The following is a 228828-nucleotide window of genomic DNA, read 5'->3' as shown; positions in this document are numbered from 1 at the left end:
CATTTCCCTGGTGGGAGGGTTTGCTGCGGCAGGGGCGGAATTTCCATTGGAAGAAGAACTGTTGCCCGACTCGAACGATTCAAACAGCGGCCACCATTTGGCATCCACAGCGTTCTTATCCTGCTGGTACTGCTCGTACAGTTCGTCAACGAGCCACTCGTTTCCGCCAAATTCCTCTGGTAGACGGTGGCTAGGCTGCTCTGGCACTTGAAATACGCCTCTTCCATGAGTTTGATTTCTCTCCGGCTCCACGGTGCTTCAGCACTACGTTCGAACCGATCTCTGCGTCCTCTGAACCCAGACCACTGCAAGTCTAGTGAGCATCTTGTGTTAACTGCCAATAAGGGTGACCCAAATCATGAAGTGACGCTGGAATGCCGGAATGTGGCGGAAATGAGGCTGCCGGGGAGGCCGGGCGGAAGCCGGAAAACAGGGCCACGGTGCCTGCCCGCCGGGCCTGCGCCGGTACGGCAGGCAGGGGCGCCTCCTGTAGACTGAAACTCTTATGGACAGTAAATCTAGGTGCCGGCCTGGGGGCTGTCAGCGGAGCATCAAAAAAAGCGCCGCCCAGTCCACCCGCAGAGCCGGCAAACCCCGAACACGAGCCCATCATCCGCCGGCAGCCCAGCCGGCCGTAGCCCCCAAGGAAAGAGCGTCGGCTTCTGCCGACCATCCTCCGCCGGGAAGATCTTCCAGTTCCAGTCTTTTCCTTGTGCACATTCCCCGGCTCCAGGCCGCGCCGGCAGCCGCCGTCCAGGCGGGATGCTGAATGGAATGGCTCCTCCTCGCAGCAGGACTGCTGCTCATCGCCGGCACGGGTTTCTTCGTTGCCGTCGAATTTTCCCTCATCGCACTCGACCAGCCCACGGTCCAGCGCGCTGTTGACGACGGCGACACCGGCGCCGTCGCCTTGCTCACCTGCCTGAAGTCGCTGTCCACCCAGCTGTCCAGCTGCCAGCTGGGCATCACGTTGACCACGCTCCTCACGGGTTACGTGATGGAGCCCTCGGTGGGGCGCCTCCTGGAAGCCCCTTTGGCCGCCGTCGGACTTCCCGACGTTGCTGTCGCCTCCATTTCCCTGGTCCTGGCGATGGTCCTCGCCACCCTGCTTTCCATGCTGCTGGGCGAACTCGTGCCCAAGAACATGGCCATTGCCCTGTCCTTCCCCGTGGGCAGGGCCCTTGCCCGGCCGCAGTTGCTGTTCACGGCCGTGTTCAGGCCGGCAATCGTGGTGTTGAACGGGTTTTCCAACAAGGTGCTGAACGTGTTCGGGCTGGAAGCCAAGGAGGAAATCTCCGGCGCCCGGACCCCGGCCGAACTGGCGTCCCTGGTGCGCCGCTCGGCGGCGATGGGAACGCTCGACGCCGGTACCGCCAACTTCGTGGCCCGCACCCTGAACTTCTCCACCAGGACGGCGGCGGACGTCATGACCCCGCGGATCCGGGTGGAAACGATCGACGCCGACCAGCCGGTATCCGACGTGCTCGAGGCTGCCCGCCGGACCGGCTACTCACGCTTCCCGGTGATTGGCGACTCCGCGGATGACATCCGCGGACTGGTGCATGTGAAGAAGGCCGTGGCCGTGCCCTCGGACCGCCGGCAGAACCTGGAAGCAGGCGCCATCATGACGGAGGTACTGAGGGTTCCCGAAACCATCCACCTTGATGCGCTGCTGGCCGAGCTCCGCGAGGGCAACCTCCAGCTGGCCGTGGTCCTGGACGAGTACGGCGGGACCGCCGGCATCGCCACCCTTGAGGACCTGGTGGAGGAGATCGTGGGAGAGGTGGCGGATGAGCACGACAAGGTCCGGCCCGGCCTCCTGCAGAGTGCCTCCGGCGACTGGTATTTCCCGGGGCTGCTTCGCCCGGACGAGCTGTCCGAGCAGATTCCCCGCCTGACCGTCCCGGACGAGGCCGCTTACGAAACCGTCGGCGGGTATGTCATGAGCCAGCTCGGCCGGATCGCTGCCGTTGGGGACACTGTCCCGGTCGGCGGCGGAACGCTGAGTGTCACCCGGATGGACGGGCGCCGGATTGACCGGATCTGTTTCCGGCCCGCCGCACCCGAAGCGGACAACGGTGAAACCGGCAGCAGGATCCACCACGACGACAGGACCAAGCGATGAGCGACTGGGCCGGAATATTCTGGCTGGCTGTCCTGCTGCTCGGAAACGCCTTCTTTGTGGCCGCTGAGTTCGCCGTGATGTCTGCACGGCGGAGCCAGATCGAACCGCTGGCGGAGGCGGGGTCCAAACGGGCCCAGACCACCCTCCGGGCCATGGAGAATGTCTCCCTCATGCTCGCCTGCGCCCAGCTCGGCATCACCGTCTGTTCGCTGCTGATCCTGCTGGTGGCCGAACCCGCCATCCACCACCTGCTGGCCGTCCCGCTCGAGATGCTGGGCCTGCCGATGGAGGTGGCCGACGTCGCCGCCTTTGCCGTGGCCCTGATGCTCGTGACGTTCCTCCACGTGACGTTCGGCGAGATGGTGCCGAAAAATATCTCGGTGTCCGTGGCGGACAAGGCCGCGCTCTTGCTGGCGCCGCCGCTGATGTTCGTGGCCCGGCTGGTCCACCCCGTCATCTCGGTCCTTAACTGGTCGGCCAACCACATCCTCAAGCTCCTGCGCATAGAGCCGAAGGACGAGGTCAATTCCTCGTTCACCCTGGAAGAGGTCCAGTCGATCGTGCAGGAGTCCACCCGCCATGGACTGGTGGATGATGACGCAGGCCTCATCACGGGTGCGTTGGAGTTCTCCGAATACACTGCCTCGGACATCATGGTTCCGCTGGAAAAACTGGTGATGCTCAAGTCGGCCACCACCCCGGTGGAGTTCGAGAAGGCGGTGAGCCGGACAGGATTCTCCCGGTTCCCGATGCTTGACGACGAGGACATGCTGTACGGCTACCTCCACGTCAAGGACGTGCTGTCCATTCCCCAGGAGGCCTATGAACGGCCGATCGCCGAAAGCCGGATCCGGTCGCTGGCCAACCTGGCCCTCGGCGACGAGATCGAGAAGGCCATGTCCGTCATGCAGCGCACGGGTTCCCACCTGGCGCGCGTCATTGGCCCGGACGGCAACACGCAGGGCGTTCTGTTCCTGGAGGACGTTATTGAGCAGCTTGTAGGCGAGATCCGGGACGCCACCCAGGCCACCGGGATCCGGCGGCTGGGCCGGCCGAACGGCGGATGATTGCACAGGATGCCCTTTCCATTGCGGAGAGGGCATCCTGTTTTGTGGGGATGGTTCTCTTCTAAATAGGAATCATTCCTATTTAGGTATAAGCTGGGGTGGTTGTTTTCGCCCCCACCTTCGAATGAGGTTTCCGTGCGCCGTCCTGCCGCTGCCCGATCGTCCCTCGCCGCCCTTGCCGGGCTTGGCCTCCTGCTCACTGCCTGCAGCCCACAGCCCGAAGCCTCCTCCCAGGCCGACGACGGAATCAACATCGTGGCATCGACCAACGTTTACGGGGACATCGCAAAGACGATCGGCGGCGACAAGGTCAACGTCACCGCCATCATCAACAAGACCAGCCAGGACCCGCATTCGTACGAGGCCACCGCCCAGGACCGGCTGGCCGTGTCCAAGGCGGACCTCATCCTGGAAAATGGCGGCGGCTACGACGACTTCATCCACACCCTGGCCGAGGACAGCGGCCACGGGGACGGAAAGGTGCTGAACGCCGTCGAACTTTCTGGCCTGGCGCACCCGGAGGAGGAGGCTTCCACCGAAGCCCCTGCCACCGAGCCCGCCACGGAACCTGCCGCCGAGGAGCCGCACGACCACGGTGAACTGAACGAACACGTGTGGTACAGCCTGCCGGCAATGGAGCGTCTTGCCGACGGCATTGCGGCGAAGCTGGGCGAGCTGGAGCCCGCCTCGACCTCGACATTCGACTCGAACGCGTCTACTTTCAAGAGCGGCCTTGAAGAACTGCACGCAAAGCTCGACGCGCTCAAGCCGGCCTCGGCAGGCACCCAGGTGGCCGTGACCGAACCCGTGCCGCTCTACCTGCTTGAGGATGCCGGGCTGGTGAACGCCACCCCCGAGGACTACACTGCTGCGATTGAAGAGGGCTCCGACGTCCCGCCTGCAGTCCTCAAGGCGGCGACGGACCTTGTGGCATCGAAGTCGGTCCGCCTGCTCGCCTATAACAGCCAGACCGAAGGTCCTCAGACGGAGTCGCTGAAAAAGGCCGCGGAGACCGCCGGGGTCCCGGTGGTCGATTTCAATGAAACACTGCCCGAAGGCAAGACGTACCTGCAGTGGATGACGGACAATGTGGACAACATCAGCAAAATTCTGGAGACAAATAGTTGAAACCCGTGGTCAGCCTCACCGGAGCGTCCCTGAAGTTCGGCAAACGGGCGCTCTGGGAGGACCTGGACCTGGAGATAAGGCCCGGTGAATTTTTTGCCGTGCTCGGTCCCAACGGCAGCGGCAAGACCAGCTTCCTGAAGGTCCTGCTGGGGCTCCAGGAGCTCCACAGCGGCAACGCCAGGCTTGGCGGCCGTCCCGTTGAACGCGGCAGCAGCCTGATCGGCTACATCCCGCAGCAAAAATCGTTCGCCCCGGATACCCCCATGCGTGCCAGGGACCTGGTGGGCCTGGGGGTTGACGGCCACCGCTGGGGACTGCGGCTGTCCGCCGTCAAGGCAAACCGCAGAATTGACCAGCTCCTTGACCTGGTGGGCGCTACTGAGTACGCGAAAGTGCCGGTGGGCCAGCTCTCCGGCGGTGAACAGCAGCGGCTCCGTGTTGCCCAGGCTTTGGCCACCGATCCCCAGGTCCTCCTCTGCGACGAGCCGCTGCTGTCCCTTGACCTGCACCACCAGCAGGCCGTCAGCGCGCTGATCAACAAGCAGTGCCACGAGCAGAACAGCGCCGTGGTTTTCGTGACCCACGAAATCAACCCCATCATCGACTACGTGGACCGGGTGCTGTACCTGGCCGGAGGACGCTTCAAAGTGGGGACCCCTGAGGAAGTCATGACCACAGAGGTGCTCTCCGATCTCTACGGCAGCCACGTTGAAGTGATCCACGCCAACGGCCGCATCGTGGTGGTGGGGCTGCCCGACGCCACCACCCACCACCACGCCGAGGCACACGCCCTGGCGGGAGAGGCCGCCTGATGGACGCGGACAGCATCCTTGGCGCCATCTTCAGCTTCGAGAACTACGGGGAGCTGCTGGTCCTGGTCCAAAACTCGATTTGGGCCGGCGCCGTCCTGGGGCCTGCTGGGCGGACTGGTGGGAACCTTCGTGATGAAGCGGGACCTGGCCTTTGCCGTCCACGGGATATCCGAGCTCTCTTTTGCCGGCGCCGCGTTTGCGTTGCTGATCGGTGCTGACATTGTTTTCGGATCCCTCGTGGGGTCCGTCGCCGCCGCCCTGCTTCTGGGGCTGATGGGGGTCCGGGCCCGGGACAAGAATTCGATCATCGGCGTGATCATGCCTTTCGGGCTGGGACTCGGGATCCTGTTCCTGTCCCTCTATGAAGGCCGGGCCGCCAACAAGTTCGGCCTGCTGACGGGACAGATCGTCTCGGTGGACACCGTCCAGCTCCAGGCGCTGGCCGGTACCGCCGTGGTGGTCATGGTGGCACTCGCCGCCATCTGGCGTCCGCTCAACTTCGCCAGCGTGGATCCGGAACTTGCCGAGGCCCGGGGCGTACCCGTCCGGACGCTTGCCATAGTCTTCATGGTGCTCCTGGGAATCAGCGTGGCCCTGTCCATCCAGGTGGTGGGTGCCCTGCTGGTCCTGGCCCTGCTCATTACGCCGGCCGCCGCAGCCCTGCGGGTAACGTCCTCCCCGGTGGCGGTGGTGGTCCTGAGCGTGGCTTTCGCGATGACGGCCACGGTGGGCGGGATCCTGCTGGCGCTTGGCGGCCGGATCCCCATAAGCCCCTACGTCACCACGTTGTCGTTCCTGATCTACGTGGTGTGCCGGGTCATCGGGTCGGTCAGGTCCGCCAAGGGCATCAACGGCAGGATCGCAGCCAAGGCGGCCTAGGGGGTGCCCGCGGCCTTCCGGGCCGTGCAGTCAGGGCAAAGGCCGAAAATTTCCACTGTGTGGGCCACCTCTGTATAGCCGTGGTCGGCGGCAGTGCGTGCCGCCCATGTCTCCACCGCGGGAGCTTCGACTTCCACGGCCTTTCCGCAGTTCCGGCACAGCAGGTGGTGGTGGTGCCCGGTAACGGCGCAGCGCCGGTACACGGCCTCGCCGTCACCGTTGCGCAGCACGTCCACCAGCCCCTCGTCAGCCAGTGACTGGAGGATCCGGTAGGCGGTGGCCAGCGAGACCGGGGCGCCCTGGTTCTGCAGGATCCGGTACAGCTCCTGTGTGCTGACGAAATCGTCCAGTTCGTCCAGGGCGGCGCTGACGGCCCTGCGCTGCTTCGTGACGCGCTGTTCCTTGCCGCCGCCCGTGGCACGGGGTGGCGTGGTGGACTCAGCCTTGGCGCCGACGGGCATGGGTGGACTCGCTTCCTCAGGATGGTGGCAAACATCCAGATTACCAGCCGGAGCCTCGTGGACACCGTCCGGAGGACCACCCTAGGCTGGCGCTATGAAGCTGACCAAATACACCCACGCCTGCATCCGGCTCGAGAAAGACGGCCGGGTCCTGGTCCTTGACCCGGGCAACTTCTCCGAGTCAGCCGAGGCCCTGGGCGGCGCGGAAGCGGTCCTGGTGACCCACGAACACCCTGACCACCTTGACCTTCCCGTCGTGGTGGAAGCGCTGCAGGCGGACGGTCAACTGGAAATCCATGCTCCGGCGGGGGTGGCGGCGCAGCTAAAGGAGAAGGCAGGCGGCGCCGCTTCCCGGATCCACACCGTGGACCCCGGCTCGAGTTTTGAGGCTGCGGGCTTCAGCGTCCGCAGCTTTGGCGGCCAGCATGCCCTGATCCATCCGCAGATCCCGGTAGTGGCCAACATCGGATACCTCATTGACGAAAACGTGTACCATCCCGGGGACTCCTTTGTGGTTCCGGACGGCATCAGCGTCAAGACCCTGCTGGTGCCCCTCCACGCGCCGTGGAGCAAGTCCGCGGAAGTAGTCGACTTCGTCATCGGCGTCCGTGCACCAAGGGCATTCCAGATCCATGACGGTCTGCTCAATGAGAACGGCCTGAAGATCGTGGAGGGCCACGTCCAGCGGATCGGGGCAAAGTACGGCACCCAGTACACCCACCTGGCCGCGCGGGAATCGGTAGAGCTCTAGCCCGGTTCCCCGCTCCACACGCCGGTGTCCAGGAACTGGCGGATAACGTCTTCGTACGGAGCCGGGTCCAGTCCCTGGGCAGCCAGCCACCCGCCGTTGTAGTAGCTGCCCGCATAACGCTCACCGCCGTCGCACATCAATGAGACGATGCTGCCCCGGCGCCCGGCGGCAACCATCTCCGCCACCAGCTGCCACACACCCCACAGGTTGGTGCCCGTGGAAGGACCGGCGTGCAGCCCGGCCAAGCTGTGCAGGTGCCGCATCGCGGCCACGGACGCGGCATCCGGGACCTGGAGCATGCGGTCGATGACCGAGGGTACGAAGCTCGGTTCCATGCGGGGCCGGCCGATGCCCTCGATCCGGGACGGCTCGCCGGCGGCTGTGCCGGTGCCGCGCCAGCCCGGGTAGAACGCCGAATTCTCCGGATCAACCACCAGCAGCCGCGTGGGGTAGCTGTGGTAGCGGAGGTAACGGCCGATCGTGGCGCTGGTGCCTCCCGTACCCGCGCCCACCACGATCCAGTCCGGCACGGGGTGCTCTTCCAGCTCGAGCTGCCCGAAGATGGACTCGGCAATATTGTTGTTGCCGCGCCAGTCGGTGGCCCGCTCGGCGTAGGTGAACTGGTCCATGTAGTGGCCGTTGCAGGTCCCGGCGACCTCCTGTGCCACGGTGTACACGTCGGACGCGTGTTCCACCAGCAGGCAGGACCCGCCGAACTGTTCAATCAGCGCGATCTTTTCCGGGCTGGTGGTGCGGGCCATCACAGCAATGAAGGGCAGCCCCAGGAGCTGGGCGAAGTACGCTTCGGACACTGCCGTGCTGCCGCTTGAGGCCTCCACGATGGTGGTGTCCTCCCTGATCCAGCCGTTCACCAGCCCAAACAGGAAGAGCGAGCGGGCCAGCCGGTGCTTCAGGCTGCCGGAACGGTGCGTGGACTCGTCCTTGAGGTAGAGGTGGACGCCCCACTGCTCGGGGAGGGGAACCGCATAGAGGTGGGTGTCGGCGGAGCGGTTGTTTTCTGCCCTGATCCTGCGGATGGCCTGGTCCGCCCAGTCCCGGTCCGCGTCATACCGGCTGGTGCTGCGCTCGATCTTCACCGCTCCAGCCTACCTGCGGCCCGAGGGGCTGCCGTTAGAGTGGAAACGTTGGCCGCACCCACTGTTGAAGGAGCCCGATGTACCCCCTTATGGACGTGCCGGAACTGCATGCCCGCCTGGTGGAGAACCGGCGCACGGTCCTGCTTGACGTCCGGTGGGCGCTGGGTGATCCGGACGGGTACCGCCACTATCTTCAGGGACACCTGCCGGGAGCCGTTTTCGTAGACCTTGCCACTGAGCTTGCAGCACCGGCAAGCCCGGCCCGCGGGCGGCACCCGCTGCCTTCCGCCGCAGACTTCCAGGCCAGTGCCAGGCGCTGGGGCATCAACGACGGCGACCTTGTGGTCGCCTACGATGACAGCAGCAACATGGCGGCGGCGCGGGTGTGGTGGATGCTCCGCAACGCGGGCCTTTCGGACGTTTACCTGCTCGACGGCGGCCTGGCCGCCTGGCGTGCCGCGGGCTTTGACGTTGAGGCGGGATCCGTTGTCCCGGGCGCAGGCAGCGTTACTCTTGCGGACGGAAAGATGCCGGTGCTCGATGCGGCCGCTGCCGCCGGCTGGGCGGGGAGCGGCGTCCTGCTGGATGCCCGGGCGGGGGAGAGGTACCGCGGCGAGGTTGAACCAATAGATCCGCGTGCCGGGCACATCCCCGGGGCAGTCAGCGCGCCGACGGCCGGCAACCTGGACAGCAGCGGGCAGTTCCTGCCGCCGGACGAGCTGCGCCGGCGCTTCGAAGCGCTGGGGATCAGTGACGGGGTGCCGGTTGCCGTGTACTGCGGTTCCGGCGTGACCGCAGCCCATGAGGTGGCAGCCCTGGAGCTCGCAGGTTTCCGGGCCGCCCTCTATCCGGGGTCTTTCTCGGAGTGGTCCAACAATCCCGGCCTTCCGGTGGCAACGGGCCCTGGGCCAGGCGGCAGCGGCGGGCTTCCGGCTGGAAACCCAGACACGGGCAAGGGTAGCGTCGCACTATGACTCCTGGACGCCCCGTACCGCCGCCCCTTGCAACACCTGCCCGCCCGGAGTCCCCCAACGGGGAGCCGGACGGCCTTCCCGCCCCTGCAACAGGAGGTTCCGACGCCGGTCGCCCCGCCGCCGCCTACGGCGCAACGTCCCCGGAGAGCGGCCTTGTGCCGCTGACCGTTGCGAGGCGCAGTCCCAAAGCTGACGACGTCGAAATCGCCATTGAATTCTGCGGGCTGTGCCACTCCGACGTCCACGCAACCCGTGGAGAGTGGAACGCGCCGACCTACCCGCTGGTGCCCGGCCACGAGATCGTCGGCACGGTCAGCCGGGTGGGACGGGCGGTCACCGACTTTGCCCCGGGCGACCGGGTGGGGGTGGGCTGCATCGTGGATTCCTGCCGCGAATGCGAAAGCTGCCTGGCCGGACTGGAGCAGTACTGCGAACGTGGGATGACCGGCACCTACGGCGCCGTTGACCGGCGCAACGGCGACTCGATCACGCAGGGCGGCTACTCCTCCTCAATAGTGGTTGACCGGCGCTACGTTCTGCGCATACCGGACTCCCTGGACCCGGCCGCCACGGCCCCGCTGCTCTGCGCCGGCATCACCACGTTCTCACCCTTGCGGTACTTCGACGTCGAAGAGGGCGACGTTGTGGGCGTGGTGGGACTGGGCGGACTCGGCCATATGGCGGTCAAGATCGCGAAAGCCATGGGAGCGAAGGTCGTGGTCTTCACCACCTCCGCATCCAAGGTGGCGGCAGCCCTCGAGCTCGGCGCGGACGAGGTAGTCCTGTCCCGGGACGAAACGGCGATGAAGGCGGCGGACCGCACCATCGACCTGATCATCGACACTGTTGCAGCGCCGCACGACCTGAATCCGTTGTTCCGCACCCTGCGCGTTGACGGGGCGCTCTTCCAGCTGGGCCTGCCGTCCGGACCAATGCCGCCGGTCGACCCGCGGGCTCTGGTCCGGCGGCGGATCGCCTACGCAGGGTCGCTGATTGGCGGCATCGCCGAAACCCAGGAAATGCTTGACTTCTGCGCCTCGCACGGCGTGGTGGCAGACATTGAGCTGGTCACGGCTGACCAGCTCAATGATGCCTACGACCGGATGGTTGCAGGAGATGTGAAATACCGGTTCGTGCTGGATACCAGCACCCTGCAGGTACCCACCAAGGAGGCATACCCATGAGCACGCTCTTCACCAGGATCCTGAACGGCGAGATACCGGGCCGCTTCGTATGGCGCGAACCGGATGTCTCAGCGTTCCTCACCACCGGCCCGCTGGCCGATGGCCACACCCTGGTGGTTCCCACCGAGGAAGTGGACCGCTGGACCGATGCTTCGCCGGAAACGCTGGCCAAAGTCATGGAGGTGGCCCGGCGCATCGGCGCAGTCCAGGTGGATATCTATGACGCACCCCGCGCCGGCCTGATCGTGGCGGGGTACGAGATCAACCACCTCCACGTGCACGTCTGGCCCTCCAGGAGCATGGCGGATTTCAACTTCGCCGCCGCTGACCACAACCCGGACCCGGACGTCCTGGAAGCGAACGCCCGGAAACTCCGCGAGGGGTTGCGGGCCGCAGGGTACGGGGAGTTCGTTCCGGCCGGGTAGCGGCGGAAAGGCTGTCCCGGAGCAGGCCGGGACGGCCTTCCATCTCCTTGGGTCAGGCCGGCGCCAGTGCCTTGTTGAGGACTGCGCGGATCCGCTTTTCGGACACCGGGTAGGCTGTCCCGAGTTCGACGGCGAAGAGGCTCACCCGGAGCTCCTCCAGCATCCAGCGCACCTGGGTTAATTCGGGGCCCGCCTTCCGGCCGGGCAGCAAGGCAGACACTGCGTCGTCGTAGTCGTCCTCGAGGCCCTGGATCACGGCCATGTTGAGGGCGTCACGCTGGACGTTGCCCGGAAGGCGTTCCAGCCGTTTCTCGATGCCCGCAAGGTACCGGGGGAACTGGCTGAGCTGGGCGTAGCCCGTCCGTGCCACAAAACCCGGATAGACCAGCTGCTCCAGCTGGCTTTTGATGTCGTTGAGGGCACTGATGAGCGCCAGGCTCGTGGTCCCCTTCAGCTGCTTCTCGATCCGCCGGGTGCTTGCCAGGATGCGTTCGACGACGGCCGTCACCGCGAACACCGTATCGATCAGTTCGGCACGGACAACCTCGTACAGCGCATCGAAGGACTTCCGGTCCCACGGCAACTCCGCGGGCGTGAGCTTATCGATGGCCGCCAGGACGCAGTCCGCGATCAGGGCTGAAACCGAGCCGTGCGGGTTCTGGCTGAACGTCAGCTTCTCCGTGTTGCTCAGGTGCTCCAGTACATAGCGGTCCGGTGCGGGGACGCGCAGGGCCAGCAGGCGGATCACACCACCCCGCATTGCCTCCGACTGTTCGGCCGGCGTTTGGAAGACCCTGAGCGACACCGACTTCCCCTGGTCCACCAGGGCCGGGTAGCCGGTGACAGTGTGCCCCTTGACCACGCTGCTGACCTGACGCTCGAGGGTCCCGAAGCTCCACTCGGTGAGGCCGTCCTGCTCCCGGAAGCCGGGGGAAGCTGCGGTGCTCCGGGCGGCGGCCTGACGGCCTGCGGAGGATCTGGCGTCGTCAGTTCTGGTGCCCGCCCTTGGCGCGTTCCTGCCGTTGCCGCCGGGGCCGGTGGTTGCCGGAGTGGCTCCCAGGGATTCCGCGATGGCGCGCCGTGTGGCCGGCGCCAGCTCCTCCTGCAGGGCCGCAAGATCCTTGCCCTCACCCAGGACCTTGCCCCTGCTGTCCACCACCTTGAAGCTCACGCGCAGGTGCGGAGGAACCGCATCCCAGTTCCAGGATCCGGGCGGGACGATCTGCCCACGGAGCCGGCGCAGGGCAAGTTCAAGGGACGGTTCCAGGTCGTCGACAGCCGGGTCAAAATCGGACTCCAGCATCGCAACCGCCTGCCGGGCCACGTCCGGGGCGGGGACGAAATTCTTCCGGACCTGCTTGGGCAGGGACTTGATCAGGGCCGTCACCAGCTCCACGCGCTGGCCGGGGATCAGCCAGCGGAACGGCTTGTCCTCCAGCTGGTTGAGGAAAAGGACCGGCACCTCCGCCGTGACGCCGTCGGACGGGTCCGGCGGCGAGCCGGGAGCCACCGGATGGAACTCGTAGCTGAGCGGCAGCTCGAACCCTTTATGCAGCCAGGTCTTGGGATAGGCGGCTTCGTCGAGGTCCTCGGCATCGTCGTTGAGGAGAAGGGACTTGTCATAGTCCAGCAGGTCGGGGTTCTTCTGCCGCGCCTCCTTCCACCACTTGTCGAAGTGCCGTTCGGACACAACATCCGGCCCGATCCTGGCGTCATAGAACTCGAACAGTGTTTCGTCGTCCACCATCAGGTCCCGGCGGCGCATCCTGGCCTCCAGTTCCTCCACCTCGCTCAGGAGGGCGCGGTTGCGGTGGAAAAACTTGTGGTGGGTCTTCCAGTCTCCCTCCACCAGGGCATGCCTGATGAAGAGCTCCCTGGCGACGACGGGGTCCACGGGGCCGTAGTTGATCCTGCGCTGGGCGATGATCGGCACGCCGTAGAGGGTGACCTTCTCGTACGCCATCACGGAGCCCTGCCGGGTGGACCAGTGCGGTTCACTGTAGCTGCGCTTCACCAGGTCCGGGGCCACCTGCTCGGCCCAGAGGGGATCGAACCTGGCGGCCACCCGCGCCCAGAGCCGGCTGGTCTCCACCAGTTCAGCGGCCATGACGAACGTGGGCGACTTCTTGAAGAGCGCCGACCCGGGGAAGATGGCGAACCGGCTGCCGCGGGCGCCGGCATACTCCCGCTTGCGCTCGTCCAGGATGCCGATGTGGCTCAGGAGTCCGGACAGCAGGCTGATGTGGATGCCGTCGTGATTGCCCACGGGGTCCGCAAGCCGCTTGTTGTCCAGGCTGATGCCCAGGGGCCGGGCCAACTGCCGCAGCTGGGCAAACAGATCCTGCCACTCGCGCACGCGCAGGTAGTTGATGAACTCGGCCCGGCACAGCCGGCGGAAGGCGGACGAGGACAGCTCCTGCTGCTTCTCCTGCAGGTAGTTCCACAGGTTGAGGAAGCCGGTGAAGTCCGAGTTCTCGTCCTTGAAGCGGTTGTGCTTTTCCGCCGCCAGCTGCTGTTTGTCTGTGGGGCGCTCGCGGGGGTCCTGGATGGTCAGCGCCGCCGCGAGGATCATGACCTCGCGGACACAACCACGTTTGCCCGCCTCCACGATCATCCGGCCCAGCCGGGGATCCACGGGAAGCTGGGCGAGTTTTTGTCCGACGGCGGTAAGCCCGCCGCCGCTCTTCGCGCCGGCTTTCCCGTCCTGCTGCCTGGCTGCTGCCAGGGCGCCGAGTTCGCGGAGCAGCGTCACGCCGTCGTTAATGGCCCTTGTTTCCGGCGGCTCAACGAAGGGGAAGTCCTCAACGTCCTTGGGCCCGCGTGCCACGCCCATCGCCGTCATCTGGAGGATGACGGCCGCGAGGTTTGTGCGCAGGATCTCCGGATCCGTGAACCTCGGCCGGGACTCGAAGTCTTCCTCCGAGTAAAGGCGGATGGCAATGCCGTCAGAGACGCGGCCGCACCGGCCCGAGCGCTGGTTCGCGGAGGCCTGCGAGACCCGCTCGATAGGCAGCCGCTGGACCTTCGTCCGGTGGGAGTACCGCGAGATGCGTGCGGTGCCGGTGTCAACCACGTACTTGATGCCGGGAACTGTCAGCGACGTTTCAGCCACGTTGGTGGCCAGGACAATCCGGCGCTTGTTGCCCGGATGGAAGACCTTGTGCTGCTCCTGCAGGCTCAAGCGGGCGAAGAGCGGGAGGACCTCGGTCCCGGCCAGCCTTTTGTTGGACTGGATCCGCGCCTGCAGGGCCTCGGCCGCGTCACGGATCTCACGCTCTCCGGAGAAGAACACCAGGATGTCACCTGGTGCCTCTGTGGCCAGTTCGTCGACGGCGTCGCACACGGCATCGAGGGGGTCGCGGTCCTCTTCGAGTTCATCGTCTGAGGCGTTCTCCTCGTCGGTTCCTGCCGGCGGCTGCGAGAGCGGACGGTAGCGGATCTCCACGGGATAGGTGCGCCCGGAAACCTCGACGATGGGCGCGGGGTTTTCCGGCGTGCCGAAGTGGTTGGCAAACCGTTCGGGGTCGATCGTGGCCGAGGTGATGATCACCTTCAGGTCCGGCCTTTGGGGCAGGATCCGCTTGAGGTAACCCAGGATGAAGTCGATGTTGAGGCTGCGTTCGTGGGCCTCATCGATGATGATGGCGTTGTACTTGCGCAGCAGCTTGTCCCGCTGGATTTCAGCCAGCAGGATGCCGTCGGTCATCAGCTTGATTTTCGTGGCGCGGCTGACTTCGCCGGTGAAGCGGACCTGGAAGCCGACCTCCTGGCCAATCTCCACGTCCAGCTCTTCGGCGATGCGCTCTGCCACGGTTCTCGCGGCCAGCCTCCGCGGCTGCGTGTGGCCGATGAGGCCGTTCTCGCCGAGCCCGAGTTCCAGGCACATCTTGGGAATCTGGGTGGTCTTACCCGAGCCGGTCTCACCGGCGATGATGGTCACCTGGTTTGCCGCGATGGCTGCCATCAGGTCGTCGCGGCGCTCGGAGACCGGCAGCTCGGCGGGATAGGAAATATGAAGTGTCATGTCTGCTGACAGTCTACTGCGGGAGCCCGGGCTTCCCGCGCTGGCTGGCGGCAGTTGCGTTCCCTGTTCCGGCGGTGCCGGCTAGAAGATGCGCAGCGTGTAGTTGGTGCTGGGAAGGTCCAAGGCGGACCAGGCCTCGTGGGACTCGACCGGTGGTGTGTGGCCGCGGCCATCCCGCAGCAAGGCAGAAGCGGTGGCGGAGAGCACGAGGAGGAGCAGGACGATCAGGATTGTTGCGAGGATTTCCATGCCTCCATGCTGCTCCTGGCGGGATAAAGGAAAAAGTGGCAGAAATGCCCAAAAAGCTAAAATTCCTGCCACAATGGAAGCATGCTGAAATCAGTGGCTGTCATCGTGGTCCCCAACTTCTCGATGTTCGAGTTCGGCACCGCCTGCGAGGTGTTCGGCATCGACAGATCCGGCCGGGGGAGCGGCGTCCCGGCCTTTGACTTCCGCGTCTGCACACCTGTCCCGGGCACTGTCCCGCTCAAGGCCGGTATGTCCATGACCGTCAGCCTGGGCCTTGAGGCAACCCGGGACGCCGACCTGGTCATCATGGCCCCCTACGGCAGGGACGACGATCTGCCCGAATCCGTCCTGGACGCCCTGCGCGCCGCCCACGCCAGGGGTGCCTGGGTGATGTCCATTTGCTCAGGCGCCTTTGCCCTGGCCCGGGCAGGACTGCTCGATGGCCGCCGCTGCACCACCCACTGGCACTATTCCGGTCAACTGGCCGCCGAGTATCCCCGCGTCCAGGTGGACGAGAACGTCCTGTACGTGCAGGACGGAAACATCATTTCCTCCGCAGGCACGGCCGCGGGTATCGACGCCTGCCTCCACCTGGTGCGCGTAGAACTGGGCGCGCACGTGGCTGCGGCAATTGCCCGGGACATGGTGGTCCCCCCGCACCGCGACGGTGGCCAGGCACAGTTCATCGACCGGCCCATGCCCACTTGCGGTTCCGCGCCCATGGAGCAACTGCTCCGTTGGATGGTTGAGAACCTGGACCGGGAGCACACGGTGAACGAACTTGCGGCGCGCGTCCATATGTCCCCCAGGACCTTCGCACGGAAGTTCAGGTCCGAGACCGGCGCAACGCCTGCTGCCTGGCTCAACTCCCAGCGGGTGCTCCGCGCCCAGGACCTGCTTGAATCAACGGACCTGAACATCGAGGAGATTGCCAGGGAATCAGGCTTCGGACACCCTGTCCTGCTGCGCCACCACTTCGCCAAGGTCCTGGATACCAGCCCCCAGGCGTACCGCCGGGCCTTCCGCGGCCAGCTGGCTGAAGCGGTGTAACACTGTCAGGCCCCCACGGCCGGCCGTATCAGCCAGGCGCTGTTCCATCGCTTTGCGCGCCGCGGGCCTCCTCGGCCGCCGCCCGGGTGCTGTCCACCAGGACCCGCCACGGACCTGTGAGCGCCCGCTCAGGAAGCGCGGCCCGGTGCTGTCCTGCCCGGATGGAATAGATGAACCGGTCCGGCTGGGCCCCGGCGAACTCCTGCGCCGCGGCCCTGGGTGTCCTCGGTACGGAATCCCAGGGACATGCTTCAACAATGGGCTGCCAGCGATTAAGGGCGCTTTCCGATTGGGCTTCCACGGTCCACACCTTGGTCAACGCCGCGATTCCTCCGGTCCGCTCAACACTGATCTTCATGGCGTGGCCCCTTGGGGTTGGCTGCCGCCTGGGAACCGGAAATGCGGCAGCCAGGCGTCCGTTAAACCTTGACCTTCACAGTTTCCCACGCCTGCCGCACGGCGTCATGCTCACGCGACCCCGAGCCGAAGAGTTCCACCGCGGCGGCGGCTGTGGCCCGGGCAAAGACCCTGAACGTGGCCGCGGGTGGCAGCGATCCTCCGGTCAGCGCCTCGTACCAGATGCGCCCGGGTGAGTCCCAGGCATTTCCGCCCAGGGATTCGGCCACCAGGTAGAAGGCGCGGTTGGGGATGCCGGAATTGATATGCACGCCGCCGTTGTCGGCACTGGTTTTGACGTACGTATCCATTGAGTCCGGCTGGGGATCCTTACCCAGCACGTCGTCGTCGTACGCCGTTCCGGGGGCCTTCATGGAACGCAGCGCCCTGCCCTCCACGTGGGCGGTAAACAGCCCCTCACCGATCAGCCAGCTCGCTTCAGCCGTGGTCTGGTTTTTCACGTACTGCTCCACCAGCGCGCCGAAGACATCCGACATCGATTCGTTCAGGGCGCCCGCCTGGTTCCGGTAGGCCAGTGCGGCTGAGTACTGGGTGACGCCGTGCGCCAGTTCGTGGCCGATGACGCTGAGGGATTTGGTGAAACGCTGGAATACTTCGCCGTCACCATCGCCGAAGACCATCTGGCTTCCATCCCAGAAGGCGTTGTCGTAGAGCTTTCCGAAGTGGACGGTGGCGTTGAGTGGCAGGCCTGCACCGTCAATGGAGTTCCGGCCGAAGACGTCAGCGTACAGGCGGTGCGTGTGGCCAAGTCCGTCGTAGGCCTCGTCGGCGGCGGGATCGCCCGTGACAGTCCCGCCCTCCTTCCGCACCAGCTTGCCCGGAAGTATTTCGGAGCCCTCCGCGTCATAGATGCTTCGGTTCGCCGGGCCGGGCTTTGCCTGCCGGACTCCCGCCGGCACATCCGGCGCGGGTTTGGTCCGCGCCGAATGGAATGACTCCACGTGCCCCAGTGCTTCCTTGGCTGCCCTGGCCGCCGAAGAAAACTCCGGCGAAGCCTGTTTGGCCAGCCGCCTCAGCAGGTAGGGCGGAACAATCGAACAGAACGGACCATGCATGGCGTACCCCCTCAACTTGGTGAACCCAGACTACGAGGAGGCACTGACAATCCTCCGCAGGCACTCTTGGTCAAAGCAGGGCGGACGTCCGGCTTGCGGGATTCGCAGCTTACGCTGTGCAGGTGGCGGGGCGTTGGCAGGGTTGTTGCCCGGAAACCGGCCGGAATAAAGAAAAGCACCCCGGTCAACAGACCGTGGTGCTTCTCAGCTGGTGCCCTCGATAGGATTCGAACCTACGACCTTCTGCTCCGGAGGCAGACGCTCTATCCCCTGAGCTACGAGGGCAATCCGGGGTTCCTGCCGTTGCCGGCGGGACGTCCTAGAGCTTAGCAGTAAGGTGGCCCGCAAGGGAAAATCGCCTTGATTCAGTAGCCGGAGAAGGAGTCCACGTGCACCCGCTTCGCCCCCGCCTGCCTGGCGGCGCGGCGCAGGGAAGCCACGCTGGCAGGAGATCCCGAGATGAAGACTTCACGCCTGGCGACGTCCGGAACCAGCTCCCGCAGCGTCCCGCCGTCCAGCCGGGTTCCGTTCCAGGAGACGGGCTCCATGGTGGACGGCGGGGCGGAACCATCCGCGACATGTACCAGCACTCTGGCGCCTGCCGCCCCAAGCTCCTCCGCATAGGGGATTTCGTCCGCGCTCCTGGCGAGGAGGAGGAGGACGGCGTCCCGTCCACGCAATCCGCCCGAGGAGAGGTGCGAGAGGTAGGGGGTGATTCCGATTCCCGCCGCAATCAGCAGCACCGGTTGCTGCGGATCGCGGGGGAGGACAAAGTCCCCGCTCACGCAGGTGGCGGTCACTTCGTCGCCGGGCCGGAGGCCAAGGAGGACTTTCTTGGCCGCCGACAACGGCTCCGCGGTCCGGACCCCGAACTTCACCAGGCGTTCGTCCGGTGACCCTGTCAGGCTGAACACCCGGCGCCGGCCTTTCCGGTCCGCCTTCAGGTGCGGCAGGTCCAGCTCCATGTACTGTCCCGGCACGAAGCGGACGGGACGGGCCGGCTCGAAGGAGAACTCGGTGGTGGTTGGCGTCAGCTGCCTGGTCCCCGCAAACCGGAGCGCCACACGCCCGCGTTGACCTGCCAGGAAAGCCAAGAGGTTGCCCAGCAGCAGTGCCGCCTCCGGTGAGTTGGCCAGGAAGCCGAGGTTATACGGGACCGCGAACACCACGCCCACGAGTGCAGCCAACGCCAGTTGCTGCCAGCGCCTCGGGGGCAGCGTCAGCGGTTCCGTGAGCATGAATCCCACGAAAAACAGCAACGGCCGCTGGGCAAGCGACTGCCACAGCGCCATCCCGGCGGACACCCCGGCCTGGAGCAGTTCCGCCGTGATGATGGTGCCCGCCACCACCATGAAGACTGAGGCCATGAGGAACTTCCGGGTGCGGTACAGGACCAGGGCCACCCCCGGGACCAGCAGCCACAGCATGGCCGGTGTGGCGGCCCACCAGGTGGCGATATTGAGGCCGGTAAGGCCCGTCACGAAAGCACCTGCCGCCGCGGGGTTGAACACGTGCCGTCCCCGCCATGCAAGTGCATATTTCGACGCCGATGCGAGCAGGCAAGCCAGCGCGATGCCTGCTGCATCCATGGGAACGAAGGACGGCCAGAACAGGAAATAGAGCAGCAGTCCGGTGACCAGCGAGGATTCCGAGTGCGGCCGGACCCTGAACAAGGCGGCCAGGGCCCTGTTGGAGCCGTACGTCAGTCCAAGGCAGAGCACCAGGTGCGCCAGCATCTCCGGCAGGCCGAACGTCAGCCAGCCCAGAGCTTCGAGCACCAGGCTGTAGACGGCCAGCACCGCCAGGACCAAAAGCACCAGGCGGTACATGGTGAACCGGCCAAGGACAGTATCCAACCGCGCAACCAAGGACGGGGCAGGGCCCGTTCTTGGGGTATCAACAGGACTCATGTGAACAGTGTCCCTTCAAACCCGGCGGAATAGGCAGCACTCCCATCGGAGAAAACCACCAGCCACGAGAAGTCGAAAGCATGCTCGAGCGCGGTGCCGGGGACAAAGAACAGCGCCGTGGCCAGCGCGTCCGCGAGCATGCCCGTTTCGGCCATGGCCCACGTGGCAACAGCAGTCTGGACGGGCCGGCCGGTGGTTCCATCCAGGACATGGTGCAGCCCGTCGCCCCAGGCGCGGCGGTTCGCGGCCGAGGCGCACAGCGCGTGGTCCGCAAGCTGCACCACGCCAATCGCCTGCGCCGGGTTGTAGGGATGTTCCAGGGCCACGGGGACGGGAGCACGGCCCCGGGCCAGCAGGTCCCCGCCCGCATCGACGATAAAGGCGTCAACTGCGGCTGCTTCCAGCTCGGCGGCCAGCAGATCCACCAGCAGTCCCTTGCCGGCGGCCCCGATGTCCAGCACAACCGGAGCTGTGGTGGTGAGGGTTGTCCCTGTCCACTCCAGTACGTCGTCCCAGGCCGGCGCCGGCTCGGGGGAACCGGAGGGCTGGAGGGAGTAGCCGGCGTCGTAGCCCAGCCGCTCAAGGCTGGTGCCGATCAGCGGGGTCATCGCCCCGCCGCTGATTTCGAACAGGCTTCGGTAGAGCCGGCCCAGCGGACCGGCCTCGGTGGGAAATCCATACTGGCCCGCGTCCCTGGCCAGGGCAGCCACGCGGGAATCGGCCCGGAAACGGGACCAGTCGGCGTCGAACCGCTCCACGAGGCCAAGAAGGCGCCTCCGCAGCGGCGGATCGAGGGGCCGGGGCGTGGATATCTCCCAGCTGGTACCGATCCCTTCGAAGCGGAAGTCCTTCCAGCCTGTCTCCGGCACCGCTTACCGGGCCTCCGATTTGATCTGCTCCAGCGCCTGGTTGAAGCCGCCGCTGGTGAGGGATGAGCCGGCAACCTTGGACACTTTCAGCTCATCAATGTTCCTGCCCACCACCTGCGCTGCGATCCCGCCCGCGAATTCCCCCTGGAACTTGCGCGTATTCGGGTTGGACGGGTGCTGGGTGATCTGCACATCCGTCACTGTTCCCGAAGCGAGCGTCAGCTGCACGCCGACCCTCTCGGTGCCGTTGGGCGAAACGTAGGTCCCATCGGCGCTGTAGGTTCCGTCTTTGTATGAGCCGGTGCCGCCGCCGGACGTGGAGCCTGCGGACGTGCTGGTTCCGTTGGCGCTGCCATCGGACGTGGGGGATGCCTGCGTCCCGGTGCCGGGTGACGGTGCGCAACCTGCTACGGCTCCTGCCAGGGACAGGCCTGCGATTCCAGCGTAGAAACTCTTGCGGACTGAGGGTCTCATGGGGCTCTCATTTCGTCGGGGATCCCAGGGGGAAGCGGCCAATGGGTACGTTGATATCAACGCCAAAGCCAGCGTATTGGTTCAACCTGTGCAGCACATGGCCATTTCCTGTGCCCTCGGGCACAGGAAACCCGCCAATTCCTTTGCTGTCACTGGCCCCCGGTAGGCTAGAGGGGTGACTCCCGAAGAACTCTCCCTCGCCATCTCCGCCTGCCTGAAGGACGCCGTCGCCGCCGGCGATATTGCGCTCCCTGCATCAGCTGTCCCTGATGAGGTGCGCGTGGAGCGGCCCAAGAACCGGGACCACGGAGACTGGGCTACCAACATCGCCCTGCAGCTGGCTAAGCAGGCAGGGACCAATCCGCGGGAATTCGCCACCGTCCTCAGCACCCGGCTGAAGGCCATCGAGGGCGTTGCCGCCGTTGACATCGCCGGACCGGGCTTCCTGAACATCACGGTGGACGCCGCTGCCGCCGGTGCGCTGGCAAAGGCTATTGTCGAGGCCGGCAAGGAATACGGCACCAACTCGGCGCTCGCCGGCCATACCGTCAACATGGAGTTCGTGTCTGCCAACCCCACGGGCCCGCTCCACATCGGCCACACCCGCTGGGCTGCCCTGGGGGACTCCATCGCCCGCGTGCTGCGTGCGTCCGGTGCCGATGTCACCGCTGAGTACTACATCAACGACGCCGGCACGCAGATGAACGTCTTCGCCCACTCCGTCTACAACAGGCTCCACGGACTCCCCGTCCCCGACGGCGGCTACCCCGGACAGTACATCGCCGACCTCGGCCACGAGGTGCTTGCCGAGCACCCGGACATCCGCGAACTGACTGAAGTCGCCGCCGTCCCGGTCATCCGTGCCGCCGCATACCAGGCGCAGATGAAGGACATCAAATCCACGCTTGCTGACTTCGGCGTCGAGTTTGACGTGTTCTTCTCCGAGCAGGAACTGCACGACGCCGGTGCCATCGAAAGTGCCGTCGCCCGCCTGCGCGAGCAGGGACACGTGTTCGACGACGGCGGCGCAGTCTGGTTGCGGACCACGGACTTTGGCGACGACAAGGACCGGGTGCTGATCCGTGCCAATGGTGAACCCACCTACTTCGCTGCAGACGCGGCGTACTACCTGTCCAAGAAGGACCGCGGCTTCACCGAGAAAATCTACCTTTTGGGCGCCGACCACCACGGCTACATCAACCGGCTCAAGGCAATTGCAGCCGCCGCCGGCGACGATCCCGAGGTGCACATCGAGGTGCTCATTGGACAACTGGTCTCCGTGAACGGGGCCAAGCTGTCAAAGCGCGCCGGAAACATCATCGAGCTCAAGGACCTGATCGACTGGCTCGGGAAGGATGCGGTGCGCTACTCCCTGGCCCGCTTCCCCGCAGATTCGCCGCTGACCCTTGACCCCGAGCTCCTCAAGAAGCACAGCAACGAGAACCCGGTGTTCTACGTGCAGTACGCACATGCCCGCTCGCGGGGCGCGGCGCGGAACGCCGTGGCCGCCGGCGTGGACCGCCAGGTGGACGGCAAGGACAGCTTTGATGCCTCGCTCCTTGACCACGCCACGGAGAACGAGCTCCTCTCCTACCTTGGCAGCTACCCGTCCATCGTGGCCAAGGCCGCCGAACTGCGGGAGCCGCACCGGGTGGCCCGGCACCTAGAGGTCATCGCCGGTGCCTACCACCGCTGGTACGACGCCTGCCGTATTGCCCCCATGGGCGACGAAGCGGTGACCGATGTCAACCGCACGCGCCTGTGGCTCAACGACGCCACCAGCCAGGTGCTGGCCAACGGCCTTGACCTGCTTGGCGTTTCCGCACCGGAACGGATGTGATTCCCATGCCTGCACAGGACACCAACAATGCATCCCCGCTGGCCCCTGAATGGCTGGCGGTCCCGGCCGACCTGAATGCCCTGGAACCGAAAATGTGGGCCAAGGATGCCGGCCGGAACGACGCCGGTGAGCTCACCCTGGACGGCGTGCCCGTGAGTGACCTCCAGCGCAAGTATGGGACTCCGCTGTTCGTCATGAGCGAGAACGACTTCCGGGCCCGCGCACGCGCCTTCAGCGACGCTTTCAACAATGCGTTCGCTGATGTCTGCGGGGGAGTGGACGTCTACTACGCCGGTAAATCATTCCTGTGCACAGCGGTGGTCCGCTGGGTCGAAGAAGAAGGGCTGCGGCTGGACACGGCTTCCGGCGGCGAGCTTGCCGTTGCGGCAAAGGCCGGCATCCCGGGCGCCGACGTGGCCCTGCACGGCAACAACAAATCCGACGGCGAGATCCACCGTGCCCTGGACATGAAGCTGGGCCGGATTGTGGTGGACAGCCTGGGCGAGCTGGTCCGGGTTGGCGACATCGCCGAACGCCGGGGAGAGCAGGCCAAGGTCATGCTCCGGCTGACCCCCGGCGTGCACGCCCACACCCACGAATTCATCGCCACGGCGCACGAGGACCAAAAGTTCGGCCTCTCCATGGCAGCGGACACCACCGAACAGGCCGGGTTGTCCGCTGCCGAAGAAGCAGTGGCTGCCGCTTCCGCGCACCCCGGCATCGAACTGCTGGGACTGCACTGCCACATCGGCTCCCAGATCTTCGAGCCGGAGGGCTTCGCCATGGCCGCGGAGAAGCTGCTCCGCTTCCTTGCCGCCATGCAGGAAAAATACTCCATCGTCCTGCCGGAGCTGGATCTGGGCGGCGGCTACGGGATTGCCTACACCCCGGTGGATACACCGCGGCCCGCAGCTGAAATCGCGGAGGCGATGGCCGCCGTCGTGCGCTCCACCTGCGCTGAGCTCGGCATCGACTCTCCCCGCATCTCCATCGAACCGGGCCGCGCCATCGTGGGCAGCACCACGTTCACCCTCTATGAAGTGGGGACGCTGAAGACCGTGCGCGTGGACGCCCCCGCCGAGCCAGGTGCCAGTGACGGCGGCAACAACGTTACGTATCCGCGCCGCTATGTTTCGGTGGACGGCGGCATGAGCGATAACGCGCGCCCGGTGCTGTACGACGCGGATTACTCGGCAATTCTGGCGTCCCGCACCTCCTCCGCCGCCCCGCAGCTGTCCCGCGTGGTGGGCAAACATTGCGAGAGCGGCGACATAGTTGTTAGAGATGTATATCTGCCCGAGGACGTGGCAGCCGGTGATCTGCTTGCTGTACCGGGGACCGGCGCCTACTGCTGGGCCCTGTCAAGCAACTACAACTATCTGGCCCGGCCGGGCGTTGTCGCGGTGCGCGACGGATCTGCCCGGCTGATTGTCCGCGGGGAAACCGAAGAAGATCTGCTGAACCGCGACATGGGAGCCTGAATGACGGAAATGCGAACCCTGAAAGTAGCCCTGCTGGGCTGTGGCAACGTTGGGGCCCAGGTTGCGCGGATTCTCATTGAGGACGCCGACACCCTTGCCGCCCGCGCAGGCGCAAAGCTGCAGTTGAGCGGCATCGCGGTGCGGAATGTCCACGCCAAGCGAGACGTGGAGCTGCCGCAGGAACTCTTCACCACCGACGCCGACACCCTGGTGAAGGACGCTGACCTGGTCATCGAGCTCATGGGCGGCATCGAGCCCGCCCGCACGCTGATCCTTTCGGCCCTCCGCAACGGTGCGTGCGTGGTCACGGGCAACAAGGCGCTCCTTGCCCAGGACGGCCCCACCCTTCACGAAGAGGCTGACAAGGCGGGCGTGCAGCTCTCCTATGAAGCTGCCGTCGCCGGGGCCATCCCCATCCTGCGGCCAATTCGCGACAGCCTCGCCGGCGACCGCATCACCCGCGTTCTCGGCATCGTCAACGGCACCACCAACTTCATCCTTGACCAGATGGACACCACCGGCGCGCAGTTTGCCGACGCCCTGGCTGAGGCGCAGCGGCTGGGTTACGCGGAGGCGGACCCCACCGCGGACGTCGAAGGCCACGACGCCGCCGCAAAGGCCGCCATCCTCGCCTCGCTGTCGTTCCACACCCGGTTCGCCCTGGAGAACGTCCACTGCGAAGGGATCAGTTCGGTCACGGCGGCGGACATTGCTGCCGCGAAGGACGCCGGCTTTGTCATCAAGTTGCTGGCGATCGCCGAGAAGCTGGACGATGCCGACGGCGCCAAGGGCGTCTCCGTGCGCGTGCACCCCACGCTGCTTCCCCGCGAACACCCGCTGGCCGCCGTCCACGGCGCGTTCAACGCGGTGTTCATTGAAGCCGAGAATGCCGGCGAGCTGATGTTCTACGGACAGGGAGCAGGCGGCGCCCCCACCGCATCGGCTGTACTGGGCGACCTCGTCTCGGCAGCGCGCAGCCTGGTCCTCGGTGGACCCGGCCGTACGGAGACCACCACAGGGCACGTTCCGGCGCTGCCAATCGACGCAGCCGTGACCAGCTACTACATCGGCCTGGACGTCGCTGACCAGCCCGGCGTGCTGGCCAGGATCGCCCAGCTCTTCGCGGAGCACGGCGTGTCCATCGAAATCATGCGGCAGACCATCCACCGGGACGCGGAGTCCAACGTGGAATCCGCAGAACTGCGGATCGTCACCCACCGCGCATCAGAGGCTGCCCTTGCGGCCACCGTCGAGGCCGTGAAGGGCCTGGACGTCATCAATTCAGTTACATCCGTTCTGCGGGTAGAAGGAGTTTAAGTGGCTCACCAATGGCGCGGCGTCATCCGCGAATACGCTGACCGTCTGCCCGTGACGGAATCCACCAAGGTCATCACCCTCGGGGAGGGCGGCACTCCGCTGGTGCACGCCCGGAAGCTTTCCGAGCTCACCGGTTCCGAGGTCTACCTGAAGGTGGAGGGCATGAACCCCACCGGATCCTTCAAGGACCGCGGCATGACCATGGCCATGACAGCTGCCGTCGCTTCCGGCGCCCAGGCCGTCGTGTGCGCCTCCACCGGCAACACCTCTGCTTCCGCAGCCGCGTATGCCACCGCGGCCGGCCTCAAGTGCGCAGTGCTGGTGCCCGAGGGCAAAATCTCCATGGGCAAGCTCAGCCAGGCCATCGCCCACGGCGCCACACTGCTGCAGGTGGACGGCAACTTCGACAACTGCCTGGACATCGCACGGAAGCTGGGGGAGTCCTACCCCGTTTTCCTGGTCAACTCCGTCAACCCCGCCCGTATCCAGGGCCAAAAGACCGGTGCCTTCGAAATCGTGGACGCACTGGGTGACGCCCCGGACATCCACGTCCTGCCGGTGGGCAACGCCGGCAACATCACCGCCTACTGGAAGGGCTACAAGGAGTACTCCGCTCCCTTCGAGTCCGAAACCGCCGGCACCCTGGCCCCGGTAGCCACCAGGACTCCTGCCATGTGGGGCTTCCAGGCATCTGGCGCCGCCCCGTTCGTGGCCGGCCACCCCATCACGGAACCGGACACCATCGCCACGGCGATCCGCATCGGCAACCCCGCGTCATGGGACGGCGCGATCGGTGCCCGCGACGAGTCCGGCGGGCTCATCGATGCCGTGACGGACGAGGAAATCCTCAACGCCCACCGCTGGCTGTCTTCGCGTGAAGGTGTGTTTGTTGAGCCCGGATCGGCAGCCGGCGTGGCCGGTTTGCTGAAGAAGCACGCTGCAGGCGAGGTCCCGGCCGGTAAGACGATCGTCATCACGGTCACGGGACACGGACTCAAGGACCCGCAGTGGGCCTTGCGCACCGAGGACGGCAGCGATGTCCAGCCGGTCAAGGTTCCCAATGATGTGGTCACTGTTGCTGCCGAACTGGGACTGGAAGAAAAATAACCTTGGACACCACCTCGCAGGCCGCCGTCGGACTGCAACTGATCGAGGCCGGCCAGCGCGTCACCGTCCGGGTGCCGGCAACCTCGGCCAACCTCGGCCCTGGCTATGACAGCCTGGGGCTGGCCCTTGCGCTGCATGACACCCTGACAGTGGAGACCCTGGAAACGGACGAACTCCTGTTTGACCTGCGCGGAGAAGGGGCAGAGACCCTCCCGCAGGATGCGAGCCACCTGGTCATCAGGGCAATGGAGGCGGCGTTCGAACGGTTGGGCTACCGCCACGGCGGCCTCAAGGTCACTGCGGAAAACGTCAACCCGCACGGCCGTGGCCTCGGTTCGTCCGCCTCCGCAGTTGTTGCGGCGGTGTCCGCGGCCAACGCGCTGGTCCCGGCCGAAAGCCGCCGGGGGCAGGACTGGGTCCTGCAGCTCACCAGCGAGCTGGAGGGGCATCCGGACAACGTTGCACCCGCTATTTTCGGCGGTCTGGCGCTGTCGTGGCAGGACAGCGAGCAGTACAGCAGCACCAGCGCAACCGTCGCCGGGTCGGTCGTCCCCGTGGTGGCGGTTCCGGACTTTGAGCTTTCCACCGAAGCTGCCCGGGCGCTGCTGCCGGCGTCGGTAGGTCACCACGCCGCGGCCATGAACGCGGGGCGTGCAGCATTGCTGATCCATGCCCTGACGCAGAAACCCGAATTCCTGCTGGCCGGCACCGAAGACTACCTTCACCAGAGCTACCGGGCGGAGGCAATGCGCCCCAGCGCCGCACTGATTTCTGCGCTGCGCAACGCTGGCCACGCGGCCGTGGTGTCCGGGGCGGGGCCAACCGTCCTGGTCCTGGCCAACGGGGAGTCCGAGGCTGCCGCCGTCGTCGCTTTCATCGAACGGTTCATTGCCGCCAACACGCCGGAAATATCGTGGCGGGTGCTGAAGCTGGCAGTGGACGTTGAAGGTGCTAAGGTGGAGTTGCACCGGCGGTAATTCCGCCTATCTGATCTGCTGCTTCACTTTAGTCGCGATTTGATCTCCTACTGCGCAATGTATTCCGGTGCCGCCTGCTTGGTCTGTCGCAGGAATCTGCAGCATCAAACTGCCCCTGAAGCGTCAGCCCAGCGTTCCGCCACGGGCGGAGCGGAAGGTGAATCAGTATCCGGCCCTGCTGGCCGATATCCAACCGGCAAGGCCGAACAATCCGGCTGCAGATCTGAACTGCAGCCCAGATCAAATCATCGCGTCCAGCTCCTCGCCTGGACGCCGTCGAGGGGGAAGGATCCTTCGTGACCGAAACCACTGAGCTGTCGCCAGCTGTGGAACTATCATCTTCTGCTGCCGAAACGGCAGCACCCGCCAAGAGCAGCGGCCTGGCCGGCCTGAAGCTCGCCCAGCTGCAGGCGCTTGCCAGCCAGCTCGGTATTTCCGGCGGTTCCCGGATGCGCAAGGGGGACCTGGTTTCGGCCATCTCCGCCCACCGCGCCGGTACTCCCATCGCCAAGGCACCGGCCAAGGCGGCCGCCAAGGCCACGGAGATCGCCGCCGCTCCGGCTGATTCCGCACCGTCGGCCGCCCAGGCCGCTCCTGCAACGGACACCGCCGAGGCACCTGCCGAAGGAACGCGGGCACGTGGCCGTGGCCGCAGCCGCCGTGCGGTAAGTGACGGCGTAGTGGCACCAGCCGCCGAGCCGGCTGCCGAAACCGGCGCCGCCACCCCGGTGGAAGCCCCTGCTGCTGCAGAAGGCACCGAAGGCGCCACCGAACGCCGCCAGCCGCGCACCCGCAACCGGCGCCGTGGCGAAGCAGCACCCCAGGCCGCCGAAGCCGAGGCTCCTGCAGAGCAGCCCGCCGTCGAACAGCGCGGCACTGAACAGCGCGGCACAGAACAGCAGCGCGGCACGGAGCAGCGTTCCCCTGAGCAGCGCAGCTCCGAAGAGCGCCAGGAAGCTGCCGCTGAAGGTGCTGAGGCAGGCCAGCGCACCGACCGCCGCGACGGCGGCCGCACCCGCGGCCGCGACAACGCAGGCCGCGATGGCGGTGCACGTGACAATGCCGACAGCGGCCGTGACAACGCCGGCAGCCGCGAGGCAGGCCAGCGCGAAGGAAGCCGTCGCGACGACAACCGCGACAACGACGACAGCGACGGCGGCAGCCGCCGGAACCGGCGCAACCGCCGTGACCGCAACGACCGGTCGGGCGGGCAGGACCGTGACAACGGCTCACGCAACGATCGTTTCCGGGACCGCAACGACCGCCGCCGGGGCCGTGCCCAGGGACCCGACGTTGACGACGTCGAGATCACCGAAGACGACGTCCTCCTGCCGGTTGCCGGCATCCTGGACGTGCTGGAGAACTACGCCTTCATCCGCACGTCCGGCTACCTGCCCGGCCCGAACGATGTCTACGTTTCCCTGGCCCAGGTCAAGAAGTACAACCTCCGCAAGGGCGACGCCGTGGTTGGCGCCATCCGCGCCCCCCGTGACGGGGAAGACCGCAGCCAGCAGTCGAACCGCCAGAAGTTCAACGCCCTGGTCCGCGTCACCTCCGTGAACGGCAAGACCCCGGAAGAGCTCAAGGACCGCGTTGAATTCGCCAAGCTGGTCCCGCTCTACCCCTCGGAGCGCTTGCGCCTCGAGACCGATCCCAAGAAGATCGGCCCCCGCGTCATCGACCTCGTGGCTCCCATCGGCAAGGGCCAGCGCGGCTTGATCGTCTCCCCGCCCAAGGCCGGTAAGACGCTCATCCTGCAGTCCATCGCCAACGCAATCACCACCAACAACCCTGAGGTCCACCTCATGATGGTGCTGGTTGACGAACGCCCCGAAGAAGTCACGGACATGCAGCGCACCGTCAAGGGCGAGGTCATTGCCTCCACCTTCGACCGTCCCGCCGACGACCACACCACCGTGGCCGAACTCTCCATCGAACGCGCCAAGCGCCTCGTGGAAATGGGCATGGACGTGGTGGTCCTCCTGGATTCCATGACCCGCCTGGGCCGCGCTTACAACCTGGCAGCACCGGCCTCCGGCCGCATCCTGTCCGGTGGTGTGGACTCCGCAGCCCTCTACCCGCCCAAGCGCTTCTTCGGCGCCGCCCGCAACATCGAAAACGGCGGCTCACTCACCATCCTGGCCACCGCCCTCGTGGAGACCGGATCCAAGATGGACGAGGTCATCTTCGAAGAGTTCAAGGGCACCGGCAACATGGAGCTCCGCCTGTCCCGCCAGCTGGCTGACAAGCGCATCTTCCCGGCCGTGGACGTCAACGCATCCGGCACCCGCCGCGAGGAAAACCTGCTCTCGCCCGAGGAAGTCAAGATCATGTGGAAGCTGCGCCGTGTCCTGTCCGGGCTCGAGACCCAGCAGAGCCTTGAACTGCTCACCAACAAGATCCGGGAAACCCAGAGCAACGTCGAGTTCCTGATGCAGGTCCAGAAGACGACGCTTGGTGCGAAGTCGGATAACGACAAGTAGCGCATCGGTGAGCGGCTGAGTTTGCTGCCCCGGTGCTGACGCCGTACGGATTTTTCCGCCCCCGCCCCTACGCTGGGCGGCTTCCGATCTTCGATCGTCAGCCGCCCAGCTCCGGCAGGCCCGATGCCACTCCCGGGGCGGAAAAATCCGTGCGGCGTCGTCGTTAAGCCCACCAGCCGCGGCCACCACATGATTGTTACTAGACTTGTACAAGTCGAAAGAGGTTTATAGATGTTTGAGTCCGTACAGGGCCTGCTTGATGAGCATGATGCTATCCAGGCGCAGCTGGGGGATCCTGCTGTTTATGCTGACCAGCGGCTTGCCCGGAAGCTGGGTCGGCGTTCGGCTCAGCTTAATGGCATCGTTGAGGCCTACCACAAGTGGGAAGGCATCCGGGATGACCTTGCTGCTGCCAAGGAGATGGCTTCCGAGGATCCCGAATTTGCGGCTGAGGTGCCTGAGCTTGAGGCTTCGCTGGAGGAGGCTGCCGCCAAACTGCGCCGCCTGCTGATTCCGCGCGATCCGGATGACGCCCGCAACGTAATTCTCGAGGTCAAGGGTGGTGAAGGCGGCGACGAGGCTGCACTCTTCGCCGGCGACCTCCTGCGCATGTACACCCGCTACGCGGAATCGCGCGGCTGGAAGACAGAAATCATTTCCGCCACGGAATCCGATCTTGGCGGTTACAAGGACGTCCAGGTTGCCGTGAAGGGCAACTCAAACGACCCCGCCGAAGGCGTCTACGCGCGGCTGAAGTTCGAAGGCGGCGTGCACCGAGTCCAGCGTGTGCCGGTCACGGAGTCCCAGGGCCGCATCCACACCTCAGCGGCCGGCGTCCTCGTCCTGCCCGAGGTCGATGAGCCGGAAGAGCTCGAGATCAACCAGAACGACCTCAAAATCGACGTCTACCGTTCGTCCGGCCCCGGCGGCCAGTCGGTGAACACCACGGACTCTGCTGTCCGCATCACCCACCTTCCCACCGGCATCGTGGTGGCCATGCAGAACGAGAAGTCCCAGCTGCAGAACCGCGAAGCGGGCATGCGCGTCCTCCGCGCACGCATCCTGGCGCACCAGCAGGAGCAGATCGACGCCGAGAACTCCGCACAGCGGAAGTCGCAGATCCGCACCATGGACCGGTCCGAGCGCATCCGCACGTACAACTACCCGGAAAACCGCATTGCCGACCACCGGACCGGGTACAAGGCATACAACCTGGACCAGGTGATGAACGGAGATCTGGAACCCGTCATCCAGTCCGCAATCGAGATGGACGAACAGGCCCGCCTGGACGCCATCGGGGACTAGCCCAGCTTCTCCCCATGACACATGAGCCAGGGCAGTCGCTGGCCGACGCCGTCAGCGAGGCAACTGCCATTCTCCGGGATGCCGGCGTCCCCAGCCCCCGCGTGGACGCCGAGCTGCTGGCCGACCACCTCCTGCAGGTGGGGCTGGGCCGCCTGCGTGCCATGATGCTGGGTGACACTCCAGCGCCGGACGGGTATGCCGGCCTGGTGGCGGAACGCGCCTCCCGGGTGCCGCTGCAGCACATCACCGGCGTGGCCCATTTCCGCTATCTTCAGCTGGCCGTGGGGCCCGGGGTTTTCATTCCCCGCCCTGAGACGGAGTCCGTGGTCCAGCTGGTCATCGACCACGTCCAGGGACTGCCGCACCCTCGGATCGTGGACCTTGGCACCGGATCCGGTGCCATCGCCGGTTCCCTCGCGCACGAAGTGCCGGGCGCAGAGGTGCACGCGGTGGAGTTCAGCCCCTTCGCCCATGCCTGGGCAGCGAAGAACCTGGCCCCGTTGGGCGTACATCTTGTACAGGGTGACCTGCGGAACGCGCTGCCGGAGCTTAACGGAACGTTCGACGTCGTCGTGTCCAACCCGCCGTACATCCCTGCGGAAGCCATCCCCCACGAGCCGGAAGTGGCCCTGCATGATCCGCCCGAGGCACTGTACGGAGGGGGAGCGGACGGGATGGAACTTCCGACGGCGGCTGCTGCCTCCGCAGCACGGCTGCTGCGTCCGGGCGGCTACTTCGTCATGGAACACGCTGAGGTCCAGGCAGCGTGGATCTCGGCCATGCTGGCCCGCTCAGGTAACTGGTCCAGCATCACTACGCACCTGGATCTCAACGGCAAGGAGCGCGCCACCAGCGCCCTGCTCGCAGAACCGGACAACGGGAATGGAAGAATAGGCGAGTGACCACAACCTACAACTGCACCAGCGACGACGAGCGCGCCAAGGGACTCGAGCACGCCCAGCGGGCCATCAGCGAGAAAAAGTGCGTGGTTTTTCCCACGGACACCGTCTATGGGATTGCTGCCGACGCGTTCTCCCCGCAGGCAGTCACCATGCTCCTGGTCTCGAAAGGGCGCAGCCGCACCATGCCCCCGCCGGTCTTGATCCCGCGGATCAACGCCCTTGACGGACTGGCCACGGACGTCTCGGCGGACGCCCGTAAGCTTGCCGAGGCTTTCTGGCCCGGCGGCCTGACCCTCATCCTTCACGCCCAGCCGTCCCTGGACTGGGATCTCGGTGAGACCAAGGGGACTGTGGCGCTGCGGATGCCGGATGATGAGATCGCCCAGGAACTGCTGACCCTCACCGGACCGCTGGCCGTTTCCTCAGCCAACCGCACCGGCCAGGCCCCAGGCCAGACCGCTGCCGCTGCCCGCGAGCAGCTCGCCGACTCTGTTGAGGTGTACCTCGAGGGCGGCTTCCGGCCGCGCGAAGGCGAGCTTGCCGTGCCCTCCACCATTGTTGACGCCACGGGTCCCCGCCTGCGCGTGGTCCGCAACGGTGCCGTGAGCCTTGACCAGCTCCGCGAGCACGTGCCCGATGTCCTGGGCCTGGGTGAAATTCCCATAGCGGAGGAGGAGCCGCAGCAGGGAACACCTGTTGAGGCGGCGCCGGTTGCGGAGACACCGGCAGAAGCAGCGCCGGCTGCAGAGGCACACTCGGGTTCATCCGTGGTGAAGCCCGAAGCCCCGGAAGCAGCCGAAACACCTGCCGCCGAGGCACCGGCCCCGGACGCCAGGCCTTGATGGCGCTGGACCGCCACCGGATTCCTGTCCTGGAGGTTGATGCCACCCCGCTGCGGGTCCCTGAACTCGTGGAAGAACTCAACCGCTTCGTCCAGGAGGGATCCACGCGGACGGTCCTGGGCCACAACCTGCACAGCGTCACGCTCACGCTGTCCGACGACGGTTTCCGGGACCTGTACCAGCGCAGCGACATAGTCCTGCTGGACGGTGCCCCGGTGCTCTGGCTGTGGGGGAGGACCGGGCAGGCCGAGGGTCCTGTGATGGACTACCGGCTCGGTTCGACGGACTGGCTTCCTGCGCTGGACCAGGTGCAGGGCCTGGAGCGGATTGCCGTGCTCGGTGCCGGCGCGGAAGCCAATGCGGGAGCTGTGCGCAGGCTCCAGGACATTGTTCCCGGTGCCAGGGTCACCGGCTTCCCCGGTGAGGGCTGGAATTCCGGGCTGGAAGATGACGCCGTGGAATGGCTGCACCGGCAGCAGCCGCAGCTGGTCCTGATCGGGCTGGGCATGCCGCTGCAGGAGAAGGTTATGCAGCGCCGGCTGGGTGACATGCCCCCTGCCGTCTACTGTGCGGTGGGCGGGGCCATTGAACAGCTTGCCGGCATCCAAAAGCTCGCACCACGGTGGCTTGGCAGGCTGGGGCTTGAGTGGGCCTGGCGCCTGGTGCTGCATCCGCGCCGCGTCGCCTACCGGGTGCTGGGCGAACCCTGGGTCCTGCTGTGGCTCCTGGCCGCCCGCCGGCTCAAGCGCCGCCGGTAGGGACGGCAGCCTAGAACTTCTGCTCCTCCAGTGGACCGAACCCCTTGCCGCGAAGGCCTGCCGTGAAGGAGCGGGCCCAGCCCAGGAAGCCGGCCAGGTCCCGGCGCTGCACGAAGTAGCCCAGGTATCCGCCCACGTCCGCAACAAGCGATTTCACGCGGAAGTACCGGCGGATCAGGTAGCCCCGGTTGCGGTAGTAGTAATACCGCTTGAACGCAGATTCCGGGACGATGACATGCCAGCCTGCGCCGAACACGTGCTGGGTCTCCGAGAAGGCGTGCGGATGGGTAACGGCGGTGGTGGTCACCGTGCCGAACCTGATGCCCGCTTTGCGGAGCCGGATGGTGAAGTCCACCTCGTCGCCCCTGATGAAGAGGCGCATATCCGGCAGGCCCACCTTGAAGAAGACGTCCGAACGGATCAGGGCGCCGTTGAAGAAGTGCCCGTCGTTCGGCAGGAAGCCAAGCTTCTCCACCTCGGCCCGGCTGTGCGTGACCTTGCCGTCCAGCCGGAAGAAAAAGGACAGCCTGTCCGGCTGGCCAGGCGCCGTCACAAGGGGAACCACCGCTTCAAGGTCGCGTGCCTCAGCCTCCCGCAGCAGCGTGGCGAGGCACTCCGGATCTGCCGGCTCGGCGTCGTCGTCCATCATCCAGATCCACCGCGCCCCGCTGGCCACTGCCTTCAGCGCTGCCAGCGCGAAGCCGCCGGCCCCGCCGAGGTTCGCCTCGGAGCGGACATAATCAACATTCGGATGCTTTGCTGCGACATCGAGCGCCGGGACGGTGCCGCTGTCAACCAGGCAGATCGTGTCCACGGCGGCGCTCTGGGCATTGATGGAATCAAGCAGGACTGTAAGTTCCTTCGGCCGGTCGAATGTCACAGCGGCAACTGCTATGCGGGGGGTCATGGGGGTCCTTTCAGCATGGCTGACAGGGATTTCCCCGCTCGCAATGCGCCGTGTGGCGCGAAGCCATGAAGCTGTTGGCGCTAGTATCTTTGACTAGAGTCCACTGTAATACAGCCCTGTAAGGCACCATGTGCTGCCTGCTGCGCGCTCGGCGACGGAGAAGTTTCATTTATCGAAGAACAGATTCCCGGCCAGTGAGCCCATCAAGCAAGGACCACCCGCCGGCGCGGCTGACGTGCGTCCGTATCACCGCTGAAACGGTCCCCGCACCATGATCATGTACCTGCTGATGGGGCTTACGGCTGCGGTCGTGTCCTACGCAGCCACCTGGGGTGCGCGGGTGATCGGCCACAGGCTCGAACTGCACCTGCCCATCCGCAGCCGCGACATGCATTCCATTCCCGTCTCGCGGCTGGGTGGCGTGGCCATCTTCCTCGGCGTGCTGGTGGCGCTCATCGTTGCCAGCCAGTCCTTCTTCGTGAAGGACATCTACCGCAACAATTTCTCGCCATGGGGCGTCCTCGCCGGTGCGGCGGTCATTGTCCTGGTGGGCATCGCCGACGATCTCCTCGACATCCGCTGGTGGGTAAAGCTGATCGGGCAAAGCGCCGCAGGGCTCACCGTGGCCATCTGGGGGGTCCAGATGACCATCGTGCCCTGGGTGCCCGATCCCATCTACCTCGAAAATGAGACCGTCCGCGTGCTGTTGACTGCCGGGCTCATTGTCACCACGATGAACGCGTTCAACTTCATCGATGGCCTGGACGGGCTTGCTGCCGGCGTTGCCGTCATCGGCGGCACAGCCTTCTTCTTCACCGCCTACTGGGTGCACCGCAACGCCGTGCTGCTGGATTACTCCGACCTGGCGACCCTCATTACCGCCGTCCTGGTGGGCAGCTGCCTGGGTTTCCTGCCGCACAACTGGTTCCCGTCGAAGATCTTCATGGGTGATTCGGGCGCCATGCTGATCGGGCTGCTCATGGCTTCCGCCGGTGTTGTCTCCACGGGACAAATCACCTCGGGGCTGTACGACAGGGCCAACGGTATCTCCACCGTCATCCCCATCCTGCTTCCCTTCGCGGTCCTCTTCCTTCCACTGCTGGACCTTGGCCTTGCCGTGGTGCGCCGCACTGCCCGCGGGCGCTCGCCCTGGTCCGCGGACCGGGGACACCTGCACCACAAGCTGCTGGACATCGGCTATTCGCACCGCACCGCCGTCATCCTCATGTACCTCTGGACCGCGATCCTGTCCTTTGGGGGACTGGCCTTCGCGATCTTCCCCTGGCAGATCGTGCTCGCGGTGGACCTCTTTGCCACCCTGGTCATGGGTCTCATCACTGCCTGGCCCTACCTCGCCCGCCGGGGGGACGAGACCGCCGGGGAAACCGCGTCGTAACCTCTGTGCGGAAATATTTCTATCTCATGTAGAATTTAGGGGCAGCCAAAGCTGCCCCTCCACACCCTGCCTGCCGGCTTCCTGCCGGGCGGCGCCGACGATTGGGATCGAATGACCTCCAACGCCGAATCCGGACCTGCGTCCGGCAACGGACCCGTTGGCGCATCCGGCCCCACGCCCAGGCTCTGGCTGGACCTCCTCAAAAGAAGCTCGATCGCTGCCGCTGCCGGACTGGCAGTGTGCGCCATTGCCGCAGCGGCCCTCAATGGCTCGTCAGGAGCCCTGTCCAGCACCCTCGGCGGGCTGCTGGTCATGCTGTTCTTCGGAATCAGCCTCCTGGTGGGCCACTTCGTGGGCCGCAGCAATCCCTCCGGAGCCATCGGCGTGTTCGTGGCAACCTACTTCATCAAGGTGGTGGGCTTCGCCGTGGTGCTGTTCGCCATCGGAGCTCCCCAGTGGCTGCACAGCCGCTGGTTCGTGGCCGGGGCAGTGACCGCCGTCGTGCTGTGGCAGGCTGCAGAAATCCATGGTTTCAGCAAAGCCCGCCTCCAGATCTACAACGATCCAGACAACAAGGAAAACCCCGATGCGTGATCCGAAGAAGCCCGGTCCGGGCGCCAACGGCAACAGCGGATCGAACAGTTCCGCACCCGGTGTATCAAGCGACGGAACCAGCGGCGGATACAACGCCGGCATGGCCGTATTCAGCTACATCATTGGCGGAATCATCGTCTGGAGTTTGATAGGGTGGGGACTGGATTACGTGTGGGGAACGCGCTGGATCGTGCTCGCAGGCGCTCTGCTTGGAGCCGTCGGAGGTTTTTACCTTTCCCACATGCATGGCCTTACCAGTTCTCGAAAAAATGCTGGGGAGCGCCATGCTGCCAGCGGGCCGTCCCAGGACGGCGACACTAATGCCGAATAATTTCACAGGGGGAACAGCAGGCCTTCAGGCTGCCGGTCCCCGCCCAACGCCCAATGATGGACACTGCAGAGAGGAAACGCGTTGATCGCGCTTGCGCTCCCGGCCCAAGATTCAGGAGAGTTTACTCCTCCTGGTATTAACGAAATGCATTTGCCGGCAATCCTGCCGTGGGGTGCCGCAGAAGGATTCTCCAAGCAGATGCTGCTGGTCCTCCTCTCTGTCGTCTTTATCGCCGTCTTCTTCGTGCTCGCCGCACGCAAGCAGCAGCTGGTACCCGGCAAGCTCCAGTTCGCCGGCGAGGCCGCCTACGGCTTCGTCCGCAATGGAATCGCCAAGGACATCATCGGCGGCAAGGACTTCATCAAGTACGTCCCGCTGTTGTTCAGCCTCTTCTTCTTCATCCTGGTGAACAACATCTACGGCGCCATCCCGTTCTTCCAGCTCCCCACCTTCTCCCATGTGGGCGGAGCCTACGTGCTGGCAGGCATTGTCTACTTCACCTGGATCGCCATCGGCGTCAAGAAGAACGGTCTCCGTTACTTCAAGCTGGCCACCGTACCCTCCGGTGTTCCCTGGTTCATCCTGCCGATCGTGATCCCGATCGAGATTATCTCCAACTTCCTGGTCCGGCCCGTGACGCACAGCCTCCGTCTGTTTGCCACCATGCTCGCAGGACACCTCATCGTGATGATCGCCGGCTACGGCATCGAGTTCCTGGTGATGCAGGAGAACATCCTGCTCAAGGGAACCTCCCTCCTGGTCCTTGCCGGAGCGATCGCCATGTACATGCTTGAAGCCCTGATCATGGTCCTGCAGGCCTACGTCTTTACCCTGCTGACCGCGATCTACATCGAAGGCGCGCTTCACGCCGACAGCCACTAGGCACCCCGCCGCGGCAACCTGCCGCCGGCACCAACAGACTTCCCCTCGCGGGGATAGAGCAACCCAAACAACCTGCCACACAGGTGGCATCTTGAAAGGAAGAAAAATGGAAGGCAATCTCAACCTCGTAGGTTACGGTCTGTCCGCAATCGGCGGTGGTATCGGTGTTGGCCTCGTATTCGCTGCCTACATCAACGGCGTTGCACGCCAGCCTGAAGCACAGCGCGTCCTGCAGCCGATCGCGTTCCTCGGCCTTGCGCTTACCGAAGCCCTCGCCATCCTCGGCCTGGTCTTCGCCTTCGTTCTCTAGTCCTTAGAGCGAAGCGAACTTACAGAACCGAGTAGAAAAGGACGGGTGAAATATGAATCAGCTGATCATCTCAGCCGCCACTGAGGGCGAGATCAACCCCCTGATGCCCAACCTCTGGGAAATGGGCGTTGTCCTCGTGGGCTTTGCCATCCTCATGTTCATCGTGGTCAAGTTCGTTGTCCCGATGTTCGAAAAGACCTTCGCCGAGCGTGCCGAGGCCATTGAAGGCGGCATCGCAAAGGCTGAAAAGGCCCAGGCTGAGGCGTCTGCTGCACTCGAAGAGTACAAGCAGCAGCTGACCGACGCCCGCACCGAAGCCAACCGCATCCGCGAGGAAGCCCGTGCCGAAGGTGCCCAGATCCTTGCGGATCTGAAGGAAAAGGCAGCTGCAGAGTCTGCCCGCATCACGGCGCAGGCCCACGCGCAGATCGAATCCGAGCGCCAGGCGGCAGTCGTGTCCCTGCGTTCCGAGGTCGGCACCCTGGCCACCACCCTGGCCGGGCGCATCGTTGGCGAAGCACTGAACGACGACGAGCGTGCAGCGCGCGTCGTGGACCGTTTCCTGGCAGATCTGGAGTCCCAGAACGCAGGTGCAGCTAAGTAATGGCAGGCGTATCGAGCGAATCGCTGGCAACAGCGCTGGCATCGTTGGAAGCCAAACTTCCGACGGCGTCGCTGCAGCTGGCAAAGGAACTCTTCGGAATTCTGGGAATGGTGGACAGCTCGGCTGGCTTGCGCCGTGCCCTGACTGACCCGTCCCGCAACGGTGACGAAAAGTCGGCGCTGGTCAAGCAGCTGGTTGGCGGAAAAGTCTCCGCTGATGCTGCAGACATTGCAGGCGGCCTGGCCGGCTTACGCTGGGCAAGCGCCCGTGATATCGGCGATGCACTCGAGACTCTTGCCGCAACGGTGGTCATTTCCGTTGCCGAAAACAAGTCGGCCGTTTCTGCCTCCGGAATCACTGGCCTGGAAGAGCTGGAGAACGATCTGTTCTCCTTCAACCAGGCTGTTGCCTCCAGCCACGAGGTACAACGTGCTCTGTCCGAACCACAGGCCAGCGCTGCGGCGAAGGCAACACTCGCCGAAAAGCTGGTGCCCGGCGTCAGTGAGGAAGCAAAGGTCCTCATTACCCAGGCAGTCACCCAGCCCCGCGGCATCAAGCCGACCAGGCTGGTGGCACGGTTTGCCGAACTGGCAGCCAAGCGGCAGCAGCGCTGGATAGCAACGGTCAGCGTGACCCGCCCCTTGACGGAAACGCAGCTGGCACGCCTCCAGGCGGGCCTGAATGCAATGTACGGGCGGGAACTGAAGGTCAACATCAACGTCGACCCGTCACTCATTGGCGGCATCCGCGTGCAGGTTGGTGACGAAGTGCTTGACGCTTCCGTTATCAGCAGGCTGGGCGAGCTGCAACGCCAGCTGGCCGGCTAGCCGGACAAGCACAACCCAACTGATAGAAACCCCGGTCATCGTGAACAACGATGATCACAAAACAGGAGAGCAGGGACTGCAGATGGCCGAATTGACCATCAACGCCGACGACGTCCGTAATGCGCTGAACGAGTTCGCGGCGTCCTACGAACCCGGAAACGCAGAGCGCGTAGAGGTCGGCCGCGTAACCACCGCTAGTGACGGCATCGCCCGTGTTGAGGGCCTTCCCTCGGTCATGGCGAACGAGCTGCTTCGCTTTGAGGACGGCACCCTGGGCCTTGCCCAGAACCTCGACGTCCGCGAAATCGGCGTCATCATCCTCGGCGACTTCACCGGCATCGAAGAAGGCCAGGAAGTGCACCGCACCGGACAGGTTCTGTCCGTTCCCGTGGGCGACGCCTTCCTTGGCCGCGTCGTGGACCCGCTGGGCGTGCCCATCGACGACCTCGGCGAGATCAAGGCCGAGACCACCCGCGCCCTGGAGCTCCAGGCTCCCGGCGTGACGCAGCGCAAGTCGGTGCACGAGCCGATGCAGACCGGACTCAAGGCCATCGACGCCATGATCCCGATCGGCCGCGGCCAGCGCCAGCTGATCATTGGTGACCGCCAGACCGGCAAGTCCGCCATTGCCATCGACACCATCATCAACCAGAAGGCCAACTGGGCTTCGGGCGATGTCACCAAGCAGGTCCGCTGCATCTACGTGGCAATCGGGCAGAAGGCGTCCACCATTGCCGCCATCCGCCAGACCCTCGAGGACAACGGCGCGCTGGAGTACACCACCATCGTGGCTTCTCCCGCTTCCGACCCCGCCGGCTTCAAGTACCTGGCACCGTACGCCGGTTCGGCCATCGGCCAGCACTGGATGTACGGCGGCAAGCACGTCCTCATCGTGTTTGATGACCTGTCCAAGCAGGCTGAAGCCTACCGTGCGGTATCGCTGCTGCTCCGCCGTCCGCCGGGACGCGAAGCCTACCCGGGCGACGTCTTCTACCTGCACTCCCGCCTCCTGGAACGTTGTGCAAAGCTGTCCGACGAACTGGGTGCCGGCTCCATGACGGGCCTGCCGCTGATCGAGACCAAGGCGAACGACGTTTCCGCCTACATCCCGACCAACGTCATCTCCATCACTGACGGCCAGATCTTCCTCCAGTCGGACCTCTTCAACGCCAACCAGCGTCCCGCTGTTGACGTGGGTGTTTCGGTGTCCCGCGTGGGCGGCGCCGCACAGGTGAAGTCCATGAAGAAGGTCTCCGGTACGTTGAAGCTGGACCTGGCCCAGTACCGCGACATGCAGGCATTCGCCATGTTCGCCTCGGACCTGGATGCTGCCTCCCGGCAGCAGCTGACCCGTGGCGCCCGCCTGATGGAACTCCTGAAGCAGGGCCAGTACTCGCCGTTCCCGGTCGAGAACCAGGTTGTCTCCATCTGGGCCGGCACCAACGGCTACCTGGATGACGTTCCGGTTGAGGACATCAGCCGCTTCGAAAGCGAATTCCTGGAGCACCTGACCCACAAGTCCTCGATCCTGACCACGCTGGCGCAGACCAACGTGCTGGACGATGACACCGCAGCGGCTCTGAAGTCGGCAATCGTCGACTTCAAGAAGGGCTTCTTCGGCGAGGGGGACAACCACCTGGTGGGTGCGGGGCATGAGGAATATGCCGCCATCGACGAGGCACAGGTTGACCAGGAAAAGATCGTCAAGCAGAAGCGCTAGTTCCACTGAGCGGGTGTGCCGGGTCCATCGGGCCCGGCACACCCGGCCAACGGAACGCTAGGAAAGGATAAGTATGGGAGCCCAGATCCGGGTCTACCGCCAGAAGATCAGCTCGACCACGTCGATGCGCAAGATCTTCAAGGCGATGGAACTGATCGCTACCTCGCGCATCGGCAAGGCCCGTGCGCGCGTAGCAGCTTCACTGCCTTACGCGAACGCGATCACGCGCGCCGTTTCTGCTGTCGCAAGCCAAAGCGAAATCGACCACCCGCTGACCACTGAGCCGGAGCAGATCCGCCGTGCCGCCGTCCTGGTAATTACCGCGGACCGTGGCCTGGCCGGATCGTACTCGGCAAGCGTGCTCAAGCAGGCGGAAGGTCTCATCGAGCTGCTCCACGAAGAAGGCAAGGAAGTCAAGACTTACGTCGTCGGACGTAAGGCCCAGGCCTACTTCGACTTCCGGAACCGTGAATATGCACGGGTCTGGACCGGAGGAACCGATGCGCCTGAGTTCACTACCGCTCGCGAAATCGGTGAAGCACTGCTGACGGAGTTCGCGACCGACTACGAAGACGGCGGCGTGGACGAGATCCACGTGGTGTACACCCGCTTCAAGTCCATGGTTACCCAGGAACCCACTGTCATCCGCCTGCTTCCCCTGGAAGTAGTGGAAGAACAGGCGGCTTCCGAGTCGGACCTGCTGCCGCTGTACGAGTTCGAGCCGGAAACAGAGCGCGTCCTCGACGCTCTGCTGCCGCGCTACATCGAGTCCCGCATCTTCGCGGCCATGCTGCAGGCGGCAGCTTCTGAGCTTGCTGCACGCCAGCGGGCCATGAAGTCCGCCGGCGACAACGCCACGGATCTCATCAAGAAGTACACGCGTCTGCGCAACACGGCCCGCCAGGCTGAAATCACGCAGGAGCTTTCGGAGATTGTTGCCGGCGCCGACGCCCTCGCGTCCTAGCCTGCAGCCTTTTCGGATTCCGCTGGACCTGCACCAGCACAGATAAACTTAACCCCACGCCATCTACTGAGTGAAGTGAGAGAGATGACTGCCACTGCTACCGAACGCGTAGCCGCGACGGCCGGTGCCACCGGCCGCATTGCGCGCGTAATCGGCCCGGTTGTCGACGTCGAATTCCCGGCTGACGCAATCCCGTCCATCTACAACGCACTCACCACCGAGATTACTCTCAACGGTGAGACCAAGACCATCACGTTCGAGACCTCCCAGCACCTGGGTGACAACCTCGTCCGCGCCATCTCCCTGCAGGCCACCGACGGACTTGTCCGCGGCACCTCCGTGGTGGACAGCGGCGCCCCGATCTCCGTGCCCGTGGGCGACGGCGTCAAGGGCCACATCTTCAACGTCCTGGGCCAGCCCCTGGACGTTGCCGAGTCGGAACTGGAGATCAGCGAACGCTGGCCCATCCACCGCAAGGCTCCGAGCTTCGCTTCGCTCGAAGGCTCCACCGAGATGCTGGAAACCGGCATCAAGGTGATCGACCTCCTCACCCCGTACATCAAGGGTGGAAAGATCGGCCTGTTCGGCGGCGCCGGCGTGGGCAAGACCGTTCTGATCCAGGAAATGATCACCCGTGTGGCACGCAACTTTGGTGGTACCTCGGTATTCGCCGGTGTTGGCGAGCGTACCCGTGAAGGTAACGACCTCTGGGTTGAAATGGAAGAGGCCGGCGTCCTCAAGGACACCGCCCTTGTATTCGGCCAGATGGATGAGCCGCCGGGAACGCGCCTGCGCGTGGCGCTGTCCGCACTGACCATGGCGGAGTACTTCCGCGATGTGCAGAACCAGGACGTGCTGCTCTTCATCGACAACATCTTCCGCTTCACGCAGGCAGGGTCCGAGGTTTCCACCCTCCTCGGCCGCATGCCGTCCGCCGTGGGCTACCAGCCCAACCTGGCTGACGAGATGGGCCTCCTGCAGGAGCGCATTACGTCCACCAAGGGCCACTCCATCACCTCGATGCAGGCCATCTACGTTCCCGCAGATGACTACACCGACCCGGCACCGGCAACCACCTTCGCACACCTCGACGCGACCACGGAACTTTCCCGTGAAATCGCCTCCCGTGGTCTGTACCCGGCCGTTGACCCGCTGACGTCCACGTCCCGAATCCTGGATCCCCAGTACATCGGCAAGGATCACTACAACACGGCTGTCCGTGTGAAGCAGATCCTGCAGAAGAACAAGGAACTCCAGGACATCATCGCCATCCTCGGTGTTGACGAACTCTCCGAAGAGGACAAGATCGTCGTGTCGCGTGCACGCCGCATCCAGCAGTTCCTCTCGCAGAACACCTACACCGCCAAGCAGTTCACCGGCGTTGAGGGCTCCACGGTTTCCATCAAGGACACCGTTGAAGGCTTCTCCGCCATCTGCGACGGCGAGCTGGACCACATCGCGGAGCAGGCGTTCTTCAACGTCGGCGGACTCGATGACGTTGAGCGCCAGTGGGCCAAGATCCAGGAACAGACCAAGTAATATGGCTGAGCTTGAGGTTGAGATTGTCGCAGCGGACCACTTCGTGTGGTCCGGAGCGGCCAAGATGGTCAAGGCCCGCACCAGCGATGGTGAAATCGGAATCCTGCCCGGCCACTCGCCCCTGCTGGCGATCCTGGCCGAGGGTGAACTGGCCATCCAGCCGGTTTCGGGAGACCGTATCGCGGTAGATGTCGATGGCGGGTTCTTCTCCGTGGACAACAACCGCGTGGTCATTGTTGCTGACAACGCCCACCTGGGCGGCTCGGCTACCGCTGGGATCCGCTAGCACCACCTTGATGGACGCATCGAGTCTTCCGTTCATCGCATTGGCAGTCGTTTTTGGGCTGCTCATCTTTGCACTGTGCCTTTCGGGGGTGCGCCGCTTCAATCTGCGGCGTGCCCTCGGCACGGTGGACGCCTCCATTTGCATGGCTGGAAACAGTTGGCAGATGGGGGTTTGTCGTTATCAGGACAACGACCTGGAGTGGTTCCGGCTGCTCTCACTCAGCGTCCGGCCCAAGCACAAGTTCAAGCGGCATTCCCTGGAACTGCTGGGCCGCCGCAAACCCACCGAGGCTGAGGCTGTCAAGGTCCAGCCCGACGTCGTCATTGTTGAACTGCGCTATGAAGGCAAGGACCTGCGCCTCGCCATGAAGTTTGACGCCTATACCGGCCTGTCATCCTGGCTGGAGGCCGGCCCGGTCATCGGCATAGGTACCTGGCGCTAGCCGAGGTGGACTGGTTCTTCGACGTTCGTCTCATCGACGGGCCGCTGTACTGGGTTTCCCTGGCACTGGGCGTCGCAGGCGGCGCCTATCTCCTGGTTCCGCCCGCCCGCGGACGCAGCCGACAGTGGCTGGTGCGGGTGCTTGCCGCCGCCGTCGCAGCTTTCGCGCTGGTTTCCGGTGTCCATTGGGCCCTCATCAACGTATTCTCAGTATTCCCCGAAAACATCCCCAATGCCGTCCTGCTCTGGGTGGTGACCGGTGTTGCTGCCGTGATCCTGCTGGCGCTGAGGGTGCCCCGGAGCAGTTGGCGCAGCCGCTGGCTGGGGCTGGTGGCCGTCCTCCTGGTCGCCGCACTGTCCGCGGTGCAGATCAACGCCTACTTCGGCCTGAACCGGACGGTGAGCGACCTTTTCGGAACAGCCCTGGCACGGATCCCGCCGCTGGAACAGGAACTGATGCGGCAGCCTGGCGCGTCCGACGGCGTGCCACTGGATGGGTGGGTCCCGCAAGGAGGGCTGCCAGCGGGCGGAGTGCTGCGAAAGTCCGCAATCCCCGGTGTGCTTTCCGGGATGAATACCCGCGACGCCTACATCTACCTGCCGCCCGCCTACTTTGCTCCGAACCGTCCTGCGCTGCCGGTGCTGGTGCTGGTGGCAGGGCAGCCGGGCGGTCCCGCAGACTGGCTCACCGGAGGTTCCCTCCAGTCCCACATGGACTCTTACGCCGCGTCCCATGGGGGAGTGGCACCGGTAGTGGTGATCCCGGACCCCAATGGGTCGCAGTCCGCCAACACCATGTGCATGGACAGCCGGATCGCACGCGCGGACACCTACCTTTCCGAGGACGTGCCCCGGTGGATCAAGTCCACGCTCGCCGTCGATACCAACCACGCCCGCTGGGCGGCCGGCGGATTCTCCTTCGGCGGCACGTGCGCGCTGCAGCTGGGCACAAGGCATCCGGACCTGTTCCCCGCCGTACTGTCGTTCTCGGGCGAGGCAGAGCCCGCGATCGCCAAGGAACGCCAGAAAACGATCGATGCATCGTTCCCGGGCGATCCCGAAGCCTTCAACCGGCAGACGCCGCTCCACATCATGAAGCAGCAGCGTTTTGACGGCAACGGAATGTATTTGACCGCCGGCGAGGACGACCCGGAATTTGTTGCCTACCTGCGCACCCTGTCCGCGGCGGCCAAGGACGCCGGCTTCACCGTGCGCGCCTTTGAAGTTGAGCAGACCGGGCACTCCTGGGACACCTCCTCGAAGCGCATCACGGACGCTTTGGACTTCCTCGCCGGGCAGTGGGGGATCACGTGGTGAGCGCCGACCGGAAGGTCCGCCCTGCAGGCATGGCCTGGTCCACTGTGCTGCGGCCAGTGCTGCGGCTGGTCATGGCGGAACTGAGGGCCGTGCCCTTCACACTGTCATTCCTGGGCGTCTTCCTGGCAGCAGCGGCAGCCACTGGCAGCTTCCTGGCCGGGCCGCCCGAGCAGCTGCTGTGGTTCGCCGGTGTCAGCGGCCCGGGACTCCGGAACGGGGACTGGTGGTCCTTGTTCACCAGCCTGTTCTTCGCCACGAACCCCCTGGCGTACGCGGCCGCATCGCTGATGATCGTGCTGCTCCTGGGGCTTGCGGAACGCAAACTGGGCACGCGCGCGGCGGCCGCCCTGCTGTTTGGCGGCCAGTTCGCCGCCGTCACGCTCTTCCTCCTGGTCACCCAGCTGGCCCAGTATGCGCGGGATGGCTGGCTGGACCGGATGGCCGATGACGTCCTGATTGGACCGTATGGGCCCCTGCTGGCCGCCGGACTGGCCGGCAGCGCGCGCCTGCCCGTGCTGTGGCAGCGCCGGCTGCGGACCGCTGTACTGTCCGTATCGCTCCTCCTGGTGCTGTACGTGGGGCACGCCGAAACAGTGATCGGACTGCTGGGCGCTTTGCTGGGGCTGGTTCTCGGGTGGTGGATCCAGGGGGACCAGGGCCAGCTCCACCGGCACCGGTCAACGGGGCGTGAAACGCGAAATCTCCTTGCCCTTACTGTTGCCGTGTTCGCCGTCGGGCCGATCCTTACCGGGATTGCGCGGGCGCCCACCGGCCCACTGGCCCTTTTGCGGGACATGGTCCTGAATCCGCTGCCCACCCTTGGCCAGCTGGCGGCCAACTGCGGCAGCACGGTGGAAGCCTCCTGCCTTGAAGCGGGCCGCGCCGGCTTTGCCGGTCCCGTTGGCCTTGCGCTGGCCGTCGTGCCGGTAGCCCTGCTGCTGATTTGTGCCGACGGCATGCGCCGGGGACGGCGCCTGGCCCTGAACATTGCCCTCGCCATCCAGTTGGCCGTCACGGCGCTGGCCGCTGTCTACCTGGCCTTGTTCGCCCTGGTTCCACCGCGGGGGCAGGGGCCGAACGCCCCGATGGGATCCGCCTTCGCCCACGTTCTTCCGCTGGTTGTGGTTCCCCTGCTGCTGGCGCTGGTCCTGTGGCTGAACCGGCGCCAGTTCCGCGTGCAGACGGTCCCGTCGGCGCGCCGGGTGCTGGCGGCAGCCGTGGGAGGCTCGTGGCTCCTCCTCGCAGGGGCCTATGCTGCCGCCTGGTTCGGGGCGGGGGGCATGGACCGGGACGGCGGAATGCTGGGACTCCTGGCCGAGCTGGCCCGGCAGTACGTACCCATTCCCATCCCGCAGCATTACCACCGCCTCTTCGCCGACCGCAACAGCCTCGAGGCCCTGCTGTTCGCCTACTCGGGGCCGGTGTTCTGGTTCATCGCATTGGCTGCGGTGTGGTGGGTGCTGCTGGGCAAAGCGGACCGAACCGATTCAGGCCATGACGACAGGGACAGGGCCAGGGCGCTGCTGCATCAGGGCGGGGGCCCGCTCTCGTGGATGGCGTTGTGGGAACCCAACAGCTACTGGTTCAGTCCGGACGGCAAGGGTGCCGTTGCCTTCCAGCAGCACGGCAGCGTGGCGCTGACACTTGGCGGCGCCTTCGGGCCGAGGGACGCCCAGCAGCCGGTGACCGAGGGCTTCCTCGCATATTGCCGCGGCCATGCGCTGATCCCCGCACTCTATTCGTGCGACGACACTATGTGGCCTGCATTGCAGGAGCGCGGCTTTTCCCGTGTGGCCGTGGCCCAGGAAACCCGGCTGCCCATCCGCCGGCTGGAGTTCAAAGGCAAGGAATGGCAGAACGTGCGCACAGCCCTGAACCGGGCTGCCAAGCTGGGGGTGCGCGCCGTATGGGGTCCGTACCACACCCTGCCCGCGCCGCTCCGGTCCCGGCTCAGTGAGGTGTCCGAGGAATGGGCGGCGGGAAAGTCCGTCCCGGAGATGGGCTTCACGCTGGGCGGCGTGGATGAGCTTGAGGATGAGGAAGTGCTGTGCTGCCTCGCCGTGGACGGCAACGGTACCGTCCACGGCGTGACCAGCTGGCTGCCCGTTTACGACGGCGGGCGGCTGGTGAGCCGGACCCTGGACGTCATGCGAAGGGGCGCCGAGGGTTTTCCGGGAGTCATGGAGTTCCTCATCGCCTCTGCGGTGCTGGAGCTGCGCTCCTCCGTGGAAGTCATCTCGCTCTCCGGTTCACCATTGGCCGGAGCCGTTCGGGACGATGCCGTCCGGAACAATGAAGTCCGGGACGATGCCGCCCAGGAAAATCAAGCCCGGGACAATGAAGCCGGGGACGGCCCGGAGAACCTGGTACGGATCCTGGACCTGGTGGGGCATGCCTTGGAACCCGTCTATGGGTTCCGCTCCCTGGCGGCGTTCAAATCCAGGTTCAAGCCCGAGTACCGTGCGCTGTACCTGTATTACCAGGACCCGTTGCACCTGCCGGCAATCGGACGTGCCCTGACGCGTGCATACCTGCCCGGGCTTTCCCTTGCGCAGGGGGCCCGCCTGGTCCGGAAACTGGTGCAGTGAGCCCTGGGATGCCGGTAGGAACTCTTAAAAACCAATGGTCTCCGGCATAAATGCCGGAGACCATTGTTTCGCTGCCGGCCGCTCAGCGGCCGGGGGAGCGGACTAGACTACCGTGACGCCCGTAGCCTGGGGGCCCTTGGCGCCCTGGCCGATTTCGAACTGAACACGCTGGTTCTCGTCGAGGGTCTTGAAGCCGCCGGTCTGGATTTCGGAGTAGTGAACGAAAACGTCCCCATCCGAATCATCCGGGGTAATGAAGCCGAAGCCCTTTTCAGCGTTGAACCACTTGACGGTTCCCTGTGCCATTTATTTCTCCTCATTGTGGAACTTTTTAAGATCGGCACACCTCGTACCGGCCTTGGTCACTCCGCGAGAAGAATCCTGATTACCGGACACCCGGGAAAGGGTTCCGGTGCTGCAGGAGCTTCGCGCTCGCAACATGTCTTGCGAGCATGAAAAACACCTACACAAAGACTGAGATAAGAATTTCACGCCCATTCCCGCAGGTCAACGGTTCGGGCGTCAAATTGGCTAAATTTTGTCCAAATTGCAGGTTAATGCGCACGTCAGGGGCTTATTCAACCGGGTAGGGAAGTCCCGGTTGCCTTCCGGCTCAGAAAAGCCGGGATTCGCTGTCGTCCACACCGCGCATTGCGTCATAGTCCAAAGTGATGCAATCGATTCCGCGGTCGTTCGCGAGCACTTTTGCCTGCGGCTTGATCTGCTGGGCGGCAAAGATTCCGCGGACCGGGGCAAGCAGCGGATCACGGTTCAGCAACTCAAGGTAACGGGTCAGCTGCTCCACGCCGTCGATGTCGCCGCGGCGCTTCAGCTCGATGGCTACGGTGCCGCCGTCCGCATCACGCGCCAAGATGTCCACCGGGCCGATGGCGGTGAAGTACTCGCGGCGGATGAGTGAATAGCCGCTTCCCAGGGTCTCTATCTGTTCAGCCAGGAGCCTCTGAAGGTCCGCCTCCACGCCGTCCTTGATCAGCCCCGGGTCCACGCCGAGATCGTGGGACGACTCGTCGAGTTTTTCGTGGATGTTGATGATGAGGCGGTCATCGGTCTTGGCCGACTGCACCGTCCACTGCTCCATGACTCCCAGTTCAAGATCCACGTCCTCGGGGGAGGAGACCCGCAGCGTCGCCGGCGGGCTCATCCAGTTGAGCGGCTTGTAGGAACCGCCGTCGGAATGCACCAGGACGGAGCCGTCGGCCTTCACCAGCAGGAGCCTGGTGGCCAGCGGGAGATGGGCTTTAAGCCGGCCAACGTAATCAACGGAGCATCGGGCTATCACAAGTCGCACGCCGTACAGACTACCGTCTGCCGGATACCGCGCCCGTCAGCACGCTCTTCATCCAGGGGCCCTGCCGGGCAGGAAACCGGCCCGCAGCTGGGGCAGAATGGATTCATGCCGCGCTCCAACCGACCCCGCCGTCCCGTATCCGGAAAGGGTACGGCTTCCGGCAGGCCCGGTGCCGGCAGGGGAGCGGGCCGGAAAAACAGCCAGGACATTCCCGAACTGGATCTCGAACGGGCACGTGCCGGCATCGCGCGGCGCGAGAGTGCGCCCGACGGCGAATGGATGGTCCGCACCATGACCGCCCGGAACGCCGAAAAAACGTACATTTGCCCGGAATGCTCCACCGCGGTGCTGCCCGGCGTGGCCCACCTGGTGGTCTGGAAGGATGACCACCTGTTCGGGGCGGCCGCCGGCCTGGCGGAGCGGCGCCACTGGCACACGAACTGCTGGATGTCGCGCAGTTACCGCTACCGCTAGCCGCAGCGGGCGAAGACGCGCCCGCTGTCGCTAAGCTGGCAGTCATGAGTTCTGATCCGGCGTCGTACGAGTTCCGCCAAGGCCCTGGCCCCACTCCAATCCGTGCCTCTACCGTCCTGCCCGCGAAACGCGAACTGGTGCAGCTGGAAACGGAAGACGGCCACACCCTTGTGGCCGAGCTGGCGCTGCCGGAATCCGGGCCCGTACATGCCACCCTGATCACCCTGCATCCCCTTCCAACCCACGGCGGCTTCATGGACTCCCACGTCTACCGGAAGGCTTCCTACCGGCTGCCGGCGCTCGCCGGCATCGCAGTGCTGCGGTTCAACACCCGCGGAACCGCATCACCGCATGGAACCAGCAGCGGCGCCTTCGAAGAGGGCATCGGGGAACGCCATGATATGGAGGCGGCGGTCCGCTTCGCCGTGGAACGGGGCCTGCCCAACCGCTGGCTGGTGGGTTGGTCCTTTGGCACGGAGCTTGCCCTGATGTACGGCGCAGTGGAGCCGGTGGCGTCCCAAGTCGAGGGTGCGGTCCTGCTCTCGCCCCCGCTGCACCGCGCCACTGACGAACACCTGCGCCTGTGGGCGGAATCCGGGAAGCCGCTCACGGTACTGGTCCCGGAGCATGACGACTTCCTCAAGCCGGACGAGGCCGCCGCCAGGTTCAGCATGGTTCCGCAGGCCCGCGTGGTGGGCGTGGACGGTGCCAAGCACCTGTGGGTGGGGGAGAAGTACGCCTCCCGGGTGCTCAACGAGATTGTGGACGACGTCACCGAGGCAGGATCGGGCGCTGCCGGGCTGCCGCACGAATGGAACGGGCCCGCGGCAACGGCCTCGGCCTAGGGAGCGGCAGCCTCAGCCTGGCGGGCGGAGGCCCGCCGGCGCAGGCCTAGTGCTGGTCCTGCCGGACGATGTAGATCTCCCTGATCAGCAGCAGGACGGCGGCCGCCGTCGGGATGGCGATCAGCGCGCCGAGCACGCCCAGCAGGCTGCCGCCGGCGATGACGGAAATTACGGCGACGGCGCCCGGCACGGCAACGGCCTTCTGCATGATGCGCGGGGAGATGAAATAGGCCTCGAACTGCAGGTAGGAGAAGTAGCAGATCCCGTAGACCGCCGCAGCCTGCCAGCCTTCGGTGAGGGATACCAGCAGCACCACGACGCCTGCGATCATGCCGCCGACCAGGGGGATGAACGCGAGCAGGGCCACCACGAACGCCAGCAGCAGGGCGAACGGGATCCCGACGATGGACATCACGATGAAGGCAAACGTGGCATTCAGGAGTGCAACAACAGCCTGCCCAATGACGTAGTTGCCCACCGAGCGGGTGATTTCCTCGGACAGCGCCTCCACCCGGTGCCGCCGGGAACGCGGCGCGAGGCGGTACCCCCACTTTTTCATTGCGGGCAGGGCGGCCAGGAAGTACAGGCTCAGCACCAGGACGATAAGGGTGCCGAAGAGCCCGTTGGCCACGGTGGAGCCAAAGCCCACCACGCCCCCGAAGATCCCGCCCATGGCAGCGGGGTCGTTCACGAACTTGTCCAGTTCTTCAGTGACCCGCTCCCGTACCCCGAACTGGTCATCCAGGCTGCGGAAAAAGTCGGAATCGATGAAGTCCCGGATCCACACCGGCGCCTGTTCAACGATCTGGGTGACCTGCTCCACGATGGTGGGGATCAGGGTGGCGAAAAAGCCGACGACGGCGCTTACCAGCACCGTGACGGACACCAGGATTCCGGCCGGCCTGGGGATTTTGCGGCTTTCCAGCCAGCCCACCACAGGTTCCAGCCCCAAGGCGATGAACAGGGCGGCCACGATCCACAGCAAAAGCTGGGTGGTGTTGGAACCGATCCAGTAGACCAGCAGCGCAAGCCCCACGCCCACGGCACCCATGAACCCCATGTAGAGCGGATGCTGCGGCGAGATCCGGGGTCCGGGGCTGCCGAACTGCGGCTGCACTTCGCTGTCCAGGCCGGACTCGTCCCCGTTCTGGCGCGAGTACTCCGGCGGCATCTCGAACCGTAGCCTGGGCTGGGCCCCGGGAAGGGGCTGGCGCAGACGGTGTACCAGGAGGCCCAGGGCGGCCGCAGCGGGGTTCTTCCGGCGGGCAGCAGCAGGGCTGGAGGGAGCGGCGGACGGCGGCTGGGAACTCCCCGGATTTTCGCCTGCCGCGGAGGTCTCGTCCGTCTTGTCAGTCACTGGTTTTTGGGGCCTGTTCCGTACGTGGCACCGCTGGTGCGGGCCGATGTGATGATCATCGCAAACACTATCAGCAGCCTTGTCAACAGCTGCCGAAAGTCCGTGCCTGCGCCCTGCCGCTGCTCCGGTTGAAAGCCCCGGTCCCGGGTGGTGGTAACAAAACGGTTACTATTGAAGGTAAACCCCCGCTGATGATAGGTGTTCCCTTGCGTTTAAAGACTGCAGTCGCACTCGTGCTGCTCGGCCTCCTGACACTTTTGGCCGGTATCGGCCAGAGAACCATCTGGGCCCCCTCAGAGACCTTCACGGCCTCCGCGCCGGCGGATGCCGCCGCGGCGCCGCTGACCGTAATCGACCAGAGCCTGCGCACCCTTCACGGCGGAACGGTCAAGATCAACATCGAGGGCGACGGAAACTTCATGCTGGCAGCGGGCCGGCCCGATGACGTGGACGCATGGGTTGGCCAGGCAGCCCACAACACCATCACCGGTGTTTCCGAGGACGAAAAGTCCCTCCAGGTGGAGCACGCCGACGGGGAAGCCGCCGCGCCCAACCCTGCCGGCTCGGACCTCTGGGTTTCCACCGAGAACGCCAGCGGCGAACTCGAGTACTCATGGAGCCCGCCGGCCGACGGCGAGTGGACCCTCCTGCTGGCCTCCGACGGTACGCAGCCTGCCCCGGCCTCCATCTCCATGACGTTCCCCAACGACACCTCCACCCCGTGGGCCGTCCCGCTGATGATCCTCGGCTCCCTGCTGATTCTTGGCGGCATTGCCCTGGCACTGCTGTCCGCACGCAAGCGCAACGGCGAAGGCGGCGGCCAGGGCAGCGGGTTTGCCCAGCGCGCCCGCGCCAAGAGCGAAGCACGCTCGTCCTCCCGCGTGACCATGGCTGCCGCCGGAGTGGTTGCTGCTGCCGTGGTTGCAGGAACAGGCGTTGCCGCAAATGCCACCTCACCCGCCCCCGAATCCTCCTCGGACCCGTCGGCCGCGGCCTCGCCTGCTGCCCGTGAGCAGTCCGCTGCTCCCGTCCTGCTCGATGCCCAGTTCCGCCGGATCCTTGAACAGGTCTCCAGCGCCGTTGACGCCGGCGATGCGGCAAAGGATGCCGGGCAGCTTGCAGCCCGCGTCGGCGGTACTGAACTGGAAGTCCGGACCCAGAACTACAAGATCCGCTCCCAGGTGGGTTCCTACGAGGCCCGCATGCCGGTCCGCTCCACCAAGCTCCTCACCACCGTTGTGACCAGCGACCGTGAGTGGCCGCGTTCCGTCATGGCCGTGACCCAGGGTGATGGCAACGTGGTCCCGCAGCTGCTCACGCTGGTCCAGGCCTCACCGCGCGAGAACTACAAGCTGGTGGAAACCAACCCGCTCCAGCCCGGCACCACGTTCCCCAGCATCAGCCGGGACGGCACCGAAACGCTGGCGGCCGGCGACAAGACCGGGCTGCTGTACAGCGGCGAGGAAGCAATGGCCGGACTGGCCGACCGCCTCACCAGCCCCGAATCCGCCTACAAGGACAAACTGGTGGAAGGCGAGTCCTCGCCCTACATCGCCGACACCCTGTCCTACCAGGCAGAGGTAGTCAAGGCCGGCGAGAACGGCAACTTCTCCTTCACCCACAAAGTGGTTCCGGAAAGCACCGTGGTGTTCCGCACCGCAGATGGCGGCGCCCTGGTCCTGGGCCGGATCAACTTCGGGTTCGAAGGGACCCCCAAGGCTGCCGGTGACAAGCTCACCATCGGTGATGACGCTGCGGCCTTGGCCGGCGGCAAGGAAACCACCACCGGCATGGTCCTGAGCTTCGCTGAGTCCATGGCTGTGTACGTTCCGCCGGCAGGATCCACGGATCCGATGCGGCTGGTCGCAGCCACCCGCGGCCTCGTGGGTGCCAGCTTCAAGTAGGCCGGCACAACGCATTACCCCCGGCAGCGGCCGGAGTGGCTAGAGTGGAAAGCATGAGTTCGCCAGCTTCCCGCCCAGTCCCTCCGGCCGCTGCCAATCCGCTTAACCTGCGCGGCGCCGTCGACCTCTCTTCGCTCAAGCAGCGGCCCGCCCCTTCGGGGGCCGGTACGCCAGCGGAGGGAGCGCCGCAGCGTACCGGTGCCCCGGAACTGAAGGTCAACGTCACGGAGGGCAACTTCCAGCAGCTGGTGGAGCTTTCGGCGCAGGTTCCGGTGGTGTTCGCCCTCTGGGCGTCCTATTCCCCGGAGTCGGCAACCATGCTGGACGTCCTGGGACGGGTGGTGGAAAGCTACGGCGGACGGCTGGTCCTTGGCGCCGCGGATATCGACGCGTTTCCGCAGCTTGCCCAGGCCTTCCAGGTGCAGGCCGTTCCCACTGCCGTCGCCGTCCTCAAGGGCCAGCCGGTGCCACTGTTCCAGGGCGGCGCGGACGAGCAGCAGGTGCGGAGCCTCTTCGACGAACTGTTGAAGGTTGCCGCTGCCAACGGCGTGACGGGCAGCCTGGGTGCCGGCGCCCCTGACGATGATGCTCCGGCACCCCTGCCGCCGCTCCACCAGGCCGCTTTCGGCGCCATCGAAGCCGGCGATTACCAGGCGGCTGCCGATGCCTACCGCCAGGCACTGAACGAGATGCCTTCGGACCACGAAGCCAAGGCCGGGCTGGCCCAGGTGGAATTGATGGCGAGGCTGCAGCCGCTTTCGGCCCAGGACAGCGAAGCGATGCGGGCCCTCGCGGCCAATGAACCGGACAACCTTGAGGCCCAGCTCCTCGTTGCGGACCTGGACGTGGCCGGCGGGCACGTGGAAGACGGGTTGAACCGGCTGGTTTCCTTCATCGGCCGGAACTTCGGCCCGGAGCGGGAAACGGCCCGCGTCCGGCTGCTGGAGCTGTTCGACGTGGTGGGCGCCTCCGACGAGCGCGTCGCCAAAGCCCGCCAGGCGCTGGCGAGGGTGCTCTTCTAGTGCCTGCGTTGTTCCAGCCCCTGAAGCTACGTTCCCTGGAACTGCAGCACCGGGGCTGGGTTTCGCCTATGTGCCAATACAGTTGCGATCCCGACGACGCTCCCGGGGTGCCGAACGACTGGCACCTGATGCACCTGGGATCCTTTGCGGCGGGCGGCGCCGCGCTGATCCTCACCGAAGCCGCCGCAGTCACGGCGGATGGCAGGATCAGCCCCCGCGACGCCGGGATATACACCTCCGAGCAGGCCGCGGCGTGGGAGCGCATCACCTCATTCGTCCACCGCCATGGGTCTGCGGAGGCAAAGATCGGCGTGCAGCTGGCCCACGCCGGCAGGAAGGCTTCCACCTGGTGGCCCTTTTCCGGCCGGCACGGCAGCGTTCCGGAGTCCGACGGCGGCTGGGCCACGGTGGGGCCGTCGCCGTTGGCGTTTGACGGCTACGCAGAACCTGCCGCAATGAGCGGGGAGGACATCGAAGGGGTCATACGCGATTTCGCTGCGGCCGCCGTGCGCGCTGTGGACGCAGGTTTCGACACCATTGAAATCCACGGGGCCCACGGGTACCTGCTGCACCAGTTCCAAAGCCCGCTGATCAACACAAGGTCCGATTCCTGGGGCGGTACGGAAGCCGGGCGGAACCGTCTCATGCTTGCGGTGGTGGACGCCGTGCGCGCGGTCATTCCGGACTCCATGCCGTTGCTCCTGCGGATCTCGGCCAGCGACTGGGCTGCAGGCGGAGTGGACCTGCCGGCCTCGGTGCGCCTGGCGCGGGAGGCAGCCGAGCATGGTGTGGACCTGGTTGATGTTTCCAGCGGCGGGGCAGTGGCCCACCAGCAGATCAAAGCCGGCCCCGGCTACCAGACCGGATTTTCTGCCGCCATCCGGAAGGAAGCAGGCGTGGCCACAGGGACGGTGGGCCTGCTGACATCGGCGGGGCAGGCCGAGCATGCCATCGCCACAGGCCAGGCGGACGGCGTCCTCATTGCCCGGGCGGCGCTCCGGGACCCCCACTGGTGGCTGCGGGCGGCCTTCGAACTGGGGCATGACATGGCCTGGCCACCGCAGTACGAACGGGCCGTGCCCCGCCGCTCCTTCTGATGCGGGTTCCACGATGGTGAGCGGAGCACGCAGCGGGGCAGCCGGTCCTGATGACAGCCTCGGCAGGCGGCTGGAGGAGAGCATCCTGGAACTTCTGGCCGCCAGGGCGGCAACGTCTACCATCTGCCCATCGGAAGCGGCCCGCGCCGTGGGCGGGGAAGACTGGCGGGATGCCATGGGACCTGCCCGGGAAGCGGCGCGGCGGCTCGTGACAGCCGGTGAAGTGGAGATCACCCAAGGCGGTTCGGTAGTGGATCCGGCCACGGCGAGGGGGCCTATCCGGATCCGCAGGGCAAGGCGGGGAACGGAACCGGCGGGACGCCCTACGCCTTTTTCGCTACTCCTTGGGGAGGACCCCGCAGCGGGGACGTGAGGGCTAGTCTGGCTTCATGACTGCTCCGCACCTGCCGGCTCTGTCCATCCGCGGCCTCGCCAAGCGCTTCGGCGGAAAGATCGCCGTGGACGGCATCAGCCTCGACGTCCCGGCAGGTTCCTTCTACGGCATTGTGGGACCCAACGGCGCCGGCAAGACCACCACGCTGTCCATGGCCACGGGGCTCCTTCGCCCGGATTTCGGAACCGCGGCGGTCCACGGCGTGGACGTGTGGCAGCGGCCGCTGGAGGCCAAGCGGCTCATGGGAATCCTGCCGGACGGCGTGCGGCTGTTTGACCGGCTGACCGGGGAGCAGCTGATCACCTATGCCGGGCTGCTGCGCGGAATGGAGCGGGATGTGGTGGCTTCCCGTGTTGCGGACCTCCTCGCCGCCATGGACCTCCAGGACGACGCCGGGACCTTGGTGGTGGACTACTCCGCCGGCATGACCAAGAAGGTCGCACTGGCGTCAGCCCTGATCCATGCCCCCCGGCTCCTGGTCCTGGACGAACCCTTCGAAGCGGTGGATCCGGTCTCCGCGGCCAACATCCGCTCCATCCTGGACGGCTACGTTGCTTCCGGCGGCACCGTCATTGTGTCAAGCCATGTGATGGACCTCGTGCAGCGGATGTGCGACCACGTGGCAGTGGTGGCCGGTGGACGGCTGCTGGCCGCCGGGACAGTAGACGAAGTGCGTGCCGGCGCAACACTTGAGGACAGGTTCGTCCAGCTGGTGGGCGGCCACAGCCACACGGAAGGGCTGGAATGGTTGCGCACCTTCTAAGGCTCAAGCTGACCCTGCTGCGCAACGGGCTGCGGCGCAGCCCCTGGCAACTGGTGGGGATGGCCTTTGCCGGGCTCTATGCGCTGGGCCTGGTGGCCACCCTGGTGGTGGCCCTCGTCCTCCTGCGGAACGCCCCCCACGATCTCGCCTACACAGCCGTGGTGCTCGGCGGGTCATCGGCCGTCCTGGGGTGGGGGATCATCCCGGTTGTGGCATCAGCAACGGACATGACCCTGGACCCTGCCCGCTTCACCACCTTTGCGATCCCCATGAAGCAGCTGCTGGCGGGACTCGCGCTGGGCGGCCTGATCGGGATTCCCGGAGTTGCCACGTCCCTGGTGGCGCTGTCCACGGTGGTCACCTGGTCCCGGGGCATCCTTCCCGCGCTCGCCGCCTTCACAGGGGCAGTACTCGGTGTGCTGACCTGCGTGGTGCTCGCCAAAGTGGTCACCACGGCCACAGCCAGCCTTGCGTCTTCACGGCGGTTCAAGGATGTCAGCGCCATCGCCTTCATGGTGCCGCTGGTCCTGATGGGTCCGATCGTCGCCGGGGTAAGCCAGGGAATCAGTGCGTCCACCGAATTCCTGCCGGGCTTTGCCCGGACGGTGTCCTGGACTCCGCTGGGCGCCCCCTGGTCCCTTGCCGGTGACATGGCTGCAGGCCGGCCGGGCGCGGCGGCACTGAAGCTGCTCATTTCGGTAGCAGCCCTCGCCGCCCTGGCCTGGAGCTGGAAGGTCCTGCTGGAACGGGCGCTGGTCACTCCTCCCTACGCGGGCAGCGGAAAGCGGAAAGGCGGGAGGCTGGGCCTGCTGGGAGTTCTTCCCGCCGTTCCGGCGGGGGCGGTGATGGCGAGGTCACTGACGTACTGGTTCCGGGATCCGCGGTACTCAGGCTCCCTGGTTGTGATCCCGCTGCTTCCCGTGGTCCTGGTGTTCCAGGGCAGCCAAACCGGCGACTACACAAGCCTGGGCTTCCTGGCGCCGCTGTCCGCGTTCATCCTGGCCTGGTCCATCTCCGCAGACGTGTCCTACGACAACACCGCGTTTGCCCTCCACCTCGCCACCGGCGTCCGTGGCGTGGCGGACAGGCTGGGCCGTGCCCTGGCCTGCCTGGCCTTCGCGCTTCCGGTAGTGCTGGTGTTCGCTGTGGGCTATTCCTCTTTCACGGGGGACTGGGCCGGCCTGCCCGGCCAGCTGGGGTTGAGCCTGGGCATCCTGTTCACGGGGCTGGGCCTGTCCTCGGTAGTTTCAGCGCGGTATACGGTGGCCGTCCCGCTCCCCGGTGACAGCCCGTTCAAGAAGCCGCCGGGCAACGTGGGCCAAACCCTGGCGGTGCAGTTCGGGGGGCTTCTGGTCCTGGTGGTCCTGGTCCTTCCCGAGGTTGCCCTCCTGGTTGCACAGCTCGTGACCGGGAACAGCCTTTTCGGCTGGCTCAACCTTGCCGCCGGTACCGTGCTGGGCCTGGGCCTGTTTGTGGCAGGCGTCGGCCTCGGCGGAAAATGGCTGGACGCCCGCGGACCCGAACTCCTGGCCCAGGTCTCCGTTAACCGCTGAGCAGCTCTGGAAGGAACAGCATGGAAGTTGTCATCCTCAACGGCAGCAGGAAGATCGCGCAGCTTGCCGCTGACGCCATCGAAGGGCTCCTGCGGCGCAAGCCCGACGCTGTCCTGGGCCTTGCCACGGGCTCGTCGCCGCTGCCTGTCTACGACGAACTCGCCGCGCGCCACGAACGGGACGGCCTGGACTTCAGCCGTGCTTCGGCCTTTGCGCTGGACGAATACGTGGGTCTTCCCGCGGGGCACCCCGAGTCCTACCGCGAGGTGGTCCGCCGGGAGTTCACGAACCGGGTGAACATTGCGCCGGAGAACGTCCATGGCCCGGACGGTTCGGCTGCCGACATCCCCGCCGCGTGCCAGGCCTACGAAGCTGCCATCAGCGCCGCGGGCGGGATCGACCTGCAGATCCTCGGCGTGGGAACGGATGGCCATATCGCCTTCAATGAGCCCGGCTCCTCGTTCGCGTCCAGGACCCGCATCAAGAGCCTCATCGAACAGACCCGCCGGGACAACGCCCGCTTTTTCAAAGGCCTGGCCGAGGTCCCGCACCATGTCCTGACCCAGGGCCTGGGAACCATCATGGAGGCCCGGCACGTGGTGCTGCTGGCAACCGGCGCGCGGAAGGCGCAGGCTGTCCGCGACTTCGTGGAAGGCCCCGTCGCCGCCCTCTGCCCGGCGTCGATCCTCCAGTTCCATCCGCACGCCACCGTCCTGCTGGACGAGGCGGCCGCCTCCGCGCTGAAACTCGCGGATTTCTACCGCCACACCTATGACAACAAGCCTCCCTGGCAGGGGCTGTAGCAGCGTCCGCGGCGTGTCCGCGGCACGTTGAAAAGTACGACGGCGGCCGGTTCCGGGCCCCGGCGCGGGCGTGCCGCCGTCGGACGTCACGCCGGCAGAAAGGCTAAGATGGATCGCATGACTAGCATGACGGACCCTCTCGACAACGACCCGATGCGCGAGCTTTCCGGGGCTGGATCGTCCACAGCCACCATTGAGCGCGAGGAACTGCGCCAGGAAGTGGAACCCGGGGACCGGGAGCGCTTTTCGCACTATGTGCGCAAGGAAAAGATCATGGAGTCCGCGCTGACCGGCGAGCCTGTCATCGCCCTGTGCGGCAAGGTCTGGACGCCGGGCCGGGACCCGCAGAAGTTCCCGGTCTGCCCCATGTGCAAAGAGGTCTATGACGGCCTGCGCCCGGGCAACGACGGCGGCAAGGGTCCCGGAGGGGACTCAGGCAACAACAAATAGTGACGGAGACGCTCTTTGGCGGCCCCACCCTGCCTCCGGCTTATCCGGAACGTGCAGCCTGGGGAACCGCCCCAAAACTCCGTGCCTGGCAGCAGGAAGCGCTTGACCTTTACCTGCGCAACAGCCCCCGGGACTTCCTGGCGGTAGCAACCCCCGGCGCCGGCAAGACCACCTTTGCCCTCCGCGTCGCGTCCACGCTCATCGACTCCGGCGCCGTCAACCGGGTGACCATCGTGGCGCCCACCGACCACCTCAAGCGGCAGTGGGCGGACGCGGCGGCCAGGGTGGGCATCGCCATCGACCCCAATTTCAAGAACTCCGACGGCCAGCACGGCCGCGGCTTCATCGGCGTGGCCGTCACGTATGCGCAGGTGGCCAGCAAGCCGCTGCTCCACCGCGCCAAGACCGAGGCTGCGCGCACGCTGGTGATCCTGGATGAGATCCACCACGGCGGCGAGGCGCTGTCCTGGGGCGACGGCCTCCGCGAGGCCTTCGACCCCGCCGTGCGGCGGCTCTCGCTGACGGGGACGCCGTTCCGGTCGGACACCTCGCCCATCCCGTTCGTGGAGTACGCCGAGGACCGGGACGGGATCCGACGCTCCAAGGCCGACTATACGTACGGTTATGGCAACGCCCTGCGCGACCATGTGGTCCGTCCCGTCATGTTCATGGCGTATTCCGGGCAGATGCGCTGGCGGACCAGCGCCGGTGAGGAAATGGCGGCATCGCTGGGCGAGGCCGCCGTCACCAAGGACATCACGTCCCACGCCTGGCGTACCGCCCTGAACCCGGCGGGGGAATGGATCCCTGCTGTCCTCGCAGGTGCGGACAAGCGCCTCAGTGAGGTCCGGCGTACAGTTCCCGACGCCGGCGGCCTGGTCATCGCCACCGACCACGAGGATGCCCGGGCATACGCCGGCCAGCTGAAAAGGATCACGGGGGAGTCGCCCACCGTCATTCTTTCCGATGATGCCAAGGCGTCCAGCAAGATCGAGGAGTTCACCGCCAGCGAGAAGCGCTGGATGGTGGCCGTCCGCATGGTGTCCGAAGGCGTGGACGTTCCGCGGCTTTCTGTTGGTGTCTACGCAACCTCCACATCGACCCCGCTGTTCTTCGCCCAGGCCGTGGGCCGCTTTGTACGTGCACGCAAACGGGGAGAGACGGCGTCGGTCTTCCTGCCCTCGGTACCCCAGCTGATGGCCCTGGCCAACTCCATGGAAGCGGAGCGGGACCACGCGCTGGACCGGCCGGAGAAGGAAGACGGGGACGGGCTCTTCAATCCCGAAGACTCACTCATGGAGGAAGCCAACCGCGAGGAGAAGGCCTCCGACAGCCTGACCAAGGGCAAGTTCGAGGCGCTGGACTCCCAGGCGTCCTTCGACCGTGTCCTCTTCGACGGCGGCGAGTTCGGCACCGGCGGCGAGGTGGGGTCCGACGACGAGCTGGACTTCCTGGGCATTCCCGGGCTGTTGGACGCCGAACAGGTTGGCACGCTCCTCCGGCAGCGCCAGCACGAGCAGCTCAACCGGAAGAACCGGAAAGCCCCGGCAGCGGCGGAAGTGCCGGCACCTGCCGTTCCGGACCACCGGATGCTGATGGACCTCCGGAACGAGCTGGCCAAGAATGTTGCCGCCTGGTCCGCCCGCACCGGAACACCCCACGGCGTGGTCCACACCAAGCTGCGCACGGTGTGCGGGGGCCCGCCCGTTGCCCAGGCCAATGAAGAGCAGCTGCAGTCACGCCTGCGCAAGCTCCAGGACTGGTTCATCGGCCGCAAGTAGCCGCCTTAACGCAAGATGGCCGGGACCCGTGGGTCCCGGCCATTTTCCACTTTTCCGGATCTGCTGGTTCCGGTCAGGCGACGTCCACGCCGCCGAGCTCCATCTCGGCAACCGCTTCTTCGAGGTCCTCGGCGATCCCGGCGGTCAGGGAACGGAGGACGGTGACGGAGTAGCCTGCCTGGACGGCGTCCAGCGCTGTGGCCATAACGCAGTAATCGGTGGCGATGCCCACCACCACAACATCCTCCACGTCATGGCTCTGGAGCCAGTCGTCGAGCCCGATGGCGTCATCGTCCGGGGCGAACCTCTCGGCGTCCCCTGGACCGGGCAGGGCACCGGGCTGCCGTTCCCCGGTGGGCACGGCGTCCTCAGGCGCCAGGAGTCCCTCGAAGCCCGAGTAGGCCGCCGCGTACTGGCCCTTCTGGAAGTAGGCCTGGATGTACTCGGTGTCCAGGTCGGGGTGCAGTTCGGCGCCCGGGGTTCCCGCCACGCAATGGGGCGGCCAGCTGTCCTTGAAGTCCGGGGTTTCGGAGAAGTGCCCGCCCGGATCGATGTGCCAGTCCTGGGTGGCGACGATGTGGTCGAACTCGCCGTGATGGGCCTCCACATACTCGCTGATGGCGCCGGCCACGTCCGCGCCGCCGGAGACGGCCAGCGAGCCGCCCTCGCAGAAGTCGTTCTGGACGTCGACGATGATCAGTGCCCGGGACATCAGTTCTCCTCGTACAGGGTAGGGATGGCTGCCTCGCCGCGCTGGAGGCGGTTGACGACGGCCGGCAGTTCGGCCATGGATTCCGCATGGCGGCGGCGCGCGCGGAGGACGCCTTCGTGGCCGGTCCAGCCGGGGACCAGCTCGCCGTTCTTCATGAACTGCTGGAGCAGCGGGCGGTCATTGCCGTCGTCCTCGGGCGGGCGCCCCACGCCGACTACCTCGGCGGTGGCAATGCCCCGCTCATCCAGCTTGCGCAGCGCATACTTGCGCCCGCCCACGCTGGCTTTGTTCTTGGCAGCCTTGGCGACGGAGACGAAGTTCCCGTCATCGTCCGTGCGGCTGACCAGCTTGTAGACCATGCTGGCCGTTGGTGCCCCGGACCCGGTGACCAGGGAAGTGCCCACGCCGTAGGAGTCCACCGGCGCGGATTGCAGCGCCGCGATGGCGTACTCGTCCAGATCCGATGTAACAACGATTTTGGTGTTCTCGTTGCCCAAGTCGTCCAGGATCGTGCGCACCCACTGGGCCTGCGCCACCAGGTCCCCGGAATCCAGCCGCACCGCGCCCAGCCGCGGCCCTGCAAGGTCCACGGCCGTGCGGACGGCCGTTTCGACGTCGTACGTGTCCACCAGCAGGGATGTTCCCTCGCCAAGCGACGCGATCTGCGCCTCGAAGGCATCCCGCTCGGTGTCATGCAGGAGCGTGAAGGAGTGGGCCGCCGTGCCCACCGTCTTGACGCCGTAGCGGATGCCTGCCTCCAGGTTGGAGGTGCTGTCAAAGCCGGCAATGATGGCGGCACGGGCGGAGGCCGTTGCCGCTTCCTCATGCGTGCGCCGGGAGCCCATTTCGATGCACGGACGCCCATGTGCCGCGCTGACCATCCTTGACGCTGCCGAAGCAATGGCACTGTCGTGGTTGAGGACGGAGAGCAGGTAGGTCTCCAGCATGCAGGCCTCGGCGAACGTGGCCTCCACAATCAGGATGGGGGAGTTGGGAAAATACGCCTCGCCCTCCGGGTAGCCCCAGATGTCGCCGGAAAAACGGTACGAGGCCAGGTATTCGAGGGTCTGTCCATTGACCACGTTGGTGCGTTCCAGGAAGTCGAGTTCGGCGTCGCCGAAGCGGAAGTTGGCAATGCCTTCCAGCAGGCGTCCCGTGCCGGCCACGATCCCGTAGCGCCGACCGTCCGGGAGGCGGCGGGCGAAGGCCTCAAACACCGATTTACGGTGCGCGGCGCCGGAATGGAGCGACGCCTGCAGCATGGTCAGCTCGTAGTGGTCGGTGTAAAAGGACGTGCGGGGATGGTCCCAGCCGGCAGAGGTACTCACGAAAATCACTCTAGTCCCCGCCGGCTCCCACGTCTCGCTTCGCTTCGCCGCGGGCCCCTCGCCAGCGTGGGCCCACCCGCCGGCTCCCACGTCTCGCTTCGCTTCGCCGCGGGGCCCTCGCCAGCGTGGGCCCACCCGACGGCTCCCACGTCTTGCTTCGCGTCGCCGCGGGGCCCTCGCCAGTGGGGGCCCACCCGCCCCATAGAATGGACAGATGACCTTAAGCGTTGCGCTCGGCCCTGATACGCAGGAGGGCACCCGGACCGGAACGGTGGAATCCACCGATTCCCTGACCGCCCCGGACATCCCCTGGAACCTGGTGATCTGGAACGATCCCGTCAACCTCATGAGTTACGTGAGCTACGTTTTCCAAAGCTACTTCGGCTATTCGGAAAGCAAAGCGAACAAACTGATGATGGAGGTCCACAAGAAGGGCCGGTCCATCGTTGCCTCCGGCAGCAAGGAACAGGTTGAACGGCATGCCGTGGCGATGCACGGCTTCGGCCTCTGGGCCACGGTGGAGAAAGCCAGCGGCGGACCGGGCGGCAACTCCGGAAAATCCGGCGGATCCGGCCAGGGCAAGGGGAAACGTGGCTAAGGCATTCAAGTACGGACTCAAAGGCATCACGGGCTACCTGGAACCGGCCGAGCGGGAGCTGCTGCGCAGCCTGATCGACGACGTCATTTCCATGCTCCAGCCCGAAGAGCGCAAAGGCCAGGACCCGCTGGCGGCGCTGATCGGCCTGGACATGGACGTGGCCGAGCCTTCGGACCGTGCCGTCAGGCGCCTCCTGCCCAACGTCATGAAGGACGACGCCGGCGCCTCCCTTGAGTTCCGGCAGCTCACGGAGCGCTCGCTGCGGGAAACGAAGATCGGCGCCCTGCGGGCTGCCGCGCTGGACCTGGACAAGGACGAGATCGTGCTGACTCCCGAAGGAGCGCGGCACTGGTCCATGGCGCTGAACGACGTGCGGCTGGTCCTGGCTGAGCGCCTGGACATCCAGGACGAGGAAGACGCCGAACACGTGCACCTCATGCAGGACTGGTCCCAGGCCGAGGACGTGGAGAGCTACCTGGCCCTGGTCTACAACTTCGCCACCTGGCTCCAGGAATCGCTGGTGCAGGCCATGCTGCAGTCCCTGGAAACGCGCCGATGAAGGGCGCCGTTTCTTCCGTGTCCCTGCGCTGTGACACACCAGACATGAGCTCCCGGCCACAGGTTCATGACTGGAGCCGCAAGGAAGACCTATCCTCGAATAATCATGAGTAGAGCCTCAAGCATGGATCCGTCAGCCGGCATTGCAGCGGCTCCCGCCACCGGTGGCCTCCAGGCCGCCGCCGTAGAGTCACGGCCCATCGGCGTGTTTGATTCCGGCGTGGGCGGCCTGACCGTGGCCCGGTCCATCATCGACCAGCTTCCGAACGAATCGATCCTTTATGTGGGGGACACCGCGCACGGCCCGTACGGCCCCCTGCCCATCGCGGAAGTGCGCGCGAACGCCCTGGGCGTGATGGACGAACTGGTGGACTCCGGCGTCAAGCTGCTCACCATCGCCTGCAACTCGGCGTCGGCCGCTGTCCTCCGGGACGCCCGTGAGCGGTACACGGCAAAGTACGGCATCCCGGTCATCGAGGTCATCCAGCCCGCGGTGCGGCGCGCCGTTGCCGCAACGCGCAGCGGACGGGTGGGGGTCATCGGCACGTCCGCCACGATCGGCTCCCGGGCTTACGAGGATACGTTCGCCGCGGCGCCGGACCTGGCGATCACCTCGGTGGCGTGCCCGGAGTTCGTCAGCTACGTGGAGGCCGGCATCACCACCGGCCCGGCACTGCTGGCCGTGGCCGAGGAGTACCTCGCGCCGCTCAAGGCTGCCGGCGTGGACACCGTGGTGCTGGGCTGCACGCACTACCCGCTGCTCACCGGCGTCATCTCCTACGTCATGGGGGCGGACGTGACACTGGTGTCCAGCGCCGAGGAAACGGCAAAGGACGTCTACCGCGCCCTGGCCACCCATGACCTCCAGCGCACCGACGACGCCCCGCCGGAACACCACTTCGTGGCCACCGGGGATGCTGGCCAGTTCGAAGCCCTGGCCCGGCGGTTCCTGGGACCCGAGGTCCTTTCCGTCCGGCACGTGGACCACGTGGCGGCCCAGTACCCCACCGGCAGCCTGGCGCGCATCACCCCCGAGATGATTGCCGCGGCGCAGCGGGCCGGCGCCCGCCCGCGCATCTCCAACTTTGTGGGCAGCCAATCGACCGGAGGAGCCGGCCAGTGAAGCTCACCATCGTAGGCTGTACCGGATCCTTTCCCGGGCCCGGATCCCCGGCGTCGTGCTACCTCCTGACCGCGAACGACGGCGAGCGTACCTGGAAGGTGGTCATGGACCTGGGCAGCGGCGCGCTCGGTGCCATCCAGCGGTACACCGACCTTGAGGACATCGATGCGATCTTCCTCACCCACCTGCACCCGGACCACTGCATGGACCTGTGCGGCCTCCACGTCGCCATCCGCTGGAAGCCCGGCGGCTGGGGCCGCGGCCGGATTCCCGTCTGGGGGCCGGCGGCCACCGCTGACCGCATGGCCACCGCGTACGGGCTTCCGCTGGACTCTGGCATGCACGAGGAATTCGACTTCACCAACTGGACCGAGCGTGAACCGGTGACCGTAGGTCCGTTCACCGTAACGCCCTTTGGCGTAAACCATCCGATCGAGGAGGCGTATGCCCTCCGGGTGGAGGTGGTGGAGCCGGACAAGGACGGCAACACGATCGCCCGCACCCTGACCTACTCGGGCGACACCGATTCCTGTGCGGGCCTCGAGGAAGCCGCCAAGGACGCGGACCTGTTCCTGTGCGAGGCGGCGTTCGAGGAAGGGCGCGACGACGGCATCAAGGACGTCCACCTGACCGGCAAACGGGCGGGGGAGGCCGCAGCGGCTGCTGGGGCGCGCAGGCTCCTGCTGACGCACATTCCGGTGTGGACGTCGCCGACGACGGTGATGGCGGAGGCCCGGCCGGCATTCGGCGGCGATGTTGCCGTGGCCGTGGCCGGAGTGCACTACACCATCTAGGACGGGCGGCTATTCGGCCCCGGATGCGGCCGCGGCTCCGGCAGTACCTGCAGTGGATAAGCTAAAGGCATGACTTCTGAAGCAACTGCAGTGCCCATCGTGCGCGCCGACGGCCGCGCCCCCGACCAGCTCCGGCCCATCAGCATCACCCGTGGATGGTCCAACCAGGCCGAGGGATCCGCCCTGATCGAGTTCGGCAACACCCGGGTCCTGTGCACCGCTTCCCTCACGGCGGGTGTCCCGCGCTGGCTCAAGGGGGAGGGCCGCGGCTGGGTCACCGCCGAGTACGCCATGCTCCCGCGCGCCACCAACACCCGCTCCGACCGCGAGTCCGTCAAGGGCAAGATCGGCGGCCGCACGCACGAAATCTCACGGCTGATCGGCCGTTCCCTCCGCTCGATCATCGACACCAAGGCGCTGGGCGAGAACACGATCGTCCTGGACTGCGACGTCCTCCAGGCGGACGGCGGCACCCGGACCGCGGCGATCACCGGTGCTTACGTTGCCCTGGCGGACTCCATCCGGTTTGCCCGCGACAACCAGCTGATCGGCAAGAATGCCCAGCCCATCATCGACACGATTGCCGCCGTCTCCGTGGGCATCATCGACGGTGTTCCCATGCTGGACCTGCCCTACGTCGAGGATGTCCGTGCCGAGACGGATATGAACGTGGTTGTCACAGGATCCGGCAAGTTCGTGGAGGTACAGGGCACAGCCGAGGGTGCTCCCTTCGACCGGGCGGAACTGGACCAGCTCCTGGACCTGGCACTGCTGGGTACGTCCCAGCTCGCCGCCATCCAGCGCGAAACCCTGGCCGACACGCTGTGAGCGGTGCCGGCGGCGCGTCGCCGCGGCTGGTCCTCGCGACGCATAACAAGGGCAAGCTCAGGGAGCTCCGCGAACTGTTGCGCGGGCAGGTGCCAGGGCTCGACGTCGACACGCAGGTGGTGGATGCGGCGGCGGCAGGTGCACCGGACGTCGTCGAAACAGGCGTTACGTTCGCCGAGAACTCACTGCTGAAGGCGCGCGCCGTTGCCGACGCCACCGGCCTGGTGGCCATCGCCGACGACTCCGGCCTCTCGGTGGATGTCATGGGCGGGGCGCCCGGAATATTCTCGGCCCGCTGGGCGGGCAGCCACGGCGATGACGCGGCCAACCTCCGCCTCCTGCTCAGCCAGCTCTCCGATGTGCCGGACGTCCACCGTGGCGCGGCGTTCGTCTGCGCCGCGGCCCTGGCGGTGCCCGCCGCGGACGGCCGGCCGGGGCGTGAAGTGGTGGAGTACGGCCAGCTGGAGGGCACTCTGCTCCGCGAGCCGCGGGGGGAGGGCGGCTTCGGCTACGACCCCGTGCTGCAGCCCGCGGGGGAGGACCGGAGCTGCGCAGAGCTGTCAGCCGAGGAAAAGAATGCCATCAGCCACCGGGGCAAGGCCTTCCGCGCGCTGCTGCCGGCGATCGTGGAGGCCCTGGAGGAATCCGTCCAGTAATCCTGCCGAGCACTGCAACAGGCACCAAAAAGGCGCGCTTCCCGTTTTCCCGGGAAGCGCGCCTTTTTTGTGTGGCCTAGGGTAGGCGGGGCGTCTTCTGCTCGTCCTCGGGGGCGTGTTCCTCGATGAACTCGTCCACGGGATCCGTGCCGTACGCCTTCGCCTGGCGCTTGGCGGAGAGGCCGCGCAGGACTTCAACGCCGATGGGGAGCACCGACACCAGGACGATGGCGATGAAGATGATGTCCAGGTTGTCGCGGACCCACGGGATGCGGTCGCCCAGCAGGTAGCCCAGCAGGGTGACGCCGCCGCCCCAGAGGACTGCGCCGATGACGTTGTAGAGGAAGAACTTCTTCTTGCTCATCTGCGCCACGCCCACGATGACCGGAACGAAGGTCCTGATGATGGGGACGAAACGGGCCAGGATCAGCGCCTTGCCGCCATGCTTCTCAAAGAAAGCATGCGCGTTCTCCACGTTCTCCCGCTTAAAGAGGCGGGAGTTGGGCTTGTTGAAGATGGCCGGACCTGCTTTGGACCCGATCAGGTAGCCCGTCTGGTTGCCTACGATCGCTGAGATGATGATGAGCAGTGCGAACAGCCACACGTTGAACTTGATGGTGTCCGTGGCCACCAGCAGTCCCGCGGTGAACAGCATGGAATCACCCGGCAGGAAAAAGCCCACCAGCAGGCCGGTTTCCGCGAAGACGATGCCGCAGACGAGCAGGACCACCCAGGGTGCCAGGGCAGGATCGGCCAGGAAGATCTGGGGGTTCAGCCAGTCGGGCAGGAAGGAGGCCAGCTGCGGCTGGACCGGTCCTGCACCGCCCAACATGGACACAGCGAGGTCGTTCATCACAGGAAAGTTCACCCCTCAAGGGTACTTGACGGGTTTGGCCGGCTTCCGGCGGTAAGGTGGGGCCGTGGGTTTGGACTTTACGGCGATCGACTTTGAGACTGCGAACGGCTTCCGGGGCTCGCCCTGTGCGGTTGGCCTGACGAAGGTCCGGGGCGGACGGATCGCGGAGGAAGCCTCCTGGCTGATGCAGCCCCCACTGAACCACGACCACTTCGACTACCACAATGTCCGGATCCACGGCATCCGTCCTGAGCACGTGGCCGGAAAGCCGCGTTTCGGGGAGCTCTTTCCGGAGATCGGCGCGTTTATCGGCGATGACATCCTCGCCGCGCACAATGCCGCCTTCGACTTGGGCGTGATCCGTTCGGGACTGGAAGTCTCGGGGCTGCCCGGGCCCGCCTACGACTACGTCTGCACCGTGATGCTGTCCCGCAGGTGCTATTCCCTGGTCTCCAACTCGCTTCCGTTCGCGGCCGAGGAAGCCGGTGTTCCGCTGGTCAACCATCACGACGCCGCCGAGGACGCCCGGGCCTGTGCAGGGATCCTGATCGACATCGCCAGGCGGAACCGGGCCAACAGCATCGCCGAACTCTATCTGTCCCTGGGCCTCGCGGTCCCGCGGCAGCATGCCTTCGATCCTGCCAGCGGCGTCCTGTCCAAACCCAGCCTCGCAGCGCTGTCCACCATGGCCGGCGGCACCGCGGCTCCGGCCAGGGCCTTCCAGCCGGGCTGGCCGGAGGAAGGCGCCAACCCCCTTCCCAACCCTGACGCAGAGCCGGGCCATCCCTTGTACGGGCAGACCGTCGTCTTCACCGGCCAGCTGGCCATGGGGCGGCCGGAAGCGAAAAAGCGTTCAGCCGACGTCGGTGCCCGGCCGGAGAGCCGGGTGACCGGACGCACAACGGTCCTGGTGGTGGGTGATGGTTTTGTGGCGTCCGATCTCCGCTCCGGCAGGCTGACCGGCAAGGCGCGGCGCGTCCTGGAACTCCATGAGCGCGGGCAGGCCATCGAAGTACTGTCCGAAGGCGAGTTCCTGCAGATGGTGGCCGGTTACGCAGCCGCAGCAATCGCCTGAGGGCAGCGCACGTCCAACCGGAACGCGGTCATCCGGCGCAACAAACCTTTGCCGCGCCGCACTCCGCTCCTAGCCTTGGCTCATGAGTTCCCTGTTCGCCTTCCCGAATCCCGTCAATGAGTACGCTGCGCGCGTCACGGCTGGGCTGGTGGTCCTGCTCGCCCTCGTGACGGCGGCCAGCGGCTCCGGGTGGGGCCTGCTGGCCCTTGCTATCGGTTTCTGGCTGCGCGTGCTCTTCGGGCCAAGGGTTTCTCCGCTGGCGCTCCTGTCCGTGAAGGTCATCACGCCGAGGCTGGGCAAGGTGAAGCTGGTTCCCGGACCGCCCAAGCGCTTTGCCCAGGGCCTGGGGGCCGCTGTCTCCACCACCGCATTGCTGCTGTACGCGGCCGACGCCGTCCCCGCCGCCTGGGCGGTGCTGGGCATCCTGATCGTGGCCGCGTCGTTGGAAGCCTTCGCTGGCTTCTGCCTGGGCTGCGTGGTCTTCGGGTTCCTGCAGCGCCGCGGACTCATCCCGGAGGATGTGTGCGAGGCCTGCAACAACATCAGCCTTCGCCGGTCGTAACCTTCACCAGCATGGCCGCCATGCCGCGCACGGTGTCGATCCCTTCAAGCGATTCAAGCCCCTCTGCCGGCAGGCAGGCCTCGCCGTAGAAGGCGCCCAGAATGTTCCCGGCGAGCGAGCCGGTGGCATCGCTGGCGCCGCCATGGCGCACCGCCACAGCAACCGCCTCCCTGAAGTGCCGGACGGGCAGCCCGTCCGCGTCGTCGTCGTCCGTACCGCCCGTGGCAGTGTCCGGAATCGTGGCGAGTACCGCGTAGAGCGCGACGGCGAGGGCTTCTTCGGCGGGGCGGCCGGCACCCAGCGTGGCGGTGAGTTCGTCAGGAGCGACGACCCCCTTGCCCGCAAGCTGGAGCGCAGCCTCAAGGCGCTCAGGCAGTTCCGGGGCCACCTCGTTCAGCGTGCGGGAGTGGGCCGTTACGGCCGCCGCCGCTTCCAGGAGCCCTTCACCGGACACCAGCCTGTGGACCAGCAGGCTGAAGACCCCGGCACTCTGGCGGGCCGCCGGATGTCCGTGGGTCAGGGAGGCGGCGTCCGAACTCAGCTTGTAGACAGCCTCCGCAGTGATGTGGGGGATCAGCCCGAACGGGGCAGAGCGCACCACGGTGCCGTTGCCCTTCGACCCGGGATTCACGGGACGGACGGACGTTCCCATTTCGCCTGTGGCCAGCCCCGACACGGAATCGCGCTCGGGGTGCCGGCGCTGGTGGAGCACGGCCTGTCCGTCAATCCACCGCGGCTGGGGTGCCGGCGCCGACGGTCCGGCGTCTTCGCCTTGCGTCGCCAGCCACCGGAGGTATGCAAGCCACAGGCAGGCATTCACGTCCGCGCCCACGCCGGAATTCGCCCACTCCAGGGCTTCCACCAGGCCGTCCACGGTGTACAGGGTCAGCTGGGTCTCGTCGGAGAAACCGGTTTTTGCCAGTGCACCAAAGTCCGTAAGGCCGTCCGCGCCAATACGGCTCCTGAGCTCTTCCAGGGAATCCCCGGCGACGGCGTGGCCCACGGAATCACCCAGGGCGCCGCCCAGCAGGCAGCCGTGGATGCGGGACGTCAGGGCGGGCACGGACGGAACTCGTTCGGGGCTCATGCTGTAAATTTACCGCGGCTCCAGGGGACCGCCGGACGGGCCGCAGCCCTGCTGCCTCCCGCCGCTGGCTACCGCCTCAGCAAACGTCCAGCAGCGGCTGGAATAATGGCTGGGTTGCCCGGCGGCCGCACCGCCATCTCCTGCCTACCTCAAAGGGTCCCACCATGAGCACCCACGCCCCTGACCATGTCGACACTCTGCCTGGCCACGCCGCTGAACCCCACCGCCCAGGCCTCCTGCCCCGGCTGGGTGCCGAGGCCTTCGGCACCCTGATCATCGTGGTGGCCGGCTTGGGCGTGCCGCTGTTCACCATCCCGGATTCCAGCCCGTTGCCTGCAGCCCTTGCGGCCGGCCTGGCAGTGACGGCGGCGATGCTGGCCTTCGCGCACGTCTCGGGGGGCCACTTCAACCCTGCCATTACGGTGGGTCACCTTCTGGCAGGGAGAATCCGTGCAGGCGCTGCTGCCGCTTACATCGCCGCCCAGTTCGCCGGGGGACTGGCGGGCGCCCTTGCACTGTTCGGCATCCTGCGGACCCTGCCCGGCATCGCCGACAGCCGGACGGCTTTCGACACCGTGACGGCTGGTTTCGCCGAGCACTCCATCATCCAGGCACCGCTCGCGGCGGTGCTGCTGCTGGAAATGCTCGGAGCAGCCATCATCGTGGCAGTCTTCCTCGGCTCAGCCCGCAGCGATGCCGCCTCCGGTGCCGGGAATCACGTGTACAGCGGCGCGGGAAACGCCCCGGACAGCGGCAGCCGGGCAGGGGCCGCAGTGGCCGTTGGCCTGACCTTTGCCGTCCTACTGCAACTTGGCCAGTCCGTGGGCAACCTGCCGTTCAACCCTGCCCGTGCCCTGTCGTCCGCCGTGTTCAGCTCCGGCTGGGCTGCTGCCCAGCTCTGGGTCTTCCTGGCCGCCCCGCTGGTGGGTGCTGCTATTGCGGGACTGGTATTCCGGAGCTTCGGTGCGGGCGCTGCCGGCCGGCACGTTCCCGGCCTGGCAGGGGAATCCACCGAAGGGGAGGCCAACTCACCCGAACAGGCCACCGACGGGGACGAACGCGCGGCAGCGGGGGCGGATGGTCCGAAGGAAGCCAGGGCCAGTGAAGCCCAGGAGTTCTTTGACGGCAAGGGGCGTTGAGCCATGGCTGCTGCGCCGTTGGCCGGGACTGTCAGTGGGAGCCGATAGCTTAGGACCATGCGGTTACTCCACACCTCGGACTGGCACTTGGGCCGGTCCTTCCACGGCGTTGGCATGCTTGAGGCCCAGCGCAATTTTGTCTCCCAGCTGGTGGACGCGGTCACCCGGTACGGCGTTGACGTTGTCCTCGTAGCGGGGGACGTCTATGACCGTGCGCTCCCGGGCGTGGACGTGGTCCGCCTGCTGGATGAGGCACTCGTGCGCATCACCTCGGCCGGAGCTAAAGTCGTGCTCACCAGCGGCAACCATGATTCCGCCATCCGCCTTGGATTCGCCTCCCGGCTACTGGAACGCGGGGGAGTCCACCTTCGGACCAGGGTCCAGGACCTGGCCGAGCCGTTGCTGCTGCCGCTGGCTGACGGCCGTGCCAGCGGGGCTGTGCTGGCCATTTACGGCATCCCATGGCTTGAGCCGCGGCTCGTCGCCGATCAGCTGGGCGTGGACACCGCCAGCCACTTCGAGGTCACACGCGCCGCAACCGGGATGATCCGGGCGGACCTGGAGCGGCGGTCGGCGTCCTCGACCGTGCACTCCGTAGTCCTGGCCCACACCTTTGCCAGCGGGGGCATCAGCTCGGACAGTGAACGGGATCTCAGCATCGGCGGTGTGGGTGCGGTGCCGCTGGACCTCTTTGACGGCTTCGGCTACACGGCCCTGGGCCATCTGCACGGGCGGCAGGTGCTCTCGCCGCAGGTAAGGTATTCGGGCTCGCCCCTGGCCTATTCCTTCTCCGAAGCCGCCCACCAGAAGGGCGGCTGGCTCGTGGATGTCGGTGTGGAGGGGGTCACCTCGGTGCAGGAAGTGTTGTGGGAGGCGCCGCGGAAGCTGGCCGTGCTCCGCGGGCCCCTGGCAGAGCTCCTTGAGTCTGCCGACCACCAGTGGGCGGAATCCGCGTACTGCCAGGTCACCCTCACGGACAACCAGCGGCCGGCCAGGGCAATGGAGAGGCTCCGTTCCCGGTTCCCCGACACCCTGGTCCTCGGGTTCGAGCCCGCCGGCGGGACCGCTGCTGCCGCTGCAAGCTACAGCAGCAGGCTCGCGGCCGCGCCGGACGACCTTTCCGTGTGCTGCGGCTTCCTGGACCATGTGCGCGGCCGGATCCCTGATGAAGCCGAGAAAGCGGCGCTCGCCGCCGCCCTTGACAACGTTCGCCTTCAGGAGGCGTCACGATGAGGATCCACCGGCTTATCATCTCCGGGTTCGGTCCCTTTGCCGGCACGGAGGAAATCGACTTCGACAGGCTCAGCGCGCACGGGCTCTTCCTCCTCAACGGCCCCACGGGCGCAGGGAAAACCAGCGTGCTGGATGCCATCTGCTTCGCCCTGTACGGCTCGGTGCCCGGCGCCCGCCAGGACGGGAAGCGGCTCCGCAGTGACCACGCGGAACCCGCGCAGGAACCTGCAGTCACCTGCGAATTCTCTGCCCAGGGCCGCAGGTATGAAGTGACGCGTTCACCGGCGTGGGACAAGCCGAGCGCCCGCGGGAAGAACGGCTTCACCACCCAGCAGGCCAAGACGCTGCTCCGGGAACGCGTGGACGGCACGTGGACCGAGAAGTCCGCCCGCAACGATGAGGCCGGTGCTGAGATCCTGGCGCTGCTGGGAATGGACCGGGAACAGTTCACCCGCGTCGTCATGCTGCCGCAGGGTGACTTCGCAGCCTTCCTGCGGTCCAAAGCCACCGACCGGCTGGAACTCCTGCAGAAGCTTTTTGGGACCGAACGGTTCGAAGCGGTTGAACTGGAACTCTCGCGCCAGGCCCAGGCCGCCAAGGAGGAAGTCTCGGTCCTGGCGGGCCAGCTTGAACTCCTGGCTGTCCGGGCGGAAGCCGAAGCGGACCCCCTGGAACTTGACGGGGCAGGCGCTCCTCCCGTGGAGGATACGGCCGCGCGCCTCACCTGGCTCGAAAACGCTGTGGGACTGCGCCGCCAGGAATTGGCGGGGCGCGCGGAGGAAGCTGAAGCCGGAAGCAACGGATGCCGGAACGCCGTGGAAGCTGAGGCGGCGCGTGAAGACCGGCGCCGCAAACTGGATTCCGCCGAGGCCCGCAAAGCGGCGGCGGAGCAGGCTGCACCGCTGCTTGAGGGCCAGCTCCTTCGGCTTTCCCGGCACCGGAAGGCAGAGGTGCTGGACGCGCAGTTGCGGGCTCTCGACTCCGCAGATGCGAAGGTACGCAGTGCGGCCAACGCGGCGGAGTCGGCAGTCACGCTGCTGCGCCTTGCTGCCGGAGAAGACGCCGAGCTGTCCCGGCTGGACCTTGATTTCTCCGCCGATTTCGCCGCCGCGGGCACAGCACAACCGGTGGCGGGTGCCGATGCCGAACTCGGCCGCCTGCGCTCCCTCCTCGCCGTGGTGGAGGCCAGGCTGCCGGACGAGGACCGGCTGCTGGCCCTCCGGAAGCGACACAGCGTCTTGGCGAAAAAGCGGGAGGAGCTCGCCGCTGTCCTGGCCCGCGACGGAAGCCGTACGGAAGAACTCCAAGCGGAACGGACCCGCATCAGCGGCGGGCTGCAGGAACTGGAGCAGCGCTCGGCCGCAGTCGCCCTGCGGCGGAAGGAGGCAGCGGCGGCACAGGAATTGCTGGACGTGGTCAAGCGCTACGCTTCCGCAGTGTCCGCACGCAACCTGGTGAAGGTCCGCCATGATGAATCCCGGGAGCAGCAGCTGGAGGCCAAGCGCCGCTGGCTGGACCTAAGGGAACAACGGCTTGCCAATGCTGCTGCGGAACTGGCGGCTGGACTTGTGCAGGGGGAGCAATGCCCTGTCTGCGGCAGCCATGACCACCCTGATCCCGCAGCGGGTGGACACGGCGGTCCCGCTCTTGCCCAGGAAGAGGAAGACGCGCGGCTGGTCCACGAGGCGGCGGAAGCCGCTTTCAACCGGGTGGCTGCAGAATGGGGGAACGCCAGCCAACTGGTGGCTGTCCTTGCCGGGCAGGGCGGGGACACGCCCGAGGCCGCCGCCCTGGACGCCGCGGAAAGTGCAGGCCGGGCAGCGGCAGACGCGGAAGCCGCCGAGGCTGAGCTGCGCTTGTCGCGGCTGCGGCTTGACGAGCTTGCTGCTGCGCTGGCGGCTGTGCAGGAAGCACGGACCGGAACCGAAGGCGAGCTGGCCCGGACGGCGGCATCCCTGGAGGACGTGTCCGAACAGGCGGCTGCCCTGGACGTTTCCTTGGCCGAGCTGAGGGGAGGCCACCGGAGCCTGCCCAAGCGGTTACGGGCGCTGGAGGACGCAGTGGCGGTTCTGGCTAAGGCTGTGGAGGCGCACGGGCATCTTGGCAGGATGCAGGCCCAGCATGCCGAGGCGCGGGAAGAACTGGAACTGGCACTGCCCGCGGCAGGTTTCTCCACCGCCGTCGAGGCGCGGGAGCAGCTGCTCGACGGTGCCGCGGCGGAGGCGCTTGAGTCAGGAATACGTGCGGCTCAGGATGAGGAAGCCAAGGTGGCAGAGCTTTTCGTGTCCGCGGACATCCTGCAGGCCCTTGAGGAAAAAACCGCCGGTTACGAACCCGACGGGGAACGGCTTGGCGCCCTTCGGGAGGTTGCGGCTGCGGCCGCACGGGAGGCCCGGGACGCGGATTTGGCTGCCGGCATGGCCGCCCGCTGCCTCGCCTCGCTGCAAAGCATCCGTGCGGAATACGACGAACTCGCGGGATCTGCGCAGCAGCCGGCGGAGCGGGCACGGATGCTGGCCGGGCTGGCAGACGCCGCTGCGGGCCGCGGTGAGAACGCCTACCGGATGAGCCTCAACAGCTACGTACTGGCCGCCCGCCTGGAGCAGGTTGCGCTCGCAGCTTCGGAGCGGCTGGTGGCCATGAGCGATGGCCGCTATCTCCTCCAGCACACGGACGCCAGGGCCGCGCGCGGGGCAAAGTCAGGGCTTGGCCTGGAAGTGGTGGACCAGTGGACGGGGTTCCGCCGGGACACCTCCACGCTGTCCGGAGGGGAATCCTTCATGGCATCCCTGTCCCTGGCCCTGGGGCTGGCGGATGTGGTGCAGCAGGAGGCAGGGGGAGTGGAGATCGAAACGCTCTTCGTGGACGAAGGATTCGGGAGCCTGGACGAGCAGTCCCTGGAACAGGTCATGGATGCCCTTGAAGGCCTGCGGGACGGCGGGCGCGTGGTAGGACTTGTCAGCCATGTGGCAGAGATGAAGCAGCGTATCGGCGCCCAGCTCCAGGTGATGAAGGGGCGGAACGGCTCGACGCTGCGGATATCGGACTCCCTGGATGCGCCCGCCTGACCCTGGTCCTGTCCCGTCGGGCGGATATACTTTGACAGTTACCGGGTTGCGCGCATCGGGAGGAGGGACGATGCGCAGGATATGAGCGAGCCCGGAATTGAACTCACCAACGCAACAAGCCGGCACCCCGGCATCCCGCCCGGCCGAACAACCCGTCCCGTCAGGCCCAGCCTCCTCCGGCAGGTTCGCCCGGCTTCCCCTGCTGGCAGGACGCAGCTTCATCCCCCTGGGACTGTTCGCCAGGCTTCCGCTGGCAATGCTGGCGCTGGGGACGCTCACGCTGGTCACCTCAGTCAGCGGGTCCTATGCCTTGGGCGGCACGGCCGCCGGAGCGGTGGGCATCGGATCGGCCGTGGGAGCGCCTGTCCTGGGCGCCCTCGCCGACCGGAGGGGGCAGCGTCCGATCCTGCTGCTGGCTGCACTTTTTAACACCCTTGCCGTGGTTGCCCTGATCGTGGCGGCCCAAGCCATGGCGGGTCATGGCGGGATACCCGCCATGGTGCTCGCCGCTTCCTTCCTGTCCGGAGCCAGCTGCCCCCAGGTGGGTCCCCTGGCCAGGGTCCGTTGGATGGCTTTGGCTTCCCAAGGTGCGCCGGCGGAACGGAGGCGTGACCTGGACACGGCACTTTCCTATGAGAGCACTGCCGATGAAGTCACCTTTGTCCTGGGACCGGCACTGGTGGGAATCCTTGCCAGCCTCCTGGCGCCCTGGCTGCCACTCGCCCTGGCGGCGGCCATGACGATTCTCCTCGTGCCGGCCTTCGCTGTGCACCCCACGCACCGGGCAGTCCAGATGCACCGGGCAGTCAAACTGCCCGGGGCAATGTCAGGCGGGAACCCCAAAGCAGACGCCATAACTACGGAAGGCGGCAGCCGCCGGCGGGAAATGCTGCCGGCAGCGGTGGCATTGCCGGTGCTCGCAATGGTCTGCATGGGAACATTCTTCGGCTCCACCCAAGCGGCCCTCAGCCCGTTCTCGGCAGGGTTTGCAGGATCGGAGACGGCCGGCCTGCTGTATGCCGTGATGGGTTTGAGCTCCGCGGTGGCAGCGCTGTCCGTTGCCTACTGGCCGGCGCGCTTCAGCCTGTCCTGGCGGTGGATCGTGTGCGCGGGGCTGATGAGCGCCCTGGCGCTGTTGCTGCTCCTGCCGTCCTCGATGCCCGCAATGGTTGCGGTGCTGCTGGCCCTGGGCCTTCCGGTGGGTCCGGTCATGGTCACGGTGTTTGCGGCCGGCGGCACTGTTGCTCCCGCCGGCCGGCTGGGCACCGTCATGACTGCGCTTGCCAGCGGAATCGTGGCCGGTACGGCGGTGGGTTCATTCCTCGGGGGCCAGCTGGCAGAGATGCACGGGTACCAGGCCGCATTCCTTGTTCCTGTCTGTGCTGCTGCCGCGCTCGCGCTCCTGGGCGCGGGAGCCGCCGTCGTTCTTCGCCGCCGGCTTTAAGCGAGCTGCCGCTGGATCCTGCCGGCGCTTTCAACGAGGGCCGCGCCCACCGCGGCAGGGTCATGGGATGACCGGATATAGACGACGGCGAGGGCGGCAGGGCGCCCGCCGGGGACCCTGATGGGCGCAGCGAGAGACGAAACGCCTGCGATGACCTCGTCGTGGCTGGCGGAGTAGCCCGTGCTGCGGGCCTCGGCGGCTTCGGGGCGGTAAGGGATTCCCGTAGCCAGCCGTTCCCATTCCGCCTCGGTGAGGGCGGACTGGATGGCAATACCCGGTGCGCCTGCGTTGATTGGGTGGCGCGTGCCGGGATGCTGCGCCACCGTGGCACCTGAATGGCGCGGCTCCACCGTCAGCAGGGTAATGCAGTCATGGTGGTCCCACACGGCCACGAACGCCGTCATGTCCAGGGTGTTGGCCAGCTGCGTCAGTTCCGGCAGGGCCGCGGCCTGCAGGTTCCGTGACACACCCCGAGCCAGCACCGCCAGTCCCGGGCCTGGCTGGACGCGCCCCGCGTCGTCCCGGACAAGGAGCGAATGGTCCTCGAGGGTCCGGAGGATGCGGTAGGCCACCGAACGGTGCACCCCCATGGCGTCTGCCAGTTCCGCGATGGTCAAGGGGCCGGCGGCCGCTGCCAGGATCTCGAGGGCACGGATTCCACGGGAGAGGGTCTGCGACGGGGAAGCCTGCGCGGGTGCCGCCCCGGCCGGCGCTGCAGCGGTGGGATTCATGGTGTCCATCCTAGGTGGCAGGGGCACGCGGGGTGCCACTCTTGTCAGGCGCCCGGTACGCCGGTAGTGTCCTCAATACGAAACGGCAGTTCAAATATAGAACGCCACGTCGCGCTGGTCCATAAGGCTGCCGCCTCCGGGCCCAAGGGTGGAGCAAAACTCCTGCCGCTTCGGCAGTCGGAATAAAAATTTCAGCAGCCCGTGTTCCGGCTCACATTTTCGTAGTACCCTACTAACTAACTGACCGTTCTGTCGGTAATCCTGAAGGCGTCCCGGCAGCGCTGCTGCCTTAAACAATGGAGTTTCAATGACCACACCTTCCAAGGTGGACACACTCGCCGGTCCCAGTTCCCGGCGGGAGGAGCGCAAGGTCCTCGCCGGCACCCTCGTCGGCACCACCATCGAGTGGTACGACTTCTTCATCTTTGCCCAGCTGACCGCAACGCTGCTGTCACCGCTGTTCCTCGCCCCGCTGAACCAGTCCAACCCCGGACTGGCACAGATCCTTTCGTTTGCGTTGATCGGCATCAGCTTCCTCTTCCGCCCCCTGGGCGCTGTGGTTGCCGGGCACCTTGGTGACCGCCTCGGACGCAAAGCAATGCTGGTCTTCACCCTGGTCATGATGGGCGCCGCCACGGCCCTGATCGGCATGCTGCCCACCTATGCCCAGATAGGCTTCTGGGCGCCGGTCCTCCTGATCACGCTGCGCATCATCCAGGGTTTCTCCGCCGGCGGCGAATGGGGCGGTGCGGCGCTGATGGCCGTTGAACACGCCCCGCTGAACAAGCGCGGACTCTTTGGCGCCTACCCGCAAATCGGAGTGCCCATCGGCATGATCCTTGCCACTGGCCTGCTCTACTTCCTCAACAGCAGCATGCCCAAGGAAGACTTTGCTGCCTGGGGTTGGCGTGTGCCGTTCCTGCTCTCCATCGTCCTGATCGTTGTGGGATACCTGATCCGCCGTGCCGTCGCCGAAAGCCCTGTTTTCCAGGAGATGGCCGCACGGAAGCAGGAAAGCAAGGCGCCCCTGGGGGAGCTGGTCCGCAAGCACAAGAAGCCTGTCCTGTACTCCACCATGATCTTCATCGCGAACAACGCAGCGGGCTACCTGCTGATTGCGTTCTTTATCGCCTACGCCACCAGGACGCTGCAGATGCCTACGCCGCAGGTCCTCCTGGCCACGACCCTGGCATCCTTCGGCTGGCTGATCTTCACCCTTGCCGGCGGCTGGCTCTCGGACCGCATTGGCCGTGTGAAGACCTTCCTGACCGGCTATGCCATCATCTTCGCCTGGATGATCCCGATGTTCGCCCTCATCGACACCAAGAACATCTGGCTTTACGGCCTGGCGCTGTTCGTCCTCACCATCGGACTCGGGCTCTCCTACGGCCCCATGTCCGCTATGTACGCCGAGATGTTCCCGGCGAATGTCCGGTACTCGGGCATCTCCATCGGTTACGCGTTCGGCGCCATCCTGGGCGGTGCCTTCGCGGCGACCATCGCTGAGGCCCTGCTGCAGTCCACCAAGTGGACCGGCTCCATCGGTATCTACATCATGATCCTGTGCGTCATCTCCGCCGTCGGCGTGGTGCTGGCCAAGGAGACGAAGGGCCGTCCGCTGGGCGTCAGCCACCACTAACCAGGGGCCTGAAGCACACGGGCCAGGAAGAACGACGGCGGGCCGGACCATGGCGGTCCGGCCCGCCGTGTGGTGCCGGCTAAGGCAGCGCGACGATACTGCTTCGCGGTGTTACTGCTTGGCGGTGTTACTGCTTCAGCAGGCTGATGGCGTCGTCGTCGGTGAGCTGTTCAAAGTGGCGGTAAAAGCTGCCCACGGCCCGGAACTTGCCCGGCAGGTGCAGGCACAGCACCGCATCGCACACCCGCTCAACAGAGGCCTCCGCGTCAATGGAGCCAACCGGGGCGGCCGCCACGACCGCCGCCGCACCACCCTCCCGGACTGCCTCCACTGCTGCCCTCATAGTGGCTCCAGTGGCCAGTCCGTCATCAACCAGCAGCACGGTTTTCCCGGCGACATCGAGCTCTGCGCCGGGATAGACCTCCACGCGGCGCAGCAGTTCGGTCCGCTCGCGCCGCTCAACGTCGTCGAGCCATTCGGGCCGGACCCCGTGTTCCAGGACGCGGTCCAGCAGGGGCTTGTTGATCAGCCGGACAGTCCGTCCGCCCACCCAGGCCAGGGCGCCGTACGCCGTTTCCTCATGGCCCGGAATTCCCAGCTTCCGGACCAGTACGGTGCCCAGCGGGAGGTGCAGGGCCTTGGCGACGGCGGCCGCCACGGGGATGCCGCCGCGGGCCAGGCCCAGCACCACCGTCTCCGGCCGCTCCCTGAACTGCGTGAGCAAGGCGGCGAGGCGTTCACCGGCCTCCGTGCGGTCTTCGAAAAACGTGCCCATCAGGCTCTCCGGCCGTGCTGCCGGCCTATTCTCCGGCCAGGAACGAGATGGCAGCCTGCTTGAAGGCCCGGCTGGTGACGGCATTCGTATGGTTCCGGCCGGGCAGGATCAGCTGCTCGGCGGCGGAGCCGGCACTGCGCGCCAGTTCAGCCAGCTGCGGAAGGCTGCTAAGCCGGTCATCCTTGTCGCCGGCCACCAGGAGCATGGGCACGTGGGGCACAGCCTCGGAAGGGTCATACGGTTCGGCCTTGATGGCTTCCACCAGGGAAAGCAGCGCGAAGATGTTGTTGCCGGGCAGGAGCAGGGCCATTTTGAGCAGGCTGGCGGTGGATTCATCCTTGATCGGGGTGCCGTCGGCCAGGTAGTCCTGGGCGGCGCGGAGATCGAACTCTGCCAGTGGATCAGAGACGTTGGGGCCGCCCAGAACGAGGCGGTGGACAGTCTCCGGCTGGGTGGCGCCGAACTCCCAGGCCAGCCGGGAGCCCAGCGAATAGCCCACTATGTCCAGGCCGCTGGAAGGGTCGCCGTCCTGCACAGGCCGCACGCCGGCGTCGAACGCTGTCTGCAGCAGGTCTGCCCGGATCCTGCTGGGGGAGTAGGAATCGCGGTCCTCGGGTGCGCCGCTGCGGCCGTGGCCGGGGAGGTCGATGGTGATGACGCGCCGGCCCGCGTCCAGCAGGGCAGCCACCCAGCCCGTGTCCTCCCAGTTGAGCTTGCTGGAGGAGGAGAACCCGTGCACCAGGAGGACCGGCCGGAGCCCGGCATCAGCGGCGGGATCATGCACCGCCACATACAGCTGAGGGTCTGTGCCCTCCACGGTGTGCGCCTGCTGGTGGCCGGTGTGCCTGCCGCTCATGGTGTCAGTCCTCATCAAGTACGGCGCCCGGGCGGGACCCGGCGCTTCGGAACCTCGTGCTTTGGGATTTACTCTACCTGCCGCCGGACCTGCAGCTTCCCAACACAGGCCGCCGCTTTACGCCCTCAACCAGGTAGCAGCAATTGTCGTTATGGAGGCCCAAAACGACACTTGCTGCTACCTAGTTGGGACGGCGGTCGCGGGAGGTCAGCCGGGCACCCACCGCCGAGGCCAGGGCGATCCCCGCGATCAGGGCGAACGTGCTGAACAGCTGCACCCTGCTGCCCTCGGCGCTGAAGCCAACCGCGAAGATCAGGCCCAGGAGGACCAGCCCCAGGATGGTGAGCCCGGGGAAGCCTTTCATCCGGACCGGCAGCGGTAGGCCTGCCCGGTCGGCGCGGCGCCGCAGGATCAGCTGCGAAACAAGCGCACTGCCCCACACCACCAGGCAGGTGGACCCCACCAGTTGGAACAGGGCCGGAAGGATCCGGTCCGGAAACAGCAGCTCCAGCACCGTGGCCACGAATCCAAAGGCTACCGAGACTCCCACTGCCAGCATGGGCACCCCGGCCCGGCCCAGGCGGGACAGGAAGAAGGGGGCCGCCGAGCGCTGCGCCAGGGAGTAGGCCATCCTGGATGCCCCGTACAGGTTTGCGTTCAGCGCCGAGAGGAGCGCCACGACGGCCACCAGGGTGATTGCCGTGCCCGCGCCCGGGATCCGGGCGGCATCCAGCACGCCGGCGAAGGGCGAGGCAAGGCTTTCCGACGTTGCGGGAAGAACGGCCGCGATGACCAGTACAGAGCCGATGTAGAACACCAGGATGCGCCAGACGACGGTCCTTATCGCCTTGGTGACGCTGTGCTCCGGATTTTCCGTTTCTGCTGCCGCCACCGAGACGATTTCGGTGCCGCCGAAAGCGAAGATGACCACGAAAAGTGCGGATGCAATGCCGCCCAGGCCGTGCGGGGCAAAGTCGCTAGTGAGGTTGGACAGGCCCGGCGAGGCCACGTCCGGAAGGACGCCCAGGAGCAGGGCGGCGCCCACGGCCAGGAACAGCACGATTGCGGCGACCTTGAGGATGGCAAACCAGAACTCGAACTCGCCGAAGTTCCGGACGCCCGCAAGGTTGATCCCGGTGAACACGGTCATGAACACCAGCGCCAGGGCCCAGACGGGAACAACCGGCCATACGGAGAAGAGCAGTGCCGCGGCGCCCAGGGCTTCGGCGGCAATCACCACCACCAGCTGGAGCCACCACAGCCAGCCGACGGTGGCCCCGGCGGTTCTGCCAAGGGCGCGTTCGGCGTAGACGGAGAAGGCTCCGCTGTTCGGGTTCGCCGCGGCCATCTCGCCCAGCGCCCACATGACCAGGATGATGAGGGTGCCGGCCACCAGATAAGAGACCAGTACGGCCGGGCCCGCGGCCTGTACACCCGCGCCCGAGCCGAGAAAGAGACCGGCGCCAATGGCGCTGCCCAGCCCCATCATGGTGAGCTGGCGCGGCTTCATGCTGTGGACCAGATGCTGTTTGGGGCGGGCCGTGGTGGACTCCGTTGTCATGTGCCGGGAACCTTCTTGGGGTCTGGTGTGCTGCCTTGTGGGACCTATTGAATTTACCGCCTCTGGGCCCAGGTCCGTGAACCGGCCCCGGTGAGTGCTGCGGGGAAGCGCTTCGGCCGACCCTGCAGCAGGAAAACCTGGGCAGAAACATTTGGCAATTCCGGGCCGGCGGGCCGTAGAATTAGTTTTGGTCAAAGTGACCATAACTAAAGCGGGGCGTCTCCACCGGCGGAGCCCCTCCGGCACCGGAAGGCGGTGGAACGTGTACTCCAGCTCTGCCAACGTGTCCGAGCGCCAGTCGGCACCGCCGTCGCTGGCCATCTCCACCGTCATCTTCGCCCTCCGGCCCAGCGAAAGCTCCGGCCGGCCCACGCTTTGGCTGCCGCTGGTGCGCAGGATCCGCGAGCCCTTCAGGGGCCTGTGGGCGCTGCCGGGCGGGCCGCTGACCCATTCGGAGTCGCTGCAGGACGCGGCATCGCGGAACCTGCGGGAAACCACGGGGCTCGCCCCCAGCTACCTGGAGCAGCTGTACGCCTTCGGCGGGCTGCACCGCTCACCCAGCCAGCGCGTGGTGTCGATCGTCTACTGGGCCCTGGTCCAGCCCACCGAAGCCGCGCTCGCTGACGAGTCCGAGAACGTCCGGTGGTTCCGGGCGGACCGGCTCGGGGAACTGGCCTTCGACCACAACGCGATCGTGGAGTACGCGCTGTGGCGGCTGCGCAACAAGCTGGCCTACGGCTCCGTGGCCTACCACCTGCTGGGGGAGTACTTCACCCTGGCCCAGGTGCGGGAAGTTTACGAGGCCGTGCTGGACCGTGAGCTGGATCCGGCAAACTTCCGCAGGCAGCTCAAATCCACGCCCGAAATAGAAGAGACCGGCGAATACCTCCAGGGCGGCAAGCACCGCCCCCCGCGCCTCTACCGCTTTACCGGCCGGCCCGGCCTTGACCCAGACAACAGGAGCACACTATGAGCAGCGTCAACACAGCCATCCAGCTGATCACGCGCGAGCAGGCCGAAAAAGGCGCGACGGCGAAGGGCAGCACCTGCAGCCCCGCCCTGGCCAAGGGCCCGTGGGACTACGACCTTGCCGAGGCGCTCGCCGGCGTTCCCGCCTACGGCCCCGGTGCCTCCAGCGCAGACGTGGCCCCTGCCGCAACCCCCCGCCAGGGCCAGCTGCCGGAGGAGTACAAGCTGGCCAGCGACGCCGAGCTGGGCGAAAGGATCCTTGCCGCCAAGGCTGCGCTGGGGGACCGCGCCGTCATCCTCGGCCATTTCTACCAGCGCGACGAAGTGATCCAGTACGCGGACTTTGTGGGCGACTCCTTCCAGCTGGCCAACGCGGCACTGACCAGGCCGGACGCGGAAGCGATTGTTTTCTGCGGCGTGCACTTCATGGCGGAGACAGCGGACATCCTCTCCGCGCCCGAACAGGCCGTCATCCTGCCCAACCTCGCGGCCGGCTGCTCCATGGCGGACATGGCGGATGCCGACTCCGTTGCCGAGTGCTGGGAGCAGCTCGAGGAGCTGTACGGTACAGAGCCCGACGCCGAGGGCCGGGTTCCGGTCCTTCCCGTCACCTACATGAATTCCTCCGCTGCCCTGAAGGCTTTCTGCGGTGAGCATGGCGGCATCGTATGCACCTCCTCCAACGCCAGGACGGTGCTTGAGTGGGCGTTCCAGCGGGCCCAGCGCGTACTGTTCTTCCCCGACCAGCACCTGGGCCGGAACACCGCGAAAGCGCTGGGCGTGCCGCTGGAGCAGATGCCCATGTGGAACCCGCGCAAGGACCTGGGCGGCAATGACGAGCAGGCACTGCTCGATTCACGGGTCATCCTGTGGCACGGGTTCTGCTCGGTGCACAAGCGCTTCAGCGTGGCGCAGATCGAGAAGGCCCGCGCCGATTTCCCCGGCGTCCAGGTGATTGTGCACCCGGAGTGCCCCATGGAAGTGGTGGACGCTGCCGATTCGGCCGGCTCCACCGACTTCATCAAGAAAGCCATCGCTGCTGCCACCGAGCCCACCACCTTTGCGATCGGCACCGAGATCAACATGGTGAACCGGCTCGCCGCGGAGTACCCGCAGCACACCATCTTCTGCCTGGACCCCGTGATCTGCCCCTGCTCCACCATGTACCGGATCCATCCCGGCTATTTGGCCTGGGTGCTGGAGGAACTGGTGGCCGGGCGGGTGGTGAACCGCATTACCGTGGCGGACTCCGTCCAGGACAACGCCAGGACTGCCCTCGAGCGCATGCTCGCCGCGAGGCCCTGATGAGCCGCCGGCTGATCGTCGTCGGCAGCGGTATTGCCGGACTCTACGCCGCGCTGCTGGCGGCCGACGCCGGGGCGGAGGTGGTGCTGCTGACCAAGGGAGGCCTGGATGACAGCAACACCTGGTACGCGCAGGGCGGCATCTCAGCCGTCCTGGCCAACCCTGCCCCCGGTGACACCGTTGCGGACCACATCGCAGACACCCTGCGCGCCGGAGCCGGCCACTGCAATGCCGAAGCCGTAAGGCTGATGTGCACGGAGGCCCGGGAGGACATCGCCGGGCTGCAGCGGCTTGGCGTGGACTTTGACCTGAAGTCCGACGGCGGTCCGGCCTTGGGGCTGGAAGCGGCCCATTCGGCACCCCGCATCCTCCACGCCGGAGGCGACGCCACCGGCGCCAGGGTGGCGCAGTCGCTGATCCGTTCAGTACTGGCGCGCCAGGAGGAGGGCAGCATCACGCTCCTGATGGACGCGCAGGCCACCGCCCTGCAAAAATCCGGCGGCAGTGTCAATGGCGTGCACTACCTCCAGGACGGCCGGATGCTCACGGTGCAGGGGGGCGCGGTGCTGCTCGCCACCGGGGGAGCAGGCCAGCTCTTCGCCCAGACCACCAACCCTGCGGTGGCCACCGCCGACGGCCTGGCGCTCGCCGTGCGGGCCGGCGCAGCACTGGCAGACCTTGAATTCTTCCAGTTCCACCCCACCTGCCTGGCGCTGGGCACTGATGCGGCCGCCGGCGAAGCGAGCCCGGATCCGCTGCTGATCTCAGAAGCAGTCCGCGGCGAAGGCGCCATCCTGCTCGACGCCGGCGGCCGGCGCTTCATGACTGCCTACCACCGGGACGCGGAGCTGGCCCCCCGCGACGTAGTGTCCCGCAGCATCGCCCTGCACCTGGCCAAACTCGGCAACCCCAACGGCCATGTGTACCTGGATGCACGGGTCATCGAACAGGCCAAGGGGCCAGGCTTCCTGGCCAAACGCTTCCCCACCCTTACCCTTCGGACCCGTGAAGCAGGTTTCGACTGGACCCGCGAACCGGTGCCGGTAGCCCCGGCCGCGCACTACTGGATGGGCGGAGTACTCACCGACCTGCACGCCAGGACCAGCGTCCCCGGACTCTACGCCGCCGGCGAAGTCGCATGCACCGGCGTCCAAGGCGCAAACCGGCTGGCCAGCAACTCCCTCCTGGAGGGACTCGTCTTCGGCCGGCGCGCAGTCGAAGACTTCCTGGAAGGCAGCCCCGCGGTTCCCTCGGCGCCTGCGCTCGATGCGCCGGAAGCCGGTACAGGTACCCAACCCATCGGACGCTCCACCGCTCAACCCGAGCCGTTTTCGCGTGGTGCCCTCCAGCGGCTGATGACTGCCAAGGCCGGCGTGCTTCGCAGTGGCGCCCTGCTGCGGGAGGCGGCGCAAACCCTTGACCGGTGGGCCGCCGTCGTCCGTCCCCATGCTGTTCCCGCCGCTACCGCACACCCCATGGTGCACGAGGACCGCAACCTGCTGCTTGCCGCCCAACTGCTGGTTGCGGCAGCCCTGAACCGCGCTGAATCCCTCGGCGCCCATTACCGCAGCGATGAACCCGAAGAGACCATTGCCCTCCGCCCGAAAGCGAGCCTTCTCCATGACTGACAACGCCCTGATCGAACCGGTAGCCGCGGGCCGCCGTGTGGACCTGGCGCTGCCGTCGGCTCCCGTACGCGAGATTTTGGAACGGGCCTTTGCCGAGGACGCCCCGGCCGGAGACATTACCTCCCAGCTGCTGATCCCCGCCGAAGCCCGCGCCACCGCGGCCCTGAACGCGCGCGTGGCCGGCGTCTTCAGCGGGGCCACGGTGTTCCGGGATGCCATGCTGCTGGTGGACCCGGAAACGGAGGTGGAACTGCTGCTTGCGGACGGGGACACGTTCGAGGCCGGCACCCACCTCGCGCGGGTCAGCGGACGGGCCAGGTCTGTCCTCCTTGCGGAACGGGTGGCCCTCAACCTGGTCCAGCGGATGTCTGCCATTGCCACCAAGACCCATGAATTCGTCCGGCTGGCAGCGGGAACATCCGCCAGGATCACCGACACCCGGAAAACCACTCCCGGGCTGCGGATCCTGGAACGGTTCGCCGTGCGCTGCGGCGGCGGCGCCAACCACCGGTACAGCCTCTCCGACGCCGTCCTGGCCAAGGACAACCACTTGGCCGTCATGACCGGCGGTGACCCGGCCAGGCTGACCGGACTGCTCCTGGCAGCCAAGGCACAGCTAGGACACACTACCCACTTCGAGGTCGAAGTGGACCGCATGGACCAGATCGAGCCCGTCCTGGCAGCCGGCGTGGACACCATCATGCTGGACAACTTCACCCTGGATGAATTGCGCGCCGGGGTTGCCCTGGTGGCAGGACGTGCGCGGGTGGAGGCCAGCGGCAACGTGAACCTGGGAACAGTGGCAGGGATTGCCGCCACCGGGGTGGATGTCATCTCTGTGGGTGCCCTCACCCACAGCGTGGCTGCCCTGGACCTCGGCCTGGATGTGGAACTGACAGCCGGGTGACGCCATGATCTTCCTTGATGCTGCCGCCACCACCCCGGTCCGCCGTGAGGTGCTGGACGCCATGTGGCCCTACCTGACAGGGGACTTCGGGAACCCCTCCAGCCACCACACGCTGGGAGAATCGGCCGCCAGCGCGCTCGCCGGGGCCCGGGCATCGGTGGCCGCCGTCCTGGGTTGCAGGCCCGGTGAAGTGACCTTCACGTCCGGCGGAACAGAAGCGGACAACCTGGCCGTCAAAGGCATCGCCCTTGCCCGGCAGGCTGCGGACCCGCAGCTGAACCGCGTGGTGATCAGCGCCGTCGAACATCCCGCGGTGGAGGAATCCGCACGCTACCTGGAACGCTTCCACGGGTTCAGTATCGACGTGGTGCCGGTGGACGGCACAGGACTGGTGACGCCGGAAGCACTCCTCGCCGTGCTGCGCCCCGAAACGGCGCTGGTCAGCATCATGTATGCCAACAATGAAGTGGGGACCGTCCAGCCGGTTGCCGGGCTGGCCGCCATCGCCCACCGGCAGGGGGTCCCTTTCCATACCGACGCGGTCCAGGCTGCGGGCTGGCTGCCGCTGGACAGCAAGGCGCTGGGCGTGGACGCGATGAGCATTTCCGGCCACAAGCTGGGGGCGCCCAAGGGCTGCGGCGTGCTCTTCGTCCGGGGCCGCACCCGGTTGGAGCCGCTGGTCCACGGCGGCGGGCAGGAACGCGGGCGCAGGTCCGGGACGGAGAACGTGGCCGGAGCTGTGGGGCTGGCCACCGCACTGACGCTTGCCCAGGCACACCAGGAGGAAGAACGACGGCGGGTGGCGGCACTGCGCGACGCGTTCGTGGACGCCGTGCTCACCACGGTCCCGGACTCGGTCCTCACCGGACATCGCCAGGAGCGGCTGCCCTCCGTGGCGTCCTTCTGCTTCCCGGGGACGAGCGGGGAGTCGGTGCTGCTGGAACTGGAGCGGCAGGGCGTGGTGTGTTCCAGCGGTTCAGCCTGCGCGGCCGGCTCGGATGCGCCGTCCCCTGTCCTCACGGCCATGGGCTATGACCCGGAAGTGGCGCAGACAGCCATCCGCTTCAGCTTCGACTCCACGGTAACCCGGGAAGACCTCCACACCGCTGCCGTGGCCGTGCGCCGGGCCGTGGAGAGCGTGCGGGCCCTGGGCGCCTAGCGCCCGCAGACACCGTCAGTAAAGCTCTCCAACGGGGATATCCACGGCCAGCCGGTTGGACGGTCCCGGCAGCGGGCACGCCCAAGCCTCGTTGTAGGCGCAGGACGGGTTGTACGCAAAGTTGAAGTCCAGGACAAAGCTTGCCCCCGGCCCTGTCCCGTTGACGCCGTGGAAAGCTCCCTTGATGGTGTCCAGCAGGTACCGGCCCGCACCGTAGCTTCCGCCGGGCTGGTTTGCCGTCGCGTCGCGGAAGGGTACAAAGATGCCGCCGCCGTAGCCCCGCAGCTTCCACACAGCAAGCTGCCCCATTTCGGGAAGGTCGAACGTGCCCAGCCTGACGAAGTTCACCACGCCGTCGGTCCCGGTTTCCACGCTCATTTCCCGGCCGGCACCTTCCTTGGTCAGCGGGATGTGGAAACGGTAGATCGGATCGTAGTCGGCCGTCTTCAAACCGGCGAAGCGCGCCTTGTCCTCGGAGGTCAGCGGGGAGGCGGGGTGGGTGGCGAACATGAGGTCCCGCTGGTGGCGCCAATACAGATGTGCTTCCGCCGGATTCTCTGCCGAGATTTTGCGGACGTTGGCGTATATGGCAAAGGTCCGGAGCCGCCAGTCGGCGATGTCGACGGCGGAAATGTCCGCCAAATCTTCTTCGGCCGTTCCGTGGTGGGCTTCCATACGCACCAGCCTAGTCCCCGGGGCCGAAGTTGCACGTCCGACGGCGACACGGCGGCTTGGTGCCGCCGCCTGGTTCGGCAGCAGGGCTGGGAAACGCCGTGCCGGGACTGCATCTGACCTGCACCGGCGCCGTTAGGCTGGCTGCATGAGAGGGATGCCAGCACCGAAGATCCTGTCCGGGCTGTCCGTGCTCCTGGGCGCTGCGTTCCTGGCGGGGTGCTCGGCACCCCCGGCCAGCGGCCCGGAATGGACGGCGCAGCCTGGTTCTTCCAGTAGTCCGGCGGGCACGGCCGGCCAGCCCGAAACCGCCGGACCAGCTGCGACTTCTCCCGGTGCTGCGCCGGGTCCCACCGGTTCCGCCGGCGCGGGTCCCGGAGCCACGGCATCGGCCTGGAAAACCTTCTCTGACCCCGCGAAGACCGTGAGTTTTGAGCTGCCGCAGGACTGGATTGCGCAGGCAGTGGCACCGGAGGAGGGCACCCTGCCCGGCGCGTTGAAGATTGAGGTGAAGAAGCCCGACGGCACGTTCATGGGGGCACTCCGGACGGGACTCCCGCCGTCGTCCGCGGACTGCCCGGAAGGTGCGCGGCGGCCGTACACAGTGATCAGCAGCGTTCCGGTGGAACTGTCCGCCGAAGGCGGGGAGGGAACGATCGAGCCCCGGGTAGTCTTTCGGGTCATCCAGGGTTACCGCTACTTCGGCTCCTACGGCGTCACGAACATGGTGGGCGGGGCGGACGGGCAGGCCTGCGAGCTGCGGAACATAGTCCGTGGACCGGCGGGCAAGGGCGACTACTCCTTCGGCGACCTGGTTTCGCTGAAGGCCTATGCGCCGGACGAAAAGGTGGCGCCCGCCAAGGCCTTCGACAACCTGGACCAGGCAGCGCGGTATGTCAAGGAGGGCAGCGACTTCGCGAACGTCCAGCGGATGCTAATGTCTCTGGAGATCAAAAACTAGTCCCGCTGCCGGCCCACATCTTTGGCCGGGACACGCGGCGGCTTCCTTCCCGCCGACACCCCCGGAGAGTCATGGAACGCACCGTTTCCGCACGCCTGGTTTTCAGGACCACAGCCAACACCAAGGTGGCCATGGCCATCGCCGCGGCCAGGAACTCCGGCTACTCCTCCTTCGAGGAGAACCTGTCCATCGCGGCGGACGGCGAACAGGTCACGGCCTGTGAGGTACCGGACCACCACGGCGGCCGGCTGCATTACATGGAGTTCGCGGAACCGGCCGAGGTAACCGTGGAGTATTCCGCCACCGTGGCAGGGAAGGCGGTGCCGGAGGAAGCAGGGCTGGCGGACCGCATCCGCTACGTCCGGCCCAGCCGGTATGCAGAGTCGGACCGCCTCCTGCCCACGGCCTATGCGGAATTCGAGGGGGTCCACGGCGGCGCGCTGCTGCACGCCGTGCGGAACTGGGTCAACGGTGAATTGAGGTACATCAGCGGCTCCTCACGCGGCACGGATGGCGCCGTGGAGACTCTCCTCAGCCGGCGCGGCGTGTGCCGGGACTTTGCCCACCTTGCCATCGCACTGCTCAGGTCCAAGGACATCCCCGCCCGCCTGGCTGCGGTTTATGCGCCGGGTCTGAGCCCGATGGACTTCCACGCCGTTGCAGAAGCCTATGTGGAAGGCGCCTGGCATGTCATCGATCCCACGGGGCTCGCCCCCCGGGAATCGATGCTGCGGATCACGGCCGGACGGGATTCCGCAGATACGGCATTCCTGTCCACCGTCGGGGGAAGCCTGACCCTGAACCAGCTCCGCGTTACTGCCGTGGTCAACGGCACGCTGCCGCAGGAGGACCCGGCCAGCCTGGTGGCGCTGGGCTAGCGGGATTCCTGCCGGGGCAGTGCGCCAAGGGAACCCCTCAACTTGGTGGTAAGCCTCATGAGTTCCTTTTGTTCCGCCGGCGTCAGGGCAGGGCCCATGAGCGAGGAGATGTCGCGCACGTGTTCGCGCCCGATCTCCTTCTGCAGGTCCCGGCCCTCGTCCGTCAGCCTGAGCAGGACGCCGCGGCCGTCCTCCGGCGCCTGCCTCCTCTCCACGAGCCCGCGTTTCTCCAGCCTTTCCACCAGCCGGCTGAGGCTGGACTGGCTGAGCAGGACGTTGTCATTGAGCTCGTTGAGGCGCAGCCAGCCGGTGGGGCACCGCGAGAGCGTAAACAGGACGTCGTACTCGTTCAGTGCGAGCTTCCGGAAGGCGGGGCCGGACTGCAGCTTGCGCATCACGGCCACCTGCGCGCGGAACAGCGACTCCCAGGTCTCCGCGGCCAGGCGGACCGGAGACTCCGCGCCCTTGCCGGCCATCACGCCTCCACGGGAGATTTCTCAGCATCCCGGGCGGCGAGTGCTGCGGCAACCCGGTTTGCGTGGGTGGGCGGCTCCGGAACATGGGCGGGCTTGCGGGCGGCGTACTCCTTGCGCAGGACGGGGAGTACTTCCTCGCCGAACAGGTCCAGCTGCTCCAGGACCGTCTTCAGCGGCAGCCCCGCGTGGTCGATCAGGAACAGCTGCCGCTGGTAGTCGCCGAAGTACTCCCGGAATGTGAGGGTCTTTTCGATCACTTCCTGCGGGCTGCCCACCGTCAGCGGTGTCTGGGAGGTGAAGTCCTCCAGTGACGGCCCGTGGCCGTAGACCGGCGCATTATCGAAGTAGGGCCGGAACTCCTTCACGGCGTCCTGCGAGTTCTTCCGCATGAAGAACTGTCCGCCCAGTCCCACGATCGCCTGGTCTGCCTTGCCGTGGCCGTAGTGCTCGTAGCGCTCCCGGTAGAGGCCGATCAGCTGCTGGTAGTGCTCCTTCGGCCAGAAGATGTTGTTGGCAAAGAAACCGTCACCGAAGTAGGCGGCCACCTCGGCGATCTGGGGCGTGCGGATGGAGCCGTGCCACACAAAGGGGGCCACGTCGTCGAGCGGGCGGGGGGTGGACGTGAAGTTCTGCAGCGGCGTGCGGAACTTGCCGGACCAGTTCACCGTGTCCTCGTCCCACAGCTTGCGCAGCAGGCTGTAGTTTTCGATGGCCAGCTCCACGCCGTCCTGGATGTTCTTGCCGAACCAGGGGTAAACGGGTGCGGTGTTGCCGCGGCCCAGGACCAGGTCAACGCGGCCGTCGGCCAGGTGCTGGAGCATTGCGAAATCCTCGGCGATCTTGACGGGGTCGTTCGTCGTGATCAGCGTGGTGGCCGTGGACAGGATGATGCGCTCTGTCTGGGCGGCGATGTAGGCGAGGGTTGTGGTGGGGGAGGAAGAGAAGAAAGGCCGGTTGTGGTGCTCGCCCAAGGCGTAGACATCCATGCCGATTTCCTCGACCTTTTTGGCGATGGCCACCGAGGCTTTGATGCGCTCGTGCTCGGTGGGGGTACGGCCCGTGGTCGGGTCCGTGGTGATGTCACTGACGCTGAAAACACCGATCTGCATGATGTGCCTTTCCGTTCCTGGACTGCTGGCTTGCTCCCAGTGTAGTCCAATGTAGATGCATTTGCATCTATCGACGGGTACAACGCAGCCGCGGCGGAATTATTCCGGTGTTACTCGGGGCTTCCGGGGGCAGCGCGGCGGCCGCTGGTCTTGGGCACCATCCCGGTGGTCCAGTCCCGGAACTCCTCATCGACGTCGGCCCCGGGCCCGAATTCCGGCCGTGCCTGCAGCTCCCGGAGCAGCGCCTTCCTCTCGCGGCGGCCCTCCACCAGCCGGTACAGGACCGGTACCAGGACCAGCGTCAGGGCGGTGGAGGAAATGAGCCCTCCGATGACCACCACGGCAAGCGGCTGCGAAATAAAGCCACCGCCCCCCGTGAGGCCGAGCGCCATGGGCGTCAGGGCAAACACGGTTGCCAGGGCCGTCATCAGGATAGGACGAAGGCGCTGTCTCGAGCCGTGGGTGATGGCATCCGCCACGGTCATGCCCGGACGCCCGTCCCGTGGCTGCCGGTACTGGTTGATGAGGTCGATGAGCACGATTGCGTTGGTTACCACGATGCCCACCAGCATCAGCATGCCGATCAGCGACGGCAGTCCCAACGGCACGCCGGTGACCAGGAGCAGCGCCACCGCGCCGGTGGCGGCGAACGGGACCGAGACCAGCAGGATCAGGGGTTGGATGAGGGACTTGAACGTGGCCACCATGATGACGTAGACGATGGCGATCGCGGCCAGCAGCGCCAGTCCCAGCTGCTGGAAGGACTCCTGCTGCTGGGTGGTGGCGCCGCCGATTTCAGCGGTCACGCCCGGCGGGAGCTGGACGTCAGCCAGCCGCTTCTGCACTTCGGCGTTCACCGCCCCCAAGTTGGACCCCGACGGCGTGACGGAGACCCGCGCGGTGCGCTGGCCGTTGCTGGCGGTGATGGACACCGGCACGTCAACCTGTTCCACCGAGGCGATGCTGCCCAGCGTCACCGGGCCACCTGCCGCAGGGAGCGGGATGCGGCGGACCGCCTCGATGCTGGTGAAGCGGGTGCCCTGGCCGATCTGGACGGGGAAGTCATCGGTATCGATCCTTACTTCGCCGGCCGGGATGGGGCTGATGGTGGAGGCGAGCACCCCTGCCACCTGTTCCTCGTTCAGCCCGGCGGCCACCGCCTTGGCCCTGTCAACCTTGACCTGGACAACGGGCTGGCTGGCAGCGAGGTTGGTCTCCACCTCGCTGGTTCCCGGCACGCCGGTCATTGCCTCCACCATGGTGTCGCTGGCTTCCCGGAGGTCGTCGGTGCTGGCGGCCTTGAGCGTGATATCCACCGTGGATGATGTGCCGAAGCCGCCCTGCTGGGTACCTACCGAGACTTTCCCGGAGTCCGGTACCTGGGACAGTTCGCTCCGAACAGTATTTTGCAGCTCCTCCTGGTCCGCCTTTTCATCGGTGACAACCGTGAAGGTGGAGTTTGAGGATCCGGTTGAGGTGAGGGCGGCGAACCCGGCCTGGGCGTTGCCGGATGTCACCTGGACATCCTTGATGCCCTCGATGCCGCGGAGCACCTCTTCCAGCCGGACGGCTGCCGCGCTGGTGTCCGCGAGGCTGGTGCCGGCGGGCAGCACCTGGCGGACGGTCAGGCTGTTCTGGCCGGAGTTGCCCAGCAGGTTGGTGGCGAGCAGCGGCGTCATGGCTGCGGTGGCACCCAGCACCAGGACGGCGGCAACCAGCGTCACCACAGGATGCTTCTGTGTCCTGGTGAGGATGGGGAGGTAGCCGCGCTGGAGCCTGCTTTTCTGTTCAGCCTCCAGCGCCTTCGCGCGGGCTTCGGCAGCGCTCAGGCGCGCGGCAGCGGAGCCGTCAGGGCTTGAGCCGGAAACGGCGGCGGTGTTCTTCAGGAACCAGTAGGCCAGGACCGGGACGATGGTCAGCGAGACCAGGAGCGAGGCCAGCAGCGCCATGGTGACGGTGAGGGCAAACGGCCTGAAAAGTTCGCCGGCCAGCTCACCCACGAACGCGATGGGGAGGAAAACCGCCACGGTGGTCAGCGTGGACGCGGTGATGGCCCCCGCCACTTCCCTGATGGCGGTCAGGATTGCGGTGACCTTGTCCTCGCCGTAACTGAGGTGCCGCTTGATGTTCTCGATCACCACGATCGAGTCGTCCACCACACGGCCGATGGCTATGGTCAGCGCGCCCAGCGTGAGGATGTTCAGGGAGTATCCGGTGGCGGACAGTCCGATGAAGGTAATCAGGAGCGAGAGCGGAATGGAAACCGCCGTCACCAGGGTGGAACGCGTGGACATCAGGAAGACCAGGATCACCGCAACGGCGAAGCCCAGGCCCAGCAGGCCCTCGGTGGTCAGGTCCTTGATCGACTTTTCAATAAAGGGGGCCTGGTCGAACACCGGCGTGAACTTGGCATTCGAACCCAGTTCCGCCTCAAGTTCATCGAGGCTGTCCTTCACCGCGTGCGAGATGGCCACGGTGTCGCCCTCTGGTTTCTTGGTGACGGACACAGCGAGGGTTTCCGCCCCGTTGGTGCGGGTAATGGAGGTGCGTTCATCGTCCTTCAGGGACACATCCGCCACGCTGCCGATCGTGGCCGCGTTCTTTGCGCCGGACAGGGGCAGCGCCCGGATCGCGTCCAGTGAATCCACCGGGCTGCCGATCTGCAGCGACAACGTCTTCCCCTGCTCCTCCAGCGTGCCTGCCGGGATCAGCGCCCCGTTGTTGCCCAGTGCATCCCGGATGGACGTGAGGGTGGCTCCGGCCGCCGCCATCGCATCGGTGCGGGGAAGGATCTCGATGTGCTGGGAGGCCCCGCCGGTCACGTCCGCGCCCCGCACGCCGTCGATCTTCTGCAGCCTGGGCACGCTCAGCCGCTGGAGGTCTGCGTTCAGTTCGCTGAGCGGCTTGTCCGAGGACACGGCCAGGAACACGATGGGGAAATCGCTGATGCTCCCGGCGATGGCCTGCGGCTGGACATCCTCCGGCAGGGTCCGCTTGGCGTTGGAGATGGCGCGGTCGATCTGGTTCCGTGCCCGGTCCAGGTTCGCGCCGTAAGTGAACACCATCGTGATCTGGGAAACGCCGTTGCGGGACGTGGAGGAGGTGGATTCCAGCCCCTCCACGCCGTTCAACGCGGTCTCCAGCGGCCCGCTCACCTGCTTGTCCACCACCTCCGGGGAGGCCCCGGGCATGGCGGTCAGCACCGTGATCTGGGGGAACTCGATGGATGGGATGAGTTCCTGCTTCAGCGATGTCATGGTGATGACACCAAAGACGGAGGCGAAGACTGTGATCAGTGCGATCAGTGCCCGGTTCGCAAGTGAAAGTTGTGCCAGCCGGAACATCGCATGATCTCCTGTGGGGTTAGGTAAGTGGTACGGACCCGCAAGGCGCCGGCCACCGGCCCCGCAGGGTCAGCGGCTGGCGGAAACGCTCTCCAGCTGAAGCGACCTGGCCGTTGCCTTCTCCAGCTCAAGTGCCAGGTCCGGGTTCTCGTCCAGCTTGACCCCGTAGCCGGGCATCATGTCCTTGAGTTTGGACTGCCAGCCCTTGAAGTTCCGGGGGAAGGTCTTCTTCAGCAATTCGATCATGATCGGTACCGCAGTGGAGGCTCCGGGCGAGGCGCCCAGGAGCGCTCCGATGGAACCGTCACGGCCGGCGATCACTTCAGTGCCAAACTGCAGGACGCCGCCCTTTTGCGGATCTTTCTTGATGATCTGTACACGCTGGCCGGCGGTGATCAGTTCCCAGTCGCCATCCTTGGCTTCCGGGTAGTACTCACGCAGGGCCTCCACCTTGTCGGCGTGCTTCTTGGCCACTTCCTTCACCAGGTAGGCGGTCAGGTCCATGTTGTCCTTTGCCACTGCCAGCATGGGGATGATGTTGCTGGGCCGGATGGACAGCGGAAGGTCCAGGTACGAGCCGTTCTTCAGGAAGTTGGTGGAGAACCCGGCGTAAGGGCCGAACAACAGCGAACGCTTGCCATCCACGTAGCGGGTATCCAGGTGCGGCACGGACATGGGGGGAGCGCCCACGGAAGCCTGCCCGTACACCTTGGCGCTGTGCTGGGCCGCGATGCTTTCATCGGTGCAGCGGAAGAACTGCCCGGACACCGGGAACCCGCCGTAGCCCTTGCTTTCCGGAATGCCCGACGCCTGGAGCAGGTGCAGGGCCCCGCCGCCTGCGCCAACAAACACGAACTTGGCGTGGATCTTGCCGTGCTCGCCGGACTTGGGGTATTTCAGCGAAAGGTTCCAGCCGCCGTCGGACGCCCTGGATATCCCCGTGACGTCATGGCCGTAGTTGATCTCGACGCCGTTGTGCCCGAGGTAGGAGACGAGTTCGCGGGTCAGCGCGCCGAAGTCCACGTCAGTTCCCTCGGCAGCCCGGGTGGCTGCGATCCGCTGCTTGGGGTCGCGTCCCTTGACGATCAGCGGCGCCCACTTGCCGATCTGCCCGTGGTCCTCGGAGTACTCCATGCTGCGGAACAGGGGATGGGGCTTGAGCGCCTCGTAGCGGGTCCGCAGGAACCGCGTGTGGTCCTCGCCGATCACGAAGCTCATGTGCGGCACGGTGTTGATGAAGCCCTTAGGCGACCCAATGAGGTTCTGGTCCACCAGATGGGACCAGAACTGCCGGGAGAGCTGGAACTGCTCGTTGATGAGCAGGGCCTTGGAAGGATCCACTGAGCCGTCTTTGGCTGCAGGGGAGTAGTTGAGCTCGCAGAGGGCGGCGTGGCCCGTGCCGGCGTTGTTCCACGGGCCGGAGCTTTCCAGGCCCGGCTGGTCCAGCCGCTCGAACAGGGAGATGGTCCAGTCCGGCTCCAGCTGCTTGAGGAATGCCCCCAGCGTGGCACTCATGATGCCGCCGCCGATCAGGACGACGTCGGCATGTGCGGTCTTGGAAATGAAGGTCACGATCAGTCTCCGATTGCAGCGGCTCTGGCTGTCACAGAATATCCCCGGGCGGCGGACATACTGAAATTGGACCGGTCCGTCAAGGCTTTAGTTGCACCTTCGTGAAAACTTCATTTAAGACCGGCGACGCGGGATAGCTGACTACGCGGTCTGAGAGGGCCAATGCAGAGATGGGGAAAGCGACTGGTACCGCAGGAACTGTCGCCGCGATCTGGGCATTAATAGTGTGATATTGCTCATCCCGTTCCTCGCCTTCGGGCAACCCGCGGGCCCGGTTGATCTTCGAGAAGACTTGGGGGTCGTGGTACCCGAACTCCCCGTTCTTCTCGCCGAAGAGCGGGCCCACGAAGTTGTCCGCGTCTGAATACGAACCGTTCCAGCCCAGGAGGTGGAGCGCGTGGTCACCGGGGGACTGTACCTTTTGCAGGTAGCCGTCCTGCCAGTCCACGGGTACGGGCTGGATGTTGAAGCCGACGGCGGTGAGTTGCCGGCTGATCTCGGCGTAGACCTTCTCCGGGGTGGGCAGGTAGGGCCGGGTGACGTTCAGCGGATAGTAGAACTTCAGTTCCTCGCCTGCGTACCCGCCCTCTTTGAGGTACTCCTTGGCTTTGGCGGGGTCGTGCCCCAGTGCAGGGGCATCATTGTTGAACCCGCTGATCTTGGGCGGGACGAACTGCGTGGCCTTGGCGGTGTTGTCTATGAAGAACCGGCGGATCAGGGTTTCCTTGTCGATCGCCATTTCGATCGCCTGCCGGACCTTCAGGTTCTGCAGGACGGGGATGTCCTGGTTGATTCCCACGTACATCACCGAGAACGGGTCACGCTGGACGATCTGCTTCCCGCGCTTGACGAGCTGGTCGAAGTTGCCCACCGTCACGGCGTCATAGCCGTCGATCTTGCCGTCCAGGAGGGCCTGCAGGCGGGCCTGTGGATGGTCGTACGCCACGAAGTTGATGGTGGAAATCTGGCCGCGGTCGCCCCAATAGGACGGGTTGGTGGTCAGGGTGACGCTTCCCTCGTCCCACGAGGCAAGGCTGAAGGGCCCCGTGCCCACGGGTTTGGTGCCAAACACGGAGACGGGCTGGCCGCCCCGCTGTTGGTCAAGGACATCCGCAGTCCCCGCAGCGAGGGCGGCCGGCGACGCAATGGCGAACGCAGGCAGGGTCAGTGCCTGCAGGAAGGCGGTGAAGCGCTGGGAAAGGTCGATCCGTACGGTGTCCGCCGAGACTGCCGTGCAGCTCTTGAAGATTGACAGTTCCGGCTCGTCCGAGTGGGCTTTGAAAACCCCCTTGAATGAACTGCCCGGCGCCTGCCGCCGCAGGGCCTCCGGGAAGGCGAACCAGCGGTTGAAGTTGATACACACCGCGTTCGCGTCGAAGGGCGTCCCGTCCTGGAAGAGCACGCCGGTCCGCAGTTTGAAGGTGTAGGAGCGGCCTTCGTTGGACTCGCTCCACTCTGTAGCGAGCAGCGGCGTGGGCTTCCCTGTTATCTGGTCCACGCCCACCAGTCCCTCGAGGATCTGGCGGGTGATCCGCTGCGATTCAACATCGCTGGAGAGTGCAGGATCCAGGCCCAGCGGCTGCGCCGCGGTCCCGAAGTTAAAGGTGGCGGCAGGTTCGGCGTTGGACGCTGTGGACGGCGGGCCGGAGGACGGCGACGGGGAAGGAAGTGCGGTGCACGAGGTCATCCCAAGCGCCAGGAGGACAGCTCCGGTCTTGATGACTGTCCGCCTCGAAGTACTGCTGGGCACCCGTTGATCACCTCTGGATTTTGCCGGTCCCGCCGAATGCGGACCGGACCCCAGTGTAATAGACGGGACTTGGAGGTACCTGGGCGCCACCGCACCTCCCTCCTGTCAGGCGTGCTTCCGGCGCAAACGGCAGCAACGCCGGGGCCGGTCCTTTCGGAGCCCGGCCCCGGCGCTGCCGGGTGGACGTTCAGGCCGCGGGGCCGGAGCCTACTTGGGCATTAGTACTGAGTCGATCAGGTAGACGGTGGCGTTCTTGGTCTGGACACCGCCGCAGATGACGTTCGCGTCGTCCACCTTCAGCTCATCGCCGCTGCCCGTGACGGTGACCGATCCGCCCTGGACCGTGGCGTGGGTGCCGGCGATCATGTCGGGTGTGATCTGGCCCGGCACCACGTGGTAGGTGAGGATCTTGCTCAGGAGGGCGTCATCGGTCTTCAGGGTTTCGATGGTGGCCGCATCGATCTTGGCGAATGCCTCATCCACCGGCGCGAAGACGGTGAATTCATCGCCATTGAGGGTGTCCACCAGGTCCACCTTGGGGTTCAACTTCCCGGAAACGGCAGAAGTCAGGGTGGTCAGGATCGGGTTGTTGGAGGCTGCCACGGCGACCGGATCCAGTGCCATGCCCTCAACAGACCCGGCACCGCTTGGGACCTGCTCAGCGTAGGCGGCGCAGCCGGGGCCGACCAGGTTGGCGGCGGGATCCATGGCGGCAGCCGAGGAGCTGGCCGAGGGGGAGGGGGCCATGCTGGATGCCATTGCCGACGGCGAGTCGGCTGGGGCGGAGGAGCTGGACGTGGAGGCTGAGCCGCCACAGGCGGTCAGGCTGAACAGAGCTGCTGCTGCAACGCCTGCGACGGTGAAAGTTGTGCGCTTGGTGGTCTGCATTTCAGTTCTCCTTGGGATGATGGCTTTTGCCGCCACGGACGTGCTGTCTCACGGCGTCGTTCGAACCTTGCTGGTGGGCACCTGCCCTTGGCTGGTGTCTCACTGGGTATTCGGCCGGGTGCAGGTGGTGGATGGGTAATTTCCCTGGAGTTTTTCGGCAGCCCTGCAAAACTGGTGCGCCGGACAGCTGGAGTGGCCGCTTAAATGCACTGATCCCCCGGCCATGCCGGGGGATCAGATAGTGCGCAAGGGGGGACTTGAACCCCCACGCCCGAAGGCACAGGAACCTAAATCCTGCGTGTCTGCCAATTTCACCACTCGCGCGGGGCTTCCTGCCTTCGCTTCCCCTCAGGGGGTACGACGGCGGAAGCCAGTGTCCATTGTAGCGTTGCGGAGGCAGGTTCCGGGCCCGGCGGCCGCTGGTCAGGCGTCCAGGGCCAGGTCCCGCCGCAGTTTGGCGACGTGGCCGGTGGCGCGGACGTTGTACTGGGCCAGCGCCACCTTTCCGTTCGGGTCCACCACGATGGTGGACCGGATCAGTCCCTCGTAGGTCTTGCCGTAGTTTTTCTTTTCTCCCCAGGCGCCATACGCCTCAGCCACTGCATGGTCCTCGTCCGAGAGCAGGGGGAACGTCAGCTCTTCCTTGGCCGCAAACTTCGCCAGCTTGTCCACGGGGTCCGGTGAGATGCCCAGGACGTCGTAGCCTGCCGACTGGAGGGAAGCCAGGCTGTCGCGGAAGTCGCAGGCTTCCTTGGTGCATCCCGGCGTTGCTGCTGCCGGATAGAAGTAGACGATGGTGTGGCGGCCCCGGTGGGAGGCCAGACTGACGTCATTGCCGGACGAGTCCTTCAGGGTAAAACCGGGCGCGTCGTCTCCGGTCACGAGTCTGTCAGCCATTGTTTTTCTCCTTGTTGCAGGCGGGACACAACAGCCTAGTAACAGCGGGGAACAGGTGCTAATCGCCGTTTGGCTATACTGGCTGCTATGCCTGATATGGATCACTGGCCCACGGGGCGCCTCTTGTCCACTGCTGCGCGCCTCGTTGAACATTCCTGGAATGAAAAGCTCGGCGCGATTGGACTCACCCACGCCGGCGTCATTGCCATTGAAGTTCTCGATGCGCAAGGCCCCATGACGCAGGCCCAGCTTGCCCAATACGTACGTGTCCAGGCCCAGACCATGGGCAAAACCCTCAGCAGGCTGGAGGCGCACGGCCATATTGTCCGGGTCCGCAGCACTTCCGACCGGCGCAGCCACGTGGTGTCCCTGACGGAACGCGGCAAGGAGGCTGTAGCCGCAGCAGTTGAGATGGAGCGGTCGGTGCTGGCTTCAGCGTCGATTGACCCGGATCTGCTCCGGCAGGAACTCCAGGCGGTAGTGCGGGAGCTGGCCAGCCAGTTCGCCACTGCTCCTTCCACCGCTGCGCTGGTGGAGAACACCCCTTAATTAGTTTCTGTTCCTGTGGCAGCCGTCCTGCGGCGGCCGCTGGCGTGGCCACTGCCTTCGCAGGCAGTGGCCACGCTTTTTTGTGGTTTTCCTGGCGGCCGTGACGCCACACAACAAAACAGCCCCTGGCTGGCGTTTCCGCGAGCCAGGGGCTGTTTTCCCTGTGGTGCACCCCCCGGGACTTGAACCCGGAACCCATTGATTAAGAGTCAATTGCTCTGCCAATTGAGCTAGAGGTGCATCTGTTTGCTGTGGTCATCCGGGCTTTTCTTTCCCCGTTGACCTCCGCAACGACATGAAACTCTACACGAACTTCGTGCCCATGTGAAATCGGCGCAGGGTGCAGGGCACGGACTAGTCCGGCGGCGGCAAAACCAGCACGAAATCAGGGTTTTCGTTGTTGGTGAGGAGCCAAAAACCTCCTTGAGGGGTCCGGATGACGTCGCGGATCCTGCCGAACTCGCGTGTGAAGTGCGCCACAGGTGTGCCGGCTTCTTCGCCTTCCAGTGGAACTGTCCATAGCCGCTGTCCCCGGAGTGCTCCCACGTAGGCGGTGGGGCCAACGATTTCCAGGCCGCTGGGCGAGGATTCGCTGGTGGAGGGCCAGACAACTTTCGCGTCGAGGAACTCCGGTCTGCCTGGAGCACCTGTCACGGCAGGCCAGCCGTAATTGCCCCCTGGCACGATGAGGTTCAATTCATCATCAACGTCGGGACCGAACTCGCTGGCCCACATCCTGCCCCCGCTGTCCCATGCCAGTCCCTGCACGTTCCGGTGGCCCAGGCTGTAGACCGCGTTGCCAAATGGATTGCCGGGAGCGGGCCTGCCGTCGGCGGTGAGACGGAGGATCTTGCCGCCCAGCGCCCCGGGGTCCTGGGGCTGGTTCCTGCGCTGCGAGTCACCGGTCCCCACATAGAGGAATCCGTCCGGTCCGAAACGGATCCTGCCGCCATTGTGCGTGTTCGCTTTTGGAATTCCAGTGAAAATGACGTCGGGCTCGCCGAGGGACAGGTTGCCCCCGCCGGAGTCTTCCAGCTTCAGCCGCGCGATACGGTTGTCCTCCTGCGCCGTCAGGTACACATACAGGTACCTGTCGTTGGCGAAGGTGGGGGAGAGGGCCAGCCCCAGGAGCCCGCCCTCCCCGGCCGGGACAACGCCCGGCACCTCACCCAGTTCCACGGCGCCCGCGCCGGCGGTGCCGGGTTCCCTGGCCACGTCCGCGGGTACTGCCTTGAGCAGGCCCGTCTCGCGTTCTGAGATGACAGCCGTGCCGTCGGGGAGGAACACGGCGGACCAGGGAATATCGAGCTCCAGGTCCAGGCGCGTCACCGTATCCGGCACCGAGGCGTCCTGGGTCTGCGGGAGGCTGGTACTTCCGGTAGGTGTGCCGCCCTGGTCCCCCGTGCACGCGGCCAGAAGCAGGACAAGGCAGGCGGCCGTGAAGGTGGGCCCGGCTCGACGGGGGCTTGCGCGCCCTGTTCTAGAGCCGCTTGCGCCGCGGGGCGCGGAAGCCCGCTGCCTCAGCATGCGCTGCTGATTCGAACCAGACGTCAGCCCTGGTCTGCTCATAGTCGGGGTGTCCCTCCTCGTAATAGACCATGGCCCCGGCGTCGCCTTTCACTGAGTAATCCGCAGGCCCGCTGCCATCAGCTCCAGCGGCAGCCGAACCCGCACCGTAGGGCTCTTCCGCCGCCAGGTGTCCTGACGGTTCGGCTGCGGACACAGTCCCCGGCTCCTGGACGTGGTCAGCTCCGGTTTCCACCAGCGCGGAGGACTGGGTGCGTTCCGCCGTCTCTGTCGCGGCGGCACTCGCCGGCATAGCCCCGGTCCCGGCCCCCGCGTTAGACCGCCCGCCTTCATCCACCTTTGCTTCGGTAGTGGAACCGGCTGCTGCAGGCATGTCGGCATTGCCCGCAGCAGCATCGTCCTCCGCATCCTCAAGGGCAGCTGTCTCTGCGCCGGGCAGGGTAGGAGCGTGTGGCGCAGTGTATTCGGGATGGTGGACCGGCTGTGACACTGCGGCGGCCGGTGCTGCCGGGGCAGGCGCCGCTTCCGCGGGCGGGGAGTCCGATGCCGCTGCGGCTGGAGCTGCAGAAGACGGCGCGGCGGTTCCCGCGCGGTGGCCTTCCGGTTGCAGGCTCTCCTGGCCGGCCCGGCCGTGGGCGCCAGCACCTGAAACAGCGGAAGAGCCGGGGGTTTCCGACCATTGGGTTTCCCACTCGGCCTGGTCCTGGCGCCGCCGCTCGTCCTGGCTGGAAGCAGCGGAGCTTTCCGCCGGTTCATCGGCGGTGGTGGGGGCTGCAGGTTCCGCCGCCCGTCCAAACCCTGCTGCGCTGGCGATGCCGGTGGTTCCGGCGGCCTCGGCCGAGGCCGCCGCACTGCCGCCCGAAAGCGCCCCGTCCGCCCTTGCGCCCTCAGGCGTGGAACTGCCGCCAGATGTCCCGGATGCCTTCGATGAGCCGTTTCGCTTTACCAGCCACCAGGCAACAGCACCAAGAACAACAATCAGAATGATCCAGAAAACAAAATCCATCTCAAGCCCTTCAGTCCGGCCGGCAAGGTGTGCTTTCCCTGACGCTACGTCCGGTGGCCACGGCTGTCTAGGCTGCACCCGGGATGGACGCCGTTGCAGGTGGAACGGGAGATGCCAGGACGGGACACCCCCTGCGTCGTGCCGCGTGAGGGGCAGCCGCCCCAGCCGTCTCATTATTTGAGATGCAAGTCCGCATTCTGGCAGGAATTTCCGGGTTTCGCCCCCGATCGCTTCTGATCTGTCGCCGGGCAGTTCGCCGGAGCCCTAGACTTTCCCCTATGAGTGACGCCCAAACCGCAACGGACAACAAGCCTGATATCAAGCCCCGCAGCCGGGTGGTGACCGACGGAATCCACGCAGCACCGGCTCGTGGCATGTTCCGGGCCGTAGGCATGGGCGATGATGACTTCGCAAAGCCCCAGGTCGGCGTCGCGAGTTCGTGGAACGAGATCACTCCCTGCAACCTCTCCCTGAACCGGCTTGCCCAGGGCGCCAAGGAAGGCGTCCACGCCGGCGGCGGGTTCCCGATGCAGTTCGGCACCATTTCCGTCTCGGACGGTATCTCCATGGGCCATGAAGGCATGCACTTCTCCCTGGTGTCCCGCGAGGTTATTGCCGACTCCGTGGAAACCGTGATGCAGGCCGAGCGGATCGACGGCTCCGTCCTGCTGGCCGGCTGCGACAAGTCCCTCCCGGGCATGCTCATGGCGGCCGCCCGCCTGGACCTCTCCAGCGTCTTCCTTTACGCGGGGTCCATCATGCCCGGCTGGGTCAAGCTCGAGGACGGCTCCGAGAAGGAAGTCACCCTCATTGATGCCTTCGAAGCCGTCGGCGCCTGCGCTGCCGGCAAGATGAGCATGGAGGACCTCACCCGCATCGAAAAGGCCATCTGCCCCGGCGAAGGCGCCTGCGGCGGCATGTACACAGCCAACACCATGGCCTGCATCGGTGAAGCCCTCGGCATGTCCCTGCCGGGCTCCGCCGCCCCGCCCTCGGCAGACCGCCGTCGTGATGAATTTGCCCGCAAGTCAGGCGAAGCGGTGGTCAACCTGCTGCGCCAGGGCATCACCGCCCGCCACATCATGACCAAGAAGGCCTTCGAGAACGCCATCGCCGTCACCATGGCCTTCGGCGGCTCCACCAACGCGGTCCTGCACCTGCTGGCCATCGCCCGCGAGGCTGAAGTCGAGCTGACCCTGGACGACTTCAACCGGATCGGCGACAAGATCCCGCACCTGGGCGACCTCAAGCCCTTCGGCCGCTATGTCATGACCGACGTCGACAAGATCGGCGGCGTGCCGGTCATCATGCGCGCACTGCTCGACGCCGGACTGCTGCACGGCGACTGCCTCACCGTTACGGGCAAGACGGTTGCGGAAAACCTCGAGGCCATTAACCCGCCGGATCTTGACGGCAAGATCCTGCGCGCGCTGGACAACCCGATCCACAAGACCGGCGGCATCACCATCCTGCACGGCACCATGGCACCCGAGGGGGCAGTGGTGAAGAGCGCAGGCTTTGACGCCGACGTCTTCGAAGGCACCGCCCGCGTCTTCGAACGCGAACAGGGAGCCCTGGACGCACTGGACAACGGCCAGATCCACGCCGGCGACGTGGTGGTGATCCGCTACGAAGGCCCCAAGGGGGGCCCGGGCATGCGCGAAATGCTCGCCATCACGGGCGCCATTAAGGGTGCAGGCCTGGGCAAGGATGTCCTGCTCCTCACTGACGGCCGTTTCTCCGGCGGCACCACGGGCCTGTGCATTGGCCACGTGGCGCCGGAAGCGGTCGACGGCGGCCCCATCGCCTTTGTCAGGGATGGCGACAGGATCCGCGTGGACATCGCAGCCCGCAGCTTCGACCTGCTGGTTGACGAAGCAGAACTCGAAGCCCGCAGAGTGGGCTGGGAGCCGCTCCCGGCACGCTACACCAAGGGCGTCCTGGCCAAGTACGCCAAGCTCGTGCACAGCGCCAGCACCGGCGCCTACTGCGGCTGATACGAGTTGCCCGGGACTCCTCCCGGGACATGCCCGCCTTAGGCGGCAGGGCTTAATAAGGGTTGACCCGAGGGGCCCCAGCCTGACGGCGCTTGCGCCGGAAGGTTGGGGTAGGGTCATTCCGTGGACGATGAGGTCCACATGGTGAGATCGCGGGTCGGCTCGTTGACACGTATCTCGCCAGAGGGAAAACTGAACGCATGACTTTCGTTACCGGCATCGTCGTCGTCCTTACCAAGCGCGTGGCCCATTAGCCTCCACTGGTAACGTACCGTCACGCGCAAACCCCTCGAAGAGCCGCTCAGGCTGAGGGGTTTTTTTATTTCCCGCAGTTTCCATGAACCACAGATGATCCACAAGGAAGAGTTCCGATGAGCAAAGGATCGCCGATCAGCCCCTCGCTGATGGCTACGAAGTCCGCTGGAGCCCCCAAGGCTCCGGACCGCGCCGACCGGACGGCCGACCACGCCGTCGTCGTCGCCGACCTTGCCGCCGTCTCTCCTGTCCTTGGGCCGAACAACGTTGTACCCCCAACGGTGATGACCGGCTCGCAAGCTATTGTCCGCTCGCTCGAAGAACTCGGCGTCGACGATATTTTCGGTTTGCCCGGTGGCGCAATCCTGCCCACCTATGACCCCTTGATGGCTTCCAGCATGAATCACGTGCTGGTCCGTCACGAACAGGGAGCCGGCCACGCCGCGCAAGGCTACGCCATGGTGACCGGGCGGGTGGGCGTGTGCATCGCCACCTCGGGCCCCGGCGCCACCAACCTCGTCACCGCGATCATGGATGCCCACATGGACTCCGTGCCGCTGGTTGCCATCACCGGACAGGTGTCCAGCGGTGTCATTGGCACCGATGCCTTCCAGGAAGCCGACATCGTGGGCATCACCATGCCCATCACCAAGCACTCGTTCCTGGTCACCGACCCCAATGACATCCCGCACGTCATGGCGGAAGCATTCCACCTCGCCTCCACCGGCCGTCCCGGTCCCGTCCTGGTGGACGTTGCCAAGGACGCCCAGGTGGGCCAGATGACCTTCTCTTGGCCGCCCAAGGTGGACTTGCCCGGCTACCGGCCCGTCACCCGGGGCCACAACAAGCAGGTCCGGGAGGCCGCCAAGCTGATCGCGGCGTCCAGCAAGCCTGTGCTGTACGTTGGCGGCGGTGTGGTCAAGGCCCATGCCAGTGCCGAACTGCTGGCCCTGGCCGAGGCCACCGGCGCCCCCGTGGTGACCACCCTGATGGCCAAGGGCGTTTTCCCGGACTCACACCCGCAGCATGTTGGAATGCCCGGCATGCACGGCAGCGTTTCCGCCGTCACTGCGTTGCAGCAGGCAGACCTCCTGATCACCCTTGGTGCCCGTTTTGATGACCGTGTCACCGGCGTGCTCAAGACCTTCGCCCCGATGGCCAAGGTTATCCACGCTGACATCGACCCCGCCGAGATCTCCAAGAACCGGACCGCCGATGTGCCCATCGTGGGATCCGTCAAGGAGATCATCCCCGAGCTCACCGAAGCCGTCCGGACCCAGTTCGACGCCTCCGGGGTTCCGGACCTCACCACGTGGTGGGCCTTCCTGAACAACCTCAAGGAAACCTACCCGCTGGGCTGGACCGAACCTGAGGACGGGCTCACCGCACCGCAGAAAGTCATCGAACGCATTGGTGCCCTGACCGGCCCCGAGGGTGTCTATGTTGCCGGCGTTGGACAGCACCAGATGTGGGCTGCCCAGTTCATCAAGTACGAGCGCCCGCACGCCTGGCTGAACTCCGGTGGCGCCGGCACCATGGGCTACGCCGTACCTGCGGCCATGGGCGCCAAGGTGGGGGAGCCGGACCGCGTGGTCTGGGCTATCGACGGCGACGGCTGCTTCCAGATGACCAACCAGGAACTGGCCACCTGCGCCATCAACAACATCCCCATCAAGGTTGCCGTCATCAACAACTCTTCGCTGGGCATGGTGCGGCAGTGGCAGACCCTCTTCTACGAAGGCCGCTACTCCAACACCGACCTCAACACCGGCCATGACACAGTCCGGATCCCGGACTTCGTGAAGCTGGGGGAGGCCTATGGCTGCGCCTCGTTCCGCTGCGAACGGGACGAGGACATCGACGCCACGATCCAGAAGGCTCTCGAGATCAACGACCGGCCGGTGGTCATCGACTTCGTGGTGAGCCCCAACTCCATGGTGTGGCCGATGGTGCCCGCCGGCGTGAGCAACGACCAGATCCAGGTTGCCCGCAACATGACCCCGGAATGGGAAGAAGAGGACTGACATGAGCCGCCACACACTCTCCGTGCTGGTTGAAGACAAGCCCGGCGTCCTGACCCGGGTTGCCAGCCTCTTCGCCCGCCGCGCCTTCAACATCAACTCCCTGGCCGTTGGCCCCACCGAAGTTCCGGGCATCTCCCGGATGACGGTGGTTGTCGACGCCGACGGCGACCTCATCGAACAGGTCACCAAGCAGCTCAACAAACTGATCAACGTCATCAAGATCGTTGAGCTGACCCCCGAATCTTCCGTACAAAGAGACCACATCCTGGTCAAGGTACGTGCGGATGCCGCAACACGCCTGCAGGTTACCCAGGCCGCAGACCTGTTCCGTGCCGCCGTCGTCGACGTGTCCACAGACTCGTTGGTGATAGAGGCAACCGGTACCCCGGAGAAGCTCGCAGCGCTGCTCTCAGTGCTGGAGCCCTTCGGCATCCGCGAAATCGTGCAGTCCGGCACCCTGGCCGTTGGACGGGGATCCCGCTCCATGAGTGACCGGGCGCTGCGTTCGGCCTAGGCGGTAAGCCTGCCCGGACCTCCGCCCCTAACCGCACCACACACAACACCTATCTAGAAACCACTCAAGAGGAGTTACGCAAGTGACTGAAATGTTCTACGACGACGACGCAGACCTGTCGATCATCCAGGGCCGCAAGGTAGCCATTGTTGGCTACGGCTCCCAGGGCCACGCCCACGCGCTCAACCTGCGCGATTCCGGCGTCGAGGTTGTTATTGCCCTCAAGGAAGGCTCCAAGTCGGCCCCCAAGGCGCAGGATGCAGGCTTCACCGTCAAGAACGTTGCCGACGCCGCCGAATGGGCTGACGTCATCATGATCCTGGCGCCGGACCAGCACCAGCGCTCGATCTACAACGAGTCCATCAAGGACAACCTGAAGCCGGGCAAGGCCCTCGCATTCGCCCACGGCTTCAACATCCGCTTCGGCTACATCCAGGCGCCGGAGGGCGTTGACGTCATCCTCGTCGCGCCGAAGGCTCCCGGCCACACCGTGCGCCGCGAATTCGAAGCCGGCCGCGGCATCCCGGACATCATCGCGGTCGAGCAGGATGCCACCGGTTCCGCCTGGGACCTGGCGAAGTCCTACGCGAAGGCCATCGGCGGCACCCGCGCCGGCGTCATCAAGACCACCTTCACCGAAGAGACCGAAACCGACCTCTTCGGCGAGCAGGCTGTCCTCTGCGGCGGCGTGTCCCAGCTGGTCCAGTACGGCTTCGAAACCCTGACCGAAGCCGGCTACCAGCCGCAGATCGCCTACTTCGAGGTCCTCCACGAGCTCAAGCTCATTGTTGACCTCATGTGGGAAGGCGGCATCGCCAAGCAGCGCTGGAGCGTTTCCGACACCGCCGAGTACGGCGACTACGTCTCCGGTCCGCGCGTCATCACCCCCGAGGTGAAGGAAAACATGAAGGCCGTCCTGGCCGACATCCAGTCCGGCGCTTTCGCCAAGCGCTTCATCGAGGACCAGGACAACGGCGGCGTGGAGTTCAAGGAACTGCGCGCCAAGGCAGAGCAGCACCCCATCGAGGCTGTTGGCCGCGAGCTGCGCTCCCTGTTTTCCTGGCAGCAGCAGGATGTGGACTACGTGGAAGGGTCCGCAGCCCGCTAAGCGGCTGCTGGCAACCACCACCGGACCGCAACGGTGAGGCCGGGTTCACACTTAACAATGTGAGCCCGGCCTTTCCGTCGGCCTAGACTTGATTTCATCCCCAGGACTGCAACGCAGAGGATCAGCCGTGTCAAAACCCGTAGTACTGCTAGCCGAAGAACTTTCCCCCGCCACCATTGAGGCCTTGGGCCCGGACTTCGAGATCCGCCAGACTGACGGTGCCGATCGCTCCCAGCTGCTGTCCGCCATCGGCGACGTTGACGCCATCCTGGTCCGCTCGGCCACGCAGGTCGACGCAGAGGCCATCGCGGCCGCGAAGAACCTGAAGGTCATCGCGCGGGCAGGCGTGGGCCTGGACAACGTGGACATCAAGGCCGCCACCCAGGCCGGCGTCATGGTGGTCAACGCTCCCACGTCCAACATCGTTTCGGCAGCCGAGCTCACCGTGGGACACATCCTCAGCCTGGCCCGTCACATCCCCCAGGCCAGCGCAGCCCTGAAGGACGGCGAGTGGAAGCGCTCAAAGTACACGGGCATCGAGCTGTTCGAGAAAAAGATCGGCATCATCGGCCTTGGCCGCATCGGCGCCCTGGTGGCCGCGCGGCTCAAGGGCTTTGACACCAAGATCCTGGCCTACGATCCCTACATCACCTCCGCCCGGGCCGCGCAGCTGGGCGTGCAGCTGGTGACCCTGGACGAGCTCCTGGCCCAGGCGGACTTCATCACCATCCACATGCCCAAAACTCCGGAAACGGTGGGCATGCTGGGGGCTGACGCCTTCAAGAAGATGAAGAACACCGCATACGTGGTCAACGTTGCACGTGGCGGGCTGGTCGACGAGGAAGCCCTCTTCACCGCACTGCAGGACGGTGAAATCGCCGGTGCCGGCGTGGACGTCTTCGCCAAGGAGCCCAGCACGGACCTGCCGTTCTTCAAGCTGGACAACGTTGTGGTGACACCCCACCTCGGTGCGTCCACCGACGAGGCACAGGAAAAGGCCGGCGTTTCGGTGGCGAAGTCGGTCCGCCTGGCACTGGCCGGCGAGCTCGTGCCCGATGCCGTGAACGTCGCCGGCGGCGTCATCGCTCCCGACGTCCGCCCGGGCATCCCGCTGGTCGAGAAGCTGGGCCGGATCTTCACGGCCCTCACCCACGATTCGCTGACCCAGTTCGACGTTGAGGTGGCTGGCGAGATCTCCTCGCTGGACGTCAAGGTCCTGGAACTGGCTGCCCTCAAGGGCATCTTCGCCGACGTAGTGACCGAGCAGGTCTCCTACGTCAACGCCCCGGTGATCGCAGAGCAGCGCGGCATCAACGTCCGCCTGATCACCACCCCCGAGACCGAGTCCTACCGGAACGTCCTGACCCTGCGCGGCGCCCTCAGCGACGGCAGCCAGATCTCCGTGGCGGGTACCCTGACCGGTCCCAAGCAGATCCAGAAGCTGGTGGGCATCAACGGCTTCGAGGTGGAAATTCCCATCAGCGAACACCTGGTGGTGGTGGGCTACACCGACCGTCCGGGCGTCATCGGAACCATCGGCCACATCCTGGGCATGAACAACATCAACATCGCCGGAATGCAGGTGGCGCGCTCCGACGAGGGCGGCCAGGTGCTTGCCCTGCTCACCATCGACAGCGCCGTTCCGCAGCAGGTCCTGGACGCCATCAAGGCGGGCATCGGGGCTGATATGGTCCGCGAAGTGGACCTCGAGGACTAACCCCGCTCCGGGGGAAACGCCGTGCCGCGGGACTCCCCTCGGCGAGTCCCGGCACGGCCACGTATGATTGGCCGGTCTGCTTACAATGGCTTGGTCCTGGTTCAGGACCAAGGCCGGCAGGCCGGCCAATACTTTTTGCACAATCCGTCCGTGACCGTCCATGTCCGCCCCGGGCGGACTCGAGTGTGCGCACGCAATCCAGGTTTCAGGGAGTTCCATGAACGCCGTCCAGAGGTTCATCAGAAGCAGGGTGCTGCTGTTGACCGCGGCCATTTTGATCGCAGCCATGTGCTTGTCGGTCCTTGTCCAAAACCAGTCGCAGGCTGCACTCAGCCGAACCGTGGATGAGAATTCGCGGGGCCTCTATGACGTCCTGGTGCAGGCGAAGGCGCCTTCGGGCGCGCTGATGCAGCCTGAGATCGCCAACGGCACCGGCGGGATCAGCTTCGAGCAGCTGGACGCCATCCGGAAGCTCTCGGAAACCTCCGTGGCTGCTCCCATCAGCCTTGTCTCCCGGGTCACCCAGAACCTGGAGTCCCCGCGCCTCGACGCCATGGACTACCTCGGCTACAACGCCGGGCTGGCAGGCACGGCGACGGCGGACCAGGCTGCCGGGGCCACCGCGCCGGCCCAGTGGCCGGCCGCCGAGTCGGTGTTGAGCGACGAAGCCAAGAAGTACCGGCTGACCGCCAGCGCGGTCAGCTCCGACGGTGTCTCCGAGAAGACTCTGTTCAAGTCATCTGCCGAAGGCACGTTGGGCAAAGCCAAGCTCGTTGAGGAGAAGGCTGCCGGCGGCACCAGCATCCGCATCGCCGCGCCCGAGGACGAGACGGGCATTAAGTTTCCGTCGCCGGCCGGCGGCTCCGAGCACAACCTCTTCAACCTCTCCGTCTCCCTTCCCCTGGCCCCCGAGGTGACGGAATCGGTTGTGGCTGTCGATCCTGCCGCCGAGCGTGCCCTTTTGGGTTCCGCCGGGGACTTCCTGGCTCCTCTGGAGAAGGCGCCGCCGGCTGATGCCCGCGACGCCGGAGCCATCGGCCGCTATTTTGAAGGGCTCTTCACCAACGGCATCGGCATGGATGAGCTGAAGGAAGGACCGGACTTCCTGGGCGTCAAACTCAAGTACTGGGCCCCGCTCATGACCCAGTACCAGCAGGCCAAGCGCACCGGGCAGCTGACTGCTGATTCGCAGGCAATCCCGCTGATTGTCCGTTCAGGAACCTCCCTTGACCTGAAGTACAACGTGAAGATCGAAGAGATTGACGACGCCGGCAAGGTAGTCAAGGACGTGGGCACGGTTTCGCGCTCCCTGGATAAGGATTACCTGCCGTTCGTTTCCAAGGACCCCTTCGTCCTCTCCTGGCCGGGTTCCACCGACCATTCCTCCCTGCTCGGCGCCACCGGCAACTTCAACCAGGGCCTCTACACTCCCGCCACCTGGAGCACGGACTTCGCGGCCGCACCGAAATACACGGACGGCGAGACGGCAGCCAACGGTGCTGTTGACAAGAACGCCGTGCCGGGGGAGTGGGTCACCGTGAACCGCCTGCCCGAGAAGAGCTCCAACGGCACGCCTGTTGACCAGACCCAGCGTGAACCCGTGGACGAACGCTCCTACCGCGAGAACCTGGAGACGGGGGAGCAGAAGGCCGCGGCTCCGCTGGCCATGGTCTACGGCACGTTTGACCCCGCCGCCGTGGCGGAAGCTGCCGGCGACGTCAACAAGCTGCCGTTGGGCGGCTACGACCCCGCGCCCTTCACCCTCATCAAGGACGCTGCCGGCAACGATGTCCAGGCAACCGAACTTGAACCCTCCCTGAGCGCCACCGGCCTTGCCAGCCAGTCCGCCGGTGCCATTACCGACTACTACGGCCTTGCCGCCGCCCGTGGCTACAAGGAAAACGCCAGTGTCATTGATGCCGTCCGCGTCCGGGCCAAGGCGCCCGGCAGCTGGAAGGAAGCGCAGCCCGACGTCGAGAAACTCGCCGGCGCGATCCGCGAGATGGGCCTGGAAGCCACTATCGTGGCCGGCTCGGCCCGCGAGGATGCCAGCATCTTTGTTCCCGGCTACTCGAAGGACGGCGCCGGCAAGGAATCGGCGCTGGGCACCGTCCAACAGTCCTGGGTGCGGCAGAACGCTGCCGACGCCGTCACCGGCTCGCTGTCCGGCACCAACATCACCCTGCTGTTCCTGACGCTGTGCGGGGCGGCCCTCCTGACGGGCGCATCCACGGTCAGCTATATCCGAAAGCGCCGGAGCGAGGCCGGAACCCTCCGCGCCATGGGCTGGACCCAGCGCCGGATCCGCAGCTGGGTCCTGGAGGAATTCGGCGTGGGCGCCGTCCTGCTTGCCGTAGCAGGGATCGTGCTGAGCCTGGCCAGCTGGAGCCTTGCCACCGCACTGGTCTGCGGCGCCGTCCTGGTGCTGTACGCGGCCGCGGCCTTCTTCGCCGCGCAGCAGCTGCGCCACCGTGACGTCATCGACCAGGAGCCGCAGCATGACGAGCGGTTGATCCCGGTGGACTCGCCGCTGACGTTCGCCAACCGCCAGCTGGGCACCAACAAATTCAACACCCTGTCCCTGGCAGTGGCCGTGGGTGTGTTTGGCGCGGCAGTGGGCGGCCTGATCGCCCTGCTCATCGACATTCCGCGTGCGGCGGGAGCCAGTGCGTTGAGCGGACTGGCCGCGGCCAGCGTCGCGCTGCCGAGCATCCTGCTGGCGCTCTCCGGGGTGGCAGTTGGACTGGTGCTCACCCTGGTCACCGGGCGGTTTGAACTCAACGCCAAGCGCCAGTACCTTGGCATCCTCGAGGCCATGGGCTGGAACCCGGACATGCTTCGCCAGGTCCGGCTGTTCGAGAACGCGCTGGTGGGAACCGTGGCCCTGCCGCTGGGCGTGTTGGGCGCCCTCGGCATCGGCCTGCTGCTGGCGCCCTATGCTGCGCTGTGGGCGGGCGTGGCCGGCCTTGTGGCTGTACTTTGCTGGATACCGATTGCAACGAAAGTGGTCCAATGACAAACCCGACGAACGTCCAGCGGAGCCGCAGGGCCGGCTCCGGCGAGGTCCCTTTGCAGACCCGCGCCAACACCATCGTCAAGTCCGCCGACCACGAGACCCCGCTCGAACTGAGCGACATCACCATCCGCTACGGCGGCGGCAAGGGCGGTGCCGAAGCCGTCAGCGTGGTGGAAGGCTTCGACCTGACCCTGCATGCCGGCGAGATGCACTGCGTTGCCGGCCGAAGCGGGTCGGGCAAGACCAGCATCCTCACCGTCGGCGCGGGCTTGACCCTGCCGACGTCGGGCCGCGTCTTCTGGGAAGGCGATTCCCTCGAAAGCATGGGCGACGACGAAATCGCCGACCGCCGTCGGGCACTGATCGGATACGTGGACCAGGGCGGTGCCCTGATTGACGGCATGAGCGCACTGGAGAACGTGCTCCTGCCCGCGGTTCCCGACGGCGAAGTGGACCAGCGGCGGGACATGGCAAAGGACCTGCTGGACCTGGTGGGCCTTGGGCGCCGCATGCGCCACCGTCCCGCCCAGCTCTCCGGCGGTGAACGCCAGCGCGTTGCCATTGCCCGCGCCCTGATCCTGGGCACCCGCGTGCTGGTGGTGGACGAACCCACCGCCAGCCTGGACCGTGCCTCTGCCAACCGCATCATCAGCATCCTGAAGGACACCACGTCTGACGGGATCGCCGTGCTGGTGGCCTCGCACGACCACGAACTGGTCCGGCTCAGCGACAGCCTGACCGAACTCATCTAGCCCGTCCCTCCGCACCGAAGGTAACGTCCTCTACGTGACTGCTTCAGAGAAAACGCCGTTCTACATCACCACGGCCATCACCTACCCCAACGGGGTGCCGCACATCGGCCATGCCTACGAGTACATTGCCACCGACGCAATGGCCCGCTTCAAGCGGCTGGACGGCTATGACGTGATGTTCCTGACCGGCACTGACGAGCACGGGATGAAGATCGCCCAGACGGCGGAGAAGGAAGGCATCACGCCCAAGGAGCTCGTGGACCGGAACGCCGAAGTCTACAAGGCCGCCCACGCAGCGCTGGGAATCACCTACGACCGCTTCATCCGCACCACGGACGCGGACCACTACGCCGCGTCCCAGGCAATCTGGAAGAAGATGGAAGCCAACGGCGATATCTACCTCTCCAAATACGAGGGCTGGTATTCCGTCCGTGACGAGGCCTTCTATGGCGAGGACGACACCGTGGTCAAGGACGACGGCGTGCGGTACTCCAAGGAAACCGACACCGAGGTGACCTGGACCGCGGAGGAGAGCTACTTCTTCCGGCTCTCCGCCTACCAGGAAAAACTCCTTGCCCTCTACGAAGCCCAGCCGGAATTCGGTGCACCCCAGTACCGCTTCAACGAGGTCATCAGCTTCGTCAAGCGCGGACTGGAGGACCTGTCCATCAGCCGTACCACTTTCGACTGGGGCGTCCCCGTTCCAGGCAATGACAAGCACGTGATGTACGTCTGGGTTGACGCCCTGACCAACTACCTCACCGGCGTGGGATACCCGGACGTGGACTCGGAAAAGTTCCGCAAGTACTGGCCCGCGGATGTCCACATCATCGGCAAGGACATCTCCCGCTTCCACGCGATCTACTGGCCGGCCTTCCTCATGAGCGCCGGCCTGGAGCTCCCCAAGCGGGTGATGATCCACGGCTTCCTGCACAACAACGGCGTGAAGATGTCCAAGTCCCTGGGCAACGTGGTGGCTCCTGCGGACTTCGTGGCGCAGTACGGCCTGGACCAGGTTCGTTATTTCTTCCTCCGCGAAGTGCCCTTCGGAGCGGACGGCAGCTACAACCATGACGCGATCGTCGGCCGGATGAATGCGGACCTGGCCAACAACTTCGGCAACCTGGCCCAGCGCTCGCTCTCCATGGTGGCCAAGAACTGCGAGGGACGCGTTCCGGTTCCGGGGGAGTTCACGGCGGCGGACAACGCGATCCTGGCGCAGGCGAACGGCCTTCTCCAAACTGTCCGGGCAGTCTTCGACAAGCAGGAATTCAGCCGGGCCCTCGAAGCGGTCTGGGGTGTCCTTGGGGACACCAATGCGTATTTCGCCGAGCAGGCGCCCTGGGTGTTGCGGAAGACCGACGTCGGACGCATGAACACAGTGCTGTACGTGACCCTGGAAGTCCTGCGGATCGTGGCCATCCTGGCGCAGCCTGTGATGCCTGCCGCAACGGCCTCGCTCCTCGCCGCGCTCGGCCAGCCGGAGGGGGAAGCCCGCCAGTTCGCGGCAATCGCTACTCCCATTGCGGCAGGGACCGGGCTGCCGGCACCTTCCCCGGTGTTCCCGAAGTACGAGGAGCCGGCTGAGGCCAAGTAGTCCCCGCTGGCGGATATGAGTACGTCCTACTGGAGATTCCGGCCCCAATACTTCATAGCCTGATCCTGTTAGCAAACTGACAGTTCGCATCTGGGAGAACCGTCGCCCCGATGCTGTCTGTTTGCCTTTTTGACCCGTCAGGTTGGGGCGGTGTGTTCTCTCCGCGTTTGCGCAGTTTGAAGCAGACGAAGGACGGAGACGGAAATGAAACGGATCCTTGCCGCGCTGGGGGTCACAAGCCTCGCACTGTTCGGTGCAACAGCCACGGCGTTTGCCACCGGTGAGTCGGACGGCGGTGGAAAGATCACCATCTGCCACGCCACGGGCTCGGAAACGAACCCCTACGTGCCGATCACCATTGATCTGAACGGGCTGAACGGACACGTGGGCCACCAGCATTCAGAGGACATCATCCCCGCCAACAACGGAAAGGTGCTTCCTGGCGGCCAGAACCTGCACAAGGTGGATTGGTGGAATGCCGGCTGTGCAAAGCCGGGCGGACAGCACACACCACCGCCGAAGGACCACGGCAACGACAAGAAAATCACCATCTGCCACGCCACGGGCTCAGAATCGAACCCGTATGTGGTAATCACGATCGCCCTCCAGGGCCTCAACGGCCACGCCGGTGCCCACCACCAGCACAGTGAGGACATCATTCCGCCCAATGATGGCAAGGTGATCCCGGGCGGCCAGAACTGGACCGCTGAAGGCCAGGCGACCTACAACAACAACTGTGTTCCCGTGAAGGTCACGGTGACTCCGCCGACAACTCCGCCGACTGTTCCACCTGCAGGTGGCGTGGTTCCGCCGGCGGGCGCTGTAGTTCCGCGGCCTAACCCGGGTGGCGCAGTTGCCGGGGGCGGGGCAGGCGCTGTTGCTGCTCCGAACCAGGGCTTCAACGTCCAGACCGCTGTTTCCGGTTCCGCTGGAATGGACCCCGTTCCGTGGATTGGCGGCGTGGCGGTGGTCCTGCTTGCCGGTGCGGCTCTTGCGGCACGGAGGACGCTCGCGAATGCTGGCAGCCATCACAGCAAGCACCGCGGCTAGCGTGTGACGGGTGGTGCCCGGCACGCGCCGGGCACCACCCCTCAGGACTCGATTGCTTGATGCAGCAGGGTGAAGGGGCGCAGGGCTCCGTGCGGATCCGGCACGGTGCTTTGCGCCCCCAGCCTTGGAACACGTCCTGAACTTTGGGCTTCCTTTCTTTTGGGCATGGGGTGGTCAGTGACCAACGGCAACCCGGCGAGTGAGCCGGACTTCGAAGCAGCATCCACTGAAGACAGCCGGCGGCGGCTCTTCAGAATCAGAATCATCGTGATGGTGGCGCTGGCAGGCGTCCTGGGAATCCTGGGCGCCGTCCTCCTTCCGGCCTTGCTTGATCCGGGCGGACGCGCCATGCCTCCCGGAGGGACACGTCCTGCCGTAATGGCAACGGCGCCGGCGGCATCCAGCACAACCGCATCGCCTTCTCCGGCAGCGCCGGACACCCTGGCTGTGCCGCCTGTACCGGCCGGACCGCCGGCCGCGCCTCCCCAGCGCCTGGTCTATCCGGCAGCCGGCATTGATGTCCCGGTGTTCCCGCTCGATCCCAGCAGCTCCGACGTCGCATCCCAGACCATCGTTCCGCCTGCCACCATGGATGGCTACTGGCTCACGCCGTATGGAATGCCGGGAGCGGACTCCAGCAACACCACCTATGTTGTGGGGCACAGCTGGCAGGACATCGAGGCGCCGTTCAACCGGCTCAGCACCAACGCAGCAGCAGGGGACAGGCTCACGGTGACCACCTCCGCCGGGACGCTTGAGTACCAGGTGGATTCGGTGACCACGTATGTTAAGTCCGGCCTCAAGGACAGCCCTATCTGGGAAGTTGCGCCCAACCGGCTGGTCCTGATCTCGTGCTACACGGATGACCTGTGGGGCACCAATGTCGTGGTGGTGGCTTCGCCCGCCCAGGGCTGATGTTCTCGAATAATGAGACGGCTTGACCAGCATATGGATGACTTGGCTACCCTGAATCCATGAGCGCATCCTCCATCGATCTTGCAGTTATCCCCGGCGACGGCATCGGTCCCGAAGTCATTGCCGAGGCCCTCAAAGTCCTCGAGAAGGCCGTTGCGGCGGAGGGCGTGGAGCTCAAGCAGACCCATTACAAGCTCGGTGCCGAGCACTGGCTGGCCACGGGAGAGACCTTGCCGGATGAGGTCCTGGCCGACCTGCGCACCCGGGACGCCATCCTGTTCGGCGCGGTAGGGGCAGCCCCCGGCGATACCCGGATTCCTTCTGGCATTATCGAGCGCGAGATGCTCCTCAAGCTCCGCTTCAGCCTTGACCACTACGTCAACCTGCGTCCGTCGAAGCTGTACGGCACGGTGGGAAGCCCCCTGGCCAACCCGGGCACCATCGACTTCATTGTGGTGCGCGAAGGCACCGAAGGCCCCTATGTGGGCAACGGCGGCACCCTCCGCGCCGGAACTCCCCACGAGGTGGCAACCGAAGTCTCGCTCAACACCGCGCACGGCGTGGAGCGCGTTGTCCGGGATGCGTTCCGCCGCGCCAGCGCCCGGGAATGCAAGCACGTCACCCTGGTCCACAAGCACAACGTCCTGGTGTACGCAGGGCATCTGTGGAAGCGCACGGTGGAGGCCGTGGCGCAGGAGTTCCCCGAGGTCACGCACGACTACCTGCACGTGGACGCCGCCACGATCTTCATGGTCACGGACCCGTCCCGTTTTGACGTGATCGTCACGGACAACCTCTTCGGGGACATCCTCACCGACCTCGCCGCCGCCATCACCGGCGGCATCGGCCTTGCGGCCTCCGGCAACATCAACATGGACCGTACCGCGCCGTCCATGTTTGAGCCGGTCCACGGTTCAGCCCCGGACATTGCAGGCCAGGGCAAAGCGGACCCCACGGCTGCCATCCTCTCCGCCGCCCTCCTGCTGGACCACCTCGGCTACGCTGCAGCTGCCCGCAGGATCGAGTCAGCAGTGGTTGCCGACGTCGAAAAGCGCGACGGCGGTGCACGCACCACCAGTGCCATCGGCGACGCCATCGCCGCCGGTCTCTGACCCCGCGCCAGGGCCTCCGGCTTCGGGCGTAAGCTTGTCTCGAATCACCAAATGCCGCCCTTGCTGTTCAGCGCTGAACCGGGGGCGGCCGATCGTGGAGGAACCATGACTCAGACCGCCCCTGGCGTCGAATTCAGCCAGCAGCTCTCGGCCAACCCGAAGTCTGCTGAAGAGCGTGCAGCCATCCTGGCCAACCCGGGATTCGGCAACTACTTCACCGACCACACCGCAATCGTCGACTATCGCGTGGACGAGCACGGCAACGGCGGCTGGCACAATGCACGGATCGAGGCGTACGGGCCCATCGTCCTGGATCCATCGGCCGCCGTGCTGCACTACGGACAGGAAATTTTCGAGGGACTCAAGGCGTACCGCCACGCAGACGGGTCCATCTGGTCCTTCCGCCCGGAAGCCAACGCAGCGCGGCTGAACAAGTCCGCCCGCAGGCTGGCCCTGCCCGAGCTGCCGGCCGAATATTTCCTGGGCGCAATCCGCGAACTGGTAGCCGCGGACAAGGAATGGGTGCCCAGCGGTGAGGGCGAAGCCCTCTACCTGCGGCCGTTCATGATCGCCACCGAGGCTTTCCTGGGCGTCCGGGCTGCGCGCGAGGTGTCCTTCCGGGTCATCGCCTCGCCGGTTGGGAACTACTTCGGCGGCGAGCTGAAGCCTGTTTCCATCTGGATCTCCCGCCAGTACGCCCGCGCCGGCCGCGGCGGCACCGGCGATGCGAAGTGCGGCGGCAACTACGCGGCGTCACTGATTGCCCAGCAGGAAGCGGAGGCCAACGGCTGCAAGCAGGTCCTCTTCCTCGACCAGTTCAACGACAACGCCGTTGAGGAACTGGGCGGCATGAACGTGTTCTTCGTGATGAAGGACGGCTCGCTCGTCACCCCTGCGCTGACCGGCACCATTCTCGAGGGCATCACCCGGATGTCCGTCATCCAGGTGGCCAAGGACATGGGCCGCGACGTTACCGAGCGCAAGATCACCCTGGATGAATGGCGCGACGGCGTTGCCTCCGGTGACATTGCCGAAGTTTTTGCCTGCGGTACGGCCGCCGTCATCACCCCCATCGGAGTCCTCAAGGACGCCACGGAGTTCATCGGATCCGAGGACGCCAAGGCGGGGGAGACCACCATGGCGATCCGCGAACAGCTGCTGGGCATCCAGACCGGAACGGTTCCGGACACCCACGGCTGGCTGACCCGCCTGGCCTAGCAGGCCGCAGTGTGAGGTACGACGGCGGCTGCCGGACTTAGGTCCCGGCAGCCGCCGTCCTTCACCGCCGGGCGGCCTTGCGGGCGGCGTTCTTGAGGGCCTTGCGGGACACCGGCTTCAGCGCCTTCCGCGCCGCCTCTTCGGCGATGGCCTGGTTGCGGCGGGCATCGATCATGTCGTTCCACAGCGCCGTCGCGAAGACTCCGCCGTCCTGGGCATAGACGTCGTAGGGGTAGTCGGCAAAGACGGGCGGCACAGTGCTGCCGGTGGGTAGCGCCTTCCCGGTTACCTCGGCAACGGCGTCGGCGAGGGCCCAGGTCCTGGTCAGGTGCCGGGTCAGGTTCTTCTCGACAAAGCTACTGGCATCACTCGCGGCTGCGGCGCGTTTCAGGAGTGACTCCAGCTCCCCGGCGGCGGAACGGGCCGCGACTTTCTCCACCAGCTGTGAACCCGACGTGAGATCCTCCGCGAAGGCATCTACTTCCTCGCGCCAGTCAGTGGTCTCACGAAACTTCTTCCAGGTGGGAAACCAAACGATGCCACCCGTGGCGTGGTTGTGGATGTGCTGGAGCCCGCTGTTCTTCTCTGCCAGGGCATGGTCGTGGCCGGCGGCATCGGCGCCGGCGAGGAGTTCGGCAAGCGTAATCGTGGTGCTCATGGTGTCTGGTTCCGGCTTCCTGGTGGAGGGGGTGGTGTTCACTCGTGCTCAACCCGGCGCCGTGGGCGTTCTATTCCTCGGCCGGGAAACGCCAATGCCGCACGGGTGGATGCAAGGATGGGGTGATGACCCCAGCTCCGGCCCCCGACCTGCAGCGCAGTTCCGCCCTGACACAGTTCATCCTGGCACCGAATCCAGGGCCAATGAGCCTGGACGGGACCAACTCGTATGTTGTGCGGGCACCTGCCAGCCAGGCGGCAGTGGTGGTGGATCCCGGGCCGCTGGACGAGGCGCACCTTCAGGCCCTGGCCGCCGCCGGTCCCGTGGAGCTGATCCTCATCACCCACCGCCACGCGGACCACACCGCCGGTTCCGCGCGCCTGCACGAACTGACCGGAGCTCCGGTCCGTGCCGCCCTTCCCGGCCATTGCCACGGCGGAGGCGCCCTGCTGTCAGATGGGGAGGAAATCCACGCGGCAGGCGTGGAGATCCGGGTGGCGGCCACGCCCGGCCATACGTCGGACTCGGTCTGCTTCCACCTTCCCGGCGACGGTTCCCAGGGCTCGGTCCTGACGGGGGACACCATCCTGGGCCGCGGCACCACCATGCTCGACTACCCCGACGGAACCCTGGGCGACTACCTTGCCTCGCTGGACCGGCTCGAAGCGCTGGGGCCGGCCACGGTCCTGCCTGCCCACGGTCCGGTGCTCCCCTCGCTGGTGGAAACTGCCCGAGCCTACCGCAGCCACCGCCTCGAGCGGCTGGAACAAATCCGCGCGGCGCTGGACAGTCTGGGCCGGGACGCGGCGGCCGGTGACGTGGCCGCCGTCGTCTATTCCGACGTCGACCCTTCCGTGCGGCGGGCCGCTGAAACGTCCGTTGCCGCCCAGCTCCACTACCTGCGCGGCGGACCGCCGCAGCAGTAGGAACTGCCGGGACAAGCCTGTCGGGACGGTAGGGTAGGAGCCATGCGTATTGCCAGGTTTGTCGTTGATTCTGATCCCCTCTACGGCGTCGTCGAAGGTGAGACGGGCAGTGAGGAAATCACTGTCATCCACGGAGACCCCTTCTTCAACGGGGTGGAGCGCACGTCCGTCCGCCACAAGCTGGAGGATGTCCGGCTGCTTGCCCCCATCATTCCCCGGAGCAAGGTCATCGGCGTGGGGCGCAACTTCGTGGAGCACGCCCGCGAACTCGGCAACGAAGTCCCCGCCCAGCCGCTGCTGTTCCTGAAGCCCAACACCGCCGTCGTGGGCCCCAACGATCCCGTGGTACTGCCTGACTTCTCCGAGGAAGTCTCGTTCGAGGCGGAGCTCTGTGTTGTGATCGGCCGGATCTGCAAGGACGTGCCCGAGGACCGTGTGGATGACGTCATCTTCGGCTACACGTGCGGGAACGACCTCACCGCCCGGGATGTCCAGAAAACGGACCTGCAGTGGACCCGCGCCAAGGGCTTTGACACCTCGGCACCCTTGGGGCCATGGATCGAGACCGAGCTGGATACCGAGGACGTGCAGATCCAGGCGCGGCTTAACGGGGAGCTGCGGCAGGACGGAAATACGAGCCAGATGATCAGGGGAGTCCGTGAACTGGTGTCCATCGTCTCGCAGGCGTTCACCCTCCTGCCGGGCGACGTCATCATGACCGGAACGCCGGCGGGTGTGGGTTTGGTGAGCCCGGGAGACCGCATCGAGGTGGACATCGAGGGCATCGGCCGCCTGTCCAACCCCATCGTCCGCCGCTGACCCCCGCCGCCTGAACCACCGGCGGCAGACGGTAAAGTTGGAGCCACTATGACTACTGCTTCCGCGTCGAATGCTGCCTCCCTGCCCTCTGTATCTGCCGACACGCCCGTCCGGGTGCGGTTCTGCCCTTCGCCCACCGGTACCCCGCACGTCGGGCTGATCCGGACGGCCCTGTTCAACTGGGCCCATGCCAGGCACACCAAGGGCACTTTCGTTTTCCGCATCGAGGACACAGACGCGGCACGTGATTCGGAGGAGAGCTACCAGCAGCTGCTGGAGGCCTTGAAATGGCTCGGCATCACCTGGGATGAAGGCGTGGAGGTGGGCGGTCCCCACGAACCCTACCGGCAGTCGCAGCGGCTGGACCTCTACAAGGACGTCGTGGCCAAGCTGATCGACGCCGGCTACGCCTACGAGTGCTACTCGTCCCCCGAGGAGGTCGAGGCGCGCCACCGCGCGGCTGGCCGCGATCCGAAGCTCGGCTACGACAACTTCGACCGTGAATTGACCGACGAGCAGGTGGCCGCCTTCAAGTCCGAAGGCCGGCAGCCGGTGCTCCGGGTCCGGATGCCTGATGAAGACGTTACCTTCACCGACCTGGTCCGCGGTGAGATCACCTTCAAGGCCGGCAGCATTCCGGACTATGTCATCGTGCGCGCGGATGGCTCACCGCTGTACACGCTGGTAAACCCCGTGGACGACGCCCTCATGGGCATTACCCACGTGCTGCGCGGCGAGGACCTGCTTTCCTCCACGCCGCGCCAGGTTGTCCTCATCCGCGCACTGATGGAGATCGGCGTGGCCAGCTACGTGCCGGAGTTCGGCCACCTGCCGTACGTCATGGGGGAAGGCAACAAGAAGCTGTCCAAGCGTGATCCGCAGTCCAACCTGTTCCTCCTGCGGGACCGCGGCTTCATTCCCGAAGGACTCCTGAACTACCTGTCCCTGCTGGGCTGGAGCCTTTCCGCGGACGAGGACATCTTCACGGTGGAGCAGCTCATCGAAAACTTCGACGTCCATGACGTCCTGGCCAACCCGGCGCGCTTCGACATCAAGAAGGCCGAAGCCATCAACGGCACGCATATTCGGATGCTCGGAGCCGGGGACTTCCGGGAGCGGCTGGTCCCGTACCTGCGCTCCGCCGGGCTGGTGGGCGAGGAGCTCACGGAGCGGCAGGAGGAAATCCTTACCGAGGCCGCACCGCTGATCCAGGAGCGCATCGCCCTGCTGGGGGAGGCGCCGGACATGCTCGGCTTCCTGTTCAAGGACGATGACGCGATCGACGTGGCGGACGACGCGCGGAAGGGCCTGCCGGCGAACCTGTCCGAGGTGCTGGATGCTGCCCTTGCCGCCCTGGAAGGGGTGCAGGCCTGGACGGCTGAAGACATCCAGGCCGCGCTCAAGCAGGCACTGGTGGAAGACCTGGGCCTCAAGCCCCGCCTGGCGTTCGGTCCGGTCCGCACGGCTGTTTCCGGCCGCCGCATCTCACCGCCGCTGTTCGAATCCATGGTGATCCTTGGCCGGGAATCCTCCCTCAGCAGGATCAGGGCGTTCCGCGGCTGATGTCGGCTCCCAGCGCTGCCCGCACCGGTATCCTCGCCACGCCCTTCGGGACCGTGCGGGGGATCCTGTTCGATATCGACGACACCCTGGTGGACCTGGAATTATCGATGACCACCGCCCTGCGGGAAGTCAGCGAACACCTGCTGCCCGGCCTTGACCAGGCCGGGTGGGAGCGGTTCGGGCGGATTTTCACACACGAAACCACGCACTATTACGACCGCTACCTTGCAGGTGAACTGACGTTCAACGAACAGCGGTTGCTGAGGGGGCGCGCGGCGCTGGGCCACTTCGGCGTGGAGCTGGGTGAAGGCGAGCAGTCCCATCAGTGGCTGACGGCGTACATAGAGAAGCAACCCGCCTACGTGAAGCCGTTCCCGGATGTCATGCCGCTGCTGGATGTCCTGGACCAGGCCGGTATTCCCTACGGCGCCGTCAGCAACAACGTGCATGATTACCAGCGTGCCAAGCTGGACGGAGCGGGACTGGAGCGCGTCCGGAGGCTGGTGGGAACGGACACCATGGGCGTGGCAAAACCTGAACCCGCCATCTACCTGGAAGGGGTGCGGCTCCTGGGTACAGAACCGGCGGAGACCCTGTACGTCGGCGACAACCGGCTGTTGGACGTGGAAGGCTCGACGGCGGCCGGCCTCCTGGGCGTCTGGCTTAACCGGGCGGGGGAGCAGGTGCCGGAATTTGAGGGCAACGCCGTGTCCTCGCTGGCGGAGCTGCTCGCCTAGGAGGCTGCGGTTCCGTCCCGTTCGGCCCGCTCACGCAGGCCGGTCAGCATTTTGCGGATCATCCAGAAGTCGGCAACCTCCAGCAGTGCATAGAAAGCAATGGATGCGGGCTGCCAGCGGATGCGGGAACGGATCCGCGTAAGGAGCCGGGTGGTTCCGTCCGGTTGGGGGTCGAGCTGCCAGGCCCACGTGGTGTCACCGGGTGTGCCCCAGACCATCGAGCGCGGGTAGTCCAGTGAATAAACGTTGATCCCGTGTTTGCCGTCCGGGCTCATCGCCAGCACGTCGCCCGGTTCCAGGTCCTGCCATTCGGGCCGGATTCGCCGGGCGCTGGGATGCCCCAGGTTGTCCAGCAGGTCATAGCTGTACCAGCCTGCCCGCCGAACCCCCACCTGGGCGAGCCAGGGCCAGATCCGTTCGGGCGGCGCTCCGATGGTGATGGCCCGGGTAGCGTCGAATGTCGGAGACTTCACCAGGTCATCACCCGGCAATGCGCGGGCCACTTCATCAGGGGTGGCGCCCCACGTCAGGTGCCAGTGGCGCCACGCCCGGACCCCGGCAGCGATCCCCGCCGCACCCAGCAGGCCCATGACTGTCCGTGCTTTGTCTGCCACCGCATGTCCTTTCCGTCGGTCCTTTGCCCGGCCAGGGCTGTCCCGGCAAGCGTCCCCAATCACCTGCACCGCCGGCCAGAGGCCGAAGTCCTTGGACGCACCGCGGGCCTTTGGACTCTGGCTTCCGTTGGCTCACGCCCCGTAACCTCGGGGCAGGCAGGATCTCCGGGAGGTGCGCCGTGGGGAGTACACGGTTTTCAAAGAATCCTGATGCGCGCTTGTCGCCGGTGAACACAAGGCCTGCCCGCGGCGCCCGTGTCCTGGGGATGTGGTCGGCAGCGGCCACCGCGGCCACCTACATTATTTTCGATCTTGGCCTGGTCCTGGATCCCATGCTTTCCTCCCCTTGGGACGTCTGGGTCCCGATCGGTGCTTCGGCCCTGATCGCGCCCTCGTTCGTCCTGCTGACTGTCAGCATCCACTACTCCTGCTCGGCCGCAGCCAAGGTCTGGACGCACAGCTCTACTTTGTTTGCCGCAATCTATGCCGCGCTTGCGGAGATTGTGTACGTAACGTGGCTGTTCGTGGTGCATCCGCGGGCTTTGAGCGGGAGGGAAGAGGAAGTCCAGCTCCTGGTTTTCGGCCCGGGCAGTTTCATGCAAATGGTGGACGCGGCCGCCTACACCCTGATGGGGGTGGCGATCGCGCTCACGGCTGCAGCATTCGCGGGTTCGACGTTCAGGTGGCAGCGATGGCTGGCCCTCGCCAATGGTCCTGCTGCAATCCTGGTCTTTGTTTCCTACCTCACGTATGACGTGGTGTTCGGCGCACCTGCCGGCATCCTGGTCCCGGCGTATGCGATCAGCGTTTTCCTGTGGTTCCGCAAAGCGTAGAAGCGGCGCAGGGCAGCTGCCGGTGAGGCGACCGGCGGAACGACCGCGGGTGGGCTGGCCCGATTTGTGCGAGCAGAAAGTCTCAGGTAAAGTAATTTCTCGTGCTGAGGGGCACGGAGCAGGGCAAAAGCCCTGAAAACCGGCCCGAAAGTATCATTGGGATATGGTGTAATTGGCAACACTACGGTTTCTGGTACCGTCATTCTAGGTTCGAGTCCTGGTATCCCAGCTCTGGTTTGAGTCCCGGTTTTGGAACTCAAAACAGGCGGTTTCAGCCGGTTCGCCGATTTGAAACCAGAGCGAAGTGTGTGAAACAATCACTGAGCTTGACCGGCGGAAACGCCGGCAGGAAGTACGGCAAAGTACACGGCCCCATCGTATAGCGGCCTAGTACGCCGCCCTCTCACGGCGGTAACGCGGGTTCGAATCCCGCTGGGGTCACCAAGCAAATGGTCCCGGGCAAACGCCCGGGGCCATTTTTGCGTTCGGGCCCGCACGGTGTGTTGTGGTGAACCCCACCCAGGCCGCCCTGAACTGGCATGATGATCCTGTGACCTCCCCAAACGAGCACGAGGACCTGCAGGGTCCGCTACGCACGCCCTCCGGTGGTGCTGCGGCACTGGCAGCCGTAACACTGCTGGAAGAAGTGCGCGGTGACCTGGCCGCCGCCACCCTGCCCCTGGCCCTGCCCGACGCGGACCAGGCACGCCGCGAGGCGGCCAGCGCAGTGGCCCAGCTCGATGACTACATCCTCCCGCGGTACCGCAGCCTGGACGCACCGCTCCTTGCCGTCGTCGGAGGTTCCACCGGAGCGGGCAAATCAACCCTGGTAAACGGGATAGTGGGCCACCCCGTCACGCGTTCCGGGGCCATCCGCCCCACCACCCGGCAACCCATCCTCCTGCACCACCCCTCGGAAGCGGACTGGTTCGAGGGACAGCGCGTCCTGCCCAGCCTGAGCAGGATCCGCGGTTCGATCAGCAGCAGCGCGGTCCCGGCGAGCCGGGCAGGAGCAGCGCCGGACGCAACTGCCATGTCTTCCCTTGTCCTCGTGGCCGATCCGGGAGTCCCCGCGGGAATCGCAGTCCTGGACGCCCCCGATGTCGACTCCATCTCCGATGACAACCGCAAACTGGCTGCGCAGCTCCTGGCTGCCGCGGACCTGTGGATCTTTGTGACCACCGCCAACCGCTACGCGGACGCCGTACCCTGGAAACTGCTCCTGGACGCGGCCTCACGGGACATCATGGTGGGGGTGGTCCTGGACCGTGTGCCGGCCGGCGCCGAAGCGGAAGTAAGCGAGGACCTGCGCAGGCTCCTGGACCGGGAAGGCCTGCGCTCTGCCCAGCTCTTCGTCATCCCGGAAACCAGCCTGGATCCCATGGGCATGCTGCCCGCCGATGCCGTCCTGCCGCTGAAGGCGTGGCTGGGTGAACTGGCCGCCGATGCTGCGGGACGGTCCGACATTGCCCGCCGCACGCTGAACGGGACTGTGCGCGCCCTGGCCGGCCGGGTCTCCGCCGTAGCCATGGCAGCGCGTGAGCAACATCAGGCGGCGGACGCCCTGGAAGCTGCCGCCGTCGCGGCCTACCGGGACGCCGCCGAACGCATCCTGGATGCGACGAGGGACGGTGCGCTCCTGCGCGGCGAGGTGCTGGCCCGTTGGCAGGACTTCGTGGGCACGGGTGAGTTCTTCCGGACACTCGAGCAGAACGTGGGCCGGTTCCGCGACCGGGTGGGAGCGTTCTTCCGGGGCGAGCCGGCGCCCGCGGTGAGGGTTGAGGCAGCGATAGAAACAGGGCTGCAGGCGGTCATCGTCGATGAAGCGGCCAACGCCGCCGAAGATACCGACCAGCGCTGGCGCACTGACCCTGCCGGACGCCACCTGCTGGGAACGGACGATCTCTCCGGCACGACCCCGGGCTTTGCGGACCGGACCGCGGCAGAAATCCGGGCCTGGCAGGAAGCGCTGATGGAGCTGATCCGCACCGAGGGCCAGGGAAAACGAACCCAGGCCCGCTGGCTGTCGTTTGGCATCAACGGACTGGGCGCTGCGCTGATGATCGTGGTGTTTTCCATGACGGCCGGGCTGACCGGCCTTGAGGTGGGCGTCGCCGGGGGAACCGCCGTAGTGGGGCAGCGGCTGCTGGAGGCGGTGTTCGGCGAGGATGCCGTCCGACGCATGGCTGAAAAAGCCCGGGAGGACCTGCATTCCCGCTGCCAGCTTCTGTTGCAGGACGAGCGGCGGAAATTCCTTGACCGGCTTCCGGGACGCGACGACGATGCACCCGAACAACTTGCCGCCCACGCCGTCGCACTGCTCCGGCTGGCGGACGCCGCATGAGCAGGCACAGCGACACCCGCGAATCGTCCCGGCTGGACCGCCGGCTTGCCGCCCTGAACGATGCCCGTGAGCTTGGCGAAGGCGTCCTTCCCGACGACTCCCTCCAGGAGGTCCTCACCGTCCTGGAACGCGCCAGTTCCCGCCGGTCGCTTTCGGCGGACCACACAGTGGTGGGGTTCTTCGGGGCCACCGGCAGCGGGAAGTCCTCGCTGTTCAACGCGGTCAGCGGCGCTGAAATCGCGACGGCGGCAGCACGGCGTCCCACTACATCGGAACCTTTGGCAGGGGTCTGGGGAGTCGAGGGCAGCGAGCCGCTGCTGGACTGGCTGGACGTCCGCAACCGGCACCACGCCGACGCCGTGGAGGGTTTCGCCGATGAGGGCACTGGACTGATCCTCCTGGACCTGCCCGACTTCGATTCCACCAAGGCAGCCAACCGTGAGGTGGTGGAACGGATGGTGGGGCTGGTTGATGTCCTGGTGTGGGTGCTCGATCCCCAGAAGTACGCGGATGCGGCAGTGCACAACGACTTCCTGTCACGCCTGGCGTCGCACGGCGCCGTGACCCTGGTGGTGCTGAACCAGGTGGACCGGCTGCCGGAGCGGGATGTGCAGCCGGTGCTGGAATCCCTCCGGTCCATCCTGGCCCGTGATGGTCTCGCCAAGGTCCAGGTGCTCGCAGCCTCCGCCCTGACCGGGGCAGGCATTGACCAGGTCCGGGCGGCGATCCGCGGCGTGGCGGTCAAGCGCAAAGCCCAGTCGCAGCGGCTTGCCGCGGATATCACGAAAGCATCAGCCGACCTCGGCGCCGTCTCCGGCGAAGGTGCCGCGGCCGGCGTGCGGCCGGGGGCAAAAACCCGCCTGGCGGATGAACTGGCCGTGGCTGCCAACGTTCCGGTGGTGGTCCGGGCAGTGGGGCAGTCCTACCGGCTCGAGTCAGTCCGGCGCACCGGGTGGCCGGTGACCCGGTGGCTGTCCCGGTTCCGGGCTGATCCCTTGCGCCGGCTCAACCTGCGCAGCGCGGCGCCATCGGAGCTGAACAGGACATCCCTGCCGCCTGCGGGGGCGCCGGAACGGGCGCGTACCGACGCCGCTGTACGGGAATTCGCCGATGCCGCCAGCGCCGGTGCCCCCGGTCCCTGGCGTGCTGCCATCCGCGGCGCAGCGCGTGAGGGCAGGGACCGGTTGCCCGACGCCCTGGACCAGGCCATCGCCGGAACCGACCTCGCAGCAAACCGGAAGTCCTGGTGGTGGGGAGTCTTCAATGCTGTGCAATGGTTGGCGCTGCTGGCTGCCGTCGTCGGACTGGGATGGCTCGGGTTCCTGGCCGGCCTCGGCTATTTCCAGATGCCGGTGCCGGAGGTCCCCCGGGTGGAGGGGTGGCCCGTTCCCACGCTGCTGATCGCATCAGGGGTGGTGCTGGGGATTTTCCTGGCCATCACGGGACGGTTCATCGCTGCTGCCGCTGCCGGTGCCCGCTCGGCGAGGGCGCGGAAAAGGCTCAACGCGGCTGTCGCCGATGTGGCGGAGGAACTGGTAGTGGAACCGGTGGAGGTGGAGGTCAGCAGACTGGCCGCCTTTAGTGCCGCGCTGCGGACCGCGCGGGCGGGACATGACTAGGCTGCGGCTGCGTCCCTGACCTTGACCAGGGTCCGCAGGTTGCGTGTGGTGGTGGAGGCCTTGAACCTCGGTTTGGCTGAGGCTTTGCTGAAGGGGCTGTCCAAGGTTCCGCCGGCAGGTGCCAGCCAGGCCAGCGCCTCGGGGCCCAGCCGCGTCAGCTCCACACCTGCCAGTGCCGCGCCCGTGGCCTCGAGTTCGTCGAGCATTGCGGTGTCGGAAGCCAGGGTGATGTAGGTGTGGGTGGTTTTGTCATCGTCCGGGTACGGGCAGGCCGAGACCAGTTCTGCCACCCGGGCAGCCTCAAGGACCACCACCCACGCGTCGTAACCGAACGCTTGCCGGAGGCACTTTTCGCATTCCCGCTTCACGGCGGCTGCATCCAGGGCGCTGGTCAGCACGACGTTCCCGCTGGCCAGAAGGGTCCTGGCATCCGCAAAGCCGCAGTTCTCCAAGGCCTCCCGGAGCTCCGCCATCCTGATGTTGATGCCGCCGACGTTGATGCCCCGGAGAAATACTGCGTAGCTGCCCATGGCGAAAATCCTAGCGCCGGCAGCACCGGGGGAGGGGCAGCCGATCGTCCGGCCTCAGTCGTTGTTCTTGCGCAGGGCCTCGGTGAGTACCCGGCCCGCGTTGCAGACCACTTCGGCGTGCAGCCTGCCGGGCTGGCGGGTGAGCCGCTCGATTGGTCCGGAAATTGATACGGCGGCAATGACGCGTCCGGAAGGTCCCCGCACAGGAGCCGAAACGGACGCAACCCCCGGCTCACGTTCGCCGAGGCTCTGGCCCCAGCCCCGCCGTCGTACGCCCGCCAGGACGGTGGGCGTGAAGCGTGCGGACTGCAGCCCCTCGAGCAGGCGGTCATGGTCCTCCCAGGCGAGCAGCACCTGGGCTGCAGAGCCAGCCTTCATGGACAGCTGCGTTCCTACCGGAATGGTGTCCCGCAAGCCGATAGGCCGTTCGGCGGACGCCACGCAGACGCGCCAGTCGCCCTGGCGGCGGAAAATCTGGGCGCTTTCGCCGGTCGCATCGCGCAACTGCATCAGCACAGGGCCGGCAGAAGCGATCAGCCGGTCCTCGCCGGCAGCCGATGCCAGCTCAACCAGGCGGCTTCCCAGCACAAAACGGCCCTGGATGTCACGGCTCACGAGCCGGTGATGGACCAGGGCAAGGGCAAGGCGGTGGACAGTGGGCCGGGCGAGGCCGGTGGCCGCCACAAGCTGGGCCAGCGTGGTGGGCCCGGCCTCGAGCGCGTCCAGTACCTGGGCCGCTTTATCAATGACACCGACTCCACTAGAATTGTCCATGTAATGATATTGCCGTCTCAATATCTGAGATGCAAATCTTTCGGCTGGCGCAGTGCAGAGCCGTACTGGTTCAGTGGAACCATCAGCCAAACAGCAGTGAAGGGAGATGGCCATGGCAAAGACATTGGCCGAGAAAGTCTGGGACGCACATGTGGTGCGCAAAGGCGACGGCGAAGGAGCCAATGCCCAGCCCGACCTTCTTTTCATCGACCTTCACCTGGTCCACGAGGTCACGTCCCCGCAGGCCTTCGAGGGCCTGCGGCTGGCCGGCAGGAAGCTGCGCCGCCCGGACCTGACCATCGCCACCGAGGACCACAACACTCCTACGCTGGACATCGACAAGCCTATCGCCGACCTGACCAGCCGCACCCAGATCCAGACCCTGCGGAACAACTGCGCCGAATTCGGCGTCCGGCTGCACAGCCTGGGCGATGCCGAACAGGGCATCGTCCACGTGGTCGGCCCGCAGCTGGGCCTCACCCAGCCGGGCATGACCGTTGTCTGCGGCGACTCGCACACCTCTACCCACGGTGCCTTCGGCGCCCTGGCCATGGGCATCGGAACCTCCGAGGTGGAGCACGTGATGGCCACCCAGACCCTGTCGCTGAAGCCGTTCAAGACCATGGCCATCAATGTTGAGGGCACGCTCCGCCCGGGAGTGACAGCCAAGGACATCATCCTCGCCGTGATCGCCAAGATCGGCACCGGCGGCGGCCAGGGCTACGTCCTGGAGTACCGCGGCTCGGCCATCCGCGCCCTGTCCATGGACGCCCGCATGACCATCTGCAACATGTCCATCGAGGCCGGCGCCCGCGCCGGCATGGTGGCACCCGACGAAACCACCTACGCCTACATGAAGGGCCGTCCGCACGCCCCGCAGGGCGCTGACTGGGACGCCGCCGTCGAGTACTGGAACACCCTGCGTACCGACGACGACGCGACCTTCGACGTGCAGGTGGACCTCGATGCCAACACGCTGGAGCCGTTCGTCACCTGGGGCACGAATCCCGGCCAGGGCGTCTCACTGTCCCAGTCCGTCCCGTCCCCCGAGGACTTCGGCGACGAAAACGCCAAGGCCGCCGCGGAACGGGCCCTGCAGTACATGGGCCTCGAAGCCGGTACGCCCATGAAGGACATCCGGGTGGACACCGTCTTCCTGGGTTCCTGCACCAACTCCCGGATGGAGGACCTCCGTGCCGCAGCGGACATCATCCGCGGCCGGCAGAAGGACCCGAACGTCCGGATGCTGGTGGTGCCGGGCTCGGCACGCGTGCGGCTTGAGGCCGAGGCTGAGGGCCTGGACAAGGTCTTCAAGGACTTCGGCGCGGAGTGGCGCTTCGCCGGCTGCTCGATGTGCCTGGGCATGAATCCGGACCAGCTGGACGTGGGGGAGCGCTGCGCCTCCACTTCCAACCGCAACTTCGAAGGGCGCCAGGGCAAGGGCGGCCGGACCCACCTGGTCTCCCCGGTGGTGGCCGCAGCCACCGCCATCCGCGGCACCCTCAGCTCGCCGTCGGACCTCGATCCGGCCCCCGAATCCGCCGCCATCCGCACCAACGCAGCCTAGGACAACGCCATGGAAAAGTTCACCACGCACACCGGAATCGGCGTCCCGCTGCGCCAAAGCAACGTGGACACGGACCAGATCATCCCGGCCGTGTACCTGAAGCGCATCACCCGCACCGGCTTTGAAGACGCCCTGTTCTCGGCATGGCGCAAGGACCCGGCCTTCATCCTGAACCAGGCGCCGTTCAGCGCCGGCTCCGTCCTGGTGGCAGGCCCGGATTTCGGCACCGGATCCTCCCGTGAACACGCAGTGTGGGCGTTGAAGGACTACGGGTTCAAGGCCGTTCTCTCCTCCCGTTTCGCGGACATCTTCCGTGGCAACTCCGGCAAGCAGGGACTGCTCGCCGCACAGGTTGCCCAGGACGACATCGAGCTGATCTGGAAAGAACTGGAAAACGCCCCCGGCACTGAGGTTACTGTCGACTTGGTGTCCAAGACGGTGGTGTGCGGCAACATCGTGGCGCCCTTCGAGATCGACGACTACACCCGCTGGCGCCTGCTCGAGGGACTCGATGACATCGGCCTGACACTGCAGCACGAGGCGGACATCACTGCCTATGAAGCCACCAGGCCCGCCTTCCTCCCCAAAACCCTGCCGGCGCGCCTTTCCTGAGCGGACGGAAGCACCCCTGACCGCGCGACGGCGGTCCGCCACGCCCTGCCGCCGTCGCCCGCGTATTTCGGTTCGGTAACGCGACCTCCTATGCTTGGTTGGAGCCTTTGCAAGGATTTGGGGGCGAGTGATCTTAAGGAAACCGGTATATGAGTAGTGTTCTGACAATCCGTGGCGGAGTCCCGCTGACAGGCCGCGTCAGCGTCCGGGGAGCGAAAAACCTCGTTCCCAAGGCGATGGTGGCAGCGTTGCTGGGCAACGAACCGTCGGTGTTGCGGAACGTTCCGGAGATCAAGGATGTGGAGGTGGTCACCTCCCTCCTGCAGCTGCACGGCGTGACCGTGGCGAAGGATCCGGTGAGCGGTGACCTCACGCTCGATCCCAAGGCGGCCAAGACGGCATCCAGCACAGCCATCGACGCCCACGCAGGCGACTCCCGCATTCCGATTCTGCTCTGCGGTCCCTTGATCCACGCGATCGGCGAGGCGTTCATCCCGGACCTCGGCGGCTGCAAGATCGGCGACCGGCCCATCGACTATCACCTGGACGTGCTGCGCCAGTTCGGTGCCGTGGTGGAGAAGCGGCCCGGCGGCATCCACATTTCGGCGCCCAAGGGGCTGCATGGGGCGAAAATCTCGCTGCCGTACCCGTCAGTGGGAGCCACGGAGCAGGTGCTGCTCAGCGCCACCCGTGCCGAGGGCATCACCGAACTTTCCGGTGCAGCCACCGAGCCGGAGATCATCGACCTCATCGCGGTACTGCAGAAAATGGGCGCGATCATCAGCGTCCAGACGGACCGGACCATCCGCATCGAGGGCGTCCGCGACCTCGGCGGGTACAACCACCGTGCCCTGTCGGACCGCAACGAATCAGCCTCCTGGGCGTCCGCCGCACTCGTGACCCGCGGCGATATCTTCGTTGAAGGCGCCTCCCAGCGGGACATGATGACCTTCCTGAACACCTACCGCAAGGTGGGCGGCGGCATGGACATCGGCGAGGACGGCATCCGCTTCTACCACCGGGGCGGAAAGCTTAACCCGCTCGTCCTGGAAACCGACGTCCACCCGGGCTTCATGACGGACTGGCAGCAGCCCCTCGTGGTGGCCCTGACCCAGGCCGAGGGTGTCTCGATCGTCCACGAGACCGTCTACGAGAACCGCTTCGGCTTCACGGACGCCCTGATCCGGATGGGTGCGAGCATCCAGGTCCACCGCGAATGCCTGGGCAGCGTGCCGTGCCGTTTCGGCCAGCGCAACTTCCTGCACTCCGCCGTGATCTCGGGTCCCACGCAGCTCAAGGGCACCGACATCGACGTTCCGGACCTCCGCGGCGGTTTCAGCCACCTGATCGCGGCCCTGGCAGCCACCGGCACCTCGCGCGTCACGGGCATTGACATCATCAACCGCGGGTACGAGCGCTTCACCGAAAAGCTGGCCGGGCTGGGCGCCGACTTCGACATCACCACCACGAAGTAGCGGAGCACAGTGAAGGAATCGGCCAAGAGCCGCGCGACCCTTGTGGTGGTTGCGGCCATAGTACGCCCCCTGTTCAACCTCATGATGGACAAGAAGTGGGAGGGCACCGAAAAGCTGCCCGAGGGAGGCTTCATTGCCGCCCCGAACCACTGCACCGAGATCGACCCCCTGATCATCGGCCACCTGCTCTACAACAACAAGCGCGCGCCGCACTTCCTGGCGAAGTCCGGACTGTTCAAGGTTCCGGTCCTGGGCTGGGTCCTGCGGGCCACCAAGCAGATCCCGGTGGAACGTTCGACGGCGGGGGCCAACCGCTCCCTGCAGCTTGCGCAGGAGATCGTCGCCGAGGGCGGGGCCATCATCATCTATCCCGAGGGGACCCTCACCCGGGATCCCGACCTCTGGCCGATGAAGGGCCATACCGGCGCGGCCCGGCTCGCCCTGGAAGGCGGCATCCCCGTGGTGCCCATCGCCCATTGGGGGGCGCATGAGGTCTTTCCGCGCTACGGCAAGCGGTTCCATCTCTTTCCCCGCAAAAAGTCGCGGGTTGTTGTTGGCGAGCCGGTGGACCTGAGTGCCTTCCGGGGACGTCCGCTGGATAAGGCCACGCTGACCGAGGCCACAGACGCCATCATGGATGCGATCACCGCCCTCCTGGCCGGGATCAGGGGAGAGGAACCCCCCGCCGAGCGGTGGGATCCTGCCAAGAAGCAACAGCCGAAGCAGGGCAGGTTCGTGGAGCGGGGACAGCAGCAGGCCGGGAACGGAACGGAAAACCCGTGACCGCTGGGGAGCAACAGGCGGGTTCGGCCCGTTCCGTCGCAGTTCTCGGCGCCGGCTCCTGGGGAACCACCTTCGCCAAAATCCTGGCTGATGCGGCGGCTGCTGCCGGTGAACCGCGGACCATCAGGCTGTGGGGCCGGCGCCCCGAAGTGGTGGAACAGATCAACACCATCCACCGCAACGAGCAGTACTTAAAGGACATTGCGCTTCCCGGGAGCATCACGGCTTCCACCGATGTGGCCGCCGTGCTCGAAGGCGCGGATCTGGTGGTGCTGGCGGTGCCGGCCCAGTCGCTCCGGCCCCAGCTTCGCGGGTGGAAGGACATGATCGCGCCGGGTGCGATGGTTGTCTCGCTGATGAAGGGCCTGGAACTCGGGACCGACGCGCGGATGAGCGAGGTCATCAGCGAGGAGCTTGGCCTGCCGACCGACCGCATCGCGGTGGTCTCCGGACCGAACCTGGCGATGGAAATCGCCCGCGAAGAACCCACCGCGTCCGTGGTCGCCTGCACTGATTCCGCCGCTGCCGGCTGGATCGCCAGGAGCTGCACGGCACCCTATTTCCGGCCATACACCACGGCTGACATCGTGGGCGTTGAAATCGGCGGAATCGTGAAGAACGTGATTGCGCTGGCTGTGGGCATCTGTGAGGGCAAGCAGATGGGGGACAACACCAAGGCGTCGGTGATAACCCGCGGGCTGGCGGAAACCTCGCGCCTTGCCCTGGCGCTGGGCGGCGATGCCAAGACGATGGCGGGCCTCGCGGGGCTTGGCGACCTCGTGGCCACCTGCTCCTCGCCGCTGTCGCGCAACCATACGGCCGGCAGGCTGCTGGGGCAGGGCCTGACGCTCGAGGAGGTGGGCCAGAAGATGACCCAAACCGCCGAAGGCATCAAGTCCGGCCAGGCAGTGCATGAGCTTGCAGGCAAGCTGGGCGTGGAAATGCCCATCACCGCCGCCGTCGTTGCCGTGCTGGCCGGCAAGCTGTCCGTTGACCAACTGGGACCTGTCCTGCTGTCCCGGGAACTGAAACCTGAAGGCGATTACTGACGATGTCCCATGACAAGCTGGCCGCAGGGGAGTCCGTGAACCGGGCAAAGCCCCGCGTGGCTGTACTTTTTGGCGGCCGATCCAGCGAGCATGCAGTGAGCTGTGTAACGGCGGCCGGCGTCCTGGGCGCCATCAACAAGGACAAGTACGAGGTGATTCCCATTGGGATTGCCAAGTCGGGCCAGTGGGTCCTGGTCTCCGCTGACACCGCACAGTGGTCCCTCGCCGCGACGTCGCTGCCGGAGGTTGCGCCATCGGCCAAATCCGTGACCCTTGCCGAAATCGGGGGCGAGCACCAGCTGATCGTCGCCGCCCCGAACGAGGTCCCGCAGGAACTCGGCACCGTGGACGTGGTGTTCCCGCTGCTTCACGGGCCGTTCGGCGAGGACGGAACCATCCAGGGACTCCTGGAACTGTCCGACACCAGGTATGTGGGCGCTGGCGTCCTGGCCTCGGCAGTTGGCATGGACAAGCACTTCATGAAGGTCGTCTTCGAGTCTGCCGGCCTGCAGGTTGGCCCCTACGTCGCCGTCACGGACAGGCAGTGGCGGAAAGACCCGGAGTCGGTTCGGAAACAGGTGGACCGGCTAGGATTTCCGGTCTTCGTGAAGCCTGCACGGGCAGGATCGTCCATGGGGATTTCCAAAGTGGAGTCCATGGCCGAACTCGATGCAGCCATCGAGGAAGCCCGCAGGCACGACCTCAAACTCGTGATCGAGGCGGGCATCACCGGCCGGGAAATCGAATGCGCCGTGCTGGAGGGCAGGGGGACCGACGCCCCGCGGACCTCCATGCCCGGCGAGATTTCCGTGGCGGGCGGAACCCACGAGTTCTATGACTTCAACGCAAAGTACGTGGAGGACGGCGCCGCGGCCCTCAGCTGCCCTGCCGACATCCCCGAGGAAGCCATCGCCAGGGTGCGGGAACTCGCCGCAGCAGCCTTTGATGCTGTGGGCGCCGAGGGCCTGAGCCGGGTGGATTTCTTCTACACTCCTGCCGGCGAACTGATCATCAATGAGATCAACACCATGCCCGGATTTACCCCCAAGAGCATGTATCCGCAGATGTGGGCCGCCTCAGGGCTGGACTACGCCGACCTGATCGACGAGCTGATCTACCTGGCGCTGAACCGCAAGACCGGGCTGCGCTGAGCTCATCGCCGCCCGCTATTGGCTTGGCGGGAGGTTCTGCAGGTCCTCCTGGCCCACGCAGTTCCTGGCGGCCGGAATTTTGCCGGCCGCCGCGGCCAGGTCTGCGAGTACGGTGGCGGAACTGATCTTGTTGGGATCCATGAGGATCTCGCTGGCCGGTTCGCGCCCGTACGTCGTCAACGTCCATACCGGGTCGCCTTCCTTGATCACCCAGTCGATGCCGTTGACGGTCACACACCGGTCCGTGGTGGGCCCGGGCACGTTCACGCCGCAGCGCAGGATTACCAGGGACGGGTCGCCCCAGGCAGCGGTGGCCTGGCTGTTCGTCTTGCGGAGCCGGGAATCCCCGATTGCATCCGGCAGCGCCAGCATCATGGGTGCGCACGCCGGATTGGCCGCGTCCGCCGCGGCAGGCACGTCCACCACAGGGGAGCAGGAGGTCAGCGGGATGGCCAGAACTGTCCCGGTCAGTGCCAGCCTGGCAACGCGGGCGGACAGGAAAAGCTTGGGACGGTGCATTCCTCCAGCCTATCGCCGTACCGGGGATTGCCTGGTCACCCGGATGCTTCCCACGCTGCCAAGAATGTCAGGCCCGCGCGATAGCGTAGTGGCGTGCCTGAAAAGCCCATGACCCCACTGTCTCCCCACGAACACAGCCACTCCGGGCAGCGCCCCTCTGAACAGCGCCCCTCTGAACAGCGCCGCTGCGGCGCGTTGGATGCCGCAGGGCAGCAACCCACGGTTTCCGCCCTGTCGGAAGGGGAGCTGCTGGCGCGGATATTCCCCCGGCTGGCCATGGACGCCGGCCACACTCGGGCCACCCTCTTGGGTCCGGGGGACGACGCTGCCGTAGTGTCCGCACCTGACGGCAAGACGGTCATCAGCATCGACACCCAGGTCCAGGACCAGGACTTCAGGCTCCACTGGCCCAACGGGTACCGGACAACCGGCTTTGATGTCGGCTGGAAGGCGGCGGCCCAGAACCTCAGCGACATCAATGCCATGGGTGCCACCGCCACGTCCCTGGTGGTCAGCCTCACCCTTCCCCCCGCGACCCCCGTCGCCTGGGTGGAGGATTTGGCGGACGGGCTCACGTGCGCCATTCGGGAGCTTGGCGCCGCCAGCTGTTCGGTTGCCGGAGGCGATTTGGGGCGCGGGCGGGAAATTTCCGTCTCCGTGGCCATCCTCGGAACGCTCGACGGCGGCCAGGCAGTTCTCCGCTCCGGCGCACGCCCGGGGGACGTCCTTGCCTTGGCGGGTACGGCAGGCCACGCCGCTGCGGGCCTCGCACTGCTTGAATCGGAGGTGCCGGTGGACCGCATCAGCCCGGAACAACGGGTGTACCTCGATCTGCAGTGCCGCCCACGGCCGCCGTTGTCAGCCGGTCCTGCCGCCAGGGCCGCCGGCGCCACCGCGATGCTGGATGTTTCAGATGGAATGGTGCGCGACGGGCGGCGGCTGGCGGTTGCCAGCAGCGTGGCCGTCGATCTCGACCCGGAACAGCTGGCCCGGCTGGCGGACAGGCTCCGGCCGGCCGCGGAATTGCTGGGGGCAGACCCCGGCGAATGGGTCCTCGGCGGCGGGGAGGACCACGGGCTGCTGGCCACATTCCCGGCGGAAGCGCCGCTGCCTCCCGGATTCACTGCGATAGGCTCGATACAAGCACTGGGCAACGATGAAGGCCCGGACGTCAGAATTGCGGGCCGGTCTGCGGATACCGGAGGATGGGATCACTTTGCACACTAAGGTTGCCGCTAACGCGCAAGCGATGAAGAGGTGGTTGGGCAAGGCGGAGACCGCGCTCGGCAACCACAGCGACCGCCTGAATGCCATTAACATCTTTCCGGTGGCGGACGGCGACACCGGCACCAACCTCTACGTCACCGTGCGTGCTGCCGCCCGGTCCCTGGCAGGAGATGCTGACAAGCCCGTCCAGGTGGATGTGGGTGCAGTCCTTGCCACCGCCGGACAGGCCGCAATGGAAGAGGCGCGCGGTAACTCCGGGACACTCTTCTCCGTGTTCCTGTGTGCAGCAGCGGAGCCGCTCGCCGGGCATACCCGCCTGACCTCCACGCTGCTCGCAGCTGCCCTGAACCGGGCACAGATCCGCGCGTGGTCGGCGCTCAGCGACCCCGTGCCCGGAACCATGCTCTCCGTGATGGAAGCCGCGGCCCGGGCTGCGGCAGCGGTGGACGCCGGACAGAACGGTGACGACAGCAACCACGCGCTCGGCCTCGCCCTGGATGCAGCGGTGGAAGCGGCCCTCGCCGCGGTCATCCACACGGAGGACCAGCTGGATGCCCTGACCCACGCGCACGTGGTGGACGCAGGCGGGGTGGGCATGCTGCTTATCCTTGACTGCCTGCGTTCCGCCATCCTGGGGGAAGAACTCCAAAGCGAACTGCTTGACGGCCTGCATGGCTACGACGTTTCCGATCCCCACATCCACACTGCCATGCCGGACGACGACGGCGTGGAAGTAATGTGCACCATCAGCCTTTCCCCCCTCAACGCGGCCACCCTCCGCCAGCGCCTGGATGAAATCGGCGAATCAGTGATCATGAGCCAGGTTGGAAGCGGCCCCGACGCCGACGGAAACTACCGGTGGCGCGTCCACGTCCACGTTCCGGCCGCGGATCCGGCGGTGGCAGTCATCCAGTCACTGGGCGAGCCGGCCAACATCAGTATCAGCGAACTGGCGCCGCCCCGGGACCCGGCAGCGGATGCAGTCAACTCCAGCGGGCATGAGCGCTGAGCTGGACCTGGCGCTGGAACGCAGGATTGGCAAGCGTTCCGCCGCAGTCATTGAAAAGCACCTGGGCATCACCACCGTTGAGGGGCTGCTGAACTATTTCCCGCGCCGCTACATGAACCGCGGGGAGCTGACGCCCATCACTGAGATTCCCCGGGACGAGGACGTCACCCTCATCGCGAGGGTGCTCTCAAGCAACACACGCCGAATGCAGGCACGGCGCGGCACCATCACCGACGTCGTGGTTTCCGACGACGACGGGAAGCAAGGCCTTCGGCTGGTTGGCGGTACGGACTATCGCGGCAAAGCGCCCGGTACGCTCAAAATCAGCTTCTTCAACGGCTACAAGGCCCAGGCAGAGCTGCTGCCTGGCCGCCGGGCACTCTTTTCCGGCAAGGTCACATCCTTCAAGGGGACGCTGGGCCTTACCAACCCGGAGTACCAGTTGCTGGACGATGACCCGTTCAGCGAGGATGGCCGCGACCCGGAGAAAATCGCGGCCATGCCCATCCCTGTTTATCCGGCGACCGCCAAGCTTCCCAGCTGGAGAATCCAAAAGGCAATCTCAACGCTGCTCGCAACGATGGACCTCGAATCGTTGCCGGACCCCGTGCCGGCATCCATAGCCCTGCGTGAGAAGTTCATGCCGGTCGCCGACGCATACCGCCTGATCCACGAGCCGGAATCTGCCAGCGACTGGCAGCAGGCACGCCGCCGCTTCCGGTACCAGGAAGCCCTGGTGCTGCAGTCTGCCCTCGCACGCCGGCGCGCCCAGTTGGCCTCCGAGGAAGCAACCGCGCGCCGCCCCATACCTGACGGGCTCCTGGCGGGTTTCGATCGCAGCCTCCCCTTCACGCTCACGGCCGGGCAGGCCGCCGTCGGGGAAACCCTGCGCGCCGAACTCGCCCGCGACGTCCCCATGAACAGGCTGCTGCAGGGTGAGGTGGGATCCGGCAAGACCGTGGTGGCGCTCCGGGCAATGCTCCAGGTGGTGGATGCAGGCGGGCAGGCAGCCCTCCTGGCTCCCACGGAAGTCCTTGCTGCCCAGCATTTCGAATCGATCCGGCGAACCCTGGGGCCCTTGTCCGGCGACGGCCTGCTGGGTGGAATGGACGGCGCTTCGGTCCAGGTCACGTTGCTCACCGGGTCCATGCCCACGGCGGCACGCAAGCAGGCGCTCCTGGATGCCGCCTCAGGAACGGCCGGCATCGTTATCGGAACCCATGCCCTGCTCAGCGACAACGTCTCTTTCTATGACCTGGGGCTGATTGTGGTGGACGAGCAGCACCGTTTTGGCGTCGAGCAGCGCGACGCCCTCCGCGCCAAGGCCCGCAAGCCCCCGCATCTGCTGGTCATGACCGCAACGCCCATCCCGCGCACCGTGGCCATGACCGTGTTCGGCGACCTTGAAACGTCTGTCCTGGACGAACTGCCCGCTGGAAGGGCGCCTATTGCCACGCACCTGGTAGGCCTCGCGGAGAACCCCGGCTGGGTGCGCCGGATTTGGGCGCGCGCCCGTGAGGAGATCGACGCGGGGCACCAGGTGTACGTCGTCTGCCCCAGGATTGGAACGGACGACGACGGCGACTTCAGTCCGGGAGAGGCGGCGCCTGCCGCTGCGGATGCCGACGATGACAGCGGCCGCGAACTTGCGTCCGTGACGGGCGTCGTTGAACACCTCCTCGAGGAGCCGGCCCTGTCCGGGGTTCCCTTGGCTCCACTCCATGGGCGGCAGGAGCCGGACATGAAGTTCGGTGTCATGGAGGATTTCGCGGCGAACCGGATCAAGCTGCTTGTTTCCACCACCGTGATAGAGGTGGGGGTGGACGTTCACAACGCAACGCTGATGGTCATCCTTGATGCCGACAGGTTCGGGATCTCGCAGTTGCACCAGCTGCGCGGACGGGTGGGCAGGGGCGGGTTGCCCGGCACCTGCCTGCTGGTTACCGCCCTTGAGCCTGGGCATCCCAGCAGGCGCCGGCTCGAAGCGGTCGCGGCGACCACCGACGGGTTTGCGCTGTCCGAGGAGGACCTGAAACTGCGGCGTGAGGGCGACATTCTGGGCGCTTCCCAGTCCGGAGGACGGTCAACCTTGAAGCTGCTGCGGGTCCTTGAGCATGGGGATGTGATTGCCAGGGCACGGGAAGATGCACAGCAGATCGTGGGCGGGGATCCGGACCTCTCGGCAAACCCGGAGCTCGCCGACGCGATCGAGAACTACCTCAACCCGGAGAAGGAAGCGTTCCTTGAACGCGGCTAGCATGGTGCAAGCCGGAAATCCTGGCTGCAGAGACAGGAGTGTTGGATGAGCCGGATCATTGCAGGTGCCGCCGGCGGCACCCCCTTGACCACCGTTCCGGGTTCCCTCACCAGGCCCACCACTGACCGCGTGAAGGAAGCACTCTTTTCCCGCCTGGATGCCTTCAATGTCATTGCCGGGTCCCGGGTGCTGGACCTCTACGCCGGTTCCGGTTCCCTGGGGGTGGAAAGCGGCAGCAGGGGGGCGCAGGCAGTTGACCTGGTTGAGTCGGACGCCAAGGCAAGTGCTGTATGCCAGCGCAACGCCGACCTCGTCAACGGCGTCCTGGGCCGCAAGGCCGTGACCGTCCACCGCTCCAAGGTGGAACCCTTCCTGGACCGCGCCCCGGCCGCAGCCATGTGGGACCTCGTATTCCTGGACCCGCCGTACCCGCTCGAGGAGGTGGCCCTGCAGGCTGCGCTCGAGAAGCTCGCCCCGCACCTGTCCCAGGCGGCGGTGGTGGTGGTGGAGCGGTCCTCCCGTTCACCCGAGCCCAGGTGGCCGGACGCCTTGACCCGGTTTGCGGAGAAAAAGTACGGGGAGACACGCCTCTGGTTCGCTGAGCCGTTCGTGCCGGATGCCATCGACAGCGAGGACTTGTCCGAGGCAGTGGACCCGGCGCAGCAGTAACCGCCGCGGACCAGGGATTTACTGCCTCGGGTGGATCGCGGGCGGATTACCCCGCCAAGGGGTCAAGATCGACACCGGTGGCCACCCGTGCCGGGTGCGGCCCGCGGGCAGTCAGCTCAGCAGTCCAGTCCTGGGGCCACGGTACCTGGGTACCGGCGAGGACGATGTTGCCGGGGTAGCGGCCCTCGAACATGCCCGCCTCTGCCACGGCGGCCACGTCCGGCATCGCCGCCCGCATGGCCGCCACCTGGCTCCGGACCAGCGTCAGCCCCGGCTCATCTCCCACATTGACGATGAGCAGCCCGCTGGGGCTCAGCCGCTCCCGGACTTCCCGGTAAAAGGCGCTGCAGGCCAGGTGTGCCGGAGCGTCCGGCCCCGAGAAGATGTCCAGGATGACAACGTCGAAGAGGAGTGCGGGGTCGAGCCGGGAAAGGGATTCCCGTGCGTCACCGATGACTGTCTGCAGATCCGTCCCCTCGGGCAGGGGGAGCTGCCGCAGGACGAAATCAAGCAGCTCGCGCTCCAGCTCCACGGCATACTGCACAGATCCGGGCCTCGTCGCCTGGATGTAGCGGGCCAGCGTCAGTGCTCCGGCGCCCAAGTGAAGCGCGGTGACCGGAGTCCCGGCTGGGGCGGCCAGATCCACCAGGTGCCCGATGCGGCGCAGGTACTCGTAGAAGATCTCCTCCGGCTGGGCGAGGTTCACGTGGGACTGCTCCGCTCCTCCGATGCTGAGGACGTAGCTGCCTCCGGTGAAGGGGTCCGGTTCAATCGAGGCGTGCTGCCCGGTAGTACGGAGGAACCTCGTTGCGCGGCCGTCCCGCCCGCCGGTCGTCACAGCCTGCCGCTGAGGGAAGACAGGCGGTCCGCCGCCTCTTCCAGGACCGCGGTCTTCTTGCAGAAGGCGAAACGCAGGAGGCTGCGGGTGCGTTGGGCTCCCTCCGGGTGGCAGAAAACAGGTACGGGGATTGCCGCCACCCCCACAAGGGCGGGGAGTTTCCGTGCCAAATCAACCGAATCGCTGATGCCCAGGGGTGCTGTGTCCACATTGATGAAGTACGTGCCCTGGGGTGAGAAGACGCCGAAACCTGCGGCGCGCAACCCATCGCTGAGGATGTCGCGTTTCTGCCGCAGCGATGCAGCGATGCCTTCATAGAAGGAATCCGGGAGGGCCAGGCCGGCAGCTATTGCTGACTGGAACGGGGTGCCCGAGCTGTAGGTGAGGAACTGCTTGACCGTCCGGGCGGCGGCGACCAGTTCTTCGGGGCCGGTCAGCCACCCGATCTTCCAGCCGGTCAGGGAGAACGTCTTGCCGGCTGACGAGATGGTCACTGTCCTGTCCGCAGCGCCGGGCAGTGAGGCCACCGGGACGTGCCGGACGCCGAACGTGAGGTGCTCATACACCTCATCGGTGATGATGATGCTGTTGTGCCTGGCTGCCAGGTCCACTATCCGTTGCAGCACCTCCCGGGGGAAGACTGCGCCGGTGGGGTTGTGGGGGTTGTTCAGGAGCACCACCTTTGTCCGCTCCGTAAACGCCGCCTCAAGCGCAGCCATGTCCGGCATGAAGTCCGGAGCCAGCAGCGGGGCGGTGACGTGGGTTGCCCCGGAGAGCCCGATCACCGCTCCGTAGGAGTCGTAGAAGGGTTCCAGGGTGAGCACCTCGTCGCCAGGACCGGCAAAAGCCAGAAGTGAGGCGGCGATCGCTTCTGTCGCGCCCGTGGTGACGATTACCTCTGTCTCGGGGTTGGGCATCATCCCATAAAAACGCTGCTGGTGGGCGGACACAGCTTCCCGCAGTTCAGGGATGCCCTTCCCGGGCGCGTACTGGTTGGCGCCGGCGGCAATCGCAGCCCGCGCAGCTTCCCGGACTTCCAGCGGCCCATCCTCGTCCGGGAACCCCTGGCCCAGGTTGATGGCACCGGTCCGGACTGCCAGCGTGGTCATTTCCTCGAAGATGGTGACGCCGAGCCCTCCGTCGGGTGCCAGGAGGTTCGCGCCGAGTGCCGTGCGCTGCCAGGGGGCGGGGGCCAGGGGGGTGGAAAGTTCCCGTGGTGGATGCATCCAGTCATGGTATCCCGGCATTCCCATGGGGTAGGTTCGGAGCATGAGACGAGCTGTCTGCCCCGGATCCTTCGACCCCATCCACAACGGCCATCTCGAGGTCATAGCCCGCGCCGCAAGCCTCTTCGATGAGGTCATTGTGGCCGTCTCCACGAACCAGGCCAAGAAATACAGGTTCAGCCTGGCCGACCGCCTGGACATGGCCAGGGAAACGCTCGCTTCGCTCAAGGGCATCGTGGTGGAACCTGTCGGCGAAGGCCTTTTGGCCGAGTACTGCCGGCACCGGGGGGTCTCAGCAATCGTCAAGGGCCTGAGGTCCTCGTCCGATTTTGACTACGAGCTGCCCATGGCAACAATGAACCGGCAGCTGAGCGGGGTGGAAACGGTCTTCCTGCCGGCCGAAGCGCACTACGTGCACTTGTCCTCCACCCTCATCAAAGAGGTGGCCGGCCTGGGCGGCAACGTGTCCGAGTATGTGCCTAGGTCTGTACTGCGGCGCATGAGTACGGGCGAGCCTGCGGCGCATCAGGCGCAGAACGGGTAGGCTGGTCCGGTACTTCGGCGTTTCCCGCCGGCCGGTTTGAGTCCCTGTGATTCTTCAGGCTAAGATGGTACGTCGGTCATATGTTCAACAGGAGTTCTCATTAAACGAGATGCTGGTTCGCCCTTGGCGTTCGACGTCAAGGACCTCGGGCGCAGCCCGGGAAGCATGCGGACGCTGACGGAACATGTACCCGCACCAAGTGACCTTGGTGTGGCGCTCATTGGTGTTCAGGAAGGCTCGGATATCGAGCTGGATCTGAGGCTTGAGGCCGTACACGAAGGAATTCTGGTATCAGGAACCGTGGTCACCGAAGTAACCGGTGAATGCGGCCGATGCCTGGATCCCCTTGCGTATGACCTCGAGGTCAATGTGCAAGAACTTTTCTTCTACGAGGGCGTTCAGCTGTCGGACGAAGAAGATGATGAAGAGCAACGTCGAGTCGAGCACGATGTAATCGATCTTGAACCGGTGTTGCGGGACGCAGTGGTGACCGCGCTGCCGTTCCAGCCGGTGTGCCGGGAAGACTGCCAGGGCCTTTGCTCCGAATGCGGAGTTCGCCTGGAAGACGAGCCGGGGCACCACCACGAGGTCTTGGATCCTCGCTGGGCTGCCCTAGCTGATATGGCTAAGCCTGACCGGCAAAATTGATGTGTACGTGTTTGTCTAGAGAGAAATGAGTTAGCCGTGGCTGTTCCCAAGCGGAAAATGTCTCGCTCGAATACCCGCGCCCGCCGCTCCCAGTGGAAGGCGACCGCCCCCCACCTGGTGAAGACCGTAGAGAACGGCCAGGTCACCTACAGCCTGCCGCACCAGGCAAAGGTCGTCACCGACTCGGCCGGCACTGCGCTGTTCCTTGAGTACAAGGGACGCAAGGTCGCGGACGTCTAATCGGCCCCTCAGGCTGACATGATGTCTTCAACTGAAGAGCTTCTGAAGCGTCTCGGTGTCTTTATTGACGCCGGGACGCTTCGTCTTGCGCTCACACACCGTTCCTACGCCTACGAAAACGGCGGCATACCCACCAACGAGCGCCTGGAATTCCTGGGTGACTCCATCCTGGGGTTCTCCGTAACGGATGCGCTGTACCGCGACAACCCGGATCTTCCTGAAGGGGACCTGGCAAAGCGGCGCTCCGCCGTCGTCAGCACCCGGGCTCTGGCCGGCATTGGACGCAGTCTCGGGATCGGGGAATATATTTACCTCGGGCAGGGCGAAAAGCTCACTCAAGGCAAGAACAAGGCCTCCATTCTGGCGGACACCATGGAAGCCCTGATTGGCGCAACCTATGTGTCCAACGACATCGAGACAGCCCGCCAGCTGGTGATGCGGTTGATCGGGCCCCTGCTGAAGGATGCGGCCGCACTCGGTGCCGGAACAGACTGGAAGACCAGCATCCAGGAACTGGCCGCCAGCCGCCAGCTGGGTACCATCCACTATGCGGTGGATGGTACGGGGCCGGACCATGCGCGGACGTTCACCGCTGTCCTCCACGTGGGTGGGACCGCTTACGGCAAGGGTTCCGGACACTCCAAGAAGGAAGCAGAGCAGGAAGCTGCCGCGGACGCCTGGCGGGTGCTTTCCGGCAACAACGCCGCTGGCAGGCCGGGCAAGCCTGCCGGTTCCGTCCCGGCCACGTAGCGCCGTGCCCGAACTTCCCGAGGTTGAAGTAGTCCGCCGCGGCCTGGTGAGCTGGGTCCGTGGCCGGACCATCGAGGCGGTGGAGGTCCTCGATCCCCGGTCCATCCGCAGGCATGCACTGGGCGCGGAGGATTTCACTGGAAACCTGGAAGGCGCAACAGTTGCCGACATCGTGCGGCGGGGCAAGTTCCTCTGGATGCCGCTCGTCCATCCTGCTGCTGCAGCGGAGGGGCAAGGGAGCATCGGCCGGCCGGAAGTGGCGCTTATGGCCCACCTGGGGATGAGCGGCCAACTCCTCATGCAGGACCGCGGCGTTCCGGACGAAAAGCACCTCAAGGTCCGTTTCCGGCTCAGCCCCCGTGAGGGGATGCCCGAGCAGTTGCGGTTCGTGGACCAGCGGATCTTCGGTGGGCTCTTCGTCACGTCGCTGGTTCCCACGGACGACGGCGGCCCGGGCGGCCTCGCCGAGTCGCAGCTTCCCCTGATAGCGGAGGAAGCGTCCCATATCGCCCGGGACCCACTGGACCCGGCGTTCTCATTCGAGCTCTTCTACCGCCGCCTCCGTAAACGAAAGACCGGCCTGAAACGGGCGCTGCTGGATCAGGGGCTGGTTTCAGGCATCGGGAACATTTACGCAGACGAGGCTTTGTGGCGGGCCCGCCTGCATTTCGCCCGGCCCACCGACACCCTCCGCCGGTCAGAAGCGGAAAGGGTAGTGGACAGCGCCCGGGAGGTCATGCTCGACGCGCTGGCCGCCGGCGGAACCAGCTTCGATTCCCTCTACGTGAATGTCAATGGAGCCTCGGGGTACTTCGACCGCTCCCTCAACGCCTACGGCCGGGAAGGCCAGCCGTGCAAACGCTGCGCCGCAGCGGGAATCCACGCCACCATCCGGCGCGATCAGTTCATGAACCGTTCCTCGCACACCTGCCCGGTTTGCCAGCCCCGCCCACGGAACGGCCGCTGGTAAGAACCACAGCAAAGTCTGCGGGTTTTGCGGTTCCCCCGTGTGGTCCTGGCTGCAAGACTTTGACCACGCAGTGGTGAGTGGTCCTGGACCGCGCATCCTTCGTGGCAGCAGGGAGGACCGGGGGCACTTGTATATTTCCATGTCGGACCGCAAAGGCGGCCAAAAGGACCAGGCTGACACGGGCAGTGGAGCCGTGACGGCGTTCCGGCTCTCGCCTGTCATCATCTGGCTCGGCATCGTCAGCATGGCCACGGACATCTCCTCCGAATCCGTTGCGGCCATACTGCCGCTCTACGTCACCGGGTTCCTGGGACTTTCCACCATAGCTTTTGGCATCATCGACGGGATCAACCAGGGTGCCAGCGCCATCGTCCGCATCGGGGCAGGCTGGGTGTCGGACCGGACCGGGCATCCGAAGCGGGTAGCGATGGCCGGTTATGGCCTCTCGATGGTGGCGAGGATCGGATTCCTCTTTGCCGGCGGATTCTGGTCCATAGCAGCCATCGTTACCGGCGACAGGATCGGTAAGGGCATCCGCACCGCCCCCAGGGACACCATGATTTCGGCTGCTGCCCAGCCCCAGTACCTTGCCCGCTCGTTCGGCGTCCACAGGATGCTGGATAACATCGGCGCCGCTGCGGGCCCCCTGATTGCCTTCCTCATCCTGCTCCTGATCCCCAACGGCTTCGGGACAGTCTTTGTGGTGTCACTGGCTTTCGCGGTGATTGGCGTCGCGGTTTTGTTCCTGGTGGTTCCCGGCCGCACCACTAAAGCCCCGCAGCAGTCAAAGCCGAAGCCCGTCTTCCGCTGGTCCCAGCTGAGATGGTCCCAGCTGAAGGACCAGGGTCTTTCCCGTTTGATGCTCGCGGCCGCACTGCTGGGCGTGCTGACCATCGGTGACGGTTTCGTCTATCTCCTGCTGCAGAGCAGGGAGGCTTTTGCCGTCCAGTGGTTCCCCCTTCTGTATGTGGGCACCAACGTGGCCTTCCTGATTTTTGCTGTTCCACTGGGGCGCCTGGCGGACCGGTTCGGCCGGGTGCAGGTGTTCCTTGCCGGCCATGTTGCCCTCGCAGTCTGTTACCTGCTCGCCGCCCTTCCTGTGGGCGGGACTGCCGCGACGGTGGGCTGCCTGTTGCTCCTGGGCGTGTTTTATGCGGCGACGGACGGGGTCCTGGCTGCCCTGGTGAGCCAGCTGGCGCCCATCGAACGGCTGGGTACAGCGCTTGGAACGGCACAAACGGTTGTCGCACTCAGCAGGATGGCAGCGGCGGCGGGCTTCGGAGTGCTCTGGTACGCGATCGGCCCGGGAGCTGCTGCGGCCTGCGTAGCCGTGCTCCTGGCAGCCGCACTGGGCGCGGCCACGGTGATCCTGAGGGATGTCATCAGGAAAGCGGCGGCGTGATGGGACATTTGGTGCAGGAAGCAGAGCCTGAAGCCACGCCTGCCGGCAGCCCGGCAGGAAGAAAAGGGCGGCTGGTGGCCTTGCTGTCAGTAGTGATGCTTACGCTGGCCGCTGCGGGAGTTTACGCCGTCTGGTCGTTCCAGGAAGCAAAGTCAGGCCAGGAAGCGGCCTCTGCCGTCCAGGTCGTCACCGCCGATGCGCTCCCCGCAGAGCCCTTCCTGATGTTCCGGAATACTGCACCCGGGCAGGGCTATGGGCAGGCGGCCACGGTGAAACTCGCCGCCCCCGCCGGTGAGCGCGCCCTCACCGGGAGATCCTGCGACCGCGTTTATGCCACCAGGCAACTGGTCAGTTGCCTGGCCGCCAACACCGGGATGCCCACGTCCTTCGAGGCCGTTGCCCTCGGTCCCGACCTGGAGCCGGCCGGGTCCTGGCCCCTGGCGGGATTCCCAGCAGGACCCGCATCAGTCCTGACAGTTCGCTGGTTGCCACCACAGTCTTCGTCTCCGGCCACTCCTACGCTTCCACGGGCTTTTCCACGGAGACCAGTGTGCGTGGAATGGACGGCACCGATTACGGGAACCTGGAGGACTTCGCACTCCTGTCCGGCGGGACCCGGATCAAGGCAACGGACCGGAACATCTGGGGCGTTACTTTTGTCCCCGGACAGCCGGCGGATTTCTATGCCACGGCATCCTCGCAGGGCAACATCTGGCTGGTGCGGGGGAGCCTGGATGAACGGACGCTCACCGTGGTGGCGTCCGGCGTCGAATGCCCCTCCATATCGCCCGATGGCACGCGGATAGCCTTCAAGAAGAGCACCTCCGGCACCCTTGTTGGCCACCGCAACGCTGCGGTACTCGAACTTGCCACGGGAACCGTGACAGTGCTGGGTGAGCAGCGCAACGTGGATGACCAGATTGAATGGCTGGACAACAGCACGGTGGTTTACGGCATGCCCAGGGATGACTCAGGCCAGGACAGCGACGTCTGGTCGCTGGCCACCAGCGCGGGGGCAGTCCCACAGCTCCTTATCGAGCATGCGTGGTCCCCGGCCGTAGTGCGCTGATGCCCGGGACAGGGAAAAACCGCGGGAATCCCGGAGTTTGCGCTGCCACCCAGTAGATTGAGGACAGCGAAGCAGCCGCAGCAGCAACTCAGGAGATCCAAGAAGCCTTGCACCTCAAAAGCCTGACCGTCCGGGGGTTCAAGTCATTCGCGTCCGCCACTACCTTCAACTTCGAGCCGGGCGTCACTGCCGTTGTTGGTCCCAACGGCTCCGGGAAGTCCAACGTCGTGGATGCCCTCGCCTGGGTCATGGGGGAGCAGGGCGCCAAGACGCTTCGTGGCGGCAAGATGGAGGACGTCATCTTCGCCGGCACGTCCGGCCGCCCGCCGCTCGGCAGGGCCCACGTCTCGCTGACCATTGACAACTCTGACGGCGCCCTGCCCATCGAGTACAGCGAAGTCACCATTTCCCGGACCCTGTTCCGCACCGGCGGCTCCGAATACGCAATCAACGGTGCCGGCTGCCGGCTGCTGGACATCCAGGAACTCCTCTCCGATTCGGGCCTGGGCCGGGAGATGCACGTCATCGTGGGCCAAGGCCAGCTGGACCGTGTCCTGCACGCCACCCCGGAGGACCGCCGGGGCTTCATCGAGGAAGCTGCCGGCATCCTGAAGCACCGCCGCCGCAAGGAACGGACCGTACGCAAGCTGGAGGCCATGCAGGCCAACCTGCAGCGCCTGACAGACCTGACGGGGGAGATCCGGCGCCAGCTCACGCCATTGGGCAAACAGGCCGAAGTGGCGCGCCGCGCCCAGCGGGTCCAGTTCGACGTCCGCGACGCCCGCGCACGCCTGCTGGCCGATGACCTCGTCCAGCTCCAGCTGGCCCTGGAACAGGATGTGGCGGACGAGGCTGCCTTGAAGGAACGGCGTACCCAGGCAGGCCAGCAGCTGGAAGCGGGCCGGCGGGAGCAGGCCGCCCTGGAGCAGCTGGCAGCCGAGGCTACCCCCCAGCTGAACGCGGCAAGGGACACCTGGTACCGCCTGTCGGCCACCAGGGAACGGTTGCGTTCCCTGGGATCGCTGGCCCAGGAACGCGGCCGCCTCCTCGGTTCAGCGGAAGCACCACCCTCAGGGCGGGACCCCGAACAGCTGGAGCGGCAGGCAGCCAGGGTCCGGGAAGAACTTGCCGAACTTGAGCGCAGCATCCTTGAACGTCGGGAAGCCCTGGCGGGGGCGAGTGCCCGGAAGGCCGAGGCGGAGCGGGCTGCGCTCGCAGAGGACAAGAGGCTGACAGCCGAACTGAGGGCCGCAGCGGACCGGCGCGAAGGTCTGGCCAAGCTTGCCGGGCAGGTGGCAGCGGCAAGGTCCCGGGTGGAATCGGCCCAGGCCGAACTGGGAAGGCTCCGGGAATCCCTGGCCGCCGGCACCGAGCGAAGGGCCCGTGCCCAGGCCGAATTCACGGCACTGGAGAACCAGGTGGCCGGAGTGGAGGAGGGCGAGGAAAGCCTCGACGCCGACTACGAGGCCGCCAGCGAAGCGCTGGATACGGTGCTCGAGGAGATCGCCGGGCTTCAAGCCGCCGTCAGCGAGGGAATCCGCAAACGTGACGCATTGGTGGCGCGGCGGGATGCCCTGAAGCTGGGCCTCGAGCGAAAGAACGGGGCCAGGCACGCCCTGCAGTCACATCTGGACGGAGTCCAGGGCACCCTCGCGTCAGGCCTGACAGTCGAATCGGGCTGGGAAACCGCTGTTGCCGCGGCACTGGGCGAAGCTTCCGAAGCCGTCCTGGTGAAGGACGCGGCGACTGCCGCCGCCGTGCTCCAGCTGCTCAAGGATGACGACGCCGGCCGGGCCGCGTTGCTCCTCGCATCAGTGCCCGCCGGGGATGGGCTTGCAGGCGCTGGGATGGATCTGCCGAAGGGCGCGCTGTGGGCCAGGGACCTCGTCAGCTGCGATGGCCCGGCCGCCCAGCTGGTGGCCCGCCTCCTGGCCGGCGCCGCCGTCGTCCCCGACATCCAGGCCGCGTCCGCCCTGGTGGCCGAACATCCGGAGCTGACCGCCGTCACCGCTGCCGGTGATGTCTTCACGGCACTGTCGGTCACGGGCGGATCCGCCAAGGCGCCTTCGCTCCTTGAGGTGCAGGCCGCAGTGGACGACGCCGAGAGCCAGCTTGCCGCGGTCACGGCAGGTCTGGACCGGAACAGGTTCGCCCTGGCCGGCGCAGAAGCGAGGCGGGGCGAAGTGCAGGAGCAGGCCGACGCCGCCCTGGACCGGCTGCATGAATCGGACGCCAGGCTCGCTGCCGTGGCCGAACGGCTCGGCCACCTGAATTCCGTGCTCCGCAGCGCCGTCGGCGAGAGCGAACGCCTGGCAGCCTCCCTCGCCAGGGCAGAGGACAACGTGGTGGCGGAGCAGGAGGCCCTCGCTGCGGTGGCCGCCCGGTTGGCGGCGGCGCAGGAGGCGCCGCTGGAGCAGGAGCCCTCGACGGAACACCGCGACGCATTGGCCAGCGCCGCAGCCAACGCGCGTTCCGCAGAGGTGGAGGCACGGCTGTCACTGCGCAGCGCCGAAGAACAGCTCTCGGCAACCCGCAACCGTGCCGCGTCGCTGGAACGGGCAGCGGCAGCAGAACGCAGGGCGCGCGAGGAAGCGGCTGAACGTGCCCGCGTACGCCGCAGCCAGGCGCGGCGGGCAGCCGCCGTCTCGGCTGCCGTCGGCCTGTCACTGCAGTACGTGGACCAGTCCGTAGACCTGGCACGCCACGAACGCGATCTTGCCGAAGAGAACCGCGAGAAGCGCGACCAGGCGCTCGCCGAAATCCGGACCGCCAACGAGTTGCTGGCCCGGGAACTTGCGGACCTCACCGACAACGTCCACCGTGACGAACTCGCCCGGGCACAGCAGCAGGCGCGGATCGAAGCGCTGGAGGGCCGGTCCATCGACGAGTTGGGCATAACACCGGATGCCCTGGTGGCCGAGTTCGGCCCGGATGTTCCCGTTCCCGTGCCTGCCGGGGACAGTGGGGACAAGTGGGCGGCCCTGCGCGCGCCGGTGGACAACACCGGGGCTGACATCGTCGAAGGAAAGCCGTACGTCAGGGAAGAACAGGAGAAACGGCTGCGCAAGGCGGAACGGGACCTGGCCAGCCTGGGCCGGGTCAACCCGCTGGCGCTGGAGGAATTCGCGGCGCTTGAAGAACGCCACCAGTTCCTGAGCACCCAGCTCGAGGACCTCAAGGCCAGCAGGAAGGACCTCCTGGACATCATCAAGGAAGTGGATGACCGCGTTCAGCGCGTCTTCACGGAGGCCTTCGAGGACACCCAGGCCCAGTTCGTCCGGGTGTTCGAGCGGCTGTTCCCCGGCGGGGAAGGGAGGCTGGTCCTCACCGATCCGGCGGACATGCTCACTACCGGCATCGAGGTGGAGGCCCGCCCCGCCGGGAAGAAGATCAAGCGGCTTTCGCTCCTGTCCGGAGGAGAACGCTCGCTGACCGCCGTGGCGCTGCTGGTGGCAATCTTCAAGGCACGGCCCTCGCCGTTCTACGTCATGGACGAGGTGGAGGCTGCCCTTGACGACACCAACCTGGGCCGGCTCATCACCATCTTCGAGGAGCTGCGTGAATCCAGCCAGCTCATTGTCATCACCCACCAGAAACGCACCATGGAAGTTGCGGACGCGCTCTACGGGGTAACCATGCGCGGAGACGGCGTCTCCACGGTGATCAGCCAGCGGCTCGGCGCCGAGGTATGACCCGCCGGATGTAACGGCAGGTCAACGGTCCCCCCACCACGGAAACGGCCCGTGCCCGTATGAGAAGCTAGGGGAGTGAATGACATCCTTCCCATACTCCTGTCCATTCTTGCTGCCCTGGTGGTTATCGGCGGGCTGATTCCGGTCTTCATGAAGACCCGGAAGAACATCAACCGGTACGAGGGCACCCGCGACGCCAACGACCCCGAACTGCCGCGCGGGGGCAGCACCCTCGTGGCAGACCGGCCCGTCGAGGCGGGGGACCGGACGGCGCAGGACGGCGTTGACCTGGCGGAGCTGGAGACCACCGAGGTCCCCGATACGGCGGCCGGCCTGGAAACCATCCCCGTGGAAACCCCGCTGCCTGTGGCCGGCCGGCTGGTCCGCCTCCGCGAACGGCTGGTCCGTTCCAACAACATCATGGGCAAGGGCCTGCTGGCGCTGCTTTCCAGCGACAGGATTGACGAGGACGTCTGGGACGAGGTGGAGGAGACCCTCCTGCTGGCAGACCTTGGCACCGAGCCCACCATGCAGCTCGTGGATGCCCTCCGTGAAAGGGTCAAGGTGCTGGGCACCCGGAGCCCGGAGCAGGTCAAGGAGCTCCTTCGCGAGGAACTGATCAAGCTTGTGGACCCCACCATGGACCGTACCCTGAACGTCCAGCGCCACGCCGACAAGCCTGCAGTCATGATGGTGGTGGGCGTCAACGGCGTGGGAAAAACCACCACCGTTGGCAAGCTCGCCCGGGTCCTGGTGGCTGAGGACAAGGATGTCCTGCTGGGCGCGGCGGACACCTTCCGCGCAGCCGCAGCCGAGCAGCTGGCAACGTGGGGCCAGCGCGTGGGCGTCCCCACGGTGAAGTCGGATATCGACGGCGCCGATCCCGCCTCCGTTGCCTATGAAGCGGTCAAGGCCGGCATCGACCAGGAAGTGGACGTGGTCATGATCGACACCGCCGGCCGCCTCCAGAACAAGGTGGGCCTCATGGACGAGCTGGGCAAGGTCAAGCGCGTCATCGAGAAGCTGGCGGAGGTGGACGAGGTCCTCCTGGTGCTCGATGCCACCACCGGCCAGAACGGCCTGAACCAGGCCAGGGTCTTCTCGGAAGTCGTCAACATCACCGGAATCGTCCTCACCAAGCTGGACGGAACCGCCAAGGGCGGCATCGTCGTGGCCATCCAGAAAACGCTCGGTGTTCCGGTGAAACTGATCGGGCTGGGAGAAGGCGCGGACGACCTCGCTCCGTTCGAGGCAGAGGGATTTGTCGACGCACTGCTGAACTAGCCCTGGGGGATCAGGGCCGGGCAGTCCGCAGCGTCTCACGGGCGGCCAGCCAGCCGGCAGCGGCCACCACCATGATCCCGCCGGTAACTCCGAAGGCCCAGCCGTAGCCAAGCCGGTCGGCCAGCAGGCCTGCCAGGACGGGGCCCACGATCGCGCCGACGTCGGACGTCATCTGGTACACGGCCAGCACCTTGCCGCCGGACCGTTCATTGCCGATCACGTCGGCCACCGATGCCTGCAGGGCGGGGCCGAAGAGGCCGGACCCGACGCCCGCCAGGGCCGAAGCCGCCAGGAACCACCCCAGCCCGGATGTGAAGCCGATGGCCGCGGTGGAGGCTCCGGCCACGAGGAGTCCGGCAACCATCATCGGCTTTCTGCCCAGGCTGTCCGCGAGCCGGCCGGAGAATGTCAGGGCGGCGGCATTTCCGGCGGCGAAGACCGCCAGCGCGAAGCCCGCCGCTTCCGGTCCGGAACCGAGCGCGGCGACGGCGAACAGCGGAACGGTGGCCATCCGGACCCCGAAAGTAGCCCAGCCGTTCACGAAACTCGACATCAGGGCCGTCCGGTAGGTGCCCATGCCGAGCGCCTCGCGCAGCGGCATGTCCGGGGCGCGGTCCTGCTTCTCCCCGCTGCCCCGGCGCTGGTGGCTCAGCTGCGTCTGGACCACGACGGCGGCCACCACCAGGGCAGCCGCGTACGCCAGGAACGGGACACGGAGGCCGAAACCGGCCAGCAGTCCGCCAACGATCGGGCCGCACACGTTTCCGACCAGGAAGGCGGAGGCGTAGGCGCCTGAAACCCTGCCCCGGCTCTCAGGCGGCGCCAGCCTGACCACAAGCGCCATGGACGCCACCGTGAACATCACCGATCCGGCTCCGCCCAGCCCGCGGAAGAGCAGCAGCTGCCAATAATCCTGGGCGAAGGCGCAGGCTGCCGTGGAGGCGGCCACGATCAGCAGGCCCGCCACGTAGACCGGACGTTCGCCCAGCCGGCCGATCAGCGCCCCGCCCGCGGGTGCGAAGACCAGCCGCATGAACGCGAAGATGGCCACGATCACGGATGCCTCGGTGTTTCCCACGCCGAAGGTCGTGGCGAATTGCGGCAACACGGGTGCAACAAGCCCGAATCCAAGGGCAATGAGGAACGCCGCCGCCAGCATCACCTTGATATCGCGCGGCAGCTTCTGCCCGCCAGGTCGGAGCATCGAAAAAATCCTTGATGTGGCGCGGCTCACGCGGGGTTCTGCCGTCATGGTCCAGTGGTCCTTGCATACGTGCCTGCCGGGCGTCGGCGGGAGGGGTGAAACATAACCGTAACAAGCCGGAGATGCACCATTTACTTCCAAGAGGTTGTTGTAACAGCCCGGCAATCTAAATCCTCCCCGGGCGAAACACGCCGCCGACACACTTTTTACAGGACGCAAAAGGCGTTGGCAGGCGGAGGAATCCGCAGGAGTTGGATGAGGAAGGACGTGCACCATGGAACTTACCGCAGGTCACGTATGGCTCATGGTGGCGGCGGCGCTCGTGCTGCTCATGACACCAGGCCTGGCATTTTTCTACGGCGGCATGACCCGTGCCAAAGCAGCACTGAACATGATGATGATGAGCTTCATCTCCATCGGCATCGTGAGCGTTGTGTGGGTACTGTGGGGCTACTCCATGACGGGCGGTGACGGCTTCCTGCAGATCGTGGGGAACCCGTTCGCGAGCTTTGGCCTTGAGGGAGTCAACACGGCGGAGACGCCCGACGGCCTCATCCTCGTGGGCTACGGTGCAACCTTTGCCATCATCACGGTGGCCCTGATCAGCGGCGCGATCGCTGACCGCGCCAAGTTCGGCGCCTGGTCCGTGTTCGTTCCCGTGTGGGTGACCCTCGTGTATTGCCCGCTTGCCTACATGGTGTGGGGTGGCGGCCTCTTCGGTGAGGACGGCGCGATCGGCCAGGCTCTCGGCCCGGCCATCGACTTCGCTGGCGGCACCGTGGTCCACATCAACGCAGGTGTGGCGGCACTGATCCTGGTCCTGATCATCGGCAACCGCAAGGGCTTCGGCAAGGACCCCAACCACCGCCCGCACAACATCCCCTTCGTGATGCTCGGTGCAGCGATGCTGTGGTTCGGCTGGTTCGGTTTCAACGGCGGCCTTGCCTCTTCCGCCGAGCAGGGCGGCCTGATCTGGGTCAACACGCTCGCCGCTCCGGCCGCCGCCATGCTCGGCTGGCTCGTCACCGAACGCATCCGTGACGGTCACCCCACCTCCCTCGGCGCCGCTTCCGGTGTAGTTGCCGGCCTGGTGGCCATCACCCCGGCCTGCGCCAACGTCAGCCCGGTCGGAGCGCTCGGCCTCGGCGTCGTGGCAGGCGTTGCCTCCGCCCTGGCCGTGGGCCTGAAGTTCCGCTGGGGCTTTGATGACTCACTGGACGTCGTCGGCGTGCACCTCGTGTCCGGCATCATCGGCACCGTGGCCCTGGGCTTCATCGCACTGCCCGTTGACGGTGTGGGCGGCGGCCTCTTCTACGGCGGCGGCATGGCCCAGATGTGGGCCCAGCTCGCAGCGGCCGGCATCGCCATCGCGTACTCGGCAATCCTGACGGCGATCATCGCCTTCGCCATCCACAAGACCATGGGCTTCCGGGTCTCGCAGGAACAGGAAACGGTGGGTGTGGACCTCAGCCTGCACGCCGAGACCGCCTACGAGTTCGGTGTGGGCGGACACGGTGGAAGCTTCCAGCCGCTGCACGACATGATCACCGGCAAGACCCAGACGGACACTGCACCGGCTTCCGCAGCAACTGCGGATGCGCAGAAGACCGAATCAGCAACAGGTAAGGAAAGTGTGGGGGCATGAAACTGATTACTGCGATCGTCAGGCCGGAAAAGCTCGAAGCCATCCGGGAAGGACTGGAAGCCTATGGCGTGCAGGGTCTGACGGTCAGCGCGGCCAGCGGTTACGGCCGGCAGCGCGGTTACACCGAGGTGTACCGCGGAGCGGAGTACAACGTGGACCTGTTGCCAAAAATCCGGGTGGAGGTCCTGGCCACGGACGAACAGGCCGATGACATCCTGGACGTCATCATCGCCAGCTCGAACACCGGCCGTGCAGGTGACGGCAAGGTGTGGACGGTGGACGTTTCCGAGGCGGTGCGGGTCCGCACCGGCGAACGCGGCGTCGCCGCCATCTAGGACAGCAACACAGCATCAACATCAGCAGGGCGGGCAGGGTAACCGGAAGGTTCCCTGCCCGCCCTGCTGTTTTTCGGCGCCCTGCTGATTTTCGGCGCCCGGCTGTTTTTCCCTCAGTGCCCGGCCGCACTGCCGGGCCATCCCGCGGGCCCGGCCGAACCGGCGTCGTACTCCTCCAGGGGGACCTCGTCCTGCTGCCAGGCCCTGAGGACCGGCTCCACGATCCGCCAGCACTCTTCCGCGGTGTCGCCACGGACGGAAAGCAGCGGATCTCCGGCGAGTACGCCCTCCAGGACTTCGCCGTAAGGGAGGAGTTCGGAGGCACTCAGCTCCGCGTCCAGGGTTACGCGGCCCAGGCTGAAGATGTTGCCGGGCCCGTTGACATCGATGTCGAAGGCCAGCGTGTCCGGCCCAAAGCCGATCCGGAGCTGGTTGGGGGCGTCGACGCCGGTGAAGCCCTGCGGGAGGTGCGGAACCGGGCGGAAGGTCACCACGGCTTCCTTGCGCTTCACACCCAGCGCCTTGCCGGAGCGCAGGATGAACGGCACGCCCTTCCAGCGCCAGTTATCGATGTTCACGCGTATTTCTGCCAAGGTCTCGGTACCGCGGCCTCCGTCCACCCCCTCCTCCTGTGCATAATCCGGAACTTCCTTCCCTCCTACTGCACCTGCGGTGTAACGTGCCCGCCGGGTGGAACCGGAATGCGGGAGCGGGACGCTGCTGGCGCGCAGGACCGTGGAGATGGCGTCGCGGAGGTCCCGTTCCCCGATGGTGGCGGGAGGTTCGATGGCCATCAGCGCCATGATCTGAAGGAGGTGGCTCTGGATCATGTCGCGCAGGGCGCCGGCATTGTCGTAGTAGCGGGCGCGCCCTTCCAGCGCAAGGTCCTCGTCAAAGATGATCTCCACTTTCTCCACATGGTGCCGGTCCCACACAGGTTCCAGGAAGTTGTTGGCGAAGCGCAGGCCCAGGATGTTCAGCACGGTGGCCTTGCCCAGGAAGTGGTCCACCCGGTGGATGTGGTCTTCCGGGACCAGCCGGACCAGGGTTTGGTTCAGGGAACGGGCGGATTCCTCACTGGACCCGAAGGGCTTCTCCATCACCAGCCGGGTGCCGGCCGGAACCTGTTCGGGCTGGAGAACCTCGCAGGCCAGCTGGCTGATCCGGGGCGGGAGGGCGAAATAGACTGCGGTGGGTCCGTCGAGGGCGGCCAGGAGTGCCGCCAGGGCCCCGTCCGCGGTCACGTCCAGCTGGTGGTACACCGTCTCCTTCTCAAGGGACTGGAGAGCTTCCTTTCCTTCGGGACCGGCGGAAGCCGAGGCGGCCGCGAAGGACTCGTGCACCCGCTCCCGCCACTGTTCCGGAGTCCAGGGATCGGAACCAGCCCCCACGAGCCGCAGCCCTGCCGCACGGCCCGTGGCCGCCAGGCGTGCCAGGCCCGGCAGGAGCAGCCGTCCGGTGAGGTCCCCTGAAGCACCGAGGATGAGCAGGGTTCTTACAGTTGATTGGCTCGTCATTTTGCCAGCATGCCACCTTGCGGGCCCGACTTGGTACCCTAGATAGTCGAGTCCCGATCATCCACTGAAAGAAGTGCACGTCGCGTGTTCAATTCACTCTCTGACCGGTTGACAGCAACCTTCAAGAATCTCCGCGGAAAGGGCCGCCTCACTGAGGCCGACGTCGATGCCACAGTCCGCGAGATCCGCCGCGCCCTCCTGGATGCTGACGTTGCCGTTCCCGTTGTCCGTGAATTCACCGGCCGGGTCCGTGAACGCGCCCTGGGTGCCGAGGTATCCGGTGCGCTGAACCCGAGCCAGCAGATCGTCAAGATCGTCAACGAGGAACTCGTGGAGATCCTCGGCGGTGAAACGCGCCGGATCCGGCTGGCCAAGAACGGCCCCACCATCATCATGCTGGCAGGCCTCCAGGGTGCCGGTAAGACCACCCTCGCCGGCAAGCTGTCCAAGTGGCTGAAGGCCCAGGGACACAGCCCCATGCTGGTGGCCTGCGACCTGCAGCGCCCCAACGCTGTCACGCAGCTCCAGGTGGTGGGCCAGCGCGCCAAGGTGCCGGTGTTCGCGCCCCACCCGGGAGCCACGTCAACTGAGCTCGACCAGCCCGCGGGCGACCCCGTGGCCGTTGCCCGCGCCGGTGTGGAGGAAGCCCGTCAGAAGCTTCACGACGTCGTCATCGTGGACACCGCCGGCCGTCTCGGTGTCGACGCGGACATGATGGAGCAGGCGCGCCAGATCCGCCGGGCCATCGTTCCCAACGAGGTCCTGTTCGTTATCGACTCGATGATCGGCCAGGACGCCGTCAACACGGCGCTCGCCTTCGACGAAGGCGTCAACTTCACCGGCATCGTGCTTTCAAAGCTCGACGGCGACGCCCGCGGCGGTGCCGCACTCTCGGTCGCGTCGGTCACGGGAAAGCCGGTCATGTTTGCGTCCACCGGCGAAGGCCTGGACGACTTCGAACTCTTCCATCCTGACCGGATGGCTTCGCGCATCCTGGACATGGGCGACGTCCTCACCCTGATCGAGCAGGCAGAGAAGTCCTGGGACAAGGACGAGGCAGCCCGGATGGCGAAGAAGTTCGCCGACCAGGAGGACTTCACCCTCGAGGACTTCCTCGCCCAGATGCAGCAGATCCGCAACATGGGGTCCATGAAGAAGATGCTCATGATGATGCCGGGTGCGCAGAACATCCGCCAGCAGCTGGAGCAGTTCGACGAGCGCGAGATCGACCGCGTGGAGGCAATTGTCCGGTCCATGACCCCGCACGAGCGTGTGGCGCCCAAGATCATCAACGGCTCGCGCCGTGCCCGCATCGCCCGTGGTTCCGGTGTCCACGTCTCTGAGGTCAACGGCCTGCTGGAGCGCTTTGCGCAGGCCCAGAAGATGATGAAGAAGATGGCCCAGGGCGGCATGCCGGGCATGCCCGGAATGCCAGGCATGCCGGGGGCCGGCGGCGGAGCCCGGAAGAACGCCAAGAACGCGCCCAAGAAGAAGGCAAAGTCCGGAAACCCGGCCAAAGCAGCGCAGGAGCGCAAGGACGCCGAGGCCCGGCGGGCCAACGCAGCCAAGGCGCTCCCCACGGGGGCTGCCTTCGGCCAGCAGGGCGGCGACTTCGATCCGTCGCAGCTGAACCTGCCCAAGGGGTTCGACAAGTTCCTCGGCAAGTAGCATCCCCCTTTCCCAACTGGGTAGCGCCAAGTGTCGTTATGAACCGTCAAAACGACACTTGGCGCTACCTGGTTGGGATGTCGGGGCTGTGGAATAGGGTTGGGTCATGTTCAAGCAGAGGGTAGTGTTCGTGCACGGCGCGGGCACGTTCGGTGCCGCGGCCTGGCCCCGGCAGCACGGTCTTGCCCTGTCCTATGACGCACTGTTCCTGCGCCGCCACGGCTATGACCCGTTTGCGGAGCCCGTTGAACCGTCCTTTGCCGAGGATACGCGGATCCTGCTGCGGTCCCTTGGCGACGATGGCCGCGGCGCGGCGGGCGGGCACGTCGTTGCCCACGCGCAGGGCGCCATCCCGGCCATGATGGCTGCCGTTGAACGGCCCGATCTTGTCTACTCGCTCATCCTGGTGGAACCGGCCTGCCTGTCGCTGACCGCCGAACTGCCGGCCACGGCAGCGCACATCGCCCTGATGCAGCCCTTGTTCGACGCCCGGCGCCAACTCAGCGACGAGGATTTCCAGCGGGAGTTCGTGCGCCGCGTCTATGCCACGGACCTGCAGCATCCGGTCACGGTGGAAGAGAAGCGGTCCGCCCGGCGGCTGCGGCTGCAGGCGCCCCCGTGGGAGGCACCTTTGCATATCGTGCCGGGGGTCCCCACGCTGGTGCTGACCGGCGGCTGGGAGCCGCTGTACGAGGAGATTGCAGGCTACCTTCGGGAAACCGGGGCTGTGCACCGCACTTCCGCAGGAGGTCACCGGCCCCATGATTCTCCCGAGGGGGACCGCATTATCCGGGCCTTCGTTAGTGACGTCAGCCGCGTCCAGCCGGTCCGTGCGTCCTGAGCCCGTCCGGCTGGCCCCCAATGGCCAGCCGGACGGAACCTGAAGGGCCTTAAGCCCGGACTGCCGGTGGAACGCTGAGCTCCGGCAGGTAGACCCTTCCGCCGGCCGCGAGGAACTCCTCGCTCTTGCCCTGCATGCCGGCGGCGGCCTCCGCCAAGGCAGCCTGGGACTGGGCGGACCCGAATTCGTCCCGGATGTCCTGGCTGATCCTCATGGAACAGAACTTGGGCCCGCACATGGAGCAGAAGTGCGCGGTCTTTGCCGGTTCTGCCGGGAGCGTTTCGTCGTGGAACGCCTCTGCCGTGACCGGGTCCAGGGACAGCGCGAACTGGTCGCGCCACCGGAACTCAAACCGTGCCTTGGACAAGGCGTCGTCGCGCTCGTGCGCTGCCGGGTGCCCCTTGGCCAGGTCGGCTGCGTGCGCCGCGATCTTGTAGGTAATCACCCCGGTCTTGACGTCGTCCTTGTTCGGCAGCCCCAGATGCTCTTTGGGGGTGACGTAACACAACATCGCGGTCCCGTACCGCGCGATTTCGGTGGCGCCGATGGCTGAAGTGATGTGGTCGTAGCCGGGCGCCACGTCGGTGACAAGTGGACCGAGTGTATAAAAGGGCGCGCCCTTGCACAGCTCCTGCTGGCGCTCGACGTTTTCCCGCACCAGGTGGAACGGAATGTGGCCTGGGCCTTCCACCATCACCTGGACGTCGTACTCCCAGGCGCGCTGCGTGAGTTCAGCCAGGGTGTCCAGTTCGGCGAACTGCGCCGCATCGTTGGCGTCCGCCGTCGCCCCGGGCCGCAGGCCGTCGCCCAGGGAAAACGCGACGTCGTACCGTGCGAAAATTTCGCAGAGCTCGTCAAAGTGGGTGTAGAGGAAGTTCTCCTGGTGGTGCGCCAGGCACCAGCCGGCCATGATGGAACCGCCGCGGGACACTATGCCCGTGACCCGGTTGGCCGTCAGGGGAACGTACCTGAGCAGGACCCCGGCGTGGATGGTCATATAGTCCACCCCCTGCTCGCACTGCTCAATCACGGTGTCGCGGAAGATTTCCCACGTCAGGGCATTCGCTTCGCCGTTCACCTTTTCCAGGGCCTGGTAGATCGGGACGGTCCCGATCGGTACCGGAGAGTTTCTGATGATCCATTCCCGTGTGGTGTGGATGTCATCTCCGGTGGAAAGGTCCATGACAGTGTCCGCGCCCCACTGGGTTGCCCACTGCAGCTTGTCCACTTCTTCGGCGATCGAACTGGTGACAGCGGAGTTGCCGATGTTGGCGTTGATCTTCACCAGGAACGCCTTGCCGATGATCATGGGCTCGGACTCAGGATGGTTGATGTTGCTGGGGATGATGGCCCGGCCGGCGGCCACTTCGCTGCGGACCAGTTCAACATCGCAGTTCTCCCGCAACGCCACGAACCGCATTTCCGGCGTGATCACGCCCTGCCGTGCGTAGTGCATCTGCGTCACCGTCCGGCCCCCGACGGCGCGGCGGGGCACCGGGCGCGCTCCCTTCCACTCAGCGCTGGCGGCACCGCGGCGGACAGCCGAGCGGCCGTCGTCGAGGAGGTTCCGCTCCCGGCCGCCATACGTTTCCGTGTCACCGCGCCCCAGTATCCAATTCGACCGGAACGGCTCCAGGCCGCGCACGGGGTCGCTGCCCGGCCCGGCGGTCCGGTAGGTCCGGAACGGCTCGTTCGCCAGGCCGTTAGGGGAAGCCTCCAGCGCGATTTCTGTTATTGGAACCCGGATGCCGGAATCGGGGTCTTCAAGGTAGGCGAGCGAGTGCGATTTCAGGGAATGGGTCACCGGGGTGTGGCTGCCGGGCGAAGCCGGCTGCTGGTTCTTTTGGGCAGGGGACAGCGGTTCATTTGGTGTACTCAAGGAATACTCACTTCCTTCGCCGGCATTACCCGGACAGGTTCGACGGTCGCAGGCTGCGTCAGCCCGATCTCAGCCCCTGCAGGGGCACCCGTGTGGTCACCAAGAAGCTACCACAGCCCCCGAATCCTTCGTTGTCACATCGCCGGTGCTAGCCTGTCCGGGCGAGAAAGAGGCAGGTTCATGGCAGAAATCATCCAGTTCACGGGGCCCGTCCTGACGGGACCCGACCGTGAGGAGCGCGGACTGTGGTCCGTCGATGGGAGGCTGACCTTCCGGCGCCCGGCGGAGGTGCCGGACAGCATCCTGGCGGGCTGGGTGCTGCCGGGTTTCGTGGATGCCCATTGCCATATAGGGCTGGGTCCGGGAGGAGCGGTGCACGATGCGGCCGCCGAGGAACAGGCCCGGACCGACCTTCTGGCAGGCACCCTGCTGGTCCGGGACGCCGGCTCTCCCGCAAATACCCGATGGCTGCAGGGGAGGGCTGACGTCCCGCTGCTGATCCGCGCCGGCCGCCATGTTGCCCGGACACGGCGGTACCTGCGTGGCTTCGCAGAAGAGGTTGAACCGGAGGGACTCGTTGAAGCCGTCCGGAAGCAGGCACGGGACGGTGACGGCTGGGTCAAACTCGTGGGGGACTGGATTGACCGGGGCGCCGGTGACCTGGCGCCATCGTTTCCCGCCGCCGTCGTCCGTGATGCTGTGCAGGCCGCCCACGATGAGGGCGCACGCGTTACGGCCCACTGCTTCGCGGAGGAGACGCTCGACGACATGCTGGACGCCGGCATCGACTGCGTCGAGCACGCCACGGGGCTCCTGCCGAGGCACCTTCCCCGGTTCGTGGAGCAACAGGTGCCCATTGTGCCCACCCTGGTCAACATCGCCACCTTCCCGGACATTGCGGCACAGGCCGATCCAAAGTTCCCCGTGTACGCGGCGCATATGCGTTCATTGTGGGAATGCCGGGAGGAGCGTGTGCTGGAGGCGTATGAAGCAGGGGTGCGGATCTACGCCGGAACCGATGCCGGCAGCGTCATCAGGCATGGCAGGATCGCCGACGAAATCCTGGCCCTTCATGCCGCGGGACTGCCCATGCCGGCTGCCCTCAATGCTGCCTGCTGGGACGCGCGGAAGTGGCTGGGTGCCGAGGCCATCGGCGAGGGGGCGCGGGCAGACGTCGTCCTGTGCCGGGAGGACCCGCGGACGACGCCGGGGACCATAAGGGACCTGGCACATGTAGTGCTGGGAGGACGGATCGTGGGATGACCCGTCGTCCTGGGGGCAACCGGAACCAGCACTTGGAATAAATTGAAGCTTCAAGTAATTTTAATAGTGACAGGCCCGCAACCCGAGGGCCCCAGCACCGGGAGTTTCCAATGACCGCAGAAGCCACAAACCAGGATCTTCTACCTGCCGATCTCGCCATGGGCACCGTGATGCTCAAGGTGGGCGACATGAAGGTCATGACGGACTACTACCAGCGCGCCCTGGGCCTGGAGGTCGTGGCGGAGCAGGACGGCGGGCTTTATCTTGGCCGGCTGCAGAAGCCGCTGGTGCACCTGGCACCCGCTCCGGGCCTGAACCTTCCGGGCAGGGGAGAGGCCGGCCTCTTCCATACTGCGCTGCTGTTCGAGAACCAGGCGGACCTGGCCGCCACCATCGCCACCGCCGCCCGGTTTGAGCCCCGCTCCTTCACCGGCAGCGCAGACCACCTGGTCAGCGAGGCCTTCTACTTCACTGACCCGGAAGGCAACGGGATCGAGCTCTACTGGGACCGCCCCCGCAGCAACTGGTCCTGGAACGGCACTGACGTGGTGATGGACAGCCTGGCGCTTCCGCCGCAGCGCTACCTGGAGCAGCACCTCACGGAGGAGTCGCTGGAGCGCCAGCGTGGAACCGTGGCGGGCGTGGGGCACGTGCACCTGCAGGTGGGTGACGTCCAGACGGCCCGCGACTTCTACGTGGGTACGCTGGGCTTCGAAAAGACTGCCGGCTGGCACGGGCAGGCCTTGTTCGTCTCGGCTGGCCGGTACCACCACCACATGGCCATGAATGTCTGGAACAGCCGCGGCGCCGGCCCGCGGAAGGACACGCTTGGCTTGGGGGAGGTCCTCATTGAAGTGCCGTCAGGGGACGACGTCGGCGCTCTTGCCGACCGCCTCAAGGTCGCCGGCGTGCCCGCCCACCATACGGGTGCAGAACTCCGGTTCGAGGATCCGTGGCGCAACAGGATCCGGGTCGCCGTCCGCTGACAGCGGCGTTTCGTGCACCGGCCTGGCGGTCGCATGGGCAGGTGCCGCCGGGCCAACGCCCGGCGGTACCTGTACTAGGCTGAAACCGAACTGCCGGGCGGCGCGCGCTGCGTCCCGGCGCGCCGCACCGTCAACGGAATGAGGGCACTTCCCATGGGCTTCACCGAAATCTTCCTCGCCACCCATGACGCCGCACTTAAGCGTGCAGGCATCCTTGACCAGGCAGGCAACGCCCCCGACGGCGAGGCCGTCCGGATCCCTGGGATCACTGACTTCGAAGTCGAGCAACTGGGGGACCTCGCCGGCACCGCAGTCCACGCCGGCGGTGCAGATTATGAACTGACCATGGTGGACGTGGCCAGCGATTCGCTGCTGGCCGTTCCGCCCGCCATGGTGCGCGCTTTGGCCGACCTGCTGTGCTACGAAACCGAGGGGGAGGGCAACGTCCTGGATGATGTTGCCGAGCAATGGGCAGCCCAGGAGGACATGCCGTTCGACGCCGCCCAGGCACGGACCTACGTCCAGAAAGTGGCTGAACTTGCCGTTGGAATTGACGACTCCGAACGCACCGGACTTTACGTCTGGACCGTCTGAGCCCTTCCCGGCCGCCCCTTCGCCGTGCTGCCGGGGTGCCAAGTCGAAATCCCGACGCTGATCTGGCACAATAAACAGGTACTCGATCTGCGTGGCCCCTCTCTCCGCGTCCGGATCCTGTCCTTCGAGCCCGCAAGTACGGCCCGCCCCACGGGTGCAGAACGCCGGGTTCACCCCCTTTTCTGAAACAGGAGTGACCACAACAGTGGCCGTAAAGATTCGCCTTAAGCGCTTTGGCAAGATGCGCGCACCGTACTACCGCATCGTCGTCGCGGACTCACGCACCAAGCGTGACGGCCGTGCCATCGAAGAGATCGGCAAGTACCACCCCACCGAAGAGCCCTCATACATCGAGGTTGACTCCGAGCGTGCCCAGTACTGGCTGTCCGTCGGCGCCCAGCCGTCCGAGCAGGTCGCCGCGATCCTCAAGATCACCGGTGACTGGCAGAAGTTCAAGGGCCTGCCGGGCCAGGAAGGCACCCTCAAGACCAAGTCTGAGAAGGTAGCCTTCGTTGCCCCGGAGAAGGGCTCCGTGATCATCCCGGAAGCCATCACCAAGAAGGCATCCAAGTCTGATGCTGCCGAAGCACCTGCCGAGGCCGAAGCAGAGACCACCGAGGCTGAGTAGATTGCTGGCAGAAGCGCTGGAACACCTGGTCCGGGGAATCGTTGATTCGCCGGATGACGTCAAGGTCAGCTCCAAGAGTAACCGCCGCGGGGACACCCTCGAAGTGCGCGTTCACCAGGACGATCTCGGACGGGTGATTGGCCGCCAGGGCCGCACCGCGCGCGCACTCCGCACCGTGGTGGCAGCCTTGGCCGGCGGTGAACCGGTAAGGGTCGACGTCGTCGACACCGACCGCCGCCGCTGAGCGCTCGGCAACACCAGTTTTAGCTCCGGCCCCTCCACCCACGGTGGAGGGGCCGGAGTGCTTTCACCAGAACACCGTGGATTAACCACAACCGGAACAGAGGAACACATGCAGCTTCAGGTGGCACGAATCGGCAAACCGCACGGCATCCGCGGTGAAGTGACGGTCCAGGTCCTGACCGATGCCCCTGGCGACCGGTTTGTGCCGGGCACTGAGTTTGTTGTCGAGCCCGCCTCCGCCGGCCCGCTCACTGTGGTCAGTGCCCGCTGGAACAAGGACATCCTGCTGCTGGGCTTCGAGGAGATTGGAACCCGCAATGAAGCGGAGACCCTCCGCGGCGCCAAGCTCTTCATCGAGACCGAGGAGCTGGACGAGGACGACGACGAAGGCTGGTACGAGCATGAACTCGTGGGCCTGGAGGCCCGGGTGGGTTCAAATGTTGTGGGCAAAGTTGCCGCGCTCAACACCGGCACCGCGCAGGACCTGCTCATGGTCACCACCCCGGACGGCGACGAAATCCTGGTTCCGTTCGTCGAGCAGATTGTTCCCGAAGTCAACATCGAGGAAGGCTACATCCTCCTCACGCCGCCGGCCGGCCTTTTCGAGTTGAACGCGGAGGCCGAAGCAGCCCCTGCCGAGCCGGAAGGCAAAGCGTAGATGCGGATCGACGTCGTCAGTATCTTTCCGGAGTACCTGGCACCCCTGGAACTGTCGCTGATCGGCAAAGCCAGGCAGGACGGAATCCTGGACCTGCGTGTCCATGATCTCCGGTCGTTCACCACCGACAGGCACCGGACCGTGGATGACACTCCCTACGGGGGTGGTGCGGGCATGGTGATGAAGCCTGAACCATGGGCGCAGGCCCTGTCCTCGATCGCCGACGACCGCCCGGAAGGGTCGGCCAGGCCAGTCCTGATCGTCCCCTCGCCCGCCGGAGAGCGCTTCACCCAGGCGCTTGCCTACGAACTTGCCGAACAGGAACACCTGGCCTTCGCCTGCGGACGCTACGAGGGCATCGACGAACGCGTGATCGAATGGGCGCGGGATCATTTCGAGGTCCGTCCAGTGAGCCTCGGCGACTATGTGCTCAACGGCGGGGAGGTGGCGGTCCTTGCCATGGTCGAGGCCATCGGGCGCCTGCTGCCTGGCGTTGTGGGCAACCCGGAATCACTGGTGGAGGAGTCCCACTCCGATGGGCTCCTGGAGTACCCCGTCTACACCAAGCCCTCCGTATGGCGGGATCGGGAAGTGCCCGCGGTACTCCTGAGCGGCAACCACGGCAGGATCGCGCAGTGGCGCCGGCACGAACAGTTCCGCCGGACAGCCGAACGCCGCCCCGACCTCCTCGAGGAGTTCGACGCCGGGAAGCTGCCGCGTGCCGACCGCGCGGAATTGCAGGCGCTGGGGTACGACGTGGTCGACGGGCGCCTGCGCCGGCGGCCCGGCAGTGAAGGATCCCGGCAGGACTGACCTGACGGAATTGGCGTAACCTGCCCAGTGTGGCAAAATTAGTCCTTGTGTCTACTGGGTCCGCACCTGCCACAGGGGGAGCGCAACCAACAGCTAAGGCAACCGGCTTCGTCAATCAGCGACCTGGCCGGACCACTTAATTTTCGGCAGCAATCTCCGGCGCTCCAGCAGTGTCCGGGTTTGCCTGCCGTGACCCAAAGTGAATGACCTGTGGCGTTCACCAGGAGTGCAACAATGCATATTCTCGATTCCGTCGATGCAGCCTCGCTGCGCAGCGATGTTCCCGAGTTCCGCGCGGGTGACACCCTCAAGGTTCACGTGAACATCATCGAAGGCAAGAACACCCGTGTCCAGGTCTTCCAGGGCTTTGTCCTTGGCCGCCAGGGCGAGGGCGTCCGCGAAACCTTCACCGTCCGCAAGGTTTCCTTCGGTGTCGGCGTGGAGCGTACCTTCCCGGTGCACTCCCCGATCATCGAAAAGATCGAGGTCGTCACCAAGGGTGACGTCCGCCGCGCCAAGCTTTACTACATGCGCGCACTGCGCGGTAAGGCTGCGAAGATCAAGGAAAAGCGCGACTTCAGCACCGCCAAGTAAGTCCTTCCGGACCTACGAAGGCTGGGCCGCAGCCGTATCCGGCCAGCGCCGGAGCCTACCAGCACCAGCGCCCAGGATACGGACCATGGACCAGACAAAACGCCAGCCCCGAAAATCGGGCTGGCGTTTTGCGTTCCTGGCAGTGGTCCTGGCCATTGCGGTCAGCGGGCTGGTCCGGTCGTTGTGGCTTGACGTCTACTTCATCCCCTCCGAGTCCATGGAACCCCTGTTCCAGGGCGGAGACCGCATCCTGGTGTCCCGGACGGATTTCCGGAACGAGCCGGTCAGGCACGGGGACATTGTGGTTTTTGACGGCCGGGGAACCTTCGCGCCCCTGAACAGCGGCAATGGTCCGCTTCTCGACGCAGCCTCCGCCGTCACCCAGTGGCTTGGCCTGACCGGCAGCGACACCACTTACGTCAAGCGGGTCATGGGACTCCCGGGCGACGCCGTGGCCTGCTGTGACGCCGGCGGACGCGTGACGGTGAACGGCGAACCTCTGGATGAGCCTTACGTTTTCGCAGGGGACGCCCCGAGCACCCAAAAGTTCAGTGCCGTGGTCCCCGACGGGCGGCTGTGGCTGATGGGGGACCACCGCTCACTCTCTGCCGACTCCCGAAGCCTCCTAGGCGCCCCCGGCGGCGGCATGGTCCCGCTGGACAGGGTGATCGGCAGGCCGGTCCAGATCATCTGGCCGCTTGATAGATTTGCTTCAGTACCACGTCCGCCTGCGGCAGGACCAACACCAGAGAACGGACAGTAGATGCCTGAGAACCATGCGCGGGGGCCCGAGCCGCGCCACGACGGCACTCCGGACGCTCCGGCCGAGGCAGCTTCCGCGCCTGCCCGCGGGGAACCGGGGGCTGACGCTCCCGCTGCGCCCCCCGCGCCCGGCAGCCGATCCGCCGCCAAAGCCGCCAAGTCAGGCGGCAAATCCGGTGGCAGCCCGGTCATGGCATGGCTGAAGGAAGTGGCGACGGTGGTGGTCATCGCCGTCGTGCTCTCCTTCCTCATCAAGACGTTCCTTTTCCGGGCCTTCTTTATTCCGTCCGAATCGATGGTCAGGACCCTGGATGTCGATGACCGCATCTTCGTCAACCTCCTCGTCCCTGAACCGTTTTCGCTCAGCCGCGGCGATGTGGTGGTCTTCCGTGATACCAAGGGGTGGCTGCCGCCCGCACCGGAGAAGACCCAGGGGCCGTTCACCTGGGTCCAGGATGGGCTGACCTTTGTTGGACTCCTCCCGGACAATTCCGAGCAGCACCTGGTCAAAAGGGTCATCGGGCTGCCCGGAGACCATGTAGTCTGCTGCGACGCGGACGGTAAACTGACCGTCAACGGGACTGCCATTAACGAGAGCTATGTCAACCCGGCCGAGGTTCCGCAGATCCGCAACTTCGACGTCGTGGTTCCCGAGGGGAAGGTGTGGGTGATGGGCGATAACCGGAACCACTCCGCCGATTCCCGTGCGCACATGGATTCCGACGGCGGGTTCATCGACATCGACGACCTGGAAGGCAAGGCCGCCGTGATTGCGTGGCCGCTGAACCGCATCACAACACTTGACAATTACCCGGACGTCTTCCGGAACGTCCCGGCGGCTCCCTGACCATGCCCGCGGCAGTAAAGGCGAGGTCCGGTTCCACGAAGGTGCTCTCGCGCACCAAGGCGCCCACCCTGCGGCATGAGCGGACTTTCAAGGCGCAGGGCATCCGTTATCTTGCGGGCGTTGATGAAGTGGGGCGGGGCGCGCTTGCCGGCCCCGTCAGCGTTGGCATCGCCGTGGTGGACCTGGAACACCAGAAGCCGCTCGCCGGCGTGCGGGACAGCAAGCTCCTGACCCCTTCCGAGCGCGAACGGCTCGAACCGCTGGTCCGCAGGTGGAGCGTGGCGTCAGCCGTGGGCCACGCCTCCGCGCAGGAAATAGACTCGATCGGCATTATCGCCGCCCTGCGGCTGGCCGGGACGCGGGCGTGGCAGGACATCCTCGCCGCGGGAATCCGCCCCGAAGCGGTGCTCCTGGACGGAAGCCACAACTGGCTTTCCCCGGCAGGACAGCCGTCCCTCTTTGACGAGCCGGTTTTCGAGGCCAGTTGCGACGCCCCCGTGCACACCAAGGTCAAGGCGGACATGCAATGCCTAAGCGTGGCTGCTGCGAGTGTCATCGCCAAGGTGGAACGCGACCGGACCATGCGTGAACTCCATGCTGAATTCCCGGATTTCGGCTGGGACATCAACAAGGGCTACGCCACGGTGCTGCACCGGGACGTCCTCCGCGCTGCCGGGCCCACCCCCTACCATCGGGTCAGCTGGCGCCTGCTCGGCGGGGACCTGCTGGAAGGCGGGCTGCCGGACGGGGATGAGTTGACCGGGGAAGAGTTGGCCGGCGCGGACTGAGGGGTGCTGCACGGGCGCCAGGCGCCCCGCAGATGGTGCAAGATGGAAGCATGAGTGCTGAGGATCTTGAAAACTACGAAACCGACATGGAGCTCCAGCTCTACCGTGAATACCGGGACGTGGTCGGATTGTTCAGCTACGTTGTCGAGACCGAACGGCGCTTCTACCTTGCCAACCACGTGGACCTGCAGGCCCGCAGTGCCGACGGCGAGGTCTATTTCGACCTGACGCTGCAGGACGCTTGGGTCTGGGATGTCTACCGTTCCGCGCGGTTCGTCAAGAGCGTCCGGGTCCTGACGTTCAAGGACGTCAACGTGGAGGAGCTTCCGCGGAACGAGGAACTGGCGCTGCCCAAGGACGTCGATCTCGGCCAGTAGCCCTGAGCCGCAACTATTCCCCCACAGCCACCCCCGATACACATACGGAATGAGCCTCCTTACTTTCGCCTCCGGCCTGCCACAGGCTGGTTGCGGAGGTAGAAATGAGATCGAAAGACCTGTTGGGCCGGCATGGCGAAGACCTCGCCGCCGGTTATCTTGAAGCCCTTGGCATGCTGGTGCTGGAGCGCAACTGGCGATGCCCCGAAGGCGAAATAGACATAGTCGCCCTCGACGGCGGCGCCCTGGTGATCGCCGAAGTGAAGACCCGCCGTTCCCTCGACTACGGCCACCCCTTCGAAGCGGTGGGACGGGAGAAGCTTGCACGGCTCCATCGGCTGGGCGCGGCCTGGTGCCGCGACCGGGAGCTGCGGATGCCGCTGCGGCGGGTGGACGTCATCGCGGTGACGGACGACGGCGGCGGGTCACCTGTGGTGGAGCACCTCAAGGGGGTGGGGTGAATGCCGCTGGGCCGCACCTATTCCATAGCCTTGGTAGGGCTGAACGGCTACCTGGTGGAGGTGGAGGCCGACATTGGCCAGACACTTCCCGCGTTCGTGCTGCTCGGGCTGCCGGACGCTTCGCTCAACGAGGCCAAGGAGCGCATCCGGTCGGCGGCGAAGAACTCCGGCATCCCCTTAAGCCGCAGGAAAATTACCGCCAACCTGATTCCGGCTTCCCTGCCCAAGCGGGGATCCGGGTTCGACCTGGCGGTCACGATGGCGGTGCTGCGGGCTGCCAACGACATCAAAACCACCGGGCGCACGGTCTTCATCGCCGAGCTGGGGCTTGACGGCCGGCTGCGCCCTGTCCGGGGCATCCTGCCCGCTGTGATGGCGGCCGTGCAGGCCGGCTACCAGGACATTGTCGTGGCGCAGGCCAATTACGCGGAGGCGTCGCTGGTGCCTGATGCAAACGTCCGCGGATACCGCACCCTGGCGCGCCTTGCACTGGATTTCGGTGCCGACCCGCAGGAGCTTGCGCTCGATTTCGAGCCCGAAGAGCCGGACAGTGCGGGAGATTCTTCCGCAGATGCCGGAACCTGCCCGGACATGGCAGACGTCTCCGGCCAGGGGGATGCCCGGCGGGCCCTTGAAGTCGCCGCGGCGGGAGCGCATCACCTGCTCCTGACCGGCCCGCCCGGTGCCGGCAAGACCATGCTGGCGGAACGGCTGCCCGGGCTGCTGCCGGACCTCGGGGACCAGGAATCCATGGAGGTGACGGCCATCCATTCGCTGTGCGGGCTGCCGTCATCCTCGGTCCAGCTTCTCCGGCGGCCGCCGTTCGAAAGCCCGCACCACTCGGCCACGGCAGCGGCCATCATTGGCGGCGGCTCAGGGCTGCCCCGGCCGGGAGCCGCATCACGGGCGCACCGGGGTGTCCTGTTCCTTGATGAAGCACCGGAGTATGAGCGGCGTGTGCTGGATGCCCTGCGCCAGCCGCTGGAGAGCGGCGAACTGGTGATCCACCGGTCAGCCGGGACCGCTGCGTATCCGGCCCGCTTCCAGCTGGTCCTTGCGGCCAATCCCTGTCCGTGCGGCAAGGCCTCCGGCAAGGGGCTTGACTGCACCTGCACGCCCGTGATGAGGCGGCGGTACATGGCCCGGCTGTCCGGGCCGCTGCTGGACCGCGTCGACATCCAGCTTCAGGTGGAACGGGTCTCCCTTGCCGACTTCGGGCAGGCGGGGGACGAGGAGGACACTGCCACCGTGGCCCTCCGGGTGGGCCAGGCCCGGGCACGGCAGCTTGAACGCCTGGCGCCGTATGGACTGGAAACCAACGCCCAGGTTCCCGGCCGGATCCTCAGGGGTGAGCTCCGGCTGGCTCCGGCTGTCACCCGCATCCTGGACCATTCCCTGGAGCGGGGCGTGCTGACGGCCCGCGGCTATGACAGGGTGCTTCGCCTGGCCTGGACGCTGTGCGACCTGGGGCACGGGGAGAGGCCTGACCACAACCACATCGGCCAGGCACTGGGGCTTCGGCAGGCAGCGGCGGCCGCAGCATGAAGGCAACAGCATTCAGCACGGACGTGGAACGCCTTGCCCGTGCGGCCCTTTCACGCCTCATGGAGCCGCAGGATGCCGCAGGCCTTGCCCTGGTGCAGCTGGCCGGGGCCGTGGACGCCCTGCGGATCGCCACCGGGCAAGTGGCGCCCGGCCCTGATATCGAGCGGGGAATCACGGAGCTTCTGTCAGACGGTGGACACGCCAGCTGGCCGGGGCTGGCAGCCTCCCTGCAGCGTTGGAGGCCCCGGATTCCTGATCTCGCTCCCGAGCGCGACCTTGCCACCATGGCCCGCATCGGCGGCAGGGTGGTCATCCCGGGCGATGATCTGTGGCCAGGCCAACTGGCCGACCTTGGGATCCAGGAACCACTCTGTCTTTGGTGGCGCGGGCAGGAACAGGCACTTCCCGGAGCTGCCACCTCGATCGCCCTTGTTGGCTCGCGCGACAGTACCAGCTATGGGGCTTCGGTCACGGGCGACCTCGCCTACTCCCTGGCCCAGCGCGGATTCACCGTGGTGTCCGGCGGGGCGTATGGAATTGATGCCCATGCCCACCGCGCTGCCTTGGCCGGGGCGTCCAGTGCCGTCCCCACGATTGCCGTCATGGCCGGGGGAGTGGACCGCTTCTACCCCTCCGGCAACGAGGACCTCCTCAGGGCGGTGTGCAACCAGGGTGCCGTCCTGGCGGAGGTACCCCCGGGATCAGCGCCCACACGCTACCGTTTCCTGCAGCGGAACAGGCTGATAGCTGCCTTAGCCGCCGTGACGGTCGTCGTCGAGGCGCGGTGGCGTTCAGGTGCCCTCAACACGGCACACCATGCTGAGGCGCTCGGCCGTGCCGTGGCGGCTGTTCCGGGGTCGGTGCACAGCGCAAACTCTGCAGGGTGCCACCGTTTGATGCGGGACGGGGGCGCCGTGTGCGTCACCGATGCTGCGGAGATTGCGGAATTGGCGGGACCCAGTGGCTCCGCCCTCCCTGAAGCCCGCCAAGCACAAGCGGCGGTGCAGGACGGGCTCACGCTCGAAGACCTGATCCTCTTGGATGCGCTGCCGCTGCGCTCCACCACGTCCGTTGAAAAGCTCTCGGTGGTCGCGGGGCTTGGCCCGGAGTCGGTCCGCGCCGGCTTGGGCCGGTTGGGGCTGCTGGGTCTCGCCGTCTCGGACCGGGGAGGCTGGAAACGCGGCAAGCCGGCAAGCTGACCGGCCGTCAACCGGCTGGAACGGATCACCCTGCTGCTGCGTATGTGATAGCCGTGTCAGCCACAGTTTTCGGCACAAGAGCTGGGAAAGTAGGAATGTGGAGAATCCGGAACTGCCTGTCGAGCTTGCAGGGGCGCTTGATGCCTTCGCCCGGTACCTGGCCGCAGAGCGTGCCGTGTCGCCGCATACCCTCCGTGGATATGTGGGCGATGTCCGCGGCCTCCTGTCCCACGCCTCCATCGAAGGTGCCAAGCGGTTGGAAGACCTGGAGCTGGGAACCTTTCGGCGGTGGTTGGGCGCGCAAAGCCAGGCGGGGGCGGCCCGGACCACCCTGGCTCGTCGTTCTGCCTCTGTGCGGGTTTTCACCGCCTGGGCGTTGGGGGAGGAGCGTATTGTCGCTGATCCGGCCTTGCGGCTCAAGGCGCCAAAACGTGAGGCATCGTTGCCGGGCGTCCTGCATTCCGGGCAGCTGGCACGGTTGCTGGCGGGCCTGGCCCAGGCGGCGGAGGAGGGGGCGCCCCTTGCGCTTCGGAACCGCGCCATCGTGGAGCTCCTCTATGCAACCGGTGTCCGGGTCGGTGAACTCGCGGGGCTGGACATTGACGATCTGGACCCCGACCGGCGTACTTTGCGCGTCATCGGCAAGGGCAACAAGGAGCGGACGGTCCCCTACGGTGTTCCCGCTGCCCTGGCCGTAGACGACTGGCTTCGCCGCGGCCGTCCGCTCGTCGCCAGGAGCACCAGCGGGCAGGCACTGTTCCTTGGCATGCGGGGCGGGAGGGTGGACCAGCGGCAGGTGCGGACCATGGTCAACGGTCTCTTCAAGGAACTGGGGGATACGTCCGCATCAGGGCCGCACGCGTTGCGGCACTCAGCGGCCACGCATCTGCTGGATGGCGGAGCCGATCTGCGTGCCGTGCAGGAGATCCTTGGCCACAGCAGCCTCGCCACCACCCAGATCTATACCCACGTCTCCGTTGACCGGCTGCGGAAGAGCTACCAGCAGGCCCATCCAAGGGCATGAGCAGCAGCGCTTGAATCGCACTGGCGTAATTTGGTGGGGTACGGCACAATAAGAGTCACGTCCGGCAACTTTCAAGTCCCGCTTGAAGCTAACAGCTTTGTGCGTCACGGCAAGCCCGGACACTGCTATATCTGATACATCTGAATACGGAGGCAGGAACAACAGCTGCAGTGCACGGCACGGGCAGTTCCATCCAGGCAGAGGTCGTTGGGGAAGACGTACCTAGAGCTATGGAGGATGGAATGTCTGTTGCAATGACCCGCGGTGTGCTGTTCGTTCACTCGGCCCCTACGGCCCTGTGCCCTCACGTTGAGTGGGCCATCGGATCCGTCGTGGACAAGCGAACGGATCTTGAGTGGACCCCTCAGCCTGCCGCGCCTGGAATGTTCCGGGCCGAGCTGTCCTGGACCGGTGCCCCCGGCACCGGATCAAAGCTGGCGTCGTCCCTGCGGGGCTGGGCGCATCTTCGCTATGAGGTCACGGAGGAGCCAAGCCAGGGGGTTGACGGCGGGCGCTGGTCCCACACTCCCGAGCTGGGCATCTTCCATGCCGTCACTGACGTTCATGGCAACATCATGGTCTCGGAGGACCGGATCCGCTACGCCTACGAGTCAGGTGCCGGCGATCCCGCCGCTGTGTACCATGAACTCTCGCTCGCCCTCGGCGAAGCCTGGGACGAAGAGCTCGAGCCGTTCCGGCACGCCGCTGAAGGCGCTCCCGTCCGCTGGCTCCACCAGGTGGGCTGACCGCCGTCGACCTGCATGTTCTTCCATAGCAAAGAGGAGGCCCCGCCACATGGCGGGGCCTCCTCTCTATGCCTGCAGGCTGTGCCTGCTCTGATTGTGACGCCGGGCGTTAGACGCTGCGCACCGCAATGACGGCGTTGTGGCCGCCGAAGCCGAACGAGTTGCTCAGCGCCACGATGTTGCCTGCGGGCAGGTCGCGGGCCGAGGTGACCACGTCGAGCGGAATCTCCGGGTCCTGGTTTTCGAGGTTGATGGTGACGGGTGCCTTCCGGTCGTAGACGGCCAGCACCGTGAGTACGGCTTCCACAGCACCGGAGGCGCCCAGGAGGTGCCCCATCTGCGACTTCGTGGCGGAGACGGCCACATTGTCCACGTGGCTTCCCAAGGCGGCGCGGAGCGCTGTGTATTCGGGCTTGTCGCCCACCGGCGTGGAGGTGGCGTGCGCGTTGACGTGCACCACGTCCTCAGGCTGGATACGGCCGTCAAACATGGCCGCCTTCAAGGCACGGGTGGCTCCCAGGCCTTCGGGGTCCGGGGCGGTGATGTGGTAGGCGTCGGCCGTGACCGAGGTACCCGCCAGTTCCCCGTAGATCCGTGCGCCGCGGGCCAGGGCGTGTTCCTCGGCTTCGAGGACCAGGGCGCCGGCGCCTTCGCCCATGACAAAACCGTCGCGGGCGGTGTCATAGGGGCGCGAGGCGCGCTCGGGGTCCTCGTTCCGCCGGGAGAGGGCCTGCATGGACGCAAAGGCGGCCAGCGGCATGGGGTGGATTGCCGCCTCGGCGCCACCGCACATCACCACGTCGGCCTTGCCGGAACGGATCAGGTCCAGTCCCAGGTGGAGGGCCTCCGTTCCTGAGGCACAGGCCGAAACGGGAGTATGGGCACCGGCGCGGGCGCCGAGGTCCAGGCTGACGGCAGCGGCGACACCGTTGGGCATCAGCATGGGAACAGTCATGGGCAGGACCCGGCGGGGGCCTTTTTCCTTGAGCGTGTCCCAGGCGTCCAGCAGGGTCCACACGCCGCCGATGCCGGTGGCAAAGGCGACGGCGAGGCGGTCCTTGTCGACCTCGGTTATGCCGGAATCGGCCCAGGCCTCACGGGCAGCAACAACGCCGAACTGGGTGGAGGGGTCCATCCGCTTGGCTTCTACGCGGCTGAGCACATCCAAGGCAGGGGTGCTGCAGCGCGCGGCGAAGTGGACGGGCAGCTCGTACTTTGCCACCCAGTCGTCCTCCAGGGTGCGGGCACCGGAGACCCCCTTGAGCGCGTTCTTCCACATCGTGGGTACATCGCCGCCGATGGGCGTGGTGGCCCCCAGACCGGTAATGACTACTTTGCGTGTCATGGGATCACTCTTTCGTCGGTGGGAATCCGTCTTCCGGAGGTCCCGCGTTTTGATGATCGGCACCGTTCCGACGGGCGGAAGGTGCCGGAGATGCGGCGGGCTGCCGGTCCGGCCATCCGGACCGGCAGCCCTGCCATGCCGAAATACGGCAAGAAGCCTTGGCTAGGCCTGCGCTCCGGCGATGAAGCTGACGGCGTCGCCGACAGTCTTGAGGTTCTTGACCTCTTCGTCCGGGATACGGACGCCGAACTTCTCTTCGGCGTTGACCACGATGGTCATCATGGAGATGGAGTCGATATCCAGGTCCTCGGTGAAGGACTTGTCCAGCTCGACGGCCTCGGGAGCGAGACCCGTTTCTTCGTTGACGATTTCAGCCAAGCCGGCCAGGATCTCTTCGTTGCTAGCCATTGATGGCTCCTTTTCTTGTATTGCCGGCAGGTGCTGCCGGAAACGGGTCAGGCCGCGGGTGCGGCCCGTTGGGGGTATTGCTACGGAAGGACAACTACCTGGGCGCCGAAGACCAGTCCGGCGCCGAAGCCGATCTGCAGGGCAAGTCCGCCGCTGAGCTCCGGGTGTTCCTGCAGCAGGCGGTGGGTGGCAAGCGGAATGGATGCTGCCGAGGTGTTACCCGCATCAGCGATGTCCCGTGCCACTGTAACCGTTTCGGGCAGCTTGAGCTTCTTCACCATCTCATCGATGATGCGCATGTTGGCCTGGTGGGGAATGAACGCCACGAGGTCTTCTGCCTCCACACCGGCGGCATCGAGGGCCTGCTGCGCAACCTTGGCCATCTCCCAGACAGCCCAACGGAAGACCGTCTGGCCATCCTGGCGGAGTGTGGGGTAGAGCTCCTGGGCCTCTTCAAGGAGTGCCAGGTCGCCGGTGGAGTCAGACTGCCTGGCAGCCAGCCCAAGGTCCCTCACATCCAACATGGAACGCGTCATGCCGATCGCGTCCCACTTGCTCCCGTCCGATCCCCAGACGGAGGGGGCGATTCCGGGGGTGTCCGAGGGGCCGATGACGACGGCGCCCGCGCCGTCTCCGAGCAGGAACGAGATGGTGCGTTCCCTGTTGTCGATCACATCGGACAGCTTTTCCGCGCCGACAACCAGGACGTACTTGGCGGCGCCGGAGCGGACCAGGGCGTCACCCTGGGCGATCCCGTAGCAGTAGCCGGCGCAGGCTGCCGAGATGTCGAAGGCAGGTGCGGGGGTGGCGCCGAGCCGGTCTGCGAGGCTCGCTGCGGCAGAGGGAGTGGCATAGGGATGGGTCACGGTGGACACGATGACCGCGCCGAGCTCCGAAGCCTCAATGCCGGCCTTTTCCATGGCCTCGCACGCAGCGCCTTCGGCCATGTCAATCACGCTGACATCAGCGGAGGCGCGGTGCCGGGTCACGATACCCGTCCGCTGCCGGATCCATTCATCGGAAGAATCGATCCACTGGCAGACGTCCTCGTTGGTGACAATAACGTCGGGACGGTAGGCGCCCAGGCCAAGGATGCGGGTGTGCTCCTGGAGGGGAGCCTGCTTCAGCGTGGGAACGCTCATGCGTCTCCCTCCAGTTCTGCGAAAAGCGCCAGGGCGGCGGAAAGATCGTCGGGGGTCTTGACTGCCACGGTCTTGACCCCTGGCATGCCACGCTTGGCGAGGCCGGCCAGGGTTCCGGCAGGTGCAAGTTCAATCACGCCGGTGACGCCGCGCTGGACCATTGTCTCCATGCAGCGGTCCCACCTGACCGGGCGCGAAACCTGGGCGATCAGGCTTTCGACGGCGGCGTGCCCATCGGTGACCTCGGCGCCGTCGAAATTGGACAGCAGGGGAACCTTCGGCGTCTGTGGCTTCAGCTGCGGTTCAAGCGCCTTCAGTGCACTGACGGCAGGAGCCATGTGGCTGGTATGGAACGCGCCTGCAACCTTCAACGGAATGACGCGTGCCTTGGCCGGCGGGTTCTCGGCGAGGGTCTTCAGCTGTTCAAAAGTACCGGCGGCGACGGTCTGGCCCGCCCCGTTGACGTTGGCGGGAGTTGCGCCTGAGGCCTCGATTGCCGCCAGGACCTCGGCCGGGTCGCCGCCCACCACTGCGCTCATGCCGGTAGGTGTAACGGACGCTGCCGCCGCCATGCTGTTGGCACGCTCGCGCACGAAGGTCATGGCCTCCTCCTCGGTGAGCACCCCAGCCAGTGCGGAAGCGGTGATTTCACCAACGGAGTGGCCCGCAAGAATGACGGGCAGGGAGTTGAGTTCAACATCGAAGAGGGAGGCAGCGGCAACAAGGCCGGCAGCCACAATCAGGGGCTGCGCCACGGCTGTGTCCTTGATCGTTTCCTCGTCGGAGGTGGTCCCGTGGGCGATCAGGTCGATACCTGCGATATCGCTCAAGGCGGCCAGTTGGCCTGCCACCGGGGGCAGTTCCAGCCAGGGGGCCAGAAAACCCGGGGTCTGTGAGCCCTGTCCAGGGCAGACTATTGCAAGCACGTATCCAGCTTTCCAAATTGCGGTGTGATTCAGCGGTGTTTGTCCGCACCAAGCTCGTGGGGTCAGGTTGTAGGAAGTCTACAATGCCTCAGGGCTGATTCCGGGACGGTTGGCGCTCCGCGGCGGCTTTCGGGGGCGCCGAAAGCCGGCCCACTACCAGCGCAGCCTGCAGGACAAAGGCCTCCCGCGGCAGCAGCGGATCCCACCCCGTGACGTCGCAGACGCGCTTCAGGCGGTACCGGACGGTGTTGGCGTGGACGAAGAGCTCCCTGGCTGTGGCCTCCAGTGAATGCCCGAGTTCCAGGTAGGTGCCGAGGGTCTCCACCAGGCCGTTTGACGCCGCCAGGAGGGGGCGGTAGATGTTCTTGACCAGGGACCGGCGCGCCGCGTCGTCCCCGGAGATGACCCGCTCTGGCAGGAGGTCATCGGCAGCGACCGGGCGCGGTGCGGACGGCCACGCCCTCGCCGCTGTCAGCCCGGCGAAGGCCGATTGGGCCGAGCTGCTGGCCTCGAGCAGGGAACCGGCTTCAGCACCGTACACCACCGGTCCGGGGGCAAACATTTCACTCAGCTTCACATAGGCGGTTTCGCGGTCCTGCACCCCGCCCAGGATGAGGATGAGGCGGTCGCCCTGGATTCCCACCAGCGCGTCCTCCGCGTAGCGGCCCGCCATGCGGCGGAGTTCGCTGACGTAGCTGGCGCTGGGTTCCGAGGGCGAATTCCCCACCATGACAGTGAAGCGCTCCTGGGCCTTCCAGCCAAGTGCCGCGATTCGTGAGCGCAGCGCGTCAGTATTTTCCCCGCGCAGGATGGCGTCCACGATCAGCGCTTCGAGCCGGGTGTCCCAGGAGCCGCGGGATTCCGCCGCGCGGGCATACACATCGGCTGCAGCGAACGCCACTTCCCGGGAGTAGCGGAGCACGGCTTCACGCAGTGATGGCTGGTCAGCCTCGGGCGCGATGACCGGCACCTGGTCTTCCACGACCTCCACGACGATCCGGATCAGTTGCAGCGCCTTCTGAAGGCTGATGGAACGCGTCAGCTCTGTCGGTGCAGTCCCAAAAACATCGGTCAGGATCCAGGACGGGGAACTCGGCCGCTCGTACCAGGTGACAAAGGCGGCAATCCCGTTCTGCGCCACCATGCCAAGTGCAGACCTCTCATCCGAGCTGAGCCGGCTGTACCAGGGCAGGGATTTTTCCAGCTCCCGCATGGTGGTGGTGGAGAGCTGGCCCACGTTTGCGCGCAATTTCTTCAGGGTTTCAGACTTCTCCGGCGTGACCCTTGGGGTGGACGGTTTGCGCTTGGCGGACGGGGTAGCTGGTGCTGGCATTCTTTGAGCATACGGGCAGCGCCCCCCAACCTCCATTTGTGCAAAGGCTACAATCCGCTTTGCCCTGCGTCACACGACACCGTGGCCGAAACGGGCGACGGCGGCCCCCGCCTTTCGGAGGGGACCGCCGTCGCGATTCTGCTGGGGTGAGGGGCTTAGGCCTCGCCGCCGGCGTTGCCGGTGGTGCCGGCATTGACGTTGTGAAGCCTGTACTTCTCAATCGCCTTGATCGGAGCCTGGGAATCCACCTCACCGCGGCGCGCGAGCATCTCCAGCGAACGCACCACGATGGAGTGGGTGTCGTTCTTGAAGTAGCGGCGGGCTGCGGCGCGGGTGTCGGAGAACCCGAAGCCGTCGGCACCAAGGGTGGCGAATTCGTTGGGGACGAATTGGCGGATCTGGTCGGGGACGGCTTTCATGTAGTCGGACACGGCGACGACGGGCCCGGTGGCTCCCTCGAGCTGCTGGGTGACGAAGGGGACGCGGGCGGGTTCGCCGGGGTTGAGGAAGGCTTCCTCTTCCGCGGCGAGGCCGTCGCGGCGCAGCTCGTTCCAGGACGTCACGGACCAGACATCAGCCGAGACCGACCAGTCTTCGGCGAGGATCCGTTGGGCCTCGATGGCCCAGGGCACGGACACGCCGGAGGCGAGGATCTGGGTCCGGGGGCCGTCGATCTTTGCCGGGGCGAGCAGGTAGATGCCCTTGATCACGCCTTCGACGTCCAGTTCCTCGGGTTCGGCGGGCTGGACGATGGGCTCGTTGTACACGGTGAGGTAGTACATGAGGTTTTTGTCCGTGCTGTCGGGCCCGTACATGCGTTCGAGGCCGTCGCGGATGATGTGGCCCATTTCGTAGCCGTAGGCGGGGTCGTAGGTGACCACGGCGGGGTTGGTCGAGGCGAGCAGGGGGGAGTGGCCGTCGGCGTGCTGGAGGCCTTCGCCGGTGAGGGTGGTCCGTCCTGCGGTGGCGCCGATGATGAAGCCGCGGGTCATTTGGTCTGCTGCTGCCCAGAACGCGTCGCCGGTGCGCTGGAAGCCGAACATGGAGTAGAAGACGTAGACCGGGACCAGGGGCACGCCGTGGGTGGCGTAGGCGGTGCCGGCGGCGGTGAACGCTGCGACGGCGCCGGCTTCGTTGATGCCGGGGTGGATCAGCTGGCCGGCGGGGGATTCCTTGTAGGCCAGGACCAGGTCGCGGTCCACCGAGAGGTAGTTCTGGCCCTTGGGGTTGTAGATCTTCGCCGTCGGGAAGAACGCGTCCATGCCGAACGTGCGCGCCTCGTCAGGGATGATCGGGGCGATGTGCTTGCCGAAGTTCTTGTCCCGCATCAGGTCCTTGAGCAGGCGCACGAAGGCCATGGTGGTGGCGGCCATCTGTTTGCCCGAACCGCGCTTGGCGACCTCGTAGGACTTCGCGTCCGGCAAGGTGATCTCGGCGTGCTTGGACCGGCGCTCGGGGACGGCGCCGCCCAGGGCCGCGCGGCGCTCCATCATGTACTTGATTTCGGGGGCGTCGGTGCCGGGGTGGTAGTACGGGGGCTGGTACAGGTCTTTTTCGAGCTGTTCGTCCGTGATGGGGATCCGCAGGTGGTCGCGGAACTTCTTCAGGTCATCCAGGGTGAGTTTTTTCATCTGGTGGGTGGCGTTGCGGCCCTCGAAGTGGGGTCCGAGTCCGTAGCCCTTGACGGTTTTGGCGAGGATGACGGTGGGTTTGCCCTTGAATTCGGTGGCTGCCTTGTACGCGGCGTAGACCTTGCGGTAGTCGTGGCCGCCGCGTTTGAGGTTCCAGATCTGGTCATCGGTGAGGTCCGCGACCATGTCCTTGGTCTGCGGGGTCTTGCCGAAGAAGTGTTCGCGGACGAACCCGCCCGATTCGGCCTTGTAGGTCTGGTAGTCCCCGTCGGGGGTTTCGTTCATGATCTTCACCAGCGACCCGTCGGTGTCGCGGGCCAGCAGGTCATCCCATTCCCGGCCCCAGACGACCTTGATCACGTTCCAGCCCGCGCCGCGGAAGAACGCTTCGAGTTCCTGCATGATCTTGCCGTTGCCGCGCACCGGCCCGTCCAGGCGCTGGAGGTTGCAGTTGATCACGAAATTCAGGTTGTCCAGGTTCTCGTTCGCGGCGAGCTGGAGCAGGCCGCGGGATTCGGGCTCGTCCATTTCCCCGTCGCCCAGGAACGCCCAGACCTGCTGGTCGGAGGTGTCTTTCAGGCCGCGGTTGTGCAGGTACCGGTTGGACTGGGCCTGGTAGATCGCGTTCATCGGCCCGATGCCCATGGACACGGTGGGGAATTCCCAGAAGTGCGGCATCAGCCGCGGGTGCGGGTAGGAGGACAGGGCGTGGCCCTGCCGGGACTTTTCCTGCCGGAACCCGTCCAGGTCCTCCTCGGAGAGCCGGCCCTCCATGAACGCCCGGGCGTACATGCCGGGGGAGGCGTGGCCCTGGAAGAACACCTGGTCCCCGCCGCCGGGGTGGTCCTTGCCGCGGAAGAAGTGGTTGAACCCGACCTCGTACAGGGTCGCCGCGCCCGCGTAGGTGGAGATGTGCCCGCCCACCCCGATGTTAGCCCGCTGGGCCCGGTGGACCATCACCGCCGCGTTCCACCGCATGTACGCCCGGTAGCGGCGCTCGTATTCCTCGTTGCCCGGGAACTCGGCTTCCTGGTCCACAGGGATCGTGTTCACGTAATCAGTGGTGGTCACCATCGGCACCCCCACGCTCTGCGCGCCCGCGCGCTGCAGCAGGCTCCGCATGATGAATTGGGCACGCTCGGTGCCCTGTTCCCTGATCAACGAATCCAGGGACTCAACCCACTCGGCGGTCTCTTCCGGATCACGATCAGGCAGCTGGTTAGTCAACCCGCTGAGGATATGGGAGGTATCTTCTCCTGCAGCCATGTCCAACCTCTCTTTGCGCGCATGAATCGGCGCACTCAGGCCAGGCAGGGTGACTGCCCGGCGTACATACGCCGTGTGCGACGTATCGGTTACAACAGCCCGGGCATGTGTGCCGGGCAGGGTCCTTGCACTCCTATGACTGCAAGAAGTTTCAGGGTTTGTTGTCCCGCAGGCATAGTTGTCATCAGCCACTCTAGCCCTGACGGCAACACGATGCGTAGCCGCAGTCTGGGCGCCCCAGTTGTATTTCGCCGTCATACTGGTTGTGTGACGAAAAGCCGCTGGGCTGCGGGTTGGCTGTTCCGGATGTGACGCAGAATATGCGGTCCCCCTGGGGCGGCAGCTTGAAGCTCGGGCACAAAGGGTGTTGGCTTGGGAGTAATGGAAATCACTATGCGCACTGCATATATGAGGTATTGGAGGTACACGTGAGCGAGGCCGACGCCGCCACTTCGGTAAATGTGGCGGAAAAATTGGGTTTCAAGAACGGGGATCTGATTCAGGAGTTCGGTTACGACGACGACGTCGATTTCGACTTGCGTGACGATATTGAGGACCTCACGGGTTCCGAGTTGCTCGACGAGGACGACCACGAAGTAGCGGATGCAGTCATTTTCTGGTGGCGCGACGGCGACGGGGACCTCGTGGACAGCCTGATGGATTCGCTGACCACCCTGAGTGAGAACGGCGTCGTCTGGGTGTTGACCCCCAAGTCCGGCAGGGAAGGCTATGTATCCCCGGCGGACATCCAGGAAGCGGCACCCACCGCCGGACTGCACGTCACCACGTCGGCCGGGGTGTCGAAGGACTGGAGCGCCACGCGGCTGGTGAGCAGGAAGAACAAGTGACCGCGGCGCCTGCCGCAGCCCGTGTTGGCGCCCCCGCAGTTGGCGGAACAGCGCCCGATTTCGAACTTGTCAATCAGTACGGCGAGCCCGTCAGGTTGTCCGACTATCGGGGCCGCAACGTTGTGCTGGTGTTCTATCCCTTCGCATTCTCTGGCATCTGTACCGGCGAACTCTGCGAAATCCGCGACAATCTGGCGCTCTTCGAGGACGCCAACGCCACAATCCTGGCAGTTTCCGTTGACAGCAAGTTCAGCTTGCGGGCCTATGCCGCGCAGGAGGGCTACACCTTTGACCTGCTTGCCGACTTCTGGCCACACGGCGCCGTAGCGAGCTCGTATGGCGTGTTCGATGCCGAAAGCGGCATGGCACAGCGGGGAACCTTCATCATCGATGCCGGGGGAACCGTCCGTTACAGCGTGTTGAACCCGCGGGGCCAGGCGCGGGACCTCGCGGATTACCGGACGGCACTCGCCGGGCTGGAAAAGGCCTGACGAGGAGTGGGCGGGCAGCGGCATGGCGTGGGCCTCACAGGCTTTGCCAGCATGCCGCCCGTGCCTCCCGGACCTCCAACGGCTGAAGAGCTTGAGGTCCTGGACCGCATCCGGAACCTCCTGGAGCGGGGCCGCTTCGCCTTGCTGACCGGTGCCGGCCTCAGCACCGATTCCGGTATTCCGGACTATCGCGGACCCGGCTCGCCGCCACGTTCGCCCATGACGTACCAGGAGTTCGTCAAGGCGGCCGCCAACCGGCAGCGTTACTGGGCCAGGAACCACATTGGCTGGTCCCACCTTCGCCGTGCGGACCCCAACCAGGGCCACTATGCCGTCGCCGAGCTGGAGCGCCGCGGCCGCCTCACTGGGCTTATCACGCAAAATGTGGACCGCCTCCACCAGGATGCCGGGAGCATCAACGTGGTGGACCTCCACGGCAGGTACGACCAAGTGGTGTGCCTGGACTGCCGCAGGGTTTACTCCCGCCGTCTGCTGGCAGGAATGCTGGAGGAACTGAACCCCGGTTTCCTTGAACGGGCCGCAGAAACGGGCCTGGTGGAGATGGCGCCCGATGCTGATGCCACCATCGAGGACCAGGACTTGATCAGCAGCTTCGTTGTTGCTGTTTGCCCTGCCTGCGGCGGCACGCTAAAACCGGATTTCGTGTATTTCGGGGAGAACGTGCCCAAGGACCGGGTCGAAACCTCGTACCGCATGGTTGATGATGCGTCCGCCCTGGTGGTTGCGGGATCGTCGCTGACGGTCATGAGTGGCCTGAGGTTTGTCAGGCATGCGGCGAAGGACGGCAAGCCGGTGGTCATCATCAACAGGGGGGTGACCCGCGGGGATGACAAAGCAACGATCAAGCTTGAAGCGGGTGTCAGTGAGTCCCTTGCCTGGCTCGCAGCCGAACTTCCACGCCTGCAGGCATAGCGGTCCGCACGCTTTTCTTGCCGATTCGCCTTTGGTGGCCGGAGTCAGGTAGAGTCTATGTTCGTTGGTCAGGGCGCAGCAGCGCCGGATTCGGCCACCTTGGGTCTTTAGCTCAGCTGGTAGAGCGCCACGTTTACACCGTGGATGTCATCGGTTCGATCCCGGTAGGACCCACCACCCAGCCCCGCTGTTTCCGTCATTGGACGGATGCAGCGGGGTTTTTTGTTGTGCCCCCACCCGGCTTTGGGGACCACCGGCAGAAATGTCTGCCCCCTGCCATAGCGTGCAGGAATGGAACATGTGATGGTGCGTACGGGCAGGGACGGGCGGCCGACGGCGGTGCTCAGCGGTGGCAGGGAATGGGCCGTCGGTGCCGAGCCGGTCAGGTGGTTTGAGCGCGTCAACTGGTGGGAAAGCCAGCGCAGGATGCCCAAGGGAGCCAGCGGTGTGGACGTGGAAGTCCTCCAGCTCCAGGTCAGGCTGGGGCGGAATTCAGGATCTGCCCTGACCACGATGATCCTGCAGCGCGATGGCACCGGCGGGAGCTGGCGGTTGCGAAGGGCGGTTGCCGATGCCGCATGACAGCGGTGCCGCTGCAGAACATCTGTCCGCGCATTGGAAAACCCTCCACCGCGGCTATTGGGGGATGCCGCGGTGGAGGGCCTGGATTGAATATACCGCGAACTTCTGGAAACAAAAAAGCCGCATGGTTCGGGCAGCGCCTGTTGGGCGGGCTGGCTGCGTCGTCAGCGGTCCACCGGGATAAAGACGCGTGGCTGCTCGGTCCAAGTGTCGGACATCTGGGACATCGTTCGCCTCATGATCTTGTCTGAGGCCTCTCTGGCGGACGCGGCGTCGCCCCTGGCAATGGCCTCGGCAACGTCGACGTGCCATTGCAGGGCGGCCTCGTGCGGATGGTCGGGCATCAGGCCATGCACCGTGCGGCCGGTCAGGGTCTCCGCCACCTGCCCCATGAGGTTGGCAAACATTTCGTTGCCGGATCCGGAGAGCAGGAGTGAGTGGAACTGGATGTCCAACTCAAGAAACTGTGGGACGTCGCCCCTGTGTCCGGCGTCGCGCATGGCACGGGCCACGTCCACCAGCTCCAGCCGCAGCGGCGCCGGAGCGTTCTGGGCGGCCAGTTCGGCAGCCGCCGGCTCCACAGCGGACCGTAGCTCGGCGAGGGACCGCAGCTGTGCGCCGCGCGCATCGCTGGCCAGCCGCCAGCGGATGACCTGGGGGTCGAAGGGGTTCCAGCGGCTTGCCGGCAGGACCCTGATGCCAACCCGCTTGGTGGTTTCCACAAGGCCCAGGGACTGCAGCACCCGGACAGCCTCGCGGATCACGGAGCGGGATACCTTCAGCTCATCCTCAAGCTTTTCCGCGAGCATGACATGGCCGGCAGGCAGCTCGCCCGAGATGATGCGCGTGCCAAGATTTTCGATGGCACGGTGGTGCAGGCTGCTGGTCATGGAGCTAAGCCTAGTGGGAACAAAGGCGCCAGGCCGCAGCGGTTCCGGGCACCAAGCGACACAATGGGTTCCATAACGTGGGCGTTACTTTCCTGTGACTTCAGGAATATATATGCTTTATTCAGACCCCCGGTCTGCACGTGCCCCTATCCCAAGGCGGCAGGTGCATCCATCGCACAGAAACGAATTGGAGTTTTGATGTCTGCACACATCGGTGTCACCGGCCTAGCGGTGATGGGCGCCAACCTGGCCCGCAACCTCGCGCGGAACGGCTTCACGGTCGCACTGCACAACCGGTCCGTTGAAAAGACGGACGCCCTGCTCGAACGGTACGGCTCCGAAGGTGACTTCATTCGGACTGAAACCCTCCAAGAGCTGGTGGATTCCCTCGAGAAGCCGCGCCGGGTCCTGATCATGGTGAAGGCCGGCAAGCCGGTCGACTCCGTGATCGAGCAGCTGGAGCCCCTCCTCGAAGCCGGCGACATCATCATTGATGCCGGAAACTCCCACTATGAGGACACCCGCCGCCGCGAAGCAGCCCTTGCCAAGAAGGACCTGCACTTCGTGGGCGTCGGCGTTTCCGGCGGCGAAGAGGGCGCCCTCAACGGCCCCTCCATCATGCCCGGAGGTTCCAAGGAGTCCTACAAGGCCCTCGGCCCGCTGCTGGAAAAGATCTCCGCAAAGGTCGACGGCGAACCGTGCTGCGCCTGGGTGGGAACCGACGGCGCCGGGCACTTCGTCAAAATGGTCCACAACGGCATCGAATACGCCGACATGCAGGTCATCGGCGAAGCCTTCGACCTTCTCCGCTCCGGAGCCGGCATTGAGCCCGCTGAGCAGGCCAAGATCTTCACCGACTGGAACCAGGGCGAGCTGTCCTCCTTCCTGATCGAAATCTCCGCCGAGGTCCTGGGCCACGTGGACGCCAAGACCGGCAAGCCGTTTGTCGACGTCGTAGTGGATGCCGCAGGCCAGAAGGGCACCGGCCGCTGGACCGTCATCTCCGCCCTGGAACTCGGTTCCCCGGTTTCCGGCATCGCCGAATCCGTATTTGCCCGTGCGCTGTCCTCCCAGACAGAGCAGCGCAGGCTTGGCCAGGAATTGCTGGCAGGCAACGAAGCTGACGTGGAAATCCCCGAAACGTTCGTTGAGGATGTCCGTCAGGCGCTCTACGCGTCCAAGCTGGTTTCCTACGCGCAGGGCCTCGACATGCTGACGTCTGCAGCCAAGGAATACGGCTGGGACCTGAAGCTGGACGAGATCGCCTCCCTGTGGCGCGCGGGCTGCATCATCCGCGCTGAGCTGCTCAAGGACATCACCAAGGCCTACGCGGCTGACGAGAAGCCCGCCAACCTGCTGTTCGCCCCGGCGTTCACCGAGGCCATCGCCGGTGCCCTGCCTGCATGGCGCCGTGTTGTGGCCACCGCCGTCCAGCTGGGGATTCCCGTTCCGGTGTTCTCGTCCTCGCTGGCCTACTATGACGGCCTGCGCCGCAAGCGCGTCGCCGCTGCGCTGATCCAGGGCCAGCGCGACCTGTTCGGCGCCCACACGTACGGCCGCGTCGATGCAGAAGGCACGTTCCATACCCTGTGGGGCGAAGACAAGTCCGAAATCGAGGCAGTGGACACCCACTAGTCTCCATGAAGACAGGCCAACGGCCGGCAGTTCCTGGAAACCTTCCAGGAACTGCCGGCCGTTGGTTTGTCTATGCTGACCCGTCCGGTCCCGGCCGCGACGGCAGCCGCCGCGTCACAGGCTCAGATCCGGTACTCGATGTCGTACTCCGCCGGGTCCACAGCAGGCTTCGTCTCACGCTGTGCATCCCGGTGCCGCCACTTGGCGGGCACGCCGGTGACAATCGACTCCGGCGGGGCGTCCTTGACCACCACGGCGTTGGCACCTACGGCACTGTCCCTGCCAATGGTGATGGGACCGAGGATCTTCGCCCCCGCACCAATGGTCACGCGGTCGCCGATGGTGGGATGGCGCTTGATCCGGGCCAGCGAACGCCCGCCCAGGGTCACCCCGTGGTAGATCATCACGTCCTCGCCGATCTCCGCGGTCTCGCCGATGACCACACCCATTCCGTGGTCGATGAAGAATCGGCGGCCGATGGTGGCGCCCGGATGGATCTCGATGCCCGTCAGGAAACGGCCCAGCTGCGAAAGCAACCGGGCAGGGAAACGGAGGCCAGGGTTCTGCCACAGGCGGTGCGTCAGCCGGTGGATCCAGATGGCATGCAGGCCGGAGTATGCGAGTAGGTTCTCTAAAGAACCTCGAGCCGCCGGGTCGTGGGACCGGGCGGCGTCGAGGTCTTCCTTCAATCTTGCGAAAAAGCCCACAAAGTTCTTTCTACAGGAAACGGGCGGACGGCGGACTGATCAGCCGCGGATGTCGTCATACAGCACGGTGGAGATGTAACGCTCGCCAAAATCGCAGACGACAGCAACGATCAGCTTGCCGGCGTTCTCCGGGCGCTTCGCCAGTTCCAGGGCGCCCCAAACGATGGCCCCGGAGGAGATGCCGCCCAGGATGCCTTCCTTGACGCCGAGGTCACGGGCCACGCGGACGGAGTCTTCCAGGGTGGCGTCCAGGACCTCGTCGTAGATGTTGGTGTCCAGGATTTCGGGGATGAAGTTGGCCCCGATGCCCTGGATCTTGTGGGGGCCGGGTGCGCCGCCATTGAGGATGGCGGAGTCCTTGGGCTCGATCGCAACGATCTGGACGCCGGGCTTGCGCTCCTTCAGGACCTGGCCCACGCCGGTGACGGTTCCGCCGGTGCCGACGCCCGCAACGAAGATGTCCACTGCGCCGTCGGTGTCAGCCCAGATTTCCTCGGCCGTGGTGTTGCGGTGGATTTCCGGGTTGGCCTCGTTCGCGAACTGCTGCGCCCAGATGGAGTTTTCGGTGTTGGCCACAATTTCCTGGGCCTTCTCGACAGCGCCCCGCATGCCCTCCGAGCCCGGGGTCAGGACGATTTCGGCGCCGAACGCCCGCAGCATGACACGGCGCTCTGTAGACATGGTCTCGGGCATGGTGAGGATGACCTTGTAGCCGCGGGCTGCGCCCACCATGGCAAGGGCGATGCCGGTGTTGCCGGAGGTGCCCTCGACGATGGTTCCGCCGGGCTTCAGGGCGCCGGACTTCTCGGCGGCGTCAACGATGGCAACACCAATCCGGTCCTTGACGCTGTTGGCCGGGTTGTAGAACTCGAGCTTCACGGCGACGGTAGCGTCCAGCCCCTCGCTGAGCCGGTTGAGCTTGACCAGCGGGGTGCCGCCGACCAGCTGCGTTACATCGTCATAGATCCGTGCCATGTACATACGCCTATCTCTGAGGGGTGAATACTGAGGTCAGCCTAACGAGGCCGCGTAACCGTGGCTAAGCGTTAAGCCATGCAGAGTAATATTTCCGGGCCTTGGCGAGCTTGGGGTTGATGATCACCTGGCAGTACCCCTGCTCCGGGTGCTTGGCGTAGTAGTTCTGGTGGAACTCCTCGGCAATGTGGAACCGGGGGAGGCGGACCACTTCGGTGACGATGGGGTTGGCCCACAAAGCCTGGTTCCGTTCGATGGCTTCCTCGAACAGGATCTTTTCTTCGGTGGTCTCGTAAAACATGGACGAACGGTATTGGGTGCCCACGTCGTACCCTTGGCGGTTCAGCGTGGTGGGGTCATGGAGGGCGAAGAACATGTCAAGGATGACGTCCTCCGGGATGACGTCCTCGTCGAACGTCACGGCCACCACTTCGGCGTGGCCGGTGGTCCCGTTGCAGACGGAGTAGTAGTCCGGGGCCGGATCATGGCCGCCGGTGTAGCCGGACACCACCGAACTGACGCCCCTGGTCTTCTGGTAGACGGCATCGAGGCACCAGAAGCAGCCTCCACCTAAAACAAAAGTTTTCATGACCTCTTCAATGGTTCGGGACCGCGGATGATTCCCGGGCGTTCACGGCGGGCGTTCGCAAAACGTCGGATGCCGCTGCCGCAATGGGGTAAAACTAAGACTATGGAACCTGTGGACACCGACGTTACCGGCCAGCACGATCACGGCGACGGAAACCGCGACGCCGGGCCGTCCAGTGAGCCGGTTACGGCAGGTACGGACGGCGTTCCCACCCTCGGCGAGCTGCTCCTGGCCGTTGAGGAACTCTGGCCCGAGTCCCTGGCGGAAAGCTGGGACGAGGTGGGACTGGTGGCGGGCCATCCCTCCGCGCCGGTGAATAAGGTGATGTTCGCCGTCGACCCCACCCTCGAAGTCATCGAAGAAGCAGTCGAATGGGGAGCCGAACTCCTCATCACCCACCATCCGCTCCTCCTGAAGGGCGTCACCACCGTCGCTGCCACCACGCCCAAGGGCAGGGCAGTGCACCGCCTCATCGAGTCCGGCACCGCACTCCTGACCGTACACACGAACGGTGATTCCGCCGTCGGGGGCGTTTCCGACGTCCTCGCAGACGCGCTTGGCCTGCAGGACGTGGCTCCCCTCACTGTGGCAGCCAACGGCCTGCCCGAAGAAGGGATCGGCCGCGTGGGGGACCTGGCGGACACCATGACCCTGGGCGATTTTGCGGCCCGCGTCTATGAGATCCTGCCATCGGTGGCAGGAGGCGTGCGGGTCTCCGGCGACAAGGACGGGCTTGTCCGGCGGATCGCGGTGTGCGGCGGGGCAGGGGACTCGTTGTTCGACGAGGTACGCGCCAGCAACGCGGACGTCTATGTCACGGCAGACCTGCGCCACCATCCCGCGTCCGAGGCACGCGAAGCGGCACTGAACGGGCGCCCGTACCTGGTGGACGTCTCACACTTTGCCAGCGAGTGGCTCTGGCTCCCGGCGGCCGCGGCGGCACTGGGCAACGTCCTGTCCGACCAGGGCCACGACGTGGAAATCATGGTCAGCACTACCAACAGCGATCCCTGGGACTTTATCCTCACTCCCGGCTAGGCCCGGGCGTGTGCCGTGTAGCAGCCACGGGCCGCAGCGAAGCGGGGGAGCGGGCCAGGCGCTAGAGTCTAGGAAGCGCCGGATCGGCGCCCGGCTCGGTCCGGAAGGCAGCAAGCGGAGGTAACAGTGGCGAAGGCAGCACCGGCGGAACAGTTGAAGCTACTCGAGCTGCAGGGGCTGGATGCCAAGCTGAAATCGCTCGCCAACCGCCGCCGCTCGCTGGAAAACGATCCGCGTATCAAGGACCTTGAGGCGGCCCTTTCGGTGGCCACTGGCGAACTCGGGGCAGCGAAAGTGGCGGTCCATGACGCGGAAGCTGAACTTAAGCGCGCCGAGGCGGACGTGGAGCAGGTTGCCTCGCGCATCCAGCGGGACGAGGCGCGGCTGAACAGCGGTACCGGGCTCTCAAAGGACCTGGTGGCGCTCCAGAAGGACATCGCCTCGCTCAACAAGCGGCGCTCGGACCTGGAAGACATCGAGCTGGAGGTCATGGAGCGGCTCGACTCGCTGCGGGCCAGGCAGGCAGAACAGCAGAAAATCGTGGATGACATCCAGGGATCTTTCGGCACCATCCGTGCCGAACTGGATGCGGAACTGGCTGAGGTGGAGGCTGAGGCTGCCGATGTGCGCACCCGCCGCACCGGATTCGCCGCAGGACTCGACGCCGGAATGCTGGCCGTCTACGAGAAGACGCTGGCCAGGCGCGGAGTGGGCGCAGCCAGGCTGTTCCACGGAACATCCGAGGCATCCGGAATGAAGCTGAGCCCGGGCGACCTCGCCGAGATCAAAGGCGCAGCGCCCGACGATATCGTCTTCTGCCCGGACTCCGGCGCCATCCTGGTGCGCTCGGAGGAGTGGGCCTGACCCAACTAAGTAGCGCTAAGTGTCGTTTTGGCGGCTCATAACGACACTTAGCGCTACCTAGTTGGGGAGGGCGCCCGGGTCAGCCCGGCAGGATGATGTTCAGGGCGTGCGGCTTCCGCGAAGTTCCCTCCACCAGTTCAGCGTCCCACTTCTCCCTCGCGGCCTGCAGGAGGCCCGACGGCGTTGCGGGCGTCTTGCCCCGCCGTGCCAGCAGGTGCCTGGCGAGCTCGCCGCGGGTGTGCTTTGCGAAGTGGCTCACCACTTTCCGCACCCCTGCCACCTCGGTGAAAACGTTGACCGTGACCGTCCGGGCCGGCGGCGGCGCCCACGCCGCCGCATAGGTGCTGGAGCGGCAGTCCACCAACAGTTCGCCGGAAGCGGCCACTGCCAGCGCGTCCGAAAGGTGCGGCTTCCAGAACGAGGCAAGGCGGCCGACGTCGGGCAGTGCAGTTCCCATGGACAGCCGATAGGCCGGCACGCTGTCGCCAAAGCGGATGGCGCCCCACAGCGCTGACACCACCAGCACCGATGCGTCCGCCTTGCGGCGCTGCGCCTGGGTCAGCGTCCTGTAGCCGAGGGCGTCATAAAGGACGCCGGAATAGATCTGGTGCGCCGGGGCAGCCGGTTCTGCGTGCAGCCTGGTATTGCGTTCGACGTCGTCTTTCAAGGAAGCACCGACGCCCAGCAGGGCGAGGGCGTCCTCGTGCGCGCTGACAGTGCCGAGCGCCTCCAGCACTTTTGCCCGGCAGGGGTTCAGCTGGGGGAAGCTGAGGGAAGGCCAGTCGACGCCGGAACCACGGACCGCGGGGGTCTTTCCTTCGGAGGGGGGAAGCAGAATCAGCACCGTCCGATCCTACCGGCGACAGGAACAGTGACCGGCGCCGGTAGACTTGTAGGCGGATGGGACAGCCAGGCGGCCGCGCGTCACGCAAGTGGCTCGAGGAACGTCCGGGCTCCGCAGGGCAGGGTGGTGGGTAACGCCCACTCGGGGTAACCCGCAGGCCAGTGCCACAGAAAACAGACCGCCTGGGTCGCGCCGGTTTGAAAGCGGCACGAAACAGGTAAGGGTGAAACGGTGGTGTAAGAGACCACCAGCTTCCCGGGTGACCGGGAAGGCTAGGTAAACCCCACCCGGAGCAAGGCCAGACAGGGCACGTTTGAGGGCTGCCCGCCTGAGTGCCCGGGTAGGCCGCTGGAGGGCGTCGGCAACGGCGCTCGTAGATGGATGGCCGCCGCTCCCTTGCCGGTAACGGCGGGGGAGAACAGAACCCGGCGTATCGGCTGTCCCATCCACCAGTCCGGTTTGACCTTGGAAGCTGTGTTGGGGATGCTGAACCGTGCCCGCAAATACTGACCCCCAGTCCGGCCCCGCAACAGCCGGATGGCAGCCCTCCGGCCGCGGCCGCCAGGCCGTTGCCCTGGCGGGGTTCCTTGCGCTCTCGCTGGCTGCCTGGGCCCTGGCATCGGTCCCCATCATCCTGCATTCCGGCGGGTGGTTCGCCGGCTCCACCAAAGCCCCCTGGATGCCGCCGGGGTGGATGTTCAGGTCAATGTGGATGCTGCTGTACGTGGGCGTAGCGGTTGCCGCCTGGCTTGTCTGGCGGAAGGGGGAACTGACCGGCAGCACCCTGGCCGGTTATCTGGCCCAGCTTGTCCTCAACGCCGCCTGGCCGCTGGCGTTTTTCGGCTTGTTTCCCGTCTTTGGTTCAGCGGCCCTCTGGGCGGCCTTCCTGGTAATCGCCGCACTGGCTGCCTCCCTTGCCTTCCTCACTTTGCGGTTCGGACCCGTCAGCCCGGCCGCAGGCCTGCTGATGCTGCCGTATCTGTCCTGGGTGGTTTTCTCCGGCAGCCTCAACCTCTACTCGGCCATCCACAACTGACGGCCCTGCGGGCGCGGGCTGCTGCTGTGAGTCATTTCACGTGCTACTGATCAGTTAGGCAGGGCCAGCCAACTTAGAATGGAAACCGGACGCAGGAGTTCTTCCGCCGGAGTTGCGTTCGCAGCCGGCGGTTTTTCTTTGCACGCGATCCAGGCGCCTGGGGGCCGACCCCTGCAGGCGCGGGTGCCCCTGCACAACATGTGGTGGCCGACATCCGTGTACGAGGACGTACACGGCTGAACCGAGGAAGGTATTTCTGTGAGCCAGACGTCAGATTCTTGTCTTGATACGTGGATGGGCCGGGAGGCCCTGGCTGAGGCCATGATTCCGGTGATCGGCCGGCTGTACCGCGAAAACAACGTGGTGACCAGCATCCATGGCCGGAGTTTGATCAACAAGTCCACCATGAACATCCTGAAGGCGCACCGTTTTGCGCGCCGGATGAGCAAGGACGAACTGCTCCTGGAGGAGACTGCCCCGCTGCTGAACACGCTGGCGCAGCTGGAGCTCGGTGCGGCGGCGATCGATATTGCCCGGCTGAACCAGAAGTTCAAGGAAGAAGGCAATGGCGCCACCCTTGAAGAATTCCTCCGTGCGGAACTCGCGGATGTGGTGGGCAAGCGTGGCGGCGATGACCGCACCAGCACTGATGTTGTGCTGTACGGCTTTGGCCGGATCGGCCGTCTCCTGGCCCGCCTCCTGATCGAAAAGGCCGGCGGGGGCCACGGCCTGCGGCTGCGCGCCATTGTGGTCCGCCGCGGCTCGGACAACGACCTCTCCAAGCGCGCCAGCCTCCTGCGCCGCGACTCGGTCCACGGTTCCTTCGAGGGCACCATCCGCATTGACGAGGAAGCCAACACCATCACCGCCAACGGTGTGCAGGTGCAGGTTATCTACTCGGACAACCCGGCCACGATCGACTACACCGCCTACGGCATCGCCAACGCCCTGGTGGTGGACAACACCGGCCGCTGGCGCGACGCGGAAGGACTCTCCCAGCACCTGCAGAGCAAGGGCGTGGCCCGGGTGCTGCTGACGGCCCCTGGCAAGGGCGAGCTTAAGAACATCGTCCACGGCATCAACCACGGCACCATCGAGGACACGGACCAGATCATCTCCGCCGCGTCCTGCACCACCAACGCCATCACCCCCGTGCTGAAGGCCATCAACGACAAATTCGGCGTCATCCACGGACACGTGGAGACCGTCCACTCCTTCACCAACGACCAGAACCTGATCGACAACTTCCACAAGGGCGACCGCCGCGGCCGCTCCGCAGCGCTGAACATGGTCATCACGGAGACCGGCGCCGCCAAGGCTGTTGCCAAGGCACTGCCCGAACTGCTGGGCAAGCTGACCGGCAGCTCCATCCGGGTCCCCACCCCGGACGTTTCCCTGGCCATCCTGAACCTGAGCCTGGAAAACGGGACCACCAAGGACGAGGTCAACAACTACCTCCGCGAGATGTCGCTGCACTCGGACCTGCGCAAGCAGATCGACTACATCGACTCGCCGGAAGTCGTTTCTACCGACTTCGTGGGGTCCCGCCGTGCAGGCATCGTGGACGGCCTCGCCACCGTCTCCACAGACAAGAACCTGGTCCTGTATGTCTGGTACGACAATGAATTCGGCTACAGCTGCCAGGTGGTCCGCGTCATGGAAGAAATGGCAGGCGTGAACCCGCCGTCCTTCCCTGCCAAGGAATCAGCCGCGGCCCTCGCTGCCGTCGCAGTCTAGGCTCCCGCGCCGGACCTCCGATTTCCCGGCTGATGAAGCTGGAATCAGCCGGGAATCGGGATCACACTAATGGCATGGATAATGATTCAACGCTTCAGCACGAGACCACGCTTGAGCACGCCCTGGACGTGGCCAAAGCGAACCACAAAGAAGCCGTCCGGCTGCTTGAGGATGCACGTACCGCCTACAAGGCAGGCGACGTAGGAGAAGACCGGGTGCGCCAGCTCGAAGGGCTGCTGGCCATCGCCGAGGAGGACCTCAGGCGGGTCATGCGGGAGCAGTAACAGCTCCGGCGCAGCGCCACCTTCCCTCCACACTGTGGATATCGGCAGGCACGTCCGGGCAGTGTCCTAGTCTTCTTGGGTGCACGATGTCACCCGAAGGCCAGGCATCCCATGACCGTGAGCTGGTCCGCCTACCGCACCGCCCGCCGTCGTTCGCGGCAGGCCTGGGCCATCCTGCTGCTGGCCGGCCTGCTGGTGCTGGCGGGCCTGTACTGGTTCTTCACCGCCGGCCAGTTCGCGCTCACGGCACCTGCCGTTTCCGGACCTGTTGAGGCGCCGGTCTTCGATTCCTCATGGATGAAGCCCGTGGTACCCGTCAGGCCGGTGCCCCACGGCTCTGCCGCGGACGCCCTGGAGGGACTTTCGGTCAAGGGCAGGGCTGCCAAAGATGACTACCGCCGCGAAGCGTTCGGGCAGGCGTGGCTGGATGTGGACCGGAACGGCTGCGACACCCGCAACGACATCCTTCGCCGGGACCTCCAGGACGTCGTCTTCATGGAAGGTTCCAGGTGCCGCATCGCCGCCGGTCACTTCCAGGAGCCCTACACCGCCGGCTTCGTGGACTTCCGCCGTGGCTCGGAAAGCAGCCGGGCGGTCCAGGTTGACCATGTGGTGGCGCTCGGCGACGCGTGGCAGAAAGGTGCGCAGGCGCTGACGGCCAAGCAGCGCGAGAGCCTGGCCAACGATCCCCTGAACCTCATCGCGGCGGACGGGCCGGCGAACCAGCAGAAAGGCGCCGGGGATGCCGCCACCTGGCTTCCGAAAAACACCTCAATCCGCTGCCACTACGTGGCCAGGCAGATCTCGGTCAAAGCGGCCTATGCCCTCTGGGTGACCGAAGCGGAAAAGGACGCCATGAAACGGGTGCTGGCAGCCTGCCCGGGACAGGAGACGGTCAGGTCAAACTGATGGCCCTAATGGCCGAAGGGGTCCGGGTCCACGCCTGGCATCCACGTCAGTCCCGGAACGCCCCACCCGTTCTTCTTGGCCTGCTTCATGGCCTTGCGGGCGTAGCGGTCCATCAGGCGGTTGACATAGAGCTTGCCGTCCAGGTGGTCGTATTCGTGCTGCATGACCCGGGCGAACCAGCCCGTTGCCTCAAACCTCACGGGCTGGCCGTAGCCGTCAAAGCCCTCCACCCGCGCCCACTCGGCGCGCTTCAGCGGGTACTGCCCGCTGGGAAAGGACAGGCAGCCTTCCTCTTCCTCATCCGGATCCGGAACGGCGCCGGAGATCTTGGACAAGGTCAGGACCGGGTTGACCAGGACACCGGCAGGGGGAGCACCGTCGTCATTCGCATACTTGTACACGAAGATCCTCTTGCCCACGCCTACCTGGGGCGCGGCGAGGCCCACACCGTTGGCGGCATCGTTTGTTTCGAACATGTCCGCAATCAGGGTCCGCAGCTCGTCATCGAACACCTCCACCTCTGCTGCCCGGCGGTGCAGCACGGGCTCTCCCCAGATGGTGATTGGCAGAACGGTCATCTTCAGCGGTCCTTTGGCAGTGTTGGGTTGCAGGAAGCGGGTGCAATAACCAAAAAGAAGGAGGCCGCACCGGATATCCGGTGCGGCCTCCTTCCCGGACGGCTGCACATGCCGTCCCCTGAGGGTGAGCTACGGGGGTTGAACCCGCGACCTCCTGGACCACAACCAGGCGCTCTGCCAACTGAGCTAAGCCCACCATGTGCCTGCAGATTTACCGGCGAACCGGCCCTCCGGAAAGGCAACTCATATAGCTTACCTGCTCTTCAGGGGTGCTTTGTCCACTTTTGGGGTTTTCCGGGAAAAATCCCTGAAAGGTGGCGCAGATTACGCTTCGCGCGCTTCGGGTCCCTCCGTGGCGGTGATGCGGCGGGCGATCTGCTGGGCCGTGACGCTGTCCGGTCCGGGCGCCGGCACGAACACGGCCTCCCGGTAGTAGCGCAGTTCGTCGATGGAATCCTTGATGTCGCCCAGGGCCCGGTGGCCGCCCTTTTTCGCCGGCGCCTGGAAGTATGCACGGGCGAACCAGCGGCGGGAGAGTTCCTTAATGGTGCTCACGTCGATAACGCGATAGTGCAGGTGTTCAACCACGGCGGGCATGTCCCGCGACAGGAATACCCTGTCCGTTCCCACAGAATTTCCGCCCAGGGGCGCCTTCCGGGGGTCCGGCACCCACTTGGAGATGTACTCCATCACGGCCGCTTCCGCCTCCGCCATCGTCTTGCCATGGGGCAGTTCCTTCAGCAGCCCGGACTTCGTGTGCATGTCCCGGACGAAGTCGTTCATCTGGGCCACCGCGGCATCGTCGGGTTTGATGACCACGTCTACGCCGTCACCCAGGATGTTCAGTTCCGAGTCGGTGACCAGGGCCGCCACCTCGATCAGGGCGTCATTCTTGATGTCCAGACCGGTCATTTCGCAGTCGATCCAGACGATTCGTTCGTTAGAGATAGGCACCGGTCCAGCCTACCGTTACACTCCCACGCCACCGGCCGATGCTAGGATTTCGGAGACGCGGCGGGTCAATGCCGCCCCCGTGGCGACGCGTCCCGCAGGGTCTTGAAGCCCCCGGGCAGAATCGCGAACGAGAAAGATTGGACGATCCTGAGATGACGGCGCGTGTGCCTGCGGCGGGGGAGAGGGCTTCCGCCACCGCAGCCCCGGCCGGCGGTGCCGACGTGGACAACGCCCGCTCCCCGCTCCTTGCCGGGTTCATTGGTTCCATGTTCATGATGATCGGATCCCTGGGGGTGGGCTGGCTGGCGCCTGTCTCCGAACTCCGCCGGATGCCGCTGTTTATCTGGATGAGGGCTGAAGCGGTGGGGGTCGCGCTCTCCATCATCCTGCTCGCGGTGGGCGGGATGCTCCTGGTCCGTGCGTGGCTCCGGCTGGGACAGCGGGTGCGCGTCTGGGGCGGGGAGGCGCGGAAGGCCACAGTGATGGCGGTCGCGGCCTGGGGGCTGCCGATGATGTTCAGCGTGCCGCTCTTCAGCCGCGATGTGTACGCCTATATTGGCCAGGGCCGGCTGATGGTGGAGGGTTTCAACCCTTACGAGAACGGCATTTCAGCCCTGTCCAACTACTTCCAGCTCGGCGCGGACAAGATGTGGACGGAAGCGCCCGTTCCCTATGGTCAGTTGTTCCTGTGGATCGAGCAGTTCGTGGTCTGGTCCACCAACGTCCAGCCGGAGGCAAGCGTGATGCTGTTCCGGCTCGTGGCCCTGGCGGGGGTGGTCCTGTGCGTCATCTACGTTCCCCGGCTCGCCGAACTGCACGGCGTCAACCCGCACCGGGCCTTGTGGCTCACAGCCGCCAATCCGCTGTTCCTCACCAACTTCATCGCCAGCGTCCACAACGATGCCCTCATGATCGGGCTGGCGCTGGCCGGCCTCTACTACTCGGCGACGCACCGCGTGGTCCGGGGCGTGGTCCTGGTTACGCTCTCCATCGCGGTCAAACCCATCACCATAGTGTTCCTGCCGTTCATTGGGCTGCTGTGGGCCGGCAAGGACGCCGGCTGGTTGCGCAAGTTCGTATTCTGGGGCCTGACGGCGGGCCTGAGCCTGGGGCTCCTGGTCCTGATGAGCCTGGTCAATGGTTTTGGCTTCGGCTGGATCAACGGGCTGTCCGCTCCGGGCAGCATTTCCATCTGGTACGCCCCCGTTGGCCTGATCGGAATGGTGGTCGCCTCGCTGGCGAATTCGTTCGGCCTGGAGGGTGCCGTCTTTGCGGACGTCGTGTTCGACGGCGGGAAGCTGCTTGCCGTGGGCATCGTGGCCTGGCAGATTTTCCGCGGCGACTACGACCGGGTGATGCGCCGTCTTACCCTCGCCTTCGCGGCGGTGGTCCTGCTGGCTCCCATGATCCAGTCCTGGTACGTGGTCTGGCTCATACCGCTCTTTGCGGTGACCGGCATCCGGAACGACTGGCAAGTCAAGGCACTCTACTTTGTGGTGTCCTTCTTCATGATCTATGCCATTTCGGATCAGCTGGAGGTCTTCCCGTACCTGCAAACGGAAGACCTTGGCTTCGCGTTGGCGCTTGCCCGCGTTGCTGCTGCGGTGACCGGCCTGCTGTTTGGCCTGTACCTGGTCTTCTGGGATCCCCGCACGCGCCGGCTGTTCCGCAAGACCCATGAGACCGTCGTCGAACGCCCCGTCATCTAAGCTCCGCCGAACCTGGCTGCGGCCGCCTGCTGACCTTCCAGGGCCTTTGACCCTGCTGCCGCCGCACTCCTGCCATTAGGGTCGAAGCACCGTCCAACACTCATCCCGCAATGGTGAGGAGGTGGGGCATGGGACCAAGGCATCCCGGGGCAGCCCTGCAGACCGTCGTCGCCTGGTTTGGCGTGCTGGCCGCGCTTGCCGGAATGGAACACGGGCTCGGCGAGATCCTCCAGGGTCCGGTGCGGCCGGAGAGCCCGTTTATCCGTTCCTGGCCGCAGCATGAGGGTTTCGAAGTCCTGGATGGCGAACCCGCAGTGACAGTGATCCCGGACCTGATGGTGTCCGGCGTGGCTACTGTGGCGGTTGCCGTTGCGCTCGCGGCGTGGGCGGTACTGGGGATGCGGCGGCGGCATGGGGCCCTGGTCCTGATCGGGCTCTCGCTGCTGCTGCTTGCCGTGGGCGGGGGTTTCGGCCCGCCACTGCTGGGCGTCATCCTAGGCCTTGGGGCGTCGGTGCCGGCAACTCCTGCCCGGCGGCCGGGGCGCGCCACACGGGCAATGGCCGGGGTGTGGCCGTGGGCGCTGGGCGCAGGGGCAGCAGGTTACCTGGGGCTGGTGCCCGGCACGCTGGTGCTGCACGCGCTCTGGGGACCCCCGCCGGCCGCCGTCGTCTACGGGCTCATCGCACTCGCTTTCGGAGGGGTGATCCTGGCGCTGGCGGGGGCCCGCGCCGCCAGCCGCCTCGAAGCCTAGGCCCGGCATCCCGCGCAGCTACACGCGCCCAGCCTGACAGCGTGGCTAGGGAACGCCAGGGCGCCCGGACAGGTGCCGCAGGGCCTCCCGGCGGGAGAGGGCGCTCATGGTGCTGCCGTGTGCGGCCACGAACGCTGCCACCCAGTCCGGCGCCGTCTTGGCGTACTCGCGCAGGGCCCAGCCGATGGCCTTGCGAATGAAGAATTCCGGGTCTCTCAGGTTCGCTTCCAGAACGCTGGCCAGGAGTACGGTATCGGTGCCCGCCTTCGCCTTGAGCTGCGAGAGGATGGCTGCCCGCCTTATCCAGAAGTCCGCATCGGTGCTCCAGGCGAGGACTATGGCTGACATTTCCGGGCGGTTCCTTTGCAGCAAACCACCGAGCCGCGGGGCCACGTTATCCACGAAGTCCCACCACGCCCCGCTGCGGATGATCTCCTCGTAGACGGGAAGCATGTGCATGTCACCGGCAACCAGTCGGCTGGCGGTGAGGTCAATGGCTGCATACCGTTCCTCCCGCCATGAAGCGTTCCGCCACAGCTCAAGGACGGTGGCGCGGAGCTGGCCAGCCGAGGCGAACGGCGACTGGGCGGCGGCGGCCTTGGCGATGCGGCGCACCTGGGGCACCCGGACGCCGAGGCACGGCATGGCGGATTTCATATAGGCCCGCGCCCCGGCACCCCTCACCGGGTCGGCCGCTTCAAGCAGTGCCGTCCTGACGGCGTCCAGCAGGCGGGTGTTCACGGCTTCGCCTTGGTCCATGCTGCAACTGTAGCCACCGGCACCGGACAGGGGACCGCTCCCGGATCAACATTCCGGGCTGGCCCAGAGTCATGCGCTAGGCTGGTTAGCGCTAACAAGTTGATCCCCTTCCTAGGATTTCCATGCCCTCCACAGAACACAGCCTCGCCAGCGGGCCGTATACCGCCATCGTCACAGCCCGCGGTGGTGCCCTCCGGGAACTCAGGTTCCGCGGCCGCGACCTTGTGCTCGGGTTTGGCCCGGACGGGAGGATTCCCGACTATCGCGGGGTCATCTGTGCCCCCTGGCCCAACCGCCTCAAGGACGGAAAGTATACGTACCGCGGCAAGGCGTACGAGGCTGTAATCAATGAACCGGAACGAGGCTCCGCCCTTCACGGCCTGGCCACGGACAAAATCTGGGATGTTCGGCAGGCCGCCGGAGATTCGGTGGGATTGACGTGCAAAATGACGGCAGGTCCGCAATACCCCTCGGACCTAGAAGTGTCCGTCACCTACCTGCTGGCGCCGGACGGACTGAGGTGCACAGTGACTGCCGTCAACTCGGGGTCAGCCACGGCCCCTTACGGTGTCTGTCCCCACCCCTATCTGGTGGCTGGGCCGGGGAAGCTGGACGGTTGGACGTTGGAACTTCCCGCCCGCCAGTTCCTGGAAGTGACCCCGGACCGGCTGCTTCCGGTGGGCATGAAGGGTGTGGACCAGCACGACTTCGACTTCCGCAGCCGCCGCCCGCTGGGCGCTTTGAGAATCGACCACGCCTTCACTGGCATTGCCCGCGACAGGGAGGGGCTGGCCCGGGTCCGCGTCCATGATCCCGCGGGAACCGGCGTTGAACTCGAGTGGGGCGCGGAATGGCCGTGGGTCCAGATCCACACGGCCGACAAGCCGGTGGGGCCGGACCGGCTGGGGCTGGCCGTTGAACCCATGACGTGCCCGCCGGACGCCTTCAACTCCGGTACGGATCTCCTTCATCTGGCTGCGGGGGAGTCGCATTCGGCATCCTGGACAATTCGGGCCCTGTAGCCCGGGCTGGTTCAGCGGGCAGCCGACCCGTCAGGGCTGCCGGCCCGGCTGCTGCTGCCGGCAGCGGCCCCCGTCGAAGCCCAGCCTGCACGGTTCAGCCAGTCTGCACACAGCGCCGTCCACTGGCGTGGCCCCGGTTCGTCCGTGGCGAGGCCCAGGCCGTGCCTGCCGTGGGGAAAGACGTGCAGCTCAGCAGGAACGCCCGCGTCCATGAGCGCTCCGGCGTAGCCCAGGCTGTGCCTGACGTGGACGGCGTCGTCATCCGCTGTGTGCCAGACGAAGGCGGGAGGGGTGGCAGCGGTTACCTGCCGCTCGGCGGAAAGTTCGGCAAGGACGTCCGACGGCGGCGCGCTGCCGAGGAGGTTGTCCACGGATCCTTGATGGACAGAGCGGGTGTACGAAACCACGGGGTAGCACAGCACCGTCAGGTCCGGGACTGCTGCCGGGACGTCCAGGCGCCCGCTTCCCGTTGCCGTGGCGGTGGACAAGGTGGCGGCGAGGTGCCCGCCGGCGGAAAATCCAAGGACGCCGACGCGTTCCGGATCCACTGCCAGCCCGTGGGAGCCGAGGCGGATCTGCAGCATGGCTTCCTTTGCATCCTCCAGTGGGGCCGGGTGCCGGTCCGGCGCAACCCGGTAGCGCAGCACGAAGGCGTGGATGCCCAGACCGGCCAGCCATTCCGCCACCGGTTCGGCCTCGTGGTCGGCCTGCCGGGCGTAGCCGCCGCCCGGCAGCACAAGCATGGCAGGCCTGGGGCCGGGGGCGGGGCAGGAGCCGGCGGTGGCCTGGGCTCGGATGCTGCTCAATGCAACTGCCATCAGGCCACCGCTTCGGTGCTGCGGCGGAGAGTTACTTCGCCTGTAACGGGCTGCTGGCCGTCTTCTTCCCCGTCGCCGCTGCTTCTTGAGGGCCTGGCCGTGGCCCGGGTGGCAAGCCGGCCGATCTCCTCAAGCGGCAATCGGACGGTGGAAAGCGCCGGGCGGAAATCGCGAAGGGTTTCGATGTCGTCGAAACCGGCGATGGTGGCGTCCCGGGGAATCCGAAGCCCTTCGGCCCGCAATGCCGCCGAGGCGCCGATGGCCATGACGTCGTTGACTGCGAAGATGCACAGCTTGGGGCCGGCGGCTTCCCTGCCGCCTTCACGTGCGGACTTGATGCGGGCCGCCAGCTTTAGGCCCGCCTCATAACCGCCGGAGCGGTTGAACGAGGTCCTTACGACCTCAGCGGGTGCTTGGCCGGCTTTTGCCAGGCCCTCCTGGAACCCGCGGATCCTGTCATCGGAGGTGTAGAGGCCCTCGGGGCCACCGATGATGACGAAATCGCCGCCGAAGCCGGCGGCAAGCTGCGCTGCCAGGTCGCCGGCCAGATCCTGGTTGGGGACCGCGATCACGTGGTACCCCTCGGGGGCGGCAGCGCCCACCACCGGATGTCCCACCACCGCCACCCGTCCACCATTGCGGCAATACCTGTCCAGCTCCGCCGCCAGTTCAGCATTGTCCTCGCGGTCCTCGTCCCGGGACGAACGCGACCCGGCAATGACAATCGAATCTGCACGCCGTGCGGCGAAAGCCGCCACGGCTTCACGCTCTTCAGCCGGCGCCCCTCCGGTCGTGGCGAGCAGTACCATCTTGCGCTGTTCACGTGCGGCCGCCTGAACCCCCCTGGCTATGGCCGAAAAATAGGGGTCTGCAATGTCGTGCACAATCAGGCCGATCAAGCCGGAACTGGATTTCGCCAGGCCCTGGGCCTGGGCATTGGGGACGTATCCCAGCGACTCGGCGGCCTGGCGGACCCGCTCAGCGATGTCCTTGCCGGGCTTGCGCGCGGAGCCGTTCAACACCCGCGACGCCGTGGCGGGTGAGACCCCGGCCAGCCGGGCCACCTCGGTAAGGGTACTTGCAGCCACAGCATCTCCTGACGGCTTTAAAGGGACAGTAAGCGTGCTCACATTATGGCAGTTGTCAGGCGTTTCCGGAAAGCGCTTGCCAAGATCGCGTCCTCCAGTGCATCATGGAAGCAGTGGGAATGCGCTTTCCCGATCAAGCTGACCAAACGCTCACTCACCGTGGAGGACACATGGGCTTCGAAACTAAGACAATCCGCATCGCCATGAACGGCATCACCGGGCGCATGGGCTACCGCCAGCACCTGCTGCGCTCCATCCTTCCCATCCGTGACGCCGGCGGCTTCACGCTGGAGGACGGCACCCGGGTCCAGGTGGAACCCATCCTGGTGGGACGCAACGAAGCCAAGATCCGCGAGCTCGCCGAGAAGCACAAGGTGTCCGAGTGGAGCACCGACCTCGACGCCGTCATCAACGACCCCACCATCGACGTCGTGTTTGACGCCTCCATGACCAGCCTCCGCGCAGCCACCCTCAAGAAGGCGATGCGGGCCGGCAAGCACATTTTCACCGAGAAGCCCACGGCCGAAACCCTTGAAGAGGCCATCGAGCTAGCCCGTATGGGAAAGGAAGCCGGCGTTACTGCAGGCGTCGTCCACGACAAGCTCTACCTGCCCGGACTGGTCAAGCTCCGCCGCCTGGTGGATGAGGGCTTCTTCGGCCGCATCCTGTCCATCCGCGGTGAGTTCGGCTACTGGGTCTTCGAAGGCGACATCCAGGCAGCGCAGCGCCCGTCCTGGAACTACCGCAAGGAAGACGGCGGCGGAATGACCACGGACATGTTCTGCCACTGGAATTACGTCCTTGAGGGCATCATTGGCAAGGTCAAGAGCGTCAACGCCAAGACCGCCACCCACATCCCCACCCGCTGGGACGAGGCAGGCAAGGAATACAAGGCCACGGCGGATGACGCCACCTACGGCATCTTCGAGCTCGAGACCCCGGGCGGCGACGGAGTCATCGGCCAGATCAACTCCTCCTGGGCCGTGCGCGTGTACCGGGATGAACTGGTGGAGTTCCAGGTGGACGGCACCCACGGTTCCGCTGTGGCAGGCCTGAACAAGTGCGTTGCCCAGCAGCGTGCCCACACCCCCAAGCCAGTCTGGAACCCGGACCTGCCCGTCACGGAGTCCTTCCGCGACCAGTGGCAGGAAGTCCCCGCCAACGCTGAGCTGGACAACGGCTTCAAGCTGCAGTGGGAGGAATTCCTCCGCGACGTCGTCGCCGGCCGGGAACACCGCTTCGGCCTGCTGTCCGCCGCCCGCGGCGTCCAGCTCGCCGAGCTCGGCCTGCGCTCCAATGACGAACGCCGCACCCTCGATATCCCGGAGATCACCCTCTAATGACCTCGCTCATCCTTCCTTCCAATGACGGCGGCACCCGCGAATACCGGCTGCAGGGCGGCACCTCCTGGGCCCGCCCCACCGCTCCGCTCACTGCCAGGCGCGCCTATGCGGCAGCCCACGTCATTCCCGAAGTCCTCGCTGACAACACCCCGGGTGCCCCCGCCCGCCTGGACTGGGACGCCACCATGGCCTACCGCCACGAGCTGTGGTCCTACGGACTTGGTGTCGCAGACGCCATGGACACCGCCCAGCGCGGCATGGGCCTGGACTGGGCAGCCACCCAGCAGCTCATCAAGCGCACCGGAGTGGAAGCGGCGTGGGTGGTTTCCGCCGGCAACCCGGCCACAGCGGGGAAGTCCGTTCGGGACCTCGTCTCCTGCGGCGCCGGCACGGACCAGCTGGACATCGACGCCCTGCCGGCCGGGGAAGCCGGCATCCAGGCCGTCCTCGAGGCCTACCGCGAGCAGATCGCCGTCATCACCGAAGCCGGACCCAAGGTCATCCTCATGGCATCCCGTGCCTTGGCCAGAGTCGCCAGCAGTCCCGAGGACTACCTGAACGTGTACTCCACCCTCCTGCAGGAAGTGGACCAGCCTGTGATCCTGCACTGGCTGGGAACCATGTTCGATCCCGCGCTCGCCGGCTACTGGGGTTCGGATGATGTGGCTGCCGCCACCGAGACCTTCCTGGGCCTCATTAAGGACAACGCGGACAAGGTGGACGGGGTCAAGGTTTCGCTGCTCGACGCCAGCCACGAGGTGGCCCTGCGCGCTGCGCTCCCTGAGGGCGTCCGCCTCTACACCGGCGACGACTTCAACTACCCCGAACTGATCGAAGGCGATGGCAGCCACCACTCCGACGCCCTGCTGGGCATCTTCGCGGCGATCTACCCGGCCGCTTCGGTGGCCCTGCAGAACTACGACGCCGGCAATCCAGCGAAGGCACGCGAAATCCTGGACTCCACGCGGGAACTGGGCAAGCACATTTTCAGCGCCCCCACGTTCTACTACAAGACCGGCATCGCTTTCATGTCCTGGCTCAACGGCAAGCAGCCAGGGTTTCAGATGGTGGGCGGCCTGCATTCAGGACGCTCGGTATGCCACCTGGCCAAGACTTTCGAGCTGGCCGACCAGGCGGGCCTGCTGAAGGACCCTGCGCTGGCTGCCTTCCGGATGTCCGACTACCTGCGCATCAACGGGGTGGGGGTATGAGCGACTTCTCCCGGCTGTCCATCAACAGTGCGACCACCAAGAAGTGGACCCTCGCAGAGGTGGTGGAGGGGTGTGTCAATGCGGGCATCCCCGCCATCGGTCCTTGGCGGGACCGTGTGGAGGAAGTGGGCCTGGACAAGGCGGCGCGCCTGATCAAGGACGCCGGGCTCCGGGTCTCCTCCCTGTGCCGGGGCGGCTTCCTCACCGCACCGGACGCAGAAGGGCAGGCTGCTGCGCTTGCGGACAACCGTGCCGCCATCCTCGAAGCGGCTGCCTTGGATACCCGGGAGCTGTTCCTGGTGGTCGGCGGGCTTGCTCCGGGGGAGAAGGACGTGGTGGCGGCGCGCCGGCGGGTCGCGGACCGCCTGGCCGATCTGGTTCCCTTCGCAGAGGAGAACGGGGTCCGGCTGGTCCTGGAGCCGCTGCACCCGATGTACGCCGCGGACCGCGCCCTGATCTCCACCCTGGGGCAGGCGCTGGACCTTGCGGCGCCGTTCGATGCCCTCACGGTGGGCGTCGCCGTCGATACCTTCCATGTCTGGTGGGATCCGGAGCTTAAAGCCCAGATCGATCGCGCCGGCCGGGAGAACCGCATTGCCTCCTACCAGGTGTGCGACTTCAACATGCCCATCGCCGCCGATCCGCTGCTGTCCCGCGGATACATGGGCGACGGCGTGGTGGACTTCGCCACCATCGGCACCTGGGTCCACGACGCCGGCTACACCGGTGACATCGAAGTGGAAATTTTCAATCAGGACATCTGGGACACGGACGGCAACTCCGTCCTTGCCACGGTGAAGGAGCGCTACGCGGAGCTTGTCCTCCCGTACGCCTGACACGCTCTGGATGTCCTGTCCAGACCGCGGGCTCCTGCTACGTCACGGCAGGAGCCTGCGCCCCACCCAAAAAGGACCCGGACCGCACATGCGGTCCGGGTCCTTTTCTGCCGGCTGCGTCAGGCGTACAGCGCGGCGCAGCGGCGGTAGCGTGCCAGCACGCCGCCGTCGTCCCGCCCTGCAGGCAGGTCGACGGCGTCAAGCTTCCACTGCGGGAATTGTCCCGTGAGTGCCGCGGCGGCCTGGCGTGCGGCGCCGTCGGCCACGTACTCGCCCGGCTCCGGTACCACCACGTGGATTCCCAGCAGTTGCGGCGCCACGTCCTGCACGGCCGCGGATTGTGCCCCGCCGCCCACCAGGATGATGCGGCGGGCTTCCACGCCCTGTGCCTGCAGGGCAGCCAGGCCGTCGGCCAGCGAGCACACCACGCCTTCGACGGCGGCGCGCGCCAGGTTTGCCGGTGTGTAGTTGGCTCGCGTAATGCCGTGCAGTGAGCCGGTGGCATCCGGCAGGTTGGGCGTGCGCTCGCCGTCGAAATAGGGCACCAGGGTCAGGCCCCCCGCGCCTGGTTCGGCGGACAGCGCCAGCTCATTGAACTCCTGCAGGCTCACGTCCAGCAGGGCCGCCGTGGCGTCGAAGACCCGGGTGGCGTTCAGCGTGCAGACCAACGGCAGGTAGTTCCCTGAAGCATCGGCGAACCCTGCCACCAGCCCGGATGCGTCGGCGGCCGGGGTAGCGGACACGGCGAACACCGTCCCCGAGGTGCCAAGCGACATGACAACGTCACCCAGGCCTGCACCCACTCCCAGCCCTGCAGCAGCATTGTCCCCGGCTCCTGCGGCCAGAAGGGTGCCGCCGGGTGTTTTCCCTGCGGACTCCAGTGGACCGAGCACCTGGGGAAGCAGGGGGACGTGACCCAGTGAAGACTTCACGACGTCCGGCAAATACTCTCCCGACGCCGTCGAGAAGTAGCCGGTTCCCGACGCGTCCGAGCGGTCCGTGGTCAATGCCGCCAGTCCCGCCTCGCCGCTTCCGGGGCCATAGCCCAGTAGCCGCCACGTCAGCCAGTCATGGGGGAGGCAGACGGCAGCAACCCTTGCGGCGTTCTCCGGCTCGTTTGCGGCCAGCCAGTGCAACTTTGTCAGTGTCAGCGAAGCCACTGGAACAGTACCGGTCGCCTGGGCCCAGTAACGGGCGCCGGCGGCAGCATCGCCGTCGCCCGCTGCCTTGATGAGGTCTGCGGCTGCCCCGGCACTGCGGGTGTCGTTCCACAGGAGCGCCGGCCGGACAACCTGGCCGTCGGCGTCGAGGCAGACCATGCCGTGCTGCTGGCCGCCAACGGACACCGCTGCCACGTCATCCAGCCCGCCTGCCTGCGCGATGGCTTCCTGCAGTGCTGTCCACCAGTGGTCAGGATGGACCTCGCTGCCCTCGGGATGGGCCGCGCGGCCCTGGCGGATGAGCGTCCCGGTGTCCGCGTCGCGGATCACCACCTTGCAGGACTGCGTGGAGCTGTCGATGCCTGCTATGAGGGCCATGGCTTAGCGGGCACCCAGGAGGTGTTCGATGGCGAGTTGGTTGAGGCGGACGAAGGCGAAGGAGCGTTCGGCTGCTTTGTTGGCGTCGAAGTCTTCGAACGCGGTGGTGTCGGCGAGCAGGTCGGTGGTGGTTTCGCCGGCGGCGAGGGTGGGTTCGCCGAGTTCGCCGACGCCGGAGGTGGCCAGGGCTGCCTGGACTTCGGGGTCTGCGCGGAAGGCCAGGGCGCGTTCTTTCAGGAGCAGGTAGGTGGCCATGTTTGCTTTGGCTGATTCCCAGACGCCGTCGTAGCCGTCGGTGCGGGAGGGCTTGTAGTCGAAGTGCCGCGGTCCGTCGTAGCGGGGGCCGCCGTTGGGGAAGCCGTTTTCGAGCAGGTCCACGGTGAAGAACGCGCTGGTCAGGTCGCCGTGGCCGAAGACGAGGTCCTGGTCGTACTTGATGCCGCGCTGGCCGTTGAGGTCGATGTGGAAGAGCTTGCCGGCCCACAGGGCCTGGGCGATGCCGTGGGTGAAGTTCAGCCCGGCCATCTGCTCGTGCCCGGTTTCGGGGTTCAGGCCCACGATGTCGCCGTGTTCGAGCTGGGCGATGAACGCCAGGCCGTGGCCCACGGTGGGCAGGAAGATGTCACCGCGCGGCTCGTTCGGCTTGGGCTCCAGGGCGATGCGCAGGTTGTAGCCCTTGTCCTTGATGTAGGCGGCGGCGGTGTCCACGCCTTCCTTCATCCGGTCCAGGGCCGCGGCGAGGTCCTTGGACCCGTCGTATTCGCTGCCTTCACGCCCGCCCCACATCACGAAAGTCTCAGCACCGAACTCGGCGGCCGAATCGATGTTGCGCAGCACCTTGGACAGGGCGAACCGGCGGATGGAACGGTCGTTGGAGGTGAAGCCGCCGTCCTTGAACACCGGGTGGCTGAACAGGTTGGTGGTCACCATGGGAACCTTCAGGCCGGTCTCGGCCAGGGCTGCCTTGAAGTTCTTCAGGATCAGCTCCCGCTCCGAGGCCGTGGCCTCGAACGGGACCAGGTCGTTGTCATGGAACGTGATGCCGTACGCACCCAGCTCGGCCAGCCGGTGGACCGCCTCAACAGGATCCAGGGCCGCGCGGGTGGCGACACCGAACGGGTCAGCACCGGTCCAGCCAACGGTCCACAAACCAAAAGTGAACTTATCAGCCGGTGTAGGGGAGAGAGTCATGATGCGTCCTTGCAGTCGGGGGGCGTCGCTGTTTACGCGACTTAGTTTATAGCTTGAACTATATAAGCGCCATTACGCTAGGGTCAATAGCGAAGGGCCCCAAATAACGGCCCGTTTTGATCTTGAGGAGGGGCGCGCATGGCCGGCAGTGCAGCTGCTACCGCACCGTCCGAGGCAGGGACGCCAGGAAACATGGGCGACGTGCGAAGGAGTAACCTCGCCCTGGTCCTGGGAAGGGTAGTGCAATCCCCGGCGGGGTCTCACCTGACGCGGGCGCAGATCGCAGCCGCCACCGGGCTGACCAAGGCCTCGGTTTCCAGCATCGTCCTTGACCTTTTGGAGGCCGGTATCCTCCGCGAAGTGGGGCTGAGCCGCCAGGGGGAACGGGGCAGGCCCGGTGTGGGCCTTGAATTGAATCCTGCCCGCGGCGTGATGGGCATGGAAATCAACGTGGACTACATTGCCGCCGGGGTCACCGATCTTTCCGGCCGGGTAGTGGTGCAGGACATCCGGGAACGGGACAACCGGGACAGCGCCAGCGCTCCGGTGATGTCCGCCTTGGCCGGGCTGGCCAGTGACGTGCGCAGGGCTGCCGCGGCCAAGGGCGTCGAGGTGCTCGGCGGCGGGCTTGCCGTGCCCGGACTTGTTGAAGCCGGCACGTCCACTGTGACGGTGGCACCGAACTTGGGCTGGCGGGATACGCCGCTGGATCTGTCCGGGCTGCTGCCGGGCGCGCCGCTGGGGGTTTCCCTGTTTAACGAGGCCAACGCCGCCGCGCTGGCTGAGCTGGCGCACGGCCCCCATGCGCGGCGCAACTTCCTGTTCGTCTCCGGTGAAGTGGGGGTCGGCGGCGGCCTGGTCATCGATTCTGAGCTTTTCACCGGGCCGGAAGGAAACGCCGGCGAAGTGGGCCACATCGTGGTGGACCCTGCGGGGACCCGCTGCTCCTGCGGCGGGACGGGATGTCTGGAGACGGAGGCCGGGCAGGACGCGATTTTCGCGGCCGCCGGCATCCAGGTCAAGGGGCGTTCCAGGTCGGAAAGCATGTCCCGGCTCCTGGCGGCGCTGGCCGCCGGCGATCCCGACGCCCTGCAGGCCGTGCAAAGGGCGGGGCGCTCGTTGGGCATTGCAGTGGCGTCAGCATCACGGATGGTGAACGTGCGGTCTGTGGTCCTTGGCGGGCACTTCGCCGTCCTGGACCAGTGGTTGAGGGAGCCGTTGTTGGAAGGCCTGGCCAAGTATGCTCCCGGGGCTCTTCCGCCCGAACATGTCACTACCGCGGTGGTGGGGGAGTCGGGCGCCCTGTTGGGTGCGGCGGGCAGCGTGGTCCGGGCCCTGGTGGAGGCGCCGCACCGGCTCCAGGCCTAGGATTTCCCGCCAAATTGTTACGCCCCGGTTCGAGAACCGGGGCGTAACCCATGTGGTGCCCCAGGAGGTGTCTAGTTTCACGACATAGTTCTCACATGAGTCGGGACATCGTTCCCAGTTGACACTTCACCGGTGAGTCGGGACATCGTTCACACCGGCAGGGATCCAGCATGATGCATGTCGAAGCAGAAAGTGATCGTCCTCGCCGTCCGTGACCAAGGCCTGACAGTTACGGAAGCTGCCCGCCGGTATGGAGTCAGCCGCCGCTGGGTCCACGAGCTCCTCCGACGCGAGTCCGCCGGAGGTATCGCCGCCGTCGACCCCCGATCCAAACGCCCCCTCAGCAACCCGCGCCGCACCACCGAAACGGTAGCCGCGCGGATCCTTACCCTGCGGCAGGAACTGCAAACCGCCGGCCTGGACGCCGGGCCCGTGACGATCGCCTGGCACCTCGAACAAGAAGGAGTACCCGCGCCGTCAACGTCCACGATCCGCCGGCTCCTGCACACCAAAGGAATGATCACTCCGGATCCGAAGAAACGGCCCAAAGCCTCACTGCACCGCTTCGAAGCACACCAGCCCAACGAAACCTGGCAATCCGACTTCACCCACTGGGCCCTGGCCGACGGAACCGACATCGAGATCCTGAACTTCCTCGATGACCACTCCCGCTACCTGCTCGCCTGCACCGGATTCAAACCCGTCACCGTCACCGCCGTGGTCACCACGTTCCTGGCCTGCGCTGCTGAACACGGGCTACCGGCCTCGACACTGACCGACAACGGCATGGTCTACACCACCCGCCTCGCGGGCGGGAAAGGCGGCAGGAACGCCTTCGAACACCATCTCCACGCCCTGGGCATCACCCAAAAGAACGGCGCCCCGAACCACCCGCAGACCCAAGGCAAAATCGAACGTTTCCACCAGACCCTCAAACGCTGGCTCACCGGCCAACCCCGGGCCCACACCCTTCAAGACCTGAACGAACAGCTGGAAAAGTTCCGGCACATCTACAACCACGAACGCCCCCACCGGGCCCTGGACCGCCGCACCCCGGCCGCGGCCTACACCGCGATACCCAAAGCATCACCGACCGGATCCAAACAAGGAGATCACTGGCGTCGGCGCATCGACCGCGTCGACCAGTTCGGGAAACTCACCCTCCGCCACGCAGGCCAACTCCGCCACATCGGCATCGGCCGCGCCTACGCCCGCAAACACGTCCTGATGCTCATCCACGACAACGACGTCACCATCAGCGACGCAACCACCGGCGAGATCATCCGCGAACTCACCATCGACCCCACCCGGAACTACCAACCCAGAAAAACAGGGCAAAGAAAAACACCCCGGTCCGAAGACCGGGGTGTTACCGATGACTCGACTCATCCGTGAAGGATGTCTCGACTCACCACATGGTGCCCCAGGAGGGAATCGAACCCCCGACCGGCGGATTAGAAGGCCGCTGCTCTATCCCCTGAGCTACTGAGGCAGTGGCATCCGGAGCTGAAGTCCGGCGCCTCAAAAAGTTTACATTGCCGGACGTGCCGGGACCGTCACCGACGTCCACAGGCGCCACTCTTCCTCAACACCCGCCTCCGGGAGGCGTGTTGTGCACATAGGCAAAGCCGAGGCTCCCGCTGCCCGCCGGTCCGGGCCAAGCTGGTGATGCCTGCTAATGGCACTCCACAGAAGACAGGACGCAACATGAGCGACACCATAACGATCCGGGGCTTTGTTGCCACCGAGATCAAGAGCTCCACCACGCCGGGGGGAGTGGCCACCGCTTCCTTCCGCATCGGTTCCACCACCCGCCGCTACGACAAGGAGTCGGGCACCTGGACCGACGGCCATACCAACTGGTTCCTGGTCCAGGGCTATCGGCATCTTGCGGGGAGCATGGGCTGCAGCATCCGGAAGGGCCAGCCGGTCATCGTGGTGGGCAAGCTGAAGATCCGCAGCTGGGAAAGGGACGGCAGGGTCTACTATTCGCACACCATCGATGCCGACGCCGTGGGCCACGACCTTACCTGGGGCACGGCAAACTTCATCCGGTCCTCCACCAAACCCCTTCTCTCGCTCGTGGAGCAGGATTCTCCCGTGGACGGCATCCACCAGCCCGGCGGAGACGCATCATTCGATGAGCCGGAGGAGAACGACGAGGACGCGAACGATGGCGGCGATCCGGAAGCCTACATCGAAGACCGGAACGGAGACCTGGTTGCCCTGGATCTGGAGACGGGAGAGCTTGCCGAATCACGAGCCTAGGATTTTTCCCCGACCTGACCTTATCGACGCTTCACCCTCGACGCTTCACCGGTTCCTTGCGGGCAGGGAGCGGCACCCCCCGGCCGCGCCCTGCCCGTCAAGGTTGCGAACCGCGGGAAGGCTGCGTGGCAGAATGACAGCATGTGGCACACCCTTGACAACCGGCAGACCGCCACCGCCGGCGCCTCATCGGTTGCCCTTCCCGCTCCGCTTTCCGGCACCAGATTCCTGCTGCGCGCAACCGCCCGCCGCCTGCCAGCCACGGTGGCCGGCGTTGCCCTCGTCTTCCTGCTGTCGGGCTGTTCCGTCGCGGCGCCCTCCGGCAGCCCGGCCGTGCCGGCTGACCCGTCACCTGCAGCCACGCCCAGCGCCGGCAACGGGGCCGCACCCGGAGCAGGGGGCAGCGAACCGCTCGCGGACACCTCGACGACCTCCGGCGCCGGGGCTGCCGCCACCGAAAGGACAAAGCAAACCGTCACCGACGCACTCGGCAGGCTGGCCGCCGGAGCTCCCAAGCCGTCCACCGCGCAGGTCAGTGATGCCTTGGCCGGAGCGGGAATCGCGCCCGGTGTCCTGGAGGTGTCGCAGAGCCGGACTCCCACGGGGCTGGAAGCGGACGCGATCGAAGCCGCCGTGCTGCAAGGCGATGACTGCGTCATCGGCCAGGTCCGTGACGGCGCTGTGGCAGTGACCGTCCTTCCGGTGCTGGCCAGCGGAAAGTGCTTCGTGGGCTCCTAGATTGTTGCCGCGGGCCTCGGGCCCGGAATGTGAGATATGCCCGGCGACCCACTAGATTTGGAACCATGGCGGAATTTATCTACACAATGACCAAGGCCCGCAAAGCCGTTGGCGAAAAACTCATTCTTGATGACGTAAGCATGTCCTTCTTCCCCGGTGCCAAGATCGGCGTCGTGGGCCCGAACGGTGCCGGTAAGTCCACCATCCTGAAGATCATGGCCGGACTGGACACTCCTTCGAACGGCGAGGCCCGGCTGAGCCCCGGCTACAGCGTGGGAATCCTGCTCCAGGAGCCTCCCCTCAACGAGGAGAAGACCGTCCTGGGTAACGTCCAGGAAGGCGTGGGCGAGATCTACGGCAAGATCCAGCGGTTCAACGAAATCTCCGAGGAAATGGCCAGCCCCGATGCTGACTATGACACCCTCCTGGAGGAAATGGGACAGCTGCAGGAAGCCATCGACGCCGCCGACGCCTGGGATCTCGATTCCCAGCTGGAACAGGCTATGGACGCCCTCCGCTGCCCGCCGGCGGACGCTGACGTCACCAACCTCTCGGGTGGTGAGCGCCGCCGGGTTGCCCTGTGCAAGCTTCTCCTGCAGAAGCCGGACCTCCTGCTCCTGGACGAGCCCACCAACCACCTTGACGCCGAAAGCGTCCTGTGGCTCGAACAGCACCTGGCCAGCTACCCCGGCGCAGTCCTCGCCGTCACCCACGACCGGTACTTCCTGGACCACGTGGCGGAATGGATCGCCGAGGTGGACCGCGGCCACCTCTACCCGTACGAGGGCAACTACTCCACCTACCTCGAAAAGAAGCGCGCCCGCCTGGAAATCCAGGGCAAGAAGGACGCCAAGCAGGCCAAGCGCCTCGCCGAGGAACTCGAGTGGGTGCGGTCCAACGCCAAGGGCCGCCAGACCAAGTCCAAGGCCCGCCTTGCACGCTACGAGGAAATGGCCGCGGAGGCGGACCGGACCCGCAAGCTCGACTTCGAAGAGATCCAGATCCCGCCGGGACCCCGCCTGGGCGGACTGGTCCTGGAGGCCACGAACCTGCAGAAGGGCTTCGAGGACAGGACGCTGATCGATGGATTGTCCTTCAGCCTGCCCCGCAACGGCATCGTGGGCGTCATTGGCCCCAACGGCGTCGGCAAGACCACGCTCTTCAAGACGATCGTTGGGCTGGAGCCGCTTGATGGCGGCGAGCTGAAGATCGGCGACTCCGTGAAGATCTCCTACGCCGACCAGAGCCGCGGCGGCATCGACCCCAACAAGACGTTGTGGGAGGTCGTGTCCGACGGACTCGACTTCATCCAGGTTGGCCAGGTTGAAATGCCTTCCCGCGCGTACGTGGCTGCATTCGGCTTTAAGGGCCCGGACCAGCAGAAGAAGGCCGGCGTGCTGTCCGGTGGTGAACGGAACCGCCTGAACCTCGCCCTCACCCTTAAGCAGGGCGGCAATCTGCTGCTCCTCGATGAGCCCACCAACGACCTCGACGTCGAAACCCTCAGCAGCCTGGAGAACGCGCTGCTCGAATTCCCGGGCTGCGCCGTAGTGGTCTCGCACGACCGCTGGTTCCTTGACCGGGTGGCCACGCACATCCTGGCTTACGAAGGCGACGAGGAAAACCCCTCCAAGTGGTACTGGTTCGAGGGCAACTTCGAGTCCTACGAGGAGAACAAGGTAGAGCGCCTGGGTCCTGACGCTGCCAAGCCGCACCGCGTCACGCACCGCCGCCTCACCCGCGACTAGGATCCTGCGGCAAGCCTCCGGGCTGGTCGGAAATGCAAAAGGAGGCCGGTGCCCGTTCGTTCGGGTGCCGGCCTCCTTTGCGTGCTGGTTCAGTCAGTCGCGGCCCGCCTTACGGATCTGGTGCTCCATCACCTTGGACTGGAAAGCCCCCACCACTTTGGTCTTCAGGTCAGTGGGAACCCGGACCATGCCCTCCTGCGCCACGGACGCCACGTGCTGGCCGGCCTGGTTGAAGATCTTGCCTGTTGCCAGCCCGCGGGCGCCCTGAGCGCTGGGCGATTCCTGGACATACAGCAGCCACTCATCCACCCGGGCGGGGCGGTGCCACCACATGGCATGGTCGAGGCTGGCCACATTCATCCCCGGGGTGATCCAGCTGAGCCCGTGGCGCCGGAGGATGGATTCCAGCAGCGTGTAATCGCTCGCGTAGGCCAGGGCCGCCCGGTGCAGGTTTGGATTGTCCGGCATTGGCCCGAACGTCTTCATCCACACGGCGTTCCGGGCTTCCCGCTTGCCCTTGGCGGACACGTAAAGCGGCGGGTCGACGTGCCGGATATCGAAGGGCCGCTCATACGCCCAGTGCCGCGCCACCGGGTGGTCGAACTTCCCCAGCAGGTCGGCGGTGCTGGGCAGGGACTCCGGATCAGGGATCCCCGTGGGCATGGCGGACTCGTGCTCGATCCCTTCGTCCTCGCCCTGGAAGGAGGCAATCATCGACAGGATGGGGACGCCTTCCTGGTAGGCGTGGACCCGCCGGGCGGAAAAGGACCGGCCGTCGCGGAGGCGCTGGACACCGAACGTAATGGGCTTGTTCGCATCGCCCGGGCGGAGGAAGTAGCCGTGCATGGAGTGGACAAAACGGTCCGGCGCCACGGTGCGGATGGAGGCAATGAGGGACTGCGCCAGCACCTGCCCGCCGAACACCCGGTGGTGGGGCTGCTGCTGCGAGGGCCCCAGGAAAATGTCTTCATCCGTCCGGGCCCCCTCCAGCTCACCGAGGTCGAGGAGGGAGATGAGCGATGAGGTGGGATCCCCGCTGGGGAGCGCCAGCAATCCGGCGTCGGCTTCAGTCATGGTTCGACTCTAGACGGCGCCCCGGCACTGCTCAACAAAGCCCCAGCCGGTAGTGTTCTTGGTGTGTCTGATCTACTCACCTCGTCCTTCCGTTTCGCCGACCCCCGCGATCTTGCGGATCTCAAGACATTCGTAACCCGCGCAAAGGCTATCGACGACGGCGCCATCCGGCTCCAGGGGGCAGGTTCCGTCCTCGCCGCGTACGTGTGCGTGCTGCGGCCGCGACTGCTGGGCGAGTCCACCCCCACGATCCTCGGGCTGCGCACCATGGCGCTGGCGGAGCCCTCGGGGACGGACGTGACAGTGGCACTGTCGGCTGTCCTGGACCGCCTCGCCCGCGCCGGCGGGGACGATGTGGAACTGCCCGTGCCGCCGTCGACCGTCACCGAATCCTGGACCGGCGTGGGCGCGCCCCGCAGCGGCTGGGAACTCGTGGGGCACCGCAGCGACGCCGCCCTCCGCGCAGCAGCCGAGGCCGGCATGGCGGAAGTCGCGGGAATAGTGCCGGACAAACCCGGTGCACTGATCGTCAACAACGCCCGCGCCGCGGTGTGGGGCAGGGAACTGGACGAATCAGGCCTGCCGGCCGGAGCCGCCTTCGCTGCCCTGGCCCTGGGGTTCCTGGCGGATGGCGACCAGAAGCTCTACCGGTCCGGCCGGTGGTTCCGTCTCACCGGCACCCGCGGCCATGTGCTGGCACGGACCGGAAGCGGGTTGCTGTAGGAATCCCTATGGGGTGGACGGGCTGTTGACCATGGAAAGCGCCGCGCGTTCCATGTAGTCCCAGAGCGTGCCCTCGTACAGCGGAGGCAGCTCCAGCGCATCCACGGCCTTCCGCATGTGAAACAGCCAACGGTCCTTGGCCTCCGGCGTCACCTTGAAGGGCATGTGGCGCATGCGGAGCCGGGGATGCCCTCGTTCCTCGCCGTAGGTGGTGGGCCCGCCCCAGTATTGCTCCAGGAACATCAGGAAGCGGTGTTTGGCCGGTGCCAGGTCTTCTTCCGGGTACATGGGCCGCAACAGGGGATCTGTGGCAACGCCGTCGTAGAAGACGTCGATCAGTTTCACGAACGTCTCGTGCCCGCCCACGGCGTCGTAGAAGTTGTCGGTGTAGCCGGGCTTGCTGAACGGATCGTTCTGCATCAGCTGCGGCCGCTGCGGCTCGATGGGAATCGTCATCGCTATTCTCCGGCTTTCTGCTCGGTCTTCGTATTCTCGGCGCCGTGATCCGAGCTCTGGTCCGTGGTGCCGTCTTCGGATTCGTGCAGCGGCACGTAGTTGCCCTGTGAACGGTTGCCGACCCGCAGGATCTCACCGTTGCGCAGGTACCAGATCGCTCCGTCATCCGACCGGACCCGGGTGATGCGCAGACCCATGGATTCCACCACGCCCACAACCTCGCTGGTTTCGATCACGTCGCCGATTCCGTACTGGTCTTCAATGGTAATGAAGATCCCGGCCAGGAAGTCGCGGATCAGCTGCTGGGCGCCGAAGCCGATGGCCACACCCAGGATACCCACGCTGGTGAGCAGGGGCGCGATGTTGATGTCCAGGTTCTGCAGCACGTACATGCCGGTGATGATCACCACCAGGACCCCCACAACACTGTTCAGCAGCGAGCCGATGGTTTCGGCACGCTGGACGCGCCGCTCATGGTCCAGTGCCCGCAGGGCCGGCGCCACCCACTTGAACCTGGGCTTCTTGAAGAAGTTGCTGCCTGAGGCAACCCGCTTGGTGATGCGGGAAATGACGAAGGTTGCAACCAGCCAGACCGTGACGCCCACGCCCAGGCTGATCGCGATGCCCGTAAAGCTGATACCGTCCGGATCGCTGGCGGCGGAAGGAAGGACCGAGAACATGCTGACCATAAGGGGGTGATACTCCTGGGGTTCACCGGCGAAGTGCCGGGGACGGACACCGCGGCACCGGGTTACGCCCGGCGCGGACGGCTCTTTTCTCCTTCAACACTATCGCCGTAGCGTCTGAACATGCGCATCCTCGTCCTCGGCGGAACCGCCTTCCTGTCCGCAGAAATAGCCCGCCAGGCGGTGGAGGCAGGGCATCGCGTCACCTGCCTTGCCCGCGGTTCGGCTGGCGCTCCGCCGCCTGGCACCACCTGGCTGAGGGCGGACCGTTCTGCCGGTACGGATGCCTATGCCGGTGCTGTGGGGGAATGGGATGAAGTAATTGACGTTGCCCGCGACCCCGTGCCGGCGTCCCAAGCCCTGGGTGTCCTCGCTGGCAGGGCTGCCCATTGGACCTTCGTCTCCAGTTGCTCGGTCTACGCCGATGCTTCAAGGCCCGGCGCGGCGGAGGACACGGCGCTCCTGCCCGCGTTGGCTCCCGGCACTCCGTCAACCCCGGAGAACTATGGCGAGTCGAAGGCGGCCATTGAGGCGGCCACCCGCCTGGCGGCGGGCCACAAAGCCCACCTTTGCCGGGCCGGGCTGATCAGCGGTCCCGGCGACGGAACCGACCGCTACGGATAC

210 protein-coding genes, 8 tRNA genes, 1 other RNA gene, 2 pseudogenes and 1 riboswitch (2 of these 222 running past the window's edge) are annotated in these 228828 nt (G+C 66.0%); of the genes and pseudogenes, 153 read left to right on the top strand and 68 right to left on the bottom strand.

Going from position 1 to position 228828, the window contains the following annotated elements; translation table 11 throughout:
• Positions 1–207: the start of a multifunctional oxoglutarate decarboxylase/oxoglutarate dehydrogenase thiamine pyrophosphate-binding subunit/dihydrolipoyllysine-residue succinyltransferase subunit gene (locus tag ASPHE3_RS12390; RefSeq protein WP_041652151.1), read on the bottom strand. It extends 3600 nt beyond the left edge of the window; 207 of the gene's 3807 nt are visible here — the first part of the coding sequence; the start codon lies at positions 205–207; the stop codon falls past the left edge of the window.
• 562 nt (positions 208–769) lie between these two features.
• On the opposite strand from ASPHE3_RS12390, the gene ASPHE3_RS12385 reads away from it, so the two are divergent.
• The 5 genes and pseudogenes from ASPHE3_RS12385 to ASPHE3_RS12365 all read left to right on the top strand — a co-directional run bounded on the left by ASPHE3_RS12385 (position 770) and on the right by ASPHE3_RS12365 (position 6011).
• On the top strand, positions 770–2125 hold the full coding sequence (locus ASPHE3_RS12385) for a hemolysin family protein (RefSeq protein WP_013601548.1): 1356 nt from the start codon (positions 770–772) through the stop codon (positions 2123–2125).
• Positions 2122–3192: a hemolysin family protein gene (locus tag ASPHE3_RS12380; protein WP_013601547.1), complete on the top strand. Its 1071-nt coding sequence runs from the start codon at positions 2122–2124 to the stop codon at positions 3190–3192. Before ASPHE3_RS12385 ends, ASPHE3_RS12380 begins: the two co-directional genes overlap by 4 nt.
• Before the next feature lie 135 nt (positions 3193–3327).
• Positions 3328–4320, top strand: a complete 993-nt coding sequence (locus tag ASPHE3_RS12375) for a metal ABC transporter solute-binding protein, Zn/Mn family (protein WP_013601546.1) — start codon at positions 3328–3330, stop codon at positions 4318–4320.
• Positions 4317–5132, top strand: a complete 816-nt coding sequence (locus ASPHE3_RS12370) for a metal ABC transporter ATP-binding protein (RefSeq protein ID WP_041652148.1) — start codon at positions 4317–4319, stop codon at positions 5130–5132. The genes ASPHE3_RS12375 and ASPHE3_RS12370 overlap by 4 nt, the downstream gene beginning before the upstream one ends.
• Positions 5132–6011 (top strand): annotated as a pseudogene (locus tag ASPHE3_RS12365) (metal ABC transporter permease). The gene ASPHE3_RS12370 and the pseudogene ASPHE3_RS12365 overlap by 1 nt, the downstream one beginning before the upstream one ends.
• On the opposite strand, the gene ASPHE3_RS12360 reads toward ASPHE3_RS12365, so the two are convergent.
• The gene (locus ASPHE3_RS12360) at positions 6008–6472 is read right to left on the bottom strand and encodes a Fur family transcriptional regulator (protein WP_013601543.1); all 465 of its coding nucleotides are present in this window, start codon (positions 6470–6472) and stop codon (positions 6008–6010) included. The pseudogene ASPHE3_RS12365 and the gene ASPHE3_RS12360 overlap by 4 nt on opposite strands.
• Positions 6473–6566: 94 nt before the next feature.
• Between ASPHE3_RS12360 and ASPHE3_RS12355 the strand changes: the two genes are divergently transcribed.
• Complete coding sequence (locus tag ASPHE3_RS12355; protein ID WP_013601542.1) at positions 6567–7223, top strand: MBL fold metallo-hydrolase; 657 nt, start codon at positions 6567–6569, stop codon at positions 7221–7223.
• On the opposite strand, the gene ASPHE3_RS12350 is transcribed toward ASPHE3_RS12355, so the two are convergent.
• A complete protein-coding gene (locus ASPHE3_RS12350) occupies positions 7220–8320 on the bottom strand; it encodes a PLP-dependent cysteine synthase family protein (RefSeq protein ID WP_013601541.1) in 1101 nt (366 codons plus the stop codon). The two genes, ASPHE3_RS12355 and ASPHE3_RS12350, sit on opposite strands and share 4 nt — an antisense overlap.
• A gap of 77 nt (positions 8321–8397) precedes the next feature.
• Between ASPHE3_RS12350 and ASPHE3_RS12345 the strand changes: the two genes are divergently transcribed.
• From ASPHE3_RS12345 to ASPHE3_RS12335, 3 genes are read left to right on the top strand one after another with little or no spacing between them, the layout of a single operon-like run.
• The gene (locus tag ASPHE3_RS12345) at positions 8398–9294 is read left to right on the top strand and encodes a sulfurtransferase (protein ID WP_013601540.1); all 897 of its coding nucleotides are present in this window, start codon (positions 8398–8400) and stop codon (positions 9292–9294) included.
• Complete coding sequence (locus ASPHE3_RS12340) at positions 9291–10478, top strand: NAD(P)-dependent alcohol dehydrogenase (protein ID WP_013601539.1); 1188 nt, start codon at positions 9291–9293, stop codon at positions 10476–10478. Before ASPHE3_RS12345 ends, ASPHE3_RS12340 begins: the two co-directional genes overlap by 4 nt.
• Entirely contained in the window at positions 10475–10903 is a 429-nt protein-coding gene (locus ASPHE3_RS12335) for an HIT family protein (protein WP_013601538.1), read from the top strand. The genes ASPHE3_RS12340 and ASPHE3_RS12335 overlap by 4 nt, the downstream gene beginning before the upstream one ends.
• Positions 10904–10955: 52 nt before the next feature.
• Here the strand turns inward: ASPHE3_RS12335 and hrpA are convergent, their stop codons facing one another.
• Both hrpA and ASPHE3_RS22275 read right to left on the bottom strand, forming a co-directional pair.
• Positions 10956–14927: an ATP-dependent RNA helicase HrpA gene (gene hrpA / locus ASPHE3_RS12330; protein ID WP_013601537.1), complete on the bottom strand. Its 3972-nt coding sequence runs from the start codon at positions 14925–14927 to the stop codon at positions 10956–10958.
• An 81-nt stretch (positions 14928–15008) separates the two neighbouring features.
• Positions 15009–15248 (bottom strand): DUF3309 family protein, encoded by a 240-nt coding sequence (locus tag ASPHE3_RS22275; RefSeq protein ID WP_457920591.1) that lies wholly within the window; start codon positions 15246–15248, stop codon positions 15009–15011.
• A 9-nt stretch (positions 15249–15257) separates the two neighbouring features.
• Here ASPHE3_RS22275 and ASPHE3_RS12325 point away from each other — a divergent pair, with 9 nt between their 5' ends.
• Positions 15258–16226, top strand: a complete 969-nt coding sequence (locus ASPHE3_RS12325) for a GlxA family transcriptional regulator (RefSeq protein WP_013601535.1) — start codon at positions 15258–15260, stop codon at positions 16224–16226.
• 28 nt (positions 16227–16254) lie between these two features.
• Here ASPHE3_RS12325 and ASPHE3_RS12320 read toward each other — a convergent pair whose 3' ends face one another.
• The 6 genes from ASPHE3_RS12320 to ASPHE3_RS12295 form a co-directional block, all read right to left on the bottom strand.
• Positions 16255–16584, bottom strand: coding sequence for a protealysin inhibitor emfourin (locus ASPHE3_RS12320; RefSeq protein WP_013601534.1), 330 nt, complete (start codon positions 16582–16584; stop codon positions 16255–16257).
• Positions 16585–16645: 61 nt separating this feature from the next.
• Positions 16646–17698 (bottom strand): M4 family metallopeptidase, encoded by a 1053-nt coding sequence (locus ASPHE3_RS12315; protein WP_013601533.1) that lies wholly within the window; start codon positions 17696–17698, stop codon positions 16646–16648.
• Between the two features lie 209 nt (positions 17699–17907).
• A tRNA-Arg gene (locus ASPHE3_RS12310) sits at positions 17908–17983 on the bottom strand.
• Positions 17984–18063: 80 nt separating this feature from the next.
• A complete protein-coding gene (locus ASPHE3_RS12305) occupies positions 18064–19608 on the bottom strand; it encodes a ferredoxin--NADP reductase (RefSeq protein WP_174266597.1) in 1545 nt (514 codons plus the stop codon).
• Positions 19605–20477, bottom strand: coding sequence for an FAD:protein FMN transferase (locus ASPHE3_RS12300; RefSeq protein ID WP_013601531.1), 873 nt, complete (start codon positions 20475–20477; stop codon positions 19605–19607). The genes ASPHE3_RS12305 and ASPHE3_RS12300 overlap by 4 nt, the downstream gene beginning before the upstream one ends.
• A 3-nt stretch (positions 20478–20480) precedes the next feature.
• The gene (locus ASPHE3_RS12295; protein ID WP_013601530.1) at positions 20481–20951 is read right to left on the bottom strand and encodes an FMN-binding protein; all 471 of its coding nucleotides are present in this window, start codon (positions 20949–20951) and stop codon (positions 20481–20483) included.
• A 175-nt stretch (positions 20952–21126) separates the two neighbouring features.
• Between ASPHE3_RS12295 and argS the strand changes: the two genes are divergently transcribed.
• From argS to ASPHE3_RS12245, 10 genes are all read left to right on the top strand, one after another.
• Positions 21127–22791 (top strand): arginine--tRNA ligase, encoded by a 1665-nt coding sequence (gene argS / locus ASPHE3_RS12290; protein WP_013601529.1) that lies wholly within the window; start codon positions 21127–21129, stop codon positions 22789–22791.
• 5 nt (positions 22792–22796) lie between these two features.
• Positions 22797–24272: a diaminopimelate decarboxylase gene (gene lysA, locus ASPHE3_RS12285; RefSeq protein ID WP_013601528.1), complete on the top strand. Its 1476-nt coding sequence runs from the start codon at positions 22797–22799 to the stop codon at positions 24270–24272.
• Positions 24273–25589 carry a homoserine dehydrogenase gene (locus ASPHE3_RS12280; RefSeq protein ID WP_041652147.1) on the top strand — a complete coding sequence of 439 codons (1317 nt, stop codon included), beginning with the start codon at positions 24273–24275 and terminating at the stop codon, positions 25587–25589. It begins immediately after the preceding gene.
• Positions 25590–26696, top strand: a complete 1107-nt coding sequence (gene thrC / locus ASPHE3_RS12275; RefSeq protein WP_013601526.1) for a threonine synthase — start codon at positions 25590–25592, stop codon at positions 26694–26696.
• 2 nt (positions 26697–26698) lie between these two features.
• Positions 26699–27673, top strand: a complete 975-nt coding sequence (gene thrB, locus ASPHE3_RS12270) for a homoserine kinase (RefSeq protein WP_013601525.1) — start codon at positions 26699–26701, stop codon at positions 27671–27673.
• Between the two features lie 296 nt (positions 27674–27969).
• A complete protein-coding gene (rho, locus tag ASPHE3_RS12265) occupies positions 27970–30156 on the top strand; it encodes a transcription termination factor Rho (protein ID WP_013601524.1) in 2187 nt (728 codons plus the stop codon).
• 231 nt (positions 30157–30387) lie between these two features.
• The gene (prfA, locus tag ASPHE3_RS12260; RefSeq protein WP_013601523.1) at positions 30388–31461 is read left to right on the top strand and encodes a peptide chain release factor 1; all 1074 of its coding nucleotides are present in this window, start codon (positions 30388–30390) and stop codon (positions 31459–31461) included.
• A gap of 14 nt (positions 31462–31475) precedes the next feature.
• Positions 31476–32363: a peptide chain release factor N(5)-glutamine methyltransferase gene (gene prmC / locus ASPHE3_RS12255; RefSeq protein WP_013601522.1), complete on the top strand. Its 888-nt coding sequence runs from the start codon at positions 31476–31478 to the stop codon at positions 32361–32363.
• Complete coding sequence (locus ASPHE3_RS12250) at positions 32360–33205, top strand: L-threonylcarbamoyladenylate synthase (RefSeq protein ID WP_013601521.1); 846 nt, start codon at positions 32360–32362, stop codon at positions 33203–33205. Before prmC ends, ASPHE3_RS12250 begins: the two co-directional genes overlap by 4 nt.
• Complete coding sequence (locus ASPHE3_RS12245) at positions 33205–33963, top strand: WecB/TagA/CpsF family glycosyltransferase (protein WP_013601520.1); 759 nt, start codon at positions 33205–33207, stop codon at positions 33961–33963. The genes ASPHE3_RS12250 and ASPHE3_RS12245 overlap by 1 nt, the downstream gene beginning before the upstream one ends.
• A gap of 10 nt (positions 33964–33973) precedes the next feature.
• Here the strand turns inward: ASPHE3_RS12245 and ASPHE3_RS12240 are convergent, their stop codons facing one another.
• On the bottom strand, positions 33974–34870 hold the full coding sequence (locus tag ASPHE3_RS12240; protein WP_013601519.1) for a glycosyltransferase: 897 nt from the start codon (positions 34868–34870) through the stop codon (positions 33974–33976).
• A 271-nt stretch (positions 34871–35141) separates the two neighbouring features.
• Here ASPHE3_RS12240 and ASPHE3_RS12235 point away from each other — a divergent pair, with 271 nt between their 5' ends.
• The 14 genes from ASPHE3_RS12235 to ASPHE3_RS12170 all read left to right on the top strand — a co-directional run bounded on the left by ASPHE3_RS12235 (position 35142) and on the right by ASPHE3_RS12170 (position 48669).
• A complete protein-coding gene (locus ASPHE3_RS12235) occupies positions 35142–36266 on the top strand; it encodes an MraY family glycosyltransferase (protein ID WP_013601518.1) in 1125 nt (374 codons plus the stop codon).
• A 111-nt stretch (positions 36267–36377) separates the two neighbouring features.
• On the top strand, positions 36378–36860 hold the full coding sequence (locus ASPHE3_RS12230) for a hypothetical protein (protein ID WP_013601517.1): 483 nt from the start codon (positions 36378–36380) through the stop codon (positions 36858–36860).
• Positions 36853–37191, top strand: coding sequence for an AtpZ/AtpI family protein (locus ASPHE3_RS12225; protein WP_013601516.1), 339 nt, complete (start codon positions 36853–36855; stop codon positions 37189–37191). The genes ASPHE3_RS12230 and ASPHE3_RS12225 overlap by 8 nt, the downstream gene beginning before the upstream one ends.
• A gap of 81 nt (positions 37192–37272) precedes the next feature.
• Positions 37273–38073 carry a F0F1 ATP synthase subunit A gene (gene atpB / locus ASPHE3_RS12220; RefSeq protein ID WP_013601515.1) on the top strand — a complete coding sequence of 267 codons (801 nt, stop codon included), beginning with the start codon at positions 37273–37275 and terminating at the stop codon, positions 38071–38073.
• A gap of 106 nt (positions 38074–38179) precedes the next feature.
• Entirely contained in the window at positions 38180–38383 is a 204-nt protein-coding gene (atpE, locus tag ASPHE3_RS12215) for an ATP synthase F0 subunit C (RefSeq protein ID WP_009356484.1), read from the top strand.
• Between the two features lie 52 nt (positions 38384–38435).
• A complete protein-coding gene (locus tag ASPHE3_RS12210) occupies positions 38436–38987 on the top strand; it encodes a F0F1 ATP synthase subunit B (RefSeq protein WP_013601514.1) in 552 nt (183 codons plus the stop codon).
• Positions 38987–39814 (top strand): F0F1 ATP synthase subunit delta, encoded by an 828-nt coding sequence (locus ASPHE3_RS12205; RefSeq protein WP_013601513.1) that lies wholly within the window; start codon positions 38987–38989, stop codon positions 39812–39814. Before ASPHE3_RS12210 ends, ASPHE3_RS12205 begins: the two co-directional genes overlap by 1 nt.
• Before the next feature lie 82 nt (positions 39815–39896).
• Positions 39897–41534, top strand: coding sequence for a F0F1 ATP synthase subunit alpha (gene atpA / locus ASPHE3_RS12200; RefSeq protein ID WP_041652906.1), 1638 nt, complete (start codon positions 39897–39899; stop codon positions 41532–41534).
• Positions 41535–41607: 73 nt separating this feature from the next.
• Entirely contained in the window at positions 41608–42498 is an 891-nt protein-coding gene (locus ASPHE3_RS12195) for a F0F1 ATP synthase subunit gamma (protein ID WP_013601511.1), read from the top strand.
• An 84-nt stretch (positions 42499–42582) separates the two neighbouring features.
• Positions 42583–44037 carry a F0F1 ATP synthase subunit beta gene (atpD, locus tag ASPHE3_RS12190; RefSeq protein WP_013601510.1) on the top strand — a complete coding sequence of 485 codons (1455 nt, stop codon included), beginning with the start codon at positions 42583–42585 and terminating at the stop codon, positions 44035–44037.
• Between the two features lies 1 nt (position 44038).
• A complete protein-coding gene (locus ASPHE3_RS12185) occupies positions 44039–44323 on the top strand; it encodes a F0F1 ATP synthase subunit epsilon (protein ID WP_013601509.1) in 285 nt (94 codons plus the stop codon).
• A gap of 10 nt (positions 44324–44333) precedes the next feature.
• The gene (locus tag ASPHE3_RS12180) at positions 44334–44765 is read left to right on the top strand and encodes a DUF2550 domain-containing protein (RefSeq protein WP_013601508.1); all 432 of its coding nucleotides are present in this window, start codon (positions 44334–44336) and stop codon (positions 44763–44765) included.
• Positions 44766–44770: 5 nt separating this feature from the next.
• Positions 44771–46081, top strand: coding sequence for an alpha/beta hydrolase (locus ASPHE3_RS12175; RefSeq protein ID WP_013601507.1), 1311 nt, complete (start codon positions 44771–44773; stop codon positions 46079–46081).
• Between the two features lie 29 nt (positions 46082–46110).
• The gene (locus ASPHE3_RS12170) at positions 46111–48669 is read left to right on the top strand and encodes a bifunctional lysylphosphatidylglycerol flippase/synthetase MprF (protein WP_049786133.1); all 2559 of its coding nucleotides are present in this window, start codon (positions 46111–46113) and stop codon (positions 48667–48669) included.
• A gap of 102 nt (positions 48670–48771) precedes the next feature.
• Here ASPHE3_RS12170 and ASPHE3_RS12165 read toward each other — a convergent pair whose 3' ends face one another.
• Together ASPHE3_RS12165 and nucS are read right to left on the bottom strand one after the other, a co-directional pair.
• Positions 48772–48975, bottom strand: coding sequence for a cold-shock protein (locus tag ASPHE3_RS12165; protein WP_003804766.1), 204 nt, complete (start codon positions 48973–48975; stop codon positions 48772–48774).
• A 307-nt stretch (positions 48976–49282) separates the two neighbouring features.
• A complete protein-coding gene (gene nucS / locus ASPHE3_RS12160) occupies positions 49283–49978 on the bottom strand; it encodes an endonuclease NucS (protein WP_041652144.1) in 696 nt (231 codons plus the stop codon).
• A gap of 105 nt (positions 49979–50083) precedes the next feature.
• On the opposite strand from nucS, the gene ASPHE3_RS12155 reads away from it, so the two are divergent.
• Together ASPHE3_RS12155 and ASPHE3_RS12150 are read left to right on the top strand one after the other, a co-directional pair.
• Positions 50084–50452, top strand: coding sequence for a hypothetical protein (locus ASPHE3_RS12155; RefSeq protein WP_013601504.1), 369 nt, complete (start codon positions 50084–50086; stop codon positions 50450–50452).
• Between the two features lie 44 nt (positions 50453–50496).
• Positions 50497–51297, top strand: a complete 801-nt coding sequence (locus ASPHE3_RS12150; RefSeq protein ID WP_013601503.1) for an alpha/beta hydrolase — start codon at positions 50497–50499, stop codon at positions 51295–51297.
• Between the two features lie 46 nt (positions 51298–51343).
• Here the strand turns inward: ASPHE3_RS12150 and ASPHE3_RS12145 are convergent, their stop codons facing one another.
• Complete coding sequence (locus tag ASPHE3_RS12145) at positions 51344–52654, bottom strand: AI-2E family transporter (protein ID WP_013601502.1); 1311 nt, start codon at positions 52652–52654, stop codon at positions 51344–51346.
• Positions 52655–52845: 191 nt separating this feature from the next.
• Between ASPHE3_RS12145 and ASPHE3_RS12140 the strand changes: the two genes are divergently transcribed.
• From ASPHE3_RS12140 to ASPHE3_RS12105, 9 genes are all read left to right on the top strand, one after another.
• Positions 52846–54558: a hypothetical protein gene (locus ASPHE3_RS12140; protein WP_049786069.1), complete on the top strand. Its 1713-nt coding sequence runs from the start codon at positions 52846–52848 to the stop codon at positions 54556–54558.
• A 53-nt stretch (positions 54559–54611) separates the two neighbouring features.
• Complete coding sequence (locus ASPHE3_RS12135; RefSeq protein ID WP_013601500.1) at positions 54612–55580, top strand: co-chaperone YbbN; 969 nt, start codon at positions 54612–54614, stop codon at positions 55578–55580.
• A complete protein-coding gene (locus ASPHE3_RS12130; protein ID WP_013601499.1) occupies positions 55580–56677 on the top strand; it encodes an NADH:flavin oxidoreductase/NADH oxidase in 1098 nt (365 codons plus the stop codon). Before ASPHE3_RS12135 ends, ASPHE3_RS12130 begins: the two co-directional genes overlap by 1 nt.
• Before the next feature lie 13 nt (positions 56678–56690).
• Positions 56691–57050, top strand: a complete 360-nt coding sequence (locus ASPHE3_RS21525) for a DUF3253 domain-containing protein (protein ID WP_013601498.1) — start codon at positions 56691–56693, stop codon at positions 57048–57050.
• A 16-nt stretch (positions 57051–57066) separates the two neighbouring features.
• A complete protein-coding gene (locus ASPHE3_RS12125) occupies positions 57067–57834 on the top strand; it encodes an ABC transporter ATP-binding protein (RefSeq protein WP_013601497.1) in 768 nt (255 codons plus the stop codon).
• Positions 57816–59387, top strand: a complete 1572-nt coding sequence (locus tag ASPHE3_RS12120; protein ID WP_013601496.1) for a hypothetical protein — start codon at positions 57816–57818, stop codon at positions 59385–59387. Before ASPHE3_RS12125 ends, ASPHE3_RS12120 begins: the two co-directional genes overlap by 19 nt.
• 20 nt (positions 59388–59407) lie before the next feature.
• The gene (gene nagB / locus ASPHE3_RS12115; protein ID WP_013601495.1) at positions 59408–60190 is read left to right on the top strand and encodes a glucosamine-6-phosphate deaminase; all 783 of its coding nucleotides are present in this window, start codon (positions 59408–59410) and stop codon (positions 60188–60190) included.
• 117 nt (positions 60191–60307) lie between these two features.
• Positions 60308–60640, top strand: coding sequence for a DUF3039 domain-containing protein (locus ASPHE3_RS12110; protein ID WP_370455872.1), 333 nt, complete (start codon positions 60308–60310; stop codon positions 60638–60640).
• Positions 60640–62421: a DEAD/DEAH box helicase gene (locus tag ASPHE3_RS12105; protein WP_013601493.1), complete on the top strand. Its 1782-nt coding sequence runs from the start codon at positions 60640–60642 to the stop codon at positions 62419–62421. The genes ASPHE3_RS12110 and ASPHE3_RS12105 overlap by 1 nt, the downstream gene beginning before the upstream one ends.
• 73 nt (positions 62422–62494) lie before the next feature.
• Here the strand turns inward: ASPHE3_RS12105 and ASPHE3_RS12100 are convergent, their stop codons facing one another.
• Together ASPHE3_RS12100 and ASPHE3_RS12095 are read right to left on the bottom strand one after the other, a co-directional pair.
• Positions 62495–63133, bottom strand: coding sequence for an isochorismatase family protein (locus tag ASPHE3_RS12100; RefSeq protein WP_013601492.1), 639 nt, complete (start codon positions 63131–63133; stop codon positions 62495–62497).
• Entirely contained in the window at positions 63133–64461 is a 1329-nt protein-coding gene (locus ASPHE3_RS12095; RefSeq protein WP_041652904.1) for a nicotinate phosphoribosyltransferase, read from the bottom strand. Before ASPHE3_RS12095 ends, ASPHE3_RS12100 begins: the two co-directional genes overlap by 1 nt.
• A 214-nt stretch (positions 64462–64675) precedes the next feature.
• On the opposite strand from ASPHE3_RS12095, the gene clpS reads away from it, so the two are divergent.
• The 6 genes from clpS to rdgB all read left to right on the top strand — a co-directional run bounded on the left by clpS (position 64676) and on the right by rdgB (position 69018).
• Positions 64676–65059, top strand: coding sequence for an ATP-dependent Clp protease adapter ClpS (gene clpS, locus ASPHE3_RS12090; RefSeq protein ID WP_013601490.1), 384 nt, complete (start codon positions 64676–64678; stop codon positions 65057–65059).
• Complete coding sequence (locus tag ASPHE3_RS12085; RefSeq protein ID WP_013601489.1) at positions 65052–65618, top strand: DUF2017 domain-containing protein; 567 nt, start codon at positions 65052–65054, stop codon at positions 65616–65618. The genes clpS and ASPHE3_RS12085 overlap by 8 nt, the downstream gene beginning before the upstream one ends.
• 123 nt (positions 65619–65741) lie before the next feature.
• The gene (murI, locus tag ASPHE3_RS12080; protein WP_013601488.1) at positions 65742–66740 is read left to right on the top strand and encodes a glutamate racemase; all 999 of its coding nucleotides are present in this window, start codon (positions 65742–65744) and stop codon (positions 66738–66740) included.
• The gene (locus ASPHE3_RS12075) at positions 66737–67534 is read left to right on the top strand and encodes an MBL fold metallo-hydrolase (protein WP_013601487.1); all 798 of its coding nucleotides are present in this window, start codon (positions 66737–66739) and stop codon (positions 67532–67534) included. The genes murI and ASPHE3_RS12075 overlap by 4 nt, the downstream gene beginning before the upstream one ends.
• Positions 67535–67603: 69 nt before the next feature.
• The gene (gene rph / locus ASPHE3_RS12070) at positions 67604–68362 is read left to right on the top strand and encodes a ribonuclease PH (protein ID WP_013601486.1); all 759 of its coding nucleotides are present in this window, start codon (positions 67604–67606) and stop codon (positions 68360–68362) included.
• Positions 68359–69018, top strand: a complete 660-nt coding sequence (gene rdgB / locus ASPHE3_RS12065; RefSeq protein WP_013601485.1) for an RdgB/HAM1 family non-canonical purine NTP pyrophosphatase — start codon at positions 68359–68361, stop codon at positions 69016–69018. Before rph ends, rdgB begins: the two co-directional genes overlap by 4 nt.
• Before the next feature lie 76 nt (positions 69019–69094).
• On the opposite strand, the gene ASPHE3_RS12060 is transcribed toward rdgB, so the two are convergent.
• Positions 69095–69871 carry a VTT domain-containing protein gene (locus ASPHE3_RS12060; RefSeq protein ID WP_013601484.1) on the bottom strand — a complete coding sequence of 259 codons (777 nt, stop codon included), beginning with the start codon at positions 69869–69871 and terminating at the stop codon, positions 69095–69097.
• A 67-nt stretch (positions 69872–69938) separates the two neighbouring features.
• Between ASPHE3_RS12060 and ASPHE3_RS12055 the strand changes: the two genes are divergently transcribed.
• Together ASPHE3_RS12055 and ASPHE3_RS12050 are read left to right on the top strand one after the other, a co-directional pair.
• The gene (locus ASPHE3_RS12055) at positions 69939–70949 is read left to right on the top strand and encodes a 3'-5' exonuclease (RefSeq protein ID WP_041652139.1); all 1011 of its coding nucleotides are present in this window, start codon (positions 69939–69941) and stop codon (positions 70947–70949) included.
• Between the two features lie 82 nt (positions 70950–71031).
• The gene (locus ASPHE3_RS12050; protein WP_013601482.1) at positions 71032–71511 is read left to right on the top strand and encodes a DUF4395 domain-containing protein; all 480 of its coding nucleotides are present in this window, start codon (positions 71032–71034) and stop codon (positions 71509–71511) included.
• On the opposite strand, the gene ASPHE3_RS12045 is transcribed toward ASPHE3_RS12050, so the two are convergent.
• Positions 71492–72598 (bottom strand): ADP-ribosylglycohydrolase family protein, encoded by a 1107-nt coding sequence (locus ASPHE3_RS12045; protein ID WP_041652138.1) that lies wholly within the window; start codon positions 72596–72598, stop codon positions 71492–71494. The two genes, ASPHE3_RS12050 and ASPHE3_RS12045, sit on opposite strands and share 20 nt — an antisense overlap.
• Positions 72599–72762: 164 nt before the next feature.
• On the opposite strand from ASPHE3_RS12045, the gene ASPHE3_RS12040 reads away from it, so the two are divergent.
• The 4 genes from ASPHE3_RS12040 (at position 72763) to ASPHE3_RS12025 (ending at position 79482) form a co-directional block, all read left to right on the top strand.
• Positions 72763–73737: an aquaporin gene (locus ASPHE3_RS12040; protein ID WP_013601480.1), complete on the top strand. Its 975-nt coding sequence runs from the start codon at positions 72763–72765 to the stop codon at positions 73735–73737.
• 57 nt (positions 73738–73794) lie between these two features.
• Positions 73795–74970, top strand: a complete 1176-nt coding sequence (locus ASPHE3_RS12035) for an exonuclease SbcCD subunit D (protein WP_013601479.1) — start codon at positions 73795–73797, stop codon at positions 74968–74970.
• Complete coding sequence (locus ASPHE3_RS12030; protein WP_013601478.1) at positions 74967–78038, top strand: AAA family ATPase; 3072 nt, start codon at positions 74967–74969, stop codon at positions 78036–78038. The genes ASPHE3_RS12035 and ASPHE3_RS12030 overlap by 4 nt, the downstream gene beginning before the upstream one ends.
• A gap of 97 nt (positions 78039–78135) precedes the next feature.
• Entirely contained in the window at positions 78136–79482 is a 1347-nt protein-coding gene (locus ASPHE3_RS12025) for an MFS transporter (protein WP_013601477.1), read from the top strand.
• On the opposite strand, the gene ASPHE3_RS12020 is transcribed toward ASPHE3_RS12025, so the two are convergent.
• On the bottom strand, positions 79479–80213 hold the full coding sequence (locus ASPHE3_RS12020) for an IclR family transcriptional regulator (RefSeq protein WP_013601476.1): 735 nt from the start codon (positions 80211–80213) through the stop codon (positions 79479–79481). The two genes, ASPHE3_RS12025 and ASPHE3_RS12020, sit on opposite strands and share 4 nt — an antisense overlap.
• 307 nt (positions 80214–80520) lie before the next feature.
• Here ASPHE3_RS12020 and ASPHE3_RS12015 point away from each other — a divergent pair, with 307 nt between their 5' ends.
• Entirely contained in the window at positions 80521–81852 is a 1332-nt protein-coding gene (locus ASPHE3_RS12015; RefSeq protein ID WP_013601475.1) for an MFS transporter, read from the top strand.
• Between the two features lie 127 nt (positions 81853–81979).
• On the opposite strand, the gene ASPHE3_RS12010 is transcribed toward ASPHE3_RS12015, so the two are convergent.
• From ASPHE3_RS12010 to ASPHE3_RS12000, 3 genes are all read right to left on the bottom strand, one after another.
• Positions 81980–82627 (bottom strand): phosphoribosyltransferase, encoded by a 648-nt coding sequence (locus ASPHE3_RS12010; protein ID WP_013601474.1) that lies wholly within the window; start codon positions 82625–82627, stop codon positions 81980–81982.
• 25 nt (positions 82628–82652) lie between these two features.
• Positions 82653–83483, bottom strand: coding sequence for an alpha/beta fold hydrolase (locus tag ASPHE3_RS12005; RefSeq protein WP_013601473.1), 831 nt, complete (start codon positions 83481–83483; stop codon positions 82653–82655).
• 181 nt (positions 83484–83664) lie between these two features.
• Entirely contained in the window at positions 83665–85044 is a 1380-nt protein-coding gene (locus ASPHE3_RS12000) for an amino acid permease (RefSeq protein ID WP_013601472.1), read from the bottom strand.
• 262 nt (positions 85045–85306) lie between these two features.
• Here ASPHE3_RS12000 and ASPHE3_RS11995 point away from each other — a divergent pair, with 262 nt between their 5' ends.
• From ASPHE3_RS11995 to ASPHE3_RS11975, 5 genes are read left to right on the top strand one after another with little or no spacing between them, the layout of a single operon-like run.
• Positions 85307–86017 (top strand): NUDIX hydrolase, encoded by a 711-nt coding sequence (locus tag ASPHE3_RS11995; protein ID WP_013601471.1) that lies wholly within the window; start codon positions 85307–85309, stop codon positions 86015–86017.
• Positions 86014–87318: a quinolinate synthase NadA gene (nadA, locus tag ASPHE3_RS11990; RefSeq protein WP_013601470.1), complete on the top strand. Its 1305-nt coding sequence runs from the start codon at positions 86014–86016 to the stop codon at positions 87316–87318. Before ASPHE3_RS11995 ends, nadA begins: the two co-directional genes overlap by 4 nt.
• Complete coding sequence (nadB, locus tag ASPHE3_RS11985; protein ID WP_013601469.1) at positions 87318–88946, top strand: L-aspartate oxidase; 1629 nt, start codon at positions 87318–87320, stop codon at positions 88944–88946. Before nadA ends, nadB begins: the two co-directional genes overlap by 1 nt.
• On the top strand, positions 88939–89853 hold the full coding sequence (gene nadC, locus ASPHE3_RS11980) for a carboxylating nicotinate-nucleotide diphosphorylase (protein ID WP_013601468.1): 915 nt from the start codon (positions 88939–88941) through the stop codon (positions 89851–89853). Before nadB ends, nadC begins: the two co-directional genes overlap by 8 nt.
• A 4-nt stretch (positions 89854–89857) precedes the next feature.
• Positions 89858–91012 carry a cysteine desulfurase family protein gene (locus tag ASPHE3_RS11975; protein WP_013601467.1) on the top strand — a complete coding sequence of 385 codons (1155 nt, stop codon included), beginning with the start codon at positions 89858–89860 and terminating at the stop codon, positions 91010–91012.
• A gap of 15 nt (positions 91013–91027) precedes the next feature.
• On the opposite strand, the gene ASPHE3_RS11970 is transcribed toward ASPHE3_RS11975, so the two are convergent.
• Positions 91028–91687: a DUF1684 domain-containing protein gene (locus ASPHE3_RS11970; protein WP_013601466.1), complete on the bottom strand. Its 660-nt coding sequence runs from the start codon at positions 91685–91687 to the stop codon at positions 91028–91030.
• 154 nt (positions 91688–91841) lie between these two features.
• Here ASPHE3_RS11970 and ASPHE3_RS11965 point away from each other — a divergent pair, with 154 nt between their 5' ends.
• Positions 91842–92645 (top strand): hypothetical protein, encoded by an 804-nt coding sequence (locus ASPHE3_RS11965; RefSeq protein ID WP_013601465.1) that lies wholly within the window; start codon positions 91842–91844, stop codon positions 92643–92645.
• A 71-nt stretch (positions 92646–92716) separates the two neighbouring features.
• Positions 92717–93523, top strand: a complete 807-nt coding sequence (locus ASPHE3_RS11960) for a transglutaminase-like domain-containing protein (RefSeq protein ID WP_013601464.1) — start codon at positions 92717–92719, stop codon at positions 93521–93523.
• Here ASPHE3_RS11960 and ASPHE3_RS11955 read toward each other — a convergent pair.
• The 8 genes from ASPHE3_RS11955 to bcp form a co-directional block, all read right to left on the bottom strand.
• Positions 93520–93999 (bottom strand): MarR family winged helix-turn-helix transcriptional regulator, encoded by a 480-nt coding sequence (locus ASPHE3_RS11955; RefSeq protein ID WP_013601463.1) that lies wholly within the window; start codon positions 93997–93999, stop codon positions 93520–93522. The two genes, ASPHE3_RS11960 and ASPHE3_RS11955, sit on opposite strands and share 4 nt — an antisense overlap.
• A complete protein-coding gene (locus tag ASPHE3_RS11950; RefSeq protein ID WP_013601462.1) occupies positions 93999–95108 on the bottom strand; it encodes an LLM class flavin-dependent oxidoreductase in 1110 nt (369 codons plus the stop codon). The genes ASPHE3_RS11955 and ASPHE3_RS11950 overlap by 1 nt, the downstream gene beginning before the upstream one ends.
• A gap of 110 nt (positions 95109–95218) precedes the next feature.
• Positions 95219–98452 (bottom strand): efflux RND transporter permease subunit, encoded by a 3234-nt coding sequence (locus ASPHE3_RS11945; RefSeq protein WP_013601461.1) that lies wholly within the window; start codon positions 98450–98452, stop codon positions 95219–95221.
• Positions 98453–98521: 69 nt separating this feature from the next.
• Positions 98522–100024, bottom strand: a complete 1503-nt coding sequence (locus ASPHE3_RS11940) for a malate:quinone oxidoreductase (protein WP_013601460.1) — start codon at positions 100022–100024, stop codon at positions 98522–98524.
• A gap of 79 nt (positions 100025–100103) precedes the next feature.
• On the bottom strand, positions 100104–101711 hold the full coding sequence (locus ASPHE3_RS11935; protein ID WP_013601459.1) for an ABC transporter substrate-binding protein: 1608 nt from the start codon (positions 101709–101711) through the stop codon (positions 100104–100106).
• 270 nt (positions 101712–101981) lie between these two features.
• The gene (locus tag ASPHE3_RS11930) at positions 101982–102662 is read right to left on the bottom strand and encodes a fasciclin domain-containing protein (RefSeq protein WP_013601458.1); all 681 of its coding nucleotides are present in this window, start codon (positions 102660–102662) and stop codon (positions 101982–101984) included.
• A 242-nt stretch (positions 102663–102904) separates the two neighbouring features.
• A tRNA-Leu gene (locus ASPHE3_RS11925) sits at positions 102905–102986 on the bottom strand.
• A 99-nt stretch (positions 102987–103085) separates the two neighbouring features.
• Entirely contained in the window at positions 103086–103559 is a 474-nt protein-coding gene (bcp, locus tag ASPHE3_RS11920; protein WP_013601457.1) for a thioredoxin-dependent thiol peroxidase, read from the bottom strand.
• Between the two features lie 96 nt (positions 103560–103655).
• Between bcp and ASPHE3_RS11915 the strand changes: the two genes are divergently transcribed.
• Entirely contained in the window at positions 103656–104108 is a 453-nt protein-coding gene (locus tag ASPHE3_RS11915) for a MarR family winged helix-turn-helix transcriptional regulator (protein ID WP_041652136.1), read from the top strand.
• Between the two features lie 164 nt (positions 104109–104272).
• Here ASPHE3_RS11915 and ASPHE3_RS11910 read toward each other — a convergent pair.
• From ASPHE3_RS11910 to ASPHE3_RS11900, 3 genes are all read right to left on the bottom strand, one after another.
• Positions 104273–104348, bottom strand: a tRNA-Lys gene (locus tag ASPHE3_RS11910).
• Positions 104349–104462: 114 nt separating this feature from the next.
• Positions 104463–105449: a PQQ-dependent sugar dehydrogenase gene (locus ASPHE3_RS11905; RefSeq protein ID WP_013601455.1), complete on the bottom strand. Its 987-nt coding sequence runs from the start codon at positions 105447–105449 to the stop codon at positions 104463–104465.
• A gap of 139 nt (positions 105450–105588) precedes the next feature.
• Positions 105589–106641, bottom strand: coding sequence for a sunset domain-containing protein (locus tag ASPHE3_RS11900; RefSeq protein ID WP_013601454.1), 1053 nt, complete (start codon positions 106639–106641; stop codon positions 105589–105591).
• Positions 106642–106919: 278 nt separating this feature from the next.
• On the opposite strand from ASPHE3_RS11900, the gene ilvD reads away from it, so the two are divergent.
• From ilvD to ASPHE3_RS11840, 12 genes and pseudogenes are all read left to right on the top strand, one after another.
• Positions 106920–108638 (top strand): dihydroxy-acid dehydratase, encoded by a 1719-nt coding sequence (ilvD, locus tag ASPHE3_RS11895; protein WP_013601453.1) that lies wholly within the window; start codon positions 106920–106922, stop codon positions 108636–108638.
• A 371-nt stretch (positions 108639–109009) separates the two neighbouring features.
• Entirely contained in the window at positions 109010–110917 is a 1908-nt protein-coding gene (locus tag ASPHE3_RS11890) for an acetolactate synthase large subunit (protein ID WP_013601452.1), read from the top strand.
• 1 nt (position 110918) lies between these two features.
• Positions 110919–111431, top strand: a complete 513-nt coding sequence (gene ilvN, locus ASPHE3_RS11885) for an acetolactate synthase small subunit (protein WP_013601451.1) — start codon at positions 110919–110921, stop codon at positions 111429–111431.
• A gap of 52 nt (positions 111432–111483) precedes the next feature.
• A pseudogene (ilvC, locus tag ASPHE3_RS11880) lies at positions 111484–112539 on the top strand (ketol-acid reductoisomerase); the annotation flags it as partial.
• A 127-nt stretch (positions 112540–112666) separates the two neighbouring features.
• Positions 112667–114256 carry a phosphoglycerate dehydrogenase gene (serA, locus tag ASPHE3_RS11875; RefSeq protein ID WP_013601449.1) on the top strand — a complete coding sequence of 530 codons (1590 nt, stop codon included), beginning with the start codon at positions 112667–112669 and terminating at the stop codon, positions 114254–114256.
• A gap of 217 nt (positions 114257–114473) precedes the next feature.
• Entirely contained in the window at positions 114474–117272 is a 2799-nt protein-coding gene (locus ASPHE3_RS11870) for an ABC transporter permease (protein WP_013601448.1), read from the top strand.
• Positions 117269–118024, top strand: coding sequence for an ABC transporter ATP-binding protein (locus ASPHE3_RS11865; RefSeq protein WP_013601447.1), 756 nt, complete (start codon positions 117269–117271; stop codon positions 118022–118024). Before ASPHE3_RS11870 ends, ASPHE3_RS11865 begins: the two co-directional genes overlap by 4 nt.
• 34 nt (positions 118025–118058) lie before the next feature.
• Positions 118059–119621, top strand: a complete 1563-nt coding sequence (gene metG, locus ASPHE3_RS11860) for a methionine--tRNA ligase (protein WP_013601446.1) — start codon at positions 118059–118061, stop codon at positions 119619–119621.
• Between the two features lie 204 nt (positions 119622–119825).
• A complete protein-coding gene (locus ASPHE3_RS11855) occupies positions 119826–120671 on the top strand; it encodes a hypothetical protein (protein WP_013601445.1) in 846 nt (281 codons plus the stop codon).
• Positions 120672–120848: 177 nt separating this feature from the next.
• A complete protein-coding gene (locus tag ASPHE3_RS11850) occupies positions 120849–121586 on the top strand; it encodes a class F sortase (RefSeq protein ID WP_013601444.1) in 738 nt (245 codons plus the stop codon).
• Between the two features lie 59 nt (positions 121587–121645).
• Positions 121646–122698, top strand: coding sequence for a 3-isopropylmalate dehydrogenase (locus ASPHE3_RS11845; RefSeq protein ID WP_013601443.1), 1053 nt, complete (start codon positions 121646–121648; stop codon positions 122696–122698).
• Between the two features lie 105 nt (positions 122699–122803).
• The gene (locus tag ASPHE3_RS11840; protein ID WP_013601442.1) at positions 122804–123916 is read left to right on the top strand and encodes a branched-chain amino acid aminotransferase; all 1113 of its coding nucleotides are present in this window, start codon (positions 122804–122806) and stop codon (positions 123914–123916) included.
• Positions 123917–123977: 61 nt separating this feature from the next.
• On the opposite strand, the gene ASPHE3_RS11835 is transcribed toward ASPHE3_RS11840, so the two are convergent.
• Positions 123978–124574 (bottom strand): hypothetical protein, encoded by a 597-nt coding sequence (locus ASPHE3_RS11835; protein WP_049786132.1) that lies wholly within the window; start codon positions 124572–124574, stop codon positions 123978–123980.
• Positions 124575–124699: 125 nt separating this feature from the next.
• Here ASPHE3_RS11835 and ASPHE3_RS11830 point away from each other — a divergent pair, with 125 nt between their 5' ends.
• From ASPHE3_RS11830 to ASPHE3_RS11815, 4 genes are read left to right on the top strand one after another with little or no spacing between them, the layout of a single operon-like run.
• On the top strand, positions 124700–125500 hold the full coding sequence (locus ASPHE3_RS11830; protein WP_013601440.1) for an MBL fold metallo-hydrolase: 801 nt from the start codon (positions 124700–124702) through the stop codon (positions 125498–125500).
• Between the two features lie 42 nt (positions 125501–125542).
• Complete coding sequence (locus tag ASPHE3_RS11825; protein WP_013601439.1) at positions 125543–126319, top strand: fumarylacetoacetate hydrolase family protein; 777 nt, start codon at positions 125543–125545, stop codon at positions 126317–126319.
• Between the two features lie 48 nt (positions 126320–126367).
• Entirely contained in the window at positions 126368–127882 is a 1515-nt protein-coding gene (gene gltX, locus ASPHE3_RS11820; RefSeq protein ID WP_013601438.1) for a glutamate--tRNA ligase, read from the top strand.
• Positions 127882–128619: an HAD family hydrolase gene (locus tag ASPHE3_RS11815; protein ID WP_013601437.1), complete on the top strand. Its 738-nt coding sequence runs from the start codon at positions 127882–127884 to the stop codon at positions 128617–128619. Before gltX ends, ASPHE3_RS11815 begins: the two co-directional genes overlap by 1 nt.
• Here the strand turns inward: ASPHE3_RS11815 and ASPHE3_RS11810 are convergent.
• Positions 128616–129233, bottom strand: a complete 618-nt coding sequence (locus tag ASPHE3_RS11810) for a hypothetical protein (RefSeq protein ID WP_013601436.1) — start codon at positions 129231–129233, stop codon at positions 128616–128618. The two genes, ASPHE3_RS11815 and ASPHE3_RS11810, sit on opposite strands and share 4 nt — an antisense overlap.
• Positions 129234–129460: 227 nt before the next feature.
• Here ASPHE3_RS11810 and ASPHE3_RS11805 point away from each other — a divergent pair, with 227 nt between their 5' ends.
• From ASPHE3_RS11805 to ASPHE3_RS11785, 5 genes are all read left to right on the top strand, one after another.
• Positions 129461–130066 (top strand): hypothetical protein, encoded by a 606-nt coding sequence (locus tag ASPHE3_RS11805; RefSeq protein WP_041652135.1) that lies wholly within the window; start codon positions 129461–129463, stop codon positions 130064–130066.
• Between the two features lie 157 nt (positions 130067–130223).
• Positions 130224–130295: transfer RNA gene (locus ASPHE3_RS11800), tRNA-Gln, on the top strand.
• A gap of 139 nt (positions 130296–130434) precedes the next feature.
• Positions 130435–130510, top strand: a tRNA-Glu gene (locus ASPHE3_RS11795).
• A gap of 61 nt (positions 130511–130571) precedes the next feature.
• A complete protein-coding gene (locus ASPHE3_RS11790) occupies positions 130572–132410 on the top strand; it encodes a dynamin family protein (RefSeq protein WP_013601434.1) in 1839 nt (612 codons plus the stop codon).
• Positions 132407–134029: a GTPase gene (locus ASPHE3_RS11785; RefSeq protein ID WP_013601433.1), complete on the top strand. Its 1623-nt coding sequence runs from the start codon at positions 132407–132409 to the stop codon at positions 134027–134029. Before ASPHE3_RS11790 ends, ASPHE3_RS11785 begins: the two co-directional genes overlap by 4 nt.
• Here the strand turns inward: ASPHE3_RS11785 and ASPHE3_RS11780 are convergent.
• Positions 134026–134559: a DUF1697 domain-containing protein gene (locus tag ASPHE3_RS11780; RefSeq protein ID WP_013601432.1), complete on the bottom strand. Its 534-nt coding sequence runs from the start codon at positions 134557–134559 to the stop codon at positions 134026–134028. The genes ASPHE3_RS11785 and ASPHE3_RS11780 overlap by 4 nt on opposite strands.
• Before the next feature lie 54 nt (positions 134560–134613).
• Positions 134614–135333 (bottom strand): IclR family transcriptional regulator, encoded by a 720-nt coding sequence (locus ASPHE3_RS11775; RefSeq protein WP_013601431.1) that lies wholly within the window; start codon positions 135331–135333, stop codon positions 134614–134616.
• A 112-nt stretch (positions 135334–135445) separates the two neighbouring features.
• Between ASPHE3_RS11775 and leuC the strand changes: the two genes are divergently transcribed.
• The 6 genes from leuC (at position 135446) to ASPHE3_RS11745 (ending at position 141970) form a co-directional block, all read left to right on the top strand.
• Positions 135446–136900, top strand: a complete 1455-nt coding sequence (leuC, locus tag ASPHE3_RS11770) for a 3-isopropylmalate dehydratase large subunit (RefSeq protein ID WP_041652893.1) — start codon at positions 135446–135448, stop codon at positions 136898–136900.
• Between the two features lie 9 nt (positions 136901–136909).
• Entirely contained in the window at positions 136910–137512 is a 603-nt protein-coding gene (leuD, locus tag ASPHE3_RS11765; RefSeq protein ID WP_013601429.1) for a 3-isopropylmalate dehydratase small subunit, read from the top strand.
• A 149-nt stretch (positions 137513–137661) separates the two neighbouring features.
• The gene (gene murA / locus ASPHE3_RS11760) at positions 137662–138987 is read left to right on the top strand and encodes a UDP-N-acetylglucosamine 1-carboxyvinyltransferase (RefSeq protein WP_013601428.1); all 1326 of its coding nucleotides are present in this window, start codon (positions 137662–137664) and stop codon (positions 138985–138987) included.
• A 9-nt stretch (positions 138988–138996) separates the two neighbouring features.
• Positions 138997–139770: a lysophospholipid acyltransferase family protein gene (locus ASPHE3_RS11755; RefSeq protein ID WP_013601427.1), complete on the top strand. Its 774-nt coding sequence runs from the start codon at positions 138997–138999 to the stop codon at positions 139768–139770.
• A complete protein-coding gene (locus ASPHE3_RS11750) occupies positions 139767–140819 on the top strand; it encodes an NAD(P)H-dependent glycerol-3-phosphate dehydrogenase (protein ID WP_013601426.1) in 1053 nt (350 codons plus the stop codon). Before ASPHE3_RS11755 ends, ASPHE3_RS11750 begins: the two co-directional genes overlap by 4 nt.
• Positions 140820–140821: 2 nt before the next feature.
• The gene (locus ASPHE3_RS11745) at positions 140822–141970 is read left to right on the top strand and encodes a D-alanine--D-alanine ligase family protein (RefSeq protein WP_013601425.1); all 1149 of its coding nucleotides are present in this window, start codon (positions 140822–140824) and stop codon (positions 141968–141970) included.
• Positions 141971–141985: 15 nt separating this feature from the next.
• Here ASPHE3_RS11745 and ASPHE3_RS11740 read toward each other — a convergent pair whose 3' ends face one another.
• On the bottom strand, positions 141986–142489 hold the full coding sequence (locus ASPHE3_RS11740) for a DUF3515 family protein (RefSeq protein WP_013601424.1): 504 nt from the start codon (positions 142487–142489) through the stop codon (positions 141986–141988).
• A gap of 195 nt (positions 142490–142684) precedes the next feature.
• Between ASPHE3_RS11740 and thiL the strand changes: the two genes are divergently transcribed.
• From thiL to rsmD, 4 genes are read left to right on the top strand one after another with little or no spacing between them, the layout of a single operon-like run.
• Positions 142685–143716, top strand: coding sequence for a thiamine-phosphate kinase (gene thiL, locus ASPHE3_RS11735; RefSeq protein ID WP_013601423.1), 1032 nt, complete (start codon positions 142685–142687; stop codon positions 143714–143716).
• Positions 143717–143738: 22 nt separating this feature from the next.
• Positions 143739–144725, top strand: a complete 987-nt coding sequence (locus ASPHE3_RS11730; protein WP_041652133.1) for a DAK2 domain-containing protein — start codon at positions 143739–143741, stop codon at positions 144723–144725.
• Positions 144715–146982, top strand: a complete 2268-nt coding sequence (locus tag ASPHE3_RS11725; protein WP_013601421.1) for an ATP-dependent DNA helicase RecG — start codon at positions 144715–144717, stop codon at positions 146980–146982. Before ASPHE3_RS11730 ends, ASPHE3_RS11725 begins: the two co-directional genes overlap by 11 nt.
• A 45-nt stretch (positions 146983–147027) precedes the next feature.
• Positions 147028–147651, top strand: coding sequence for a 16S rRNA (guanine(966)-N(2))-methyltransferase RsmD (rsmD, locus tag ASPHE3_RS11720; RefSeq protein WP_013601420.1), 624 nt, complete (start codon positions 147028–147030; stop codon positions 147649–147651).
• Positions 147652–147697: 46 nt separating this feature from the next.
• Here rsmD and ASPHE3_RS11715 read toward each other — a convergent pair whose 3' ends face one another.
• Together ASPHE3_RS11715 and ASPHE3_RS11710 are read right to left on the bottom strand one after the other, a co-directional pair.
• On the bottom strand, positions 147698–148489 hold the full coding sequence (locus ASPHE3_RS11715; RefSeq protein ID WP_013601419.1) for a spermidine synthase: 792 nt from the start codon (positions 148487–148489) through the stop codon (positions 147698–147700).
• Positions 148486–149715: an aminotransferase class I/II-fold pyridoxal phosphate-dependent enzyme gene (locus ASPHE3_RS11710; protein ID WP_013601418.1), complete on the bottom strand. Its 1230-nt coding sequence runs from the start codon at positions 149713–149715 to the stop codon at positions 148486–148488. Before ASPHE3_RS11710 ends, ASPHE3_RS11715 begins: the two co-directional genes overlap by 4 nt.
• A 43-nt stretch (positions 149716–149758) precedes the next feature.
• On the opposite strand from ASPHE3_RS11710, the gene coaD reads away from it, so the two are divergent.
• The 9 genes from coaD (at position 149759) to ftsY (ending at position 160314) form a co-directional block, all read left to right on the top strand.
• Positions 149759–150259: a pantetheine-phosphate adenylyltransferase gene (gene coaD / locus ASPHE3_RS11705; protein ID WP_013601417.1), complete on the top strand. Its 501-nt coding sequence runs from the start codon at positions 149759–149761 to the stop codon at positions 150257–150259.
• 123 nt (positions 150260–150382) lie between these two features.
• Positions 150383–150907, top strand: coding sequence for a YceD family protein (locus ASPHE3_RS21520; RefSeq protein ID WP_013601416.1), 525 nt, complete (start codon positions 150383–150385; stop codon positions 150905–150907).
• Between the two features lie 36 nt (positions 150908–150943).
• Positions 150944–151147, top strand: a complete 204-nt coding sequence (gene rpmF, locus ASPHE3_RS11690) for a 50S ribosomal protein L32 (RefSeq protein WP_009356569.1) — start codon at positions 150944–150946, stop codon at positions 151145–151147.
• Between the two features lie 21 nt (positions 151148–151168).
• The gene (gene rnc / locus ASPHE3_RS11685; RefSeq protein WP_013601415.1) at positions 151169–151897 is read left to right on the top strand and encodes a ribonuclease III; all 729 of its coding nucleotides are present in this window, start codon (positions 151169–151171) and stop codon (positions 151895–151897) included.
• A gap of 4 nt (positions 151898–151901) precedes the next feature.
• Entirely contained in the window at positions 151902–152867 is a 966-nt protein-coding gene (gene mutM / locus ASPHE3_RS11680; RefSeq protein ID WP_013601414.1) for a bifunctional DNA-formamidopyrimidine glycosylase/DNA-(apurinic or apyrimidinic site) lyase, read from the top strand.
• A gap of 127 nt (positions 152868–152994) precedes the next feature.
• Positions 152995–154269, top strand: a complete 1275-nt coding sequence (locus ASPHE3_RS11675) for an MFS transporter (RefSeq protein ID WP_013601413.1) — start codon at positions 152995–152997, stop codon at positions 154267–154269.
• 559 nt (positions 154270–154828) lie between these two features.
• Positions 154829–155338 (top strand): TolB-like translocation protein, encoded by a 510-nt coding sequence (locus ASPHE3_RS22890; RefSeq protein WP_322786471.1) that lies wholly within the window; start codon positions 154829–154831, stop codon positions 155336–155338.
• Positions 155339–155445: 107 nt separating this feature from the next.
• Complete coding sequence (gene smc / locus ASPHE3_RS11665; protein ID WP_013601412.1) at positions 155446–159030, top strand: chromosome segregation protein SMC; 3585 nt, start codon at positions 155446–155448, stop codon at positions 159028–159030.
• Between the two features lie 75 nt (positions 159031–159105).
• Positions 159106–160314 carry a signal recognition particle-docking protein FtsY gene (ftsY, locus tag ASPHE3_RS11660; protein WP_013601411.1) on the top strand — a complete coding sequence of 403 codons (1209 nt, stop codon included), beginning with the start codon at positions 159106–159108 and terminating at the stop codon, positions 160312–160314.
• Positions 160315–160324: 10 nt separating this feature from the next.
• Here the strand turns inward: ftsY and ASPHE3_RS11655 are convergent, their stop codons facing one another.
• Positions 160325–161566, bottom strand: coding sequence for an MFS transporter (locus ASPHE3_RS11655; protein ID WP_041652126.1), 1242 nt, complete (start codon positions 161564–161566; stop codon positions 160325–160327).
• A gap of 226 nt (positions 161567–161792) precedes the next feature.
• Between ASPHE3_RS11655 and ASPHE3_RS11650 the strand changes: the two genes are divergently transcribed.
• Positions 161793–163163 carry an ammonium transporter gene (locus ASPHE3_RS11650; protein WP_013601409.1) on the top strand — a complete coding sequence of 457 codons (1371 nt, stop codon included), beginning with the start codon at positions 161793–161795 and terminating at the stop codon, positions 163161–163163.
• Positions 163160–163498 (top strand): P-II family nitrogen regulator, encoded by a 339-nt coding sequence (locus ASPHE3_RS11645; RefSeq protein WP_013601408.1) that lies wholly within the window; start codon positions 163160–163162, stop codon positions 163496–163498. Before ASPHE3_RS11650 ends, ASPHE3_RS11645 begins: the two co-directional genes overlap by 4 nt.
• A gap of 113 nt (positions 163499–163611) precedes the next feature.
• Here the strand turns inward: ASPHE3_RS11645 and ASPHE3_RS11640 are convergent, their stop codons facing one another.
• Entirely contained in the window at positions 163612–165015 is a 1404-nt protein-coding gene (locus tag ASPHE3_RS11640; protein ID WP_013601407.1) for a glucose-6-phosphate dehydrogenase, read from the bottom strand.
• An 84-nt stretch (positions 165016–165099) separates the two neighbouring features.
• Between ASPHE3_RS11640 and ffh the strand changes: the two genes are divergently transcribed.
• Entirely contained in the window at positions 165100–166683 is a 1584-nt protein-coding gene (gene ffh, locus ASPHE3_RS11635) for a signal recognition particle protein (protein WP_013601406.1), read from the top strand.
• A gap of 106 nt (positions 166684–166789) precedes the next feature.
• Positions 166790–167524: an alpha/beta hydrolase family protein gene (locus tag ASPHE3_RS11630; RefSeq protein ID WP_013601405.1), complete on the top strand. Its 735-nt coding sequence runs from the start codon at positions 166790–166792 to the stop codon at positions 167522–167524.
• A 49-nt stretch (positions 167525–167573) separates the two neighbouring features.
• On the opposite strand, the gene thiC is transcribed toward ASPHE3_RS11630, so the two are convergent.
• Positions 167574–169403, bottom strand: a complete 1830-nt coding sequence (gene thiC, locus ASPHE3_RS11625; protein ID WP_013601404.1) for a phosphomethylpyrimidine synthase ThiC — start codon at positions 169401–169403, stop codon at positions 167574–167576.
• A riboswitch (TPP riboswitch) is annotated at positions 169398–169505 on the bottom strand. It overlaps the preceding gene by 6 nt.
• A 78-nt stretch (positions 169506–169583) precedes the next feature.
• Here thiC and ASPHE3_RS11620 point away from each other — a divergent pair.
• From ASPHE3_RS11620 to ASPHE3_RS11540, 17 genes are all read left to right on the top strand, one after another.
• Positions 169584–170666 (top strand): amidohydrolase family protein, encoded by a 1083-nt coding sequence (locus ASPHE3_RS11620; RefSeq protein WP_013601403.1) that lies wholly within the window; start codon positions 169584–169586, stop codon positions 170664–170666.
• A gap of 110 nt (positions 170667–170776) precedes the next feature.
• A complete protein-coding gene (locus tag ASPHE3_RS11615) occupies positions 170777–171652 on the top strand; it encodes a VOC family protein (protein ID WP_013601402.1) in 876 nt (291 codons plus the stop codon).
• Between the two features lie 153 nt (positions 171653–171805).
• Positions 171806–172246 (top strand): hypothetical protein, encoded by a 441-nt coding sequence (locus ASPHE3_RS11610; protein WP_013601401.1) that lies wholly within the window; start codon positions 171806–171808, stop codon positions 172244–172246.
• Positions 172247–172451: 205 nt separating this feature from the next.
• Positions 172452–172874, top strand: a complete 423-nt coding sequence (gene rpsP, locus ASPHE3_RS11605) for a 30S ribosomal protein S16 (RefSeq protein WP_013601400.1) — start codon at positions 172452–172454, stop codon at positions 172872–172874.
• Between the two features lies 1 nt (position 172875).
• Positions 172876–173118, top strand: coding sequence for an RNA-binding protein (locus tag ASPHE3_RS11600; protein WP_013601399.1), 243 nt, complete (start codon positions 172876–172878; stop codon positions 173116–173118).
• A 108-nt stretch (positions 173119–173226) separates the two neighbouring features.
• On the top strand, positions 173227–173775 hold the full coding sequence (gene rimM / locus ASPHE3_RS11595; RefSeq protein ID WP_013601398.1) for a ribosome maturation factor RimM: 549 nt from the start codon (positions 173227–173229) through the stop codon (positions 173773–173775).
• The gene (gene trmD / locus ASPHE3_RS11590) at positions 173776–174588 is read left to right on the top strand and encodes a tRNA (guanosine(37)-N1)-methyltransferase TrmD (RefSeq protein ID WP_013601397.1); all 813 of its coding nucleotides are present in this window, start codon (positions 173776–173778) and stop codon (positions 174586–174588) included.
• A 234-nt stretch (positions 174589–174822) separates the two neighbouring features.
• On the top strand, positions 174823–175182 hold the full coding sequence (gene rplS / locus ASPHE3_RS11585) for a 50S ribosomal protein L19 (protein ID WP_013601396.1): 360 nt from the start codon (positions 174823–174825) through the stop codon (positions 175180–175182).
• Between the two features lie 85 nt (positions 175183–175267).
• On the top strand, positions 175268–175945 hold the full coding sequence (lepB, locus tag ASPHE3_RS11580; RefSeq protein ID WP_013601395.1) for a signal peptidase I: 678 nt from the start codon (positions 175268–175270) through the stop codon (positions 175943–175945).
• On the top strand, positions 175946–176791 hold the full coding sequence (gene lepB, locus ASPHE3_RS11575) for a signal peptidase I (RefSeq protein ID WP_013601394.1): 846 nt from the start codon (positions 175946–175948) through the stop codon (positions 176789–176791). It begins immediately after the preceding gene.
• 2 nt (positions 176792–176793) lie between these two features.
• Positions 176794–177579: a ribonuclease HII gene (locus ASPHE3_RS11570; RefSeq protein WP_041652121.1), complete on the top strand. Its 786-nt coding sequence runs from the start codon at positions 176794–176796 to the stop codon at positions 177577–177579.
• A 50-nt stretch (positions 177580–177629) separates the two neighbouring features.
• The gene (locus tag ASPHE3_RS11565) at positions 177630–177956 is read left to right on the top strand and encodes a DUF2469 domain-containing protein (RefSeq protein ID WP_013601392.1); all 327 of its coding nucleotides are present in this window, start codon (positions 177630–177632) and stop codon (positions 177954–177956) included.
• Between the two features lie 104 nt (positions 177957–178060).
• Positions 178061–178417, top strand: a complete 357-nt coding sequence (locus ASPHE3_RS11560; RefSeq protein ID WP_041652120.1) for a YraN family protein — start codon at positions 178061–178063, stop codon at positions 178415–178417.
• The gene (locus ASPHE3_RS11555; RefSeq protein WP_013601390.1) at positions 178418–179962 is read left to right on the top strand and encodes a YifB family Mg chelatase-like AAA ATPase; all 1545 of its coding nucleotides are present in this window, start codon (positions 178418–178420) and stop codon (positions 179960–179962) included.
• Entirely contained in the window at positions 179959–181161 is a 1203-nt protein-coding gene (dprA, locus tag ASPHE3_RS11550; protein WP_013601389.1) for a DNA-processing protein DprA, read from the top strand. Before ASPHE3_RS11555 ends, dprA begins: the two co-directional genes overlap by 4 nt.
• A gap of 97 nt (positions 181162–181258) precedes the next feature.
• Positions 181259–182185 carry a tyrosine recombinase XerC gene (locus ASPHE3_RS11545; RefSeq protein ID WP_013601388.1) on the top strand — a complete coding sequence of 309 codons (927 nt, stop codon included), beginning with the start codon at positions 181259–181261 and terminating at the stop codon, positions 182183–182185.
• A 242-nt stretch (positions 182186–182427) separates the two neighbouring features.
• Positions 182428–182931, top strand: coding sequence for a DUF3145 domain-containing protein (locus tag ASPHE3_RS11540; protein ID WP_041652118.1), 504 nt, complete (start codon positions 182428–182430; stop codon positions 182929–182931).
• A 109-nt stretch (positions 182932–183040) separates the two neighbouring features.
• Here ASPHE3_RS11540 and fabF read toward each other — a convergent pair whose 3' ends face one another.
• The 6 genes from fabF to aceE form a co-directional block, all read right to left on the bottom strand.
• A complete protein-coding gene (gene fabF / locus ASPHE3_RS11535; RefSeq protein ID WP_013601386.1) occupies positions 183041–184276 on the bottom strand; it encodes a beta-ketoacyl-ACP synthase II in 1236 nt (411 codons plus the stop codon).
• Between the two features lie 162 nt (positions 184277–184438).
• Positions 184439–184684: an acyl carrier protein gene (locus ASPHE3_RS11530; protein ID WP_009359314.1), complete on the bottom strand. Its 246-nt coding sequence runs from the start codon at positions 184682–184684 to the stop codon at positions 184439–184441.
• 80 nt (positions 184685–184764) lie between these two features.
• Positions 184765–185826 carry a beta-ketoacyl-ACP synthase III gene (locus ASPHE3_RS11525; RefSeq protein ID WP_013601385.1) on the bottom strand — a complete coding sequence of 354 codons (1062 nt, stop codon included), beginning with the start codon at positions 185824–185826 and terminating at the stop codon, positions 184765–184767.
• A complete protein-coding gene (locus tag ASPHE3_RS11520) occupies positions 185823–186752 on the bottom strand; it encodes an ACP S-malonyltransferase (RefSeq protein WP_013601384.1) in 930 nt (309 codons plus the stop codon). Before ASPHE3_RS11520 ends, ASPHE3_RS11525 begins: the two co-directional genes overlap by 4 nt.
• An 88-nt stretch (positions 186753–186840) precedes the next feature.
• Positions 186841–188085 (bottom strand): PucR family transcriptional regulator, encoded by a 1245-nt coding sequence (locus tag ASPHE3_RS11515; RefSeq protein ID WP_041652114.1) that lies wholly within the window; start codon positions 188083–188085, stop codon positions 186841–186843.
• Between the two features lie 155 nt (positions 188086–188240).
• A complete protein-coding gene (gene aceE, locus ASPHE3_RS11510) occupies positions 188241–190982 on the bottom strand; it encodes a pyruvate dehydrogenase (acetyl-transferring), homodimeric type (protein ID WP_013601382.1) in 2742 nt (913 codons plus the stop codon).
• A gap of 428 nt (positions 190983–191410) precedes the next feature.
• Here aceE and ASPHE3_RS11505 point away from each other — a divergent pair, with 428 nt between their 5' ends.
• The 5 genes from ASPHE3_RS11505 to ASPHE3_RS11485 all read left to right on the top strand — a co-directional run bounded on the left by ASPHE3_RS11505 (position 191411) and on the right by ASPHE3_RS11485 (position 193836).
• Positions 191411–191830, top strand: coding sequence for a DUF3052 domain-containing protein (locus ASPHE3_RS11505; RefSeq protein WP_013601381.1), 420 nt, complete (start codon positions 191411–191413; stop codon positions 191828–191830).
• Positions 191827–192321, top strand: coding sequence for a peroxiredoxin (locus ASPHE3_RS11500; protein ID WP_013601380.1), 495 nt, complete (start codon positions 191827–191829; stop codon positions 192319–192321). The genes ASPHE3_RS11505 and ASPHE3_RS11500 overlap by 4 nt, the downstream gene beginning before the upstream one ends.
• Before the next feature lie 51 nt (positions 192322–192372).
• On the top strand, positions 192373–193254 hold the full coding sequence (locus tag ASPHE3_RS11495; RefSeq protein WP_049786130.1) for an NAD-dependent protein deacetylase: 882 nt from the start codon (positions 192373–192375) through the stop codon (positions 193252–193254).
• A 101-nt stretch (positions 193255–193355) separates the two neighbouring features.
• Positions 193356–193431 (top strand) — tRNA-Val (locus ASPHE3_RS11490).
• 114 nt (positions 193432–193545) lie between these two features.
• Positions 193546–193836, top strand: a complete 291-nt coding sequence (locus ASPHE3_RS11485) for a hypothetical protein (RefSeq protein ID WP_049786065.1) — start codon at positions 193546–193548, stop codon at positions 193834–193836.
• Between the two features lie 164 nt (positions 193837–194000).
• Here the strand turns inward: ASPHE3_RS11485 and ASPHE3_RS11480 are convergent, their stop codons facing one another.
• Complete coding sequence (locus ASPHE3_RS11480; RefSeq protein WP_013601377.1) at positions 194001–194726, bottom strand: FadR/GntR family transcriptional regulator; 726 nt, start codon at positions 194724–194726, stop codon at positions 194001–194003.
• Between the two features lie 198 nt (positions 194727–194924).
• Between ASPHE3_RS11480 and gndA the strand changes: the two genes are divergently transcribed.
• A complete protein-coding gene (gndA, locus tag ASPHE3_RS11475) occupies positions 194925–196361 on the top strand; it encodes an NADP-dependent phosphogluconate dehydrogenase (protein ID WP_013601376.1) in 1437 nt (478 codons plus the stop codon).
• A 122-nt stretch (positions 196362–196483) separates the two neighbouring features.
• Here the strand turns inward: gndA and epsC are convergent, their stop codons facing one another.
• The 3 genes from epsC to msrA form a co-directional block, all read right to left on the bottom strand.
• Complete coding sequence (gene epsC / locus ASPHE3_RS11470) at positions 196484–197068, bottom strand: serine O-acetyltransferase EpsC (RefSeq protein ID WP_013601375.1); 585 nt, start codon at positions 197066–197068, stop codon at positions 196484–196486.
• A gap of 39 nt (positions 197069–197107) precedes the next feature.
• A complete protein-coding gene (gene cysK / locus ASPHE3_RS11465) occupies positions 197108–198043 on the bottom strand; it encodes a cysteine synthase A (RefSeq protein WP_041652887.1) in 936 nt (311 codons plus the stop codon).
• Between the two features lie 64 nt (positions 198044–198107).
• The gene (gene msrA, locus ASPHE3_RS11460; protein ID WP_013601373.1) at positions 198108–198632 is read right to left on the bottom strand and encodes a peptide-methionine (S)-S-oxide reductase MsrA; all 525 of its coding nucleotides are present in this window, start codon (positions 198630–198632) and stop codon (positions 198108–198110) included.
• 102 nt (positions 198633–198734) lie between these two features.
• Here msrA and ASPHE3_RS11455 point away from each other — a divergent pair, with 102 nt between their 5' ends.
• The gene (locus ASPHE3_RS11455) at positions 198735–199670 is read left to right on the top strand and encodes a Nif3-like dinuclear metal center hexameric protein (protein WP_013601372.1); all 936 of its coding nucleotides are present in this window, start codon (positions 198735–198737) and stop codon (positions 199668–199670) included.
• A gap of 126 nt (positions 199671–199796) precedes the next feature.
• Positions 199797–200534 (top strand): zinc ribbon domain-containing protein, encoded by a 738-nt coding sequence (locus ASPHE3_RS11450; RefSeq protein ID WP_013601371.1) that lies wholly within the window; start codon positions 199797–199799, stop codon positions 200532–200534.
• A gap of 79 nt (positions 200535–200613) precedes the next feature.
• Here the strand turns inward: ASPHE3_RS11450 and ASPHE3_RS11445 are convergent, their stop codons facing one another.
• Positions 200614–201378 carry a YaaA family protein gene (locus ASPHE3_RS11445; RefSeq protein ID WP_013601370.1) on the bottom strand — a complete coding sequence of 255 codons (765 nt, stop codon included), beginning with the start codon at positions 201376–201378 and terminating at the stop codon, positions 200614–200616.
• 57 nt (positions 201379–201435) lie between these two features.
• Here ASPHE3_RS11445 and rnpB point away from each other — a divergent pair.
• From rnpB to ASPHE3_RS11425, 5 genes are all read left to right on the top strand, one after another.
• An RNA gene (gene rnpB / locus ASPHE3_RS21305) (RNase P RNA component class A) lies at positions 201436–201827 on the top strand.
• A 44-nt stretch (positions 201828–201871) separates the two neighbouring features.
• Complete coding sequence (locus ASPHE3_RS11440) at positions 201872–202414, top strand: TspO/MBR family protein (RefSeq protein ID WP_013601369.1); 543 nt, start codon at positions 201872–201874, stop codon at positions 202412–202414.
• A 258-nt stretch (positions 202415–202672) separates the two neighbouring features.
• Positions 202673–204151 carry a glyceraldehyde-3-phosphate dehydrogenase gene (locus ASPHE3_RS11435; protein WP_081459848.1) on the top strand — a complete coding sequence of 493 codons (1479 nt, stop codon included), beginning with the start codon at positions 202673–202675 and terminating at the stop codon, positions 204149–204151.
• Between the two features lie 74 nt (positions 204152–204225).
• Entirely contained in the window at positions 204226–204435 is a 210-nt protein-coding gene (locus ASPHE3_RS11430; protein WP_013601367.1) for a hypothetical protein, read from the top strand.
• A gap of 111 nt (positions 204436–204546) precedes the next feature.
• Positions 204547–205344, top strand: a complete 798-nt coding sequence (locus ASPHE3_RS11425) for an HNH endonuclease family protein (protein ID WP_013601366.1) — start codon at positions 204547–204549, stop codon at positions 205342–205344.
• A gap of 5 nt (positions 205345–205349) precedes the next feature.
• On the opposite strand, the gene def is transcribed toward ASPHE3_RS11425, so the two are convergent.
• The 3 genes from def to orn form a co-directional block, all read right to left on the bottom strand.
• Positions 205350–205922, bottom strand: coding sequence for a peptide deformylase (gene def / locus ASPHE3_RS11420; protein WP_013601365.1), 573 nt, complete (start codon positions 205920–205922; stop codon positions 205350–205352).
• A 123-nt stretch (positions 205923–206045) separates the two neighbouring features.
• A tRNA-His gene (locus ASPHE3_RS11415) sits at positions 206046–206118 on the bottom strand.
• Between the two features lie 128 nt (positions 206119–206246).
• Positions 206247–206876: an oligoribonuclease gene (gene orn / locus ASPHE3_RS11410; protein ID WP_081459847.1), complete on the bottom strand. Its 630-nt coding sequence runs from the start codon at positions 206874–206876 to the stop codon at positions 206247–206249.
• Positions 206877–207028: 152 nt separating this feature from the next.
• Between orn and mptB the strand changes: the two genes are divergently transcribed.
• Both mptB and ASPHE3_RS11400 read left to right on the top strand, forming a co-directional pair.
• Entirely contained in the window at positions 207029–208585 is a 1557-nt protein-coding gene (mptB, locus tag ASPHE3_RS11405) for a polyprenol phosphomannose-dependent alpha 1,6 mannosyltransferase MptB (protein ID WP_049786064.1), read from the top strand.
• A 128-nt stretch (positions 208586–208713) separates the two neighbouring features.
• Complete coding sequence (locus tag ASPHE3_RS11400; protein ID WP_013601362.1) at positions 208714–209337, top strand: hypothetical protein; 624 nt, start codon at positions 208714–208716, stop codon at positions 209335–209337.
• 45 nt (positions 209338–209382) lie between these two features.
• Here the strand turns inward: ASPHE3_RS11400 and ASPHE3_RS11395 are convergent, their stop codons facing one another.
• Positions 209383–210096 (bottom strand): DNA alkylation repair protein, encoded by a 714-nt coding sequence (locus tag ASPHE3_RS11395; protein ID WP_013601361.1) that lies wholly within the window; start codon positions 210094–210096, stop codon positions 209383–209385.
• A gap of 122 nt (positions 210097–210218) precedes the next feature.
• Between ASPHE3_RS11395 and ASPHE3_RS11390 the strand changes: the two genes are divergently transcribed.
• Complete coding sequence (locus ASPHE3_RS11390) at positions 210219–211118, top strand: aldose 1-epimerase family protein (RefSeq protein WP_013601360.1); 900 nt, start codon at positions 210219–210221, stop codon at positions 211116–211118.
• Positions 211119–211129: 11 nt separating this feature from the next.
• Here ASPHE3_RS11390 and ASPHE3_RS11385 read toward each other — a convergent pair whose 3' ends face one another.
• Both ASPHE3_RS11385 and ASPHE3_RS11380 read right to left on the bottom strand, forming a co-directional pair.
• Entirely contained in the window at positions 211130–211936 is an 807-nt protein-coding gene (locus ASPHE3_RS11385; protein WP_013601359.1) for an alpha/beta hydrolase, read from the bottom strand.
• Positions 211936–213024: a LacI family DNA-binding transcriptional regulator gene (locus ASPHE3_RS11380; RefSeq protein WP_013601358.1), complete on the bottom strand. Its 1089-nt coding sequence runs from the start codon at positions 213022–213024 to the stop codon at positions 211936–211938. The genes ASPHE3_RS11385 and ASPHE3_RS11380 overlap by 1 nt, the downstream gene beginning before the upstream one ends.
• A 170-nt stretch (positions 213025–213194) precedes the next feature.
• On the opposite strand from ASPHE3_RS11380, the gene ASPHE3_RS11375 reads away from it, so the two are divergent.
• From ASPHE3_RS11375 to ASPHE3_RS11365, 3 genes are read left to right on the top strand one after another with little or no spacing between them, the layout of a single operon-like run.
• The gene (locus ASPHE3_RS11375; RefSeq protein ID WP_013601357.1) at positions 213195–214364 is read left to right on the top strand and encodes a Gfo/Idh/MocA family protein; all 1170 of its coding nucleotides are present in this window, start codon (positions 213195–213197) and stop codon (positions 214362–214364) included.
• Positions 214364–215578 carry a dihydrodipicolinate synthase family protein gene (locus ASPHE3_RS11370; protein ID WP_013601356.1) on the top strand — a complete coding sequence of 405 codons (1215 nt, stop codon included), beginning with the start codon at positions 214364–214366 and terminating at the stop codon, positions 215576–215578. The genes ASPHE3_RS11375 and ASPHE3_RS11370 overlap by 1 nt, the downstream gene beginning before the upstream one ends.
• Entirely contained in the window at positions 215575–216414 is an 840-nt protein-coding gene (locus ASPHE3_RS11365) for a sugar phosphate isomerase/epimerase family protein (RefSeq protein WP_013601355.1), read from the top strand. The genes ASPHE3_RS11370 and ASPHE3_RS11365 overlap by 4 nt, the downstream gene beginning before the upstream one ends.
• Before the next feature lie 119 nt (positions 216415–216533).
• Here the strand turns inward: ASPHE3_RS11365 and xylB are convergent, their stop codons facing one another.
• The gene (xylB, locus tag ASPHE3_RS11360) at positions 216534–217952 is read right to left on the bottom strand and encodes a xylulokinase (protein ID WP_013601354.1); all 1419 of its coding nucleotides are present in this window, start codon (positions 217950–217952) and stop codon (positions 216534–216536) included.
• Between the two features lie 3 nt (positions 217953–217955).
• Positions 217956–219143 (bottom strand): xylose isomerase, encoded by a 1188-nt coding sequence (xylA, locus tag ASPHE3_RS11355; protein ID WP_013600825.1) that lies wholly within the window; start codon positions 219141–219143, stop codon positions 217956–217958.
• A 138-nt stretch (positions 219144–219281) separates the two neighbouring features.
• Here xylA and ASPHE3_RS11350 point away from each other — a divergent pair, with 138 nt between their 5' ends.
• Complete coding sequence (locus ASPHE3_RS11350) at positions 219282–220511, top strand: ROK family protein (RefSeq protein WP_013601353.1); 1230 nt, start codon at positions 219282–219284, stop codon at positions 220509–220511.
• A gap of 177 nt (positions 220512–220688) precedes the next feature.
• A complete protein-coding gene (locus tag ASPHE3_RS11345) occupies positions 220689–221906 on the top strand; it encodes an IS481 family transposase (RefSeq protein WP_013599876.1) in 1218 nt (405 codons plus the stop codon).
• 21 nt (positions 221907–221927) lie between these two features.
• Here the strand turns inward: ASPHE3_RS11345 and ASPHE3_RS11340 are convergent.
• A tRNA-Arg gene (locus tag ASPHE3_RS11340) sits at positions 221928–222003 on the bottom strand.
• Between the two features lie 215 nt (positions 222004–222218).
• Here ASPHE3_RS11340 and ASPHE3_RS11335 point away from each other — a divergent pair.
• From ASPHE3_RS11335 to ettA, 3 genes are all read left to right on the top strand, one after another.
• Entirely contained in the window at positions 222219–222779 is a 561-nt protein-coding gene (locus ASPHE3_RS11335; RefSeq protein ID WP_013601352.1) for a single-stranded DNA-binding protein, read from the top strand.
• A 141-nt stretch (positions 222780–222920) separates the two neighbouring features.
• Positions 222921–223517, top strand: a complete 597-nt coding sequence (locus tag ASPHE3_RS22700) for a DUF6993 domain-containing protein (RefSeq protein ID WP_013601351.1) — start codon at positions 222921–222923, stop codon at positions 223515–223517.
• A 65-nt stretch (positions 223518–223582) separates the two neighbouring features.
• Positions 223583–225265, top strand: a complete 1683-nt coding sequence (ettA, locus tag ASPHE3_RS11325; RefSeq protein ID WP_013601350.1) for an energy-dependent translational throttle protein EttA — start codon at positions 223583–223585, stop codon at positions 225263–225265.
• A gap of 93 nt (positions 225266–225358) precedes the next feature.
• Here ettA and ASPHE3_RS11320 read toward each other — a convergent pair whose 3' ends face one another.
• Positions 225359–226339 (bottom strand): acyl-CoA thioesterase, encoded by a 981-nt coding sequence (locus ASPHE3_RS11320; RefSeq protein WP_013601349.1) that lies wholly within the window; start codon positions 226337–226339, stop codon positions 225359–225361.
• Between the two features lie 63 nt (positions 226340–226402).
• Here ASPHE3_RS11320 and ASPHE3_RS11315 point away from each other — a divergent pair, with 63 nt between their 5' ends.
• A complete protein-coding gene (locus ASPHE3_RS11315; protein ID WP_013601348.1) occupies positions 226403–227062 on the top strand; it encodes a hypothetical protein in 660 nt (219 codons plus the stop codon).
• A 6-nt stretch (positions 227063–227068) separates the two neighbouring features.
• On the opposite strand, the gene ASPHE3_RS11310 is transcribed toward ASPHE3_RS11315, so the two are convergent.
• Both ASPHE3_RS11310 and ASPHE3_RS11305 read right to left on the bottom strand, forming a co-directional pair.
• On the bottom strand, positions 227069–227518 hold the full coding sequence (locus ASPHE3_RS11310; protein WP_013601347.1) for a globin: 450 nt from the start codon (positions 227516–227518) through the stop codon (positions 227069–227071).
• 2 nt (positions 227519–227520) lie between these two features.
• Positions 227521–228207: a mechanosensitive ion channel family protein gene (locus ASPHE3_RS11305; protein ID WP_013601346.1), complete on the bottom strand. Its 687-nt coding sequence runs from the start codon at positions 228205–228207 to the stop codon at positions 227521–227523.
• Positions 228208–228327: 120 nt separating this feature from the next.
• Between ASPHE3_RS11305 and ASPHE3_RS11300 the strand changes: the two genes are divergently transcribed.
• Positions 228328–228828 carry the 5' portion of an NAD-dependent epimerase/dehydratase family protein gene (locus tag ASPHE3_RS11300; protein WP_013601345.1) on the top strand. 486 nt of this gene lie beyond the right edge of the window, so 501 of the gene's 987 nt are visible here — the first part of the coding sequence; the start codon lies at positions 228328–228330; the stop codon falls past the right edge of the window.

The sequence above is a fragment of the Pseudarthrobacter phenanthrenivorans Sphe3 genome (assembly GCF_000189535.1).
Lineage (GTDB): Bacteria > Actinomycetota > Actinomycetes > Actinomycetales > Micrococcaceae > Arthrobacter > Arthrobacter phenanthrenivorans.
Note: the sequence above shows the minus strand (reverse complement) of the source record. Positions and strands in the feature narration are given on the sequence as shown.

What these genes read in the sequence shown, in the direction of transcription:
- ASPHE3_RS12385 (WP_013601548.1), top strand. Translation starts at nt 770, where the DNA reads ATGGAATGGCTCCTCCTCGCAGCAGGACTGCTGCTCATCGCCGGCACG.
- ASPHE3_RS12380 (WP_013601547.1), top strand. Translation starts at nt 2,122, where the DNA reads ATGAGCGACTGGGCCGGAATATTCTGGCTGGCTGTCCTGCTGCTCGGA.
- ASPHE3_RS12360 (WP_013601543.1), bottom strand. Translation starts at nt 6,472, where the DNA reads ATGCCCGTCGGCGCCAAGGCTGAGTCCACCACGCCACCCCGTGCCACG.
- ASPHE3_RS12355 (WP_013601542.1), top strand. Translation starts at nt 6,567, where the DNA reads ATGAAGCTGACCAAATACACCCACGCCTGCATCCGGCTCGAGAAAGAC.
- ASPHE3_RS12345 (WP_013601540.1), top strand. Translation starts at nt 8,398, where the DNA reads ATGTACCCCCTTATGGACGTGCCGGAACTGCATGCCCGCCTGGTGGAG.
- ASPHE3_RS12340 (WP_013601539.1), top strand. Translation starts at nt 9,291, where the DNA reads ATGACTCCTGGACGCCCCGTACCGCCGCCCCTTGCAACACCTGCCCGC.
- ASPHE3_RS12335 (WP_013601538.1), top strand. Translation starts at nt 10,475, where the DNA reads ATGAGCACGCTCTTCACCAGGATCCTGAACGGCGAGATACCGGGCCGC.
- hrpA (WP_013601537.1), bottom strand. Translation starts at nt 14,927, where the DNA reads ATGACACTTCATATTTCCTATCCCGCCGAGCTGCCGGTCTCCGAGCGC.
- ASPHE3_RS12325 (WP_013601535.1), top strand. Translation starts at nt 15,258, where the DNA reads ATGCTGAAATCAGTGGCTGTCATCGTGGTCCCCAACTTCTCGATGTTC.
- ASPHE3_RS12320 (WP_013601534.1), bottom strand. Translation starts at nt 16,584, where the DNA reads ATGAAGATCAGTGTTGAGCGGACCGGAGGAATCGCGGCGTTGACCAAG.
- ASPHE3_RS12315 (WP_013601533.1), bottom strand. Translation starts at nt 17,698, where the DNA reads ATGCATGGTCCGTTCTGTTCGATTGTTCCGCCCTACCTGCTGAGGCGG.
- ASPHE3_RS12305 (WP_174266597.1), bottom strand. Translation starts at nt 19,608, where the DNA reads ATGAGTCCTGTTGATACCCCAAGAACGGGCCCTGCCCCGTCCTTGGTT.
- ASPHE3_RS12295 (WP_013601530.1), bottom strand. Translation starts at nt 20,951, where the DNA reads ATGAGACCCTCAGTCCGCAAGAGTTTCTACGCTGGAATCGCAGGCCTG.
- lysA (WP_013601528.1), top strand. Translation starts at nt 22,797, where the DNA reads ATGCCTGCACAGGACACCAACAATGCATCCCCGCTGGCCCCTGAATGG.
- ASPHE3_RS12280 (WP_041652147.1), top strand. Translation starts at nt 24,273, where the DNA reads ATGACGGAAATGCGAACCCTGAAAGTAGCCCTGCTGGGCTGTGGCAAC.
- prfA (WP_013601523.1), top strand. Translation starts at nt 30,388, where the DNA reads ATGTTTGAGTCCGTACAGGGCCTGCTTGATGAGCATGATGCTATCCAG.
- prmC (WP_013601522.1), top strand. Translation starts at nt 31,476, where the DNA reads ATGACACATGAGCCAGGGCAGTCGCTGGCCGACGCCGTCAGCGAGGCA.
- ASPHE3_RS12245 (WP_013601520.1), top strand. Translation starts at nt 33,205, where the DNA reads ATGGCGCTGGACCGCCACCGGATTCCTGTCCTGGAGGTTGATGCCACC.
- ASPHE3_RS12240 (WP_013601519.1), bottom strand. Translation starts at nt 34,870, where the DNA reads ATGACCCCCCGCATAGCAGTTGCCGCTGTGACATTCGACCGGCCGAAG.
- ASPHE3_RS12235 (WP_013601518.1), top strand. Translation starts at nt 35,142, where the DNA reads ATGATCATGTACCTGCTGATGGGGCTTACGGCTGCGGTCGTGTCCTAC.
- ASPHE3_RS12230 (WP_013601517.1), top strand. Translation starts at nt 36,378, where the DNA reads ATGACCTCCAACGCCGAATCCGGACCTGCGTCCGGCAACGGACCCGTT.
- ASPHE3_RS12225 (WP_013601516.1), top strand. Translation starts at nt 36,853, where the DNA reads ATGCGTGATCCGAAGAAGCCCGGTCCGGGCGCCAACGGCAACAGCGGA.
- atpE (WP_009356484.1), top strand. Translation starts at nt 38,180, where the DNA reads ATGGAAGGCAATCTCAACCTCGTAGGTTACGGTCTGTCCGCAATCGGC.
- ASPHE3_RS12210 (WP_013601514.1), top strand. Translation starts at nt 38,436, where the DNA reads ATGAATCAGCTGATCATCTCAGCCGCCACTGAGGGCGAGATCAACCCC.
- ASPHE3_RS12205 (WP_013601513.1), top strand. Translation starts at nt 38,987, where the DNA reads ATGGCAGGCGTATCGAGCGAATCGCTGGCAACAGCGCTGGCATCGTTG.
- atpA (WP_041652906.1), top strand. Translation starts at nt 39,897, where the DNA reads ATGGCCGAATTGACCATCAACGCCGACGACGTCCGTAATGCGCTGAAC.
- ASPHE3_RS12195 (WP_013601511.1), top strand. Translation starts at nt 41,608, where the DNA reads ATGGGAGCCCAGATCCGGGTCTACCGCCAGAAGATCAGCTCGACCACG.
- atpD (WP_013601510.1), top strand. Translation starts at nt 42,583, where the DNA reads ATGACTGCCACTGCTACCGAACGCGTAGCCGCGACGGCCGGTGCCACC.
- ASPHE3_RS12185 (WP_013601509.1), top strand. Translation starts at nt 44,039, where the DNA reads ATGGCTGAGCTTGAGGTTGAGATTGTCGCAGCGGACCACTTCGTGTGG.
- ASPHE3_RS12180 (WP_013601508.1), top strand. Translation starts at nt 44,334, where the DNA reads ATGGACGCATCGAGTCTTCCGTTCATCGCATTGGCAGTCGTTTTTGGG.
- ASPHE3_RS12170 (WP_049786133.1), top strand. Translation starts at nt 46,111, where the DNA reads ATGGCCTGGTCCACTGTGCTGCGGCCAGTGCTGCGGCTGGTCATGGCG.
- ASPHE3_RS12165 (WP_003804766.1), bottom strand. Translation starts at nt 48,975, where the DNA reads ATGGCACAGGGAACCGTCAAGTGGTTCAACGCTGAAAAGGGCTTCGGC.
- ASPHE3_RS12155 (WP_013601504.1), top strand. Translation starts at nt 50,084, where the DNA reads ATGCCGCGCTCCAACCGACCCCGCCGTCCCGTATCCGGAAAGGGTACG.
- ASPHE3_RS12150 (WP_013601503.1), top strand. Translation starts at nt 50,497, where the DNA reads ATGAGTTCTGATCCGGCGTCGTACGAGTTCCGCCAAGGCCCTGGCCCC.
- ASPHE3_RS12140 (WP_049786069.1), top strand. Translation starts at nt 52,846, where the DNA reads ATGATAGGTGTTCCCTTGCGTTTAAAGACTGCAGTCGCACTCGTGCTG.
- ASPHE3_RS12135 (WP_013601500.1), top strand. Translation starts at nt 54,612, where the DNA reads ATGAGTTCGCCAGCTTCCCGCCCAGTCCCTCCGGCCGCTGCCAATCCG.
- ASPHE3_RS21525 (WP_013601498.1), top strand. Translation starts at nt 56,691, where the DNA reads ATGGTGAGCGGAGCACGCAGCGGGGCAGCCGGTCCTGATGACAGCCTC.
- ASPHE3_RS12125 (WP_013601497.1), top strand. Translation starts at nt 57,067, where the DNA reads ATGACTGCTCCGCACCTGCCGGCTCTGTCCATCCGCGGCCTCGCCAAG.
- ASPHE3_RS12120 (WP_013601496.1), top strand. Translation starts at nt 57,816, where the DNA reads ATGGTTGCGCACCTTCTAAGGCTCAAGCTGACCCTGCTGCGCAACGGG.
- nagB (WP_013601495.1), top strand. Translation starts at nt 59,408, where the DNA reads ATGGAAGTTGTCATCCTCAACGGCAGCAGGAAGATCGCGCAGCTTGCC.
- ASPHE3_RS12110 (WP_370455872.1), top strand. Translation starts at nt 60,308, where the DNA reads ATGACTAGCATGACGGACCCTCTCGACAACGACCCGATGCGCGAGCTT.
- ASPHE3_RS12100 (WP_013601492.1), bottom strand. Translation starts at nt 63,133, where the DNA reads ATGTCCCGGGCACTGATCATCGTCGACGTCCAGAACGACTTCTGCGAG.
- clpS (WP_013601490.1), top strand. Translation starts at nt 64,676, where the DNA reads ATGACCTTAAGCGTTGCGCTCGGCCCTGATACGCAGGAGGGCACCCGG.
- murI (WP_013601488.1), top strand. Translation starts at nt 65,742, where the DNA reads ATGGATCCGTCAGCCGGCATTGCAGCGGCTCCCGCCACCGGTGGCCTC.
- rph (WP_013601486.1), top strand. Translation starts at nt 67,604, where the DNA reads ATGACTTCTGAAGCAACTGCAGTGCCCATCGTGCGCGCCGACGGCCGC.
- ASPHE3_RS12060 (WP_013601484.1), bottom strand. Translation starts at nt 69,871, where the DNA reads ATGAACGACCTCGCTGTGTCCATGTTGGGCGGTGCAGGACCGGTCCAG.
- ASPHE3_RS12050 (WP_013601482.1), top strand. Translation starts at nt 71,032, where the DNA reads ATGAGTTCCCTGTTCGCCTTCCCGAATCCCGTCAATGAGTACGCTGCG.
- ASPHE3_RS12045 (WP_041652138.1), bottom strand. Translation starts at nt 72,598, where the DNA reads ATGAGCCCCGAACGAGTTCCGTCCGTGCCCGCCCTGACGTCCCGCATC.
- ASPHE3_RS12040 (WP_013601480.1), top strand. Translation starts at nt 72,763, where the DNA reads ATGAGCACCCACGCCCCTGACCATGTCGACACTCTGCCTGGCCACGCC.
- ASPHE3_RS12035 (WP_013601479.1), top strand. Translation starts at nt 73,795, where the DNA reads ATGCGGTTACTCCACACCTCGGACTGGCACTTGGGCCGGTCCTTCCAC.
- ASPHE3_RS12030 (WP_013601478.1), top strand. Translation starts at nt 74,967, where the DNA reads ATGAGGATCCACCGGCTTATCATCTCCGGGTTCGGTCCCTTTGCCGGC.
- ASPHE3_RS12020 (WP_013601476.1), bottom strand. Translation starts at nt 80,213, where the DNA reads ATGAATCCCACCGCTGCAGCGCCGGCCGGGGCGGCACCCGCGCAGGCT.
- ASPHE3_RS12015 (WP_013601475.1), top strand. Translation starts at nt 80,521, where the DNA reads ATGACCACACCTTCCAAGGTGGACACACTCGCCGGTCCCAGTTCCCGG.
- ASPHE3_RS12010 (WP_013601474.1), bottom strand. Translation starts at nt 82,627, where the DNA reads ATGGGCACGTTTTTCGAAGACCGCACGGAGGCCGGTGAACGCCTCGCC.
- ASPHE3_RS12005 (WP_013601473.1), bottom strand. Translation starts at nt 83,483, where the DNA reads ATGAGCGGCAGGCACACCGGCCACCAGCAGGCGCACACCGTGGAGGGC.
- ASPHE3_RS12000 (WP_013601472.1), bottom strand. Translation starts at nt 85,044, where the DNA reads ATGACAACGGAGTCCACCACGGCCCGCCCCAAACAGCATCTGGTCCAC.
- nadA (WP_013601470.1), top strand. Translation starts at nt 86,014, where the DNA reads ATGAGCAGCGTCAACACAGCCATCCAGCTGATCACGCGCGAGCAGGCC.
- nadB (WP_013601469.1), top strand. Translation starts at nt 87,318, where the DNA reads ATGAGCCGCCGGCTGATCGTCGTCGGCAGCGGTATTGCCGGACTCTAC.
- nadC (WP_013601468.1), top strand. Translation starts at nt 88,939, where the DNA reads ATGACTGACAACGCCCTGATCGAACCGGTAGCCGCGGGCCGCCGTGTG.
- ASPHE3_RS11975 (WP_013601467.1), top strand. Translation starts at nt 89,858, where the DNA reads ATGATCTTCCTTGATGCTGCCGCCACCACCCCGGTCCGCCGTGAGGTG.
- ASPHE3_RS11970 (WP_013601466.1), bottom strand. Translation starts at nt 91,687, where the DNA reads ATGGAAGCCCACCACGGAACGGCCGAAGAAGATTTGGCGGACATTTCC.
- ASPHE3_RS11965 (WP_013601465.1), top strand. Translation starts at nt 91,842, where the DNA reads ATGCCAGCACCGAAGATCCTGTCCGGGCTGTCCGTGCTCCTGGGCGCT.
- ASPHE3_RS11960 (WP_013601464.1), top strand. Translation starts at nt 92,717, where the DNA reads ATGGAACGCACCGTTTCCGCACGCCTGGTTTTCAGGACCACAGCCAAC.
- ASPHE3_RS11955 (WP_013601463.1), bottom strand. Translation starts at nt 93,999, where the DNA reads ATGGCCGGCAAGGGCGCGGAGTCTCCGGTCCGCCTGGCCGCGGAGACC.
- ASPHE3_RS11950 (WP_013601462.1), bottom strand. Translation starts at nt 95,108, where the DNA reads ATGCAGATCGGTGTTTTCAGCGTCAGTGACATCACCACGGACCCGACC.
- ASPHE3_RS11945 (WP_013601461.1), bottom strand. Translation starts at nt 98,452, where the DNA reads ATGTTCCGGCTGGCACAACTTTCACTTGCGAACCGGGCACTGATCGCA.
- ASPHE3_RS11935 (WP_013601459.1), bottom strand. Translation starts at nt 101,711, where the DNA reads ATGACCTCGTGCACCGCACTTCCTTCCCCGTCGCCGTCCTCCGGCCCG.
- ASPHE3_RS11930 (WP_013601458.1), bottom strand. Translation starts at nt 102,662, where the DNA reads ATGCAGACCACCAAGCGCACAACTTTCACCGTCGCAGGCGTTGCAGCA.
- bcp (WP_013601457.1), bottom strand. Translation starts at nt 103,559, where the DNA reads ATGGCTGACAGACTCGTGACCGGAGACGACGCGCCCGGTTTTACCCTG.
- ASPHE3_RS11915 (WP_041652136.1), top strand. Translation starts at nt 103,656, where the DNA reads ATGGATCACTGGCCCACGGGGCGCCTCTTGTCCACTGCTGCGCGCCTC.
- ASPHE3_RS11900 (WP_013601454.1), bottom strand. Translation starts at nt 106,641, where the DNA reads ATGGATTTTGTTTTCTGGATCATTCTGATTGTTGTTCTTGGTGCTGTT.
- ilvD (WP_013601453.1), top strand. Translation starts at nt 106,920, where the DNA reads ATGAGTGACGCCCAAACCGCAACGGACAACAAGCCTGATATCAAGCCC.
- ASPHE3_RS11890 (WP_013601452.1), top strand. Translation starts at nt 109,010, where the DNA reads ATGAGCAAAGGATCGCCGATCAGCCCCTCGCTGATGGCTACGAAGTCC.
- ilvN (WP_013601451.1), top strand. Translation starts at nt 110,919, where the DNA reads ATGAGCCGCCACACACTCTCCGTGCTGGTTGAAGACAAGCCCGGCGTC.
- ASPHE3_RS11870 (WP_013601448.1), top strand. Translation starts at nt 114,474, where the DNA reads ATGAACGCCGTCCAGAGGTTCATCAGAAGCAGGGTGCTGCTGTTGACC.
- ASPHE3_RS11865 (WP_013601447.1), top strand. Translation starts at nt 117,269, where the DNA reads ATGACAAACCCGACGAACGTCCAGCGGAGCCGCAGGGCCGGCTCCGGC.
- ASPHE3_RS11855 (WP_013601445.1), top strand. Translation starts at nt 119,826, where the DNA reads ATGAAACGGATCCTTGCCGCGCTGGGGGTCACAAGCCTCGCACTGTTC.
- ASPHE3_RS11845 (WP_013601443.1), top strand. Translation starts at nt 121,646, where the DNA reads ATGAGCGCATCCTCCATCGATCTTGCAGTTATCCCCGGCGACGGCATC.
- ASPHE3_RS11840 (WP_013601442.1), top strand. Translation starts at nt 122,804, where the DNA reads ATGACTCAGACCGCCCCTGGCGTCGAATTCAGCCAGCAGCTCTCGGCC.
- ASPHE3_RS11835 (WP_049786132.1), bottom strand. Translation starts at nt 124,574, where the DNA reads ATGAGCACCACGATTACGCTTGCCGAACTCCTCGCCGGCGCCGATGCC.
- ASPHE3_RS11830 (WP_013601440.1), top strand. Translation starts at nt 124,700, where the DNA reads ATGACCCCAGCTCCGGCCCCCGACCTGCAGCGCAGTTCCGCCCTGACA.
- ASPHE3_RS11825 (WP_013601439.1), top strand. Translation starts at nt 125,543, where the DNA reads ATGCGTATTGCCAGGTTTGTCGTTGATTCTGATCCCCTCTACGGCGTC.
- gltX (WP_013601438.1), top strand. Translation starts at nt 126,368, where the DNA reads ATGACTACTGCTTCCGCGTCGAATGCTGCCTCCCTGCCCTCTGTATCT.
- ASPHE3_RS11815 (WP_013601437.1), top strand. Translation starts at nt 127,882, where the DNA reads ATGTCGGCTCCCAGCGCTGCCCGCACCGGTATCCTCGCCACGCCCTTC.
- ASPHE3_RS11785 (WP_013601433.1), top strand. Translation starts at nt 132,407, where the DNA reads ATGAGCAGGCACAGCGACACCCGCGAATCGTCCCGGCTGGACCGCCGG.
- ASPHE3_RS11780 (WP_013601432.1), bottom strand. Translation starts at nt 134,559, where the DNA reads ATGGGCAGCTACGCAGTATTTCTCCGGGGCATCAACGTCGGCGGCATC.
- ASPHE3_RS11775 (WP_013601431.1), bottom strand. Translation starts at nt 135,333, where the DNA reads ATGGACAATTCTAGTGGAGTCGGTGTCATTGATAAAGCGGCCCAGGTA.
- leuC (WP_041652893.1), top strand. Translation starts at nt 135,446, where the DNA reads ATGGCAAAGACATTGGCCGAGAAAGTCTGGGACGCACATGTGGTGCGC.
- leuD (WP_013601429.1), top strand. Translation starts at nt 136,910, where the DNA reads ATGGAAAAGTTCACCACGCACACCGGAATCGGCGTCCCGCTGCGCCAA.
- murA (WP_013601428.1), top strand. Translation starts at nt 137,662, where the DNA reads ATGAGTAGTGTTCTGACAATCCGTGGCGGAGTCCCGCTGACAGGCCGC.
- ASPHE3_RS11745 (WP_013601425.1), top strand. Translation starts at nt 140,822, where the DNA reads ATGTCCCATGACAAGCTGGCCGCAGGGGAGTCCGTGAACCGGGCAAAG.
- ASPHE3_RS11740 (WP_013601424.1), bottom strand. Translation starts at nt 142,489, where the DNA reads ATGCACCGTCCCAAGCTTTTCCTGTCCGCCCGCGTTGCCAGGCTGGCA.
- ASPHE3_RS11730 (WP_041652133.1), top strand. Translation starts at nt 143,739, where the DNA reads ATGAAGAGGTGGTTGGGCAAGGCGGAGACCGCGCTCGGCAACCACAGC.
- ASPHE3_RS11725 (WP_013601421.1), top strand. Translation starts at nt 144,715, where the DNA reads ATGAGCGCTGAGCTGGACCTGGCGCTGGAACGCAGGATTGGCAAGCGT.
- rsmD (WP_013601420.1), top strand. Translation starts at nt 147,028, where the DNA reads ATGAGCCGGATCATTGCAGGTGCCGCCGGCGGCACCCCCTTGACCACC.
- ASPHE3_RS11710 (WP_013601418.1), bottom strand. Translation starts at nt 149,715, where the DNA reads ATGCATCCACCACGGGAACTTTCCACCCCCCTGGCCCCCGCCCCCTGG.
- coaD (WP_013601417.1), top strand. Translation starts at nt 149,759, where the DNA reads ATGAGACGAGCTGTCTGCCCCGGATCCTTCGACCCCATCCACAACGGC.
- rnc (WP_013601415.1), top strand. Translation starts at nt 151,169, where the DNA reads ATGTCTTCAACTGAAGAGCTTCTGAAGCGTCTCGGTGTCTTTATTGAC.
- ASPHE3_RS22890 (WP_322786471.1), top strand. Translation starts at nt 154,829, where the DNA reads ATGGACGGCACCGATTACGGGAACCTGGAGGACTTCGCACTCCTGTCC.
- ASPHE3_RS11655 (WP_041652126.1), bottom strand. Translation starts at nt 161,566, where the DNA reads ATGACGGCAGAACCCCGCGTGAGCCGCGCCACATCAAGGATTTTTTCG.
- ASPHE3_RS11650 (WP_013601409.1), top strand. Translation starts at nt 161,793, where the DNA reads ATGGAACTTACCGCAGGTCACGTATGGCTCATGGTGGCGGCGGCGCTC.
- ASPHE3_RS11645 (WP_013601408.1), top strand. Translation starts at nt 163,160, where the DNA reads ATGAAACTGATTACTGCGATCGTCAGGCCGGAAAAGCTCGAAGCCATC.
- ASPHE3_RS11640 (WP_013601407.1), bottom strand. Translation starts at nt 165,015, where the DNA reads ATGACGAGCCAATCAACTGTAAGAACCCTGCTCATCCTCGGTGCTTCA.
- ASPHE3_RS11630 (WP_013601405.1), top strand. Translation starts at nt 166,790, where the DNA reads ATGTTCAAGCAGAGGGTAGTGTTCGTGCACGGCGCGGGCACGTTCGGT.
- ASPHE3_RS11620 (WP_013601403.1), top strand. Translation starts at nt 169,584, where the DNA reads ATGGCAGAAATCATCCAGTTCACGGGGCCCGTCCTGACGGGACCCGAC.
- ASPHE3_RS11615 (WP_013601402.1), top strand. Translation starts at nt 170,777, where the DNA reads ATGACCGCAGAAGCCACAAACCAGGATCTTCTACCTGCCGATCTCGCC.
- ASPHE3_RS11610 (WP_013601401.1), top strand. Translation starts at nt 171,806, where the DNA reads ATGGGCTTCACCGAAATCTTCCTCGCCACCCATGACGCCGCACTTAAG.
- rimM (WP_013601398.1), top strand. Translation starts at nt 173,227, where the DNA reads ATGCAGCTTCAGGTGGCACGAATCGGCAAACCGCACGGCATCCGCGGT.
- trmD (WP_013601397.1), top strand. Translation starts at nt 173,776, where the DNA reads ATGCGGATCGACGTCGTCAGTATCTTTCCGGAGTACCTGGCACCCCTG.
- rplS (WP_013601396.1), top strand. Translation starts at nt 174,823, where the DNA reads ATGCATATTCTCGATTCCGTCGATGCAGCCTCGCTGCGCAGCGATGTT.
- lepB (WP_013601395.1), top strand. Translation starts at nt 175,268, where the DNA reads ATGGACCAGACAAAACGCCAGCCCCGAAAATCGGGCTGGCGTTTTGCG.
- lepB (WP_013601394.1), top strand. Translation starts at nt 175,946, where the DNA reads ATGCCTGAGAACCATGCGCGGGGGCCCGAGCCGCGCCACGACGGCACT.
- ASPHE3_RS11570 (WP_041652121.1), top strand. Translation starts at nt 176,794, where the DNA reads ATGCCCGCGGCAGTAAAGGCGAGGTCCGGTTCCACGAAGGTGCTCTCG.
- ASPHE3_RS11565 (WP_013601392.1), top strand. Translation starts at nt 177,630, where the DNA reads ATGAGTGCTGAGGATCTTGAAAACTACGAAACCGACATGGAGCTCCAG.
- ASPHE3_RS11560 (WP_041652120.1), top strand. Translation starts at nt 178,061, where the DNA reads ATGAGATCGAAAGACCTGTTGGGCCGGCATGGCGAAGACCTCGCCGCC.
- ASPHE3_RS11555 (WP_013601390.1), top strand. Translation starts at nt 178,418, where the DNA reads ATGCCGCTGGGCCGCACCTATTCCATAGCCTTGGTAGGGCTGAACGGC.
- dprA (WP_013601389.1), top strand. Translation starts at nt 179,959, where the DNA reads ATGAAGGCAACAGCATTCAGCACGGACGTGGAACGCCTTGCCCGTGCG.
- ASPHE3_RS11540 (WP_041652118.1), top strand. Translation starts at nt 182,428, where the DNA reads ATGTCTGTTGCAATGACCCGCGGTGTGCTGTTCGTTCACTCGGCCCCT.
- fabF (WP_013601386.1), bottom strand. Translation starts at nt 184,276, where the DNA reads ATGACACGCAAAGTAGTCATTACCGGTCTGGGGGCCACCACGCCCATC.
- ASPHE3_RS11530 (WP_009359314.1), bottom strand. Translation starts at nt 184,684, where the DNA reads ATGGCTAGCAACGAAGAGATCCTGGCCGGCTTGGCTGAAATCGTCAAC.
- ASPHE3_RS11525 (WP_013601385.1), bottom strand. Translation starts at nt 185,826, where the DNA reads ATGAGCGTTCCCACGCTGAAGCAGGCTCCCCTCCAGGAGCACACCCGC.
- ASPHE3_RS11515 (WP_041652114.1), bottom strand. Translation starts at nt 188,085, where the DNA reads ATGCCAGCACCAGCTACCCCGTCCGCCAAGCGCAAACCGTCCACCCCA.
- aceE (WP_013601382.1), bottom strand. Translation starts at nt 190,982, where the DNA reads ATGGCTGCAGGAGAAGATACCTCCCATATCCTCAGCGGGTTGACTAAC.
- ASPHE3_RS11495 (WP_049786130.1), top strand. Translation starts at nt 192,373, where the DNA reads ATGCCGCCCGTGCCTCCCGGACCTCCAACGGCTGAAGAGCTTGAGGTC.
- ASPHE3_RS11485 (WP_049786065.1), top strand. Translation starts at nt 193,546, where the DNA reads ATGGAACATGTGATGGTGCGTACGGGCAGGGACGGGCGGCCGACGGCG.
- ASPHE3_RS11480 (WP_013601377.1), bottom strand. Translation starts at nt 194,726, where the DNA reads ATGACCAGCAGCCTGCACCACCGTGCCATCGAAAATCTTGGCACGCGC.
- gndA (WP_013601376.1), top strand. Translation starts at nt 194,925, where the DNA reads ATGTCTGCACACATCGGTGTCACCGGCCTAGCGGTGATGGGCGCCAAC.
- cysK (WP_041652887.1), bottom strand. Translation starts at nt 198,043, where the DNA reads ATGGCACGGATCTATGACGATGTAACGCAGCTGGTCGGCGGCACCCCG.
- msrA (WP_013601373.1), bottom strand. Translation starts at nt 198,632, where the DNA reads ATGAAAACTTTTGTTTTAGGTGGAGGCTGCTTCTGGTGCCTCGATGCC.
- ASPHE3_RS11455 (WP_013601372.1), top strand. Translation starts at nt 198,735, where the DNA reads ATGGAACCTGTGGACACCGACGTTACCGGCCAGCACGATCACGGCGAC.
- ASPHE3_RS11430 (WP_013601367.1), top strand. Translation starts at nt 204,226, where the DNA reads ATGGATAATGATTCAACGCTTCAGCACGAGACCACGCTTGAGCACGCC.
- ASPHE3_RS11425 (WP_013601366.1), top strand. Translation starts at nt 204,547, where the DNA reads ATGACCGTGAGCTGGTCCGCCTACCGCACCGCCCGCCGTCGTTCGCGG.
- def (WP_013601365.1), bottom strand. Translation starts at nt 205,922, where the DNA reads ATGACCGTTCTGCCAATCACCATCTGGGGAGAGCCCGTGCTGCACCGC.
- mptB (WP_049786064.1), top strand. Translation starts at nt 207,029, where the DNA reads ATGACGGCGCGTGTGCCTGCGGCGGGGGAGAGGGCTTCCGCCACCGCA.
- ASPHE3_RS11400 (WP_013601362.1), top strand. Translation starts at nt 208,714, where the DNA reads ATGGGACCAAGGCATCCCGGGGCAGCCCTGCAGACCGTCGTCGCCTGG.
- ASPHE3_RS11395 (WP_013601361.1), bottom strand. Translation starts at nt 210,096, where the DNA reads ATGGACCAAGGCGAAGCCGTGAACACCCGCCTGCTGGACGCCGTCAGG.
- ASPHE3_RS11390 (WP_013601360.1), top strand. Translation starts at nt 210,219, where the DNA reads ATGCCCTCCACAGAACACAGCCTCGCCAGCGGGCCGTATACCGCCATC.
- ASPHE3_RS11385 (WP_013601359.1), bottom strand. Translation starts at nt 211,936, where the DNA reads ATGGCAGTTGCATTGAGCAGCATCCGAGCCCAGGCCACCGCCGGCTCC.
- ASPHE3_RS11375 (WP_013601357.1), top strand. Translation starts at nt 213,195, where the DNA reads ATGGGCTTCGAAACTAAGACAATCCGCATCGCCATGAACGGCATCACC.
- ASPHE3_RS11370 (WP_013601356.1), top strand. Translation starts at nt 214,364, where the DNA reads ATGACCTCGCTCATCCTTCCTTCCAATGACGGCGGCACCCGCGAATAC.
- ASPHE3_RS11365 (WP_013601355.1), top strand. Translation starts at nt 215,575, where the DNA reads ATGAGCGACTTCTCCCGGCTGTCCATCAACAGTGCGACCACCAAGAAG.
- xylB (WP_013601354.1), bottom strand. Translation starts at nt 217,952, where the DNA reads ATGGCCCTCATAGCAGGCATCGACAGCTCCACGCAGTCCTGCAAGGTG.
- xylA (WP_013600825.1), bottom strand. Translation starts at nt 219,143, where the DNA reads ATGACTCTCTCCCCTACACCGGCTGATAAGTTCACTTTTGGTTTGTGG.
- ASPHE3_RS11350 (WP_013601353.1), top strand. Translation starts at nt 219,282, where the DNA reads ATGGCCGGCAGTGCAGCTGCTACCGCACCGTCCGAGGCAGGGACGCCA.
- ASPHE3_RS11345 (WP_013599876.1), top strand. Translation starts at nt 220,689, where the DNA reads ATGTCGAAGCAGAAAGTGATCGTCCTCGCCGTCCGTGACCAAGGCCTG.
- ASPHE3_RS11335 (WP_013601352.1), top strand. Translation starts at nt 222,219, where the DNA reads ATGAGCGACACCATAACGATCCGGGGCTTTGTTGCCACCGAGATCAAG.
- ASPHE3_RS22700 (WP_013601351.1), top strand. Translation starts at nt 222,921, where the DNA reads ATGTGGCACACCCTTGACAACCGGCAGACCGCCACCGCCGGCGCCTCA.
- ettA (WP_013601350.1), top strand. Translation starts at nt 223,583, where the DNA reads ATGGCGGAATTTATCTACACAATGACCAAGGCCCGCAAAGCCGTTGGC.
- ASPHE3_RS11320 (WP_013601349.1), bottom strand. Translation starts at nt 226,339, where the DNA reads ATGACTGAAGCCGACGCCGGATTGCTGGCGCTCCCCAGCGGGGATCCC.
- ASPHE3_RS11310 (WP_013601347.1), bottom strand. Translation starts at nt 227,518, where the DNA reads ATGACGATTCCCATCGAGCCGCAGCGGCCGCAGCTGATGCAGAACGAT.
- ASPHE3_RS11305 (WP_013601346.1), bottom strand. Translation starts at nt 228,207, where the DNA reads ATGGTCAGCATGTTCTCGGTCCTTCCTTCCGCCGCCAGCGATCCGGAC.